Annotated in this window: 154 protein-coding genes, 6 tRNA genes and 1 rRNA gene; 76 read left to right on the top strand and 85 right to left on the bottom strand. The window is 49.5% G+C overall.

Features of this window, described 5'->3' with window-relative positions; translation table 11 throughout:
* Positions 1-65 (bottom strand): 16S ribosomal RNA (locus ACFQNF_RS00805); the annotation flags it as partial.
* A 524-nt stretch (positions 66-589) separates the two neighbouring features.
* Here ACFQNF_RS00805 and ACFQNF_RS00800 point away from each other — a divergent pair.
* The 10 genes from ACFQNF_RS00800 to ACFQNF_RS00755 all read left to right on the top strand — a co-directional run bounded on the left by ACFQNF_RS00800 (position 590) and on the right by ACFQNF_RS00755 (position 11795).
* On the top strand, positions 590-1417 hold the full coding sequence (locus ACFQNF_RS00800; RefSeq protein WP_380185392.1) for a SphA family protein: 828 nt from the start codon (positions 590-592) through the stop codon (positions 1415-1417).
* 76 nt (positions 1418-1493) lie between these two features.
* Complete coding sequence (locus ACFQNF_RS00795) at positions 1494-3005, top strand: aldehyde dehydrogenase family protein (RefSeq protein ID WP_380185390.1); 1512 nt, start codon at positions 1494-1496, stop codon at positions 3003-3005.
* Positions 3006-3090: 85 nt separating this feature from the next.
* On the top strand, positions 3091-4338 hold the full coding sequence (locus ACFQNF_RS00790; protein WP_380185389.1) for an ABC transporter substrate-binding protein: 1248 nt from the start codon (positions 3091-3093) through the stop codon (positions 4336-4338).
* A 2-nt stretch (positions 4339-4340) separates the two neighbouring features.
* Positions 4341-5219 carry a branched-chain amino acid ABC transporter permease gene (locus tag ACFQNF_RS00785; RefSeq protein WP_380185388.1) on the top strand — a complete coding sequence of 293 codons (879 nt, stop codon included), beginning with the start codon at positions 4341-4343 and terminating at the stop codon, positions 5217-5219.
* Positions 5216-6265: a branched-chain amino acid ABC transporter permease gene (locus tag ACFQNF_RS00780; RefSeq protein ID WP_380185386.1), complete on the top strand. Its 1050-nt coding sequence runs from the start codon at positions 5216-5218 to the stop codon at positions 6263-6265. The genes ACFQNF_RS00785 and ACFQNF_RS00780 overlap by 4 nt, the downstream gene beginning before the upstream one ends.
* Positions 6262-6972, top strand: a complete 711-nt coding sequence (locus ACFQNF_RS00775; protein ID WP_380185385.1) for an ABC transporter ATP-binding protein — start codon at positions 6262-6264, stop codon at positions 6970-6972. The genes ACFQNF_RS00780 and ACFQNF_RS00775 overlap by 4 nt, the downstream gene beginning before the upstream one ends.
* A gap of 31 nt (positions 6973-7003) precedes the next feature.
* Positions 7004-7717, top strand: a complete 714-nt coding sequence (locus ACFQNF_RS00770; RefSeq protein WP_380185383.1) for an ABC transporter ATP-binding protein — start codon at positions 7004-7006, stop codon at positions 7715-7717.
* A 7-nt stretch (positions 7718-7724) separates the two neighbouring features.
* Positions 7725-8834, top strand: a complete 1110-nt coding sequence (locus ACFQNF_RS00765) for a class II histone deacetylase (RefSeq protein ID WP_380185381.1) — start codon at positions 7725-7727, stop codon at positions 8832-8834.
* 22 nt (positions 8835-8856) lie between these two features.
* Positions 8857-10191, top strand: coding sequence for an aspartate aminotransferase family protein (locus ACFQNF_RS00760; protein WP_380185379.1), 1335 nt, complete (start codon positions 8857-8859; stop codon positions 10189-10191).
* 140 nt (positions 10192-10331) lie between these two features.
* Positions 10332-11795 (top strand): APC family permease, encoded by a 1464-nt coding sequence (locus ACFQNF_RS00755; RefSeq protein WP_380185377.1) that lies wholly within the window; start codon positions 10332-10334, stop codon positions 11793-11795.
* A 46-nt stretch (positions 11796-11841) separates the two neighbouring features.
* Here ACFQNF_RS00755 and hpaR read toward each other — a convergent pair whose 3' ends face one another.
* Positions 11842-12279 carry a homoprotocatechuate degradation operon regulator HpaR gene (gene hpaR, locus ACFQNF_RS00750; protein ID WP_380185375.1) on the bottom strand — a complete coding sequence of 146 codons (438 nt, stop codon included), beginning with the start codon at positions 12277-12279 and terminating at the stop codon, positions 11842-11844.
* Positions 12280-12397: 118 nt separating this feature from the next.
* On the opposite strand from hpaR, the gene ACFQNF_RS00745 reads away from it, so the two are divergent.
* The 10 genes from ACFQNF_RS00745 (at position 12398) to ACFQNF_RS00700 (ending at position 22202) form a co-directional block, all read left to right on the top strand.
* Entirely contained in the window at positions 12398-13054 is a 657-nt protein-coding gene (locus tag ACFQNF_RS00745; RefSeq protein ID WP_380185373.1) for a fumarylacetoacetate hydrolase family protein, read from the top strand.
* Positions 13051-13806: a fumarylacetoacetate hydrolase family protein gene (locus ACFQNF_RS00740; protein ID WP_380185371.1), complete on the top strand. Its 756-nt coding sequence runs from the start codon at positions 13051-13053 to the stop codon at positions 13804-13806. Before ACFQNF_RS00745 ends, ACFQNF_RS00740 begins: the two co-directional genes overlap by 4 nt.
* Positions 13799-15247, top strand: a complete 1449-nt coding sequence (gene hpaE, locus ACFQNF_RS00735; RefSeq protein WP_380185369.1) for a 5-carboxymethyl-2-hydroxymuconate semialdehyde dehydrogenase — start codon at positions 13799-13801, stop codon at positions 15245-15247. The genes ACFQNF_RS00740 and hpaE overlap by 8 nt, the downstream gene beginning before the upstream one ends.
* A gap of 34 nt (positions 15248-15281) precedes the next feature.
* Positions 15282-16154, top strand: coding sequence for a 3,4-dihydroxyphenylacetate 2,3-dioxygenase (gene hpaD, locus ACFQNF_RS00730; RefSeq protein ID WP_380185367.1), 873 nt, complete (start codon positions 15282-15284; stop codon positions 16152-16154).
* On the top strand, positions 16154-16555 hold the full coding sequence (locus ACFQNF_RS00725; protein WP_380185365.1) for a 5-carboxymethyl-2-hydroxymuconate Delta-isomerase: 402 nt from the start codon (positions 16154-16156) through the stop codon (positions 16553-16555). Before hpaD ends, ACFQNF_RS00725 begins: the two co-directional genes overlap by 1 nt.
* A gap of 21 nt (positions 16556-16576) precedes the next feature.
* Positions 16577-17380, top strand: a complete 804-nt coding sequence (gene hpaH / locus ACFQNF_RS00720) for a 2-oxo-hept-4-ene-1,7-dioate hydratase (RefSeq protein WP_380185363.1) — start codon at positions 16577-16579, stop codon at positions 17378-17380.
* 24 nt (positions 17381-17404) lie between these two features.
* Complete coding sequence (locus tag ACFQNF_RS00715) at positions 17405-18175, top strand: HpcH/HpaI aldolase family protein (RefSeq protein ID WP_380185361.1); 771 nt, start codon at positions 17405-17407, stop codon at positions 18173-18175.
* 105 nt (positions 18176-18280) lie between these two features.
* A complete protein-coding gene (locus tag ACFQNF_RS00710) occupies positions 18281-19606 on the top strand; it encodes an MFS transporter (RefSeq protein ID WP_380185360.1) in 1326 nt (441 codons plus the stop codon).
* Positions 19607-19614: 8 nt separating this feature from the next.
* Positions 19615-20571: an AraC-like ligand-binding domain-containing protein gene (locus ACFQNF_RS00705; protein ID WP_380185358.1), complete on the top strand. Its 957-nt coding sequence runs from the start codon at positions 19615-19617 to the stop codon at positions 20569-20571.
* A gap of 35 nt (positions 20572-20606) precedes the next feature.
* Positions 20607-22202 (top strand): GMC family oxidoreductase, encoded by a 1596-nt coding sequence (locus tag ACFQNF_RS00700; RefSeq protein ID WP_380185357.1) that lies wholly within the window; start codon positions 20607-20609, stop codon positions 22200-22202.
* Between the two features lie 91 nt (positions 22203-22293).
* On the opposite strand, the gene ACFQNF_RS00695 is transcribed toward ACFQNF_RS00700, so the two are convergent.
* The 8 genes from ACFQNF_RS00695 to rplU all read right to left on the bottom strand — a co-directional run bounded on the left by ACFQNF_RS00695 (position 22294) and on the right by rplU (position 31302).
* The gene (locus tag ACFQNF_RS00695; RefSeq protein ID WP_380185356.1) at positions 22294-23466 is read right to left on the bottom strand and encodes a THUMP domain-containing class I SAM-dependent RNA methyltransferase; all 1173 of its coding nucleotides are present in this window, start codon (positions 23464-23466) and stop codon (positions 22294-22296) included.
* Complete coding sequence (locus ACFQNF_RS00690; protein WP_380185354.1) at positions 23463-26285, bottom strand: ATP-binding protein; 2823 nt, start codon at positions 26283-26285, stop codon at positions 23463-23465. The genes ACFQNF_RS00695 and ACFQNF_RS00690 overlap by 4 nt, the downstream gene beginning before the upstream one ends.
* Positions 26285-26932 (bottom strand): hypothetical protein, encoded by a 648-nt coding sequence (locus ACFQNF_RS00685; protein WP_380185353.1) that lies wholly within the window; start codon positions 26930-26932, stop codon positions 26285-26287. Before ACFQNF_RS00685 ends, ACFQNF_RS00690 begins: the two co-directional genes overlap by 1 nt.
* Positions 26933-27017: 85 nt before the next feature.
* Positions 27018-27668 carry a hypothetical protein gene (locus tag ACFQNF_RS00680; RefSeq protein WP_380185352.1) on the bottom strand — a complete coding sequence of 217 codons (651 nt, stop codon included), beginning with the start codon at positions 27666-27668 and terminating at the stop codon, positions 27018-27020.
* An 81-nt stretch (positions 27669-27749) separates the two neighbouring features.
* The gene (locus ACFQNF_RS00675) at positions 27750-29021 is read right to left on the bottom strand and encodes a hypothetical protein (protein WP_380185351.1); all 1272 of its coding nucleotides are present in this window, start codon (positions 29019-29021) and stop codon (positions 27750-27752) included.
* 230 nt (positions 29022-29251) lie between these two features.
* Complete coding sequence (gene obgE, locus ACFQNF_RS00670) at positions 29252-30478, bottom strand: GTPase ObgE (protein ID WP_380185350.1); 1227 nt, start codon at positions 30476-30478, stop codon at positions 29252-29254.
* 197 nt (positions 30479-30675) lie between these two features.
* Positions 30676-30954 (bottom strand): 50S ribosomal protein L27, encoded by a 279-nt coding sequence (gene rpmA / locus ACFQNF_RS00665; RefSeq protein WP_125975387.1) that lies wholly within the window; start codon positions 30952-30954, stop codon positions 30676-30678.
* Between the two features lie 36 nt (positions 30955-30990).
* On the bottom strand, positions 30991-31302 hold the full coding sequence (gene rplU, locus ACFQNF_RS00660; RefSeq protein ID WP_046351465.1) for a 50S ribosomal protein L21: 312 nt from the start codon (positions 31300-31302) through the stop codon (positions 30991-30993).
* Between the two features lie 273 nt (positions 31303-31575).
* Here rplU and ACFQNF_RS00655 point away from each other — a divergent pair, with 273 nt between their 5' ends.
* The 3 genes from ACFQNF_RS00655 (at position 31576) to ACFQNF_RS00645 (ending at position 34521) form a co-directional block, all read left to right on the top strand.
* The gene (locus ACFQNF_RS00655; protein ID WP_380185348.1) at positions 31576-32538 is read left to right on the top strand and encodes a polyprenyl synthetase family protein; all 963 of its coding nucleotides are present in this window, start codon (positions 31576-31578) and stop codon (positions 32536-32538) included.
* A gap of 57 nt (positions 32539-32595) precedes the next feature.
* A tRNA-Pro gene (locus tag ACFQNF_RS00650) sits at positions 32596-32672 on the top strand.
* A gap of 277 nt (positions 32673-32949) precedes the next feature.
* Positions 32950-34521 (top strand): methyl-accepting chemotaxis protein, encoded by a 1572-nt coding sequence (locus tag ACFQNF_RS00645; RefSeq protein ID WP_380185346.1) that lies wholly within the window; start codon positions 32950-32952, stop codon positions 34519-34521.
* Positions 34522-34585: 64 nt separating this feature from the next.
* Here ACFQNF_RS00645 and ACFQNF_RS00640 read toward each other — a convergent pair whose 3' ends face one another.
* From ACFQNF_RS00640 to ccoG, 7 genes are all read right to left on the bottom strand, one after another.
* Positions 34586-35812, bottom strand: coding sequence for a maltoporin (locus ACFQNF_RS00640; protein WP_380185344.1), 1227 nt, complete (start codon positions 35810-35812; stop codon positions 34586-34588).
* Positions 35813-36240: 428 nt separating this feature from the next.
* The gene (gene treC, locus ACFQNF_RS00635; RefSeq protein ID WP_380185342.1) at positions 36241-37887 is read right to left on the bottom strand and encodes an alpha,alpha-phosphotrehalase; all 1647 of its coding nucleotides are present in this window, start codon (positions 37885-37887) and stop codon (positions 36241-36243) included.
* 292 nt (positions 37888-38179) lie between these two features.
* Positions 38180-39637 carry a PTS system trehalose-specific EIIBC component gene (gene treP / locus ACFQNF_RS00630; RefSeq protein WP_380185340.1) on the bottom strand — a complete coding sequence of 486 codons (1458 nt, stop codon included), beginning with the start codon at positions 39635-39637 and terminating at the stop codon, positions 38180-38182.
* Between the two features lie 296 nt (positions 39638-39933).
* A complete protein-coding gene (treR, locus tag ACFQNF_RS00625; protein ID WP_380185339.1) occupies positions 39934-40638 on the bottom strand; it encodes a trehalose operon repressor in 705 nt (234 codons plus the stop codon).
* Between the two features lie 709 nt (positions 40639-41347).
* Positions 41348-42241, bottom strand: a complete 894-nt coding sequence (locus ACFQNF_RS00620) for a BRCT domain-containing protein (protein WP_380185338.1) — start codon at positions 42239-42241, stop codon at positions 41348-41350.
* A gap of 137 nt (positions 42242-42378) precedes the next feature.
* On the bottom strand, positions 42379-43791 hold the full coding sequence (locus tag ACFQNF_RS00615; RefSeq protein ID WP_380185336.1) for an aminotransferase-like domain-containing protein: 1413 nt from the start codon (positions 43789-43791) through the stop codon (positions 42379-42381).
* Between the two features lie 14 nt (positions 43792-43805).
* Positions 43806-45167, bottom strand: a complete 1362-nt coding sequence (gene ccoG / locus ACFQNF_RS00610) for a cytochrome c oxidase accessory protein CcoG (RefSeq protein ID WP_380185334.1) — start codon at positions 45165-45167, stop codon at positions 43806-43808.
* Between the two features lie 680 nt (positions 45168-45847).
* Between ccoG and dgt the strand changes: the two genes are divergently transcribed.
* The 7 genes from dgt (at position 45848) to ACFQNF_RS00575 (ending at position 57489) form a co-directional block, all read left to right on the top strand.
* Positions 45848-47086 (top strand): dGTP triphosphohydrolase, encoded by a 1239-nt coding sequence (gene dgt / locus ACFQNF_RS00605; protein WP_380185332.1) that lies wholly within the window; start codon positions 45848-45850, stop codon positions 47084-47086.
* A 163-nt stretch (positions 47087-47249) separates the two neighbouring features.
* A complete protein-coding gene (locus tag ACFQNF_RS00600; protein WP_380185330.1) occupies positions 47250-47945 on the top strand; it encodes a CTP synthase C-terminal region-related (seleno)protein in 696 nt (231 codons plus the stop codon).
* Positions 47946-48044: 99 nt separating this feature from the next.
* Complete coding sequence (locus tag ACFQNF_RS00595) at positions 48045-49727, top strand: ShlB/FhaC/HecB family hemolysin secretion/activation protein (RefSeq protein WP_380185328.1); 1683 nt, start codon at positions 48045-48047, stop codon at positions 49725-49727.
* 474 nt (positions 49728-50201) lie between these two features.
* Positions 50202-55088: a hemagglutinin repeat-containing protein gene (locus ACFQNF_RS00590; protein ID WP_380185327.1), complete on the top strand. Its 4887-nt coding sequence runs from the start codon at positions 50202-50204 to the stop codon at positions 55086-55088.
* A gap of 282 nt (positions 55089-55370) precedes the next feature.
* Positions 55371-55961, top strand: coding sequence for a hypothetical protein (locus ACFQNF_RS00585; protein ID WP_380185325.1), 591 nt, complete (start codon positions 55371-55373; stop codon positions 55959-55961).
* Between the two features lie 35 nt (positions 55962-55996).
* Positions 55997-56749 carry a hypothetical protein gene (locus tag ACFQNF_RS00580; RefSeq protein WP_380185324.1) on the top strand — a complete coding sequence of 251 codons (753 nt, stop codon included), beginning with the start codon at positions 55997-55999 and terminating at the stop codon, positions 56747-56749.
* A 188-nt stretch (positions 56750-56937) separates the two neighbouring features.
* Positions 56938-57489: an NADPH-dependent FMN reductase gene (locus ACFQNF_RS00575; protein WP_380185322.1), complete on the top strand. Its 552-nt coding sequence runs from the start codon at positions 56938-56940 to the stop codon at positions 57487-57489.
* Between the two features lie 215 nt (positions 57490-57704).
* Here ACFQNF_RS00575 and ACFQNF_RS00570 read toward each other — a convergent pair whose 3' ends face one another.
* Complete coding sequence (locus ACFQNF_RS00570; RefSeq protein WP_380185320.1) at positions 57705-58487, bottom strand: DODA-type extradiol aromatic ring-opening family dioxygenase; 783 nt, start codon at positions 58485-58487, stop codon at positions 57705-57707.
* 165 nt (positions 58488-58652) lie between these two features.
* Complete coding sequence (locus ACFQNF_RS00565) at positions 58653-59060, bottom strand: DoxX family protein (protein WP_046351447.1); 408 nt, start codon at positions 59058-59060, stop codon at positions 58653-58655.
* A 594-nt stretch (positions 59061-59654) separates the two neighbouring features.
* On the opposite strand from ACFQNF_RS00565, the gene ACFQNF_RS00560 reads away from it, so the two are divergent.
* The 3 genes from ACFQNF_RS00560 (at position 59655) to eco (ACFQNF_RS00550) (ending at position 62417) form a co-directional block, all read left to right on the top strand.
* Positions 59655-60587 (top strand): LysR family transcriptional regulator, encoded by a 933-nt coding sequence (locus ACFQNF_RS00560; RefSeq protein WP_380185318.1) that lies wholly within the window; start codon positions 59655-59657, stop codon positions 60585-60587.
* A 200-nt stretch (positions 60588-60787) separates the two neighbouring features.
* Complete coding sequence (locus ACFQNF_RS00555) at positions 60788-61306, top strand: hypothetical protein (RefSeq protein WP_380185316.1); 519 nt, start codon at positions 60788-60790, stop codon at positions 61304-61306.
* A 634-nt stretch (positions 61307-61940) separates the two neighbouring features.
* Entirely contained in the window at positions 61941-62417 is a 477-nt protein-coding gene (gene eco, locus ACFQNF_RS00550) for a serine protease inhibitor ecotin (RefSeq protein WP_380185315.1), read from the top strand.
* Positions 62418-62712: 295 nt separating this feature from the next.
* Here eco (ACFQNF_RS00550) and ACFQNF_RS00545 read toward each other — a convergent pair whose 3' ends face one another.
* The 5 genes from ACFQNF_RS00545 to ACFQNF_RS00525 all read right to left on the bottom strand — a co-directional run bounded on the left by ACFQNF_RS00545 (position 62713) and on the right by ACFQNF_RS00525 (position 66350).
* A complete protein-coding gene (locus ACFQNF_RS00545; protein ID WP_380185313.1) occupies positions 62713-63144 on the bottom strand; it encodes an SRPBCC family protein in 432 nt (143 codons plus the stop codon).
* 552 nt (positions 63145-63696) lie between these two features.
* The gene (locus ACFQNF_RS00540; RefSeq protein ID WP_380185311.1) at positions 63697-64473 is read right to left on the bottom strand and encodes a VOC family protein; all 777 of its coding nucleotides are present in this window, start codon (positions 64471-64473) and stop codon (positions 63697-63699) included.
* Positions 64474-64718: 245 nt separating this feature from the next.
* A complete protein-coding gene (locus ACFQNF_RS00535; RefSeq protein WP_380185310.1) occupies positions 64719-64988 on the bottom strand; it encodes a hypothetical protein in 270 nt (89 codons plus the stop codon).
* A 120-nt stretch (positions 64989-65108) separates the two neighbouring features.
* Positions 65109-65552: a hypothetical protein gene (locus ACFQNF_RS00530; protein ID WP_380185309.1), complete on the bottom strand. Its 444-nt coding sequence runs from the start codon at positions 65550-65552 to the stop codon at positions 65109-65111.
* A 306-nt stretch (positions 65553-65858) separates the two neighbouring features.
* Positions 65859-66350 (bottom strand): uroporphyrinogen-III C-methyltransferase, encoded by a 492-nt coding sequence (locus ACFQNF_RS00525; protein WP_380185307.1) that lies wholly within the window; start codon positions 66348-66350, stop codon positions 65859-65861.
* A 120-nt stretch (positions 66351-66470) separates the two neighbouring features.
* On the opposite strand from ACFQNF_RS00525, the gene eco (ACFQNF_RS00520) reads away from it, so the two are divergent.
* Positions 66471-66938, top strand: a complete 468-nt coding sequence (gene eco, locus ACFQNF_RS00520; RefSeq protein ID WP_380185305.1) for a serine protease inhibitor ecotin — start codon at positions 66471-66473, stop codon at positions 66936-66938.
* Between the two features lie 276 nt (positions 66939-67214).
* Here eco (ACFQNF_RS00520) and ACFQNF_RS00515 read toward each other — a convergent pair whose 3' ends face one another.
* The 8 genes from ACFQNF_RS00515 to ACFQNF_RS00480 form a co-directional block, all read right to left on the bottom strand.
* Positions 67215-68063 carry an exonuclease domain-containing protein gene (locus tag ACFQNF_RS00515; RefSeq protein ID WP_380185303.1) on the bottom strand — a complete coding sequence of 283 codons (849 nt, stop codon included), beginning with the start codon at positions 68061-68063 and terminating at the stop codon, positions 67215-67217.
* 27 nt (positions 68064-68090) lie between these two features.
* Complete coding sequence (locus ACFQNF_RS00510) at positions 68091-68603, bottom strand: hypothetical protein (protein ID WP_380185301.1); 513 nt, start codon at positions 68601-68603, stop codon at positions 68091-68093.
* A 269-nt stretch (positions 68604-68872) separates the two neighbouring features.
* Positions 68873-69616 (bottom strand): uroporphyrinogen-III C-methyltransferase, encoded by a 744-nt coding sequence (cobA, locus tag ACFQNF_RS00505; RefSeq protein WP_380185299.1) that lies wholly within the window; start codon positions 69614-69616, stop codon positions 68873-68875.
* A gap of 606 nt (positions 69617-70222) precedes the next feature.
* Positions 70223-72907: a nitrate reductase gene (locus ACFQNF_RS00500; RefSeq protein ID WP_380185297.1), complete on the bottom strand. Its 2685-nt coding sequence runs from the start codon at positions 72905-72907 to the stop codon at positions 70223-70225.
* Positions 72908-73166: 259 nt separating this feature from the next.
* Positions 73167-73490 carry a nitrite reductase small subunit NirD gene (gene nirD, locus ACFQNF_RS00495; RefSeq protein WP_082752796.1) on the bottom strand — a complete coding sequence of 108 codons (324 nt, stop codon included), beginning with the start codon at positions 73488-73490 and terminating at the stop codon, positions 73167-73169.
* Positions 73491-73936: 446 nt separating this feature from the next.
* Positions 73937-76369, bottom strand: a complete 2433-nt coding sequence (gene nirB / locus ACFQNF_RS00490; RefSeq protein WP_380185296.1) for a nitrite reductase large subunit NirB — start codon at positions 76367-76369, stop codon at positions 73937-73939.
* Between the two features lie 258 nt (positions 76370-76627).
* Positions 76628-77836: a nitrate/nitrite transporter gene (locus ACFQNF_RS00485; protein ID WP_380185295.1), complete on the bottom strand. Its 1209-nt coding sequence runs from the start codon at positions 77834-77836 to the stop codon at positions 76628-76630.
* A gap of 852 nt (positions 77837-78688) precedes the next feature.
* Positions 78689-79255, bottom strand: a complete 567-nt coding sequence (locus tag ACFQNF_RS00480; protein WP_380185294.1) for an ANTAR domain-containing response regulator — start codon at positions 79253-79255, stop codon at positions 78689-78691.
* 381 nt (positions 79256-79636) lie between these two features.
* Here ACFQNF_RS00480 and ACFQNF_RS00475 point away from each other — a divergent pair, with 381 nt between their 5' ends.
* Both ACFQNF_RS00475 and dsbD read left to right on the top strand, forming a co-directional pair.
* Positions 79637-79861: a hypothetical protein gene (locus ACFQNF_RS00475; protein WP_380185293.1), complete on the top strand. Its 225-nt coding sequence runs from the start codon at positions 79637-79639 to the stop codon at positions 79859-79861.
* Positions 79862-80037: 176 nt separating this feature from the next.
* A complete protein-coding gene (gene dsbD, locus ACFQNF_RS00470) occupies positions 80038-81999 on the top strand; it encodes a protein-disulfide reductase DsbD (RefSeq protein WP_380185292.1) in 1962 nt (653 codons plus the stop codon).
* 48 nt (positions 82000-82047) lie between these two features.
* Here dsbD and ACFQNF_RS00465 read toward each other — a convergent pair whose 3' ends face one another.
* The gene (locus ACFQNF_RS00465; RefSeq protein ID WP_380185290.1) at positions 82048-82899 is read right to left on the bottom strand and encodes a FecR domain-containing protein; all 852 of its coding nucleotides are present in this window, start codon (positions 82897-82899) and stop codon (positions 82048-82050) included.
* Positions 82900-82980: 81 nt separating this feature from the next.
* On the opposite strand from ACFQNF_RS00465, the gene leuS reads away from it, so the two are divergent.
* The 11 genes from leuS to ACFQNF_RS00410 all read left to right on the top strand — a co-directional run bounded on the left by leuS (position 82981) and on the right by ACFQNF_RS00410 (position 98840).
* On the top strand, positions 82981-85590 hold the full coding sequence (gene leuS, locus ACFQNF_RS00460) for a leucine--tRNA ligase (RefSeq protein ID WP_380185288.1): 2610 nt from the start codon (positions 82981-82983) through the stop codon (positions 85588-85590).
* Between the two features lie 425 nt (positions 85591-86015).
* Positions 86016-86504, top strand: coding sequence for an LPS-assembly lipoprotein LptE (locus ACFQNF_RS00455; protein ID WP_380185286.1), 489 nt, complete (start codon positions 86016-86018; stop codon positions 86502-86504).
* 27 nt (positions 86505-86531) lie between these two features.
* Positions 86532-87533, top strand: coding sequence for a DNA polymerase III subunit delta (holA, locus tag ACFQNF_RS00450; protein ID WP_380185284.1), 1002 nt, complete (start codon positions 86532-86534; stop codon positions 87531-87533).
* A 469-nt stretch (positions 87534-88002) separates the two neighbouring features.
* Entirely contained in the window at positions 88003-89457 is a 1455-nt protein-coding gene (gene rng, locus ACFQNF_RS00445) for a ribonuclease G (protein WP_380185282.1), read from the top strand.
* A 719-nt stretch (positions 89458-90176) separates the two neighbouring features.
* Positions 90177-90785, top strand: a complete 609-nt coding sequence (locus ACFQNF_RS00440; RefSeq protein WP_380185280.1) for a hypothetical protein — start codon at positions 90177-90179, stop codon at positions 90783-90785.
* Positions 90786-90809: 24 nt separating this feature from the next.
* Positions 90810-92528, top strand: a complete 1719-nt coding sequence (locus ACFQNF_RS00435) for a type I secretion system permease/ATPase (protein WP_380185278.1) — start codon at positions 90810-90812, stop codon at positions 92526-92528.
* Positions 92529-92705: 177 nt separating this feature from the next.
* Positions 92706-94049: an HlyD family type I secretion periplasmic adaptor subunit gene (locus tag ACFQNF_RS00430; protein ID WP_380185276.1), complete on the top strand. Its 1344-nt coding sequence runs from the start codon at positions 92706-92708 to the stop codon at positions 94047-94049.
* 10 nt (positions 94050-94059) lie between these two features.
* On the top strand, positions 94060-95388 hold the full coding sequence (locus ACFQNF_RS00425; protein WP_380185274.1) for a TolC family outer membrane protein: 1329 nt from the start codon (positions 94060-94062) through the stop codon (positions 95386-95388).
* A gap of 190 nt (positions 95389-95578) precedes the next feature.
* Positions 95579-96127: an REP-associated tyrosine transposase gene (locus tag ACFQNF_RS00420; RefSeq protein WP_380185272.1), complete on the top strand. Its 549-nt coding sequence runs from the start codon at positions 95579-95581 to the stop codon at positions 96125-96127.
* Positions 96120-97253, top strand: a complete 1134-nt coding sequence (locus ACFQNF_RS00415) for an acyltransferase family protein (protein WP_380185270.1) — start codon at positions 96120-96122, stop codon at positions 97251-97253. The genes ACFQNF_RS00420 and ACFQNF_RS00415 overlap by 8 nt, the downstream gene beginning before the upstream one ends.
* Positions 97254-97310: 57 nt before the next feature.
* Positions 97311-98840: a class I SAM-dependent methyltransferase gene (locus tag ACFQNF_RS00410; protein ID WP_380185268.1), complete on the top strand. Its 1530-nt coding sequence runs from the start codon at positions 97311-97313 to the stop codon at positions 98838-98840.
* Positions 98841-99296: 456 nt separating this feature from the next.
* Here ACFQNF_RS00410 and ACFQNF_RS00405 read toward each other — a convergent pair whose 3' ends face one another.
* Entirely contained in the window at positions 99297-100634 is a 1338-nt protein-coding gene (locus ACFQNF_RS00405) for a Fic family protein (protein ID WP_380185266.1), read from the bottom strand.
* A gap of 311 nt (positions 100635-100945) precedes the next feature.
* Here ACFQNF_RS00405 and ACFQNF_RS00400 point away from each other — a divergent pair, with 311 nt between their 5' ends.
* Positions 100946-101659 carry a glycoside hydrolase family protein gene (locus tag ACFQNF_RS00400; RefSeq protein WP_380185264.1) on the top strand — a complete coding sequence of 238 codons (714 nt, stop codon included), beginning with the start codon at positions 100946-100948 and terminating at the stop codon, positions 101657-101659.
* 160 nt (positions 101660-101819) lie between these two features.
* Here the strand turns inward: ACFQNF_RS00400 and ACFQNF_RS00395 are convergent, their stop codons facing one another.
* Positions 101820-104774 (bottom strand): DUF4214 domain-containing protein, encoded by a 2955-nt coding sequence (locus tag ACFQNF_RS00395; RefSeq protein WP_380185262.1) that lies wholly within the window; start codon positions 104772-104774, stop codon positions 101820-101822.
* Positions 104775-105391: 617 nt separating this feature from the next.
* Here ACFQNF_RS00395 and ACFQNF_RS00390 point away from each other — a divergent pair.
* A complete protein-coding gene (locus ACFQNF_RS00390) occupies positions 105392-106522 on the top strand; it encodes a hypothetical protein (RefSeq protein ID WP_380185260.1) in 1131 nt (376 codons plus the stop codon).
* Positions 106523-106846: 324 nt separating this feature from the next.
* On the opposite strand, the gene ACFQNF_RS00385 is transcribed toward ACFQNF_RS00390, so the two are convergent.
* Entirely contained in the window at positions 106847-107404 is a 558-nt protein-coding gene (locus tag ACFQNF_RS00385) for a DUF5610 domain-containing protein (RefSeq protein WP_380185259.1), read from the bottom strand.
* Between the two features lie 208 nt (positions 107405-107612).
* Between ACFQNF_RS00385 and ACFQNF_RS00380 the strand changes: the two genes are divergently transcribed.
* Complete coding sequence (locus tag ACFQNF_RS00380; RefSeq protein ID WP_380185258.1) at positions 107613-108218, top strand: YitT family protein; 606 nt, start codon at positions 107613-107615, stop codon at positions 108216-108218.
* A 52-nt stretch (positions 108219-108270) separates the two neighbouring features.
* Here ACFQNF_RS00380 and ACFQNF_RS00375 read toward each other — a convergent pair whose 3' ends face one another.
* The 4 genes from ACFQNF_RS00375 to mltF all read right to left on the bottom strand — a co-directional run bounded on the left by ACFQNF_RS00375 (position 108271) and on the right by mltF (position 114239).
* A complete protein-coding gene (locus ACFQNF_RS00375; protein ID WP_380185256.1) occupies positions 108271-108894 on the bottom strand; it encodes a PEP-CTERM sorting domain-containing protein in 624 nt (207 codons plus the stop codon).
* A 524-nt stretch (positions 108895-109418) separates the two neighbouring features.
* Positions 109419-110963 (bottom strand): beta-N-acetylhexosaminidase, encoded by a 1545-nt coding sequence (gene nagZ, locus ACFQNF_RS00370; protein WP_380185254.1) that lies wholly within the window; start codon positions 110961-110963, stop codon positions 109419-109421.
* A 229-nt stretch (positions 110964-111192) separates the two neighbouring features.
* Positions 111193-112578, bottom strand: coding sequence for a glutamate--tRNA ligase (gene gltX, locus ACFQNF_RS00365; protein WP_380185252.1), 1386 nt, complete (start codon positions 112576-112578; stop codon positions 111193-111195).
* Between the two features lie 203 nt (positions 112579-112781).
* Positions 112782-114239, bottom strand: coding sequence for a membrane-bound lytic murein transglycosylase MltF (gene mltF, locus ACFQNF_RS00360; protein ID WP_380185251.1), 1458 nt, complete (start codon positions 114237-114239; stop codon positions 112782-112784).
* A gap of 107 nt (positions 114240-114346) precedes the next feature.
* Here mltF and ACFQNF_RS00355 point away from each other — a divergent pair.
* Positions 114347-114436: transfer RNA gene (locus ACFQNF_RS00355), tRNA-Ser, on the top strand.
* A 91-nt stretch (positions 114437-114527) separates the two neighbouring features.
* Here the strand turns inward: ACFQNF_RS00355 and pabC are convergent.
* On the bottom strand, positions 114528-115379 hold the full coding sequence (pabC, locus tag ACFQNF_RS00350; protein ID WP_380185249.1) for an aminodeoxychorismate lyase: 852 nt from the start codon (positions 115377-115379) through the stop codon (positions 114528-114530).
* 99 nt (positions 115380-115478) lie between these two features.
* Positions 115479-116792: an aminodeoxychorismate synthase component I gene (locus ACFQNF_RS00345; RefSeq protein ID WP_380185247.1), complete on the bottom strand. Its 1314-nt coding sequence runs from the start codon at positions 116790-116792 to the stop codon at positions 115479-115481.
* Between the two features lie 261 nt (positions 116793-117053).
* Here ACFQNF_RS00345 and ACFQNF_RS00340 point away from each other — a divergent pair, with 261 nt between their 5' ends.
* Complete coding sequence (locus ACFQNF_RS00340; RefSeq protein WP_380185245.1) at positions 117054-117563, top strand: lipocalin family protein; 510 nt, start codon at positions 117054-117056, stop codon at positions 117561-117563.
* Positions 117564-117627: 64 nt separating this feature from the next.
* Here ACFQNF_RS00340 and fabF read toward each other — a convergent pair whose 3' ends face one another.
* The 8 genes from fabF to ACFQNF_RS00300 form a co-directional block, all read right to left on the bottom strand.
* On the bottom strand, positions 117628-118869 hold the full coding sequence (fabF, locus tag ACFQNF_RS00335) for a beta-ketoacyl-ACP synthase II (protein ID WP_380185243.1): 1242 nt from the start codon (positions 118867-118869) through the stop codon (positions 117628-117630).
* Positions 118870-118977: 108 nt separating this feature from the next.
* Positions 118978-119217: an acyl carrier protein gene (gene acpP, locus ACFQNF_RS00330; protein ID WP_380185241.1), complete on the bottom strand. Its 240-nt coding sequence runs from the start codon at positions 119215-119217 to the stop codon at positions 118978-118980.
* Between the two features lie 162 nt (positions 119218-119379).
* On the bottom strand, positions 119380-120123 hold the full coding sequence (gene fabG, locus ACFQNF_RS00325; RefSeq protein WP_380185240.1) for a 3-oxoacyl-ACP reductase FabG: 744 nt from the start codon (positions 120121-120123) through the stop codon (positions 119380-119382).
* A gap of 100 nt (positions 120124-120223) precedes the next feature.
* On the bottom strand, positions 120224-121150 hold the full coding sequence (gene fabD / locus ACFQNF_RS00320) for an ACP S-malonyltransferase (protein WP_380185238.1): 927 nt from the start codon (positions 121148-121150) through the stop codon (positions 120224-120226).
* A gap of 103 nt (positions 121151-121253) precedes the next feature.
* Entirely contained in the window at positions 121254-122210 is a 957-nt protein-coding gene (locus ACFQNF_RS00315) for a beta-ketoacyl-ACP synthase III (protein ID WP_380185236.1), read from the bottom strand.
* Between the two features lie 163 nt (positions 122211-122373).
* Positions 122374-123402 (bottom strand): phosphate acyltransferase PlsX, encoded by a 1029-nt coding sequence (gene plsX / locus ACFQNF_RS00310; protein ID WP_380185234.1) that lies wholly within the window; start codon positions 123400-123402, stop codon positions 122374-122376.
* Positions 123403-123579: 177 nt separating this feature from the next.
* Positions 123580-123759 carry a 50S ribosomal protein L32 gene (rpmF, locus tag ACFQNF_RS00305; protein WP_046351409.1) on the bottom strand — a complete coding sequence of 60 codons (180 nt, stop codon included), beginning with the start codon at positions 123757-123759 and terminating at the stop codon, positions 123580-123582.
* Between the two features lie 36 nt (positions 123760-123795).
* Positions 123796-124317: a YceD family protein gene (locus tag ACFQNF_RS00300; protein ID WP_380185233.1), complete on the bottom strand. Its 522-nt coding sequence runs from the start codon at positions 124315-124317 to the stop codon at positions 123796-123798.
* Positions 124318-124374: 57 nt separating this feature from the next.
* Between ACFQNF_RS00300 and ACFQNF_RS00295 the strand changes: the two genes are divergently transcribed.
* Positions 124375-124959: a Maf family protein gene (locus ACFQNF_RS00295; protein ID WP_380185231.1), complete on the top strand. Its 585-nt coding sequence runs from the start codon at positions 124375-124377 to the stop codon at positions 124957-124959.
* On the top strand, positions 124956-125666 hold the full coding sequence (locus tag ACFQNF_RS00290; RefSeq protein WP_380185229.1) for an SAM-dependent methyltransferase: 711 nt from the start codon (positions 124956-124958) through the stop codon (positions 125664-125666). The genes ACFQNF_RS00295 and ACFQNF_RS00290 overlap by 4 nt, the downstream gene beginning before the upstream one ends.
* Positions 125667-125784: 118 nt before the next feature.
* On the opposite strand, the gene ACFQNF_RS00285 is transcribed toward ACFQNF_RS00290, so the two are convergent.
* The 6 genes from ACFQNF_RS00285 to ACFQNF_RS00260 all read right to left on the bottom strand — a co-directional run bounded on the left by ACFQNF_RS00285 (position 125785) and on the right by ACFQNF_RS00260 (position 133937).
* Complete coding sequence (locus tag ACFQNF_RS00285) at positions 125785-127197, bottom strand: exonuclease domain-containing protein (protein WP_380185227.1); 1413 nt, start codon at positions 127195-127197, stop codon at positions 125785-125787.
* 177 nt (positions 127198-127374) lie between these two features.
* On the bottom strand, positions 127375-128316 hold the full coding sequence (locus tag ACFQNF_RS00280; protein WP_380185225.1) for a class I SAM-dependent methyltransferase: 942 nt from the start codon (positions 128314-128316) through the stop codon (positions 127375-127377).
* A gap of 97 nt (positions 128317-128413) precedes the next feature.
* Positions 128414-128950 carry a pantetheine-phosphate adenylyltransferase gene (coaD, locus tag ACFQNF_RS00275; RefSeq protein WP_046351404.1) on the bottom strand — a complete coding sequence of 179 codons (537 nt, stop codon included), beginning with the start codon at positions 128948-128950 and terminating at the stop codon, positions 128414-128416.
* A gap of 167 nt (positions 128951-129117) precedes the next feature.
* Entirely contained in the window at positions 129118-130548 is a 1431-nt protein-coding gene (pyk, locus tag ACFQNF_RS00270; RefSeq protein WP_380185223.1) for a pyruvate kinase, read from the bottom strand.
* A gap of 833 nt (positions 130549-131381) precedes the next feature.
* On the bottom strand, positions 131382-133379 hold the full coding sequence (locus ACFQNF_RS00265) for a UvrD-helicase domain-containing protein (protein ID WP_380185222.1): 1998 nt from the start codon (positions 133377-133379) through the stop codon (positions 131382-131384).
* A 75-nt stretch (positions 133380-133454) separates the two neighbouring features.
* Positions 133455-133937, bottom strand: a complete 483-nt coding sequence (locus tag ACFQNF_RS00260) for a GAF domain-containing protein (RefSeq protein WP_380185220.1) — start codon at positions 133935-133937, stop codon at positions 133455-133457.
* A gap of 536 nt (positions 133938-134473) precedes the next feature.
* Between ACFQNF_RS00260 and ACFQNF_RS00255 the strand changes: the two genes are divergently transcribed.
* Both ACFQNF_RS00255 and ACFQNF_RS00250 read left to right on the top strand, forming a co-directional pair.
* The gene (locus ACFQNF_RS00255; protein WP_380185219.1) at positions 134474-135382 is read left to right on the top strand and encodes an ABC transporter ATP-binding protein; all 909 of its coding nucleotides are present in this window, start codon (positions 134474-134476) and stop codon (positions 135380-135382) included.
* A complete protein-coding gene (locus ACFQNF_RS00250) occupies positions 135379-136638 on the top strand; it encodes a hypothetical protein (protein ID WP_380185217.1) in 1260 nt (419 codons plus the stop codon). The genes ACFQNF_RS00255 and ACFQNF_RS00250 overlap by 4 nt, the downstream gene beginning before the upstream one ends.
* A 78-nt stretch (positions 136639-136716) precedes the next feature.
* Here ACFQNF_RS00250 and ACFQNF_RS00245 read toward each other — a convergent pair whose 3' ends face one another.
* From ACFQNF_RS00245 to folD, 13 genes are all read right to left on the bottom strand, one after another.
* Positions 136717-137157, bottom strand: coding sequence for a DNA-binding protein (locus tag ACFQNF_RS00245; protein ID WP_380185216.1), 441 nt, complete (start codon positions 137155-137157; stop codon positions 136717-136719).
* Positions 137126-137719, bottom strand: a complete 594-nt coding sequence (locus ACFQNF_RS00240; protein ID WP_380185215.1) for a nucleotidyltransferase domain-containing protein — start codon at positions 137717-137719, stop codon at positions 137126-137128. The genes ACFQNF_RS00245 and ACFQNF_RS00240 overlap by 32 nt, the downstream gene beginning before the upstream one ends.
* Positions 137720-137783: 64 nt before the next feature.
* Entirely contained in the window at positions 137784-138434 is a 651-nt protein-coding gene (nth, locus tag ACFQNF_RS00235; protein WP_380185214.1) for an endonuclease III, read from the bottom strand.
* Positions 138431-138682 carry a DUF2164 domain-containing protein gene (locus ACFQNF_RS00230; RefSeq protein WP_115229050.1) on the bottom strand — a complete coding sequence of 84 codons (252 nt, stop codon included), beginning with the start codon at positions 138680-138682 and terminating at the stop codon, positions 138431-138433. The genes nth and ACFQNF_RS00230 overlap by 4 nt, the downstream gene beginning before the upstream one ends.
* Positions 138683-138792: 110 nt before the next feature.
* The gene (locus ACFQNF_RS00225; RefSeq protein WP_380185212.1) at positions 138793-138993 is read right to left on the bottom strand and encodes a hypothetical protein; all 201 of its coding nucleotides are present in this window, start codon (positions 138991-138993) and stop codon (positions 138793-138795) included.
* The gene (locus ACFQNF_RS00220) at positions 138974-139654 is read right to left on the bottom strand and encodes an electron transport complex subunit E (RefSeq protein WP_380185211.1); all 681 of its coding nucleotides are present in this window, start codon (positions 139652-139654) and stop codon (positions 138974-138976) included. Before ACFQNF_RS00220 ends, ACFQNF_RS00225 begins: the two co-directional genes overlap by 20 nt.
* Positions 139655-140045: 391 nt before the next feature.
* On the bottom strand, positions 140046-140675 hold the full coding sequence (rsxG, locus tag ACFQNF_RS00215) for an electron transport complex subunit RsxG (protein ID WP_380185209.1): 630 nt from the start codon (positions 140673-140675) through the stop codon (positions 140046-140048).
* A gap of 275 nt (positions 140676-140950) precedes the next feature.
* Positions 140951-141967: an RnfABCDGE type electron transport complex subunit D gene (locus ACFQNF_RS00210; protein WP_380185207.1), complete on the bottom strand. Its 1017-nt coding sequence runs from the start codon at positions 141965-141967 to the stop codon at positions 140951-140953.
* Between the two features lie 248 nt (positions 141968-142215).
* Positions 142216-144117 (bottom strand): electron transport complex subunit RsxC, encoded by a 1902-nt coding sequence (gene rsxC, locus ACFQNF_RS00205; protein WP_380185205.1) that lies wholly within the window; start codon positions 144115-144117, stop codon positions 142216-142218.
* Positions 144118-144269: 152 nt separating this feature from the next.
* Positions 144270-144836 (bottom strand): electron transport complex subunit RsxB, encoded by a 567-nt coding sequence (gene rsxB, locus ACFQNF_RS00200; protein ID WP_380185203.1) that lies wholly within the window; start codon positions 144834-144836, stop codon positions 144270-144272.
* Positions 144837-145002: 166 nt separating this feature from the next.
* The gene (gene rsxA, locus ACFQNF_RS00195) at positions 145003-145584 is read right to left on the bottom strand and encodes an electron transport complex subunit RsxA (protein ID WP_380185202.1); all 582 of its coding nucleotides are present in this window, start codon (positions 145582-145584) and stop codon (positions 145003-145005) included.
* Between the two features lie 91 nt (positions 145585-145675).
* Entirely contained in the window at positions 145676-146695 is a 1020-nt protein-coding gene (locus tag ACFQNF_RS00190) for a quinone-dependent dihydroorotate dehydrogenase (RefSeq protein WP_380185200.1), read from the bottom strand.
* 118 nt (positions 146696-146813) lie between these two features.
* On the bottom strand, positions 146814-147668 hold the full coding sequence (gene folD / locus ACFQNF_RS00185) for a bifunctional methylenetetrahydrofolate dehydrogenase/methenyltetrahydrofolate cyclohydrolase FolD (protein ID WP_046351386.1): 855 nt from the start codon (positions 147666-147668) through the stop codon (positions 146814-146816).
* Between the two features lie 292 nt (positions 147669-147960).
* Here folD and ACFQNF_RS00180 point away from each other — a divergent pair.
* The 3 genes from ACFQNF_RS00180 (at position 147961) to ACFQNF_RS00170 (ending at position 148354) form a co-directional block, all read left to right on the top strand.
* A tRNA-Pro gene (locus ACFQNF_RS00180) sits at positions 147961-148037 on the top strand.
* Positions 148038-148119: 82 nt separating this feature from the next.
* Positions 148120-148196, top strand: a tRNA-Arg gene (locus ACFQNF_RS00175).
* Between the two features lie 82 nt (positions 148197-148278).
* Positions 148279-148354, top strand: a tRNA-His gene (locus ACFQNF_RS00170).
* A 69-nt stretch (positions 148355-148423) separates the two neighbouring features.
* Here ACFQNF_RS00170 and ACFQNF_RS00165 read toward each other — a convergent pair.
* Positions 148424-149005 carry a DVUA0089 family protein gene (locus tag ACFQNF_RS00165; RefSeq protein WP_380185198.1) on the bottom strand — a complete coding sequence of 194 codons (582 nt, stop codon included), beginning with the start codon at positions 149003-149005 and terminating at the stop codon, positions 148424-148426.
* Between the two features lie 397 nt (positions 149006-149402).
* Here ACFQNF_RS00165 and ACFQNF_RS00160 point away from each other — a divergent pair, with 397 nt between their 5' ends.
* Both ACFQNF_RS00160 and sbcB read left to right on the top strand, forming a co-directional pair.
* Positions 149403-150437 carry a TIGR03790 family protein gene (locus tag ACFQNF_RS00160; protein WP_380185196.1) on the top strand — a complete coding sequence of 345 codons (1035 nt, stop codon included), beginning with the start codon at positions 149403-149405 and terminating at the stop codon, positions 150435-150437.
* A 72-nt stretch (positions 150438-150509) separates the two neighbouring features.
* Complete coding sequence (gene sbcB / locus ACFQNF_RS00155) at positions 150510-151946, top strand: exodeoxyribonuclease I (protein WP_380185194.1); 1437 nt, start codon at positions 150510-150512, stop codon at positions 151944-151946.
* Positions 151947-152156: 210 nt separating this feature from the next.
* Here sbcB and ACFQNF_RS00150 read toward each other — a convergent pair whose 3' ends face one another.
* Positions 152157-153782 (bottom strand): methyl-accepting chemotaxis protein, encoded by a 1626-nt coding sequence (locus ACFQNF_RS00150; RefSeq protein WP_380185193.1) that lies wholly within the window; start codon positions 153780-153782, stop codon positions 152157-152159.
* Positions 153783-154212: 430 nt separating this feature from the next.
* Between ACFQNF_RS00150 and ACFQNF_RS00145 the strand changes: the two genes are divergently transcribed.
* The 3 genes from ACFQNF_RS00145 to ACFQNF_RS00135 all read left to right on the top strand — a co-directional run bounded on the left by ACFQNF_RS00145 (position 154213) and on the right by ACFQNF_RS00135 (position 158817).
* Positions 154213-155844, top strand: coding sequence for an NAD+ synthase (locus tag ACFQNF_RS00145; protein ID WP_380185192.1), 1632 nt, complete (start codon positions 154213-154215; stop codon positions 155842-155844).
* An 84-nt stretch (positions 155845-155928) separates the two neighbouring features.
* Entirely contained in the window at positions 155929-156945 is a 1017-nt protein-coding gene (locus ACFQNF_RS00140; RefSeq protein ID WP_380185191.1) for an AI-2E family transporter, read from the top strand.
* 99 nt (positions 156946-157044) lie between these two features.
* Positions 157045-158817, top strand: a complete 1773-nt coding sequence (locus tag ACFQNF_RS00135; RefSeq protein WP_380185189.1) for a GGDEF domain-containing protein — start codon at positions 157045-157047, stop codon at positions 158815-158817.
* A gap of 15 nt (positions 158818-158832) precedes the next feature.
* Here ACFQNF_RS00135 and ACFQNF_RS00130 read toward each other — a convergent pair whose 3' ends face one another.
* Positions 158833-159990, bottom strand: a complete 1158-nt coding sequence (locus tag ACFQNF_RS00130) for a diguanylate cyclase domain-containing protein (protein ID WP_380185187.1) — start codon at positions 159988-159990, stop codon at positions 158833-158835.
* A gap of 261 nt (positions 159991-160251) precedes the next feature.
* Here ACFQNF_RS00130 and ACFQNF_RS00125 point away from each other — a divergent pair, with 261 nt between their 5' ends.
* The gene (locus ACFQNF_RS00125; RefSeq protein ID WP_380185186.1) at positions 160252-160605 is read left to right on the top strand and encodes a hypothetical protein; all 354 of its coding nucleotides are present in this window, start codon (positions 160252-160254) and stop codon (positions 160603-160605) included.
* Between the two features lie 252 nt (positions 160606-160857).
* Here the strand turns inward: ACFQNF_RS00125 and rpsT are convergent, their stop codons facing one another.
* On the bottom strand, positions 160858-161121 hold the full coding sequence (gene rpsT / locus ACFQNF_RS00120) for a 30S ribosomal protein S20 (protein WP_046351480.1): 264 nt from the start codon (positions 161119-161121) through the stop codon (positions 160858-160860).
* Positions 161122-161341: 220 nt separating this feature from the next.
* Here rpsT and murJ point away from each other — a divergent pair, with 220 nt between their 5' ends.
* The gene (murJ, locus tag ACFQNF_RS00115) at positions 161342-162889 is read left to right on the top strand and encodes a murein biosynthesis integral membrane protein MurJ (protein ID WP_380185184.1); all 1548 of its coding nucleotides are present in this window, start codon (positions 161342-161344) and stop codon (positions 162887-162889) included.
* A gap of 179 nt (positions 162890-163068) precedes the next feature.
* Here murJ and ACFQNF_RS00110 read toward each other — a convergent pair whose 3' ends face one another.
* From ACFQNF_RS00110 to ACFQNF_RS00090, 5 genes are all read right to left on the bottom strand, one after another.
* Positions 163069-164271 carry an amino acid aminotransferase gene (locus ACFQNF_RS00110; RefSeq protein ID WP_380185183.1) on the bottom strand — a complete coding sequence of 401 codons (1203 nt, stop codon included), beginning with the start codon at positions 164269-164271 and terminating at the stop codon, positions 163069-163071.
* Positions 164272-164557: 286 nt separating this feature from the next.
* Entirely contained in the window at positions 164558-165139 is a 582-nt protein-coding gene (locus tag ACFQNF_RS00105) for a BON domain-containing protein (RefSeq protein ID WP_380185181.1), read from the bottom strand.
* The gene (locus ACFQNF_RS00100; protein ID WP_380185179.1) at positions 165136-165726 is read right to left on the bottom strand and encodes a phosphoheptose isomerase; all 591 of its coding nucleotides are present in this window, start codon (positions 165724-165726) and stop codon (positions 165136-165138) included. Before ACFQNF_RS00100 ends, ACFQNF_RS00105 begins: the two co-directional genes overlap by 4 nt.
* A 2-nt stretch (positions 165727-165728) precedes the next feature.
* Entirely contained in the window at positions 165729-166073 is a 345-nt protein-coding gene (locus ACFQNF_RS00095; RefSeq protein WP_380185177.1) for a YraN family protein, read from the bottom strand.
* Positions 166070-167272 (bottom strand): penicillin-binding protein activator, encoded by a 1203-nt coding sequence (locus tag ACFQNF_RS00090; RefSeq protein WP_380185175.1) that lies wholly within the window; start codon positions 167270-167272, stop codon positions 166070-166072. Before ACFQNF_RS00090 ends, ACFQNF_RS00095 begins: the two co-directional genes overlap by 4 nt.
* On the opposite strand from ACFQNF_RS00090, the gene rsmI reads away from it, so the two are divergent.
* Both rsmI and ACFQNF_RS00080 read left to right on the top strand, forming a co-directional pair.
* Complete coding sequence (rsmI, locus tag ACFQNF_RS00085; RefSeq protein ID WP_380185173.1) at positions 167267-168130, top strand: 16S rRNA (cytidine(1402)-2'-O)-methyltransferase; 864 nt, start codon at positions 167267-167269, stop codon at positions 168128-168130. The two genes, ACFQNF_RS00090 and rsmI, sit on opposite strands and share 6 nt — an antisense overlap.
* A gap of 222 nt (positions 168131-168352) precedes the next feature.
* Positions 168353-168437: transfer RNA gene (locus ACFQNF_RS00080), tRNA-Leu, on the top strand.
* A gap of 108 nt (positions 168438-168545) precedes the next feature.
* Here the strand turns inward: ACFQNF_RS00080 and ACFQNF_RS00075 are convergent.
* The gene (locus tag ACFQNF_RS00075; RefSeq protein WP_380185172.1) at positions 168546-169412 is read right to left on the bottom strand and encodes a LysR family transcriptional regulator; all 867 of its coding nucleotides are present in this window, start codon (positions 169410-169412) and stop codon (positions 168546-168548) included.
* 98 nt (positions 169413-169510) lie between these two features.
* On the opposite strand from ACFQNF_RS00075, the gene ACFQNF_RS00070 reads away from it, so the two are divergent.
* The 4 genes from ACFQNF_RS00070 to ACFQNF_RS00055 all read left to right on the top strand — a co-directional run bounded on the left by ACFQNF_RS00070 (position 169511) and on the right by ACFQNF_RS00055 (position 172484).
* Positions 169511-169918: a CidA/LrgA family protein gene (locus ACFQNF_RS00070; RefSeq protein WP_380185170.1), complete on the top strand. Its 408-nt coding sequence runs from the start codon at positions 169511-169513 to the stop codon at positions 169916-169918.
* Positions 169915-170604 (top strand): LrgB family protein, encoded by a 690-nt coding sequence (locus ACFQNF_RS00065; RefSeq protein WP_380185169.1) that lies wholly within the window; start codon positions 169915-169917, stop codon positions 170602-170604. The genes ACFQNF_RS00070 and ACFQNF_RS00065 overlap by 4 nt, the downstream gene beginning before the upstream one ends.
* A 132-nt stretch (positions 170605-170736) precedes the next feature.
* Positions 170737-171456: an EAL domain-containing protein gene (locus ACFQNF_RS00060; RefSeq protein WP_380185167.1), complete on the top strand. Its 720-nt coding sequence runs from the start codon at positions 170737-170739 to the stop codon at positions 171454-171456.
* Between the two features lie 233 nt (positions 171457-171689).
* Positions 171690-172484, top strand: coding sequence for an endonuclease (locus ACFQNF_RS00055; RefSeq protein WP_380185166.1), 795 nt, complete (start codon positions 171690-171692; stop codon positions 172482-172484).
* Positions 172485-172718: 234 nt separating this feature from the next.
* Here the strand turns inward: ACFQNF_RS00055 and ACFQNF_RS00050 are convergent, their stop codons facing one another.
* Positions 172719-173012 carry a hypothetical protein gene (locus tag ACFQNF_RS00050; RefSeq protein WP_380185165.1) on the bottom strand — a complete coding sequence of 98 codons (294 nt, stop codon included), beginning with the start codon at positions 173010-173012 and terminating at the stop codon, positions 172719-172721.
* 269 nt (positions 173013-173281) lie between these two features.
* Between ACFQNF_RS00050 and metF the strand changes: the two genes are divergently transcribed.
* Entirely contained in the window at positions 173282-174112 is an 831-nt protein-coding gene (gene metF, locus ACFQNF_RS00045; RefSeq protein WP_380185164.1) for a methylenetetrahydrofolate reductase [NAD(P)H], read from the top strand.
* Here metF and ACFQNF_RS00040 read toward each other — a convergent pair.
* The 4 genes from ACFQNF_RS00040 to ACFQNF_RS00025 form a co-directional block, all read right to left on the bottom strand.
* Positions 174101-175936 (bottom strand): GGDEF domain-containing protein, encoded by a 1836-nt coding sequence (locus tag ACFQNF_RS00040; protein ID WP_380185163.1) that lies wholly within the window; start codon positions 175934-175936, stop codon positions 174101-174103. The two genes, metF and ACFQNF_RS00040, sit on opposite strands and share 12 nt — an antisense overlap.
* Positions 175933-177021, bottom strand: coding sequence for an ABC transporter substrate-binding protein (locus ACFQNF_RS00035; RefSeq protein WP_380185162.1), 1089 nt, complete (start codon positions 177019-177021; stop codon positions 175933-175935). The genes ACFQNF_RS00040 and ACFQNF_RS00035 overlap by 4 nt, the downstream gene beginning before the upstream one ends.
* Before the next feature lie 131 nt (positions 177022-177152).
* Positions 177153-177743 carry a 2OG-Fe(II) oxygenase gene (locus tag ACFQNF_RS00030; protein ID WP_380185161.1) on the bottom strand — a complete coding sequence of 197 codons (591 nt, stop codon included), beginning with the start codon at positions 177741-177743 and terminating at the stop codon, positions 177153-177155.
* Positions 177727-179733, bottom strand: a complete 2007-nt coding sequence (locus ACFQNF_RS00025) for a site-specific recombinase (RefSeq protein WP_380185159.1) — start codon at positions 179731-179733, stop codon at positions 177727-177729. Before ACFQNF_RS00025 ends, ACFQNF_RS00030 begins: the two co-directional genes overlap by 17 nt.
* 416 nt (positions 179734-180149) lie before the next feature.
* On the opposite strand from ACFQNF_RS00025, the gene ACFQNF_RS00020 reads away from it, so the two are divergent.
* On the top strand, positions 180150-182120 hold the full coding sequence (locus tag ACFQNF_RS00020) for a DUF2298 domain-containing protein (RefSeq protein WP_380185157.1): 1971 nt from the start codon (positions 180150-180152) through the stop codon (positions 182118-182120).
* A 54-nt stretch (positions 182121-182174) separates the two neighbouring features.
* Here ACFQNF_RS00020 and ACFQNF_RS00015 read toward each other — a convergent pair whose 3' ends face one another.
* Complete coding sequence (locus ACFQNF_RS00015; RefSeq protein ID WP_231743276.1) at positions 182175-182375, bottom strand: DUF1289 domain-containing protein; 201 nt, start codon at positions 182373-182375, stop codon at positions 182175-182177.
* Positions 182376-182495: 120 nt separating this feature from the next.
* Between ACFQNF_RS00015 and ACFQNF_RS00010 the strand changes: the two genes are divergently transcribed.
* Together ACFQNF_RS00010 and ACFQNF_RS00005 are read left to right on the top strand one after the other, a co-directional pair.
* On the top strand, positions 182496-183314 hold the full coding sequence (locus ACFQNF_RS00010; protein WP_046351363.1) for a UDP-2,3-diacylglucosamine diphosphatase: 819 nt from the start codon (positions 182496-182498) through the stop codon (positions 183312-183314).
* The gene (locus ACFQNF_RS00005) at positions 183311-184357 is read left to right on the top strand and encodes a glycosyltransferase family 4 protein (protein WP_380185155.1); all 1047 of its coding nucleotides are present in this window, start codon (positions 183311-183313) and stop codon (positions 184355-184357) included. The genes ACFQNF_RS00010 and ACFQNF_RS00005 overlap by 4 nt, the downstream gene beginning before the upstream one ends.
* The last annotated feature ends 223 nt before the right edge of the window (positions 184358-184580 follow it).

Below are 184580 nucleotides of genomic sequence, written 5' to 3'. Positions count from 1 at the left end.
TCGACTTGCATGTGTAAAGCATGCCGCCAGCGTTCAATCTGAGCCAGGATCAAACTCTTTAGTTTAATCGCTAAGCTAGTACTTACTGGCTTACTTTATTTAGCGCAACCATCGCTGGTTACGCTTCACTCATGTAAGCACTTGTTTCGCTTCCGAATCAAGCACTCACACTCATCGACTGTATTTTTTTAAAGATCAGCTCGTCTGCGACATCACCGTGTTGCTGTGTGTGCTGCAGCGAGAGGCCGAACTATACCGGCGAGGCCCTACTCGGTCAACACCCTAAAGGAAATAAAGTAAAAAGAAGCGAATAAGCGGCTGATTCTATTGAAACTATTCAAAAGGAATAAATGGGCGCTATGCACCGCAATGCTAGTTTCTGTGCACTTTAGGTCTAAATCGTGTTTTCAGAGCGGGCTAAGATCAAGGAAATCAAGTCGCGAATCGGGTTGATGTTTGGGATACGGGCTTTCGTGATTATGAATCACCATTGAATTAAGAGACCGCCATGAAAATAGCTATTAAAAGTATGCTCGCTATTACGCAATTTGCATTTGTATCTACATGCCTTATCTGTACGGAGCAAGCGATGGCCACAGAAGGCGGCGGAGGGATGTATCCCAATGGCAATGAAAACTACTTGGTGGCCGCCATGCCGCCACCCGGTTTTTATGTTCTGGAATATCTCATTGGCTATAAGGCCGATAAGTTAATAGATAACAGTGGCGATCAAATTCCGTTGGATTTCAAAGTTAATGTGGCCGCAGCTGCCACCCGCTTGATTTGGGTCACCGATCAGCAATTAATGGGTGGGCAGCTAGCCCTGCATGTGATTGCCCCTATTCTTAATGTCGATGTGACCGTGGCAGAAAGAAACCAAACTCAAACAGGTTTAGGTGACATGGTATTGGGTGCTGGCTTGGGTTATCACGCTTCCGATAAGTTGCACTATGTCTTTGCTATCGATATCAACACGCCCACTGGCTCCTATGACAAAAACAGGCTCGCCAATTTAGGCCGTAATTATTGGAATATTGAGCCACTTGCCGCCGTGAGCTACATCCAAAAAGAAGGGGTCAATGCCGATCTTAAAGTGATGTACGACTTTAACGGGCGCAATAAAGAGACAAATTACACCTCGGGACAAGAGCTGCATGCCGATTATGCGCTGGGCTGGGGCTTTGGCAACGGCTGGGTTGTGGGGATTGGTGGCTTTGCGTATCGACAAATCACTGACGACACGGTGAATGGGTCGACAGTCTCAAATAATTTAGGGCAGGCCCTATCAATAGGGCCGACTCTTAAATACGACAACGGCAAAGGTTTTTTTCTAACTGCAAAAATCGAGAAAGAGTTTGCCGTCAGGAATCGTGCTGAAGGCTCGAGTATTAAAGTTAAATTTAATATTCCATTTTAGATATCCATCTTAGCTCAGCCCCTTATGAAGCGTGTTTTTCACAGATCGTGGCTTTTTGCAGACATAGGAGAAAGCAATGGCTCAGCACTTGGAAACGTTAGCTTGTCATCAGGTCGATAAAATTGGCTTTTTGGCACAAGCGCAATTAGGTCTCTTTATTGATGGGCAGACGTCAGCCCCCGCAACCGCCTCTTACTTTGCGGTGATTGATCCGGCAACAGGATTAGAAATAGCACAGGTCGCCGATGCCCAAGCGAGTGATGTGGAGCGAGCCATTGCTTCTGCACGGCAAGCCTTTGAATCTGATGCCTGGTCAGGAATGCGCCCTGCCTCAAGGGAGCGTCTACTCATTAATCTGGCGCAATTAATTGAAAAATATGCGGATGAGCTGGCCGCAATATCCACACTAGAAAGCGGTAAGTTGCTCACAGTTTCCAAAGCTATTGATGTGGATTCTGCCGCCGAGTATGTGCGCTATATGGCGGGCTGGGCCACCAAGATTGAGGGGAGTACGCTCGATTTATCGATTGGATTTCCTCCCGGTGTAGCCTATTCCGGCTTTACCCGCCGTGAAGCAGTCGGTGTGGTTGCCGTCATCGTACCGTGGAACTTCTCACTCGCCATTACGCTATGGAAACTCGCCCCTGCCCTAGCTTGTGGCTGCACCGTCGTATTAAAACCCGCAGAGGAAACACCGCTCACTGCACTGCGGCTAGCCGAGTTAGTGATAGAAGCCGGATTTCCAGCAGGGGTATTTAATGTACTCACCAGCCGTGGCTCTGCGGTCGGCGAAGCCTTAACCAGCCACCCTGGCATCGACAAAATTAGTTTCACTGGCTCCACGCAAGTGGGCAAGCTCATCGCCCGCTCTGCGGCAGAAAACTTAAGCCGCCTCACCTTAGAGCTAGGCGGCAAATCCCCCATGATTGTATTAGAGGATATGGAGCCGGAGCGTGCGGCCCAAGGCGCAGCCATGTCCATTTTCTTTAATCAGGGACAGGTCTGCACCGCCGCTTCACGCCTATTTGTGCAACGTAAAAATATAGACCAAGTGGTACAGCAGCTTAGCAAGATTGCCAATGGCATGAAGCTAGGATCTGGCTTTGATCCTAAATCACAAATGGGCCCTCTTATCTCCAAGCCTCATATGCAACGGGTCATGGCACATATTAATGAAGCCAAAAGAGCCGGGGCAGAAATGACCGCAGGCGGCGAATCAGAATTAAGCACGGGGTATTTTGTGCGCCCAACGGTCTTTATCAATACCACTCCGGATATGCGCATTAATCGCGAAGAGGTCTTTGGCCCCGTGGTAACCGTCACGCCGTTTGATGATGTGGACGAAGCGATCCACCTCGCCAACGACTCAGAGTTTGGCTTAGCCGCCAGTATCTGGACGCATGATCTGCATCAGGCCCATCGCTTTATTCCAAGAATCAAAGCGGGGATGGTGTGGGTGAATACCCACAATATGCTGGACAACAATTTACCTTTGGGAGGGGTTAAACAATCAGGCTTTGGGCGTGATTTAGGTCGTTCGGCAATTGAGCAATTTACTGAATTGAAATCAGTTTGCATCGCGTATTAAGTCTTTACGCAAAGATCCCTGCGTTGCCGCCTGCCGTGCGTCCACGCTGAATCACACTGGCCCTAAAAAGCATTGGAGCATCACCATGTATAAGCAGTTTTTAATTGCCAGCGTACTGGTCATAGCCAGCCATCAAGCCATGGCCGCAGAGAAAGCCAATTGTGGATTAAATAATGGCAAAAAGGCGACGGGCCTGCCGATTCCCCTAGGGGCCGTCATGGGCAAAACCGGGCCGGATGACTTTAGTAGCTCGGCCGCTACAGCGGAAGCCTATTTTAAATGCGTCAATAACAACGGAGGGATTCAAGGCCGCCCCATTGAATACACCATCGTCGATGATCAATGGAATCCTGAAGTAGCCGCCCAGTTAGCCTCCAAACTGGTTCAAGACCGCAAAGTAGTCGCTATGGTTGGGAGTGCTAGCTTTGTAGAGTGCGGCGCCAATGCCAAGCTCTACGAGCAGGCAGGCATCATGGTGATTGCGGGCGTTGGCGTACCACGGGAATGTTTTCAATCTAAAAACTATGTGCCCATGAATGCGGGACCACGCCTCGCCGCAACCACGGTGGCGATGTATGCCAAGCAACGCTATAAATCCAAAAAATTTGTATGTATTGCGCCCAATATCCCCGGCTTAGGCGAGTGGGCCTGTGGTGGCGTGACGGCTTGGGGCGCTAAAAATGGCGTCGTTTCCGAAACCATTTTAATTGATCCTGGCTCGGCAGATGCCAGCTCGGTGATTTTGCAAGCCAGCTCCAAAAACCCTGACGTCATTATTTTGAATTTACCTAAGGGCTTATTAACGCCAATGCTGGGCGCAGCAGAGCAACAAAACTTAGGCAAAAAAATCAAATTTTTAGCCCCAGCATCAGGCTATAGCGTAGAGCTACCCAAGGCCATTGGCCCGTACTGGAAAGATAATTTTGACGTGGCCTTAGAGTTTCAGCCCATCGATGCCAACACGGCTGAAAATAAAAACTGGCTCGCCATTCTGAATCAGTACGGCAATAAAAAAGATCCGCGCGATACGTTTTCCCAAGCGGGTTATCTGGCCGCAAAGCTGACAACAGAAACATTATTAAAGCTTGATCCCGCCAAAATAAATCGCGCTACGGTAACCGAGGCATTACGGCAAATCAGCGATTTTAAAAGCGAATTACTCTGCCGTCCTTTTTATATTGGAACGGGTAAACGTCACAACGCCAACAACTTTAGTCGTGTCGCCACCTCCACCGGTAGCTCTTGGGCCGTTCGCTCAGAGTGCAGCGCCGTACTTGATCCTGAATTAGCCGATATTTATCAGAATGAATTGCAACTGGGATTAAAGAGGTAATCATGTCTGAGCTCATCACCTTTCTCACTCCCTATCTTATTTCAGGCCTTGGCGTAGGAGCGGTCTATGCCTTGTCTGGCGTGGGCTTGGTGGTGTTGTATCGCGCTTCGGGTGTGCTGAATTTTGCTTTTGGCGCACTCGGAGCGATCAGCGCCTACTGTGCGTGGTCCTTGCTGGAGCTAGATTATCCACAAATCGTGGTGTGGCTTGCCGCCATTGTTGTGTCTACGCTGCTGTCTCTGCTTTATGGCGCGCTACTGGCCCCAAGGCTAGCCCATCGAGATCGCACCACGCGCAGTATTGCTACTCTGGGTTTTGCCTTGGTGATTTTGGGGTTTACCGAATGGTTCTGGGGAGAAACGGTCAGGCGTTTAAGCCTGCCCACCGATGCAGAGGCCCTCGATTTTGGTGATATTCGTCTGACTTACACGCGAATATTAAGCCTGATACTGGCCTTGATCATGATGTCGGCCATTAGCTTACTGCTCAATAAAACGCGTCTTGGTTTGCAGATGCGGGCACTGGCAAACAATCGCTCCTTAAGCGCGCTACTGGGCATTGCAGTGACGCGGATAGATACGGCGGCATGGCTAATTTCAGGCGCTTTTGCAGGAGTTTGCGGCTTATTACTCGCGAATATGGTGCGATTGCAAGCCACTACTTTAACTTTTATGGTGATCCCTGCATTTGCAGCCGCCATTATTGGCCGCCTATCTTCGCTACCGATCACGGTTGCTGCGGGCATTGTGATCGGCATGCTAGAAGCACTCTCGATCACCATTCCCGGCTTTGCCATCTACCGCTCAGTCACGCCTTTTTTACTCGCCCTTATTGCCATGATGATTTTTGCCGTGGCCTACCCAGCGTCGATTGAATCATGAAAAGACTGCACACAACCGATCCCTCGGATAACTCGGCCATGACTCGTCCCTTTACCGTCAATCCAGAGCAAGATCACCTGCTTTTAAGAATCGTAGTGGTATTAGCCCTACTGCTTATTGGCTTGCCTCTTATTGCCAACGCCTATTGGGTCAAAATATTAACCTCCGCCTTTATTTGCGCCATTGCCGCCTCCGGCGTGGGTCTGTTGTACCGGCAATTAGGCTTGGTGTGTTTATCTCAATATGCCCTGATGGGCGTAGGTGGCTGGATTACCTTACGCATTTATCACGCATGGGCTTGGCCATTTGAGGCCTGTATTTTAGCGGCTGCAATGGGCGGCAGTGTGGTTGGTATGCTGGCAGGCCTACCCGCCCTGCGTTTGCGTGGTATCTATCTGGCCTTAGCCACATTAATGATGGCGGGAGCTTTTCAGATTTTTATTGCCGCCATTAATTTTCCCGATGGCGGGCCCGGCTTAAGCGGCCGAGCCATCGATGGCGTCCGCCTCATCATGTCCCGCCCTGCTTGGGCGGAATCAGATGTCGCCTTCCTACGCTATGTGATCGCGTGTCTGGCCTTGGCCTTATGTTTAATTGAAGTACATCGCCGATCCAAAGTAGGCAGAACTTGGGCGCTGATCCGTAAAGGGGACACCACCGCACTCAGTGCGGGCGTCAACATCATGTTTTATCAGACGTGGGCATTTGGGCTTTCCGGTTTATTAGCCGGATCAGCGGGAGGCTTATTAGCCAGTGCAATTGGCCGTTTAGACGGGCGGGCATTTACCGCCAGCGAATCAATTTTAATGTTTGCCTTAACGATTGTTGCAGGCGTCTACAACTGGTTTGGTGCGCTGATCGCAGGCTTACTACTGCGTGCTTTTCCGGCATTGCTCTCTGATCTTGGCGTAAGTGCTTATGTGGCCATGATGTTTTTTGGTGTGGCTTTACTGCATGCCCTCATCACCGCACCAAGGGGCATAGCAGGACAAATAGCCAGCACCACAGCAGCTATTCGTCATTATTTTCGGCAGCGAAAAATATGATCACCATCAGCCAACTTACCGTGCAATTTGGCGGCGTCAAAGCCATTAACAATCTGGATGTCAGACTCAAGGCATCAGTTTGCGGCTTGATCGGCCCTAATGGTGCAGGCAAAACAACCTTGCTCAACACCCTAAGCGGCTTTATTCGCTCGCATAGCGGCACGATCGCGCTCAATGGGCAATGGCTTCATCCCTTAACGCCTGCTGAACGTGTACGACGCGGTATTCGACGCAGCTTTCAAACCGAACAGGTTGTGGAAGATTTGTCAGTCAACGACAACATACTCGCCATCCTCGATCATTTACCCGTCAGTGCTAAAGAGGCAAAAGCCGAAGTGGCTCGCGCCGTGGCTTACGTTGGCTTAACAGCTGTGGCACATCAATTGGGCAGCAGCCTTAATTTATACCAGCGGCGCATGGTGGAATTAGCCAAGGCACTAGTGGGGCAACCGCGTTTGTTATTACTCGACGAGCCGGGTGCGGGAATGAACGAAGCGGAAGCGCTGCAATTGCGGCAATTAATTCTGGGTATTCCGCAGTTTTGTCAGGCGCAAGTTTTACTGATTGATCACGATGTGGCGCTGATCTCAGCCACCTGCGAAGAAACCCTAGTCCTTGATTTTGGCCGTTGCATTGCACTGGGCCTCACACGCGAGGTACTCAATAAGCCCTGCGTGCGAAAAGCCTATTTAGGCGAAGACGCCTAACCTCCTTCCACTTTTTTTTGAAGCGTATCCCATGGACACAAATACATTATATGTGGCGGATCTGGTCCTTAAGCGTGGGGGAAAGCCGGTTTTGCACGGCGTTTCTTTAAATATACAGGCGGGGGCTGTCACCGCATTATTGGGTGCCAACGGAGCAGGAAAATCCAGCTTAGTGCTCGCCATTGCCGGAGCGATTGAGCTTAGCTCTGGCGATATCAAACACAAAAATCAACCCCTCAGCGGCCTGCGCCCAGAACAAATCAGAAAACGCGGCGTAGCCATCGTGCCAGAAGGGCATCAGGTCTTAAGTGAATTAAGTGTGCTGGATAATCTGCGAGCGGCCGGATCAGCCTGCTCTACTCGAAAACTCCAGTCAGAAATTGCACGCGTCTTAGATATTTTCCCTGAACTAAACGCCAAATTAAACACACGTGGCGGGGATTTATCCGGCGGCCAAAAGCAAATGGTTTCGATTTCTCAGGCCCTAATTGCCGCGCCCCAGTTTTTGCTAATTGATGAATTATCACTGGGCTTAGCCCCCGCAGTTGTCAAACGCCTCGCAGAAGTTGTGCGCCAAATTGCAGAGTCTGGCGTAGGCGTATTGCTGATCGAGCAATTTACCAACATCGCACTAGGGCTGGCTCAGCACGCCTATGTGATGGAACACGGACGTATTGTTTTCTCTGGCTCCTCACAGCAGCTACGTGATGATCCCTCTATTTTGCATAGCGCCTATCTGGCATGAGGCCGTAATGAATAAAACAGCACTCTACTGCGATGAAAAAACCTTCTGGCATCACTGCGGGCAACACGTTTTGTTCCTGCCGGTAGGAGGATGGGTACAGCCCTCATCCAGCACAGGCAATGCCGATTCACCGGATTCCAAGCGACGTATTTTATCCTTGGTACACTTTTCCGGGCTGGCAGAAAAACTGCTCATAAAACAAGCGCCCGCCGCCACGGAAGAAGATTTATTACGTGTGCATTCACCGCATTATTTAGATGAATTCAAACGCCAAAGCGATGCCCAAGGAGGCGATTTAGGAGGCCTCGCGCCTTTTAGCCAAGGTGGCTACGAAATAGCAGCGATTTCCGCTGGGCTAGCCAAAGCGGCAATAGATGATGTGCTGTCTGGCGAGGTGAGCAACTCTTTTTCCTTATCACGCCCCGCAGGTCATCATTGCCTGCCCGATCAATCCATGGGGTTTTGCCTGCTGGCCAATATTTCAATAGCCATTGAAGCCGCCCAAAAAAAGCACGGCGTGCGCCGCATTGCGGTGGTGGATTGGGACGTACATCACGGCAATGGTACTCAAACTATTTTTTACAACCGCCCTGATGTGCTGACCATTTCTCTGCATCAAGACAAATGTTTTCCGCCGGGCTATAGCGGAGACGAGGATCGCGGCAGTGAGGCTGGGCTGGGTTACAACTTAAATATCCCCTTGCTACCCGGTGGCGGGCACGATGCTTATATGTATGCCATAGAGCGCATCGTGGCCCCCGCAATCAATGCCTTCAAGCCCGAGCTGATTATTGTAGCCAGCGGCTTGGATGCTAATGCGCTGGACCCACTAGCCAGAATGCTATTGCACAGCGAGAGCTATCGCAGCATGACCCGCCTGATGATGCAATTGGCCGCACAACACTGCGAAGGCCGACTAGCCGTTATCCATGAAGGCGGTTACTCAGAAGCCTATGTGCCTTTCTGTGCCCTCGCCATACTCGAAGAATTGAGCGGACAGCGTACCGAAGTACAAGATCCCTTATTAGAGCTGGTTATAAAACAGCAACCTAATCTCCGTTTTGCCGAATTTCAACGCAGCTTGATTGATGAGTTGGCCAGCTCGTTTGGCCTGTAGTTCACTACGAAAGGAGTTTGTCATGTCATACCAAGACTCTAAATATTGGCACCCCATGCTGCACCCCACCGCCATGCAGCAGCGTAATCCGATTCGGATTGTGCAGGGTGAGGGCTGCTATGTGTTTGATGATCAGGGCAATAAATTGCTGGATGCCGTGGCGGGTTTATGGAATGTGAATGTTGGCCATAATCGGCGCGAGGTAAAAGAAGCCATCACAAAGCAATTGGATGAGCTGGCCTATTTTCAAACCTTTGATGGCATTAGCCACCCGCGAGTAGAAGAGCTATCGGCCTTAATCATAGAGATGCTTAAGCCAGAAGGAATGCGGGGAGTATTGTTTAGCTCGGGCGGCTCGGATTCGGTAGAAACGGCACTAAAGCTGGCTCGGCAATACTGGAAAATCTTAGGGCAGGCCGATAGAACTAAGTTTATTTCATTACGCCAAGGCTATCACGGCACCCATTTTGGCGGCGCATCTGTCAATGGCAATACCGTATTCCGGCGTAATTATGAGCCCTTGCTAGGCGGATGTTTTCATGTGGACACGCCTTGGCTCTACCGTAACCCTTATAGCCAAGACCCGGAGCAATTAGCACAGCAATGCGCTGACCTGCTTGAGCGCGAAATTCAGTTTCAAAGCCCGGATACCGTTGCCGCCTTTATTGCTGAGCCCATTCAAGGCGCGGGCGGTGTAATTGTGCCCCCAGCCAGCTATTGGCCCTTGATCAGGGAAGTATGTGATCGTTACGACGTACTGCTCATTGCCGATGAAGTAGTCACCGGGTTTGGACGCTCCGGCAGCATGTTTGGCTCCCGTTTATGGGATGTAAAGCCCGACATCATGTGCCTAGCCAAGGGCATTACCTCCGGCTATATCCCGCTTGGGGCAACCACATTCAATGAGAAAATTGAAACGGCTTTCCTTCAGAACAACAATTTCACCGGCGCATTAATGCACGGCTACACCTATTCGGGCCACCCGCTCGCCTGCGCCGCCGCCTTAGCTTCCTTAAAAATTGTGCAAGATGAGCAGCTACCAGACAATGCGCGGGAAGTCGGTGATTACTTGCTCAAACAACTCAAGCCATTTGAGCAACGCTTTGCCCATATCGGGGAAGTGCGCGGGAAAGGATTAATGCTCGCATTTGATCTAGTCAAAGATCAGGCCAGCCGTGAATCGATTGATCCTATGAGTGGTTATGCCAATCAAGTCGCCGAGCGTAGCCGTGAAGCAGGTGTGTTTGTGCGCCCCGTCGGCACAAAAATCATCCTCTCCCCTCCCTTGGTACTGAATAAAGCGCAGGCCGATGTGATTGTGGCGGCTCTGGATTATGGCTTTAGCCACACGGGCTAGCTAAGAAAATGGCCTCGCCATTTTCCTGCACTTAATTAGATTCTCATTAACAGGCCCTCCTCAAGGGGGGGCGCCTTTCGGCCTGCCTGCTTCATTTTCAATATCTATCCACAGTCGCTCCCAATAAATAAGGAAATGCCATGACTTTGCAGCAGCGTATAGATAAACAATTGGAAGGAGGCGTTTTAGGCTTCCCCACCGCCTTGGCAACTGCCGTTGGTTTGGTCATGGCAAGCCCGGTCATACTCACCGCAACCACCGGTTTTTCTATTGGCGGCGGCAGTTTTGTATTAGCAATGCTGATTGCCTTAACGCTGATGTATCTGCAGGCAACAACATTTGCAGAAGCAGCCACCATGATTCCCACCGCCGGCTCGGTCTACGATTACATTGCCTGTGGTTTAGGGCGCGTCGCCGCCATTACCGGCACCCTCTCTGCCTATGTACTGGTACATGTATTTGCAGGAACAGCAGAGACGATTCTCAGCGGAGTGATGGCAACCGTTAATTTTGATTCGCTGCAAGCCATCCTAGTCGCCCACAATGCCACGTGGCTGGTTGGGGTGATGATGGTTATCCTGTTTGCCGTACTCAATGTTTTTGGGATTGCCGTATTTGCCAAGGTAGAAGTATTTCTGACCGCTTGCATGTGGATCACACTCATGATTTTTGGTATCTGCGGTGTTCTACAAACACCCAAAGTACCCTTAGTCGGTTTTTTTGGTGCCTCCAGTGTGGGCACGGATCCTTATGCCGTCATGTCCTTGGTGGGTATGGCGATGTTTATGTTTTTAGGCATTGAATTTGTTACGCCCTTAGCCCCCGAATTGCGTAATGCACACAGAACCATTCCACGAGCCATGATGCTTGGTTTGGTCTTAGTATGGTTATGCATGGTGCTGTGGGGAGCCGCAATGGTAAGACAGGTGCCAAATATCGCTTTAAATGCGCAAGGCAGCGTGCATTTATTAGAAACACCCGATGCTATCCCCCACTTTGCACTCGCCATCATGGGGCCATTGGGGAAATTCTGGCTGGGAATTGCCTTCTTGCTGGCAGGAGCCGCCACGATTAATACCTTGATGGCCGCACTACCACGCATTTTGTGCGGCATGGCTCAGGATGGTAGCTTGCCAAAAATATTCGCCTACCTACACCCACGCTACAAAACACCTGTATTTGGCATTTTGGTAGCCGCTGCTATTCCCATTACACATGTGATCTTAATCCGTGGCGATATTGATCGCATCATGCCTCTGGTGCTGGCTGCCGTGTGCGCTTGGGGAGTAGCGTATTTATTAATCAATTTATCAATCGTATCCCTTCGTATCCGCAGGCCCGATTTACCCCGCCGTTACCGCTCGCCCTGGTTTCCTTTACCCCAATTAGTTTCATCCATAGGTATTTTTATTGCGATCGCCTATATCACCCCACCAACAATGAAAGCCTCGGATATTTTTGTTCCCTTTGGGCTTATGTTTGCTTTGGCTGCGCTTTATGCCTTGGTTTGGCTGCTGATCATCAAACGACAAGCTGGATTTACACCCGTATCGGTTGAAGCCGTTTTAGAACACGCTTTAACGCACCCTAAGCACGATCACTAGAAGCGATCTCATGATCGCTTCAGCACAAAGGCATATCACCTAAGCGCTATTTATCCAATTGCTGATTAGATAAAAATCGATCAAGCACGGCGTAGAGCTCCGCCATATTAGCGCCTGCCGGCCCTTCCTCCAGCGCTTGGTATTCCTGCTCGATGAGGGGGGCTATTTGCTTAAATAGCTGCTTGCTTTGCTCGGTCAGATTAACGTTCACACGGCGTTGATCTGTTTCAACTCGTGTGCGCAGTACCAAACCCATTTCTTCCATTCTGGATAAAACGCCCGCCAAGCTGGGGCTGAGTATTTGGCACTTCTCGCATATTTCGCGCGGCTCCATCATGCCCTGCTCGCTAAGCGCACGAATAATCCGCCATTGCTGCTCTGTAATATTGTGCTGATTGAGCAACGGCCGAAACCGCGCCATCACCGCCTCCCGTGCTTGCAGTAGTAATAACGCCAAATTCCGGTATTTCAACAACTCACTCATGCTGGATTGTCCCCTCGCTCACATCACTCTATAAATTGAACAACTTATATTACACACTAACATATTAGTATGTAATATTACTAACATGTTAGTAAACCTCTGCAAAGGTACTTTAACTATGTCAGCTCAAGCTACCGTATTTGGTGTCATCCTCAATGATCATCGCTCCATGCAGCGACTACAAGCGCAATTCACCGCCGCCCCCTATTTAACCCCGCCCCGCGCCCCCGTACTCCATATCAAACCCAGCAATACCTTAGCCCGTGAAGGGGCGGTGGTGGTTTTACCATCAGGAGCGGAGCAGCTAGAAATTGGTGCAAGCCTAGGCCTAGTGATAGGACGCCTATCCTCTCATCTCAGCTTAGAAAACGCCTTAGCCGCAGTATCTGCCTATGTAATCATGGCGGATCTGAGCTTGCCACACGCTCAGTATTATCGCCCAGCCATTCGTGAACGCTGCTTTGATGGCGCCTGCCCCATCTCCCCCAAAATCGCACTTAGCCCCGAACTCCCTCAGCCAGAGCAACTCAGCATCCGCAGCTATGTAAATGATAAGTTAGTTGAAACAAGAAACTTAGCGGATTTGGTGCGCAGCGCCTCTGAACTACTGCGCGATGTGACTGAATTTATGCGCTTGGATAGCAACGACATCCTGCATCTTGGCGTTTTATTTCAAGGCGCACAGGCCCGCGTTGGCGATGCGGTACGCATTGTGATTGATCATTTAGGTGAATTAAATTTCACCCTTGTGGCTAGCAGCGAGGAAAAAACATGAAGCGCGGACGGATCAACTGGAATGGCGTGATTCATGAAGTGACCCCTGCCGCAGAGGCGAATCAAGTCATGCTAAGTAATGGCCAGTGCCTGCATGAAAGTGAGTTTGAATGGCTACCGCCCTTGGTGACCGGCACCATTTTTGCGCTGGGCTTGAACTATGCCGATCATGCCTCGGAGCTTGCCTTTAAAGCCCCGGATCAGCCTTTGGTATTTTTAAAAAGCGCAGGCAGCCTGATGGGGCATCGGGGGCAAACTCAGCGCCCCGCCGATGCTCACTATATGCACTATGAATGTGAGCTGGCCGTCGTGATCGGCAGCCCTGCCCGCCATATCAAGCGGGACGACGCTTACCGCTATATTGCGGCTTACACCATCGCCAATGATTATGCGATTCGTGATTATCTAGAAAACTACTATCGCCCTAATCTAAAAGTAAAAAACCGCGATGGCTGCACCCCGCTTGGCCCATGGCTGGTAGACCAAGCCGATATAGGCGACCCGATGCAGTTAGAGCTCACCACGCATATCAACGGCAAGTTGGTTCAACGAGGCAACACCAAAGATATGGTGTTCAGCATTCCTGTGCTGATTGAGTATTTATCCGGCATTCTAACTTTATCTCCGGGCGACATCATCCTAACCGGCACTCCCGCTGGGCTGGCCAATGTGCAAGTAGGAGATGAAGTCGTCACCGCCATCGAAGGCCTGGGCCAACTCAGCAACACCATCATTGGAGCGACGCATGATTAAGCATCTTATTAATGGCAAATCGGTAGAAAGTCGTCAGGTATTTGAGAATTTCAACCCCGCCAATAATCAAGTCATTGCCGAAGTGGCCAGCGGCGGCGAGGCAGAAATCTCTGCAGCAGTGCAAGCAGCCAAAGATGCCTTTCCTGCCTGGGCCGCCAAGCCTGCTGCCGAGCGGGCCAAAATCATGCGCCGCTTAGGCGATTTAATCACACAACATGTTCCAGAATTAGCCACAACAGAAAGCACAGACACCGGCCAAGTCATTGGGCAAACCCAAAAAGCACTGATTCCGCGCGCGGCCGATAACTTCCATTTTTTTGCTGAAATCGCCGCCCATATGGATGGCGAAAGTTATCAATCCGATACGGGCCATCTGAATTACACCCTGTGGCAGCCCGTTGGCGTTTGTGCTCTGATCTCGCCGTGGAACGTGCCCTTTATGACTGCCACATGGAAAATCGCGCCCTGCCTTGCTTTAGGCAATACCGCCGTGATGAAAATGTCTGAATTTTCACCGATGAGTATCGATCGATTAGGGCAATTGGCCTTAGAAGCTGGCGTGCCCGCCGGTGTATTAAATATCGTCCATGGCTTTGGCAAAGATGCAGGCGAGCCGCTGATCCGCCACCCTGATGTTCGTGCAATTTCATTTACGGGCAGCACCGCAACGGGCAATCGTATTGTGCAGCAAGCGGGTTTAAAAAAATTCTCTATGGAATTAGGCGGTAAATCGCCCTTTATTATTTTTGCCGATGCCGAATATGAGCGCGCCTTAGATGCCGCCATTTTTATGATTTTTTCTAATAATGGCGAGCGTTGTACGGCAGGTTCACGCATCTTGATTCAAAAAGCCATTTACCCCCAGTTTGTCGCCGACTTTGCCCAGCGAGCCGCCCAATTAAAGGTTGGCGATCCGCTCAACCCTCACAACATCATCGGCCCAATGATTAGCCCTGCTCATTTACAAAAGGTGCAGCGCTATATCGAAATTGGCCAAAGGGAAGGCGCACGTTTGGTTCTGGGCGGCGGCACCCCTGATATACCCGCAGAATTTGCAAGCGGTAACTGGGTGCAGCCTACGGTCTTTGCGGATGTCGATAACCGCATGCTAATTGCACAGGACGAGATTTTTGGCCCAGTGGCTTGCCTGATTCCTTTTAGCGACGAGGCCGAAGCACTGCAGATTGCCAATGACACGCCCTACGGTTTGTCTTCCTATGTCTGGACAGAAAGCACCGGTCGCGCCATCCGCATGGCACGTGATCTGGCTGCAGGCATGGTGTTTGTAAACAGCCAGAATGTACGCGATTTGCGCCAGCCCTTTGGCGGCATCAAAGGATCTGGCGTGGGGCGTGAGGGTGGGCACTTTAGCTTTGAAGTTTTTGCCGAAGCTAAAAATGTATGTATTTCTTACGGCCAGCACCCTATTCCGCATTGGTAAGCAAGCTCCCTCTCATAAACTACCGGAGAATCAGATGGGCAAACTTGCACTCGCCGCTAAGATCACCCACGTGCCATCCATGTATTTATCGGAGCTGGATGGCCCGCATAAAGGCTGCCGTCAGGCTGCCATTGATGGTCATATTGAAATCAGTAAACGTTGTCGTTTATTAGAAGTGGATACGCTGATTGTCTTTGATGTGCACTGGCTGGTGAATTCGGAATACCACCTTAATTGCGCTGCAAATTTTAAAGGTATTTACACCAGCAATGAATTGCCCCATTTCATCAAAAACCTGCCTTATGAATATCCCGGCAACGCACCCTTAGGCCACCTGATCAGCGAAGTAGCTAATCAAATGGGCATTAAAACCCGCGCGCATAGCGACACCACTTTGGGGCTGGAATACGGCACTCTAGTACCAATGCGTTATATGAATGCCGATCAGCATTTTAAAGTAGTCAGTGTCTCTGGCTGGTGCGTGTGGCATGACTTAGCCGAGAGCATGCGTTTTGGTCTGGCGCTACGCCACGCCATTGAAAAACATTACGATGGCACAGTGGCGGTGCTTGCCAGCGGCTCGCTCTCGCATCACTTTGCCAATAACGGCAGCGCCCCCGAGTTCATGCATAAGGTCTGGAACCCCTATCTGGAAACCATGGATCGCAGTGTGGTCGCCCTCTGGGAAAAAGGCGATTGGCCCACCTTTATCGACCTGCTACCGATGTACAACGAGAACTGTTTTGGCGAAGGCGGCATGCACGATACCGCCATGCTGCTCGGCACTTTAGGCGGGCGAAATTACGATCAGGGCGTGGAAGTGATTACCCCCTACTTTGCAAGCTCGGGCACGGGGCAAATCAATGCCATTTTTCCTGTTTCCCCGTTTAATGAGGAGAGATTCTAATGCCCCATTTAATACTTGATTACTCCAGCAATATTCGTGAAGAAGCAGATATGCCAGCGCTTTGCACCAAGCTAGCTGATTGCTTAATTCATCAACAAAGTAATGGCAGCCCAGTCTACCCAATTGGCGGCGTGCGAGTCCGTGCCATTGCCGTTTCTGAATATTGCATTGCAAATGGCCTTGCCAATGCCGCTTTTGTGCATGCGCAATTAAAAATTGGCCATGGGCGTAGTGAGGAAATTAAAAAAATAACAGGGGACTCACTCTTTGCCGTAATGAAAACGCATTTTGCCGATTTAGAGCAAAAAATGGGCTTGGCGCTGTCATTAGAAATTAATGAATTTAGCGAATTAGCCACGTGGAAGCAGAATAATTTGCATGCGCTCTACCCTAAAAATTAATTTTTTAAAGAAGAGTATCCAATGCTACCCAATGACACGATTCAAAACTTAGCGCAGCAATTGCACCAGGCGGAAAAAAACCGTACGCAATTGCGCCATTTTTCAGCCCAATACCCAGAGATGAGCATTGAAGATGGCTACGCCATTCAACGTGCCTGGCTGGCCATTAAATTAAGCGAGGGCTGCACCGTTAAAGGCAGGAAAATTGGACTCACCTCACGCGCCATGCAGATTTCATCTCAAATCACCGAGCCAGATTACGCCCCATTACTCGACAATATGTTTTTTGAGCAAGGCAGCGATATCCCAATCACCCGCTTTATTGCTCCGCGAGTTGAAGTGGAATTAGCTTTTATTTTAGGCAAGCCCTTAAAAGGGCCCAATATCACGCTATTTGATGTATTGGCGGCCACGGATTACATCACTCCCGCCATTGAAATTATTGATGCCAGAATTGAGCAATTTGATCGCAGCAGTAAAGCACCACGAAAAGTCACCGACACCATTTCTGATTTTGCCGCCAATGCCGGCATTGTTTTAGGCGGCTCGCCTATTCAAGCCCATGCACTGGATTTGCGTTGGGTAGGCGCGATGCTGTTTAAAAATGGCGTACTCGAAGAAACCGGCTTAGCGGCTGCGGTATTAAATCATCCCGCCATCGGGGTGGCTTGGCTGGCAAATAAGATTGCACCATTTGGCGAGCAATTAAATGCAGGGGATGTGGTACTGAGTGGCTCCTTTACCCGCCCGGTAGCGGCAAGCCGAGGGGACACCTTTCAGGCGGATTATGGTCGCCTAGGGCAAATCGCTTTTCGTTTTAATTAATTTAATTAAATAAAGAGAAACGCAATGGATATGCCCAAAAACAGATTCAAACAGCGCATGGCCAAAAACCAGCTGCAATTAGGCTTGTTTTTAGGGCTGGCTAACTCAATCAGCACAGAGATTTTAGCGGGCTGCGGCTTTGATTTTTTATTAATTGATGCCGAACATAGCCCGAATGATTTGCGCTCTATTCAGGCCCAATTGCAAACCATTGCAGCCTACCCTGTTTCTGCTATGGTGCGCCCGCCTAATCACGACACCTCCTTGATTAAGCAGCTACTCGCTATTGGCACACAAACTTTATTAATCCCCATGGTAGAAACACCGCAACAAGCGCGCGATTTGGTGGCTGCAGTGCGCTATCCGCCGCTAGGTGTACGTGGTGTAGGTATTGCTTTGGAGCGCTCTGCGCGCTGGACGAATATCCCCGATTATTTTGCTCAGGTTGCCGAGCAGACCTGTTTAATTATTCAAATTGAATCCCTACTCGGCATTCAAAATCTGGATGAGATCCTTGCAATAGAAGGGCTGGATGCGGTGTTTCTGGGGCCAACTGATTTAGCCGCATCGATGGGGTACCTTAATCAAAGCAATCACCCAGAAGTACAAGCCGCCATTAAGCAAGCATTGCAGCAAATTCATGCCGCTAAAAAAGCAGCTGGGATTTTTTCGAGCGATCCAGCACTTGCTAAGCAATATCAGGCCGAAGGGGTAAGTTTTTTGGCCATAGGCGCAGATACGATCATTCTGCGCAATGCCTGCGTGAATTTATTAAAAGAACGCCAAAAGTATTAATTAATTTTTTCATTAATGTTGTGTGTTTTTTGAAGAGGTAGTTTTTGCGCAAGCCTTGAACGATACAAAAATATCGCCCACCGTTTATACAAAAGTGAGACAAAAATGCTAAATACGTCTACACCTGCACAATCGATTGATCCAGCATCTCTTGATAATGCACTGTATCGCAAGGTTTCAATGCGCATCATTCCCTTTTTATTTATCTGTTACGTCATTTCTTTTTTAGACCGAATTAATATCGGCTTCGCCCAATTGCAGATGAAACAAAATCTGGGCTTTAGCGATGCTATGTATGGTTTGGGCATAGCGATCTTTTACATTGCTTATGTGCTTTTCGAAGTGCCAAGTAATTTACTGCTAGAGAGATTCGGAGCCAGAAAAACCTTCACCCGCATTATGCTACTTTGGGGGATGGTGTCAGTTGGAATGGCATGGGTTTCAACACCGTCCCATTTCTACGCCATGCGATTCTTACTGGGCATTTTTGAAGCCGGTTTTTTCCCAGGAATTGTACTGTATCTAACCTATTGGTATCCGGCGAAGCGTCGTGCTGCGGTAATGTCAATTTTTTTTGCCGGTGTAGCCGTTGCAGGTATTTTGGGCGGCTTGATTTCTGGCTGGATCATGCGCGACATGGCCGGTGTACTTGGTATGTATGGCTGGCAGTGGATGTTTATCATTGAAGGCTCCCCCGCGCTTATATTGGCGTTTGTCGCCTACTTTTATATAGATGACCGGCCTGCGCAAGCGACTTGGCTAGACGCCAGAGAGCAGCAACAACTCACCAACAATCTGGTGAACGACCCGCACCGGGCGCAGTCTGGTTTAACCCATTCGTTTTCATCGGCCCTGTCGAATCCACTGGTTTATCAGCTGGCTTTTGTCTATTTTTCTTTGTCCTGCGCATCGCTCACGCTGAATTTTTGGATGCCGATTATGATTCGAGATTTTGGCATTAGCAATGTCCTATCTATCAGCCTGTATTCGGCTATTCCCAACGCCTTTGCTGCTGTTGGCGTGATTCTGATTGCACGGCACTCCGATAAGCACGCTGAACGACGCAAACATTTTTCAGTGTGCGTCATTGGCGGCGCACTGTTTTTATCTCTGCTTACCTTGCATCCGACGAGCTTGGTATTAACGTTGGCACTACTATCAGCCGCTGCCGTACTGATTTTTTCCGGTTTGCCCATTTTCTGGGCCGTGCCGGCCACCTATCTATCGGGAACCGCTGCCGCAGGCGGAATCGCTCTGATCAGCAGTATTGGCATGTTGAGTGGAATCGTCAGTCCTTGGCTGGTCGGTCAGATAAAAACTCGAACGGGGAGCATGGATAACGCGCTGTATTTACTGAGCGTGTTGTTGGTAATGAGCGCCATTACTATGCTTTTTTTTGTAAAAAATAATAAATACAAAAAACTTAATTGAGAGACATCATGCCAATTTCCTTATTCTCTACTCACTTGGTATCGCCAGCGCAGCGAAGCGCTTATTGGGGCGAGCTGATGTCTGGCTATTTTGGTGAACATCGTGCGCATTGCCTGCATCAGGGGCCATTTGATGCTCAGCTCAGCACGCACGATATTGGCTCCTTGCAACTGTTCTTAATTAATTGCCCACCGCACTGGATTGAGCGGGTTGAAGTCAAGCCCGATTGTGCCGTGAACGAGTATATGAAGCTAATCATGCCCTTAAATGGCAAGGGAGCCATCACCCAAAGCGGGGAAATGATGCCCCTCGCCTGTGGCGACTGGGGCTTATACGACGCACGCATGCCCTATCGAATCGATGTAGATGCAACTGAATTACTGGTTATGCTGATCCCGCGCGCACATTTAAATGGTTTCAAATTAAATGGTCTGCATTGCTCACCGTCACAACATCCTGAAACTCGCGGGCTCAACTCGGTGCTATCCGCTGTCCTTCGCTCACTGGCCCAGCATGCGAATGATCTACCCGCCACGACCCATACACCGCTCGCTGAAACCGTACTCGGCTTACTCGCCTCAACCTTAACAGCCAGCCATGAGTCCAAACGGGGGCAAGCCCATTTGCCTGCGGTGCTGCGCTTGCGGGTCAAACATTTTATTGCGGCGCATATTGCAGATCCAGAATTAACCATTGATCGCATTGCCCATGAAATGCGCTGCTCCAAGCGCTATTTACACCGCATTTTTGAAGCGGAAGGCATGACGATAGACCGCTATATCTGGTCTTGCCGCCTAGAGCGCTGCCACGATGCCTTGCAAGCGAGTGCGGGCAATAAGCGCTCCATTTCAGACGTAGCATTCTCTTGGGGCTTTAATAGCAGCGCCCATTTTGGACGGTTATTTAAAGAAAAATATGGCGTGGTGCCCCGTGATTATCAGCGTGAAATCGTTGCCTCACATTAAGCCCCCTGCTGCAGTCGTAACAATGGAGATCGTGTATGCCGCAATTTGATTATGTTGTAGTAGGAGCAGGCTCTGCTGGATGTGTCTTGACCAATCGGCTGGTATTAGCTGGGCATCGTGTATTGCTGATTGAAGCTGGCCCCAAAGACAACACCCCATTTATTCATACACCCAGCACTTTTATTCGTGTGCTAGGTAGCAAGCGCACTTGGCTCTATCAGAGCGAGCCACAGGCTTCAGCAGCAAACCGGCGAATGATTATTCCCCAAGGGCGCACCTTAGGTGGCAGTAGCTCGGTTAATGCCATGATTTATATTCGCGGCAATCCGCAGGATTATGATGATTGGCTGGCGCAAGGCTGCACCGGCTGGGGCTGGGATCAGGTGTTGCCGGTTTTTAAGCGCGCAGAATCTAATCAAAGGCTGGCAGGTCATTATCATGGGGTAGATGGCCCCTTAAATGTAAGCGATGCCCGCCATCGACACCCCTTTAGCTTGGCATTTGTCAAAGCCGCCCAAGAAGCGGGGCTGAGCTATAACGATGATTTCAATGGCGAGCAGCAGGTCGGCGTGGGGTTTTATCAGACCACCACGCATGAAGGACGACGGCGCAGCACTGCAGCAAGCTATCTGGCCGCCGTGCTTAATAATCCCCTATTAACCGTGGCGAGCAATTGCCATGTCAGCAAAATTATTTGTCAGGATGGAGCTGCACGCGGAGTGATTTACCACAGGGCCAATGGCGAAGAAGTAATGGCTTATGCACAAAAAGAAGTGATTCTGGCAGCAGGGGCCTTGGCAACACCTAAAATTTTAATGCTGTCGGGCATTGGCCCTGCTGCTCATTTAGCCGCCTTAACCATCCCTCTAGTTAAAGACTTGCCCGCAGTCGGGCAAAATTTTCAGGATCATCTGGAAGTTCCCATCTATGCGCGCAGCAAGCAGGCCATCAGTTTATTAGGGCAGGATAAGGGCTGGAACGCGATAAAAAACGGTTTGCAATATCTGCTCTTTAAAACAGGCTTGCTGACTTCCAATGTGGTGGAAAGCGGTGGCTTTGCCGATACCTCAGGCAGTGGGCGCGCCGATGTGCAATTTCATGTTTTGCCGGTTTTAGTGGGGGATGCCGATCGCGAGCCAATTGCGGGCCATGGACTGTCGCTAAATGTCTGCTTTTTACGCCCCAAATCACGTGGCACACTGACTTTGCGCTCAAACAATCCGCTCGACCCGATCTGGCTAGATGGCGGATATTTATCACATATTGAAGATGTACAAACCTTAATCAGAGGCGTTAAATTGGCACGCCGCATTTTGCGCTCACCCTCGCTGACTAAAGTGATTAAACGAGAATTACTACCAGGAGCGGAGGCCAATATATCGGATGCAAGCCTAGAAGAACACGTTCGCCGCTATGCCAAAACGGTCTACCACCCTGCTTCAACCTGCAGTATGGGCGTCTCTGAGCGAACATCGGTCGTTGATCCCCAGCTGCGCGTGCATGGTATTTCGCAGCTACGCATTTGCGATGCGTCCATCATGCCTACGCTTATCAGCGGCAATACCAATGCCCCCGTGATTATGATTGCAGAGCGCTGCGCTGATTTTATCTTGCAGCAAGATGGTGATTAGAAAGAGTTTATAAAGCAGATGAAAAATCTTGAACTACGGGGCAGAGGAAACACAGCACGCACTGTGTTTCCTCTGAAAAGGCAGGCAGGGATTATTCGTCTGAACCAGTAGGTTTGCGACGCATACCGCCTGAAATCATGATGTATTCAAACAAACGACACTCTAAGCCACCGTTATATAAAGGTGTGCGCTTAGACGCCTTAAGACCCATATGCTTGGTGATATCCATATCGGCAGTCAGGAAATAAGCTCTCCAGCCTGAGAAGCGCTTTTTCAAGGCATCTCCCCACTGAGGGTAAAGAGCAGCCAGCTTTTCTTTCTCATCCAAACGCACACCATAAGGCGGATTAGATATCCACACGCCTGGCATATCAAACGGCGGCTTAGCATCCATCGCGTTCAATTGTTTTAGATGAATGGTGTCGTCAAAGCGGGCGTAATCCAAATTGGCTTGGGCGTGGGCAATTGCAGCCGTTGATACATCGCTACCATATATAGGGAAGATTTCTTTAGTTTCAGCCGCTTTTGCCGCAGCAACTTGCTCTTGCCACATTTCTTCGCTGTGCAAACGCATCTTTTGGAATGCAAATTCGCGGCGCGCGCCCGGTGCAATTTTGCGTGCAATCATGGCGGCTTCAATGAGGAAAGTCGCCGAGCCACACATTGGATCGTATAGCGCTTCGGCAGGTGTCCAGCCGATCAAGGCCAAAATACCGGCAGCAAGGTTTTCGCGCATCGGTGCTTCGCCGGTTTCAATACGATAGCCACGCTTAAACAGCGCGTCACCTGATGTATCTAAATAAAGAGTGGCATTGCGATCGGTCAGATAAAGCTGGATACGCATATCTGGCTCGGCGGTATCCACACTCGGGCGCTTGCCGCCTTTCAAACGGAAACGATCACAGATACCGTCTTTAATCCGCAGAGCCACAAATTCTGGGCTGCGAATCTGCGGCACACGATAAGCAGTAACGCCCACCTTGATGGTGCAATCCACAGAAAACATTTCGGCCCAATCTAAATCACGCGCCATGGCGTAAAGATCGTCTTCTGTTTTCCAGCTTTTTTCTGCCACGCGCCAAAGAATACGGCTGGCAATACGGGACTGCAAATTGGCTTCGTACATCAAAACCCAAGAGCCAGCAAAACCCACGCCACCATCGGTGGCTTTGATCTGATCAGCGCCAAGTGCTTCTAATTCAGCAACGAGTGGCCCTTCCAGACCTCGTGGGCAGGGGGCGAAAAAATGGAATACTTGTTTCATACGATCAGCTCTTGTTGTGCAGTTTCAACCCGGCGACGAGTTTGAAGAATAAGTGGCGCCCAAGTATCCCCCGGGCGCTTTTTACGTGTGGTCAGCGTCAAATCAGATGGCGCGTAAACATTGGTGTTATGCGTCAGCGGCGTGGTAATTAAATACTGCGCCTGCGTGGCTTTCAGGAAAGCACCAACGCGATCAATATTAAAGATATCTAAGTGAGCAAACGGCTCGTCAATAAACACAAAGCCCGATGGATTGGCATCATCCATCATCAAGCCAATCAGCAGAATCAAGGACTTCATCACCTGCTGGCCGCCCGACGCTTCACCGTCGTTCATACCCATCATGCCTTTCTGGTCAAAATTGAAACGCGCTGCCAAGCCCGCTTGCGCCAGTACCGCATCGTCATTATCCAGATGCGGCATTTCCGCTTCTACATCAATCCCTGCCAGCTCACCCAAGCGAGCAATATTGCGGCAGTAAGCACGTACTGTGGCACGCAGCTTATTAATATAGGCGGCACGCGCTTCATGCGTCAGATCCCCAGTACGTTGTACTTCTTTGTAATGGACTTCGGCATCGTTTTGCACATTGTCATAATCTTTTTGCAGCTTTTCGCGGCGGGCCAGAATCGTTTCGTCGGTTTCCCACTGGCCATTAGCCAACTGCTGACGTTGGCGTTCTAGCAAATGCTGCACTTCACGCACGCTGCCAAATTGTTCACGCACGGCATTCAGTGCGGATACATCGCTTAGATGATCCTGCATACTCGTTTTTAGCTCGCGCAGCTGGCGCAATTGCTTGTGGATTTCCAGCTGCTGACGCTGTGCTTGATCTTGCTGATAATTAACTTGCCCAGCCAAACGCTCGCGCTGATCTTTGCTACGCTCAAAACCCACGCGCAACTCTTCACGCGCATCTCGCGCGGCTTCCCAAGCGGCTTGTGCTGCAGCCAGCTCAGCCCCCAAGTTTTGTACCGACGCTTGCTCGCCTGGAAAACGTGCTGCTGCTGCGGCAAATTCTTCCTGACGCGCGGCCAGTTGCACCACCGCCTGCATTCCCATCAATTGCTCGGTATGGGCGCTGATATCACGGCTTAAATCTACATCACGCGATTCTGCATCTAAGATTTGATGATTTAATACTTTCAAACGGCTCAGTGCATCGCCTAAGCGTGATTGCCGAGCGGCCTCACCAAAAGCAAAATCACTCGGGCGCACGCTAATATCGCGGCCACCACGGCGCTCTTTGTGATAACCCTCTTTGGTGATCCAATCACCATCGACCTTGCCACCTGCTTCAACAGTGACAACGCGCTGAGTACGATTAAGCAATTGCACTACCCAGCTTGGCGCATCGCCATTGAAATCGACCACTTCCAGCACCGAGCCTTTATTGGCACGCGGCACAGGCTCGCTATCAGGCACGATAAAGTGACGGTAGCGTAAGCGCTGGGCAATTTCCCATGCACGATTTCTATCGCCAGCACGCTTGAGCAATACGATATGACGATAAGGAGCCAGCAAGGCTTCTACTGCCTGCTGCCAGCTTGCATCGGTGACTTCAACGATTTCAGTGAGCACTTGATGCGGAATCGCCGCCTCATCCAAGGCTGAACGCATATTGCGGGTAAAATCTGGCGAAGGCGCTCTACCCGCTTGCAGGGTATTTTGCATATCGGCCAACTGCTGGCGCTCTTCTTTAGCGGTACGCAGCCACTGCCTTAAGCTGGCAAGCTGCTCTTTTAAAGCCAGTAATCGATCATTAATGCTGACCGCATCACGGCCATGTTCTGACTCGGCCAGCTCACGCAGGCGAGTTTCTTCTTTCAGCAGTTTTTCTGTATCACGGGCCGCATCACGCACCTGTTGAAACAGTGCAAAGTGATTATCGTAAGCCTGCTTGGCTTCACGCTCGCCCACCAAAGCGGCTTCACGGCGCTGATCGAACTCCGAATACGCCAGATTTAACTCATCCAGCTCTTGCTTCTTCGCCCGCAGATTAGTGCGCGCAAGGCGGAACTGCTGCAATCCCGCCAGCAAGCCATCCCACTGCTCTAAATATTTAAGACCCGGTACAACATCTTTTTCTAGGCGAACCACATCACGTTGCAATGCCTGCCATTCCAAAAAGCTATTGGAGCGCAGCTTCATCCGCTCTACATCTAGCCCAATCTGGGCCATCTGTTGCTCGACTTTACCCAGCTCGCCTTCGGTTTCTTTTAGGCGCAGCTTGGCTTCCTGATAATTATCCAGCACCTGCTTATCGCCAAACACCTGGAAAACCAAATCCAGCAAAGCCTTAGGGCTGTACTCACACAGCTTATCGGTGTCGCCCTGCTCTAGCGCCAATACTTCGGCAATCGCCGCAGTCAGGCCCGCCGATTCAAGACGGCGCTTGTATTCATTCACCCCTAGCCATTGCAGGCCGCCTTCAGTTTCTGGCGTTAGCTCAACCACGCCTTCAGCGATGGCGTAATGGCGCACCCAGTCACCCCCCTGTTTTTTTACACGGCAAAACAACGTGACTTCAGGGCTGGTAATTGGGAAAAACAAATAGGGAAATAGGCCACCTTCGCCACGACGTGGGTTGGAAACCACACCACGCAGCCAAGCAAAGTTTTCTTTATTATTGCGAACATAGCGCTTGTAATCACGGCGGCCCGAGCAGCGCAAAGCCAGCAGGGTACGCAGCGCATCCAACATAGTCGTTTTGCCTGAGCCATTTGGCCCGACAATAGTCACAATCTGGGCATCTAGCGGCACACGAATCGCACGCCAGAAATCCCAGTGAACCATTTCAATCTCACGAATTTGAAACATTAGTCCTCAACCTGCTCTGCCACATGGACAACATCAATCTTCAACAAATCAGCCAAAGCACCATTAATAATCCGTGGAGCTAAGCGTGCGTAATCGATCATCAGATCAAGCAGCGGCCCTTCAAAGATCATTTTATTGCGGCGATTAATAAAGCCGAGTTTGGCAAGCTGGCTTAAATTCATAGAAAAGCGCGCCTTACCGCCGAGTTTTTTACCAAAATCAGCGTAAATCGCTTCTTCAGGAATACCCGGAGCCACCTCATCACCAAACTCAATCGGCGATGCTTCGCCAAACATATCGTCAGGGTCAGACGCCGACAGGGCAATCTGGCGCTGGCGTTTTGGCAAAACAATCAAGGCCCAGACCACGATCAGCAAGGCAATCGCGTCCCTTGGCATGCCCATATTATTGGACAACCAGTTTTCGCCCTCGCCGAACACCCAGTCTTCCATCTCGGTAGCAAGGCCAACGGCGATATATTCTGCGTAGGGATTTTCTAAGAGGCGCAGGCCACAACCGGCCAGCCGGTGATCCAGCGATTCACGGAACGCTTCGTCAATCAAAGCGCGCCGTGCTAAAGGATCTTTGCGCGGTAAAAAACGATGCGCCAAGAGGCGCGCGACCAAAATATTAAGAGCTTGATCCATGTACACCCATACAGATTTAGAACGCCAAAATTAAACAAATAACAGAACGGCGGGGCTTACTCAATACAGCAACACTCATACTCGACTAGCCAAGCAGCTCAGCCAAATGATGCGGCTTACCCAGCATGGCTTTTGCCAGCTCTTCACAGAGCACGGGCGTACATTGTGCAGGGCTTAACAGATGCTGATCTTCGCCCAGATTAGCCAGATTGCGGAGATTTAAACGAATCTTGCCGGTTTCATACACCGCATCAAAACGAAAACGTGTTGGCACCAAAGGCTCAATCGTGATCGCCGAGCGGATAAACTTACCATCCGGTGCAGCTTGGATTTTTTCTTCCAGCTTGCAGCCGTACTGCCACATCTGCTCTTTTAAGTGTTTGGCCGCACTTTGTGATGAGCAAACGGTGCGTAAAGGCTCCCTACCCTGCCACTCAACAATGAACTCGACATAATCAGAATGATCGCCGCCTTCAAGCGATTTATTGCGCGAATTGGCCGCAGCCAGCGTCATATTCATTTGAGTAAACTCGCCCACTCCCCATACCCGATAGGTATGCGGGCTAGCCGGTTTAACCACCTTAAGCTGATTGGCCAGCTCGTAAAAATAAGCCAAGACCGCACGCATCGCGCCATCAATCAGGCCCAGATTGGCAAGATAAACACGTCTTTGCTCTGCGCTATCTGTTTCTACTGACGCGGCTTGCTGCTTCAGATCATCCAAAAGACCCATCATGCACTCCACAACGATTTAATCAGGCTGAAAGCCTACCTTATTAATACTGTCAAATACAGAAAGCAATACGCACAATTTAACCTAAGGTACGTTAACAGGGCGTAAACGACCTCGGCTAATTGCGGCCACTTCTATATGCTCAAGCAACTCCACCCCTTCCTCTGCTTCTAGGAACAAAGGCAGGCGAACTAAATCTGCCACCACACTTTGTTCTAGCGCAGCATCGGCGTCGCCAAGCAAAGAAAGCAAAGATAAGCGATAAGCTGTTACGTTGTAAGTATCCGCCACCACTTGTTCAAATAGCTCGGCCGTGCCGCCACGGGCAGCCAGTGCGCCCAGCTCTTCAAACAGCGCTTCTGCATCCAGAAGGCGCTCTACTTCCATCGCTTCAACGTCTTCTGCTATTTCGCTCGATGGCAGGGCGCTCTCGATATATTCAAGCCGCTCACGGCTCACCAGCTCGTATTCAGAAATATCTAATAGCTCATCCGCCGTCACAAACACGGGCTCAGGATGGAAGATCAATAGATCACGCCCCAGATCAGCCAGTTCGTCCTGATCAAGGCGGCGTAGCCAATCGGCCACATTGGTAGAGGTCAGCCCGGATTCACCCAAATGCACGCGCTGAGCGGCCAGCTCGCTTAAACGGCGCTGAAATACGCTGGTTAAACGCAGCATACGGCTTTGTGCGGTGGCAATGGCTTGCGCCTGATTCAGCGTCAGCAGATCCAGCGTGTCATCATCCAAAATGGCATGCATGACTTCAGTGCCTTTCTCTACCCACTTCCAGACACTTTCCAGCTTAGATTGCGCCTTGCGAATTTGGAACTCAGATTGCGATTCAAGTGCTTCTTCAAAATCGCGATAAAGCTCGTTCAGCCTAGCCAAGAGGTGCTGCAACGCTTCATGCGCCACACGCCCAACCGACTGCCCCGCCGCCACTTGCGCAGTTAAATACCCTAACTCGGCATCGCCATCCGAAAACTGCACCAAAGTGCCGATAGAGGCTAAGGCAATACGGCCTGGCTCGGATAAAGAATAAAGCTGCTCATCCGAATCCCATACCAAAAGACCGTTATCGCGAATCCGCTTTAGAACGGTCTCAAGCTTTACAGGATTGATATAAGCAAAGTGCGCTTGCAAATCTTGCGGCGTCCAGCGCGGCGCTTGTGCACGCGCACCAATTTCACGCAACACCAAGAGGCGCACCATGACTTCTTCCTCACCCCCACGAAAGAGCGTGATAAAAGCGTCTAAATAGGGGCGAGCGCGGATCAGCCCTGCCAATGGCGGCAGATCGAGTGGCACAAAGCCAGGCTGAAAAAATTCTAAGAGAGCGGAGTCGTTCTGCATGTGACCGGCAGATGAGTACAAAGGGAAGGGAGCTTAACGCGTACACCCCGCAAGTGCCAGCCCGAACATTTCACGTTCAAGCCAGCACTGAGGACTTGGTTCGAAATAACTTCCAAAGTAGAACAGTTTGCACTGGTAGGCCGGGTACAACCCGCGGGTTTCACCCGCCCTACAATTTACAATAAGGGAAGTTAATACGAACCGGATCCTTAACGGAGTATTAAATCTAATTACGCGCTAGCGCTATCGTCAGAAGCCAGTAAATCTTCCTGTGTAGCGGCAACTTTTGCAGCTTCTTTGGCGGCTTCTTTTACCGCATCAGCCGCCGCTTTTGCAACAGCCGCAGCTTCACGAGCGATTTCTAATTGTTCAGCACGAATTTTGTCTTGATTACGCGTGTAAATACGCGCGGCTTCTAGGTAATCCATGATCGCGTAAGTGAGATCGCGACAACCTTCGCCTGTTAAACCAGAAATAGTAAACAAGCGCGGCTGCATTGGATCAAACGCTTCATAGGCATCATGACTCCCAGCTTCCCAGCCATAGGCTTTTAAGAAGTTAGCCACACGTTCGCTCCGCTCTTCTTCCGGAATCATATCCAGCTTATTGAGCACCAGCCAGCGTGGTTTTTTATGCAGCTCTTCGTCGTATTTACGCAGCTCTTCAACAATTGCGCAGGCTTCAGCCACTGGATCGGTCGATTCATCAAACGGAGCCAAATCAACGATGTGTAGCAAAATACCGGTACGTTGCAAGTGCTTCAAGAAACGATGGCCCAGACCAGCCCCCTCAGCCGCGCCTTCGATCAAGCCCGGAATATCGGCCACAACAAAGCTGCGGTTATCATCGATACGCACTACGCCCAGGTTTGGGAATAAAGTGGTAAACGGATAATCAGCCACCTTAGGTTTAGCTGCAGAAACAGCACGAATAAAGGTAGATTTACCGGCATTTGGCATACCCAGCAAACCAATATCAGCCAGTACTTTAAGCTCTAAACGCAGCTCACGACGCTCGCCTTCTTCGCTTGGCGCAGTTTGGCGCGGTGCGCGGTTTACAGAGGATTTAAAGTGCAAATTACCCAAACCGCCCTTGCCGCCTTTGGCGATCACAACGCGCTGGCCGCTTTCGGTTAAGTCTGCAATGAGCTCGCCTGATTCAGCGTCTACAATCGATGTGCCCACTGGCATGCGCAATTCAACATCATCGCCGCCCTTGCCGTAACAATCTGCACCGCGACCGTTTTCACCATCACGTGCTTTATATTTTTTTACAAAACGGTAATCAACCAATGTATTGATGTCTTCATCCGCAACCGCCCAAACGCTACCACCGCGGCCACCATCGCCGCCGTCCGGCCCACCACGAGGAATAAATTTCTCACGGCGCATACTTGCGGAACCACTACCACCCTTGCCGGCAATGGCTTCAATTTTTGCTTCATCAATAAATTTCATGCGTAGAGCTCCAACAAAATACTTTAGAAGACTGCCCGCTTGTTTTGGGCAAGGCACTGTTGCTTGTTATTTTTTTAGTCACGTTTAGCCCAATGTAGGCAAAAAAACAACAAGCAACAGAACCAAAACTTCCGATAGAAAAAAAGCCCCATCCATGATGGACAGGGCTTTAAAATATACCAGTATTGCTTAATAAATTAAGCAGCTACTTCTTCACCAACGTAAGGCAAGATGGTTACAGTGCGACGCTTCAGAGCGCCTTTCACTGCATATTTTACATAGCCATCTTTCAGCGCAAACAAGGTGTGATCCTTGCCGATACCAACGTTATCGCCTGGGTGGAATTCTGTACCGCGCTGACGCACGATAATAGAACCAGCAGGAATTAATTCGCCGCCGTAAACCTTAATACCAAGTCGTTTTGAATGTGAGTCGCGGCCGTTACGTGAACTACCGCCAGCTTTCTTGTGTGCCATGTTGCAACACTCCTACTGAATTACGAAAAGGCGGAATTACTTAACAATCGCGTCGATACGCAATTCAGTGTAATTCTGACGATGGCCTTGATGGCGCTGATAATGCTTACGACGACGCATTTTAAAAATGGTCACCTTATCGCCACGACCGTGTGTTACCACGGTTGCGGAAATAGATGCACCAGCTACCAGTGGGGCACCAATCACCACTGCTTCACCGTCTGCCACCATCAATACTTCATTCAGTACGATCTGGCTGTCGATGTCTGCAGTAATCTGTTCTACTTTAAGTTTTTGGCCGACGACAACTTTATACTGCTTGCCCCCGGTTTTTACGACTGCATACATAACAAGCTCCATTGGAGAGTTTGGGTCTTGCGCTTTACTACCTGTCACGCCCTCTATTATAAATAGCGCGAGCAGCAAAACGTCTTCCCGAATCGGGAAACGCGCGATGCTACGCTGAACAACTAATTAAGTCAAGTACTTACCCACAGCGACGACGAGCGCCACAGAGGTATGGCGGCAATCTCCTATAGCTAGGGCAGAGCGAAGAGTCGAAGTTTCTGCTAACATGCGCGATTAATTCATGCACGAGCAGTACGGGGCACAAGCGTGGCAATGGCGTTCGTAAAATCAGTTATCGGCGAAGAAATGCAGGCAGTGGATCAAGTGGTTCGCGATCGCCTCTATTCTGACGTCATTCTAGTGCGGCAAGTCGCCGAATATATTGTGAACTCTGGCGGCAAACGCCTGCGTCCGATGATGGTACTGCTATCCGCGAAAGCCTTAGGCTATGAAGGCACCCATCACCGCGAGCTGGCTGGCGTCATCGAGTTTATTCATACCTCGACGCTACTGCACGACGATGTGGTCGATGAATCCGATCTGCGCCGTGGCCGCGATACCGCCAATGTGCTGTTTGGCAACGCCGCATCTGTTTTAGTTGGCGACTTCTTATACTCGCGCGCGTTTCAGATGATGGTGAGCTGCGGTTCCTTGCGAATTATGCAAGTGCTGGCCGATACCACCAACATCATTGCCGAAGGCGAAGTGCTACAGCTAATGAATATCGGCAATGTTGATATTGATGAAACCGCTTATTTAAAAGTCATTCGCTACAAAACAGCTAAATTATTTGAAGCAGCCGCCCGCCTTGGTGCCATCCTTGCCGAAAGTGATCCTGATACCGAAGATCGCATGGCACGCTTTGGTATGCATTTAGGCACCGCCTTCCAGATTATTGACGATGTATTAGATTACTCTGGCAAAACCAGCGAAATTGGCAAAACCCTCGGCGATGATTTAGCAGAAGGTAAAGCCACCCTGCCACTGATTCATGTAATGAGCCACGGCACGGCAGAGGCAGCAACGATTGTTCGCACCGCCTTGCAACACGCCAACCGTAATGAATTACCAGCCGTGCTCGCAGCAGTACAAGCCAGCGGCTCTTTAGAATACGCACGTGCTGTTGCTGCCCAAGAAGCGCAACTGGCTAAAGATTGCTTGGCAGGATTGACGATGAATCCCTACCTACAATCGCTACTGATATTGGCCGATACCTCGATTAATCGAAACAGTTGACAAGCGGTACTAGCTCAGTAATAATGCGCACCTCTTCGCAGCAATGCGATAGAGATTCGGGGCGTAGCGCAGCCCGGTAGCGCATCTGCTTTGGGAGCAGAGGGTCGTGAGTTCGAATCCCACCGCCCCGACCAAATATTAAAACCTCAAGACTTCGGTCTTGGGGTTTTTTATTGCCTGTTATTTCTAGCCACTCCATCACACATCCACCATTACCCCTATAAGGCTTAGGGCTTATATCCATTGTCAGCCTATGCCATTTAGAAGTAATCTCTAATATTCTACCCTTGCATCATATCTAATCATTGCATATGGCTTAGCCGCTTTAAGTGCGCGCAACGATTGTGATCTGATTCAAGCCGGTAAGACCCGTCATGATTATCCTCAGCCAGCCCTCTATTGGATGCCGTAATGCGCAGCAATTTACCAATTACCGAACACGAAGTCGCCGTAGACCCACGCCGCCCCATTGTGAGCAAAACAGACTTAAAAGGCCGGATTAGCTACGCCAACTCTTCTTTTAAAGATATTGCAGGCTTTAACGACGCAGAGCTACTGGGCGAGCCACATAATCTGGTGCGCCATCCATTTATGCCAAGCAGTGCTTATGCAGATATGTGGCAAACATTAAAAAAAGATTTACCTTGGCGTGGCATTGTTAAAAACCGCTGTAAAAATGGCGATCATTATTGGGTAGAAGCCTTTGTAACGCCCATCCGTGAAAACGGTCAGAAAATTGGCTATATGTCGGTGCGCAACACACCGAGCAGGGCGCAAATCTCTGCGGCCGAAGCGCTATATAGTAAAGTGAACGCTGGCCAAGCCACACTGCCCGCCACCGAGTGGCCACAGCAAAGCTCAATGCAGCTCAGAATTTGGCTAGTGCTAGCGGCAGTTGCCCTTCCTGCTCTGGCATCTCCTTTTGCCCTGCCACTACTTGGTGTATCTGCAGTAGCGGCTGTCGTTGGCGGCTGGTATTTAAGCCAATCGATGACCCGCCCTATTGAGCAAATCGAATACGCCTTTTCGCAGCTAAGCGAAGGCAATTTTCGCTTTGATGTAGACGCCAAAGCGCCTAAGGAATTCAGCCACCTGCTTGTGGCGCTAGAATCGATGCGGATTAATTTGCGTGCCATTATTGCCGATGTAGTGCTTGCCGGTAATCGAGTGGACGAGCGTGCGCAGGGCGTAGCAACGAGTGCAGAAGAATTACTCAAACGCAGCAGAGAGCAATCAGATGGCGTAAGCACCGTTGCCGCCGCCTTGGAAGAAATGGCAGCCAGCGTGGGTGAAATCAGCCTTGCTACACGCTTGAGCGCAGACCATGCTGCCAAAGCCAATGAGCTTGCAACACGTGGCGCAGAGGAAATGGGCGCAGCACAGCAAGCCACACAAGAAGTGGTCAACGTGGTTGATCAGGCACGCGTTACGCTGGGCCAGCTTTCTGATGCGGTGCGTGAAATCAGCGTAGTGACCAAAACCATTCGTGAAATTGCCGACCAAACCAATCTGCTCGCACTTAACGCCGCAATCGAAGCCGCCAGAGCAGGCGAAACCGGCCGTGGCTTTGCCGTAGTGGCCGATGAAGTTCGCAAGCTGGCCGAGCGCACCAGCGCCAGCACAGTAAGCATTGCCAGCACCATCAGCAGTGTTGAAGCCCGCACCAGCGAAGCCCTCGCCACCATGCGTGAAGCCGTGGCATCGGTCAATCATGGCACGGCGCAAATTGATGCCTGCACCATGACGCTGGGTGCCATTGCTGCGGCCAGCAACGGCGTAGACCAATCGGCCCGCCATGTGGCCGAGATGCTGGATCAGCAATCATCGGCCTCCGAAGAAGTGGCGCAAAGCATGGAAAAGATAAACGCGCTCACCGAAAAAAATGTCAGCCGAATTGTAGGTGTAGGCCAGACCGCATCGCAGCTCACGCAAATTGCTGGCGAGCTACATCAGCTGGTACAGCAGTTTGAAAAATCGCTGTAAATAGCAACTCAAACAGGGGCGCATTCAGCGCCCCTGTTTTTGGTCCTCAGTTTATAAAACCGCTTTACCACCAATATTCAAGCTGCACGCCGTAAGTAGAGCCATTTAAATCTGCACCAAACGTACCTGTCTTAGACATCGCAGATCCGCTATTTGCCGCATTCTGTGCGGCTTCATTCCAGCGAGCGTAGGTATAAAATAAACGCAGCTCTGGTCGGCTCCAAAATGCTTTATCTAAGGTAAACGTTGGCGCGATGGTCAGCTTGCTTAAATTGCGCGTTTGCCCATCGAAAGCCTCAACGCGATCATGGCCCACCTCGCCCACTAATTTGAAATTCTGGCTAAATGCGTAAACCGGCCTTGCACCGGCCGACCACCACGTTTGCTTGCCTGCATCGCTTTGATCCCGCTGATAAACAGCCGTCAGTTGGCCTCCGAATTCTGGCGTAGCCTGCCAATCAAAAGACTCGACCATGCGAAAACGCTTATTGCTTTGGTTTGCCAGCAGGGAGCCGGTGTAGCCCAAACCTGTACCGGGGCCAACGCCATACTGAATAGCGAATTTATTTGTACCACCCAGCCAGCCCTTTTGCTCGTGCTGCGCGGTGAGCGACCAGCCGCTATTAGCCCCGCTTACCTGCCCTGCATCTTGGATATAACTCAGACCCAGCGCCACTTCGCCGCCTTTATTCGTTGCAATGCCGCCGAGTTGAAAATCATGCTTATTGGCGTAATCGGCCTGATAAATATTGTCCTCACGCGAAAACGCGTAGCTAAGCTTTAAATCGCCGACTTTATAATCCTCAATCCCCAGCCCCGTGCCGCTTGGATTCCAGTAATAAAAGTCAGTGATATGCACATCATGGCGCTTGTAATAGCGGCGACCCGCCCACAGCGTTGCGCCATTTAGCTCGGGGATATTGCTGTATTTGGCGTAAATCTGTGGCGCTCGAGCGCTGCCATCATCAGGCTGAAAAGTGGGCGATCTATCGTTACGGTTATAAAGGCTGCCCATTCCCACCACGGTAAAGGTGCTGCCCTGCTCACTTTTATAAAAATCGTGGCTCATTTCAAGCTCGCCGTATAACTCGCACTCATTACCAAGGCGATATTTGGTCTCCGCACCCGCCAGCTGAAAACAGCTTTGCGCACCGCCAGAGCCTGTTGAAGCCCCCGAGCCAATCCGGCCATAGCCATGAAACTCGAATGCCATTGCGGGCATGGCCGTCGCCATAAGAACACCACTTAACAGCGCGGTTTTAATTGCTGTTTTAATTGCTGAATGAGACATCGCTCTACTCCTTATTTATTTTTAACAACAAACTAACAAGCAAAACGTCCCTAGCCCTGCACATTGGGAGGGGACAAAACTGCCTAAAGGCAGGAATGAGGGTGGTGTTAAAACTGGGCGGCGGAGGCTGCCCAGTGCGTGTTACCGTAAAGCTAGAAAGATCTTTTTAGTACCTTCGGCACAGTGTTTAGCTGCGGCAATCCCCCGCGCATAAGTTTGATCTGCTTGTTCCCCCTTTGAAAAAGGGGGGCAGGGGGATTTGGTACGGCATCCCTTTACAAAAATACGCAAGCCAATTCAAAGGCAAATCCCCATCGACCCCCCTTTTACAAAGGGGGAAGCAGGAGCGCCAGAGGTATTTGGCATTCTCTACAGTTCGCTGACAAAATCAAACGAACTACCCACCTCTAAAACACCCCTAAAAAATACTAAGAAGGACTAAACCTCACCATCAGGGATTCAAATGGCCGTAAATTAAACTGGCTAAAATCTGTACCAATATCGGCGTAATTCGCCAATACCCGCTCCGCCGACCAGCCAGCGGGGATGCCTGCGTATGAAAACACTGCCCTGCTAGCAGTAAAATTACTCACCACCAGCAAGATTTCATCTGGCAAGCTGCGGGTATAGGCCCAAACCGCCGGATCCTGAGCACTCAGGCAGCGGTATTCGCCGTACTTAAGCGCTGCCGATGTTTTGCGCAGGGCGATCAGCTTGCGGTAATGATGCAATACTGAATCTGCATCTGCCCTTGCGGCAGCAACATTCACCTGCTCTGGCTGGCTGGCGATGCCGATCCACGGCTCAGCGCTAGAGAAACCTGCATTCAGGCTGTCATTCCACTGCATTGGCGTGCGGGAATTATCGCGGGATTTTTGCTTAATCGCGGCCATGATTTCGGCCTCGGGCACGCCCGCTGCGCTTAGGTTTTGGTAGGCATTTAGCGTTTCCACATCGCGGTAATCGCTGATCTGGGTGAAGGCCGGATTGGCCATGCCAATTTCCTCGCCCTGATAAATATAGGGCGTGCCCTGCAGGCCGTGCAGCGTGGTGGCCAGCATCTTGGCTGATTCAATCCGATACTCGCCATCGTCGCCAAAACGCGAAACCACACGCGGTTGATCGTGGTTGCACCAGAAAATAGCGTTCCAACCGCCACCCTCATTCATACCGTTTTGCCAATCCGACAAGATGCGTTTTAGCTCGATAAAATCGTAAGGCGCAGCCACCCATTTCTCGCCATTCGGATAATCCACTTTCAAATGGTGAAAATTAAACGTCATGGATAATTCATGCCGATCTGGCCGCGAGTATTGAATACAGTGAGGCAAAGTGGTCGATGACATTTCGCCTACGGTCAGCAAATCTCGCCCAGCAAATACCTTGCGATGCATTTCTTGCAGATATTCATGCACGCGTGGGCCATCAGTATAAAAGCGGCGACCATCGCTATCGTCGTCGCTAAAATCTTGCTGCTTGGAGATCAAATTAATCACATCGAGACGAAAGCCTGCCACGCCTTTATCGGCCCAAAACTGCATCATCTCAAATACGGCTTGGCGCAGCTTTGGGTTTTCCCAATTTAAATCGGCTTGGCTTTCATCAAATAAATGCAGGTAATACTGGCCGCTGGCCGGATCAAGCGCCCACGCTGAGCCGCCAAATTTGGATTGCCAATTATTGGGCTGATCGCGCCAGATATAGAAATCACGGAAAGGGTTATCACGTCCCTTTAAAGCCTCTTGAAACCAAGCATGCTGCACTGACGTATGGTTCACCACGATATCCAGCATGATGCGTAAGCCCCGCACCTTGGCCTCGCTCAGCAACAAATCAAAATCGGCCATACTGCCGTAAGCCGGATCAATCGCGTAGTAATCGCTAACATCGTAGCCATTGTCTTTTTGCGGTGAGGCGTAAATCGGCGTCAGCCACAAATAATCTACGCCCAGCCACTGCAAATAATCCAGCCTATCCACAATCCCTAAAATATCGCCCGTCGCCCTGCCATGATGGCTGCTAAAGCTTTTAGGATAAATTTGATAAACCACCGATGATTGCCAGTCTTGCTGCATCTAAAAACTCCCTGCTTATACTGCGAATGCTTGTTTGGTGGATGGGGTTGGTGAAGTTGGGTACGTTGATGAGTTGGCGTACTGCGCTTCGCTTCGAGTACGCCCCACCTGTCGCTTCGAGCACGCCCTACATATATCGCTTTGAGCACGCCCTGCCTGTCTTCGAGTACACGTCTTCAAAACCACCGTAGGGCGCACTCGAAGCTTTGCGGGTGGCGGTAGTAGGCCACCCGCAAAGCGCAGTGCGCCATTTATTCACCCCACAAACCTCCCCCCAAAATCCACCCACTATTTAAACCGACTGCCCCGCCAACGCCGCTTGGCCTTTCCACGATGCGCGCTTGGCAAACAGCCATGTCAGCGTAAAGGGCACAATGACGGCGACTAAGGTGCCGAGCAGGAATACCGGAATATGCACCGGCACAATCGAGATAAACGCCGGTAAGCCGCCCACACCAATGGCGGAAGCTAATACGTGGTTTAGGGTAATCAACACCGAAGCGCAGGCTGAGCCAATCAACGCAGCGTAGAAAGGATATTTAAAGCGTAGATTCACCCCAAACATGGCAGGCTCGGTAATGCCGGAGAACGCAGAGATTGCCGAAGTAGACGCCATGCTTTTTTCGGTGGCGCTTTTTGCAATGCAAAACATCGCCAGCGCCGCGCTGCCTTGCGCAATATTAGATAGCGCAATAATCGGCCAGATAAAAGTACCGCCGTGGCTGGTAATCAGCTGCAAATCCACCGCAATAAACATATGGTGCATGCCAGTAATCACCAGTGGCGCATACAGCGCACCAAAAATAGCAGCACCCAGCACTGGGGCCACTTCAAAAACCTGCACCAAGCCTTGGGTAATCAACACACCGAGGCCACGCGCCACCGGCCCGATTATCGCCAAAGCCAGCACGCCGCTGATCACAATCGTAGTAATCGGCACCACCAGCAGTTGAATCGCATTTGGCACACGCGCTTTCAGCCAGATTTCTACCTGACTCATCACCCAAGTCGCCGCCAGGATAGGCAAGATCTGCCCTTGGTAGCCCACGCGCTCAACCTTAAATAGGCCCAAAATATCGAAATAAGGAATCGCTTGGCCATCTAGCCCCGCTGCAGCCTTGCCGTAATTCCATGCATTGAGTAAATCGGGGTGAACCAGCAAAAGACCCAGCACAATACCCAGCACCTCGCTGCCGCCAAAACGCTTGGCCGCCGACCAGCCCACCAAGGCAGGCAGGAATACAAAAGAGGTATTGGCCATCATATTAATCAGCTGCCACAGGCCACTCAGGCCCGGATACGCATCCAGCAAACTTTTGCCGGGGATAAACATATCCTTAGCGCCGAGCAGATTGTTTATCCCCATCAACAGGCCAGCGACAATAATCGCGGGCAGAATCGGCATAAACACATCAGAGAAAATCTTTACCAAGCGCTGCAAAGGGTTGAGCTTATTGTCGCCGCTGCCTTTTACATCGGCCACGGTAGCCGCGCTTCTACCGGCCAGATCAATCAGCTGCGCATAAACCCGATCCACATCGCCCGAGCCAATCACAATCTGAAACACGCCGCCATTGCTGAACTGGCCTTTCACCAGCTCAACCGCCTTTAGCGCCTCATGATTGATTTTGCCCTCGTCTTTTAAAGCAATCCGCAGCCGCGTAATACAGTGCGCCGCTTGCTCGATATTCTCTGCCCCACCTATTGAATCAAGGATCTGCTGTGCAATCTGCCGGTAGTCGTAGCTCATCTATCTGCCTCTTTGTGTAATATTCACAGTGACGCAAATTAACTCGTACAGACGAGTTGTGTCAATACTCGTATGTACGAGTAGTTTAATTCCAAGGATAAGTACTTAGCCTAATGCAAACCCAATACAAAAGAAGAAAATAGGCCACAAGCAGGTAAAAAAATGGCCCTGTACTCACTCAGCAAACTGAGGAAAACAGGGCCATTCAGGGCATAAAATAAAAAATAGAGGCTCGCCGAGTAAGCCGCCTACAAACACCCAATAAGGACTAAAGTAAAACCGACAGACGGTAGAAATTAACGCCGTGCAATATCAGAGAAAAAGAATTTATCTAGCCTGTGCCGGGATTCGGTGTATTCAAACTGACGGCCATCGTATAAATGAGTATGGTTTTTCACCACAATCACATGATCCATGCCGTTTAAATCCAGATAGCGGCGATCGTCATCTATACAGGGCTGGGCTTCAAATACACGCTGGGCATAGCAGATATTGAGCTTAAGCACCTTCTCTATATATTCATAAATCGAATTCTGCGCAATTTGCGGCGTAAGGCCAGGGATTAGCTCGGCCACAAAATAATTAATATCCAGAATCACATTTTCGCCATCGATATTGCGCACCCGCTTAATACGCACCAGCTCGGTTTTTTCCGGCACTTGCAAGAGCTTAGCCAGAGATCGATCGGCAGCAATCGATTGCAAATCAGCAATCTGCGTCGTCACCGCCCGCCCCAAGCGCTCGTAAGATTCTTTAAAGCTGACAATACCGCTGAGTTGAAACTCGATATTGCCCGGCTTTAAAACAAACACCCCCTTGCCGTGAATTTTTTGCACATAGCCACGCTCCTGCAACTGATCCACCGCCTTACGCACCGTACCTCTGCTTGCCGCATAGCTTTGCATCAGCTCAGATTCAGAAGGAATCTTCTCGCCCTTTTGCAAACGCTGATTATCAATATCCGCAACGATATCGGCAAAAATCTGGCTGTATTTGTTCACGCAGGGATCACTTCGGGGGAATCAAGAATATAAGAGGCAGTCTGCCTGAAACTGACTTTTGATGCCAGTTTGGGGAGGAGGTGGAGCTTGCGTTTAAGGCCTGCCTCGACCTGCAGCTGGGCAACTTCTTTATTTAGTGCCTTCGGCAGATTGATTTTGCTGCGGTATCCCCGCGGGGCATAAGTATCTACACAACTTTAGGCGTCACTTCAGAGCTACAGCTTCCCCCTTTGTAAAGGGGGATTGAGGGGGATTTGCCTTGGCTTGGTGCTTTTTTGTAAAGAGATGCAATGCAAAATCCCCCCCTAGCCCCCCTTTTTCAAAGGGGGGAACACATCAAACTTATGTAGATACTTATGTACCGTGTGGCTTTTACTTTCTACTATGGCAAAAATAACAAAGCCAAGCCACAACACCAATAGCATGAAAGCCCAGAGCAATTATTTCGGTTAATAATTCATTTAATAAAACGCATAAAAAACAAATATCACATGCCTTTCGTAGGGTGGGTTAGACAAAAGCGCTTTACCTTTGGCGTAACCCACCGCTTTTTCGTACAAAACGGTGCAATGCACTTCGTTTATTGGCGCTCTACAATATTATTTTTTTAAATAAAAATAATATTGAAAAGCCATTAGGTTACGCAATAAACCTTCTAACCCAAGCTACATGGCTAGATATAGCAATATTAAAATATTCAATAGGTGCATTAACCCTCATCAGCTACAGCATCATGAAAATCATTTTCGTGAACAAGCAAGATTCGCACACCTTGCTTGCGTAATTCAACCGCCTTCTCTACTTTTCGACCATAACAGGCATATGCCCAGAATGGGTTGCCATTAGCACCAATTATTAAATACTGCACTTCCTTTGTTAATGACGATGCAACCTTTCCTCCAAGCCTTTCTACAATTGCAATAAGAGAAGCGCGTTTATATTGAGAAGATGCTCCAGTAAAGCAAAAATTTGCTCCATCAAATTTAATCTCAGGGCAAACTGCACATAAACCTACAACACTTTGATTCTCTATAACAATAGGAAACTTTATTGCCCTATCATCCATTATTGCAATAAACTCTGAGAAAAAGCACCTAAGCAAAACTTGCTCTTCCTCATCAATTTTTTTATCTCGCATCACTTCAATAATTAGACTATCAATTTCATCATATGGCCAACAGGTTCGAAGATGTTCATGCTCTTGAAGCCATGCTGATAAACCATAAAGTTCAGCCTCCGATATGATTTCATCAGCAACAACACCAGCTAAGATTGCGTGTAAACGCTGAAGATCAGCCGTTGTCTTATTAAAAAACTCAGTTGAGCACAATTTTTCACAAAGCCAAACAATATCGTCATGTTCATCTTTCGCTAGAACTCCATCCACAATTGCAGCTTGGATAACAGGAATCAATTCCGTATATGGATGACGCCCTCTTAGATCAGAGTGTTCACTCAACCAGAGATCTAAAAAAGACAACTCTGAGGCATTAATTGAACTATCAATCGCAATGCCTTCTACGATTCCAAGAAGTGAGTTAATAGATTTCTCTAACCGTGATCGCGTCATATATTTGGCATACGGAATGTGATCTGGGTGCATAAATCCTCCAAAAATAAGGGTTAACCTATTTTAGACTTTATGTAGCAACAGCTAAGTAAAGCACAAATGCTTACAATAACAAAACAAATACATACAATTTTTTTACAAAAAACATACAAAATATAAAAATAAATTCTTCAACCCACTACCCCCTCCCCCAACCACCCCAGCTCCTGCCTTTGCCCCAAATAAAAACTAGCATTCAAGCGCATTTGCTTACACAGCGGCCCGCCTTGGGGGTAGCAGAGCCAGCCGGGGGCGAAGTGGATTCCTTGGGTTAGGGCTTTTTTTAATAGGGCGCTTAGGTCGATGGCTTGCGGCAGGGTGATCCATAGCAGGTAGCCGCCGGCGGGGATTTCTACATGGGTGCCAGCGGGAAAACAGGCGAGGATGTCGGTGCGCATGGCGTCAGTGCGTTTTTGTAATTCGGCGCGTAGTTTGGCGATGCTGCGGGTGTGTAAATCGCCCGCGAGTAAGGCGGCCAGCGCCAGTTGGCTGGGGAGTGGCGAGCTGAGTGAGCTGCAAAACTTAAGGGCGCGGATGCGATCGCTCCAGCGGCCTGGCTCTATCCAGCCGACCCGATAACCGGGGGCGATGGTTTTGCTGAATGAGCAGCAATGCAGCACAAGGCCCAGCCTGTCGTAGGCTTTAAGCGGCAGGGGGGCTTGCCCGCTAAAGTGCAGGGCGCGGTAAGTATCGTCTTCGATAATGGCTAGCTGGTGCTGATAGGCTAAATCGAGCAGCGCTTGTTTATCTGCCTCGGGCATGCAGCGCCCGCTGGGGTGCTGAAAATTGGGCATCACCAGCAAGGCGGTAATGGCTTGCTCTTGTAATAGCGCCCCAAGGGCGGGCAAATCTAAATTAGGCTCGGAGGCGACTTCGACCACGCTGATTCCTAGCTGACGAATCAGGCTAAGCACGCCGGGGAATGCAGGCGTGACTACGGCAAGGCAGGGCTTACTAATGCCTTGCACTACGGCTTGAATCGCTAGCGATAAGGCTTCCATGCCACCACAGGTAACGATCAGATTTTCCCAATGCAGATGCACGCCTTCGCTGTGATACATGCGGGCGATCTGGCGGCGCAGCTGGTCAAAACCCAACATGGGCTGATGATTAAGCGCTTGCGGATAAGACGCCATGGCCCGCATTAATTCACGATTCAGGGCACGGGTATCGAGTAGCTCGGCATTGATAAAGGGCGAGCCCCATGGCGCGGCAACGTTCTCTAAAAGGCAGAGTGGATCAAACTCGCCAGCGGCCAGCGCATCGACCTTTCTACCCTGTCCCGCCACAATCACTCTGAATGCCGCACGCGGCTCGGCCTCAACATAGGCCAGACGCTCTAGCTCGTAGAAGGCTTTTTTGGCGGTGGTCATACTGACTTGGTGCGTTTGGCAAACCGAGCGCAAGGAGGGCAGCTTGTCCCCAAGCTGGTAATCCCCCCTGTCGATGGCAAGAGTAAAGAAGTCGATTAATTGCTGAAATTTGCTCATACACTCAGGGCTGGATTGCGGCCTGACAGGCCGCTCAGCCATAGTGTAAAGCATAGGTAATTCCGGCTTCACTTTACCGCCAGAAAACTGCTTTGTGCGCTGACTTTCCACGCGGGGTGGTTGCGGCTTTTGGCGGTGAAGACAATCGGCACGCTGCCAGTGGATTGGGCGACTTCTAGCCTTACGGTAATCTGCCGGTTACTGCCTGCGGGCAGGGCAATCACTGGCTCGTCGCTATAGATCTCTACGCCGGGCAGGCCCTCTACCGTTAGCTCTAAATGCTGCTCGCTGGCCGAGCTATTGCCCAGTTGCAGGGTGTAGCTGTTTTCCAGCCAGCCACGGTTGGTTTCACGCGCAAGGATGTTTCTGTCCCTTGCGATATCCAGCTTGAGCGGCTGGCGCTGCATCAGCGAGACACTGGCAATCGCCAATACAAGTACCACGGCTAGGCCATAAAGTGCCGCTCTTGGCCGCAGCAGATGTTGCCAGCTTAAGCCCACCGCGCCGGGCTTTTGCATATTTTGCTCATTGGTAAAACGAATCAGACCGCGTGGTTTTTCGATTTTATCCATCACTACATCACAGGCATCAATACAGGCGGCACAGCCTATGCACTCGTATTGCAGGCCTTGGCGGATATCAATACCCACCGGGCAAACCTGCACACAGATATTGCAATTCACACAATCACCCTGCGGTGCGGTGGCTTTATGCTGAGCACCACGCGGCTCTCCCCGTACTGCATCGTAAGCCACCACCAAGGTTTGCTGATCAAACATCGCACTTTGGAAACGTGCATAGGGGCACATATGCTTACACACCTGCTCACGCAGCAAACCCGCCAGCACATAGGTAAAGCTGCCATAGCTAAAAATCCATAGCCATTCGATAGGCCCAAAAGACAGCGTAGGCAAAGCGCCTGCCATATCGCGGATCGGGCTAAAATAGCCCACAAAACTAAAGCCAGTCCAAAAACAAAACAGCAACATCAGCGCGTGCTTGCTGGATTTGCGCAGCACTTTTTTCACCGACCACGGCGCGGCATCCAGCTTAGCCCGCTGTGTATGCGAGCCTTCAGTCAGGCGATCTATCCACAGCATAATGGTGGAATATACGGTTTGCGGACAGGCATAGCCACACCAAATCCGCCCAGAAAGCGTGCTCCAAAAAAATAGCGCAAACGCCCCCGCCATCATCAGCGCCATTAAATAGATAAAATCCTGCGGCCAAAAATTTATCCCAAACACAAAAAACTGCTGCCGCGCCAGATCAAACCAAACCGCCTGCTGCCCCTGCCAATGCACCCACGGCAAGCCAAAGAAAATCAACTGGGTAATAATAATCATCAATACCCGCCAATTATTAAACCGCCCCTTAGTCAGGCGCGGATAAAATTGTATAGGCAAGGCTTTAACAGGCTTGGCGGACATGGCGCAAATCCAATCAGCAAAAGCCACTTTATACTTGCACCCGCAATCGAATCAAAGACACAGGCAGGCAGAGATAAAGGTACACAGGCGGTTGAATGAATCAGCTAAGCTGAGTGTGCTTTAAGGCAGGGGAAGGATTGTGTAATCTGAGAATATTAGATGTCCGCAGATGAGGGGCCTTCGTACTGGTCGGGGCAGCCTTCTTTGCTTACTAGTATTTCTGGCCGTTTAAGAAAGGTAGTCCCCACGGGGATAATTAGGCGGTGCTTCAGCTGTAGCTTCCCCCTTTGTTAAAGGGGGATTGAGGGGGATTTGCTTTTGAATTAGCTGCTATCTTTTAGTAATGATATGCCGTACTAAATCCCCCCTAGCCCCCCTTTTTCAAAGGGGGGAACACATCAAACTTGTGCAGATACTTATGCTCCGCGAGGGTGCCGCACCTAAATCAACGTGCCGAAGGCACTAAAAAGATCTTTTTGACTTTGGTTAGCGCGTATGGGGTGCAACCCGCGAGCGATGCTAAAAAATACGCGGGTTGCACCCGCCCTACGATGATTTAATGCTTGTCATTGCTTGGCCGTACCATGATGGGATTGGTTTTTAGCTAAACAAACACAGCCCTACAAATTCAAACATCCCAGCTGACATTCAGCCTGAGATTGCAGCACTTAAGGATCACCATGTACTCAGCCCAAACCATAGAATTTGCGCAGCATAAAGAAAATGAAGCCGAAAAATTAGCCTACCGCTTCCACGCCGAAAAAAGCATAGGCGGCAGAGACCGTGATAACTATATGCGCGATTACGCCCGCGTTTTATACAGCTCCTCCTTCCGCCGTCTGCAAGGCAAAATGCAGCTGCTTAGCGTAAACAACACCAAATTTAGCCGCAACCGCCTAACGCATAGCTTAGAAGTAGCCCAAATTGCCCGCAGCATTGCCATGGATTTAGGCCTAAAGTACCCAGCCGTTACCGAAACCTGCGCGCTGATTCATGATATTGGCAACCCGCCATTTGGCCATCATGGCGAGCGAATTTTGCATTCGCTCTCTAAAGAAGTAGGCGGCTACGAGGGCAATGCGCAGGCATTTAGAATAGTGCACAACTTAGAAACCAAAAGTATTCATTACTCCGGCCTAAATTTAACCCTGCGCACCATATGGGGCACGATTAAGTACTTTCATACTTCGGCAGAAAACCCGAATAAATTTCTCTACGACGATAATTATCATTTCTTAAAAGAGCAGTTAGATAAACACGATATTAAAGATATCAAAAGCATCGACGCGCAAATCATGGATATTGCCGATGAAATCGCCTATGCCGCCCATGATTTGGAAGACGCCATTAATGCCGATATGGTAGATATGGGCGAGCTGCTGTACTCGTTTAAAATTAACGAAAAATACAATAGTGCTTACGATACGTTTAAAGACATTATTGAAGCCTGCCAAAAAGAAGCCGGGGATGCTTATTTAATGCGCACCTCGGAAGAATACTCTTATATCTTTATTAAAGAGCTTACTTCAACGATTATCCATACCCTTTGCCAGGATATTGCAGTGGTGAATAATAATGGAGTTGAAGAAATAGGCTACCGCCAACACGCTAAGCTAGCGGCGGGCTTAAAGAATGTTTTATCTAAAATGATTCTTAAAAAGAAAAGCATTCTGCAATACGAGAAACGCGGCGAGAATATTATTCGTGGTTTATTTCAGGTTTATTCGGATGAGCAATATAATCCAGACCTGCAACTATTCCCTGCCGAGCTGCGCTACCGCGTAGGCAAGGAAAATAGAACCCGCCTGATTACCGATTATATATCCGGCACCATGGATGCCTTTGCTACGCAAGAATATATTAAGTATTTTGGTGAATCCGAATACAATAAATTATATAAAAACCATATTGCGCCGTAAATTTTTGCTTATTGACGGGGTTGTGGGGCGAGAGAAAAGCACCTCGTAATGACAAGCATCGAATCATCGTAGGGCGGGTGCAACCCGCCGTTTTTCGTGTTTCAACACTGCTCGCGGGTTTCACCCGCCCTACAAAAACATCCCCCTCCACCACAGGCCCTCCATGAAAATATCCATTGCTTTAATTGGCGATTTTAATGCCGAAGTCATTGCCCATCAGGCGATTCCCCTTGCGCTGGAGCTTGCGGCGCAGGCTTTAGATATTGAGATCCAGGCAATATGGTTGCCTACTGAGCAAATTAGCAGCACTGAAATTCTCAGCACATTTGATGGCCTGTGGTGCGTGCCTGCCAGCCCTTATAAGAATACCGATGGTGCCTTGCTGGCGATTCGCTACGCCCGCGAGCAAAACATTCCGTTTTTAGGCACTTGCGGCGGCTTTCAACATGCGGTGATTGAATACGCCAGAAATGTACTGGGCTGGGCCGATGCAGATCATGCAGAAACGGCCCCTGATGCACAGCGGGCGGTGATTTCGCCGCTGGAATGCGGCTTGGTCGAGGCAACAGCGAGTGTGCGATTTATTGCCGGATCAAAACTTGCGAAGGCTTATCAAGACTTGCCATCGCTAGAGGGCTATCGCTGCCGCTATGGGCTAAACCCCAAGTTTCAGGCGGCGCTTACCGCAGGCCCGCTACGGGCCACAGCCATTGATGAGGCTGGGGATATTCGTGGTATTGAGCTGGATAATCATCCATTTTTCGTCGCCACGCTGTTTCAGCCAGAGCGTAAAGCATTAAGCGGCCAATGCCCGCCCATTGTGAAAGCCTTTGTTAGTGCTCAGCGCAATTGTGAATGAATCGTCAACAGACCCTAAGCACTATGAAGTACAGACATTCATTTACAACTTGCCTAATTTAAAAAAGGAAAACGAATCAATTAGCGAAGATAAACTCCCTTGACTAAAACTCAGCGCACTACTCTCTCCGCCCTCCTTGCCAGCCTTAGCTTTGCGAGCACAGCAGCAGATACGAAGCCGGATCTGCCCGTCATGCAGCAATCGATGGAAGATCATTCCCGCCGCATGATGCAAGAAAACGCGGATAGATTTCGCAGCATTGTGAACGATCAGCGCATGCGTCAGCTTAAAAATGACGACAGCGCTTTGCCAAGCAATCCCGCCTCCACCATGCAAGAATTTGATTGCCTAGCGATCAAAGGGCTAAAGCTGGCGGGAATAGAGCTGCTAAGCCATGCAGAGGTCAATGCGCTGGGTTTACCCAATGCCGAATGCCTGAGCAATCAGGATATCAATCGCTTTATTCAGGCACTCACCACGCTTTATGTGCAAAAAGGCTACATTGCCGCGCGCATTTTAGCATCGGGGCCGGATGCGGACGGGGTGTTAACACTTAGGGCGGTTGAAGGCCATGTTGAAGCCATCCAAAGCGCCGATCGCCGCTTGAACACAGCCACTTTATTTCCGGATGTAATCGGCCAGCCGCTTAATATTAAAGATATCGATCAGGGGCTGGATCAGGCGAATCGCTTGCAATCCAACCATGCCACGGTCGATATTTTGCCAGGTGCGGCTCAGGGCGGCTCCATCCTCATGCTGCGCAATCCTGAATCCCAGCCTTGGCATGGCGGCGTGTCGCTCAATGATGGCGGGCAAGAATCAACCGGCGAGTGGATTGCTGGCATCAATGCATCTTGGGATAGCCCATTTGCGGCGTCTGATTTTATTAGCGTATCCAGCCAAAGTAGCACCGATAATCCCAATACCCGCTACAGCCGCAGCAGCTCTTTGTTTTACTCCCTGCCCTATGGCTACTGGACGCTGAGCGCCTTTGCCAGTGAATCCCGCTATTTAAACACCCAGCAATTAAATATCTATGCCGTGCAGCTTTCTGGGGAGTCCAGCCAAAGCGGCGTGCGGCTTGATCGAGTGCTCGCCCGCAGCCAGCGCGCCACCAGTACCGCCAGCGTGCAGCTAAGCCATAAGCGCTCGGATAATTATTTTGAAGATGCCTGGCTGGATATCAGCAGCCCCAAACTCACTGTGATGGAGCTGGGCTTTAACCAAATGTTGATCAGCGATAGTGGCATCTGGGTGCTAGATGCATCGCTAGAAAAAGGCCTCACCTGGTTTGGTGCAGATCAGGAGCGGCCCGTAGCCGACTGGCCCACGCCAGAATTCACCAAGGCCAAGCTGGGGATCAAGCTATATCGAAATTTTTTTATCGCAGAGCAAGCCATTAGCCTGCAAAGCAGCTGGAGCTGGCAAGGCAGCCGTGATCGCCTACCCGCCATTGAGCAATTAGAGCTAGCCAGCCAATCGACAGTGCATGGCTTTAAGCGCAATTCTTTATCCGGGGATACAGGCTGGTATTGGCGCAATGCACTCTCTACCCGCCTGCCCCTAGCAGGCGCTTATTTAAGCCCAAGAATTGGCCTTGATGCCGGGCGCGTTTTACAAACCAATCTGGGCTATCAAAGCCTGGCCGGAATCACGTTGGGCCTAAGCTTTAATATGCAGGATATTAATATTGATCTGGAATACAACCGCGCGCTCTATATGCCGAATGGATTTAAAAATGAAGAAGGCCAGATTATTTCCAGATTAAGCTGGCAGTTTTAAAGCGGCTTTTCTTATTCATCACCCGGCATAATTTCTTAACGCCCCAATCGTTAAAAATATTCCCGAAAAGCAATTTTTCTAAAAAATGGTGGGTGGGCAAGTTTTTATGCCCACGCGTCCACACCATGTGGCTGCGTGGGCACGATAGAACAGTGCCCACCCTGCACAGCAGCTTCTTCAACATTGCCCGCGGGTTTCACCCGCCCTACCCCTCCCAAAACTCAATCTACAATATTCACAAAATAAATTTGTAAGAAGCATAAGTTTGCTGCGACTCAGTATTTACAAAGAAGAATGAGTCCTAATCTCCCGCTATTTTGTCTATTTTCAGAAAAAAATGCCCCTTAGTGTGAATACCTTATTAGGCAAGGCCTATAAGGCTGTATTAGCCTTTGCTAATAATAACTTAAAAGTATTTCTGCGATAAACCATGCGGTGATTGGCACTCTGTTCAACAAACTAAAGGTACGAATAATGAACTTTAATCTTTCTATCAGCGGCAAAATTTCTGCGGCACTCATTATGGCTTTTGTGCTTACAGAGAATGTATCTGCCAACGGCATTGTGGCGGGGGGCGATGCAGCCAAACAGGCGCAAATTAGCACCGCGAATAATGGCGCAGCCGTGGTGAATATTGTTGCGCCTAGCGCAGCGGGTTTATCGCATAACCAATTTAAAGACTTTAATGTAGGCACCGCCGGTGCTGTCTTAAACAACTCCACTATTGCGGGCCAATCACAACTAGCAGGGCAGCTGAACGCCAATAGCCAATTGGGCAATCAAGCCGCTAAAGTGATTTTAAATGAAGTAGTCAGCCGCAATCCTTCGCTGCTATTAGGTAAGCAAGAAATCTTTGGTATGGCTGCCGATTATGTATTAGCCAATCCCAATGGCATTACTTGCGATGGCTGCGGCTTTATCAATACCCCTCGCGCCTCTTTACTGGTGGGGAATGCCAATGTGCAAGATGGCCAGATCCAGTCATTAGAAGCTGCAAAAAATAATAATCTATTGCAGGTACAAACAGGCGGCGCGCGCGGCGAGAAGGTATTAGATTTAATTGCCCCGCGTATTGATGTGCGCGGCAATGTGCAGGCAGAAAAAGCCATTAATGCAGTCGCTGGCTTTAATAGCGTAGCCTTCGATCATTCGGTGGATAGCATCAGCGGCAAAATGCTCACCAGCACAGCAGCCCCAACAGTCAGCGGCTCTTTAGATAGCTATTACCTTGGTGCAATTCAGGCGGGGCGGGTTAATTTGATTAGCACCGCAGCGGGCGCTGGGGTCAATATCACCGGCCAAGTTCAAGGGCAGGAAGCGCTTAATATTGAAAGCGCTGGCAAGCTTAGCCTGAGCGCCGCCCAGCTTAAGGGCCAAGCCATCAGCCTAGCCGCCCAAGATATCGAAAGCCGTGGCAAGATCAGTACTAAAAACACGCAAGACCAAAGCCATAATGAAAGCTGGTTTATCTGGAAAACCGGCGAAACCGATACAAAATCCGCCAGCAGCAAAAGCAGCATTGAGCGCAGCAGCCTTCAGGGCGATGACATCAATATCAAGGCTAGCAATGCCGCATCGCTCGCCGCCACAGATATCGATAGCAATAATCTAAACCTTAGCGCAGCCAAAGTTGATTTAGACGGCCAATTACTCAGCAATAGTGAAAGCAGCAGCAATAACGCCTGGAAAAACTCCTGGGCGTATAACAAGGCCGAATCAAGCAGCACAGAGCAGCAAATTGGCACGCGGATCAAAGCCAGAAACGATATTCAAATCAGCGCCACCGCTGGCGACCTCAATCTAAAAGGCAGCAGCATTCAGGCGGCAAATCAGCTAGAGCTGGCAGCCAGCGGCAATATCGCACTGGCAGGCTTAACAGAGCGTGATAGCAAATCAGATAAGGGCAATCGTAAAAACGACGGCGCCAGCCTGCAAACCGGCTCCTGGGACAATAGCAGCAGCAGCGAGCGCTTAGTGAGCACGGCACTGCAAAGTGGTAAGTCGCTGATTATTAATGCCGCAGGCAATATCGATGCCACGGGCGCGCAAATTAATGCAGGGGCAGATAGCCAGATTGCAGCCAAAGGCACGCTTAATATCGCCACACAGAGCATTGCCAATAGCAGCCAAACTCAAAACCAGCAAAAGTATTGGGGCGGGATTGGCGGCGGTGGCGAAAAAAACAATGGCACCGAGCAAAGCATTAATGTGCGCTCCAATATTAATAGCGATGGCAAATTAAGCCTGATTGGCGAAAAAGGTATTCGCGTTAATGGCAGCACCGTTAAAGCCAAACAAGGCGCTTATGCCCAAGCCACAGCAGGCGGCGTTATCATTGATAGCGCGCGTGATTTAAGCAAAACCAGCATCGATCAGCGTAATGGCACGGTGTTTAATATCACCAGTAGCTCTAATCAAACCAAAAGTAGCGTTGAAACCAATCAGGCATCTACTTTGCAATCAGATGCAGATTTAAACATCGTTTCTGCTCAGGATATCGCAGTGATTGGCAGCAATATCAAGGCCAAGGATCAGCTTAGCCTTGCTGCCAAAGGCAATGTTGATATCAGCAGCGCCGCTAATACCGAGACCAGCAAAGGCACGGAAACCAAGCTAGAAGTCAAAGGCTACGCTAAAGAGCAAAGCGATAAACAATACCGCGCTGGCGTGCGCATTGAGCACACCGAAACCAAAACCGATATCGAAAAAACCAGCAACACCGGCTCGGTAGTCAGTGGCGGCAGCGTCAGTGTGAACGCTGGCAACGATGTGGCCATTAAAGGCTCTACCGTTGAAACCACCAAAGGCAATGCAGACATCAGCGGCAAGAATGTAGCCATTACCGCCTCGCAAGATACTGAAAAATCCAGCACCAGCAACACCGTAACCGGCGGTGGCTTCTACTACACCGGCGGCATTGATAAAGCAGGCAGCGGCTATGAAGTAGGCCAAAGCAGCCAGCAAACCGATAGCAACAAATCCACCGCCAACACCTCATCGGTGAAAACAGCGGGCGATTTAAATATCAATGCAGGCAAGATCAGTAATGAAGGTACACAGCTGGCAGCGGGCGGCAATGTTGCACTTAAAGCCGACAGCATTGATAACAAAGCCGCCAGCAATACCAGCCATACCGACACCAAGAGTAGTAACTGGAGTGTGGATATTGGTGCCAACGTGGATTACAGCAAAATCACCCGCCCGGTTGAAAAAGCGGTCACTGGGCTGATCACCGGCAAAGTAAGCGACACCCTTGCCATCGCCTCTACAGCAGGAAAAGTGGGAGCACCTAATGTAGGGATCGATGTGCAAGTTAAAGCGGGCAATAGCCAAGGCAGCAGTGACAGCAGCAAGGCGATTGTCAGCCAGATCAGCGGCAAAGATATCAGCATCAATACCAAGGGCGCACTGAACGATCAAGCCACGCAATACAAGGCGGATGGCTCCGTCAATATCCAAGCGGGCAGCCATGATTTAAGCGCCGCAGCCAATACGCAATCGTCCACACAAAACACCGTGCAGGGCCAAGCTGATGCGCGGGTTTATACCGAAACCGGTAAAGACGTAAATGTAAATGCCAGCGGCAAGGGCGGCAATCAAACCACCGCCTCCAGCCAATCAGATGCCATCACCGGCAGCATTAATGCCAAGCAAGGCATCAATATTAATGTGCAAGATCAGGCCAGCTATCAAGGCAGCCAAATCAATGCAGGCGAAGGCAAAACCGTGATCAATGCAGGTGGCGATGTGCGCTTTGATCAGGCTAACAATAGCCAAAGCGCCAGCAGCAACAGCGTTGATGGCAACGCCAAACTGAATGTAAATGTGAGCAAGTCGGCCAGCGGTGGTGCAGGTGTGGGCGGGCAAATTAATAGCAGCGAAAGTAAGGCCAGCACAGCCGTTGTTGCTAGCCTAGATGGCAAGGGCGGCGTAGAAGTTAAATCTGGCAAAGACCTTACCCTGCAAGGCACGCAAATTGGTAAGCAAAACGCCGCAGGCGATGTCACGCTGCAAGCTGCCAATAAGGTTGATTTTCAAGCCGGTAGCAATAGCAGCAGCAAAACCGGATCTTCTGTAGGCGGCAATATCAGCGCAGGCGGCGGCTCTAGTGAAAGCAGCGAAAAATCTTCTGGCAATGTGAACTTTGCTGCCGATTTTAATATCGGCAAGGTCAATGAATCGGCCCATAGCCAAACTGCAGGCAGCATTAATAGTACGGGCAATGTAGTGATCAGCGCCGGAGCCGCTGCTAAAGACGCGGTAAGCCTAACTGGCACGCAAGTTAAAGCAGAAAACGTGGCACTGGATGCAGCCAATGGTGGCATCAACATTCAATCTGCCCAATCTAGCAAAGAGAGTAATAACTGGAATGTGGCCATTGGCGGCGGTGCAAAAGCGAGCCAGTCTTTTAATAAAGACAGCAAGGGTAAGCTGGATGAGGGCAAAGACACTTACGGCTTTAACGCTAAAGTTGCGGTAGGCGTGGATAAGCAAGATATCTTGCAACACCAAAATGCCAATATCGAAGCGGGCAAGGTCAGCATCAATAGCGGCAAAGATGTGAGTATTCAGGGCGGCAATATCAAGGCCGATGCAGTGAGCGGCAAAGTGGGCGGTGATTTAATCGTTAGTAGCCAGCAAGATCGTGATCACAGCACAAAGGTAGATATAAGCCTTGGCCTGAATGCTGAAAAACATCAGGGCAAAAATGGCCTGGTTGCCGATAAATTAGGTGGACTTGGCGATACCGTAAAAGACAAAGCCACCGGCGCAGTCAATAAGGCAGCGGATAAAGTAGCAGACAAATATGAAAGCTTGGCCTTTAACAAAGGCTTAAAAACCGACACCACCCAAGCGGTGAGCTTTTCTGCCAAAGACGGCGGCAGCGTAACCCTGCCAGAGCAACTCACTAGCGGCCCATCTGAGGGTGGCAAAGTAGATGGGCTGGCGCGTAAAGCAGGTAATGGGATTAAAGATGCTTTACTTGGTAATGATAAAGAAGGCTCATCGATTACCCCATCGCTTGATTTAGCCGTTAAGCATAGCGCCAGTGATTTTGTAAAAACCGAATCAGGCATCAGCGGCAAGCAAGGTGTAACGCTGGATGTGGCCGGTAAATCGGTTTTGACAGGCGCTAAAGTTGAATCCGCCGCGGGCAAAGTGGATATCGGCCAGGTTGAAACACATCAACTTAGCGGCCAGGAGTATTCGGTATCTGTAGGGATTAACGCATCGACCTCGGCTGGCGCAGTGATCTCTAATGGCATAGAAAAAATCAGCTCGGGCACTACACCGGTGCTTCAAGTGGGTGTAACAAACAAGGCGCAGACTATCGATGGCGGGGTGATTTCGGCTCAATAAATCTTATTAGATTGCCTGCGTGTATCTTACGCAACAGGTAAATTAAATAGCTTATATGCAATATGGGTAAACATAACGATGATCGCTTTATGGGCAAGCTGCTTTAGCGCTTAGCCCTGCCGATCAAGGAATAAACAAGGCAAAGGTGGTACCAGTTTGTGCTTAAGACCCAAATTGGTGCTGCCTTGTTTATCCGAAAAAGCACGAAAAGCCCCTGCCAAAGGCGCTAAAACCGTTGCTTCGATTGACTCTTAAAACTGAGCACTTACCGAGTATATCGCCATGAAATGGCCTTATCTGATTGCTGCAGTGACCCTTATTGCGCTTGGCGCTTATTCCCAATGGCCCACAGAGGCACAATCTGCCCCCGCAGCAGTAGCGGCTGGCAGCTCCCCTTCTAGCTTTCCCTCCCGGCCATCGGCCAGCACTCCCTGGTTAGCCACCGCCTCAGCCGTAGGCACCGCCAATACAAAGAGCGATAGCGATCAGAATCATGATGGCGTACCCGACGATGTAAACGCCTATATCGATCACACCTACGCCGCATCCAAAACGAATCAGCTGGCCTTTACCCAGCTCGCCCAAGGCTGGGGCGAAGCCATCAATGATATTTCTACCCCTGCCCAAGCCAAGCAAGCTGGCGAAAAAATTGCCCGCGGCATTGCCTGCCTGATGAGCGATGACGTCACGCAAAAAACCGGTAAAACAGCTCAGACCATGTACGACGAGCTGCTGAAAACCCGCGCCGAAATGCTAGGCACCCCCAAACGCACCGAAGCCTATTTACGCTTTCAGACACTGGCATCCGGTCAATATTTTGCAGACCCCGGTAATCAACCCTGCAATTTTAAACCTACCGAATTAAGCAGCTAACACCACGATTTACCCACCCTTAACAGGAATTAATCATGCTGAAACGCCTTGCCCTGCTCGCCTCTCTGATGGCTGGCCCAGCCTTTGCTGCGCCTGCTGCCGTGGTTTTTGTAAATGGCATTCAAAATACCTTTGATGATTCTGTCGCCAGCATGCTGGTGCTTAAAGGCAATATGAAGGCCAAAAAACTAGATAAAGACTTTGTCTATGGCAATGCCTATAACGCCAGCAATGGCTTTTTTAGTGATATATGGCAGGTGTTTCAACAAAAAAACAATGAAACGCAAGATGCCAAGGATTTCTGGCGCATGCTGGACGGCGGTACGGCGCAGGCTGGCTGGATGAGCCAGGCCATTTACGATAAATATTTAAATGCCTTTAGCAGCAGCTCAATGCCCGAGCTACCCGAGCATTTAAAAATGTACCGCCAATATCTAGCCGAAGGCCGCAAGCTGGTGTTGGTGGCGCATTCACAAGGCAATCTTTACGCCAATGCCGAGCAAAATATGCTGATCTCTGGCCCTAATAATGCACAGGGCAAAGTGAGCAGCGTGGGAACCGCCAGCCCAGCGCAATACCTGATGCCAGGCTCTAGCTATATCACCTCATCATGGGATCAGGTTATTAACGGGCTGCGCCTGATTAAAAAAACTTTGCCATCCAATATCAGCATCGGTTTTCACCCCACGAAAGACACCATGGGCCATTCTTTTGTAAAAATTTATATGAACACCGAATACCCTGCTGCGGGGCAAGTGCTTAGCAAAGTAAGCCTGCAAGCGGCTTAATTAGGGTGGCGGGCTGGGGATCATTTCACCAGCTCTGTAAAGATTCATCTGCATTGTGAAAAATCGTACGCTAATTGAAGACTAAGTAAGCTTGCGCAATTGATCTCTGCGGCGTATCACTAGATGTGCAATTTGCGCCGTTTATAAAAGGCGCATTGCATCATCCACTTTTACCAAGGGGCATTAAGATGACAATCAAAGCAATCGGTTTTTCTGGCAGCTTACGTAAAGCATCGACTAATAGCGGGCTGCTGCGCTGCGCCAAAGCCAATTTACCCGCCGGTATGGAATTAGAAATCGTCGATATCTCGGCCATTCCTTTTTATAACGGTGATATCGCAGCAAGCGATCGCCCTGCGGTGCTGATTGAGCTACTGGCTAAAATCGCCGCCGCCGATGCACTGGTATTAGCCTGCCCCGAATACAATTACTCCCTAGCCCCAGCGCTTAAAAACGTGATCGACTGGGCATCGCGCGAAGCCGATAACAAAGTGCTGAACGGTAAGCCCGTGGCTATTTTAGGCGCAGCTGGCGGCATGGGATCTTCTCGCTCGCAATACCATTTGCGCCAGGTATGCGTCTTTGTAAACCTGCTACCACTGGCAAAACCCGAAGTCTTCGCCAACGCCTTTGCGGGGGGCTTTGACGCCAATGGCAATGTGATTGATGAAACCATCAGCAAAAATGTTGCAGCGCAAATGGTGGCGCTGCAAGCATGGACTAAGCAATTGCAGAAGTAATGTTGGGTGGGCAGCAAGTTAAGACAAAGAGCTGATTTTTATAGGGTGTGCAAGTCGTTCTTCTTGCGCACCGGCCCTTGGTACATGCCTATGGCGCACTGCGCACCCAAGCGACAAAAATCGTCACTTGGGTGCTTCAAGTGCGCCCTACATTAGGCAAAAATCGCCGCTTGAGTGCTGCAAGTACGCCCTACATTTGATCAAGTGCAGCGGCATTAATCCTGCCAACGATACACATCCATCGCCAACACGCCGCCGGTAATACCGCTATGGCTACGCTCTACTTTCCCGCCTTGGGCTACGCCCATCACCACAAAAATCGGTAACAGATGCTCGTCTGTTGGATGGGCGCGGCTGGCTTCCGGAGCCTGACGGCGGTAATCGAGCAAGGCGTTGATATCATTTGCCAACAGCTTTTCATTCATCCAAGCCTGAAATGCGGGCACGTAGGCGGGCACACGTGGATCGCCCTCGGTGATGTCCCCCATTACTTCATACAGATTATGAGTCAGGCTGCCCGAGCCGATAATCATCACGCCTTCCTGCTGCAAACCCGCCAAAGCCTGCCCTAAGCGGTAATGATGCTCTGGGCCCTGCCTTGGCTGAATCGACAGCTGCACTACCGGCACATCGGCATCCGGATACATCACCCGCAACGGCACCCACGCGCCATGATCCAGCCCTCGGCTAGGGTGAATCGCCACCGGTAAACCTGCAGCCTCTAATACAGCGGCCACTTTTTCTGCCAACCACGGCGCGCCGGGCGCTGGGTATTGCAACTCAAACAGCGCCGCAGGAAAGCCGCCAAAATCGTGAATTGTCTCAGGCTGGCTAGCCGCACCCACCGCAGGCCGCAAAGAGCCCCAATGCGCCGACACCATCAAAATCGCCTTAGGCTTAGGCAAATCCGCCACCAAAGCCTGCCAAGCAAGACCCGCTTTCCCAGCATCCAAAGCCAGCATGGGAGAGCCGTGAGAAATATAGAAGCTGGGAAACATGGTGAATTCCTTGGTATTAGATATTTTAAGAACCTGAAGTCTGTAAACACAGAGAGCACAGAGATTCAAAACAGCACACAGAGAATCGCTTTTCTCCGTGAAGCTCTGTGTCCTCTGTGCTCTCTGTGGTTCAAGATTTGGGTTTCAAGATGTTGCTTTGAAATCTTAATCCGCAAAACGAGGTGAGCGTTTCAGAGCAAATGCGCCATCGCCCATCAATACTTGTACCAAGGCTGCAGCAATCAGAAACACGGGGTATTCCCAACCGCCATTTGCATTGCCAAACGACCAGCCATTAGCAAAGTGAACCGTGCTTGCACCGATCAATACTGGCAACAATGCCGCTGCCACTAAACGTGGATAAAGACCAAGCAGCAAGAACAAGCCACCAAACACCTCAGCCCCCGCTACCGGATAAGCCATCCAGCCCGGAAAACCTACCGAGGCAAAAAACTGTGCCGTACCCGGCAGAGTAAACACAAACACCTTCGTTAAACCGTGCGCCAGAAACATAATGGCAAGAGCAAGGCGAAGAACAAGAGCTGCGTAGGGGGCGGTTTTGTTATCAATCATTTTGAATCTCCAGTGGTTTGCGCCATGTGTTTGGCATCGATGGAGTGCAGTATGACGATTGCCACCTGAGGGATAAATACAGATATTCTCAAATAATTATCCCTGAATATGGGATAATTGGATGGGGGGTGGTGTAGCTCAAAGCAAAGTCAAAAGGATCTTTTTAGTGCCTTCGGCACGTTGATTTTGGAGCGGTTAGCCACCGCGGGGCCTTCCTTTCTTGCTTCGCCAAGAAACGAAGCCAAAGAAGGCGACCCCGACCAGCACGAAGGCCCCTCACTGCGGATAATTGGCTCGGCGAAAAAGGCTGCTCGCTCGCTGCCTCGCTACCCCTTTTCCGAAACCCCGAGCCGCTTATTCCTCGCTTCGGCGTGCTTCAAGGGGAGATTTAAGCCCTATGCCGCCAGCCATGACAAGCTACTCGTTACCAAGTTTGAAAAATCTCAAAATTCAAATAAATCAACTTAACTCTAAATCTGTTTTCTCCGTGAAACTCCGTGTCCTCTGTGTCCTCCGTGGTTCAAGACTTGGGTTTTGATCGCTCTCTACCAAACAATCTGCGGGTTTCACCCGCCCCAACTTGAGCCCACCATCATGGACAAACTCACCGCCATGCAAGTCTTCACCCGGGTTGTTGACGCGGGTAGTTTTGTAAAGGCTGCCAATCAGCTAGATATCTCCACCAGCGCGGTATCGCGTTTGGTGGCCGAGCTGGAAGCGCATTTAAATACCCGCCTCTTGCAGCGCAGCACCCGCAAGCTCAGCCTCACCGAAGCGGGCCGCCTTTACCATGCTCGCTGTTTACAGATTTTGGGCGATGTGGTCGAGGCCGAATCGGAGCTGGGGCAGGAAGGCCAGCGGCCGTTTGGCTTGCTGCGGATTAATGTGCCAGTGTCTTTTGGCCAGCTGCATCTCTCACCGCTCATTGCCGCCTACCAAAAAGCCCATCCCGATGTGATTGTAGAAATCGAGCTATCCGATCGCAGTGTCGATCTAGTTGAAGAAGGCTTTGATCTGGCGCTACGCATCTCCGGCCAGATCACCGACACGCTGGTGGCGCGGCGTTTGGCGACGATTCGTATCGTCACAGCAGCAGCGCCAAGCTATCTGGCACAACACGGCAGGCCGCTCACTCCCGCCGATTTAGCCAATCATAACTGCCTGATTTACACCAATGGCAGCCGCCGTGGCGAGTGGGATTTTAGCGGGGCGGATGGCAATATCACGATTAAAGTAGCTGGACATTTTCGCGCCAATAATGGCGATCTGCTGCGCCGCGCAGCCCTTGCAGGGGAAGGCATCATTTGCGAGCCAAGCTTTTTAATTGGTGAAGACTTAGCCAGCGGCGCGCTAGAAATCCTGCTGCCCGATTGCACCACACCCCAGCTCGCCCTCTACGCCGTCTACCCCAGCCGCCGCCACCTCTCCGCTAAAATCCGCAGCTTTATCGACTTTCTGCCCGCGCAAATGAGCGAGCCACCGGCTTGGGATGGCTGGATGAAAAACAGTACGCAACCCAAATCTTGAACCACAGAGAACACGGAGGACCCAGAGTTACACGGAGAAAATCAACAGATTAGAAGCTGATGCGCCTCCGGCTTTGTTCGTATTTTCCGTGGATACCTATTTTTTCCCAAACCTGAGTAGTAAAAAAATAAACCATTACATATACCAAGAGATAGCCGCTGTATATTGCCCACATTAGTGCCTAACTCGGACAGTGCCCCATGAAATCCATCTTCCTAATAAGTATTCTTTGTTCCACCTTAGTGGCCTGTGGCGGTGGCGATGTCACAGTTAATAGCGACGGCATCAACGTTGTGGCCGTCGATACCGTGCCCACAATCAATGCCCTGCGAGTGCTTGCCGGGGAAAAAGACACCAGCGGCATCACCCCAATTAACGACGGCTTCTTTACCGTAGAATGGGATGCAAAAGCGACGGATGTAGCCACTTTCAATCTGCACCTGAGTAAAGATTTGCTGGTTAGCAGTGATGATACCGATTTGTTTTTTACGCTAAACCCAGAGAAAAACTCACGGGCCACACTGAAATGGGAAAAAGAAAAAGACAATATCTCGCTCTCTGGCGTACCCACTTCGGTAAACTCCTTCTTAAGCAATAACTCAGAAGGCAAAGGCTATCTCATTGCCAAAGCCTGCGGATTTAAAGTGGATACAGCGGGCGGATCACGCAAGGAATGCGTGCAAAAAGAAGTGGCAATTCAGCTCATTAAGAAAATTTAATATTTATTTTATTTATTTGAAATTAATTACATCAAATTCCCGATTATTCCTGCTACTCACTACGCTCTATTTTTGAACTTGTAGGGCGGGTGCAACACGCGTATTTTATTGCCCGCGGGGCATAATGCTTTTGTAGGTTGGGTTAGCTGGTTTATTCGTCTATCAAGGCGGATAAACCAGCGTAACCCAACCTACGAACTACGAACGCCCCTTAAGTTGATAGGGTTGAATCTCACTCGCACTATTATATTTAAAATTAACTTTAGCTTAAACAATCCTGACTATGCCTCTTGCTCAATCATCTCTGTGTAAATTGATTTCTTAAGAGTGGTGCTCGATTTTTGAATTTGTAGGGCGGGTGAAACCCACCGTTTTTCATATTTCATTACAAAGCTCGGCGGGTTTCACCCGCCCTACGATATTTACAATGAGTTTGAACAAGAGGCATAATCAGGTAAATAATAATGCCAAATAAAATTAATAATTAATTTTATTACAATAAAAAATGTGACAAACATCATTAACTTTCTGTAAATAATTGCTATTCTTTAAAGCAGACCACCAATATTATGCCTTATTAATTAGGCAATACCTTTCAATAAAAACTATCCAATAAACGTTTAAGGAAGATTAAATGAAAATCAAACTTGCCATCCTTACCACCCTTACCACCCTTACCTGCGCCAGCACTTTTGCCGCAAGCCCAGATCCAATGAAACCCTTTCCTGCGCCAGAAGCGGGCTTTGTTCGCAAAGTGATTCAGCTACCTAAAGTTAAAAATCCAGAACTTTATCGGGTGCAGTTATTGCCAGGCAAGATGATGGAAGTGGATTGCAATACCAGAAGTTTGGGCGGCCAGTTAAAAAAAGAAACTGCTCAAGGCTGGGGGTATGATTATTGGGTATTGCCACAAATTCAGCCGGGCATCAGCACCATGATGGCATGCGATCCTAATGCGCCTAAAAAACAAGCTTTTGTTAGCGTTTATTCAGAAGAGCTGCACCGCTATAACTATAAATTGCCCATGGTTGTTTATTTACCTGAAGGCATTGAATTACGCTACCGTATTTGGTCTGCTAAAGATAAAACCAAAACTGCAGTAAATGGTTAATTAAAATATTAAAAAAGGCGATGCAGCTCAATGCAAGCATCGCCTTTTTTAATCCCCAGCATTTATATCATTGCTAATACCAAAAAAATAAACAGCACTATTGCCAAGCTTATCAACTTAAGCGAAATGATTTCGTAGGGCGGGTGAAACCCGCGAGCGATGCCGCATAAATACGTGAGTTGTACCCGCCCTACGATATTTATAATGTTGTTGAGCAAGCGGCATAATCAGGTCATGGCTTATTGCTTGCTAATACAACATCAAATTGACCCACCCTACAAATATTGAATACTTATTAAATATTCGCAGCCTGAGCGCCTTCTGCCTGTGCTTTAAGTCTTTGCAGGGTAATAGGCAGGCCCTTATCCACCAGCGGGGCAAGCATTCTGATTAAGAGTGGTTTCAGCAGCCCGGCAAACGTCACACGGTGCACCACTCTGGTACCGCCCTCCACAGCCTCCAGCTCATGATCAAAATCCATGCGAAACAAGAAGGTCTTGCTGGTTACCGTAAAATTACGGTTTAGCTGAATAGCCGTCACTTCCATAGGCACAGTATTGCCCTTGGTGGGCGTCAAACTGCCTTTAGAGCCAAGCGTTAAGCCCTTTTTTAATGAAGAGGCCTTCGTATCCGGATCCCAGCCCTTCCAATTATCAACATCTTGGTAAATACGAAAAATCGTTTCAGGTGCAGCGGCAATCACAACTTGCTTCTCTACGATATTCATAGCTTTTTCCAAGTTAACAGCAGACATACACGCCCACAGATTGCAAAGGGCAACCCAATTTATGACAACATACTACACCCAAGCATTGAGGTAAATGCCAGAAATTTGTCAGTTTAATGTATTAATTTATTGGGTATTCTATTGCGAAAAAGTTAAGCCAGTTGATTTCTTGGCTCATCGCATGAGGCTTAAAAATCCCCTTGAAGCCGCGACACGAGGAACAAGCGGGCGGGATTTCGGCGAGGACTATTTGAGCGAAGCGAGTTCCGCAGCCACCGCTGTCCGCAGAGAGGGGGTTCGTGCTGGTCGGGGCGCCCTTCTTTGCGTACTAGGATTTCTGGCCGTTCAAGAAAATGAGTCCCACGCGGGGGACTCCCGCACCTAAACCAACGTGCCGAAGGCACTAAAAAGCCCTGCAGAGCGGGCTAGCCGCAGACCTAACCCGCGATTCAGACATGCAGGCTGAGTAGTAATCGAGCAGGTGGTTTGTGATTGACAGCATGGCTCATGCTGGGTTGATAAACGCACGCCCTACAGGGCTAAAGGGCTTTGTTAGGTGTCTGTAACACCTCTGATGCGCTTGAGAACATTAGCCTCTTCATTCTTTAGTTCTTCTCGAATTGTATTTGCAAGATTTTTTGCCCAATTTGCGAAGGAGGGAAGATGTTCTTTTGTGATTACCTTAATGCAGCAACCGATGTGATCTGGAATATGTGCGGAAAACAGGAATTCGCTGTTTGTTACCTCAGTAAGCTCTAACTCACCACACTCCTTTCTGGAGCACTCGAATAGAGGGGAATCTATAACGACAACTGGAAATGCAAATGCAAAACGGGGAATTGTGGACGAAGAACGATCCTGCGCTACGCCATGACAGGCCTTTAAGGCGCCAATGGCGGCGGTATAGGCTGGATCAGACTCATTTCCCAAGGCTTGGCGGAAACCGTAGCCACCTCGCTGCGGCCTCTTTATATAAGGGCCAAGCAAGGGAAGATCAATAAATCTATTGGCAAGGACTTCTCGAGCCGCACTGGATGTGACACCAAAAGCGGATAGTCTATTGTAATTAGACAGAGCATCATCAGATGTAAATACAACCCAAGGCTTGGAAGACGACTTACACTCAATGACAAAAGAAACTTCTATGACACCTATAAAATCTGGATCTTCCGCTATTACATCAATTTCACGTCCTTTATCGGACTGTGAATCGCGGAATGTAGCTGATTGACGAACATCAAATCCTGCGTTACGAAAAGCAGATGCTGCTTCCATTTCAAGTGGAAAGCCTGTTTTATTAAGCCATTCAATTATTTTTTCGGGCAACACAAAATTTCCTCTAGTACCTAACGCCGAATTAAACGGCAGTTTTTAAGTTGTGATTTTATGAACTACTTTAGCGCAGCAAAACCACAAAACTGCGACTTGAAGCGGCTGTCCAATCCCTGGGCAGGTTAGCCGCAGGCGTAACCCGCGATTCAGGGATGGAAAGCTGAGCGGAAATTAAGTTGGTATTCATAGTTGGCAATATCACTCAGCGCGGGTTGATACAACTAACCCGCCCTACAAAGCTATTACTTGCGAAAGCCATCAAGCCTAGCGCTGGATATCATTGCTAACTGGCCCTCGCCGTAACAGTGCTTGCAGAAGACCAACATTGCTTGATTTAGATGGCCAGCGCTATGCGTGTCGATTCGCGATGCTATATCGTTGGCGTCAAACTCACTCTTCCCTTCGCTTCGCGCTGCGAGATAAACGTAAGCCTGAACAGCCTTTGTTCCTCGCTTCATCAGGAAGAAAAATGCAATAAAGATTACAATAGTCGCGAAAATTACTAATTCCATCGTCGTGCCTTGTCTTTGTTTGGTGGGTTTCTGATTGCCGCTGGAGGCTTAAAACCTACCGCTTTTTTAGGCTGGTGCGCGGGGGTAGTGGACCCACCTGCTAAGTAGTCCATTTGGCTTTCAATCAAGCTCCGTGAAGTACTTAATCAGACCCAAAGGCTGTCTTTCTTCAGCTCCGAAGCACTCAAACAGTTCATCAACACCCTTCTGATGAGCGGCTTTGTAAGTCGGATCATCTTGTAGGTTGACAGAGTCTTTCACGTATTGAATGGCATCAATGTTTTGATCGTGAAAAACAAATGAGTGGCCTGCAATGATCCTAAGAATTGCATCTTGCTCGGATCTATAGGGAAGGCCAAGTCTTTGTAGGGCTGCGTCAAAGAAACCGAATAGGTAGCCTCGCACAAATTTGCTTTGAAGCTCAGCCGGCCGAGTTCGACAATGGAGTAGTTGAGTAACCAGAACATTCGCAACGCTTCCTAGTGACTTGACACTCTGTTTATCCAAGGCATCGAACACAGCGTCGAGAGGGGACCTCTTCTTTTTTCCAAAAAAACCAAACATGACTATCTCTTTCTTGCGCGAGTGGTGTAAATAAAGCTTCAAAAGGCCTAACAAGATATAAATACCCTAAAATGGCGGAAAATACCCTCGCTGGAGTATAAAAAGCCACTCCCAGCAGAGATGCTGGGGTGGCCTGATGTATTTTATGCCGTCATACTACACCCGAAATAGTGAGGTTTTGCGTTACTACCCATAAATTTTGTCAGCTAGATTGGATTTATTTACAGTTTATTTTTACAAAAAACCAAAAAAAACTTACAAATCATACGGAATTTACTCGTTCATCACCGTCAGCTACTTCTCACATCACGCCGCAACAGCCTCATCCAATACACCAACCCTAGCCTCTCCAATCGCCTCGCCCACTAAAATAATCGCCGGGCTGCCCATTTGAGCAGCCTGTGCATCCAATGCCAAATGCTTCAAGGTGCTAATTAAGCGGTGCTCGGCGTGGGTGCTGGCCCATTGGACTACGGCGGCGGGGGTGTTGGGGCCTAGGGTTTTGAGTAGACCGGCGGTGACTTGGGCGATGCGGCTCATTCCCATATAGATCACTAACGTAGTGCCGGTTTGGGCGAGTGCTTGCCAGTTTGGCTCGCTGTGGTCTTGGGCGTGGGCGGTGACAAAGGTGACGCCTTGGCAGTGTTCGCGGTGGGTAAGCGAGATGCCAAGCGATGCCGCGGCGGCAAGGCCGGAGCTGATGCCGTTGATGATTTCAACGCGGACCCCAGCGGCTTGTAGAAAGCTGATCTCTTCCCCTGCGCGTGAAGTAATGGGGTCAGGTCTTAGATTTTGCATCAGATAAAATTTATAGTGGTTTGCAAAGCAAGTTAAATTTATTGCTCATGTCAAATGTAAGACCTGACCCTATAGGTTTTTTCATAAAAATTGCATCAATAAACTATTAAGGAAGATTAAATGAAAATTAAACTAGCCATCCTTACCGCCATTACTTGCGCCAGCACCTTTGCTGCAAGCCCAGACCCAATGAAAGCCTTTCCTGCCCCAGAAGCAGGCTTTGTGCGTAAAGTAATCCAGCTGCCTAAAGTAAAAAATCCAGAACTTTATCGGGTGCAGCTATTGCCTGGCAAAATGATGGAAGTAGATTGCAATACCAGAAATTTGGGCGGACAGCTAAAAAAAGAAACGGCTCAGGGCTGGGGATATGATTATTGGGTATTGCCACAAATTGAGCCGGGCATGAGCACCATGATGGGATGCCCACCGAATGCGCCGAAAAAACAAGCTTTTGTGAGCGTCTATTCTGAAGAGCTATACCGCTATAACGATAAATTGCCTATGGTGGTTTATTTACCCGAAGGCGTTGAATTACGCTACCGTATTTGGTCTGCTAAAGAAAAAACCCAAACTGCAAAAAATGGTTAATTAATCGATTTAAAAAGGCGATGCTGGCTCAATTAAATATTAAGTTAGCACCGCCTTTTTTAATTACCATCACTTATCACATTCCTATTGCACAACTAAACATTCGCAACCTGAGTGCCTTCTGCCTGCGCTTTAAGTCTTTGCAGAGTAATAGGCAAGCCCTAGAAAGTAATGGGGTCAGGCATTACTTTTGCGTCAAATAAAACTTATAGTGGTTTGCAAAACAAGTTAAATTGATTGCTCATGTCAAATGTAAGACCTGACCCTATGGGTTTTTTAGCCGCTTATTAAGCGCTCAAAATCACTTTCTCCAATTATTCGAATTGCCTGACCTTTCCCCATAAGCTCTTCTGCTTTTCTATGCTTAGAGCTTTTTTCTGCACCAGCCAATGCCCGAATATCTTGATCTCCAACAACAAGTAAAGATGTGTGCTTAGTGACTCCCGCGCCAACTTCACAACCAGAAAAAGCAGCAAGCCTTGCGGCTTCTTGACGTGGTATTGAAAGTGCCCCTGTAAATACGACAACATTCCCAAACAGTGGCCCCTCTGGATTTGCCTCTACAGCAGTATAAGACTTTGCCACAGCAGAAGACTTCAATGCCCGCGTACACCACTCAGAAGCGCTTGTTTCACTTTCTTTAATTGCTAATATAAGTATTTCACCTGCAAGACGCGCATCTTCTTCGGCATCATGATGCTTGAATGCAATACCAAAATGCTTAGAAAGATTTGAAAGGCCATAACCAGATTTTGAGAACTCAGGCCAAGTGCGCCGAACAACTCTTGCAGTATCTAGCCACCGACATTCAAATGGCTCTGCTCCATTTTTTTCACAGGCTCTACGAATTGCAGTTCTGTCGAATGGCGTATGGCTAGCAACGATAATGTTTGTATAGTTGAGTTTTAGGCGTGCATGAATTTCTGGCCAAGTAGGTGCGGATGAAACCATTGCCTCAGTTATTCCATGCACTGAAACATTGAAGTCATCGAAGTAATCCTCTGGATTCACCAGCGATGACCATGACTCTAAAAATTTACTTCCAGAAAAAATTGCAACGCCAATTTGGCAGATACTTCCCAAATCTGGATTGGCGGTTTCTACATCGATTACTACGAAATCCATATTTACTCCTTTCGCATAACGTCTTAATTAACCGGATTTCGAGGCTTTTTGCGTAGGACCGGTTGAATGAGTTGTTAGGTTATTGATCAATTGTTTCAAGTGCTCCCACCCCAATTCATCCACTTTGAGGTCTTTTTTACCCTCTTGGGTTTCGAATTTTTCTCCAAGGTTCAAAGTACGTTCTTTGCCGCCATTTTTTCCCCTATTGGTGCTTTCGTCTGTCGACACGGCAGAAAGATAGGGTTCAATTTCATCGAGCGAAGCAATGACATACTTTGCTTGGGGCATATTTCGTTGCAGAAGAACAGCGATCAAAATATCGAATCCATGGTCGAGCTTGCCGTTTATGGCATTTTTTTCTGGCCAATCGATAGTCTTGACCTGGATTCTTATGTTTGCTCCATGTTCATTAAGAACCACGATGTCCCACCCGTTTTGAGTAGGGCCGTTTGCTAAATAGCATTCGTATCCTCGCCTGAGCATCTCTCCAAGAACGAGATACTCACCGCTTGCACATGAGCTCGATTTATTGATCGACATTGAAAACCTAACAAGATATAGATACCCTAAATGGCAGAAAAACCAGCCTCTAAGGTGTATAAAAACGCCCCCTCAGTAGTGATGCTGAGTGCGGTCTCATGTATTTTATGCTGTCATACTACACTCGAAGTAGCGATTTTTTACGCCAATACCCATATATTTTGTCAGCTCACCTTAATTTATTTACAATTTATTTTTACAAAAAACAAAATAAATCTTACAAGCAACACAAAATAGATTCATTTACACCCGTCGGATAGCTCAAACCATCACGCCGCAACAGCCTCTTCCAATACCCTCTCCCTAGCCTCCCCAACCGCATCCCCCACCAAAATAATCGCCGGACTGCCCATTTGAGCCGCCTGTGCATCCACCGCCAAATACTCCAAGCTGCTAATTAAGCGGCGCTCGGCGGGAGTGCTGGCCCATTGGACTACGGCGGCGGGGGTGTTGGGGCTTAGGGTTTTGAGTAGGCCGGCGGTGACTTGGGCGATGCGGCTCATTCCCATATAGATCACTAGCGTAGTGCCGGTTTGGGCGAGTGCTTGCCAGTTTGGCTCGCTATGGTCTTGGGCGTGGGCGGTGACAAAGGTGACGCCTTGGCAGTGTTCGCGGTGGGTAAGCGAAATGCCGAGCGATGCGGCGGCGGCAAGGCCGGAGCTGATGCCGTTGATGATTTCAACGGTGACCCCAGCGGCTTGCAGAAAGCTGATCTCTTCCCCAGCGCGGCCAAACAGCAGCACTTCTCCGCCTTTTACCCTGACTACGACCTTGCCTTGTAAGGCGTAGCGGCGCATCAGCCTTTGGATAAAATCTTGTGGCGTTGACTTACAGCCGCCTCGTTTCCCTACCCGAATCAGCTGTGCTTGCGGGGCAAGGCTGGCGATTTCTGGGTTGGCTAAATCATCGAGCAGCACCACATCGGCCAGCATCAGCGCTTTCATCGCTTTGATGGTAAGCAAGTCCAAATCCCCCGGCCCCGCCCCTAATAAAATCACTTTGCCTTGTTTCATGGTTGGTTTTCCAGTGGGTTTGATTCGTTTTAGTGCCTTCGGCACGGTGATTTTGGTGCGGTAGCCACCGCGGAGCCTTCCTTTCTTGCTTCGCCAAGAAACGAAGCCAAAGAAGGCGACCCCACGAAACACGAAGGCCCCTCATCTGCGGACAATCGAGCGGCGGCTGCGGAACTCGCTCGCAAGCTCGCTCAGACAGTCCTCGCCGAAACCCCGCCCGCTTGTTCCTCGCTTCGGCGTGTTTCAAGGGGAGATTTAAGCCCCGTGCTATGAGCAGCGATAGAACCGTTGATATTGGTTGACCTTGAAAAGGCTTTCTTTCAAAACACGACCTAACTAAAAAGCTGTTTTTCTCTGTGTTCTCGGTGTTCTCTGTGGTTCAAGATTTAACTCTCTCCCAACAAGCTCATAGGGTGTGCAAGTCGTTTTTCTTGCGCACCGCCTTTCGGTGCGCAACGACTTCGTCGTTGTACACCCTACCGTGCGTCCTATGACTTCGTAGGGCGGGTGAAACCCGCGTATTTATTCAGCATTGCTCGCGGGTTTCACCCGCCCTACTCTGTGTCCTCGGTTGGATCAAGGGTTCAATATTTAGCTCCGCCAACCTCACGCCTTAATCGCCTGATTACACATCCTACTTAGCTCCGGCACGCAAGAACCGCATACGCTGCCGCAGCCTAGTTTGGCTTTTAGGCCTGCTACATCCGCCCCCAGCGCTACTTCCGCGCGGATGGCGGATTCGCGGATGTTGATGCAGTTGCAGATCACCGGGTCACGCGGGGTGTTGCCGAGTTTTTTTGGTGAGAAGGCGTTGAGGCGTGGGCCTTGCCATGGGTTGCCTGCTATTAACTGCTCCAAGAGTGCTTCGCCGCCTTGGGTGTCGCCTGCCAGTACAAAGCCGGTAAGTTGATCTTCTTGCCAGCCGACGCGTTTAAGCAGGCCACGGCGGGCGTCGTGGTATTCGAGTACGTCGTGATTGGGGTAAAGATCGAGTGCGGCAAAGAGTTTTTCTAACAGGCCTTCGGGCAGCATTTTGGCGGCGGCGCGTAGCACTAAGACTGGCTCGTCACGGCCTTGCAGGCTGATGCTGGCGTAGCTACAGGATTTTAAAAGTGGCTGTACGGCGGCGTGCAGCGCCAATACATCGCCTTTGCGAGCGGCTAATAAGACCCACGGCAGCTCGACTTTTTCGATGCGCACGGCGGCGTGTTTTAGCTCGGGCTGAAACGATTTATCGTCGGTGGCGCTGCTGGCAATTTCATTGCTGCCGCTGCTATTTAAAAACTGCCCGCTCCAGTGCATGGCAGTAAAAACGCAGCCAGATACCAGATCGGCAGAGAGCGCCAATGGCAAAATCAGGCTGCCACGCTTGCTGCTGATGCGGAGTAAATCGCCCACTTTTAAGTTGCGCCGCTCGGCATCCACCGGGTTCATTTCTAAACTTGGCTCGGGGCTATGCGCAAAGAGCTGTGGCAGGCGGCCAGTGCGGCTCATGCCATGCCATTGATCGCGTAAACGGCCAGTCAGCAGATGAAAAGGGAAGCGTGAATTGGTCGGCTCGGCCACCGGCAAATAATCCACCGCCGTAAATTTGGCTCGACCAGAGTCGGTAGCAAACACGCCGTTTGAATAGCGCCGCGCCTGCCCAGTGCTTGCGCCCTGAGGGTAAGGCCATTGCTGTGGGGATGCTTCTAGCAGTGCGTAGCTTAGGCCGCCAATATCCAGATCGCGACCTACCGTTAGCGCGCGGTGCTCGTTAAAAATAGCTTCAGGGCTGTCAAAAAAGAACAGGCCGGGGTGCTCTGGCTTTAAGCGCGCGCCCATTCTTTGCGCCACTTGCAGGGCAATCCAGCTATCTGATTTTGCCTCGCCTAGCGGCTGCACCGCCGCCCGAACACGGGAGATACGCCGCTCAGAATTAGTCACCGTGCCTTCTTTTTCGCCCCAGCTGCTGGCGGGCAGCAGCACATCGGCAAAGGCGGTGGTGTCGGTGTGGGCAAAGGCATCTTGCACCACCACAAACTCGGCCATTTCTAGTGCCTGACGCACATTGGGCAAATCTGGCAGGGAATGCGCGGGGTTGGTGCAAACAATCCACACCGCCTTGATCTGCCCCGCTTTAATTGCGTCAAACATCGCCACCGCAGGCAGGCCCGGCTTGCCTGATACGGCATCCACACCCCAAAATTGCGCCACTTCGGCACGGTGCTGCGGATTGGCAATATCGCGATGCGCGGCCAGCATGGTGGCCATGCCGCCCACTTCGCGCCCGCCCATGGCATTGTGCTGGCCGGTCAGCGAAAACGGCCCGCTGCCGGGCTTGCCAATTTGCCCCGTCGCCAGATGCAGATTAATCAGCGCTAGGTTTTTATCTGTGCCGTGGCTGGATTGATTCAGCCCCATGCAATACAAAGACAGCGCCGCAGGCGAGCGGCCAAACCATTCTGCTGCTTGCAGTAAATCGGCCTCCAGCACGCCGCATAGCTCGGCAACCATTTTGGGCGTGTACTGCCGCACCCGCGCTTTTAGCTCGGCAAAGCCGCTGGTATGCACCTCAATAAAGGCGGTATCCGCCAAACCTTCCCACAAAATATGGTGCAGCATGCCGTGAAACAGCGCCACATCGGTGCCTGGCTGAATCTGCAAATGCAAATCGGCCATCGCGGCGGTATCGGTGCGGCGCGGATCGATCACGATCCATTTAATATCAGGATTAGCCGCCTTGGCCGCCTCCAAACGGCGAAACAACACCGGATGGGCATAAGCCATATTGCTGCCAGCAAACAGCAGCGTTTGCGCTAATTCCAAGTCTTCATAACAAGTTGGCGGGCCATCCGCACCTAGGGCCATTTTGTAAGCCGTGACCGCGCTCGACATACAAAGCCGCGAATTGGTATCGATATTGTTGGTGCCGATCAGGCCCTTAGCCAGCTTATTAAACACATAGTAATCTTCGGTCAGCAGCTGGCCAGAGACATAAAACGCCACCGAATCCGGCCCGTGCTCTTCAATAATCCCCGCAAACCGATCCGCCACCGCATCCAGCGCGCTATCCCAATCTACCCGCTGCCGGGCTTCTGATCGACTAGTGCGCAGTTCCGGATACATCGCCCGCCCGATGGGGCTTTGCACGCTTTTAGCCAGAGACAAACCCTTAGTACAAAGGCGGCCCCAATTGGCCGGATGAGCCGGATCACCGCTCACCCCAACAATCTGCTCGCCCTCACTCTCGATCAACACCCCGCAGCCCACACCGCAGTAGCAACAGGTAGAACGGGTTATGGTGGTCATGGTTTTTCTCTTTCAAAGTGGCAAATTTCACGCTATTAAAATAAAACCCAAATCCTGAACCACGGAGGACACAGAGGGCACGGAGTTTCACGGAGAAAACCAAGAGAAATGGCCGGTTTTTCCGTGCCTTTGGTGTTTTTTGTGGGCAGCAACCTTGTTTTTAACTCGCCTGAGTAGTTACCCAGATTCTTAGGTTTTCTCCGTGCACCTCCGTGTTCTTTGTGCCCTCCGTGGTTTAAGAAGTGGGTTTACATAAAATCTACAAACTCAAAAACACTTCACCTTCGACGACTTTTACTGGGAAGCGCCTAGCGCAGCCTTCGTCGGGGGCGCGGGCCTCACCGGTGGCTAGGTCGATATTCCAGCTGTGCAAAGGACAGGTCACCGATTCGCCGTGCACAATCCCCTGCGACAAAGGCCCGCCCTTGTGCGGGCAATGATCCAGCAGCGCAAATACCACATCGGCTGCAGAGCGAAACACCGCCACATTGCCCGCAGGGCGCTGCACTACACGGCTACCTAGCTTGGGGATATCTGTCACTTGGCAAATACTCACCCAAGGTTGATTAGCTTTCATATTCATTGGTTTGTCCTTAAGAAGCGGATACCGCAAACGATATTTAGTAGCTTCGGCACGTTGATTTTGGAGCGGTAGCCACCGCAGGCATAAGTATCTACACAAGTCAGCACACTTGTTCCCCCCTTTGAAAAAGGGGGGTTAGGGGGGATTTAGCACTGTTTGAGTGACAAAATATGCCAAATAAAGTAGCTAAAAAGGCAAATCCCCCTCAATCCCCCTTTTACAAAGGGGGAAGCTGCAATGCCGGTGCAGGGCGACTACGTCGTTGTACACCCTACGAAATGCCGATTCACTACTCATTTAATGCACATGCATGCTTTTGTGCCCACGCAGTATGTCGAGCGCGTGGGCAAGATAAAACGCCTTGCCCACCCTACATAACCCTCCCAGATTTTCTCCGTGAAACTCTGTGTCCTCCGTGTTCTCTGTGGTTCAAGATTTGGGTTTACCTAAGCCAGCACCTTGATCGGAATAAACTCCTGCCGTGCTTTGCCGTTGATCCGCTCTGCCCATGGGTCGCGCAGGCCTTCCAGGGAGTACAGCAGGCGCTCGAAGAGGGCTTTTCTGTTGGCTTCGTCGTCGATGATTTTTTGCTTGATGTAATCCAAGCCCACGCGGGCAATGTAGTGCACGGTGCGGTCTAGGTAGTAGGCTTCTTCGCGGTAAAGCTGTAAAAATGCGCCGCTGTATTCTTTCACTTCATCGGCGGTTTTTACCTTGGTGAAAAATTGCGCCACTTCGGTTTTGATGCCGCCGTTGCCGCCCACATACAGCTCCCAGCCGCTGTCTACCGCGATAATGCCCACGTCTTTAATGCCGCTTTCGGCGCAGTTTCTTGGGCAGCCGGATACGGCCAACTTCACCTTATGTGGGCTCCACATATTGGCCAGCATGGTTTCCAGATCGATGCCCATTTGCGTGCTGTTTTGCGTGCCAAAACGACAGAACTCGCTGCCCACGCAGGTTTTAACCGTGCGGATTGATTTGCCGTAGGCGTGGCCCGATTGCATGCCCAAGTCGGCCCAGACATTTACCAAATCTTCTTTTTTGATCCCAAGTAAATCGATGCGCTGGCCGCCGGTGACTTTTACCAGTGGCACGGCGTATTTGTCGGCCACATCGGCAATGCGGCGCAGCTCGGCCGCGTTGGTCACGCCGCCTTTCATTTGTGGAATCACCGAAAACGTACCGTCTTTTTGAATATTGGCGTGCACTCGCTCGTTAACAAAACGGCTTTGCGGATCGTCCACGGCTTCTTTAGGCCAGGTAGATAACATGTAGTAATTCACGGCGGGGCGGCAGGTGGCGCAGCCGCTTGGGGTGCGCCACTCCATAAATTCGTACACTTCGGCGTGGCTGACTAATTTGTGCTGGCGAATCGCTTGCCGCACTTGCGCATGGGTGTGATCGGTGCAGCCGCAAATGGCCTTAGTCTTAGGTGATTCCTGGAAATTAGTGCCCAAGGTATTCATCAAAATCTGCTCAACAAGGCCGGTGCACGAGCCACAGGAGCTGGCCGCCTTGGTATGCTTTTTGACGTCATCCACCGTAAACAGGCCTTTTTCTTTGATGGCGCTGACGATGGTGCCTTTGCATACGCCATTACAGCCGCACACTTCGTCCTTATCCTGCATCGCGCCCGCACGGCTTTGCCCTTGCACGCCCGAGTCCCCGACGCTGGATTCGCCAAACATCAGGCTATCGCGCAGATCGCTGATGCTGCGGCCCTCACGCAGCAGCTTGAAATACCACGCGCCGTCGGTGGTATCGCCATAGAGGCAGGCGCCAACCAGCTTGTCGTCTTTAATCACCAGCTTTTTATAAATGCCACCGGCAGGATCAGACAGCACGATCTCATCGCACTCATCGCCGCCCATAAAATCCCCAGCCGAGAATAAATCGATACCGGTCACTTTTAGCTTGGTCGAAAGCACCGAGCCCTTATATTGCCCATAGCCCATCAGCGCCAGATGATTAGCGGCCACCTTGGCCATTTCAAACAGGGGAGCAACCAGACCATAGGCCACGCCACGGTGGTTTACGCATTCGCCCACGGCGTAAATTCGCGGGTCATAACTTTGCAGGGCATCGCTCACCACAATGCCGTTCTTGCAAAACAGCCCCGCCGCTTCGGCCAGCTTGGTATTTGGGCGTATCCCTACGGCCATCACCACTAAATCTGTCGCCAGCTCGCTGCCATCTTTAAAGCGCACACCGACCACTTCTCCAGCTTCGTTGCCCAGAATCGCGGCAGTAGATTGGCCCATCAGAAACTTTAAGCCCCGGTCGATTAACGAATCCTGCAATAACTTGCCTGCGGTGATATCCAGCTGCTTATCCAGCAACCAATCGCCCAAGTGCACCACAGAGACTTCCATACCGCGCAGCATCAGGCCATTGGCGGCCTCCAGCCCGAGCAAACCACCACCAATCACCACGGCGTGCTTTTTGACTTTGGCAGCGGCAATCATCGCCTCGGTATCATAAATATCGCGGTAGCTAATCACGCCATTTAAATCTTTGCCAGGGATAGGCAGGATAAAGGGCGTGGAGCCGGTAGCGAGCAACAGCCTGTCGTAGCTCTCCTCAAGGCCATCGTCGCTAATGACCACCCGCCGCACTCGATCAATTTTGGCAATGTTTTTGCCTAGATGCAGAGTGATATGGTTGTCGCTATACCAGCTCAAAGGGTTCAGCACGATCTGATCAAAAGTCTGCTCACCCGCCAGCACTGGGCTGAGCAAAATACGGTTGTAATTAGGATGCGGCTCTGCGCCAAACACGGTGATGTCGTAGCGATCAGGCGCAAGCGCCAGCAGCTCCTCCACCGTACGAATACCGGCCATGCCGTTTCCGACAACGACAAGCTTGGGTTTAGTCATGGCTGGATTCCTTTATGATGAATTGATCTATAAACCTAAAATTATTTGTAAACCCAAACCTTGAACCACGGAGGACACAGAGAACACGGAGAACACGGAGAACACGGAGAACACGGAGTTTCACGGAGAAAACCTCTCCTTCATTTTTCCCCATAAACCGTCATTTCTAATGTATTCAAAATTCACTATTTAATAAGGTTTTCTCCGTGGCCCTCCGTGTTCTCCTTAACTCCGTGTTTTAAGATTTGGGTTTCATCCCTAAATCCTTGCCTGTGCCAGATCGCCGCCCAGCGCGCTGCGCCAGCGCACCTTTACACCGGAGAGGCCGTACCATGCGATGAGGGATAGAAAAGAGAATAGCCACAGGCCCAAGCTGTAGTTGCCGGTAGCTTGTTTCACCATGCCAAGGCCCGCAGCCAGAGCAAAGCCGCCTACGCCACCGGCCATGCCGATCAGGCCGGTCATCACGCCTAGCTCTTTTCCAAAGCGTTGTGGCACCAGTTGAAACAGCGCACCGTTGCCCGCCCCAAGACAGAGCATTGCACCAATAAATAGGCAAACCGCCACGCTAGATCCGCCTAAGCCAAGGCCGGTGAGGCCGATCAAGACTGCCGAGCAAACATAAACAATTAGTAGAGTGCGAGTACCGCCAATTCGGTCCGCAATCACACCGCCAAGTGGGCGCATCGCCGAGCCTGCTAATACGCAGGCCGCGGTGTACCAGCCGGCCATTTTTGGAGCAAAGCCAAATTGATCATGAAAGTAGCCGGGTAAGGCGCTGGCAAAGCCTGCGAAGCCGCCAAAGGTGATGGCGTAAAAGCCCATAAATAACCAAGCATCTTTATTATTTAATACCTTGGCGTAGTCGGATAAGCTTTTAGGATTGACCGATCCCGGTGCGTCTTTGGCAAACACGGTGTAGAGCACAAGAGCAAACAAGAGTGGAATCACCGCTAGGCCAAACACGTTTTGCCAGCCAAACATCATCGCCAATACCGGCGCAAATAGCGCAGCAAACACGGTGCCAGAATTACCCGCCCCGGCGATTCCCAGCGCCGTGCCTTGATGCTGTGGTGGATACCAGCGGGAAGCTAGCGGCAAAGCCACCGCAAATGCAGCGCCTGCAAAGCCTAGAAATACGCCAAGCAGCAGCGCTTCAGCCATGCTGTGTACACCCAGCTGCCAAGCACTTAAGAGCGCAAAAATCACAATCAGCTGGGCAAAAAGACCGGTGCGCTTAGCACCAATGCTATCCACAAACACGCCTAAAACCAAACGCAGCAAAGCGCCTGCCAAAATCGGCGTCGCCACCATCAGGCCGCGCTCGCTGGTCGATAGGCTAAGCGCGGTGGCAATCTGTATCTGCAAGGGGCCAAGCAGATACCAGACCATAAAGCTCAGATCAAAATAGAGAAAAGCAGTAAGAAGTGTGGGGGTATGGCCTGAACGCCAAAAGGATTTGTCCATGATGTCTACCTCTAGAAAGACTGCAAAAAAAAGCGTCCCGCCACGATTACAAAATCATGAAGGGACGCCGTTGTCCTTGAGGGAGATGGGCCACCATTGACCTTCCCCACACCCAGCGCAGCATTGCACTCGGTTTTGAATCTTTTCGGGCTTGGTTTATTTAATCTAAACGGCCCTAGTTATCTACTCAGCAAACGCTGTGCCAGCATTAGCAAACCAATAAAAACAATAAAAATCAAACAGATAGAATCATACCGCACAAAAAAAAAGGGAGGGGCCGCACCATAATGACGCAGCGCAACATAAGCTTGCACAGGATTTGCACAGAGGCGTTATAAAGGTGCATTTTTTGTAGGGCGGGCGAAACCACATAAGTGCTAAGCAAATTGTTTTTTCATTAGCAAACAGCGAAAAGCATAACAACCAGGCTCTTTGCATAGGGCTTTTTAAAGTCCCCTTGAAACACGCCGTAGTGAGGAACAAGCGGGGCGGGATTTCGGCAAGGGAGCGAGGCAGCGAGCCAATCCCGCCCGCCGCCGACTCGATTGTCCGCAGCGCAGGGGCTTTCGTGTTTCGTGGGGCGGCCTTCTTTGCTTACTTTCTTGGCCGTTCAAGAAAGTGAGGCCCCCGCGGTGGCAACCGCTCCAAAATCAACGTGCCGAAGGCACTAAAAAGATCTTTTTGACTTTGCTTAGCGCGTATTGGATGAAGCCCACCAAGCTTTTGCATGAAATGCTACGGAAAACGGCGGGTTTCACCCGCCCTACGGTGATTCAATGTTTGCAACCGTGCGAACGGCTTATGGCAATCAGCTATCTTGATGCGCATCGTGGGCACAAGAACGTGCCCACCTCACCCTAGCAAATCCGCCATCGCTAAGACCTGCCTTGCCACATCCCCCAGCTTCATGCCCTGTTTCATGGCTTGGCGGCGTAGGGTTTCGTAGGCTTCGCCTTCGCTTAGGCGGCGCTTGTCCATTAATAGCCCTTTGGCTTGGTCGATCACTTTTCGATCGGCTAATTGCTGCTCCAAAAGGCTAATTCGCTGCTGCAAGGCTTTGCTGTGCTCAAATTGAGCAAAAGCCATCATCACCGCCCCTGCTAATTTTTCTACTGCAAAACCATCGATCAAATGGCTAACTCCTGCTTGCAAAGCAGCCTGAATCTGCACTTGATTCAGCCCTTCTGCAAGCATCAATACCGGCACGGTGCCGCGCATCGCTTGCAGCTGTTCAAGCAAGGTTTGAGAGGGGATGCGGGTGTTGATCAGAATCAGATCGGGCAGGGATCTTTTGGCTTCCTGCCATAGGCAGCTAGCGCTATTGAGCTCTGGCAGCAGCGTATAAGCGTCATCTTGCAGGGCTTGCCCCAGAGCTTTCGATGATTTTGGGCTTTCGTTGACTAAAAGTATGCGCAGCATAATAAAGCCAATAGCAGAGGGATAGGACTGATCCAGCAATAAACGTGCCCTGCTCTATTTTAGAAAAACAAGCGCCTCCAGCGGCTCATCAGCGCATTCTTTGGCAAGAAAACCGCTTTAAGTGCAGAAATGATACAGCGATCTACCTAGCGCCAAAATGATGCACTGCAAGATAAAGCGCGCGTTTAAGGTGCAGTAATAATTTTCACAAAGCTTACAACGCCTCTATTTCCCTTACCAATCAGCTAGGCTGATTTGCTCAAAAGTGGTGGGTAAAAATTGAATCATGGGTAAAACCGGATGCAAATGGTGCGCCACCTAAGCTGAATCTGCAGCTCAATACCAATGGCAGCGCCACTTTAACGGGAGCAGCAGCCAGCAATGTTGCCGCCCCAGCGGGCATGGAAACCATTACAAATCGGCCAGCCTAATCGCGCACTCACCGGCCACTTTAGCGCCACCGATTTTTCGCTGAATCCTAGCACCCCGGCTGCGCCTAATTTCCGCCAACTTGCCCTGCTTTTACAAGACGGTGCTTTAATCTGCGGCCAATACTACGGCGCAGGCTACCGTCAGCGAGCGCTACCACAACAAACGCGCTCTTGAAATCGGTATTCCGGCGTTAAATTACGTGGTTGATAAGCTTTATACTGTGGCAGGATATCGCTAAGAGATTAAACAATTGATATTGCGTAGGGTGTGCAAGTGTTTTTCTTGCGCACCGGCCCTTGGTGCGCAACGACTATGTCGTTTCACACCCTACGAAAACCCATAGCTTGAGAATGAAAACGTATTTAGATTTAATTCGCGTCGCAGCTTGTCCCCACCCAACACGTTTCACCAGAGAAATCATGTTTAAAACCATCAAAAACACGCTATGCGCCGCGCTTCTGGCGCTGAGCTTTAGTCAGGGCTGGGCCGAGGATCCGGTTTTTTTAGAGCCTGAACAAGCGCTCAAAATGAGCGCCAAAGCCAAAGATCATCAAACGGTAGAAGTGCGTTTTGCCATTGCAGAGGGCTACTATCTCTATAAAAACAAACTCAAATTCTCGGCCGATTCTGGTGTAGAGCTGGCAGCGCCCAAGTTCCCCCCCTCGCTGAGCCACGACGATCCTAACTTTGGCAAAGTAGAAACATATCGCCAGCAAGTGCTACTGCCGATTCAAGTCAAAAACGCAGCCGCTACTTCATTTAAGCTGACGGTGATTTCGCAAGGCTGCGCCGATGCAGGGCTTTGCTATCCGCCCATTACCCAAGTTGCTGATATCAAACTACCAGCCGCCACTACCAAGCTAGTAACAGAGATTAAGTTGCCAGCCGCTCCAGCCCAACTCGTAGAAGCGACACCTGCGCCAGTGCATGCAATCACGCCAGATACTGTGGCCGTTGCTGAAACAAATATTCAAGCTCCCCTTGTTCAAGCGGCAGCCACCACGGCCCCCCTTGAAGAAGCCCCCCAAGGCGATACCGGCTCGGTAACCAGCCTGTTAGGCAGCGGCAATTTACCGCTGATTCTGCTTAGCTTCTTTGGCTTTGGTCTTCTGCTGGCACTTACACCCTGCGTATTTCCAATGATGCCGATTTTGTCTGGGATTATCGTGGGCTCAGGAAACAACATCAGCAAAAAACGCGCACTCGTTTTATCTCTCGCCTATGTCTTAGGCATGGCAATCAGCTATGCACTGGCAGGCGTTGCAGCGGGTTTATCCGGCTCGCTACTCTCTGCCGCCTTGCAAAATGTGTGGGTGTTAGGCAGTTTTGCGATGGTGTTTGTACTGCTGTCTTTGTCGATGTTTGGCTTTTACGAGCTGCAATTGCCTGCCAGCTTGCAAAGCAAATTATCCAATAGCGCCAATCAGCAAAAAGGCGGCTCCCTGCTCGGCGTGCTGATTATGGGTGCCTTATCGGCGCTGATTGTTGGCCCCTGCGTAGCAGCACCACTGGCTGGCGCTCTGCTTTATATTGCGCAAACACATAATGCCTTGCTCGGTGGTGTGGCCTTATTTGTGATGGCGCTCGGTATGGGTGTGCCGTTGATTATTGTCGGCTGCGCCGCATCTGCCCTACCCCGCGCTGGTGGCTGGATGGAAAACATCAAAAAAGTATTTGGCGTATTGCTGCTAGGTGTGGCCATCTGGTTGGTATCCCCAGTATTACCAGCCCTCTTTTCCATGTTGGCTTGGGGCACACTGCTGATTATCTCGGCCGTTTTCTTGCATGCACTCGATCCACTCCCCCCGCAAACCGCAGGCTGTCCACGTTTTTGCAAAGGCTTGGGCGTCATTGCCTTATTAGCAGGCTCCGCCATGCTGATCGGGGCTTTAAGCGGTAACCGTGATCCATTACAGCCGCTACAAGGCTTTCAGGGGATGGCTGCACAAACTGCAGCCCCGCACAGCCAGTTTGAGCGCGTCACATCGGTTGCTGATTTGGAAAGCAAGCTAGCCAACAGCAAGCAGCCCGTCATGCTCGATTTTTATGCCGACTGGTGCGTGTCTTGCAAAGAGATGGAAAAGTTTACTTTTAGCGACCCTGAAGTGGCTGCCAGAATGGGCCAAATGCGCCTCTTGCAAGCCGATGTCACTGCGAACACCGATGCGGATAAAGCCCTGCTCAAACGCTTTAAACTCTTCGGCCCACCGGGCATTATCTTTTTTGATCCGCAAGGAAAAGAGCAGTTTTCTACTGTGGGATTTCAAGATGCAGTCGCATTTAAAGCCACTTTGGATAAGGCTTTAAAATAAACAGAAATTGAGGATGGGCCCCGCGTGCCCACCCTCTATTTCAATAAACTAACGCCCGATTTCTGCCTGCGGAGTTGCAACTTGCTGATGCACTTTTGCAACAACGGCCTGTGCATCGGCCTTGGAAGCCAAGCCCACCAGCACCACACGATGACGCTTAGACTGGCTGCGGATTTTTACCGGATAGCCCGCCACCTGCAAGCTATCGTAAAGAGCCAACGCCTGATCAATTTTGGCGTAGCTACCCCACACAATACGCCATGCTCCCTGTTGGCTGATTGCACCTGCATGGCCTTCTATTTCGGTTTCAGCGGCCCACTTTTTAAGCTTCTCCGGCTCTACCTTGCCAACCGGCAGAGGCTCTTTATCATGCGGTGCAATATAGAAACTCAAAGGCTCGGTTAGCTCCACCTGCGGGTGCCCCTCTGCCCCAACCGCAATTTTTCCCTCCAGCAGACACACTACGTTTTTATCTACATCGGCCTTGCCCCATAAATCCGTGCCGCGTATCCCCGCTGTCACGGTAGATACGGTGACACTCACATCTCTTTGCGCAGATTTATTCAAGGTATTGGTGGTAAAACGAAAAGCCCCGGTTACCATTTTCAGTGCAGCTTTAAATACATTGCCGTCTTTACCATTGGCCTCATTGAGCTGATCAAGTTGCAAATTAGCATTTTCACCCAGCTTCACCCTACTGCCTTCAGGTAGCTGCACATACACCCTTGCCCCTGCACCGGTGATAATCCGGTCGCTAGGTAAGAGTTGCATTTGCGGTGCCAATGGTTTTTTCACCCCTCCCCGCTCCAGCCATGCTGGCAATTGCACCGATTCCACCCGTGCCGGGTCGGCATAGGCAAAAGAAGTAAGTAATAAACCTATTAAAAGCACTAAACGCATATCAACTTCCTTATGAAACCCGAAGCGCAAACATTCGGGATATAATCATCGGCTTTGTGAAAGTACAACTGGATTTCCGGCATGATCGAGCTCTATACACCGTCTACCATCGAAGCTGCAGCCCAGCAGCATTGGGAAAAAAATCAGGTTTTTGCGGCCATCGAAAAGGCCGGTCAGCCTAAATACTATTGTCTATCGATGTTCCCTTACCCAAGTGGCAAGCTGCACATGGGTCATGTGCGTAACTACACCATAGGCGATGTACTCTCACGCTTCCATGCTTTGAATGGTTTTAATGTCATGCAGCCTATGGGCTGGGATGCCTTTGGCCTGCCTGCTGAAAACGCCGCCATGAAAAACAAGGTGGCTCCAGCAATTTGGACTTACTCCAATATTGAATATATGAAGACCCAGCTCAAGTCTTTGGGCTTGGCTGTGGATTGGAATCGTGAAATCGCCACTTGTAAGCCAGATTACTATCGCTGGGAACAATGGCTATTTACCCGCCTGTTTGAAAAAGGCGTGATTTATAAAAAAAATGGCTCGGTAAACTGGGATCCGGTTGATCAAACCGTATTGGCGAATGAGCAAGTGGTGGATGGGCGCGGCTGGCGCTCTGGCGCAGTGGTTGAAAAGCGCGAAATCCCGATGTATTACTTCAAGATCACCGATTACGCCGAGCAATTGCTGCAAGATTTGGATCAGCTAGATGGCTGGCCCGAGCAAGTTAAAACCATGCAACGCAATTGGATTGGTAAGTCACGCGGCATGGATGTGACCTTTCCTGCCGCTAACCATATCGATGGCAACGATTCGCTCACCGTTTACACCACTCGCCCCGATACCCTGATGGGTGCGACTTATGTGGCCGTTGCCGCCGAGCACCCACTGGCAACTTCAGCAGCCGTGGGCAATGCTGACTTGCAAGCCTTTATTGCCGAATGCAAAAGCGGCTCCGTGGCTGAAGCCGATATGGCAACCATGGAAAAGAAAGGCATGGATTCCGGCCACAAAGTACGCCACCCACTGACAGGCGATTTACTGCCGGTGTGGGTTGCCAACTATGTGCTGATGAATTACGGCACTGGCGCAGTCATGGCCGTGCCTGCGCACGACGAGCGCGATTTTGCCTTTGCCCATAAATACAATCTGCCAATTAAGGCAGTAATTGAAACATCGGCAGGCAGAGACATTGCCGAGCCTTGGCAAGATGCTTATGGCGAGCACGGCGTGTTATTTAATTCTGGCGAGTTTGATGGCCTGAATTTCGAGCAAGCTTACGATGCAATGGCCACTAAATTAGCAGCTCAAAATGCAGGCGCGCCAAAAACTCAGTACCGCTTACGCGACTGGGGTATTAGCCGCCAACGCTACTGGGGCTGCCCAATCCCTATTATTCATTGCGATGCCTGCGGTGATGTCCCCGTACCAGAGCAAGATTTGCCCGTTGTACTGCCGGAAGATGTGATTCCAGATGGCGCTGGCTCGCCTTTGGCACGTATGCCAGAGTTTTACGAGACAACATGTCCGAAGTGCGGCGCAGCTGCCAAGCGCGAAACCGACACTATGGATACATTTGTCGAATCCTCATGGTATTACGCTCGTTATGCCTCGCCAAAATGCGAAACCGGCCTAGTAGACAAAGCCGCGTCCGATCATTGGCTGCCGGTTGATCAGTATATCGGCGGGATTGAACACGCCATTCTGCACCTCTTGTATGCGCGTTTCTTCCACAAGCTAATGCGTGATGAAGGCTTAGTTTCTGGCGACGAGCCATTTAAAAAGCTGCTCACGCAAGGCATGGTGGTGTGCGAGACCTTCTACCGTGATATGGATAACGGCGGCAAAGACTGGATTAATTTTGCCGATGTAGAAATCGAGCGCGATGCCAAGGGCAAAATGATTTCGGCGGTTAGCAAGGCCGATGGCTTGCCAGTGATGGTCGCCGGCGTCGAAAAAATGTCCAAATCCAAAAACAACGGCGTTGATCCACAAGAGCTGATTGATCTATACGGTGCTGATACCGCCCGCCTGTTTATGATGTTTGCCTCGCCACCTGAGCAATCTTTGGAATGGTCTGATGCGGGTGCAGAAGGCGCACATCGCTTCCTGAAACGCTTCTGGAAGCTATCGTTTGATCATGTCAGCACTGGCGTGGTGGCGAAATACGCCGCAGGCGAAATCAGTAAGGAACAAAAAGCGCTGCGCTTTGCCCTACACACCGCCATTGGCAAAGTCAGCGATGACTACAGCCGCCGTCAGCAATTTAATACCGTGATTGCAGCTGTCATGGAGTTGTTAAATACTTACTCCAGCATGCTAAATAAAGGCCAGTTGTCCGATGATGCAGGCAAGGCAATCGCTCAGGAAGTGCTGGAAGCCGCCGCGCTGATGCTGTCGCCGATCGTGCCGCATATTTGCGAATCGATCTGGGCATCACTAGTACCGGGCTCCAACTTACTGAATCAAAGCTGGCCAGTTGTTGACACCACAGCACTGGTGCAAGACGAAATTGAAATGATGATTCAGGTCAACGGTAAACTTCGTGGCAGCATTCGCGTTGCCAAAGACACGCCAAAAGAGCAAATTGAGGCGCTGGCGCTGGGTCATGAACATGTGCTGAAATTCATCACCAGCACACCGAAGAAAATCATCGTTGTTCCTGGCCGTTTAGTCAGTATTGTGGTTTAAGCGACCACAACGCGACGACCCAACTTAAGCGAAATGTTTTTCCTAGGGCGGGTGCAACCCGCGAGCAATCCTAAAAAATACGCGGGTTTCACCCGCCCTACGATAATTCGCTATTTGTTAAGGATGTTACAAAAGCTTAAGTGTGTAGGGTGGGCACTTGTGCCCACGCGTTATACGCATCAACTTAAGCCAATGGCATGGGTTGACTTTTTTGTAGTGCGGGTGAAACCCGCCGTTTTCTAGCATTTCATGCCAAAGTCTGGCGGGTTTCACCCGCCCTACGAATAAGTCAATGCTTGCAAATGAGCGGCAACCAGTAAACAAACGCCTAACCGATGCGCATATGGCACCTGTGCCCACGCGTAACAAGCAACTATTCATCACGCGTGGGCACAAAAACGTGCCCACCCTAACAAGGCAACCCCATGCTTAAAGCCTTTATCTCTCTGCTTCTGTTTAGCCTGCTTACAGGCTGCGGCTTTCATTTGCGTGGCACTGGGCCGGGTACGTTCCCATACACCACAGCCCATGTGATCGGCGATAGCGCAGTTGCCCAGCAGCTGAAGCAAAGCTTATCCACACTGCCAAGCGTTACGCTCAATGCGGTTAAGCCCGCTGTTGTGATTAATATCATGAGTGATAGCACTGAGCAAAAAGTGCTCACGGTCAATAATGCAGGTCGTGTCAGCGAATATCGTTTGCTATATAGAGTAAGTTACAGCGTTCAGGCGGGCGAGCGCCAGTTGATTGAAAATGGCAAATTGCAGCTCAACCGTGATTACAGCTACGACGAACACAATAGCTTGGGTAAAGATGCCGAAGCCACGCTATTGATAACCGATATGCAGCAAGACGCTGCCCAGCAAATTCTGCGCCGCATCAGCGCCTTAGCTAAGTTGAAAGATGCGCCGTAAATTGCATACTCAGCGCAAGGATTAAGCATGCGCCCTGATGATCTTCCCCGACACCTTGGCAAAGGCCTTGCCGAGCTTTACACCCTGCATGGTGACGAAACCCTCCTCGTGCTCGAAGCCGCGCAGCAAATCAGAGATGCTGCGAGGGCGGCAGGCTATACGGAGCGTGAAGTGCTTACCGTAGAGCCCGGCTTTGCTTGGTCTAGCCTAGAAATGCAGGGTAATTCCTTTTCGCTGTTTTCAGATAAAAAACTGATCGAGCTACGCATCACCACCGGCAAGCCGGGCGTTGATGGCGGCAAGGCCATTGAAGCCTATTGCCAGCGTCTGCCGCCCGATACGATTACCTTAGTTACCTGCCCACGGCTCGATAAAACGGGCCAAAACAGCAAGTGGTTTCAAGCGCTATCAGCCAAGGGCGAAGTGCTCGAAGCCAAAAACATCGAACACCGCCAACTGCCCGAATGGATAGCGGCGCGACTCGCCCGCCAGCAGCAAAAACTCGCCCCCGAAGCACTGCAATTTTTAGCCGACAGGGTTGAGGGCAATTTACTGGCCGCCTTTCAGGAAATCCAAAAACTAGCCCTGCTGCACCCTGCGGGTGAAATCAGCGTAAGTGATCTACAAGCCAGCGTTGCCAATGTAGCGCGCTACGATGTATTTCAACTTGGCGCAGCCTTACTCACGGGGGATGCCACCCGCTTTGCCCGCATGCTGGCAGGCCTGCGTGCCGAAGGCGAAGCGCCGCATTTAGTGCTATGGTCGCTGGCGGAAGAAATCCGCACCCTCTATCGCCTAGGCCTTGGCAAGCAACGTGGCACGCCAAGCGCTCAATTATTTAAAGAATTACGTATCTGGGGCGAAAAACAAAAACTAGTCGAGCCTGCGCTTGCCCGAGTAAAAGCCGCCCAACTCAAAACCGCCCTCGCCCACGCGGCCCTGATCGATCAAATGAATAAGGGCATAGGCAAAGGCGAAGTGTGGGACGAACTGATGGTGATGTGCTTGCCGCTGCTAAGGAAAAAATAATCTGGTAGGGTGGGTGGATGAAAACACTAAGCAATTTGCTTCTACATCAATAAGCAACGAAAAAACACAATAGCCACGCTCTCCGCATAGGGCTTTAAAGTCCCCTTAAAGCACGCCGAAGCGAGGAATAAGCGGCTCGGGGTTTCGACAAAGGGGTAGCTAGGCAGCGAGCGAGCAGCCTTTGTCGCCGAGCCGATTATCCGCAGTGAGGGGATTTCGTGCTGGCCGGGGCGGCCTTCTTTGCTTCCTTTCTTGGCCGTTCAAGAAAGGGAGTCCCCGCGGGGATGCCGCGCCTAAATCAAGGTGCTGAAGGCACTAAAAAGAGTTTTTAGACTTTAGTTAGTGCTTCTGAGGTGAAACCCTCTGGCGTGAAATACTACAAACCGGCGGGTTTCACCCGCCCTACATTGAACAGAACCAACCGCCACTACGATCGACCCAACCAAATATAAAAAAACAGGGCCCCCCAATGAAAGAACAAATCCTCGTCAACATCACCCCACAAGAAACCCGCGTGGCCACCGTTGAAGATGGTGTGGTTCAAGATATTCATATCGAGCGATCTGCCCACCGTGGCTTGGTTGGCAATATTTATTTGGGCGTGGTGAAACGCGTCTTACCCGGCATGCAAAGCGCCTTTATTGAAATTGGCTTGGAACGCGCCGCTTTTTTGCATATCGCCGATGTCATTGAGCAGCGCCAGCACCCTAATGAAGTGCAAAGAATCGAGCGCATTGTGCACGAAGGCCAACCGGTGCTGGTGCAAGTGGCCAAAGACCCGATCGGCAGCAAGGGCGCTCGGCTCTCTACCCAGATCAGCATTGCAGGGCGCTTTTTAGTTTTTTTGCCACAAGAAAAACATATCGGGATCAGCCAGCGCATCGACAACGATGGCGAACGCAATCAGCTGCGTAAGCGCCTTGAATTATTACTCGCCGAATCAAAGCATCAAGGCTATATCATCCGCACCTCGGCCGAACACGCCACGGATGAAGAGCTGACAGCAGATATCAATTATCTAGATAAAATCTGGGCTGATATCCAGCAAAAGTCCGTCACCCTGCCCGCTCGTTCACTATTATTCCAAGATTTATCACTACAATTACGCGTCTTGCGCGATATGGTGAATACCGAAACCGAAGAAGTACTGGTCGATTCCCGCGAAAATTTCGCCAAAATGAGCGAATTTGCTGGCTCCTTTGTCTCCGATGTATTGCCCCGCATCAAGCACTACGTTGGCGAGCGGCCGCTCTTTGAATTATTTGCCGTAGAAGCAGAAATCGAGCATGCCATGGTGCGCCGGGTTGATCTCAAATTTGGCGGCTATTTGATCATCGATCAAACCGAAGCCATGACCACGGTGGATGTAAACACCGGCGGCTTTGTCGGCACCCGCTCCTTTGACGACACCATTTTTAAAACCAATCTTGAAGCCACCCAAGTCATTGCCCGCCAGCTGCGCCTGCGTAATTTAGGCGGCATTATCATTGTCGATTTTATTGATATGGATAATGAAGAGCACAAAACCGCGGTGATGGACGAGCTAAAAAAAGCCATCAGCCGCGATCGAACCAAGGTGACCATCAGCCACTTTACCAGCCTTGGCTTGGTTGAAATCACAAGGAAACGCACCCGCGAATCCCTCGCCCATGTGCTGTGCCAAACCTGCCCCACCTGCCAGGGGCGCGGCGAAATCAAAACGGCGCAAACCATTTGCTACGAAATCCTGCGCGAAATCCTGCGTGAAGCCCGTCAATTCAACGCCAAAGAATACCGAATCCTCGCCTCGCAAAGCGTGATCGATATGTTCCTCGACGAAGAATCAGCCAACCTCGCTCAGCTCGCCGACTTTATCCAAAAACCCATCTACCTGCAGGTAGAAAGCGCCTACACCCAGGAAATATTTGATGTGGTGCTGGTGTAAAAACCGATACCCCGCCCTAGGGTCTGTTGACGTTTGATTCACAGCTGCGTTTGGCCCAGTTTTGGGGCTGAACAAGGCAAAAATTGCGACATTGTACGAGTACCATTAGCTATTTTTAACGCCGTGCAGCCCCAAAAATGAGCCAAACCCTCCGCGTGTGAGGGGTTTTCCTCGCTCAGCGATGGGGCTGGGCCGGAAAATGGCAATTCACTGCGTTATGCTCCTCGGAAATAACTAGTTATTGCCTTCGTCGCATGTCTTGTGACGGGTCATTTTCCGGCCCAGCGCAGGCGCGAATCAAACGTCAACAGACCCTAGGCATTAGCCATGTAGGGCGGGTGAAACCCGTGTCTTTTTCCGTACTGCTCACCGCTTGCCCCATGAAGATTCAATAGCCAGATGACCAGCAAGAAAGATACATAAGCAAAATTTAAGCTAACGATAGATTGAAGAAAGAATAAGATTACAAGAACATTGCCAAGCCACTGTAGATCAATACAGACATAGTGCTTACGCAACACCACAAAACATGCAAGCCCCCTAGTAACACCAAGCACAATAGCTGTACGACACAGCCCTATAATTAAATTCCTGCTACAAACCTCACAAGCTAAACCAAGCCTGCATATCGCTCTGCCACTCATCCCAGCCGACAAACGTAGGCAAAAAACTTCATATAGGCATTTCATATAGGAGAAATCTTTCCTAGAGTGGTGATTATGCCTATCACATACTCCATCCCTCTTTTAACGACGGACCCGCAGCAGCAAAGGCTACAGGCGCTGCAGGCAGAGTTTTGTAATGGTTGTAATTTAGTTGCTCCCATTGCGCAGCAACACCGCTGCTGGCACCGCGTAACCTTACATCATTTAGCTTACCGTGTACTGCGTGAGCAGCTGCCAGATTTAGGCGCGCAAATGGCTTGTAATGCCATTTATGCCGTTTGCCGAGCTTATCGCACCCTTTATGAGCACCCCCTGAGCAAATGGAAGAATCTGCCTGCCGAATCTCCTTTGCCTAAATTACATTTTTTACCCTCCGCACCCGTTTATTTCGACCGCCATACTTTAAGCATTAAAGACAATATTTTGTCGATGTTTACTTTAGAGGGACGATTGCGCTTTCAATTACAACTCCCCCCTGAAGTAATTGGCAGCTTTAGCTCTCAGCGTTTAAGAGAAATTGTTCTTACCAATAGCCATCCCCATTATTTGCTTAGTTTTATTTTTTTAAATTTAGATGAAGTAGCACAATCCACCCATCAAGATGAATGGCCAGAGTATTTATTAACTTTAGATTCGCCCCAAACGAATGAAGAAAGCGTGTAATCACTTTTCAATAAAGGATATTTTATGAAGCAGCATTTACAGCCTCGCTCTGAATTGGCCAGTGTATTACACGGTTTACGCCAGCATTTTTGGGTAGCGGGCATATTTAGTTTCTTTATTAATTTACTCATGCTGGTGCCTTCCATTTATATGCTGCAAGTTTACGACCGAGTCCTAGCCAGCAGAAATGAAACCACTTTAGTCATGATTACGGTGATTACGCTGGGGCTGTACGGCTTAATGTCTTTACTAGAAATGGTGCGCTCAAGGCTATTGGTGCGAATCAGTAGTAAATTAGATTCACAGCTTAATGCGCGGGTATTTACAGCCGCTTTTGAGCGCAATTTAAGAGCGGGCAATAGTGATGCAGGCCTTGCCTTGGCCGATTTAAATAATATTCGCCAGTTTTTAACCGGCCAAGGTTTATTTGCCTTTTTTGATGCGCCTTGGGCCCCTATTTATCTGGCCGTATTATTTATGCTTGGATCCTTATTGGGCTGGCTAGCCGTGGTGGGCGCGGTACTCTTGACTGGGCTTGCCTATATCACCGAATTAGTCAGTAAAAAACCCATAGCCGAAGCAGGCACCCATTCCAATTTAGCCACTCGATTTGCCAATAATAATTTACGTAATGCCGAAGTCATCGAGGCAATGGGCATGCTCGATGGGCTAATGCAGCGCTGGTATAAGCATCACGGTAAATTCCTGGCCTTGCAAGGCGAAGCCAGCGATAAAGCTGGTGGTATTTCGGCCATTACCAAATTCACCCGTATTAGTTTGCAATCTTTGATTTTAGGCGCAGGAGCCCTACTGGTGATTGAAGGCTCCACCACGCCGGGCGCGATGATTGCCGGTTCTATTTTAATGGGCCGGGCCTTAGCCCCCATTGAGCTAGCCATTGGCACATGGAAGCAATTTATTAGCGTGCGCTCGGCTTATTCCCGCCTGCAAGAACTCATGGCCACCTTCCCTGCTCGCCCTGTAGGCATGAGCCTGCCCCGCCCTAGCGGCCAGCTTTTGGTCGATAACGTATCCGCCGTGATTCCCGGTACGCAGAATATGGTGATTAAGGGCATCAATTTTGGCATGGCAGCAGGGCAAATTTTAGGCATTGTCGGCCCGAGTGCCAGCGGTAAATCATCGCTAGCGCGACTTCTAGTCGGTATTTGGCCCACCGTCATGGGCAAAGTACGGCTAGATGGCGTGGATGTTTACACTTGGAATAAAGCCGAGCTGGGCCCGCATCTAGGCTACCTGCCGCAAGACGTTGAATTGTTTTCTGGCACCATCGCTGAAAACATCGCCCGCTTTGGCGAAATAGACAGCGAAAAAGTCGTCGCAGCAGCGCAAATGGCCGATGTCCACGAAATGATCTTGCGCCTACCCAAGGGCTACGACACCGCCATTGGCGAGGGTGGATCAGGATTATCCGGCGGCCAGCGCCAGCGCATCGGCCTAGCCCGCGCCCTGTACGGCAATCCCAGCTTAATTGTACTGGACGAGCCCAACGCCAATCTGGATGAGCTGGGCGAGCGCGCCTTGGTGCAAGGCATCTTAAGGGCCAAAGAAGGCGGTGCCACCATCGTGCTCATCACCCATCGCACACACGTACTGGCCGTAGTCGATTTATTACTGGTGATCGCCGACGGCACCTTGCGTTATTACGGCCCACGCGATCAAGTTTTGGCTGCGCTCAACCCGCCACCAGCCGTCGCACCGGCCATGGCAGAGCAGCAATCTTAAAGCGTCTACTCATTGTATTGAAGCACGGCGGCTTGCACTTCGAATCATCGTAGAGCGGGTGAAACCCGCGTATTTTTTAGCATTGCTCGCGGGTTTCACCCGCCCTACAAAAACGATTAATCAACAGTCTGTACGCGGGTACACCCCGCCAAAACCCCAATAACTGAGGGCTGCATCATGTTAAAGCTTGCCAAACAAATCTCCCCCGAACCGGTATTAGATGTTGATAACTCGCTCACCGACACCCGCTCTGTCACCCGGCTAGGCTTGTTTATTCTTTTGTTTGGTCTGGGGGGCTTTCTGCTTTGGGCCGCTTTTGCCCCGCTGGATGAAGGTGTACCCACCAATGGCGTGGTGAGTGTAGAGAGCAAACGCAAGGCGATCCAGCATTTACAAGGCGGCATGGTGGCTAAAATTCTGGTCAAAGAAGGCGCAGAGGTGGCCGCAAACCAGCCCTTGATCTTGCTCGATCAAACACAAATTAATGCCATTTTATCCACCGTGCAAAATAACTTCTGGCAAACCCAAGCCTTGGCCGATCGGCTGAGTGCCGAGCTTAAGCACGCACCGCAAATCACCTTCAATGAAAAAATGCGGCAAGAGAGCAATCCCCAAGCCAAAGATATTATGAAAACGCAATCTCAGCTTTTTGTAACCCGCCGCACGGCACTGATCAACGAAGGCAATATTCTGCAACAAACCATTGCCGGGATTAATGAGCAAATTAACGGCCTGCGCGCCCTAGAAGCGGGGCGAAAACAACAAATTAAATTGCTAGAAAAAGACATCGCTGGTCTGCGCGATTTAGTAGCCGATGGCTTTGCCCCGCGCACCCGCCTTTTTGAAATGGAGCGCTTATTTGCTCAGGTGTCTGGTGAATACGGCGAAGGCCTCAGCCGCATAGAACAAGCCAGCCGGCAAAAAGGCGAGCTTAGCCTCAGAATTTTGCAACGCACTCAGGAATTCAACAAAGAAGTAGAAACCCAGTACAGCCAGATTCAAGGTGATTTAAACCGCTGGAATAATGAGCTTAAAACCCGGGAAGAAGACTTGGCCCGCACCGTTTTACGCTCTCCCACAGCAGGCCGCGTAGTGGGGCTGAATATTCATACCATCGGCGGCATTATCCGCCCCGGCGACACCCTGATGGAAATCGTGCCAGAAAACGACGAACTAGTCGTTGAAATCCAGCTGCCACCGCATTTAATCGACAAAGTACACCCCGGCCTGCTGGCTGATATTCGCTTCGCCTCCTTAGGCAACAAAGGCACAGCGCCAATTCTGGAAGGAGAGCTCACAAGTATTTCTGCCGACCGAATTGTAGACCCGCACGGCAATCCTTATTTCAGTGCCAAAGTAGTGGTCACCAAAAAAGGCCTTGCCGAGCTAAGCCGTGAAAAGCTCGCCATCCAGCCGGGCATGTCTACCGAAGTCGTCATCAAAACCGGCGAGCGCAGCCTTCTGGATTACCTGACCCGTCCGTTATTTAATCGCCTTGCCTTTGCCTTTACCGAGAAATAAGGAGATCCCTATGCACAGCAAGATCTGCTTAATCCCCCTGTTATTTTGCGCTGCCAGCCATGCCGCAGATTTAGCCCAGCTTTACCCCAAGGCCATGCAAAACGACAGCCGCTTTGCCCTTGCCAAAGCACAAAACTTAGCCGCGCAAGAAATTGTCCCCATTGCCAGAGCCGCCTTACTACCTAATTTATCACTCTCTGCCCAAGGCAGCCGGGAGTGGGTTAAAACCGAATTTGATATAGGCGAAGGCGCAAAAGAGCAAACCATTGCTAAAGACTATTTATTTAATGGCCAAGTTTACGCCGCCACCCTTGTGCAACCCTTATTCAAAATGGCCGCATGGGATAATCTATCGCAAGCCGAGTTTCAGCAAAAAGAAGCCAATCACGCGCTTGATCGCAGCCAGCAAGAGCTTATTTTAAGGCTGGCCCAGCAATACCTTGATGTGCAGCTGGCTTTTGACAAGCTTCAGCTCTTAAGCGAGCAAAAAAAGGCCTATCAGGAGCAAAAAACCCAAGCCACCAAATGGTATGCAGCAGGCCACGGCACCGTGACGGATGTAAACGAAGCGCAAAACCGCCTAGATTTTGTTGATGCCGATATTCTTTCTGCCGAAGCTGCACACAGCAGCAAGCTGCATGAACTCAGCGTTACCGTTGGGGAGCCGATGAGCAGACTGGCCCACCGTAAACCCACCGATATGCAGGCCGATTTGCACCTGCGCTACCCATTGGCCGAATGGCTTAATCAGGCCAAGCAAAACAATCCCATCCTCTTTGAGCGCCAGGCTTCGGTGAACGCCGCTCAATTAGAAATCAGCAAAAATATCGATCAACACCTACCCACCGTTGATCTGCGGCTGCGCAGCAGCTATGAGCACAGCCCCAGCTATACCACGGTAGATAATCTGATCAAATCTAATAGCATCATGGTCTACGCCAGCATTCCGGTTTTCTCCGGAGGTGAAATCAACGCCCGCAGCAAACGCGCCGTCGCCATGCACACCGCAGCCACCGAAGATCAGCGCAGCATGCAGCAACAAGTTGAGCTGGGCTTACGCCAGCAATATCTGGACTTAAGCTCCAGCTCTGCACAAATCAGAGCCCTACAAGAAGCCGTGCGCTCTGGTGATGTGCTCATCCAATCCACCCGCAAAGGTATCCAATCCGGGGTTCGCAGCAATGTGGATTTGCTCAATGCTCAAAGCCGCTTCTTTGAAGCCCAACAAAAACACACAGCCGCCCAATACACCTACCTAAGCGGCTATATCCGCCTAAAATTTTATGCCGGTACATTGCAAGAAACAGATTTGCAAGCGGTAGATCAGGTATTGCGTTGAGGAAGCAAAATGTTTTTCGTAGGGCGGGTGAAACCCGCCAAGCTTTGCGATGAAACACGAAAAACGGCGGGTTTCACCCGCCCTACGGTTTATTTGTAAATTGATATAAATTTGCAATTTCAAATTCATATTTTTTCCTAGAGCCGGTGCTTACCCGCCGTGTTTTATTTTAAATAATAAAGACGAAACAATGCCCAATTACATTCGATCAAATATTGGAGGCGCATGTTACTTCTTTACCGTGGTCACCGAACACCGGCAAAAGATACTTACCAATCCTGATATACGAACTGCACTACGCTCGGCTATTCAACAAACTAGGATCACCCATCCTTTTCAAATCGATGCATGGGTATTGCTACCCGATCACCTGCACTGCATATGGACACTACCAGAAGGTGATGCTGACTTTTCTAATCGTTGGCGATTAATTAAAAGAGATGTCAGCGTGATCTGTGGCCCCAATTATTTAAATCCTGATCTTTTAAGCCAAAGACGGATCAACAGACAAAATTCAACCATTTGGCAGGCACGCTTTTGGGAGCACTTAATTAGAGATGATCCAGATTATGAAAATCACATGAATTATCTACATTTCAACCCTGTAAAGCATGGATTGGTCAAAAAGATCGCAGATTGGCCTTGGTCATCATTTCACCGATATATTGCACGCAAAACCTATCCAGCGAATTGGGGTGGAGTAGGTGATAAAAATATTGTTATGCCATACGATGATTGAACAACAACGGCGGGTTTCACCCGCCAAACACAATAAAAACACTCACCATAAAACGAGGGAATCGATGTCGCCACACTCCAGCAATATCGCATTTAACCCCAAGCTAGAGCATATTCGCGCTTTGGCGGCGCTATTGGTTTTTTTCTATCACGCATTTCATCATTTTTATGGCAGCTGGCAATCGTTTCCTTCCTGGCCCTTACTCGCCATTTTTACTGAAGGCCATATTGGCGTTGGTTTATTTTTTACTCTTTCCGGCTATTTATTTATGAAAATAGCCATCAGCGGAAATATTGATTATCGCCGCTTTATTTTCAACCGTTTCTTGCGTATTTTTCCATTATTTTTACTGGTTTTTTTCTTAGCCATTTCGCTAGGCCGTGATAAATTTCAGCCTCAGGATTTACTCTATTTATTCATCAGTAATATTGGTAAGCCCGCCACTTCTGATTATTTTGTAACCGGTGCAGCATGGACTATTTCAATTGAATTCACTTTTTATCTTATTTTTCCATTTCTAGCACTCTTTGTCCGCCAGCAAGGCTTGGTCTATATTGGCAGAATGCTGCTTATTTTTTTAGTTTTAAAATTATGTGTACTTAGTCTTGCCGCACACCCTGCCCATGTATTGCAATCCACACTCATTGGCCGGCTTGATCAGTTTTTAATTGGCATGGGCTTTGCCACATTAGCGCTCGGCTCTTTTTTTAAAAGGCCCTATGCATTAATAATAACCACGCTAATCATTATCTCGATCAGCGTATTCCGCTCCCAATACGCTATTTTATTTAATGAAAGCAGCCGCAGTTTTATTTTAGTAATCTGGTATACCTTAGAAGCATTGCTATGGGGGCTGTTTATTTATGCCTATGCAAATACTCAATGGCGTCTACCTGATCTAATAGAAAAATTTCTATCTTTTATCGGGCAGCGCTCTTATTCATTTTATCTATTGCATGCCATGGTTCTTTATTTATTAAGTCATTATCTGGTTAGCGATTTATCTATCCCTATTTTACTAGGAAAAATCACTCTGGCACTACTGCTAAGTTGCCTGCTAGCCGATTTAAGCTGGCGTAGTATTGAATTGCCATTTTTAAACTTGCGTCAGCATTATGTTCATTAAATAATTCGTTGATCAAATCACCCTTTATCTATTTATTAACAAGCAAGGAAAATCAGCATGAGCGATTGGACAGCAGGCTATATAGCAGATATCGGATATACATTTGGCTATTACAGTGAGCTTAATCCGCTACGGGTAAAGCTGGCTTTTCTGAGCGCTGGCTTAGCCTATCCAGAAATGGGTAATGCATGTGAATTAGGCTTTGGCCAGGGAATGAGTGCTAATTTGCATGCAGCCGCCAGTGTAACGCAATGGCATGGCACCGATTTCAATCCGTCTCAGGCGGGCTTTGCCCAAGAGTTGGCCGGTATTTCTGGTGGAGGGGCTAAATTATTTGATGAAGCCTTTGCTGATTTTGCTGCCCGCAGTGATTTACCCGAATTCGATTATATCGGCCTGCATGGTATTTGGAGCTGGATATCAGATGAAAACCGTGGCGTAATTGTTGAATTTATTCGCCGAAAACTAAAAGTAGGCGGTGTTTTATATATTAGCTATAACACCCAGCCCGGCTGGGCCAGCTTTGCTCCAATACGGCATTTAATGACCGAACACGCCGAGATTATTGGTGCAGAAGGCAATGGCATTGTGAGCCGGATTAATGGCGCACTCGATTTCACTGAAAAACTACTTGCCACCCAGCCTATGTATGCACGGGCAAACCCGCAAATCGCGGAGCGAATACAAAAAATAAAAGAACAAAATCGCCACTATCTGGCACATGAATATTTTAATCGGGATTGGCTGCCTATGCACTTTGCCACCATGGCAGAGTGGCTAGAGCCCGCCAAGCTCAGCTTTGCCTGCTCTGCGCATTATATGGATCATATTGATGCGATTAATTTAACAGCGGAGCAGCAGCAATTTCTTGCGGAAATTCCAGACGCTATGTTCAAAGAAACCACGCGTGATTTTATGGTGAATCAGCAATTTCGCCGCGATTACTGGGTGCGTGGGCCACGCAAACTCAGTAAATTAGCGCAGGCAGAGCAAGCTCGGCAATTGCGCGTGCTGCTGGTTCAACACCGTGCCGATGTATCGCTCAAAGTAACAGGCAATCTGGGCGAAGCCACTATGCAAGACCATGTTTATGCGCCCATTTTAAACACCATGGCCGATCATCAGATCATCAGCCTTGGGCAAATCGAACAAGCCACTGGCCTGGCTTTATCACAAATTTTACAAGCCGCCCTCGTGTTAATTGGCGGAGGCAGCGTGGTGGCCGTGCAAGACGATGCCCATATTGCCAAAGCCAAAAAAGCCTGCGAAAAACTCAACCATTATTTATGCAATCAGGCGCGTGGCAGCCACGATATCAGCCATCTGGCTAGCCCTGTTTCAGGCGGGGGCATTAGCATCGGGCGCTTTCAGCAGTTGTTTTTACTGGCCCGCAGCCAAGGCAAAAAGCACCCGGCAGAATGGGCACAATTTGCTTGGCAAATCTTAGCCATGCAAAACCAAACCTTGGTAAAAGAAGGGCAAACTTTAGAAACGGAAGAAGACAATCTCGCCGAATTAAATCGCCAGGCGCAAACGTTTTCAGAAAAGCAGCTGAGCATCTTTAAAGCGCTGGGAATCGCCGGGTAAGGCTTAGTAAATCAGCTAGCGGGTTTTGCTCCAATTCTGTCAGCTTAAGCGAAACTAGCGGGGCATAATGCTTTTGTAGTTTGGGTTAGCTGATTTATTCGCCTATTTAAGGGCGGATAAATCAGCGTAACCCAACATTTAGGCGCAAAAGAATGTTGGGTTACGCGATAAAGCCTGCTAACCCAACCTACAAACTGGAAATAGCCGGATGAGGTTTAATTATTCAGCTAGCGGGTTTTACCCCAATCCTATCAACTTAAGTTTTTGTCTTAGGATAAAGCGGCATTTCGTAGGGTGTACAACGACGAAGTCGTTGCGCACCGAGAGCGGTGCGCAAGAAAAACGACTTGCACACCCTACGCAAAACTAAATCTTGCCCTGTTTTTTGCCTTAAGTTGATAGGATTGGGTTTTACCCGCCCTACAATGATTTAATCCTTGTAATTGTACAAAACATTTAAACCAGTCTTTGCAATAAATCTAATGGCGCAATATATAAAGTAGTTCTGCCATCTTTGCTAGGCAGTAGCAAACGGTACTCCGCCAGCTTGTTTAAATAGCTTCTGGCGGAATTATCCGCAATGCCATAATCGCTGACTATTTCTTTTACTGAAAAATACCTGCCCGGTGATTTGCTGGCTTTTTTAATAATATCTTTTTGCACAAAATTAAGTGCCTGACCAAATTTTGATTTCTCCAGCAGCGCTACAACCTGATTAAACTCTTGCGTTTTTTCTTCAAGGTATTTTTTTAGCTCATCAAAGGCTTGAATAATAATATCCAGCTGATAATCAATAAAATAGGTTAAATCGTTCTGATCTGTTTCTGTATATAAATAAGACAGGCCATAATCCTTGGGGCTGTTTTTAAGTAATTTACTAATAGAAATATACTTAAACAGATCGTACTCATTCTTAAGCATAAACCAATAAAACAGAGCTCTGGCTGTGCGGCCATTGCCATCCCTGAATGGGTGCTCAAAACCCAGCATAAAATGCAGAATAATGGCCTTCACTACCGGCGCAATAAACTCGCAACCATCTAGGCCGGAATGATTGGCATTGGCAAAATCACACAGCGCTTGCAAGCGCTCCTGAATTAAGTGGTGTTTAGGCGGCTGATGCGCAATGCCCCCGTTGCCGTCTTCCACAAAAATATCGTCGGCATCCCTAAAATGCCCGGGCAAAACGCTATTGCCCGTTGTGCCTTCTGTGGCTACCCGATGAAAATCTAAAATCAAATCAACCGTTAATGCTTGCTTACACTCTTTTTCTGCTTGTTTAAGCAGAAAAAAATTATTAAGAATCATCCGCTCGTCTTCATTAAGCGGCGCTCTTTCATCCTCCAGCATTTTTTTTGCCACTTCACGCGTGGTAGCCGCGCCCTCCAGCTGCGCACTGCTGATGGCTTCTTCCATAATTAAGGAGGAGACAAGAAATTTGGCCTGAATTTGCATCGTAGCGGCCATTCCAGCCACCACCGCCACGCTGCCACCTGCCGTCTTAATCACCTGATGCAGCTTGGCTTCCATCGAATTTGGGATGCAATAGCTAAAGGATTCGCCTTGCTCGTCGAATAAATCGATCTCCTTCATCTGGATAAAGCGCTGAAACTTGATCGCAAACCAAATATTTTGCGCTTCATCTCTGGGAACCCGCCATTTCAGCTTATCCCAATGCAGATAGCGGCCCTTGCTATCGGTTAAATCATATAAAGGCAGATACTTTTGGAGCGTTGGAAAATCAACCTGCACCAGATCAAATTTTGGCGCTCTCTCTACCCTTGGCTTAGCCATAATCTCAAATCCATCATTTTGCGTTAACAGCCCTCAGCATGACATGCCTGTGGCTAAAGTCAATCTTGCATACATTTTCAGCACCAAAATACAGCGGTAGCAGATCGTATTTAAACTCTGTATCTGCCACACAATCACCTCCGTCACACTTCCAAACAAAAACCACTGCACATTTACTTTGCCTCCGCCAGCCTGCACAAACGAAGTAATGGCCATAGCGAACAACACTGTGTCGGCTCGTATTCCAAACAGAACTTACCTGGCAGAAAACCCGAGGCTATTCTCTTTGATAAGCAATCAGGAGCAAAACCATGTCACACCAGATCAATCCGGCAGGTCTTAAGCTGGTTAAACAGTTTGAAGGCCTTTATCTGCAACCCTACACCTGCCCGGCGGGAGTATGGACAATAGGCTACGGCCACACAGATGGCATCAACGCCAGTACGGCGAATATCAGTGAAGCGGAAGCCGATGCTTTACTTGCCAAAGATCTGGCAAAAGTGGCTGCCGCCATTGAGAAGCTGGTTAAAGTAAAGCTGCACAGCAATCAGTTTTCAGCGCTTTGCAGTTTTACTTTCAATGTAGGTGTGAGCAGCTTGCAGCACAGCACCCTGCTTAAAAAACTAAACGCAGGCCATGATGCTGCCGTACCCGCTGAAATGGCCAGATGGAATAAAGCGCGTGAGCCCGCCAGTGGCCAGCTAAAAGTACTCAAAGGCCTGGTCGCCCGACGGGCCGCAGAAGCCAGCTTATGGCTGGAGAGCCACGATAGCTTTATTAACGCCAGCACCATGGCGCAAAGCGTTTCTGCCGATGAGCACGGCTATCAGGTGATTGCGCGCAAGGGTTTAAATCTGCGCTCGGGGGCCGGTTTAGAATTTTCTATCCTTGAGCTGCTGCCTGCGCAAAAGAAGGTATTTGTATTAAGAGAAAAAGAAGGCTGGGCCGCCATTGATCTGGACGGGGACGGGCTACTGGATGGCTGGGCCTTAGCTGATTTTTTGCGGGAGTATTCTGGGGTTTAATCACACAGCAGATAAAGCAAATAATGATGGCTCTTACTCATCAGGCATCATTCTATTTATGTGTTTAGATAATTTATAGAAAAACCCCCGCATCCATAACAGATGCGGGGGTTGGGTAAACGCAGCAGGTGTTTAAAATCTCAGCCTGCTGCATTGAGCTTTACGCAGCGATAATGGCCAAGTTAGCGTTAGTAAAGAGTACATAATCGGCCGCAGTCATATCAATGGAGCCAACCAGAGTAACAACATCGCCTGTTTCCAAAATGGTATTGGTACCGCCATTGGCATCAGCAGTCAGGATCAACATACGACTATTGGTAGTGTCATACAGCGATACAAAAATCTCAGCAGAAGCAGTGAGACCCGTAATGGTTGAAGTACCAATCGCAGCATCAAATGCTGCTTGCAAGGTACCGGTTGTAGTGCCACCGGTAGTTAGCTTGATTAAATCTGCACCCGTAGTAATCGCTGCAGCAGAAGCATTAACAGCAACAGATTGAACAACTGTTGCTGATACTGCAGCCGTTGCGACTGTTCCGTTTAAGGCGCCTCCTGAGTAATTAGCATTTGTTGCAGACAGATTCAATACGTCTGAAGTTGCTGCAGAAGTCCCGATTACAAAGTCCATCACGCGGGACGCAGTACCAATGATCGTGGATACCGCACCTGACGCCGTATCACCACGCAAGACAAAGTTATCAGCGCCTGTGCCACCTGTTAATGAATCGGCAGCCGTTGTAGCAGCACCTGATACCCGGTTGGCTAAGGTGTCATTACCTGCACCACCCACCAAGGTATCTGCCACAGTAGAACCAACCAAGACATCGTTGCCCGAGCCGCCCGTTGCAGTAATTGAAGCAGTCACCACACCTGTCGCAAGCATCGTTAAGGCGCCCGTTAATGCAGAAGCATTAATTGTGGAAGCGCCGGTAATGGCTCCAGCAAAGGTAATATCATTGCTGCCGGTAAGGTTGATCGTGCCTAAAGTACCGCCGGACAGACCCGCCATCGTCAAGCCGCCTGTTAATGTAGCAACATCAAATGCTAGGCCCAGTACAGTAGTCGAGCCAGCCACAGCAGCAGTCGCTGTACCACTGCTCAGGTTTAATGTACCTACGCCAGTTGTAGTAATCAGGCCAGTTACATCCCAGCCATTTGTGTTCAGCGTTAATGTATTGGTATTGACTGTTGGAGTAGCAGTAACGCCTATCGTACCAGCAGAATTAGCGCCCAGACCAATGGTTGTACCCGTGTTAACGGTCGCAACAGCGCCTGTTGTTACTGCAGCATGCACATTGATCGTGTTAATACCCACCAGCTTGGTTGCATCAATCGAAGCGCCCAAGCCATCATTCAGACGTAGCGTTTCAAAATTGGTGTAGTTAGCGGCATTGGCTGCAGTCGTTACGGTTACAGCAACAGCTGTTGCAGAAGCAATCGACAAGATATCCGTGCCGTCGCCACCGTTTACACTACCACCAGTCCCCATAATGCCTGCTGTTACCGTGTCGTTACCTGCACCCGTGGTATGAGCAACGGTGGATGCTGCCACGGTAATAGTATCAGCGCCGGTAGATGAAGTGCCTACAAACTGCTGACCTGCGGCCAAAGCTGTTGTAAGAATTACGCCACCTGTGCTGGTGCTGGTGATCACGCCTGCAGCAGTCAGTGTTTGTGCATCCGCTGTAAATTTACCTGCGCCAGAAACATTAAGCGTAGTTGCAACAGCACTGCCTAATGCGTCCACTTGCAAATCTACATCTGCTTTTACCGCTAGCGACACCGCTTTTGCAGTAGTGGCGGTTACGTCGAATGAGCGGCTGCCTGTTGCATTAATGGTTAAGGATGTAGCTTCTGCATCGGTAACAACCGTTGTACCCGCATCAGTACCCGCAGCACCTTCATCCACACCGTTTAAATTAAGCACTAAAGCCCGTGTTGCAGCTGTTGCCGTGAGTGTCACATTGTTAACTGTTGTTGCAGCATTTAAATTGGTCAGATTAAGTGTAGTTACGCCATCGCCAGTAATCGTAGATGCGCCTGTTGCACCACTTACGGTTACTGTTTTCAGCGTGCTACCCGTTGCAGCCGCCGTGCCGCTACGATCAGTAACAGCTACCGCAGCACCATTGGTTACACTTACCGAAGCAAGTTTATTAGCTACGGCAGTACCACCAATTGTCACATTACCTGTACCTGCAACCACTGCTAAATCACCGCCTGTTCCGATCACGGCCACATTACCCGCGCCTGAAGTAGCAACACTGACATTCGCGGTATCTGCCGCGGTAACTGTCATTGCGCCTACACCATTGATCGTGGCCTTTGTAAGCCCAGTCCAAGTTGTCATATCTGCAGTTACACCTGCACTAGACGACAAGGTGACAGTTTCAATATTTTTAACCACTTGGCTAGTCGAAGTAGCAATCGCTGTCGTATCAGAAACGGTTAAAACATCCGTACCCGCACCACCATCCAGACTATCCAGAGCGCCAAAACCGCCTACCGCTGTAGAGCTGAAGCTATCGCTGCCTGCTGTACCCGTAAAGCTATCGATACCGGTAGTCAGGGTGAAGGCTGAGCCTTGAGTAACAATCGAATTCAAATTGGTCGTCACTGCTGCTGTTTGCGCCGCTTGATTCGCCGTCGTTACCGCGGAAAGGAAAGTACGTGCGGTATCTGCTGCTGTAGTGCCTACGTATTTTAAAATACCAGTCGCATCAGATGCGGCTGTGGTGTAAGCCGCAGCAACAGCCAGTTTAGAATTTAAGGTGGTTAAATCCGTACCCTGTGCACCATTCAATACCGCGACCGCCATAGTGCCAACAGTCATACGGCCTTGGCTAATTTCGTTTAGATAAAATTGCAAGCCAGCAGTTTCTGCCGCGCGGCCAAATGAGGCTTGGTAAACAGCGTTGATTTGTGCGGCCAAAGCTTGCGAGCCATACAATGTTACAGATTCTGTGGAGGTAGCGAATGCGCTGGCAATTGCCGATGCACCGCCTTCTTTATCAAATTTTTCCGCCCAAAATTGCTGCCCAGCATAGTCGGCTGGACGTTGATAATAAGCGACATAGAGTTTTTGCACGAATGCTAATGCTGCTGCAGTTGCCATTTTTACGAACTCCTAAAAGTTTATGTAAGCTATCGTCCAGCTTCACGCCAGGGCTTTTCCATAATGGATTGCGCCTCGGACAAATGCATTGTTCTCTCACCCTATTTTTAAAAATGTGATTGCAATCACAAAAGCGCATTTACCCTTGCATAAGAAGGTGAACGGTGGTCTTTTATTTTTAATATTTTATAAGTCATTGTTTTTATTAAAAAACATAAATAAGCCAACAATAAGTACTTTGTTTTTATCTTGTTTTTTTCTAAAGCACTGCATTCGCCTGTTCCTTTCAAGCCACCTGTTCACTACAACAGCACTTGACTAGAGAATAGGAATATGAAAGTTAAACCCTCGTCGTCAAGCTAAACCCCAGCTGTTTTTGGCACTTAAGCTTGGTATTCAATGAGCAAAAACACGGAAAAAGAGGCAATCTCCCCCTGTATTTAAGATTTAATTAAGCCAATAGCAAACATAGAGACAGCAACTTGCTACTGGTATTACACTCGCTACAGCTCAGTACGCTCATCCCCCATCATGCAGCTCATTTTTTCTTCTTTTTGCCTCTTATATAGTTTATTATTCATTCAACTATAAACTTATAGTAGATAAAATAATTCACTATGAAACACTATCCCCGCACCGATCTGGCTAAGCGTTATTGCGATACGCTCAGTGGGCTGAGCTTAATCAGCAGCACAAAAAACCTATTCCTTGCTGCCCCGCGCCGGGTGGGGAAAACGCAATTTATTAATAATGATTTAATCCCTGAGGCACAAAGCCGTGGCTGGCTAGTTATTTATGTGGATTTATGGAGTGATCAGAATAAATCGCCCAGCGCATTGATTTGCGAAGCTTTGCATCAAAAAAGTAAAGAAATGGAAGGCCGATTACTAAGCACAGCCAGATCGGCAGGAATTGCGGGCGGGCAAATTGGCGCAGGGGAGTTCAAGCTTGATTTCACCATTCCCGCTGAAGACATCCCCACATCAGTTAGCGAGGCTTATCAGCAGCTGAAAGAGCGGGCAAAAAACCATACGGTGATGCTGGTAGTCGATGAGGCGCAGCAGGCTTTAAGCAGTGATGATGGTAAAAAATCGACCTTTGCGCTGAAATCAATCCGTGATACCTCTAATCAGCAAATTGACCAGGCAGGGCATGATTTTGTACTGGTTTTTACCGGCTCGCAGCGGGATAAGCTGTCCAATCTTTGCAGCCCGAAAACGAGCGCATTTTATGGCAGCTCGGTAGAGGAGTTTCCGCTGCTAGACAGCAATTTTATTGAGTTTTTTATTTATGCAGTCAACGATGCCATCGGCAGCAACGCAGCTAAAAAACTAAAGCGCGAAAGCACTTTGGGGGCTTTTCAAATCTTAGGCTGCAAGCCTGATTTGCTGATTGATGCGCTAGGTAAATATATGCTGGAGCCAATCGAGCACTCCATCCAAGATGTGGCACTGAATATGGTGAGATCAGCCGCTTTTGAGATTGAAACCACGGTGAATGCTTTAACCCCCATTCAACGTGCGATCTTTAAAACGATCACACTCAACTCGCAAAATAACTTTGCGCCTTTTTCCAGTAATGCAATAAGCCAATATGCCGCAGAGCTGCCTGAAAATACCAACCTCACGGTTTCAACTGTGCAAGCGGCCATCAGCGCATTGCGAGATCAGAGCTTGCTCTGGCAGCCCTCTTCTGGCAAATATCTACCCGAAGATAGCTCGTATCTGGCCTATTTTAGAAGCCGCTGAGCCAGTCCAAAATCATTGAGCAGTTATCTTATCAAGAGAGGTAATACCGCTCGTCGTGCGGCTGCAGGCCGTATTTCGCACCAGTTCAAAAAACCTTAAAAATTATCACCATTTGGCTTTATAAAAAAAGGCGGCTTACGCCGCCTTTCAAATGGACTGCCTTCGCAACGCGTCAGGCTTAAGACTACCCTATTGTGAAAACAGCAGATTGGGTGATATTTCGATGGTTTTTTGTTAAATAGCCAGCGATTCGCGTCAATAATCATCAGAAACGATTGCAAGCCAGAGATTTACTCTAAGGGTTGCTGAAGCACTAACAAACAGCTATGCCTTAACTTTTTTGCTAGCCAAAAAGTCATCCAGCCCTTTTTGCACCAGCTCATAGGTTTTCTCCACATTGCTGGCAATCGTGCCATCCAATACTTGCAAGCTTTTCAGAATCTCTTTTGCCTCTTTAAAGCCTTGCTCTACCCCGCCGCGAATCACCTTGGTAAATTCTTCGGCGGTTTTTTCCGGGTCTTGCCCCGGTCTTTGCTTGGCAAATGCTTCATAAAATCCAGTGGACAGTGCCACAATTCGTCCGGCAGTGCCCTCTGGTGAATTATCTTGCCCCATCGCGTTTTTAATCGCGTCGTCGCCAAATTCAGGCTGCAATACTTCATTGATTTTATCGATGGCACTTCTAAATAAAAGCTGCATCGGCTTATCGCCACTACTGATCGAGACTTGCAAAGAAGCTTGCAAGATTTGCTGATTAGCTTGCGCACGAATGCTTGCTGCGTTGATTTCAGGCTTTTTATCTGTTTCCTTGCTCTCTTTGATGTCTTTACTTGCTGAAGCAGCGCTGCTCACGGGGTTCGATTGAGAAACAGAGTTAATCACGATAAAGCTCCCTATCAATAATGTCTTGCATAAAGGTATACGCCAGTTTATCGGCCTCAAAGTGACTTAACTTCAGTCACATCTTACCCGCCCTGATCGGCGGCTTGATTTTGCGCAATAAATGTAAACTTTGCGACTTCCTTCCGTTTACCCGTATAGCATTCGTAGCTATGCTCCGCCCCTGCTTTTTATTTTAAATCGGTATTGTATGTCCCAGCCTCAACACGCCCACACTCTGTTAGAAGACTTGCAAGGATTACTCACGGGTGTCTTATTAATGGCGCTGGCGATTCAGTTTTTTAAACAAGCGGGGCTGCTTACTGGTGGCGCAACCGGTTTAGCTTTTCTGCTGCACTATATTGCGCACTGGTCGTATGGCACGGTGCTGTTTCTGATCAATCTGCCTATTTATATTTTTTCTTACCGCATGCTGGGTAAAGAATTCACGCTCAAAACTTTTGCCTGTGTAGGCACGCTGGCCTTGCTATGCGGTTGGCTACCCGATTTAATTAATCTAGGCGATATTAATCCCATTTTTGCCGGGCTGATGGGCGGATTATTGGCAGGTGTTGGAATTTTGATGCTAATCCGGCATAAAGCCAGCTTAGGTGGTGTCACCGTACTGGCTCTGTATTTGCAAAAACGCTTTGGCTGGCGCACAGGTTATGTGCAATTGGTGGTCGATCTATTTATTTTATGCGTGGGTTTTGGCGTGGTTGACCACAAGCAATTATTAATTTCTGTTTTAGGCGCATTTGCTTTAAATCTGGCGATTGCAATTAACCATCGTCCCGACCGATATATTGGCATGTAATCAGTACGCTATAAAAATGAACGCCCCAAACTGGGGCGTTTTTTTATAGGGATTAAACTCTTTTACGGCGGCGGGCCATCAAGGCAACTAAGCCCAAGCCCATCAATGCATAAGTTTCTGGCTCTGGCACAGGGGCTGCCACCATACCCGTTCCCCTAATACCCATTAAATCAAAGCCAGGCGAACCGCCCGCGCTGCCTTGGCTGCGAACCATGACTTGATTTACCGCGCTTAACCCTGTGCCTACTAAGCTAAGTGATGCGAGCTGTGTACCCAAACCAACACCGCCACCTTCAGTTACTTTACCAATAAATGTCCAGCTGGCCGTACTACCTAAGCGCCCAAAAATACTGGCAACCTCATGCGCCCCATTTGCCACACTGTAAATCCCAAGGGACCCTGTAGCTTGCTGATTTGAAAACCCATACACCGCTTCATAAGCTTGCGGCAAAGACGCCCATTCACCCGCAACCGGTGCACCGGTAACGAGGGCAGGATTCACTGCGCCTACTGTATAAAAAGCAGATGAACCGCTCACATTACCCAAGGCGGTTGCGTTATTGCCCGATCCATCTTTAAAGCTAATAAACTGATCTACATAAGCATTAACGGCATATGCTTGGCTAAACAAACTGGCTAATACCACAACAGCAGCTGTATTTTTTAAGATATTCATCGCAATTCCTTTATCTATTAAAAAAATAACAATTTCAGCTGCAATTGCAGCACAGAAAAAGTACTTATTTAGGATGGGCTAACTACTTAATTTGCTTTTTCTGGGCGTATTTGTACCCACAACAGCCCATCATTTCAATCTGCAATTTTCCTAAAAAAACTTATCTGGTATTAGCGATATATATAAAAAATCACACGAGCACTAAGTGGTTTTTAGTTTCATAAAATACAGACGAAGAAATGCGTCTTCCCATAGATTTTAAATACATAAAATCCGTTTTCTTTCATAAAAAAGGCAACCAACCATGGTTGTATGACAAAATGAAAGCAAGCAATAAAAATATGAAAGAATGATTGGTATTAGAACAAAATATAATGGCGAGAACTACATCACAGCAAATAGATTTAGCATGCAACTAATTGCCTGCATATCGCCTCGCAAACCAGATCAACAAATGCCTTGCAAGAAAACACCCCGGGCGACAGTCACCACGGGGATTAGCTTTTAACTCAGTAATCGTGCACTCAGCCAGTGCACAGCTTTTGCGCCAATGCATGTAATGCAGCGGGCCGGTTAGCGCAGCAGCTTAAACGCCCAAGCGCTTTTGGCGCTAAATCTAAATCATAAGGTAAGCGCCCCGCGATCAGCCACAGCCGGTCTTGCGGTAAAGCGGCAATCAGAGCCTGCTGCTCAGCAAATAAGGTTGCATTGTAAGATACAAAAATAATTTGCTCAGCATGAGCCGCTTGGCTAAGCACCGCATCAAGCTCAGCAGCATCAGGCTGCAAGGCAATCCACTGCTCATTCACTCTGTAGCCTAGCTCGCTTAATGGCTGAGCCAGCGAGTTACGCGCCTCTGGCGTTTTGCCAAGCGCCACTTCATCGATTTCAGTATGACTACGCACTTCGGCACTCATTAAAAAGACCGGCTTATTTTTATCTAATCGCAAGGCTTGGCCAGTAATCGCAGCTTGATGTACACGCGCTGATAATTGCAATGCTTCAGGGGCCAGTAAAGACGGCGCAAGGTTTGCCCAATCCGACATTTGATAGCGCTGCTTTAATGCGAGGATACGCAGTACAGATTCATCAATACGCGCAACCGAAATATCGCCTGCTTTAACCGCCTGCAACACGGCAGCCAAAGCCGCCGCTTGTTTAGCAGGAGTATGCGAAATCAACACAATATCGGCCCCGGCTTGAATCGATAATACCGCGCCTGCCACGGTGCCCACCCCCTTGCCAATCGCATCCATTTCTAGGCAATCGGTAATCACCACGCCCTGATAGGCCAACTCATTTCTTAATAAGCCAGTGAGAGTGGCATGTGAAATAGTTGCAGGCTTACTCTCATCTGGCTCAATGGCGGGGAAAACGATATGAGCTGTCATTAAGGCATCCAGCCCAGCGCCAAAAGCTGCTCTAAACGGGGCAAGCTCAACGGCATCTAATCGTGCTCTATCATGAGTCACCACCGGCATCCCATGATGAGAATCAACCGCCGTATCGCCATGCCCCGGAAAATGCTTACCCGTTGCTGCCATGCCAGCAGATTGCATGCCCCGCAAAGCGGCCAAACCAAACTGGTTGACCTCGCTCACGGTTTCACCATAAGCACGCACGCCAATCACCGGGTTTTGCGGATTATTATTAATATCCAGCACTGGCGCGAAGTTGATATTAATCCCCAGCGATTTCAACTCGGCATTACCCACCTTGGTGAGTGCTTCGCAATCTGCCTCACTGCCAGCGCTTTTAAATGCCATCGCTGACGGCAAAGGCGTAACGCCATGCTCGATCCGCATCACCATGCCGCCTTCCTGATCTGTACCAATCAGGAGCGGCACATTGCTTTGCTCTGCGTTGATTTCTTGTAAGCGTAAATTCAGGGCAGCAAGCTGGGAAGGCGTTTCAACATTACGACGAAATAAAATAATACCGCCAATCTGATGCGCTCTAAGCATCTCTTCAATATGCGAATTGGGCACAAGACCATCAAATCCCACCATAAACAACTGGGCTACTTTCTGGCTAAGGGTAAGCGATTGTAAGCGTTCAGTGGCGTGCATGAGAGATACTCCAAGAAGGGATAGGATAGAACTTCGCCATTATAATGCGGCGGGTTTCACCCGCCCTACGCGCTTTGTAATGTTGACAAGATGAGCAAAGTAATTTGCCATGGCAACCTAAATGTCGGATTACGCTTCGCTCACCACGACCTACAAAGGCAAAATATCTGCCCTCCGCCCATAAAAAAGCCGAACGATTAATCGTTCGGCTTTTTGAAACCACCCGCGCTTAAGCCAGTCGTTTCAATACTTCTGCCTTGCCCAGCAAAGCCAACACCGCATCCACCGAAGGCGTATGCGTGGTGCCGCAAACTTTAGCGCGTAGTGGCATGCCGACTTGCCCCATTTTCACGCCTTGCGATTTGCAAAACTCTTTGATAAAGGCGGCGATACTTGTGGTATCCCATACTTCTAATGCAGCAGCTTCACTCGCAAAGACAGTCAGGCGGGCCAGATCGTCACTTGTCAGATGCTTAGCCACCACTTCATCCGATGGAGTGAGTGGCTGATAGAAGTATGTCGCCTCAGTCGCCAGCTCTACGATGGTCTGTACACGATCTTTTAACAACGTAACCACATCGACCAGTGCAGGCCCTTGGCTCAGGTCTACGCCCTTTTCATCCAAGAACCGTTTAGCAAGATCAGCAAGGCGTGCAGCATCGGCGGTCTTGATGTGCTGCGCATTCAGCCACAGCAGTTTTTCTTTATCAAAGCGGCTTGGGCTGGCTGATACGTCTTTTAGGTCAAACCATTCTACAAACTGCGCCATAGAGAAGCATTCATCGTCACCATGGCCCCAGCCTAAACGGGCTAGATAGTTGAGCAGTGCTTCCGGCAAATAACCGGCGCTATCGTAATCGACCACACTCACGGCATCGCGGCGCTTGGATAGTTTCTGGCCCTGATCATTATGAATCATCGGCAAATGGGCAAATTGCGGTACCGCAGCCCCTAGCGCGTTAAAGATATGAATCTGGCGTGGTGTGTTATTAACATGATCATCACCGCGAATCACTTGGGTAATGCCCATATCCCAGTCATCGACCACCACGCAGAAGTTATAGGTTGGTGTGCCATCAGGGCGGGCAATGATGAGATCATCCAACTCGACATTGCCAATTTCAATACGGCCTTTGACCAGATCATCCCAGGCAACCACACCATCAAGCGGTGTTCTGAAGCGCAATACCGGCTGCACACCAAGAGGAGGCTCGGGCAGAACCTTGCCTTCCTCGGGTCTCCAACGGCGATCGTACTTGGCTTTCAGGCCCAAAGCTTCTTGCGTCGCACGCATGACATCAAGCTCTTCTTTGGACATATAGCAAGGATAAGCGTGGCCACTGGCTAATAGCTGTTTTACCACTTCACGGTAACGATCCATGCGCTGCATCTGGTAAAACGGGCCTTCATCGTAATCAATACCTACCCAATGCATGCCATCCATAATCGCTTTAACCGATTCTGGCGTTGAGCGTTCTAAATCGGTGTCTTCAATACGCAGTACAAATGCACCGCCATTTTTGCGTGCATGCGCCCAAGAAAACAGCGCGGTGCGCACACCACCAATATGTAACAGGCCCGTAGGACTAGGGGCAAAACGAGTACGTACAGTCATAGAAAAGCTACCGAGAATAGAGCGTGGAAGGCGATATTGTAGCGGATTAGAAGCATCGGCGGGTTGCACCCGCCCTACAGGCTTCACTCTCAAAAAAAGCGACACTTCGTAGGGCAGGTGAAACCCGCGTGTTTTTGCGTAAACCTGCAAAAAAATACATCAAGAATCAAAACGCAGCTTGCACCCGCCCTACAAAAGCAGGCCTAAAGCGCTGCAGTACGCACTTGCTTTGCTGCCAGCACACGGTTATTGATGTTCAGCGGCAAGTTATTTGGGTTTTGCACCACAATATTCTCGCTTAACACCGGCATCGTGTTTTGCACAGGGCTCTCAAAGCGCACTAAAATATCGTAGTAAGTACGTAGGCGCTCAACAAAAATCACTGGTTCGCCACCACGGGCGTAGCCGTATTTAGCCGATTTAAAATATTGCGGATTACGCAAAAGTGGCAAGGTTGTTTTTACGTCGACCCAGCTATCTGGGTTTTTGCCCAGCTTCACCGCCAATGCGCGGGCATCCAGTAGATGACCCAAACCGACGTTATAGGCGGCTAAAGCTAACCAAGTACGATCTGGCTCGGTGATATTCTCAGCCAAGCTGTCTTTCATGGTCTGGATATAACGAGCGCCCCCCTGAATGCTTTGATAGGGGTCGAGGCGATTCACGCCCAGGCGCTCTGCCGTATCGTTGGTGAGCATCATCATGCCACGCACACCCGACATCGAAACCGCTTCCGGGTCCCACATCGATTCCTGATAAGACAGTGCGGCAACCAAGCGCCAATCTAGGCCCGTTTTGGCCTCAGCCTCTTTAAACCACTTTTTATAGCGTGGCAAAGTGGCTTTTCGCTTATCCAGAAACGCCATGGCATCCATTTGACCAAGACGATTCACGTGGCCGTAATATCGGTCGAGTAAGCTGCGCATCTCACCGCTTTGGGCCATTTTGCTAAAAAAGCCTTGAAACAGTGTAAACAGCTCGCTATCTGCCTCAGGGGCTGCCCATGCAAGCTGCTGCGCCGAGCCCATTTCGCGAGAAATAGCGACTTTAGGGAAATAATTTTGAGCAACATCCGCAGCGTGCGAATCAACCATGGCATAGCTAAGCTGGCCATTGGCAACGCGCTCGATCAAGTCTTCGCTATCGCCATCTTCGACCACTTGCCAACTCAAATTCGGTTTATTGACCTTGAGCTTATTCAGCGCCATCGCATATTGCGGCAAGGTGCTGATGCTGGCCTGACCTGCACTTAGCTCGGCTAAGACGCTGGAAGCGGTTTTGTTGCTAGGGTAAATCAGCACCGGCTCAATGCTTTGGTAGGCAGGGCCGAATGCGAGTCCTTCGCTTTCAAAGCCTTTTTGCACTCCCACCGCAAAGTGAGCTTCATTTCCCTTCAACCTCGAGAGTAACTCGGCATAGCTGCTGGTGACGATAAAACGCACTTTCAGCCCATTTGCTACTGCAAAGCGAGTAACGAGGTCGTACTCCAAGCCTGCGTAATTGCCTTCAGCATCGACATAGAGTGTGGTCGGACCGTTTTGTACCAGTACGACGAGTTCTTGTGATTCTGCCCAAGGAAGAACCCGGTTGGAAGATTGTTCCGGCATATCGCCGCAACCCGTTAGAACAACTGTTGCTAGAGCCATGAGCCAATGTTTCATGCGCATCCCATTTGTTGATACCGGGCGCATTCTGCACTAATTCCTCCTAAAATGACAAACACTGCTTTGCCTTAGGTAAAAATTGCGCTAGAATTCGTCTCCTCTTTGGAGAGGTGGCAGAGTGGTTGAATGTACCTGACTCGAAATCAGGCGTACTCGCGAGAGTATCGGGGGTTCGAATCCCCCTCTCTCCTCCAGATCATCAAAAACGGCAGGCCCTCGGGCTTGCCGTTTTTGTTTTGGAAGCGCGCCAGAGTACGGCTAACTACCTATTCCACCCAGTGAAAATTACCCTTCCGTCATATCCGGCACAGCAACAATCGCAAATTTTTCCTTTTGGCGCAACTGATTCACCGCCGCCGACAGCAGTGGCTGCGCGGCATTCGGGGAAAAATACTGATCGCATAACTCAGCCACTGGCAATAATCCCATCAGACTATTTGTCAGCCAGACGGCATCGGCTTTTTTGATTTCATCCAGCGTCCAAGCTCGTTTTTCTACCCTCCAACCATGCTGCATTGCAGCATCAAAAACCACCTCACACATTACCCCACTCACTCCACTTTGCTCGAGTTTTGGCGTACTTAAAACGCTGTCGCATAAAACCAACACATTACTCATCACGCCTTCGATCACCAAGCCGTCTCTGTCCAGCATCAGCCCTTCAAAAATGCTTGGATCGCTCCATTCCCGCCGTGCTAAAACATTTTCTAAACGATTCAAATGCTTAACCCCAGCCAAGGCAGGTTGCCAGCTCGCCTGCGTGCTACAAACACGCACTTTTACTCCCTCTTGATGCAATTTTTCTGGGTAGGCAGGTAAGGCAGCCAACTGCACAATTCGATTAGGAGCTAGCTGATCAGGCGCGACATAACCACGAGCGGTTTCACCCCGGGTAATGATTATCTTAAGTGCTGCGTCAATGGGTGTAAGGCAGCGCAAGTCTTCTAGCAAGATCGCCTCGCTGGGGCAAACGATTCCCAAAGCTGCGCAGTCTTGCTGTAAGCGTGTGTAATGTCTGGCCCAAAATTCAATCGCTCCGCCTGTGCAACGCATGGTGCGAAACACCCCGTCACCAAATTGAAACGCCCGATCAGCCATACTGATGTGGTCTTGGGGCAGGCCATTAAGCAATCTCATCTAAAACTCCATAAAAAAAGGGTGAACAAAACGATTTGCTTTGCCACCCTAACTGATCCATTCACGCATGGGCACAAAGGCGGGCCCCTACAAAACAGTCTAACCTTGCACGCCCAAGGCGCGCAGTAAGCCGCGTGCTTTATGACGAGTTTCTTGCAGCTCACGCTCTGGATCTGAATCAATCACAATGCCAGCACCCGCTCTAAAATAAAGCTGATCTTGCCTTTGTAAGAAAGTACGAATCAGGATATTAAGATCCATGGATCCATCCAGATTGATATAACCCAAGCTACCGGTGTAAGCATAACGAGGCCTATCTTCCAATTCTCTGATAATTTGCATGCAGCGAACCTTAGGGCAACCTGTAATGGTTCCACCGGGGAAAAGCGCCCTAAGAATATCAGCCGGTGTTTGCCCCGCACTTAACTGTCCACGCACATTGGATTCAATATGATGAACAAAAGCATAGGTTGCCACAGCCATCAGCTCGTCCACTTGCACCGTGCCAGGCCGGCAAATACGGCCCAGATCATTGCGCTCTAAATCAACCAGCATAATATGCTCGGCACGCTCTTTGGGTGTCGCTAAGAGCCGCGCTTTAAGCCCCGCATCTTCGATAGGATCAAGCGATCTGGGATGCGTACCGGCAATCGGCCGTGTTTCAACCAGATCACCCTTCACTTTAACTAAGCGCTCTGGGGATGAGCTCACCACGGCACCATATTTGCCTAAATCAAGCAGGGTAGAAAACGGTGCGGGATTACGCACACGCAGGCTAGCAAATAGCTCGGCAGGGCTTAAAGCTTGTGCGAGTTGCACATCCCAGCCTCGGGATAAATTCACCTGAAAGACATCGCCTTCTCTTATATATATAAGAGCTCGCTCTGCCTCTTGTAAAAAGGCAGCTGGATCGTCCTCTGTGATTGATGCAACTTGCGGTAATGCAGGATTAAACTCAAGCGTGTTAGCCACTCGCTCGGCTAGCATTTCTAGCTCTTCGAGCGTTTCTGCCACCAGCCAGGCCAGGCCAGATGGGTGCTCAAGTAACACCGCCGCAGGAATACGTAGCAGTGCTGCAACGGGAAAGTCTGCCTCGGGACGATGTACAACATGCGGCTCAAAGGTAGAAAGCAGCTCATAGCCTGCGTAAGTAAACCAGCCACCTGCAAAAGGCGCATCAATAGGCAACTCTTCTGGGCGGGGCAACTTGGCATCCAGTGGCAAGCTGCGCAAATCGCTCACAAAGGCATCGCCCTCAGCAGCAGCATAGATACGTACTTCACGAGGCAAGGCAAATAAAATATCCCAACCCGCATGCCCTCCTCCGGTCTCGGCAAGGGCAGGAAATCGGACAGGATCGCTGGCATGCAGCGCTAATAAATCAGGAGTTTTGGCTAGAGATAAACAGAACATGATCGGTATTTTAACAAGGCAAGTGCAGCCTTATACCTTATCACTTAAACAAGTGATAGCGTTGTATAAAATACAGGGGCCGATGCCCCATCTGCTGGCTAACAAATTCCCCTGCACCAACGTGGCTCATTAAAAATGATAGCGTGGCACTTCAAATATTCTGTGATGGGGCCTACTGATCTAGCCCCCTACTTCAAGGTCATCGTATCGACTTGGCAAGCTGCTAGAATATGAAAAACATCGCAAAAAAAGGAGGCAATCATGCGCTTATCTGTCTTACTCCTCGGCCTTATCATCAGCAGCGTCACCCATGCAGAACCTATTACCGTGCCCGCACTCGATATAGACCGCTATCTGGGCCGCTGGTACGAGATTGCTAGCTTTCCGATGTATTTTCAGCGCATGTGCGTGGCAGACACCACAGCGGAATATAGCAAGCAAAGCGAAGATAAAATCACCGTGGTTAATCGCTGCCGCAAGCAAGACGGTAGCTTTGCCGAGGCTGACGGCCACGCCAGTGTTGTGCCGCATAGTGGCAATGCTAAATTGAAGGTTAGCTTCTTCTGGCCATTCTCTGCGGATTACTGGGTATTTGGCTTGGGCGAGGAATACCAATGGGCCTTAGTTGGCAATCCCAACCATAAATATCTGTGGCTATTATCACGTAGCCAGACCATCAGCAGCCAAGATCTAAATACCGCGCTAGACATTGCCAAAGAGCAGGGTTTTGATATCAGCAAGCTCAATTACACTTTACAGCGAGTGGATTAACGCTCTGCAACCCGCAATGAAAAAGGCTACCGAAGTAGCCTTTTTTTATGCTTGATATTCTTAATTAAATTTTACGGAATACCAGCGTGCCATTCGTGCCGCCAAAACCGAAAGAGTTAGAGATCGCAACGCCAATCTTCATGTCTCTTGCGGTATTCGCCACATAATCCAGATCACAACCACCAGCAATATCTTGCTCGAAGATATTAATTGTTGGAGGGGAAACTTGATTGTGCAGAGCAAGAATAGAGTAAATCGCTTCCACCCCACCCGCGCCGCCCAATAAATGGCCAGTCATGGATTTAGTCGAGTTCACCGCCAGCTTCTTAGCATGATCACCAAAGGCAATTTTAAGCGCATTGGTTTCATTAGAGTCACCCAGTGGAGTAGACGTGCCGTGTGCGTTAACGTAATCCACTTCATCCGAATTAACGCCCGCATCTTTCAAGGCATTGGTCACGCCGCGCGCTGGGCCTTCTGCCGTTGGCGAAGTAATATGGTAAGCGTCTGAGCTCATACCAAACCCAATCAACTCCGCGTAGATGGTTGCGCCGCGCTTTTTAGCGTGTTCGTACTCTTCCAGTACCAACACACCCGCGCCCTCACCCATTACAAAGCCATCACGGCCGGTATCCCAAGGACGGGATGCCGTAGCAGGATCGTCATTGCGAGTTGATAGCGCTTTCATGGCCGCAAAGCCACCCATGCCAAGGCGGGAAATCGCGCCTTCAGCACCGCCAGCAACCATCACATCGGCATCGCCGTACTGGATGATACGAGCCGCATCGCCAATGCTATGTGCACCTGTGGTGCATGCAGATACGATGCCGTAACTTGGGCCTTGATAGCCTTTCAAAATAGTTACATGGCCCGCAACCAGATTAATTAAACAACCTGGAATAAAAAACGGGCCAATTTTGCGCGGGCCGCCTTCAAGCAAGGCAGCGCTGGTCTGCTCGATAGACCAAAGGCCACCGATACCAGAACCAATATTCACGCCAACGCGGGTTTTATCCAAATCGGCAACATCATCGAGGCCTGCATCTTTAATGGCTTGCAAGGCAGCGGCGATACCATAATGGATAAACACATCCATACGGCGTGCATCTTTGGCCGAGATGTACTCGGTAATATCGAAACCTTTAACTTCGCCAGCAATAGTGCAAGCTAAGTCACTAGCATCGAAACGGGAAATTTGAGCGATGCCAGACTGACCAGCGAGCAAATTTGCCCAGCCAGTAGCGACATCATTGCCTACCGGCGAGACATGTCCCAAGCCAGTGACAACTACTCTGCGTTTAGACACGGGGCAGTCTCCGTAAGATGGTTCAAGCAGGTTTGCCGAAACCAGATGGAACAAGACCCCCACAATAAACGCTTACGCGCCCATCGCGGGGGCCTCGAGAAAAACTAATTACTTTTCCAGATGGGCATTGACGAAGTCAATAGCTTGCTGAACGGTAGTAATTTTTTCGGCTTCTTCGTCAGGAATTTCGCACTCGAATTCTTCTTCCAGTGCCATGACGAGTTCAACGGTATCGAGAGAATCGGCACCGAGGTCGTTTACAAACGATGAGTCAATCTTAACGTCTGTTTCCGGCACGCCAAGTTGCTCGGCAACGATCTTCTTAACACGCTGTTCGATGTTTTCCATGAATTTATGTCCCAAGCCTTGTCTTAATTACTAAAAAAAACGTCGGCATTCTACCAAAAAAACAGTCACCGCATACGTTTGTCGAGTAACTTCGGTGAAATGCACAACCAAAAAACCACGCTGAGCTGCAAAAAAACTTCTGCGTACAGCATGGATACCACGCTAATTCATATACATTCCGCCATTTACATGCAGGGTATTGCCTGTAATGTAAGCAGCTTTATCTGACGCCAAAAAACTCACCGCATCTGCAATATCTTGCGGATTACCTAAGCATCCTAAGGCAATTTGTTCGACCAGTTTAGCCTTTTGTTCATCTGCAAGCGACTTTGTCATATCGGTATCGATAAAACCAGGGGCGACTGCATTCACTGTCACACCACGGGAACCGATCTCGCGCGCCAGCGATTTAGTAAAGCCAAACAGGGCGGCCTTAGCCGCAGAGTAGTTAGTTTGCCCAGGACTACCTGTAGCACCCACTACCGAAGCAATATTAATAATTCGCCCCCAGCGCGCCTTCATCATGCCACGCATCACGGCTTTTGATAGCTTATACACCGGACGCAGATTGGTGGCCATCACGACATCCCATTCTTCGTCCTTCATGCGCATCAGGAGGTTATCACGGGTAATCCCCGCATTATTGACGAGAATGGTCACAGGGCCAAATTGTTGGGTAATAGAGTCAACAATCTCTTCGCAAGCGTTCTCTTCAGTTACTTGCAAACGTAAGCCGCAACCTGCATTGCCCACTTCTTTTAAATAAGCTGTAATTGCCTCTGCACCCGCATCAGTGGTGGCCGTGCCAATCACCAGCGCACCCGCACGAGCCAGCTCAAGCGCGATCGCTTGGCCGATTCCTCGTGATGCACCGGTTACCAGTGCCACTTTACCTTCAAAACTCATGCAAAATCTCCATCAATCGCTAAAGCAACAAATCATAGGGCGGGAGCAACCCGCCATTTTACCAAGACACCTCGGCGGGTTGCACCCGCCCTACAAATACTTACAGCATCGCTTGTAATGTTTGCAGTGCCGCAACGTCGACCAAGGCCACTTGCTGTGCTTCTGTTGCGATTCGCTTGTTTAAGCCTGCTAATACTTTACCCGGCCCGCACTCAGCGATCACGGTAATGCCATCGTTTGCCATTTTGGCAATAGTTTCCACCCAACGTACTGGCTCGTAAAGCTGACGAACCAGCGCGTCTTTAATTTGTGCTGCATCGCTATATGCGACCACATCGGCATTATGCAAGACCGGAATCACAGGCGTATTGATAACGATTGTATCCAGCTTTTGTTTCAACTTATCACTAGCAGGGCGCATTAAAGCGCAATGTGACGGCACAGACACTGGTAATAACATCGCCCGCTTAGCACCACGCGCCTTGCAAGCCTCGCAAGCGCGCTCTACAGCCGTCTTGCTACCCGCAATCACCACCTGCCCCGGCGAGTTAAAATTAACTGCGGCGACCACATCACCCTGAGCCGCTTCCTCACAAGCAGCAATGATTTCGGCATCTGCCAAGCCTAAAATTGCCGCCATTGCACCCGTGCCCACTGGCACAGCTTCTTGCATCGCGATCGCACGTAAACGAACCAATTGCAGTGCATCACCGAAAGACAAAGCCTCAGCCGCCACTAGCGCGCTATATTCACCCAAGCTATGCCCAGCCAATACGTCCGGCTGTACGCCGCCCTGAGCCTGCCAGGCACGCCATACAGCCACACCGGCAGTCAGCATCAGAGGCTGAGTATTCACAGTGGCGTTTAATAGCTCGCTAGGGCCATCGGCAACCATTTGCCATAAATCTTGCCCTAAGATCGCTGAAGCTTCGTCAAACGTTGCTTTCACTACGGCCAAATCTGCCCAGCCATTCATCATACCGATCGATTGTGAGCCTTGGCCCGGAAACACAAATGCTAATGCCATTGTTATTCTCCTACACGCCGCTAAAGTGCATCACTTTAGCCAAATTCAAACAGTTATTTTAATGCCGGATAGTCAAACGGCGCTCTTGCAGCGCCGTTAAGAATTAAAACTGGACTAACACCGAACCCCAAGCAAAACCACCGCCAATCCCTTCCATTAACACTTTATGGCCTGCTTTAATCCGGCCATCCCGCACCGCGGTATCTAATGCTAAGGGAATCGATGCGGCAGAAGTATTGCCATGCTCGGCCACCGTCACCACTACTTTATCCATACTTAAACCAAGATGCTTTGCGGTAGATTCAATAATACGGATATTAGCTTGATGCGGCACCAGCCAATCAATTTCAGCTTGCTCAATCCCTGCGGCTTCAAGCGTCTCTACTGCAATATCGGCCAAGGCGCGGACTGCAAATTTAAAGACCGCATTGCCTTCCATATACAGCCAAGGGCTGCCCGTTAAAGCACCATATTTAACTTTAGCGTCTGCTTTTAAAATATGACGATAACGGCCATCAGCACGTAAATGCGTGGCTAAAATACCGGTTTCTGTGGATGGCTTCAACACAACTGCGCCCGCACCATCACCAAACAAGATACATGTACCGCGATCATCCCAATTCACAATATGCGACAGCGTTTCTGCGCCCACCACCACCGCACACTGGGCAGCACCGGTTTTTACAAATTTTTCTGCTGTGCTCAGTGCATAAATAAAGCCTGCACACACCGCCTGCACATCAAATGCCGGAAAGCCATGCACGCCTAATTTATCTTGCAAGATGCAGGCTGTCGAAGGAAAAATTTGATCGCCAGTCGTTGTTGCTACAATTAATAAATCAATTTCTTCTTTGCTAACACCAGCAGCAGCAATCGCAGCCTCAATGGCTTTCAGCGCCATATCAGACGTCATCTCACCTTCGGCGGCAATATGGCGCTCACGAATACCAGTGCGCGAAAAAATCCACTCATCGCTTGTTTCAACGCGCTCGGCAATTTCCTGATTAGAAACTACACGAGATGGTAAATAAGAACCTGTGCCAACAATGCGAGCGTACATACATAACCCCTTATTCGATGACAGTCTCTTGGAGTATTGCAAACCTACTGCGAGGCCTGATTACTGCGTTAAAAAATGGCTAAAAATCCTCATTTACTACTTGTAAACTGCGGTTTTTCACCATTTTTTGCCTTGTCCTCAGGCCTCTCGCTACGTTTTGCAATTACTCCTCTTGAGCTGCCAATTCTGCAAGCTGATCTTGAACTTGTTCAGTGATGCGCTGAATCACGCCCGAGCGTGCCTCATCCATCGCCTGCCTCAGTGCCCAATAAAAAGCCACTTTGTCTGCACCACCATGGCTCTTCACCACGATGCCTTTTAAACCCAGCAAGGATGCACCGTTGTAGCGCCGCGGATCAACTCTGGCTTTAAAACGCGCCAACACCGGCCACGCCAAGAGCGCAATAATGCGCGTCCACCAGCTGCGGGTAAATTCTTGTTTTAAAAATTCGGCCAACATCTTCGCCAAGCCTTCAGAAGCTTTCAGCGCCACATTGCCAGTAAAGCCATCGCAGGTCACCACATCAACCGAGCCACGATAGATATCATTACCTTCAACATTGCCATAAAAATTAAGGCGAGAAGCTTTTAGTAACTCGGAAGCTTCTTTGACGACTTCATTGCCTTTTTGATCTTCAGAACCAATATTGAGCAAGCCAACAGTTGGGTTTTCAATATGGCGGGTTGCTGCCACAAGCGACGAGCCCATAATGGCAAACTGCAAAAGATTATGCGGAGTACATACCGCATTAGCGCCCAAATCCAGTACGCAAGTCTCGTTGCGGCTAGATGGCATCATCTTGGCAATCGCAGGTCGATCAATACCCGGAATGGTTTTAAGCACAAAACGGGCGGTAGCCATCAGCGCGCCGGTATTGCCGGCTGAAACGCAAGCATTGGCTTCGCCTGATTTCACCAAATTAATCGCCACGCGCATCGAAGAATCTTTTTTATTCTTCATCGCGGACTGGGGCGATTCATCCATGGTGACCACTTCACTAGCGGCATGAACACGCAAGCGAGGGCCTACCGTGGCATGGCAAGCTTTTAATTCAACTTCAAGAACGTCAGGCAAACCAACCAGCACGACGTTTACATTGGGAAATTCTTTTAGGAAGCGAAGCACGGCAGGCACAGTAACGTGCGTGCCATGATCGCCACCCATTGCATCAACGGCAACGGTGATATCCATCGGGAGCTAAAAGTCCTATAAGGAGCAGGAGAGTCATTTTTCGTAGCTAAAAACTAGTAAGGAAAAACGCTTCAATCACGACTCCAATGAGGCACAGACTGGGGAATCCAGAACGGCGAACGGCGCAAGGGTTGCCCGCTTGCGCCGCATATTACAACCCTGAGGTTGTAAAAGGGATTACTCGCCCTTGGCTTTAATAACGCGACGACCGCGGTAAAAACCATTTGGGGAGATATGGTGACGCAAATGTGCTTCACCAGTTGTAGCTTCAACTGCCAGCGCCGGAGCGGTCAGGAAGTCGTGTGCACGACGCATGCCACGCTTGGACGGGGACTTTTTATTCTGTTGAACAGCCATGATTGTAGCTCCTTGAAAACCAGTTTAATTGACAGTTTATTCCGCTTCCCTGGTTTTCAACTGAGCCAGGACAGCAAACGGATTCGGTTTTGAATCTTTTAAAATAATGCGATCTGCACCACAGTCTTCGTGTCGGGACGCGAAGGGCAAGGCAAGCAGAATTTCATCTTCTATCAACGCAATAACGTCAAGCTCGGGATCGATAACGATACCTTCGAGATCTTCGTCAGCGTTTTCCGCATCATTAAGATGGGCCTCGTCTGGAAACTGTACGAGAGTGCTACCCACATTAACAAAAAAGGGCATGGGCTTTAAGCAACGTTGGCAAACGAGTTGAACTTCGCCTTCCACATCAACAAATAACCACGGCCGCTCTAACTTATCAATGCCGCTAGACAACTTCCAGACCATGCTGCCCTCAGTACTAGCAAGCAAATCATGTAAGCGGCCTAACTCAGACAGCGGGATCGTACCTTCAATCTTTTCGCCTTCAAGCGCGAATTGACCGCTGTGAATAACAGTCATAAGGAACCAGAACGAATACAAGAAACCGCGCATGATACAATCTCTTAACTAGCCCTGTCAAAGTCATTTACGTAAGAGTCTAACAAATCCATGCACTTACCTCGTTTAATCCTCGCTTCTACCTCGCCCTATCGCAAAGAATTGCTGGAGCGGCTCGGTATCTCTTTTGAGACTGCTGCGCCAGATTTAGATGAAAGCGCCCTAGCCGGCGAAACCGCTGGCGACACCAGCTTGCGTCTCGCGATTGCTAAAGCCCGCGTACTGGCTGATCAATACCCAGACAGCCTGATTATTGGTTCTGATCAAGTCGCCCTTTTAAATGGCGAGCAGCTAGGAAAACCCGGCAACCATGAGCGTGCCGTTCATCAGTTAAGTAAAATGCGCGGCCATACACTGGCATTTCATACCGCACTTTGCCTTTACAACACGGCGACAGGCCATGAGCAGCATTATGTAGATATTACCCGTGTCACGATGCGTGATTACTCCGATGCCGAGATCGAATCCTACTTGCAGCGCGAAAAACCCTACAACTGCGCAGGCAGCGCTAAAACCGAAGGCCTTGGCATTGTGATGATTGCCGCCATCGAGGGCAAAGATCCTGCTGCTATTATTGGCCTGCCGCTGATTGAATTAATTACCATGTTAAAAAATGAAGGATTTCCACTGCTATGAGCGGCACCCTGTATTTGATTCCTGTCCCACTGGGTACAGACACACTAGCCAGCGTGATTCCGGCGGACGTACTCGCCACGGCACAACGTTTAACGCACTTTATTGTTGAGGCACCTAAAACTGCACGGGCCTTCTTAAAAGAATTTGGCACACCACACGAGCTGCGCAGCCTGTGGATGGAAGAGCTGAACGAGCACACCAAGGAAGACGCACTCAGCGCCCTGTTAAAACCGCTGCTGGATGGCCACGATGTGGGCCTAATGAGCGAAGCGGGCTGCCCCGGTGTGGCCGACCCAGGTGCAAACTTGATTCGTTTAGCGCATCGTAAAGGCATTAAAGTCGCGCCACTAGTCGGCCCATCGTCGATCTTGCTCGCCTTGATGGGAGCAGGCGCGAATGGCCAGAAGTTTCGCTTTAACGGCTATATTCCCTCGCAAGACCCTGCTCGCCTCGAAGCAATTCGCCAGCTAGAAAACGACTCATACCGCAATAAACAAGCCGAGCTGATGATTGAAACGCCTTACCGCAACGGCGCTTTATTTGATGCGCTTTTGCTCGGCTTAAAAGGCAGCACCCAGCTCACTGTGGCTTGCGATTTAACGACGTCTAATGAGTTGATGTTGAGCAAGACCGTGGCAGACTGGAAAAGCGGCACTAAGCCCGACCTACACAAACGCCCAACCGTGTTTGTGATTTACGCGGCTTAAAAAAACCTAAGCTCTGTAGACACAGAGACAAATGAGAACACAAAGAACACAGAGAAAATCAAAGTTAAATCTTTAGTTTTTCTCTGTGTTCTGCTTTTAATCTCCCCGTTCTCTGTGTCTACAGATCTTTTTGACTTTCTGCCCCGCCATCACACCCCAGCTTCTGCAATTTATGCCCCTGCTTTTTGAATTCTTTCTGAATCAGCTTAAACACATCGAGTTCAAATTTACGGGGCTTGGCCATTAGGGCGGGTAGCTCGTCGAGGTGGTTAATCGCACCCAGATAGCACCATTGGTCGAACACCTGTAACACTGGCGCCCATTCTGGGCCTTCTGCCAGTGCAACTGCGCCCTTATACGGCCATAGCGGAAAGCGATAGCGCTCTATTGCGGCAGAAAAGCGGGCATTGTGGGTGATATCGCGGCCCACACAGGCGCCTCGGCAACGGGTTTCTAAGAATGCCGAGCAAGGCGCAAGCGACTTGGGCTTGGGCTCCAGCCCCAAAATCTGCCTGCATAAGCCATGACCATCAATCATTTTATTTAATACATTGGCGGCTTCGCGGCGCGAGCGGAATGGGCCAAATACCGGCTCGCTACCTACCTCGGCCCACGGAGTCCAATAGGGCTGTAGTACGTCGTCTTTCGAAACCAAGCGCCACCCACCTAGCTCTTTAATCCGTCGCTGAGGCGGGTTGTAGCTTGGCTCTAATTGGGAAACAAGGCTGGTTTCCAGTAGCACCGCACCTAATTCACCCGCTGTTTCATGCCAGGCCAGCCTTTGGGTGCGCTTAGCCAGCTGCACTTCCTTAGGATTGGCATCACTAAAATGAGCCAGTACGCGCTTTCTGATATTGTGATTTTTGCCTATATAAAGCGCCACATCGTCCGAGCCATAAAAAATATAAACGCCGGAAGACTCAGGCAACTCATCAATCTGGGCAGGATCAAGCGCGGGAGGCAAGGCAGGCTGGCGCAATAATTCGGCAATCGATTGATGCAGCACCTCAAAGCCATGATCTTTCAGCGCCACATCCAAAAACTGCTGCAAAAGCTCGGCATCGGTTAAAGCACGGTGACGACCGCCAACAAAGGTCAACCCGTAACGTGCAATCAAAGCATCCAAGCTGTGCTTATGCTCAGCGGGGTAAAGTTTGCGAGACAGCTTAACGGTGCACAGCACCTGCGCCTGCAAACGCATATCGAGGCGTTTAAATTCTTGCTTTAAAAACCCGTAATCAAAACGCGCGTTATGCGCAACAAACACCCGCCCCTGTAATAGCTCGAGCACTTGCTCCGCCACCTCGGCAAAGGGTGGCGCATCGGCCACCATTTCATTACTGATGCCGGTCAACTCCTGAATAAACTCAGGAATCTCTTTGCCAGGATTCACCAGTTGCGACCAGCTACGGCTACCCTGCTCGTCGATCTGCACAATGCCCACTTCGGTAATACGATCCGAATTCGGGTTCGCTCCGGTGGTTTCTAAATCAACCAGAACGAGAGGATAGGAAAAATAGGGATTGTTCATTAACGAGATAATCCAAACAAGCGGGGACGTACAGAAGATAAAATGCTCAAGTCTGTAAACACAGAGAACAGGGAGAACACAGAGCAGATTGAGAAAAAATCAGCGGCCTACAGCTTTCCTCGCAGATTTTCTTCCCGTCCTCTGTGTGCTCCGTGCCCACAGAACTTTTAAACTTAATCAGGCTTTTACAAACCTAAAACACTGATGAATTTTGCGGTTGCGGAAGTCTTCTGGTACGGATTGCCCAGAGATATCGGTGCACATTGGCTTAAGCCAGTCATCCAGCGTAAAGGTGCGTAGATTATTAGAGAAATACAGCACACCGCCCGGTTTCAGTAGGGCCAGCACGCTTTCTAGTAGCCAGGAATGATCACGCTGGATATCCAGAATACCGTTCATTTTTTTGGAATTAGAAAACGATGGCGGGTCCATCACGATCAGATCGTAACGGGTACTTTCGCTTAAAGCTTCAGATAAAAACTCAAACACATCAGCACGCACGCGCTGATGGCGCGATGGATCCATGCCATTTAAAGCGAAATTACGCTCAGCCCATTCCAGATAAGTATTCGACATATCCACGGTGGTGGTATGTGTGGCGCCACCGGCTGCAGCGTAAACGCTGAACGAGCCGGTATAGCTAAATAGATTTAAGAAGCGCTTGCCTTTGGCTTCTTCCATCACACGCTGGCGGGTATTGCGGTGATCCAGAAACAAACCGGTATCTAAATAGGCACCTAAATTCACCCAGAATTTATTCCCACCTTCTTGTACCACAAAGTCTTCAGACAACTCGCCTTCCAGCTTTTCATACTGCTGCAAGCCTTTTTGCCGCTGGCGTAATTTCAGCACCACGGCAGATTCGTCAATCTCTAGCACTTCGGCACAAGCATTGCGAATCGCTTCTAGCCAATCGGCGTGATCTTCATCGCTTTCCATCCAGCCGGTTGCCACTTCTTGCAAGTGCACGCGGCCTTCGTAAAAATCAACGATCACAGGGAATTCGGGTACATCTCTATCGTATACGCGGTAGCAAGTAATGCCCTGCCGACGGGCCCATTTGCCCCAATGCTTAACGTTTTTGGCAAAGCGGTTACGAAAGCTAGCGATATCAGCCATTTTTATAAAATCTTGAGTACATAAAAACAGAAGTGTAACAGGCGAGGGAATATGGCGCACAGCGCTCTCGCAAGCGGAGCTTCAAGTACGCCCTAAGCTAAGCACCCTTTGTTTCAGAGATATCCAGGCTCAAGGTTGAGGTACGGCCAGCCCTCAGCGCAAGAAAGCGATTAAATACCGGCTCGGGCACATATTGCCGCACTACGCCTTGCCAGCCAGCGGGGCCAACTAAGCCTTTCACCATTGTCGAGCTGACTTCGGCAATTTCTCGCGGTGGCATTAAAAAGACAGTGTCGATATGCGGAGCCAGATCAGCGTTTACATAGCGCATTTTGCGCTCGAACTCATAATCGGCCGCTTCGCGAATACCACGCAAAATAAAATTAGCGCCTTGCTCGCGGGCGTAATTCACTAAAAATGAATTTTCAAAGGATTCCACACGCAAGGAAGGAAGATGTGCGGTGGTTTCTCTTAGCATAGCCAAACGCTCGGCCAGACTAAAAGTGTAAGACTTATCTGGATTATCACCAATCGCAACGATCATTTCATCGAACATGCCTACACCATGCTCAATCATCCACAGATGACCATTGGTCACGGGATCAAAACTGCCTGCATATACCCCTTTACGCATGGGTATCACTTCCTGTTTAAAAGGTTGTGCCACTATACCACCGGCAAAACTAACTCACCCAAGGGGATATCCCCACATAAAAAACGGCGTTTGCTCCTGCTTGCTTAGCTACCGGAGCATCACGCCGTTTGACTTACATCTGCATCATCAACGTTTTAATAGAATTATTAAGCGATTGATGTGTCAATTTTAATAATTTGCAGCGTATTCGCGCCTAAGCCCGCTTGCGAGCCCCAAGTCATGGCAACACAATCGCCCGGTACAACACGCTCATCGCGCACCAACGCCATTTTCACGTGTGCAATTTGCGCGTCGCGCTCGTTACCTACCGATTCTGGCATCAGAGTCGGCTGAACATGGCGGTACAAGGCCAGCTTGCGGTAAGTGGCTATATTCTGAGTCACCGCCATAATAGGCACCGCGCTGATATAACGAGACAGCCAAAGCACCGAAGTGCCTGAATCTGTCAGCGCCACAATCGCCTTCATAGGCAAATGGCTGGCCGCATAAACCGCCGCCATCGAAATCGCCTGATCGATACGCTCAACAACAGCATCGCTAATAAAATCATTATCACTTTGCATATCGGCGTGTTTTTCTACTTCCTGACAAACACGCAGCATCGCTTCAACTGATTCTACAGGGTACTTACCCGCCGCCGATTCTGCCGACAACATCACCGCATCAGTGCCATCGAGTACCGCATTGGCCACATCAGAAACTTCAGCACGCGTTGGCACTGGGCTAGTGATCATCGATTCCATCATTTGCGTAGCTGTAATCGACAATTTACGCATCTGACGTGCCATTTTGATCATGCGCTTTTGCAAAGCAGGAACAGCGGCATCGCCCACTTCAACGGCCAAATCACCACGCGCCACCATAATGCCGTCGGACGCTTCGAGGATGTCGACCAGATTAGTAATGGCTTCAGTACGTTCAATCTTAGCGATCAAGCCCGCATGGCTGCCTTCTGCCAACAGTAAAGTGCGCGCCAACAGCATATCTTCGCCGCTTTTAGGAAAAGACACCGCCACATAATCAGCATGCAATGCAGCCGCTGTTTTAATGTCGGCCATGTCTTTTTCGGTCAGCGCAGGCGCAGTTAAGCCGCCGCCTTGACGATTGATACCCTTATTATTAGAAAGGGTGCCGCCCACCAAAACTTTGGTTAACACTTTAACGCCCGTTACCGAAATGACTTCCAGCTTAATTTTTCCGTCATCCAGCAATAAAATATCGCCCGGCACCACATCATTTGGCAATTCTTTGTAATCCAAACCAACATAGTCCTGATTACCCAGCTCACAAGCGGCATCCAGAATAAACGCTGCGCCTTTTTCTAACTCAATTTTGCCGTGCTCAAACTTACCCACACGAATCTTCGGGCCTTGCAAATCAGCCAGAACCGCAACAGATTGCCCAAGGCGATCAGCAATAGATCGAACCAGATTGGCTCTGTCAGTATGGTCTTGTGCGGTGCCGTGGGAGAAGTTCAGCCTGACCATATTTACCCCAGCGACGATCAGCTGTTCCAAAACCTTAGGGTCGTTGGAAGCGGGGCCGAGGGTTGCAACAATCTTTGTGCCTCTGATCATTAGGTCTTACTCCTGAATAAGGGGGAATCTTCAAATCAAAAATATATCTTCGATAGTTCTTTCTGATTTCTTTATTTTGCTCGCGATCATACCTACAAAATGCTTACTTTGTGCAAGCATACATTTTCGTCTTAGCCTATTGCGATTATCCCATCCGCATGTGCAAGGACTGAACCCGCAGGCATCGAGGAATGTAGAGCGAGTAAAACTCGCCAGCAACCGGTATAAAAACACAAGAAATAGCGGGCTAGCCCGCCAAGCGAAAAATACCTAGCGCCTGTGTCACACAGAATACGCCGTCCAAAAAAAAGTTCTTAGATGTAAATCAGTAAGTATGTAGTCAAGCGATGTAAAGCCTTGAAATAGCGGAGCACGATGCTAATTCGAGTGCAGACGCCACACCAAGTTCCGCAAAAGCCTAAAACAGGATGATTGCAATTAATAAGGGAAAAAGAAGGAATGAAGGGCTAATACACACAGAGTCGGTTTTTATAGGGTGTGCAAGTCGTTTTTCTTGCGCACCGTGTTCGGTGCGTAACGACTTCGTCGTTGTGCACCCTATAAAATACAAATTCGTCCTAAGACAAAAACCTAATGATGCCTAGGAGGCTAGCAGCCTGTCGGACTTAAGACTGATCTACTGCGGAAAAGCCGGATTTGGCCAGATTTCACGCATTTTCTCGTTAAATAGCCAGCTATTCGCCTCAAAAATCCGTGAAATCTGTCTCAAACCGGTCTTTCCCTCGCTACGATCGCTTAAGTCCGACAGGCTGCTAGTTCCCCAAACCTCTACATAACATCACTTTGATATATATATAAAAACTCAAGCCGCTTTACTTACCAATCCTTGCCATCAGTTCAGCGTTTTTGGCTTTTCGCTCTTCCTTACTCATGGCGGGTTTGGGCTTGTCCCCTGCCAATCGACCACTGATGATCACATCTTCGGGCGGCAATTCTTTTAAAAAGCGGCTCGGCTCGGTAATTTGCCATTCACCCGCACGGCGGCGCTTGCCGCAATAGCTGATGGTTAGAGTACGCTGGGCGCGGGTAATCCCCACATACATCAGCCGCCGCTCTTCTTCCACCATATTGCTTTCAATCGAATTCTGATGCGGCAGGATGTTTTCTTCGCAGCCGATCAAAAACACATGCGGATATTCCAGCCCCTTAGAAGCGTGCAGCGTCGATAACTTCACCGCATCGACGTCTTCTTCATCACGCCCTTCCAGCATGGTGATCAGCGCAATGGTTTGCACGATATCAATCAGGCTTTTATCGTCTTCCTCGCCTTTTTTGGTAATCCAAGCCACTAAATCTTGTACGTTTTTCCACTTAGCCTCGGCGGGACGTGGCTCGTCGTTTTCATACAGCCATGTTTCAAAATCAATCGCCAGCAGCAGCTCATTTAATAAAGGCCCAGCTGGCTCTTTGGCTGCACGGTCTTGCATGCGATTAATAAAATCACAAAAGAGGCGCAAAGGCTCGTATTGAGCGGCTTGCACCTGATGAATAAAGCCTTCTTCATACACGGCAGCAAAAAAAGATACATTGCGTGTGGCGGCATAACTTCCGAGTTTTTCCAGCGTCACATTGCCCACGCCACGCTTAGGCGTAGTGACAGAGCGAATAAACGCCGGATCGTCATCCTCATTGGCGATCAGCCGTAAATAAGCCAGCACGTCTTTAATCTCGGCCTTGTCGTAAAACGATTGCCCACCCGAAATCACGTAGGGAATGCGGCGTCCCCACATCTGCTTTTCGATAATCCGCGCCTGATGATTGCCGCGATACAAAATGGCATAGTTAGAATACTTGCCATTGCTTAAAAAACGGCTCGACTCCAGATGATCCAACACCATGGCCGCTTCTTCTTCTTCGGTTTTGCTTTCGATCACCATAATCGGATCGCCAACGCCTAGATCAGACCAAAGCTTTTTCTCGAATAATTTAGGATTATTGCCAATCACCGCATTGGCGCAGCGCAAAATACGCGCCATCGAGCGATAATTTTGCTCGAGCTTAATCACTTGCAGCTTGGGAAAATCCTCTTGCAAGAGGCGCAAATTATCCACATTCGCACCACGCCAAGCATAGATAGACTGGTCATCATCCCCCACGGCAGTAAACAAACCCGTCACACCAGCCAGCAACTTAACCAATTGATACTGGGTGGTATTGGTGTCTTGGTATTCATCGACCAGCAAATAACGCAGACGGTTTTGCCATTTTTCCAGCACTTCGGGATGCGCTTCAAATAAATCGACCGGCAGGCGAATCAGATCGTCAAAATCCAAGGCCTGATAGGCAAACAAGGTGTCTTGGTAAGAGCGGTACAGCTTAGCCAGTTGCAACTCGCCCTCTGATTGCGCCATCGCCAAGGCCTTGTCTGGCGAAATACGGTCGTTTTTGAGCATAGAAATCTGGCTCATGCTGCTGCGAATCAGCTGCTTATCGGTGGTGACCAGTTGCTCGCTAATAATCTTGGCGGCGTCTGCCGAATCTAAAATAGAAAACTGCGGCTTATAGCCCAGATGCCGCGCTTCCTCGCGCAACATTTTTAGCCCCAAGGAGTGAAAAGTAGAAACCGTTAGCCCCTTGAGCATTTCTTTTGGCAGCAGCGCCCCCACCCGCTCCTGCATCTCGCGCGCGGCCTTATTAGTAAAGGTAATCGCAGCGATATTCTTGGCATTCATGCCCGCCTTCTCAATTAAATACGCAATCTTCTGCGTAATCACCCGCGTCTTGCCCGAGCCAGCACCCGCCAGGACGAGGCAAGGCCCGCCTAGATAAACGACGGCCTCGCGTTGCGGAGTATTTAAGAGATGCAGCATGAAAAACCTTGAGAGTGAAAGCGGGCGAAGTTTAACATGGGCAGGCCTGCCGCTGATCGGGGGCAGGCCACCCGCTTAAAACAGACGCACCAAAGCCTCACAAACCTGAACCAAATACTTGGCATCGACTTCATCAAACATCGCCAGCTCGGCGGAATCAACATCCAGTACCGCCAGCACCACGCCATCACTATTGATCAGCGGCAAAACGATTTCCGAGCGGGCCAAGGACGAGCAAGCGATATGCCCGGCAAAAGCGTCTACATCCGGCACCACCAGCGTTTGTGCCTGAGCCCAAGCGCTACCGCAAACGCCACGGCCTTTTTGAATGCGGGTGCAAGCAATCGGCCCTTGGAATGGCCCCAGCACCAGCTCATCCTGCTTCACAATATAAAAACCCGTCCACAGCCAGCCAAAGGTGTGATGCATGGCAGCGCAGACATTGGCCATCGCGGCAATCAAATCGCTCTCGCCTTCAATTAAAGCCAAAGCTTGCGGAATCAGATTTTGATATAGCTCTTCTTTGCTACTACCTTGAATCAGTAAATTTTCTGCCATTTTTTATTCCAATCAATATTGATGATTTGTAGGACAGGTGCAACCCGCTATTTTTCACGGATTTATACCTTAATTTGGCGGGTTTCACCCCATATGCACTAAACAAATAGGTTTTCATTAGCAAACAGAGAAAAAACATAGTGACCACACTCTCTGCACAGGGCTTTTTGAGTCCCCTTGAAACACGCCGAAGCGAGGAACAAGCGGGCGGGGTTTCGGCGAGGACTGTCTGAGCGAAGCGAGTTCCACAGCCGCCGCTCGATTGTCCGCAGATGAGGAGCCTTCGTGTTTCGTGGGGCGGCCTTCTTTGGCTTCGTTTCTTGGCCGTTCAAGAAAGGAAGGCCCCCGCGGTGGCTAACCGCTCCAAAATCAACGTGCCGAAGGCACTAAAAAGGTCTTTTTGATTTTGCTTAGCGCGTATGGGGTTTCACCCACCCTGTGATATTGCAAACATCCTAACAATAATTCCCTGTCTAATTCCCTGTCTGTATCCAGTATGATGCTGTCAAATCTAGTCAGATCAACCCGAGACTTCCATGATCCAAATTTCTGGCCTTACCTTTGATTACCCCGGCCACCGGGCGTTAAATCAATTGAATCTGAATGTAGAGCGTGGCAGCGTTACGGCGCTGGTGGGAGCCAATGGCGCGGGTAAAACCACCTTGATGCGCTGCATTGCAGGCCTTGAAACGCCGCTGTCCGGATCGATTGCTGTGGCGGGCTTAGATGTTCAGGAAGAGCCTCGCGCGGTGCACAAGCAAATGGGCTATTTATCGGATTTCTTTGGCCTCTACCAGGATTTAACCGTGGCGCAGTGTTTGGAATACGCGGCGGCGTCCCAAGGCTTAGCGAAAGACGCGATTGCGGCCGCAATCAATAACACGGCGCAGCGCTTGTCTTTGCAAGATCGCTTGGGGCAAAAAGCCAGCAGCTTGTCACGAGGCTTGCGCCAACGCGTAGCCATCGGGCAGGCAATTATCCATGCTCCGCAGGTATTGCTGCTGGACGAGCCCGCATCGGGCCTAGACCCGGAAGCGCGTAATGAGCTGGCGATATTATTCAGGCAACTGCAAGCTAGCGGCATGACGCTGCTCGTGTCGTCGCATATCTTGGCCGAGCTGGAAGCCTACTCCAGCCATATGCTGGTGCTAAAAGACGGAAAAATCCTTGAGCACCGCGCGCTATCAAATGGCTCACACAGCAGCAGAGCCTTGCAGCTCAGTCTAGCCAGCCCCAATCCGCGCCTTGCTGAAATACTGGCGGCCCATTCCATCGTTGCGCTCAGTAAAAATCAGGACAATCACGCCGAATTTGATTTCAGCGGCACAAGCGATGAGCAGGCTCAATTACTGGCAGAACTGATCCAAGCAGGCCTTGCCATCAGCAGCTTTGGCGAGCAAAACTTGCAACAAGCTTATCTGCGCACCATCAAGGAGACAAAATGAATCCTGAATTTAAACGAAATCTCTGGTTAAGCTTTTCTACACCACGCTTAATCGGCATGCCTGCCATCCTTGCGCTGATTTGTTTAGCCGTGGGAATGAACACCGAATTAAGCAAACTGGGCAGCACTGCAGTAGCGCTCTTTATGGGGATTGTCTGGCTATGGGGCACAAAAAATGCTGCCGCCGCCATGGGTGACGAGCAGCGCGATCACACGTGGGATCAGCAAAGAATGAGTGCGCTTAGCCCGTGGGAAATGACCTGGGGCAAGCTATTTGGCGCTACGCTGTTTAATTGGTACGGCGGAGCGCTCTGCCTGCTGATGCTGCTTGTAGCTGAGCTACCCACCAACCCAATTAGTGCTATTAGCAAGACGCTCGCGATGATTGCCATCGGCCTTTTGTTGCACGGCACGGCGCTGGTGATCAATCTGCAACTGGGCCAATCCGATCTGGCACAAAACCGCAGAGGCAGCTTTAATCTGCTGCTGGCCATCCCCGCATTCTTTATGATGCCAGGCTTGTTTGAGATGGGCGATACACCAATTACCTGGTGGAATACCCCCTTTATGCCGCTGCAATTTCAGCTACTGGCAGGCAGTTTCTTTGCAATTTGTAGTGTTTTTGCTGCATGGAGACTCATGCAAAACGCCCTGCAAGTACGCACCCTGCCTTGGGCATGGCCACTGTTTGCCTGCCTGCTCACGGCTTTTTTTGCAGGTTTCAAACATGATCAGTTAGCCATACTCGGGCTAATTATTTGCAGCGTAATGACTTATGCCATGCTATTTGCAGAGCCGAATGGCTTCACGGTTTGGCAACGTGTGATTACCCGCATCCAAAACAAAAACGAGCATGGTGCGCTGATTAATCTGCCGCTCTGGCCAACAACCTTACTGCTGTCTTTTATTTTTGCGCTAATGGCTACAGGCTCGGGTGTAGACGAATTTCCCATGCTCAGCAGCACCCCACTCGCCATCGCCCTGATCTTGCTGCGGGACAGCGCCATCTGCTTATTTATCGCATTGAATAGCAATAGCAAACGGGTACTCGCCAGTAGCCTGCTATATCTGGCCATCATCAACGGCCTGCTGCCCTTCTTAGCCCACAGCAGCGGGCTGGAAAGCTTGGCATCCATCCTAATGCCCATCGGCCATATGTCCGTGATTGCCAGCATTTTAATCAGCACAATTCACGCAGCCATCGCGGTTGGCTTAGTGGTTTGGAGATGGCAGGTGGTGGTGAAGCAGAAGAATTGATCTGAAGCTGAGTTTTGCCACTTGATTACGTTTGGCCTGATTAGCAAGATAACTTGCTAATCAGGTCTATTCCCATACTCATGCCAATTCTGGCTTATTTTTATCCAACCATTCACGCACATATTTCAATAGGGATTCAGCCTGCATGAGGCATTCAGCCACTGCACTCGGTGCAATAGGGTCGCCTTCATAATCGGATAGATTGCGCTGTTTGCGTAGCGCGTCCAGCACGATAACCGTCGCCATATCGAGGCCGATGGTTTTGGGTAGCACTTGAATCGCCGTTTGATGATGACCAGGCTGGCTGGTCGCGGTGCGATAACCATTCGCCCACAGCGACGCCATAGCGCACTGCATAATGGCTTTATACGCCGCATCAAAGCGGTTTTCGTCGCTAATCGCCGTTACCCGTGCATCAGCCAGATTGCGCTTCGCCGCATCCAGCAGTCGTTGCAGCGCATCACGATCTGGCTGATGAGCGATGAGTTTATGAATCGCCAGCAAGTTTTCCAAGGTCATGCTCGTTTCCTATTAGATACATTTTTTGCTGCTTCATCACATCCAGCGCCCACGCTTGCCGCTGAGTTAGCTTGGCTTTGAATTCATCTATGGAATACACCACCGGATTAATCTCACGGCCTAGCTCGGCTTGCAATGGGTAAAACGCCGTCACCACTTCAACAAAGCTCACGTCGCCCAGCACCAATACGTCGATATCACTAGCCGCTCGCTCTTCTCCGCGCGCTACCGAGCCATACACCAGCGCGACGTCAATCCGCTCGGCCAATGCAGCCAATGCGCCCGCCAATACATCCGCCACACCTGCGGTTTTGCGCAGCAAGCCCGCCAGCTCAGCAAAGACAGGGCAATCCACATTCGCCCGATAATGTTTTTGATTACCCACCTTGCTGGCCAGCAATACGCCCGCTGCGGCCAATTTGCTCAGCTCACGGTTGAGCGTTCCCGCCTGCGTTTGCGTCAGCCGTGCAATTTCACGCACATGCCACGCGCTTTCAGGGTGCAGCAGTAGCAGCGCTAACACCCGCCTGCGATACTGCCCTAGTAATAAATCCGCCAGCATATCATCGCCTTTTTAGCTACGATCGTAGCTTTAAAAGCTACATTATAGCAAAGAGATATTCTATTTACCGCCCCGGTGGCGGGGTGATTTGTTTGGATTTGTAATCGCACACATCATTCACCATACAGCTCCAGCACTCGGGCTTACGCGCTTTGCATACGTAGCGGCCGTGCAGGATAAGCCAGTGATGGGCGTTGAGTTTGAATTCGTTGGGAGTCACTTTTAGCAGCTTTTCTTCGACGACTTTCACATCTTTACCCGGCGCTAAACCGGTGCGATTGGATACGCGGAAAATATGGGTATCGACGGCAATAGTCGGTACACCAAACGCGGTATTCATCACCACATTGGCGGTTTTTCGGCCGACCCCAGGCAGGGCTTCAAGCGATGCTCTGTCTTGCGGTACTTTGCTGCCGTGCAAATCGATCAGCATCTGACAGGTTTGCAGCAGGTGCTTGGCCTTGCTGTGGTAGAGGCCGATGGTGGCGATATAGGATTCAAGCCCCTCCACCCCCAGTGCCAGAATACTTTCGGGGGTGTTGGCAACGGGGAACAAACGCTTGGTGGCCTTGTTAACGCCCACATCGGTGGCCTGAGCCGATAGCAAGACGGCCGTGAGCAGCTCAAATGGCGTGCTGTAGTTCAGCTCGGTAGTGGGATTGGGGTCTAAATCGGCAAGGCGCTGATAAAAAATGCGCCGGGTTTCTTTATTCATTTTTTATTCCAGAAATTCATTTCTGGCTCAAAACAAGTGCCCGGCATATCCAGCGCTTTGTCTTGCATATAGGCCTGCGCATCAGCGATGGCCTGGTTGTAAACACTAGGGCCGATTTCCTGCATAAAGAAATCTAATAATTGCGCCGCCTGCAAACCACCAATCGGCTCATCCATATTTGCATCAAAATAACGGCGAATCGATTTCACCAATAATGCTTCTGCTTCTTTAGATATTTTTAATGCCATGGGATACCTGTTTATGTTAATTAAAAAAACCATCGTAGGGCGGGCACGATTTTGTGCCCACAGATTAGCGGAGATTTATTAAGACGCGTGGGCACAAAATCGTGCCCACCCTACATATCATTATCCGGCGTCTCATCCCACTCATCCCAAGGTGCACTCATCACTTGGTAGTAGTAATACATCGCCACTACAAAGACGACGACGCCCAAAACCAGCACCGCCAGCTTGCCCCAAAATCCCATGCTCATCAGCCACCAAACCAAGCAGGCCAACAGCAGATAGGCCAGCCACTCAGTGATTCGGCACAGCATTGGGTAGCCGTTCAAGTTGCGCCTTGGCGGCAGCTCTTTTATCCATCGCGGTTTTGCCTGCAATCAATAGCCCAAGGCCGATAAATGCGCCGGGGGGAAGGATGGCGAGTAGAAACTGATAATGCATATCGGCGGGAATAATATAAATCGTCCATGCTTTGGCGGCGGGGCCAAACACCAGATCGATGCCAGAGAGCAGCGTGCCCTTGCCCACCAGCTCGCGCATCCCGCCCAATACTGCCAGCACCATCGTCAGACCAATCCCCATAAAGAAACCATCGAGGGCCGAATCCCAAACACTATTGCGGGAGGCAAAGGCTTCGGCACGGGCCAGCACGATGCAATTGGTGGTAATCAGCGGAATAAAAATCCCCAGCACCACATAAAGACCATGGGCGTAGGCGTTGAACAGCAAATCAACCACGGTAACCAGCGCGGCGATAATCAGAATAAAAATCGGGCTGCGTAATTCATTGGGCACAAATTGCCGGATCGCAGCAATAGCTGCGCCAGAAAGCAGCATCACCAAACTCGTCGCCAAGCCCAGCGACACGCCATTCACAATATTGCTGGAAACCACCAACACGGGGCACATGCCTAAAACCTGCACCAACCCCGCATTCTGCTTCCAGATGCTATTACTGATAATTTCTTTGCTCACTTGCTGCTCCAAACATGACGCAATTAAAACTGCAAATCTAAAGGGAAAATCTAATACAGATCTGTAGACACAGAGAACGGGAAGGACACAGAGCACACTGAGAAAACCTAAAGAAAGTGTAGATCTTCACTGCGAAACGCGATGTCCCTGTCAGCCTGCACGGACATCAAGTTAAGACAAAAACAGAACAAAAAAGCTGATTTTTATAGGGTGTGCAAGTCGTTTTTCTTGCGCACCGTTTTTCGGTGCGCAACGACTACGTCGTTGTACACCCTATAATTGCCGATTTGCTCTATAACAAAGACTTTAGTGATACCTATAGCGGCCATAAAAACGACCCACCCTTAATGACTTTTCTCAGTGAGCTCTGTGTTCTCATTTAGCTCTGTGTCTACAGACTTTTTTTCCAAACGTCAGGCTTGCTGGCCACGTATTCCAGTACTCGTTTTACCGCTGCGGTCACGGCTCGCGGGCTGATGGTGGCGCCTGCCATATAGTCAAAGCCACCACCGTCTTTTTTAACTTTCCATGCTGCTGCATTCTGGGCGTTCAGCTCTTTGCCTTTAAATTGCTCTATCCAGGACGATTTGGCTGCGTCGATATAATCCCCCAGCCCCGGCGTTTCCTTATGCGCCACGACGCGCACGCCCAGCACTTGGCCGTCGATATCCACGCCAACCAGTAATTTAATTTTGCCCGCATAGCCATCTGGTGCTGTGGCTTCAAATACCGCAGCAACGGTTTTACCAGCTTTTTTTGCTAGGTAAAAAGAGCTGTCGCCATCATTACCTAAGGCTTTGCCATCCGCTGCCGACAAGGCATGAGCGTCTTGCAGCAGATTGTTATCAAAGCTTTTGGCGGGCAATACTTGGGCAATCAGCGCCACCTTGGCTTTTTCTTCATTAAACAAGACTTTCTTGCGAGTCAGCTGATAAGTGCCCGCCATTAAGGCCGTAAACACCACCGCAAACAAAAACAGCGTCGCCGCACCACGCACCCCATTGGCAAACATGGTTTTCATTTATTTCTCCAAAATAGATGCAAACAACCCACACCTTGAACCACGGAGGACACAGAGGACACAGAGAACACAGAGAACACGGAGTTGCACGGAGAAAAAAATCCTATTTATAACGGTCAGGTTCATTATAAAAACTCGCTGTTTAAACGCATGAGACATATAAGTGGTATGAAATAAAACGCCTCAGAGGCTCTCTTATGTTTACTCCGTAAATCGGTTTTCTCCGTGTAACTCTGTGTCCTCCGTGCTCTCCGTGGTTCAAGGTTTGGGTTTGTTTATTTCGCTTTACGTCCAAAGACCGGGGGTTGGGTGTATTGGTCGATAAAGGGCGTGGCGATATTCATGATTAATACTGCAAATGCCACACCATCCGGATAAGCCCCAAACACGCGGATCATATAGGTCAGCACTCCAGCCAAAGCGGCAAAGATAAGCCTGCCGCGTGGTGTGGTTGGCGCGGTAACAGGATCGCTCACAATAAAAAACGCCCCTAAGATGGCCGCGCCACTAAATAGATGAAACCACGGCGGGCTGTAATGGCTAGGGTCCAGACCATAAAACAGCGTGGCTGTAAGCATAAAGGCAGCAAGAAAACCCACAGGGATTTGCCAAGGGATCAGCTTAGACCAAAGCAAATAAAGCCCCCCCAGCAAAAAACCCGCCACGGCCCATTCGCTGCCGACCCCGGCTACAGCGCCAAAAATGGGCTGCTGAAAAATATCGCTTAAAGCATGTTGCTGAAGGAGTGCTGTTTTAACCGTATCCAGTGGCGTGGCTGAAGCCATGGCGTCAAAAGCTTGCGGCAGTTGGCCACTAAAAATAGTGATGATCTGAGCTAGACTATCCAGATGCGGCATATCCAGCGGCAAAGGGGCAGCCCAGCGCGACATTTGCGCGGGGAAAGACACAATCATCACCGCAAAACCCACCATGGCCGGGTTAAACGGATTCTGCCCCAAGCCGCCATAGAGATGCTTGGCCAGGCAAATAGCAATTAAAGCAGCCAGCACCACCATCCACCACGGTGCAAGCGGCGGCATAGAGAGTGCCAGCAAAACCGCCGTCACCGCTGCCGATCCATCGCAGATAAAAGGTTTAATCGGATAATTGCGTAGCTTTAAACAAGCAGCCTCAGCCAGCAGGGCCGTGCCCAGAGCCAGCGCAATTTGCACCAGCACGCCCACGCCAAAAGCCCAAGTCAGCGCAATAATCCCCGGCAACAAAGCCGCCGCCACTTTGAGCATGACCACTTGCAAAGGCGTCGGTTTAATAAAAAAGGGCGATGTGTTCATTTGATTCCAAAAAAGTTAAAACTGAGCAAAAACCTAAAATCTGTAGACACAGAGAACACGGAGTAATCGTAGGGTGGGTTAGGCCGTTCTTATGTAGTCATCAAGGAGTTGATCTATTCCGGCCGTAACCCACCATGGCACTGCGCAATGGTGGGTTACGGCCAAGATACGGTAGCGGCGTGTGTTCGGTGCATTTTCTGGCCTAACCCACCCTACAAACTCCCCGCTCTCTGTGTCTACAGGTCTTTTTAACTCACAGCCCCCGGCTCCCCACTCCCCTTCCTTAACGCCGCAGCCGCTTTCGCTGCTTCAATTTCTATTTTTTTTGCCGCCTCCCACTCGCTACGCTCTTCCGGACTCATCGCGGCAATTCTGGCTCTTTCTTCACGGCGCTTATCAAGAATTTCCTTGGTGCGGTCGGTTTTATCCATGCTGCTGGCAGGCAGGGTTTGCGATGGGGCCATAGGCGGCTCTGGACGAGCTACCGGTACAGCGGCCTCTGCCTCGGCTTTTTTCGCGGCGGCTCTGGCCATTGCTGCGGCAATTTTGGCTTTTTTCTCGGCGGCTAATTGCGCGGCTTGATCCGCGTCGGTTACAGCAACGCCCGCGTCACTGACTGGCGATTCGTTTGCTACCGCCGATTTAGCGATCGCGGCTTTAATCTTGGCTGCACGGATGGCGTCTTCAGGATCATCAGATGCAACAGCTTGTGCTAGTTTTTGCGAGGCTTTGGCGGCAAGGCGCTCGGCTTTTTCTTGTTTCTCACGCTCGGCCCTGAATTCTCTGAACTCAAAACGCTCACGCGCTAAATCGGCGGCGTGTTTGGTTTTTTCAGCGGCCCAGATTTCAGATTTAGCAAAGCGGTAGTAATCCACCAAGCGGATATTGCTGGGGCAAACATAAGCGCAAGCGCCGCATTCGATGCAATCAAACAGATTACGCTCCTGCGCTTTGCCAAAGTTTTTGCTTTTTGCAAACCAGAATAAATCCATCGGTTGCAATTCGGCAGGACAAGCTTCGGCACATTTACTGCAGCGAATACAGGGCATTTCACGCGGCTGCTCAGGGAAATCAGCAGGCGTTTTGGCAATCACACAATTGCCCGCCTTGCTCAGCCCTACTTCCAAAGAAGGCAGCTCAAAGCCCATCATCGGGCCGCCATAGATATAGCCGCTGCTGCCTTTGCCCCCCGCTTCTTTTAAGAGGGCTGCCAGCGGCGTGCCAATCAGCGCCTCGTAATTACCGGGGCGCGCTACATTGCCAGTGATCGTCACTACACGGCGAATCACTGGCTCGGCATGGGCTAAGGCGCAATAAATACTGTGGATGGTGGCGACGTTAAAGCATTGCACGCCCAAATCTGTAGAACGCACGCCGCTTGGTACTTCGATATTGCATAGCAGTTTAATCAGCTGCTTGGCACCGCCCGATGGATACAGCGTGGACACTTGCACCACTTCAATGGCCGCAACCGCCTGGCTGCGGCTGGCTTTAATCGCATCCCGCAAAGCGGCGGCGGCTTCGGGCTTATTGTCTTCAATGCCAATCAACACTTGCTTGGCATTCAGCAAAGACTGCACCATCAAAATGCCAGCGATAATCTCGGTGGCGCGCTCCCGCATCAGCCTGTCGTCGCAGGTGATATAAGGCTCGCACTCTGCACCATTAATAATCAGCGTATCGAGCTGAGTTTTACTGCTTAACTTAAGATGCGATGGAAACACCGCCCCGCCCAAACCCACCACGCCCATATCGCGCAAATAAGTGCGCACCGCATTGGGCTCTGCATTGCGCCAATCAAATAGTGGGCGTTCCAGCCACTGATCTTTGCCATCTGGGATGAGCACAATGCAGTTGTCGCTTAAGCCCGAAGGATGGGCGATCGAATATAAATCAATAGCTTCAATCCGCCCCGAAGTTGGCGCATGCAAAGCGGCCGAGATCATGCCGTCTGCCGCAGCAATCAACTGGCCTTTTGCCACCTCGTCCCCCACTTTAACCAAGGGTTTGGCTGCGCTGCCTATGCTTTGTTGCAGAGATAAAATCAGCCGCGCCGGTAGTGCTGCTGTTCTGATCGGATAATGGCTGGATTCGGCTTTATGCTCGGGCGGATGAACACCGCCATGAAAGGTGATGATTTGCCGATTCATGAGCCACTCGGATGTTTCATAAATTCGCACGATGATCGCGCAGAAATTTGTTCGTAATGCGGATTTTGTGAAGGAGCGGCGTAGTGATTCATACGCCCGACTGAGTAAAACGCCCCAGTACAAACAAAGGGCAAGTGAGGATGGGTGATCATTTATGAAACATCCGAGTGTAACTTGATCGGGATAACAGGATAGCGCCAACGCCAGTTATTCACCGTTGAGCCAAGCGGAACAATATCAATGCAATCCACCGGACAGGGCGCCACACATAGCTCACAGCCCGTGCATTCAGCCGCAATCACGGTATGCAGCTGCTTGGCCGCACCCACGATGGCATCCACCGGACAGGCCTGAATACAGAGCGTACAGCCGATGCAAACGGCTTCGTCAATCAGCGCTACAGATTTAGGTTTTTCTACGCCATTCTCTGCATTTAGCGGCTTAAATTCTTTGCCCAGCAAATCGGCCAGTTTGCGAATGCCATCTTCACCACCCGGCGGGCAACAATTGATATCGGCTTTTTCATTGGCAATCGCCGTGGCATAGGGCTTACAGCCAGGAAAACCACACTGGCCACACTGGGTTTGCGGCAAGATCGCATCAATTTTATCGACTAATGGATCTTCATCAACCTTGAACTTAATCGCAGCAAAACCCAGCACCGCACCCAGCGCCAAAGCAAGAATAGCCATTAACAAAATGGCCAGTAAAAAAGACATAGCTTTCCTAATTTAAAAACGCAGACCTTGAAAAAGATCTGTAGACACAGAGAACGGAAAATTAAACATCAGCACACAGAGAAAACCAAAGGAATGCTTTTCTCTGTGTGCTCTGTGTTCTCCCTGTTCTCTGTGTCTACAGAACTAATTATTAAGGTTCTTAAAATTACCGCACCAAACCAGCGAACCCCATAAACGCTAAGCTCATCAGCCCTGCGGTGATAAATGCCACCGGCGTGCCTTTAAAGAATTCGGGGATATCTGCGCCCTCTAGTCTTTCGCGCATGGCGGCAAATAGGATCAGTACCAAGCTAAAACCCACTGCCGAGCCAAAGCCAAATAATAGCGACTCAACAAAGTTATATTTTTGCGCCGAGCTAATCAAAGGCACGCCCAATACCGCGCAATTGGTGGTGATCAAGGGCAGATAAATCCCCAGCGCTTGGTAAAGAACAGGGCTGGCTTTATGAATAAACATCTCGGTAAATTGCACAATCGCGGCAATCACCACAATAAAAGCAAGGGTGCGCAAATATTCCAGCTGCCAGAAGATCAATATCTGATCGATCATCCACGATGTGCCTGATGCCAGCGTCAGCACAAAGGCAGTGGCAAGGCCCATGCCGATCGATGCTTCCAGCTTTTTAGACACGCCCATAAACGGGCACAGCCCCAAAATACGCACCAGCACCACATTATTAACCAGCACCGCGCCCAGAAGCAGCAGTAAATAGTGTTGAAAATCCATGATTTAAAATCTCTCCGTAGGACGGGGCAAGCCGTCATTAAACTCAATTGCTAAAGTGGCGGCTTGTGCCGCCCTACGGTTTTTTATCTGCTTACAAAGCGGCAATCGCCTCAACGCAATCACTCACCATTTGCGGGCCTTCGTAAATCAGCCCGCTATACACTTGCACTAGGCTTGCACCTGCGCGGATTTTGTCGCAGGCGTGTTCGCCCTTGAAAATCCCACCCACACCAATAATAGGCAAAGCACCATCTAGGGCCTCGGCTAGATCACGAATCACCTTGGTTGATTTGGCCCGCACCGGCGCGCCGGACAAACCACCCGCTTCTTGGCCGTGTTTTAGATGCTCTACGCCAACGCGGGATAAGGTGGTGTTACTGGCAATCACAGCATCGATGCCGCTGGCCACTAGGCGCTCGGCGATATCCTGAACTTGATTGCTATCTAAATCGGGCGCTATTTTGAGGGCAAGGGGCACATAGCGGCCATGACGATCCGCAAGTTCTGCTTGCTTTTGCTTTAAAGCCGTCAGCAAACGACCTAACTCATCCGCGCCTTGTAGCTGGCGCAAGTTCTTGGTATTAGGGCTGGAAATATTGACCGTGACATAGCTGGCGTGTTCGTACACTTTATCTAAGCAGATTAGATAATCATCAGCGGCGTTCTCGATTGGTGTGTCCGCATTTTTGCCGATATTGATCCCCAAAATGCCCTGATAATTGCTGTTTTTAACATTCTCGATCAGCTTATCCACGCCATCATTATTAAAACCCATACGGTTAATAATGCCCTCGGCTTCCGGCAGGCGAAACAAACGCGGCTTAGGATTGCCCGGCTGTGGGCGCGGCGTGATGGTGCCTATTTCTAAAAAACCAAAACCCAGCTCGGCCATGGCATCAATATGATCGCCATTTTTATCTAAGCCCGCAGCAAGGCCAACTGGATTAGGAAAATCCAAGCCCATCACAGAAACAGGGCATGCAGGCACAGTAGGCGTAAACGAGCGCAAAAACCCCAGGCTATGCAAGGCATGCAAGCCGGTAAACGCAGCTGCGTGGGCTTTTTCGGCGTCGAGTAAAAAGAGGAAAGGTTTAGCAAGCTGATAAGACATGGGGCAGGAGATCCGGCAATTGATGGGCAAAACTGCGCCTAAGACGCGGCTTGTCACCCCTTTCTGCCATGCACACCGCACAGCAGAAAAGAGTTAGATTAGATCAAAAAAAAGCGCTTTAACCCTTGCGATTTACACAAGCATCAAAGGTGTTTTGCATCAGAGTCGCCACGGTCATCAAGCCCACACCACCCGGCACCGGGGTAATCCACGCGGCTTTTTCTTTAGCCACGTCAAATTCAACGTCACCACAAAGCTTGCCGTTTTCTAAACGATTGATACCCACGTCGATCACAATCGCGCCCGCCTTAATCCAGTCACCCTTTACAAAATTAGGGATGCCTACGCCAGCCACCACAATATCTGCGCCACGTACTTTGCTTTCTAAGTCTTGCGTTTTGCTATGGCAGATGGTGACAGTAGCGCGTGCCAGTAAAAGCTCTAAAGCCTGCGGGCGACCCACGATATTAGATGCGCCCACGATGACAGCGTCTTTACCAACGATATCAATTCCGGTGCGCTCTAATAAAGTCATCACACCGCGTGGGGTACACGGGCGCAGCAAAGGCATTTTTAAAGCAAGACGGCCAATATTATAAGGATGGAAACCATCCACATCTTTTACTGGGTCGATCAGCTCGATCACTTTCTCTGCATTAATATGTTTTGGTAAAGGCAGTTGTACCAAGATGCCATCGATCTCGTCGTCTTGATTAAACTTAGCCACCAAGGCCAATAAATCAGCTTCAGACGTATCCGCTGGTAAATCGATATCAATAGAGCGAATCCCCGCATTAGCGCACTGACGCTTCTTATTACCTACATAGACTTGGGAAGCAGGGTCTGCCCCAACCAAAATTACGGCAAGTGCAGGAGCACGTAAGCCACTTGCCACACGGGCATCTACTTTGGCGCGAACATCACTAACAATTTCGGCCGAAATGATTTTTCCGTCGAGAATTTGGGCTGTCATGGGTAAAACTCCTGCTGTTTCTATCGCAAAAAACGCATTTTCTCATGCAAAAGCATCTAGCCCAAACATTTCCTACATATTTTTCTAAGTGGGCGCTGTTTAACTAACTAGGAAATATCAAAATATTTAGCCTATAGTTTAAATATTTTTCAAAACAAAAATCATCTTAAAAAACAATAGTTAGCGTAAGAATCAAGCCATTTTATAGACAACTTATGCCACACTCCCCAGAAAAAAGATCACGAAGGTGCTTGACGCCAAAAAGCTTGCACAGTATATTGCGTCCTCTGTTCGGGGCGTAGCGCAGCCCGGTAGCGCATCTGCTTTGGGAGCAGAGGGTCGTGAGTTCGAATCCCACCGCCCCGACCAGAACTTATCCTTATACGATAAGTTGTTTTAAAGTAAGAACTTATTCACCCAGATAAGTAGATTTATAGTACGGTTGTACAGTGTGCCCGTAGCTCAACTGGATAGAGCAACGGCCTTCTAAGCCGTAGGTTACAGGTTCGATTCCTGTCGGGTGCGCCAAGTGTGTGATCGACTATTAAAACGAACCAAGATTTTAGTTTTAGACTTGTAGTATATTAAGTCTTGAACGCACCGCTCAGCGGTGGCTGTAGCTCAGTTGGTAGAGTCCAGGATTGTGATTCCTGTTGTCGTGGGTTCGAGCCCCATCAGCCACCCCAGTAAGAAAGCAAAAAGCCCATCCGCAAGGTTGGGCTTTTTGCTTTGCTGCGTTTCAATCAAATACAGGCTTAAGCTGCAGTTTTACGGCGGCGGGCTACTCCTAATAATCCGAGCAAGCCCATGCCCATTAGGGCATATGTTTCTGGCTCAGGTACCGGAGTTACGGAATCCACTCCGCTTAAATGTACGCTCCAGTTTTTGCCCATATTGCGGTTATTTGCTGGCTGAACCCAATCTTCCAGACGAATTGGAGCCTGATTGTCGTATGCAAAGCCACTGCTCAGTGCTGAGCCACGAGCACTATTATTATATGTGGCGATCGTAAACAGATATTCACCAGCGCCCAGAGTTGTAAATTTCAAACCAGAATCAAAGCGGGTTTGGCCCGGAGCAATGGTTGCATCATCATCATTCTGCCCCAGTAAACTCCATACTGAGCCTTCCTTTTTCCATACGGCAGTAACCGGATCAAAATTTGTACCGTCGCGGAATGAATCTGTCCAGACTTTTACGTTTGTATTTGCTTGATTCAAGGTAAAGCCAAGCTTCACAACGTCTTTGTGGTAATTGATACTTCCACTGAAATCAAAAACTGCAGCGTGTGAAACGGATGAAATAAATAGTGTTGCTAGTGCTAGTTTTTTCAGCATGCCAGATCCCCTAAAAAAATTTAGAAAAATAATTTTACAGAACAAGAAAGCTAACACAAAACTTCAAGTAATTCACAAAAATGAATATAAGAATTATTGTATATAATAAAAATCAAACACTTAATTTCAAGAAAACAAAAACACCTAGCAAACCTCGTTCATTTATTTTTATAGAAAAACAAACTGTAAAATTGCCTTTTAACATTTAAAAATATCAATTAAAAAAAATTAAATCATTAAACAAAAAAACAAATAATTTTTAAAAAAAAAGTAAATTATTAATGTTTTTGTTGTATAAAAACACACAACGCCTGTGTCGGACTCAGTTGTAAAACAAACTGGTATTCGTACTTTGCATGGCTTAACATCCTGTCATCCAAAGATCAGGACCCTGCTTGTGAAGCTTCTCTTCGGCCTTATCTCTCTCTTTCTTTCTGCCTCACTCTGGGCTGCCGCGCCTAAGCCGCCTTTTTATCAGCTCAGCGCCAGGCAGCTAGCCGTAGTCGTGAATCGTAATGATCCCTTATCGGCCGAAATTGCGCGTTACTACGCAGAAAAACATGGTTTAAAGCCTGAGCAGATTTTTCAAATTAGCCTACCCACAGACCGTAGCTGGATTAGCGAAGGTGAGCTGGCGCAAGCCAAAGCGGAGCTGGATAAAGCACTACCCGCTCATATTCAGGCGCTGGCACTAGCATGGACCAAGCCTTATCGGGTGAATTGCCTGAGTATCACTTATGCCTTTACGCTGGGTTATAAAGAAGGCATTTGTCAGAGCACGGGCAAGCCAACTCCTGCCTCGCCATACTTTAACCACGCCAGCACCCAGCCCTTCAGCGATTTAGGCTTGCGCCCCAGCATGATGCTGGCAGCCAATAATCTGGCAGAAGCTAAAAAATTAATTGATCGCGGCAGCGAGGCTTGGGGGAGCTTTCCGCGGGGCACGGCTTATTATTTAACCACGAGTGATAAAACCCGCAGCGCCAGAGCACCTTTATTCCCGCCCACACAGGCGGTAGAGCGCCCAGCCATTAAGATTGAGAATCTGCACGGCGATGTAATCAGCCATAAAAAAGACGTGCTGATTTATCAAACAGGGCTCACCAAGGTAGATAAGCTGGAGACCTTGCAATTTTTACCTGGCGCACTGGCTGATCACCTGACTTCTTTTGGCGGCATGCTAACCGACAGCAGCCAGATGAGCAGTTTAAAATGGCTGGAAGCGGGCGCTACTGCCAGCTATGGCACGGTGAGCGAGCCTTATTCTTACCCACAAAAATTCCCCCATCCACAGGTTTTGCTTTATCACTATCTGGCGGGTGCCACGGCAGTAGAAGCCTATTGGAAAAGTGTGGAATGGCCTGCGCAAGGGGTATTTATTGGCGACCCGCTAGCCGCGCCGTTTCGTAGCCTTAGCCCGCGCAAGCAATAAATCCCTATTCCTTTAAAGCGCCATGCAAATTCAAAAGCCTTATAATCGAGTTGAGATTCTTTGAGGCTTTATATGCATACCTTTTACTGGCACGATTACGAAACATTTGGCATCAACCCACGTCGTGATCGCCCTTCGCAATTTGCTGGCATTCGCACCGATGCAGAGTTAAATGAAATCGGCGTGCCACTCAATATTTTCTGCAAACCCGCACCTGACTATCTGCCCGATCCTGAATCCTGTCTGCTTACGGGCATTACGCCGCAGCAGTGCCTAGAAAATGGCGTGGATGAATTCGAGTTTGCGGCCCGTATCGAGACCGAGCTAGCTATGCCTAGCACCGTGGCGCTAGGCTATAACTCGATTCGTTTTGACGATGAAGTCACGCGCTTTATGTTTTGGCGCAATCTGATCGAGCCCTATTCACGTGAATGGCAAAATGATTGCAGCCGCTGGGATTTACTCGATGTGGTTCGCACCACCTATGCGCTGCGCCCAGAAGGAATCATCTGGCCCACGCACGACGATGGCCGCCCTTCCTTCAAATTAGAGCATCTCACCCAAGCCAACGGCATCAGCCACGAAGCGGCGCACGATGCGCTATCTGATGTGCGTGCCACCATTGCACTGGCACGGCTGATCCGTGAGAAACAACCCAAGCTATTTGATTTTTGCTTTTCACTGCGTAAAAAAGACAAGGTGCTGGAGCAAATTGGCCTCCGGAGCCATTTAGAGAAGGCCAAACCTTTCCTACATATCAGCGGCATGTTTTCCGCAGAACGCGGCTGCATCGCGCTGGTTTGGCCGCTCGCCATGCACCCCAGCAATAAAAACGAAATCATCGTTTGGGATTTAGCATTTGACCCAAGCGAGATTTTTAGCCTAGATGCAGAAACTATCCGTCTACGTATGTTCAGCAAAACGGCTGATTTACCCGAAGGCGTCACTCGCCTGCCGATTAAAAGCATCCATATTAATAAGTCGCCCATTGTAATTGGCAATCTCAAAACCTTGAGTAGCGAGCGCGCCGCACACTGGAATATCGATGTAGAGCAGGCATTAGCGCACGCCAAAATAGCCGAAACCGCCCCCGATCTAAGCGCCATCTGGCAACAGGTGTTCACCACCGAGCACGCCCAAAATGATGTAGATGAAGATTTATACGGTGGATTTATTGGCAATAACGATAAGCGTCTTTTAGCCAAGCTACGCCACTTTAGCCCCGAAGAGCTGGCTAAGGAGCGAGTGAGCTTTGAAGATAGCCGCCTTGAAGAAGTGTTTTTCCGCTATCGCGCTAGAAACTTCCCACAAAGCCTGAGCCCTGCCGAACTGCGCCGCTGGGAGCAACATCGTGCGGCTAAATTATTCGATGGTGCAGGCGGTGCGCGCACCTTAGAGGCCTTTGGTGACGCGATTGATACACTCTCGGAAAACGTCAACGAGCAGCAGGCTGATATTCTTTCTGCACTCTTTGATTACGCCGAAAGCATTATGCCCGATGAGGAGTAAGGATGAGGAGTAAGGATGAGGAGTATCAAGTTAAGATAAAAGCATCGCAAAAAAGCTGATTTTCATAGCGTGTGCAAGTCGTTTTTCTTGCGCACCGCGCGGTCGTGAGCAACGACTACGTCGTTGTACACCCTATGAAACACCGATTCACTCCATGACAATAGCTTTAGTGATGCCGGTAAGGAGTTAGACGCTAGGAGTTACTAACACCTAATCCCTAGCTCCACCTTGGAAAAAGCCAATATTTTTCTCAAGCACGCTGGCATGTTCCGCTAGCTCTTGAGCGGCGCTACTAAGCGAATCGGCATCGCTGGCGTTGGCTTGGGTACCTTGAGTCAGCTGCTCTACCGAGCTACTAATGCTGTCAATCCCCTGAGCCTGCTCTTGCGAGGCAAAGGAGATTTCCTGAATCAACAAGGAAGTCTTACGAATCGATGGCACGATATCTTCGAGTAACTTACCCGCAGCCTCGGCCTGATTCACGCTATTGGCGGCCAAATCACTAATTTCCTGCGCCGCCAGCTGGCTGCGTTCTGCCAGTTTCCTGACTTCAGAGGCCACCACCGCAAAGCCTTTGCCATTTTCCCCCGCCCTAGCGGCCTCGATGGCAGCGTTCAGTGCCAGTAAATTAGTCTGATACGCAATATCATCAATAATGCCGATTTTCTTGGCAATTTGCCGCATGGCATTGACGGTTTGCTTGACTGCCTCGCCGCCATTTACCGCCGCGCTGGCCGCTTTTCCGGCCATGCCCTCAGTCATTTTGGCATTTTCACTATTTTGGCTGATGGTAAAGTTAATTTCTTTCAATGCACTACTGGTGCTTTCAATACTAACCATTTGCTCTGAAGAGTTTTCCGATAACCGCTGTGCAGAAGCATTCACTTGTGCCGAGGTTAGCGCCAACACACTCGATGTATTCTTAATATCGCCAATCACCAATTTAAAGCGCTGAGTCATTTTATCCAACGCCCCTAGCAAGCTTTGTGTGTGGCTGGCATTAAAATGCACATTCAAATTACCCCCGGCTATTTCCTGCACAATCTGCAGTGCATCTCTAGGCTCGCAGCCTAGCAGACGAATCAAACGATGGTACATCCAGATCAGCACAAGCAATAAACCCACCCCCAGCAAGACAATCATCCCTAGCATGCTATACAAATAAAATTGCTTATCTTGCTCGGCACTCACCACCTGAGCGGCCGTTCTTTTATCCAGCAACACAAAAAACTCGTCTACCGGACGCATGATTTGCGCCTTGTACTGGTGATAAACGGTGTTATGCATTAGATCAGCAGCTAGTTTTAAATCAGGCTCACCCTGCTTGGTAAAACCTCCCGCATCGTCGGCAAAACGGCCCTTCACCGCATTCATCGCAATGGTTTCACTCTTCACCAAGCCATCTGAATTAGCTTGAGCTTCTTTTAGCTTTGCAAATTCGGCATCAGTAAAACCGGACTGCTTCATTAATGTTTGTAACGCAATTAGGTGACTATTAGGCCGAGGCAAGCTATCGCTTACCGCCATAAAATCCCAATAAATACGGTGATATTCCAGAGGGCGAGCTTTTTTGCCGTTACGTATATCGAGCACATCCCAATATTGTTTTTCATATTTAGCATCGCCGCTGATGACATAGCTGCGGGCAAGGCGGGTGAGATCGTCTGAGCTTTGCCTTAGCTCATCTGCTAGTAAATAAGAATTGTAGCGCTGCAATTCCGCCTGACTATGCACATCAGCACTTTGTTTAAGCAGCATAACGATGCTCATTAACACGATAAGCGTCAGCACCACTAATAAGCCAAGCGCCATAAACATACTTTTTACACTGCGCATACAGAAGGGCCCCATTGAGCGATGTGTTCTATTTAAGAATAGAACAGGTTTGCGCTAGAAAAACGCCTAAATACTTTATCCAAGCTGAGTAAGTCCGTATACCAGCATGAAAAAGCCGTTCTCGGCTCAGTAACCACGGTATGGCACGATATAACGATGCCTATAGGTATCAAGTTAGGCTTTTGTCATGCGCCAATAGGCAAGCGACTCATTATCATGTCATTTATAGGGCGCTAATCAAGCCAAGCGTTTTTTGCTTGGCTTGATTAGCGCCGCATGGGGATTGCAAATACACGGCACAATACGTCTAAATAAAGCCTCAGACTTATTGCGCTCTACGGTTTTCGACATAACATCGGCTTAAGTTAATGCGTGCAAGGGCACGATTAAACGGTGTCCACTCTACATCCCCGCTTCTTTCTAGCTTAAAATGGCTTTTTTGCTTCTAGCCGAAACTAACCCGATGAAAATCGCCATTGCCCAGCTCAACTCCCTCGTCGGCGATCTTGCCGGCAATACCGACAAAATCTTTGCAGCGGCTTTGCAGGCCAAGGCCGATGGCGCGGATATTTTGCTCACGCCTGAGCTGGCATTAAGTGGCTACCCGCCTGAAGACCTGTTGCTGCGCCCAGCCTTTTTGGCCGAATGTGCCCAGTGTGTTGGCCGCTTTATTGACGAGCTGGACGGCATCACACTGGTGCTGGGCTATCCGCGCGCCAGTAGTGACGAACGCTTTAACAGCGCGATTGTGATTCGGGATGGCAATGTACTGGGCCGCTACGACAAGCTCTTGCTGCCTAATGATCAGGTGTTTGATGAAGTGCGCTATTTTTCACCCGGCTATTCGCCCTTTGTATTCGAGCAGGATGGCGTACAGATTGGCTTAGCCATTTGTGAAGACATCTGGGATATCGAGCCTGCATCGGCCGCCGATGACGAAGGCGCTGAATTGCTGTTAATTCTGAATGCATCACCCTACAACCAGGCCAAGCAATCCACCCGCCGCGAAGTCGTTGGTCAGCGTGTAGAAGAAACCGGCATGGCGATGGTGTATTGCAATATGATCGGCGGGCAAGACGAGCTGATTTTTGACGGTCAGTCTTTTGCGCTGAATAAATCAGGCGAACTCGTGGCCCAGCTGCCGGCATTTAGCGAGCAAGTCGCCATCGTTGAATACCAAAAAGGCGATTTACAAGCGGCCACCATTACCCCAGATTTAAGCGATGAAGCCAGCGCTTACCAAGCCCTTGTTTTGGGTGTGCAAGACTATATCGGTAAAAATCGCTTCTCCGGTGTGCTCTTGGGTTTATCTGGCGGCATTGATTCGGCGTTGACGCTGGCGATTGCCGTGGATGCGCTAGGTGCAGATAAGGTGCATGCGGTGATGATGCCATCCCGTTACACCGCCGACATCAGCGTCGATGATTCGCGTGAAATGATCAAAATCCTTGGCTGCAAATATTCAGAAATCGAAATCTGGCCAATCTACGAAGCCTTTATGAATGGCCTAGCCGGTGAGTTTGAAGGCACGGCGGCGGATACCACCGAAGAAAATCTACAGGCACGTGCTCGCGGTACGCTCCTGATGGCGCTATCGAATAAATCGGGCAAGCTGGTACTCACCACCGGCAATAAATCCGAAATGACCACAGGTTACGCTACGCTATACGGCGATATGGCGGGTGGCTTTGCGGTACTCAAGGATGTAGCAAAGACACTGGTTTATCGACTTTCCAGCTGGCGCAATACGCAAGGTGTGGTGATTCCAGAGCGCATTATTACTCGCCCCCCCTCGGCGGAACTTCGGCCTGATCAAACCGACCAAGACTCATTACCTGCCTATGAAATTTTAGATGTCATTTTGCAAGCCTATGTAGAAGAAAACCTCAGCCGTGCCGAGATTATCGCCAAGGGCTTTGCCAAGGCCGATGTGGATCGCGTGGTGCATTTGCTGACCATCAATGAATACAAGCGCCGTCAGGCACCGGTAGGCCCACGTATTACCCCCCGCGCTTTTGGCAAAGATTGGCGTATGCCGATTACCAATCGTTTTTCGATGTAGATTTTTGAGGAGTGGGGAGTTGGGAGCAGACCCACTCCCAGCTCCCAATAACTGACACCGCTTTCCCGACCCCCGGATTAAATCATGCTCAAGCTCGACCGCTATGCAGGTATTGCCAGCTATTGCTTAATTGGACTGTTTTTACTCTTAGTGATGCTCAATCACTTACTCCCTGCTTTACTGATAGGTCTGCTGGTTTACGAGCTGGTGGCTCAGGCCGCTCAAGGCCCCTTTATCTCACGCCTGCCTCCCAAACACGCCAAGCCCGTTGCGCTAATTATTTTTTCTGCGGGCATTATCCTGCTGCTGGTGTTAATGGGATTTAGCTTAGCTTCGGTATTTCATGGTGAATCGGCGTCGATGCCCAGCATCATGCGTAAATCAGCAGAAATCGCCGAAGCACTGCATCTGGAGCTTGCCAACTGGCTGCCCGCCTGGATACTGGAAAGCCTTCCACAAGATGTCAGTGCCTGGAAAACAGCGTTCTATCAATGGTCAGATAAACATATTGCCCAATTACAGCAAATGGGCGCGCGCACCGGCCATACGCTGGCACAGATGCTGATTGCAATGGTGATTGGGGCCATGCTGTCTTTGCACCACAATAATAGTGATAAAGCCCCTTTACTCAATGCGCTACAAACACGCTGCTCTCGCTTAGCCGATTCTTTCCGTCAGATTGTATTTGCGCAAGTTCGTATTTCCGCCCTGAATACTTTTTTTACGCTGATTTATCTGGCCATGGTTTTGCCCGCACTCGGTATTTCGCTCCCCCTCACCAAAACCTTAATTGTGATTACGTTTCTGGCAGGTTTATTACCGGTCATTGGTAATCTAATTTCCAATACCGCCATTGTGGCCGTCAGCATGAGTGTCTCTGCTTCTGTGGCAGCAGGCTCACTGGCATTTTTAGTCATTATTCATAAGCTGGAATACTTTTTAAATGCACGGATTGTAGGTGGACGCATACATGCTTTTGCGTGGGAGCTGCTGCTTGCTATGCTGCTAATGGAAGCCATTTTTGGCTTGCCCGGTTTAGTAGCTGCACCTATTTTTTATGCCTATTTAAAACAGGAACTCAAGGCAGCCAACTTGATTTAGCTCATCTAAATTACCGGATGATTCAGGCCAGTCATCTGTAACGCGAACGTAACTCTCCGCTGTTATGCTTACAATTCACGTTGCATATTTGGCTTTATAATGAATGAATCACCTAGCCTAGAATCACTCAGGCACGAACTTGAAAATATTATTAGCCAAAATCAATTAACGGCACTTTTTCAACCTATCGCATCCACCCGGGATGGCGAAATTTTTGGCTATGAAGGGCTCATTCGTGGCCCTTCTTCCAGCTTTTTACACTCCCCCATTAATCTTTTTCGCACAGCAGAAGAGCTAGGCTGCCTGCATGCTTTAGATTTTGCATGTCGCAGAGCGGTAATCAATGCCTTTGTGCGGGAAGAATTAGACGGGCGTTTATTTCTAAATGTGATTCCTTCTTGCTTAGCAGAGCAAGACTTTAAGCCGGGCGCAACGCTGGCCTTACTGAATGATGCAGGGTTAGCCCCGCAGCGCGTGGTCATCGAGCTTACCGAAACCCAGCCTACACACGATTACAATCTGCTCAAAGAAGCATTGCTGCATTATCGGGATATGGGCTTTAAAATTGCACTCGATGATTTAGGGGAAGGCTTTTCCTCGCTCAGGCTCTGGTCAGAGCTCAAACCTGAATTTGTCAAAATTGATAAATACTTTATCCAAGGCTTGGCTTGTGACGCGCAAAAACGTCAGTTTGTCAGATCAATTCAGCATATCGCACTCAATACCGGCACCCGTGTCATTGCAGAAGGCATTGAATCTCAGGCTGATTTGCAAGTCGTACAAAACATCGGCATTGGCTATGTACAAGGCTATTTTATTGCCCTGCCCAATGCGCATCCGCCAAGACAGCTCAATCTTAATCTGCAAGAAAAAGATTACCGCCCAAGCCTGCTTAAAGCGCAAACAGCAGGCCAATTATTAGTTGAAGTGCCCACTGTTTTACCCAAGCAAAGCGGCACAGAAATCTGCCGTATTTTTAGCAAATACCCGCAAATTCATGCGCTACCCGTGATTGATGAGCAGCGCCCTGTTGGCTTATTACGGCGCCATGAAGTGATCGAATTCTTTGGCCGCCCCTTTGCCCACGAGCTCTATGGCAACAAACCCTGCAAGGGACTGATGGATTGCACACCCCTGATTGTAGAGCACTCCACCAGCTTACAAGAGCTCTCCCAACTGGTTACCGCGGCAGATCATCGCCATCTGGCCGATGGCTTTATCATTATTGAACAAGGGCATTATCTGGGCATGGGCACAGGCCATGACTTAATGCGCGCCATTACCGAATTGCAAATTCGCGCAGCACGGCACGCCAATCCGCTGACCCTGCTACCGGGCAATGTGCCTATAGAAGAACAAATAGAGATTTTACTGACCGAACAGCGCTACTTCACCGCAGCCTATATCGATTTAGACCACTTCAAGCCCTACAACGATGTCTATGGTTATGCCTGCGGCGATAAAATGATTCGCATGCTGGGAGAGCTGTTGCTCAGCATTGCCGACCCGCAAATCGACTTTGTTGGCCATATTGGCGGCGATGATTTTATGATTTTATTTCGCTCAACAGACTGGAAACAACGCTGCAAAAGCCTGCTTAAAGAATTTGAGCTGCGGGTGCAAAGCTTGTTTAAGCCGGAGCATATCTTACAAAATGGTTACAGCAGCACCGATCGCCGCGGCGAATTGCAACACTTTCCGCTAAGCAGCTTATCAATTGGTGTGATTGAGGCGCATCAAGATATTTATCTTACCCATCATGAAGTCGCCGCCGCCGCGACTCATGCCAAGCATCTTGCTAAAAGTAAATTGGGCAACAGCTTGTTTGTAGAACAACGCCAAACAGATTACACCGAAGTGCAGATGGCTTAACGCTGCTCCTGCTTCTTATGAATGATTAACTTCATCTGGCTTACGCAAAAAATCCAAAGACCACCCCAGCCCGTACTCTTCATTTGCCAGATTAATTAATGGCGTTAAGCTTGCCAATAAGGAGGGAAGATGCGGGCGCACCTCATCCTGATGCCCTTTATGTAACATCAGCAACGCATCTGCCAGTGGCAATAGAGGCAGGCGATTGATATTCTCATCCGGCATTAAAATCCGGCCATCTCCAACCGAAGCATAAAGACGCGTTATTGCTTTGCTAAATAAAGCCGGGGCCGAATGCGTGTCATCATGCCAGGAGTTTGCGATTGCCACGCTGGCGCTTACTTCCAAACGCTCATCGCGGAAATTAATTCTGGCTGCCGCAACGCCCTGCCGCAAACGCTCGGCCATCACCCGCACTTCACTCAAGGAGGTCCCTGGAGCCACAATTGCAAACTGCGGCCCGTCCACATGAGCCAAAGTATCTTCACGCCGTAATTTAGCCGCCAATAATTTGGCTAATAAATTCAGCATTTGATCAGCCAGCCTATCGCCTAGTTTTTGCTTCAGGGGCTGGTAATTATCAATTTCTAAAAGCAGCAGAGTCACTTCAGAATTGTGGCGCAAAGCATAGGCCATGGATTGCTCCATTTGCAGCATCAGCAAATGCGAGCTAGCTACCCCAGTACTCTTGTCCCTCGTCACCGTCTGCGCCTGCTCTGCACGCGCTAATGCCAATTCACACTGAATCGCCGCCAATTGAATATTAGCTGCCACACGCGCCAGCATTTCACTGCGATCCGTGGATTTGGTAATAAAATCAGTTGCGCCGCATTCAACGCATTTTTGTTTGGTGATATCGTCTTCTTCGCCCGAGATAATAATCACCGGTAATAAATAAAGACGACCATCGCCCGCACTGCGTACCCGGGCCAAAAGGCCCAAGCCATCGAGTACAGGCATGAATAAATCGGAGATCAGCAGCTGAATTGTTTCATCGGCCAACAGGCGCTGCCAGCCCTCCTCGCCATTGGCGGCCTCAACGACATCATAAGCCGCAGCAAGGTGCTTCTTAATTGTTGCGCGGACAATCCGAGAATCATCCACAACAAGAATGCGTGGTAAAGGAAGTTGTTCTGAATCCACTTGCGACATCAATTCATGCTCGTCTTTCATCGTTGATAAAATTTAGCATAAACGCGTCCGCCCTGCCGATATACGGTCAAGAAAGCAGCTATAAATCCTATAAGATTCAAGCCACCCACAGGGCTTAAGACTGATCTAGCTAAGGGAAAAACAGATTAGGCCACACTTCAGATTCTTTTTATTTTTAAACCAACTACTCGCCTCAATTAACGCATAAAATTTGTATCAAACCAGAACCTGCAAACACCATCAAAACCAACAAACTGCCAGCCAAAACAAGGAGCGAGCATTATGTCCGTTAATTTGCAGCTTCAACTGAGCATTGCACCACTTTCCTGTTTTGAGGCTAAACGCTGCCTTTATGCTCTGACGCGAGAAGGCATTGTAACGCTATGGCATGAACAGCGCCTCTTAAGTAGTGATACTTGTCTACTAAATCTGAATGCAGAATGCAGCAGCTCTGAAAGCCCGGAGTGGATCAGTGAGCGTTTAGCTGCCGCTATCTGGAAAGAAACAGGCCGTTTTGTACGGCTCACTTGCCTTGTTGATCACGATGAAACAGAGCATTTATCTACCTTTGAAGAAACAGACTATCAGCGCCTGATGCCCGCCTTCCGGCTGAGAATGCCGCCTTTACGCCGTTAATAGTAGCCTGTCGGGCTTAAGTGATGTCCGCGAGGGAAAGTCCGTTTTGAGACAGATTTGACAGATTTTCGAGGCGGGGTGGTGGTGATTAAACCCAAGCCTAGCTATTCAACGAAAAAATGCGTCAAATATGGCCAAATCCGGCTTTTCCGCAGTAGATCAGTCTTAAGTCCGGCAGGCTGCTAGTTAAATAGCAGACAAACAAAAACCCCAGCCGAGGCTGGGGTTTTCTTCACTCGAACATCTACAGAATTAGGCCATAGCCTTGATTGCTGCAGACAAACGGCTCTTATGACGAGCTGCCTTGTTCTTGTGGAAGATTTCTTTGTCTGCGATACGGTCAATGATGCTGACTGATAGCTGGAAGACGGTCTGAGCCGCAGCTTTATCACCTGCTTCCACAGCCTTCAGCACCTTTTTGATCGCGGTGCGGAAAGCGGAACGCTGGCTAGTATTGTGCTGGCGGGCTTTCTCAGCCTGACGTGCACGCTTGCGAGCTTGGGCACTGTTAGCCATGTTTTGAAACTCCTGACGGGCTTGCCCAAAAATCGGGCTAATTCGGAAACCGGCGATGATAGCCTCACTTTTACATTCTGGCAAGCACATATCAACTCGATCTTTATAGCCTAGGCAAAAAAACCTCATTTTTCCCATAAATTCAGTGGGTCAGTGTTTGCTTGCTACAGGAATAAGATACGGCCTTATAATTGGCCCCTCACTACTCAGACCCTCCGGCATGAACCTCCTTAAAACACTGGCCGCAGTCAGCTCAATGACACTGGTCTCCCGTATTCTGGGCTTTGTTCGCGATACCATTATTGCCCATATATTTGGCGCTGGCGCTGCCACTGACGTCTTTTTTACCGCATTTAAACTGCCCAATATGCTGCGGCGCATTTTTGCGGAAGGTGCGTTTTCACAAGCCTTTGTCCCCACGCTGGCGGAATATAAAACACGGAAAGGCGAAGAAGCGACCAAAGAATTTATCGCCAAAATTGCGGGGATGCTGACCTTAGTTTTGATTTTAGTCACCCTAATCGGTGTTTTAGCGGCCCCAGCAATTATTTATTTTTCTGCGGCAGGTTTTGCTAAAAGTCCGGATAAATTTAATCTGGCGGTAGAGCTGCTCCGCTATATGTTTCCCTATATTTTATTGATTTCTCTATCATCTTTAGTCGGGAGCATTCTTAATACTTATAACCGATTTTCGGTTCCTGCCTTTGTCCCCACACTTTTAAATATTTCATTTATTGCCTGCGCATTATGGCTAGCTCCGCTGATGGATCGCCCTATTTTTGCGCTTGCCATTGCCGTACTCATTGGAGGCGTGGCCCAGCTTTGCTATCAACTCCCCCACCTAGCCAAACTGGGTATGCTCATGTGGCCCAAGCTGGACTTGAAAGACGAAGGGGTATGGCGCGTCATCAAGCAAATGGGCCCTGCTATTTTTGGCGTATCGGTGGCACAGATCAGCTTGATTATTAATTCCAACCTCGCTTCTTTCCTAGCTTCAGGCAGTGTGTCGTGGATTTACTATGCCGACCGCCTGATGGAATTCCCGACCGGCGTGCTTGGCGTTGCGCTGGGGACGATTCTATTGCCTAGCCTAGCCCGTAGCCATGCCAGTGGCGATCAGGTCAGCTACGATCGTTTGCTGGATTGGGGGCTGCGTCTGTGCATCATGCTTTGCCTACCCGCCACCGTGGCTTTAGCCATCCTTGCCGAGCCCTTAGTGCTCACCCTATTCCAAGGCGGCAAGTTCTCTATGCACGATGCCTTAATGACCCAGCAGGCGCTAGTGGGCTATAGCGTGGGCTTGATTGGGCTCATCCTAATTAAAATCCTCGCTCCCGCGTTTTATGCAAGGCAGGAAATTAAAACTGTGGTGCGTATCGGCATCATCACGCTCTTCGTAACGCTGGCAATCAACCTAATCTTCTTGTATACCCTGCCTTTCAAGCACGCAGGGCTGACGCTGGGGATGAGCTTAGGCGCATGTCTGAATGCAGGCTTGCTATACCGCACGCTGCGTTTACGGGGCTATTACACCCCACAAGCAGCATGGAAGGGCTTTATGCTGCGCATCGCATTCGGCGTAGTCGCCATGAGCGCCTTGCTACTCGTGCTATTGCACTTTATGCCCGCCTTTGCCGAAATGAATAAGCTGGTACGAGTAGGCTGGCTCAGTGTATTGGTGATCGCTGGAGCAGGGACATACTTTGCATCGCTATTTGCCTTGGGCTTTAGACCTAAAGACTTCTCGCGCAAGGCAATTACAGATTGATAGATTTATGCCGTGAAAACCCAAATCTTGAACCACGGAGGTCACTGAGAACACGGAGTTTCACAGAGAAAAGCAAGTTTTGAATCGATCAAGTGCAAGCGCACAGGATTGCGCCCCTACACTGAAAAATAAAAAACCCACGAAGCGATTCGTGGGTTTTTTATTAGGCGCGAGCTAAATTACAGCACTTTAGCAATCGCATCCGCGACGTAATCAATATTTTTAGTATTGAGTGCGGCCAAGCAAATACGGCCAGTTGAAACAGCGTAAATACCGTACTCGTCTTTCAACACTTCAACTTGCGCCGCTGTCAGGCCGGTATAGGAGAACATACCGCGCTGAGCCGCTACAAAGCTAAAGTCTTGCGCTACGCCGCGCTCAGCCAGTTTGGCAACCAAGCTGGTACGCATGGCACGGATACGATCACGCATACCGGCTAATTCGTCTTCCCACTGCTGACGCAATTCTGGGTTCGCCAATACCGCAGCCACCACAGCACCACCATGAATCGGTGGGTTGGAGTAGTTGGTACGAATCACGCGTTTTAGCTGGCTTAATACACGACCCGCTTCTTCTTTATTTGCGGTCACGATAGACAAAGCACCTACGCGCTCGCCATACATCGAGAAGCTCTTAGAGAAGGAGCTGGAAACAAAGAATTGCAGGCCAGAAGCAGAGAATAAACGCACGGCAACTGCATCTTCTTCAATGCCATCAGCAAACCCTTGGTAAGCCATATCAAGGAATGGAACCAGCTTACGCTCACGGCAGGCCTCAACCACTTCCGCCCACTGCGCATCGCTCATATCTGCACCCGTTGGGTTGTGGCAACAAGCGTGCAAGATGATGATCGAACCCGCTGGCAGGCCAAGCAAAGCCGCCTTCATCGCTGTGAAATTAACGCCGCGAGTCGCTACATCGTAGTAAGGGTAGTTTTCTACCTTAAAGCCAGCCGATTCAAATAGTGCGCGGTGATTTTCCCAGCTTGGATCACTGATATAAACACTGGCATTGGCATCAAGACGCTTTAAGAAATCAGCACCAATTTTCAAAGCGCCAGTGCCACCCAAAGCTTCTGCTGTCACCACGCGGCCAGATGAAACCAGCTCGCTGTCTGCACCAAATACCAGATTTTGTACGGCTTGATTGTATGCGCCAAGGCCTTCGATGGCTTGATAGCCACGTGGCGGCTGCGCATCCATACGGGTTTTTTCTGCCGCTTTTACTGCAGCCAGCAATGGAATCTTGCCATTGTCATCGTAATACACACCCACACCCAGATTCACCTTGCCAGTGCGTGTATCGGCATTAAAGGCTTCATTAAGACCCAGAATCGGATCGCGAGGTGCCATTTCTACTGCGGTAAAAATCGAGGATGTCATCCTGTACTCCAGCAAAAGTAATTGGGGAAGGCGTGAAAGCAATCTCTGGCTATCTATAAGGCCGCATGCGGCTTAGCAGTAGAAAAGCAAGACAGCTAGCAATGCGCTAAAAGCACACTTTACAGTCGGCAATTTTAGCATGGACAGGCCCCAATACGGCCTTTTCCTTGTAAGCAAAAGCACTGCTCGCGCAAATCTTTACCCATCTTGCCGACCATCGGTCATGATTTTTATGCAGTGCAACAGCGAGCCAGCTCGCTCGCTGTTCTATTTAAACCATTCGCAGCTAATTAGCCGCTAAAGGCTCAACCAGCTTCACCACCTGCCGCACACCCGATACACGGCTAGCCGCACGGGCGGCAGATTCGGCGATGTCGGGCCTGCTTACCCCCATCAAATAAACTACGCTACGCTCGGTAATCACCTGCAAATGGAGCGCATCAGCATCATTTGCATCCGTCAATAGTGCCGTTTTAACCCTTGCAGTTAGCTGCGTATCGAATAAGCGATTCGCGGCCGTAGAGGGCACTGAAACAACGGTTTCATTGTAGATCTTGCGCGTCCTTGATTGCCGCTGCGCAATCTCATACGCCTTGGCTTTAGCCGCCTCATCTGGCACTTCACCTGTCAGCAGCACGATGCCATTAAAGGCTGTCACATTCACATGGGCTTTCTCTTTCCATGTATCGATCAAATCGCTGCTAATTTTGGCACCTAAATCAAAATCCGTTTTAATCACTTCTGATTTACGTGGATCCGACCCCACCATCGCGCCAACGGCTACGCCGCCTACTAACAGAATCGGCACGCAAGCAGATAAAGATGCTGCCAGCCCCAAGGCGAGTAATGCGCTTTTTAGCTGCATCATTCGCCACCCAGCAGCATATAATCAACCGCGTCGCATAAGGCATGAATCATGGTGATATGTACTTCCTGAATCCGCGCCGTGCGCTGCACCGGCACACACAAATGCACATCGTCACCCGAAAGACTCTCACCAATCTGGCCGCCGTCCCGCCCAGTAAAGGCAATGACGTTCATTTGCCGATCATGCGCGGCGTGAATCGCTGAAATCACATTGGCCGAATTGCCCGATGTAGAGATCGCAATCAGCAAATCGCCTGGGCGCCCCAAGGCATGTACTTGCTTAGAGAAAACCAGATCGTAGTCATAGTCATTAGCAATTGCGGTGATGGTCGAGGTATCAGTCGATAAAGCGATGGCCGCCAAACCTGGGCGTTCACGCTCGAAGCGGCCCACCATTTCTGCGGCAAAGTGCTGTGCATCAGCAGCGGAGCCACCATTGCCACACGTTAAGATTTTGCCGTCCGAGATAAAGGTTTGCACCATTTTCTCGGCACCAATGCGAATCCCTGGAGAGAGCAGCTCCATCGCCATTTGTTTGGCGTCGATGCTATCTAGAAAATGCTGTCGAATACGTTGTGCTAAATCCATTTTTATCCCTCAGTGGCGTCTATACAGTTTTTGAGCCAGTTGATCGTTTCCCCTTCAAAGCAAATTGCATCGAAGCGGCAAGGTGGCATAGGGGAAACTTTTAATAGGTAATATTGTGCTGTCGCCCGCAGTTTAGCGCGTTTCGCCGGGCTTATGCTGGCCGCGGCCCCGCCAAAGCGCGCATTACGGCGCTGTCGCACCTCTACAAATACTAAGGTATTACCATCCTTAGCGAGTATGTCAATTTCACCACGGCGGCATTGCCAGTTGCGCGCAATGATTTTTAGGCCCTGCTGCTGCAAAAAAATCACGGCTGCGTTTTCAGCGGCAAGGCCTAAATTATTCATGGCGCAGGAATAACCGGCGCGCTTTCTTCTGCGCTACTAAAAGTATTCAGCGTTAGCTCGCGCACAATCAGACCACCACTGCCCAAACTAATACCACCGCTTAAACCATCAAAATTAATCTCTTCTTTTTTACTTAATAGCGTGGCTAATTTCCAAGCATCAACGCCCAAAGCAAATAAACGCTCAACATCATTTGATTTAGAACGCGTGCGGTTTAATAAGGTGTAATCGCTATTTAACGGATTCAAAATCCACGGTGCTTCTAAATAACGAATGCCATTCATGTCCACACGGGCCGTTCTGCTCAAATGGCCAGGATTAATTTGGCTGGTGGCATAAACGGGCCGCTCATTACCCACAAAAGGGCGAGATAAGCGCGTTTGCCTCGAATTAGCCGCAAAAAAAACCGAATCATGCTCGCCTTCTTTCAGCTGATCGCGCAAAAGCTGCGCCTGGCTGCGTGCATCTTTTAAAGTAAAAATTTTAGGTAATGAGCCATTTGCCTCCTGCCAGGCATCAGCAAAACCCTGCACCATCCTTGCTGACAAAGGGCTATCACCCTGCAAAACCAGAGGCATACGCAAGCCTTCATCAAACATATGCTTGGCCATTTGCTGGGCTTCTTGCTCTATTGATAAAGAAAAGCTATAGAGCTGGGCACGGCGCAATGTTTTTTCATCAAAGGAGTTCAAAGCAATCACAGGAATATCAAACTCACCTGTATCCGCCAGATAATTAATCGATGGCTTAGTTAAAGGCCCGATCACCGCCACCGCACCTTGCTGGCTCAGCTGTTTAAATTGCTGCAGCACCTCTTCAGGCAAATCGTCCGTATCAAAAATTTTTACCGCTGGCAGCTCAGCATTACCATTCGATTTTTCTGCCGCCAGCACCCCGGCTTTAATCGCATCCACGGCTGGGCGCATTGCTTTGCTCTTGCCCGGTAGCAATACCGCAATAAAACCATCACGGCGCACAGGTTTAGGATCTGTAGTTGGTACGAGGGGTAAAACGTGCACCGCACTTGCCTCAGCGGCGGGGGCCTGTGCTGCAATCGTAAACGTTGGCTTTGCCGCCACAGCAGGAATAACTGGCCCAGCAGCACAGCCTGCTATGGCAGTAAGCAGTACAGCACCGTATAGTACGGACCCTAGCGCACTGCGCAATTCCGAAGCAAAAAGGAGAGCCTTAGCGTGCATACAGAATCCAATCCTATTATTAAGTCCGCATTATATGTGGTGGCCACCCCAATCGGTAACCTTAACGACATGACGCCTCGCGCCATTGCCGCGTTAAAAGGCGCCGATGTGATCGCGGCCGAAGATACCCGTGTCACTGGGCAGCTACTTAAACATTTTAATATTTCAACACCGATGGTGTCTTTGCGTGAGCACAACGAACACAGCATGGCTGAAAAACTCGTTGCCCGCATGCTGGCTGGCGAAACCATCGCCCAAGTATCCGATGCGGGAACACCTGCCGTATCTGACCCGGGAGCCCTGCTTGCTGCAGCAGCACATGCAGCCGGCTGCAAGATTATCCCTGTTCCTGGTGCTTCTGCACTGACAACCGCCTTATCAGCCAGTGGTTTCAACTGCCCGCATGCCTTGTTTTATGGCTTTTTACCGCCAAAAACCAAGCAACGCTGCGATGCACTCTCCGAGCTAAAAGATCAAAGCTTTATTAGCGTATTTTATGAAGCGCCACACCGTATTGTGGATTGTTTAAACGATATGGCCAGCGTATTTGGCCCGGATCGTGAAGCGGTGCTCTGCCGTGAAATCACCAAAACCTTTGAAACCATCCGCCGCCTGCCACTTGGTGAGCTAGCCGCTTGGGTCGCCAGCGATAGCAATCAGGAGCGGGGCGAATCAGTGGTGGTGGTGAATGCAGCACCACGAGCGACCAAAGCCGATGGTGCCGATTACGATAGCGTTTTATTGCCACTGATTGCCGAGCTACCACTCAAACAAGCCGTGGCTCTGGCCGTATCCATCACCGGCGCACCTAAAAATGCACTGTATGAACGCGCTTTAACGCTTAAAAAAGAAGCATAACTATCTTTTTGGCTGGAGAAAGACAGAAAGTTTGCTGACAAATCCATCCAAGCACCCTATTTTTTGTTCAGCTAGCGGTATGAATCGGCAAACTTTCAATAAGAAAACTGCCTTAGATAACAACAATCTATATTATTTTTTAGTAAAAATACGTGATTAACGGCAGATAATACTTGCCAAGCAAAGCGGGTTTCTACATAATCCGACTCCTGCACTGAACGAGCCCGGGTGGCGAAATTGGTAGACGCAAGGGACTCAAAATCCCTCGCCGCAAGGTGTGTCGGTTCGAGTCCGACCCCGGGCACCACTCGTTAGGTACAGATAAATTAAGGATTTCAAGGCTCAGCCTGAAATCCTTTTTTTTCGCCTGCGTTTCTGAAACAGCAAGCGTGCGCTCTCCTTTTGCAAATCACCCTCACCGCAACGCCTCAATCCATGCCCTTGCTGCGTGCGATAGATAGACATCTTTGCGCCAGCCCAGCGCGATTCGCCATGGAATTTCGGGCTCACTTAGGGCTGCGATCACGCAGCGGCCGGGGGTAATGCGGCGGGCGACGGATTCGGGGAGGAGCGCCACGCCTAGGCCACTTTCGACCAAGGCCACCATAAACTCCCATTGCCCGCTACGCCCTGCAATTTGTGGGCTAAAGCCTTGCGTCTGGCAGGCCGCCAGTACTCTGTCGTTGAGCGAATATGAAGCGCTGTAGAGTACAAAATGCTCCGTGCTCAGCTCGATCAGACGTACGGCAGATCGGCCCTGCCATTTGGATATTGTTGATGCAACTAAAACCAGACGGTCATCCGATAGCGGCAGCGTTTCAAAGCGATTTTCATCGACGGGCAGCAGCAATCCGCCCACCTCTAGCTCCCCCGCGTCCAAGGCGGCTTCAATAGCCTTGCCACCTTCTTCACGTAAGGTCAGCTCGATCTGCGGATAAAGACGTTTGAAATGAGCAATCAGCGGGATAAATAACATACCAGCCAAAGGTGGCACGCCTAACGCCAACTCGCCCACCGCCATGGTATTTAGATCAGCCAGCTCGGCTTGCAGGCGTGCTTCTGCTGCCAGCACTTCCTGACCACGTTTCAGCACCACGCGGCCCGCATCGGTTAAATGAAAGCGACGATACTCACGTAGCAGTAGCGGCACACCCAGCTCTTCCTCCAGATTTTTGACCATTTTGCTAATGGTAGGCTGAGTCACATTCAGTGCTGCAGCCGCTGCAGTAAAGCTTTGCAAGTTCACCACTTCGATAAAATAACGCAATGCTTTGATATCCACGACTCATGCCAAATTGGAATAGATATTATGATAATAAGTCATTTCAGCTATTTATCTAGAGGGCGTAAGATCAAGCCCTATGACAAGGAGTTGAAGTCGTGCCTAACAAGCTGTTTTCCTTTTTCCGTGTGCTTGCCCAAATTGGCCTCTTGATTGCCATCTGGCTGGCATCTGACTGGTTTGTACGCCGCACTGGCTTGCCGGTGCCGGGCGGCGTATTGGGGCTGGGCATTGTCTTTGTACTACTGCTTTTGGGAGCGCCACTCAGTTGGGTAAAAGATGGCGCTCAATGGCTGCTAGCCGAGATGCTATTGTTTTTTGTACCTGCAGTTGTCGCAATGGTTAAGTACAAAGCACTTTTTATCAGCGAAGGCTGGCAGCTCTTGGTGGTGATTTTCTTGGGTACGGCACTGGTGATGTGCGTGACTGCGCTAGTGGTTGATCGCTTTTTTAAAATTGAACATAAGCTACGTTTGGCCAAGGCTAAAAAGCGAGCAGCATCATGACAACCTCCACCCTCGCCCTGATCTGCCTCGTGCTGACGATTAGTGCTTATGCTCTGGCCAAGTTTTTATACGCACGCCATCAGCGCTGGTGGCTAGCACCGCTGGTGTTAACACCCGTGCTGCTGGTGGCTTTTATGCTGCTGACGCATACCCCTTATGAAACTTATTATTCCGATACTCGCTGGTTGCTATGGTTGCTTGGCCCTGCGACTGTTGCTTTTGCTGTGCCTCTATATGAATACCGCGCCCTAATGGTGAAGCACTGGCTGGCTTTATCTGCCGGAGTCATTGCGGGCTGTATCACCGCACTACTGAGCTGCGTTTTACTCGCCAAGCTATTTCATTTATCGCCTGAGCTCACCCGCAGCCTTTTGCCCAGATCAATCTCTACGCCTTTTGCACTAGCGGTATCCGATACTTGGGGTGGATCGCACGAGCTAACTGCTTTATTTGTAGTCATTACCGGCTTGATGGGCATGCTGTTTGGCGAGCTGATGCTGGTGCTATTGCCGCTTCGCTCCAGACTGGCACGCGGCGCTTTATTTGGCGCTGCGGCCCATGCGGTTGGCACGGCAAAGGCGAGAGAAATTGGCAATGAAGAAGGCGTAGTGGCCTGCATTACAATGATGGTTTCTGGCGTGGTGATGGTGTTAATTGCCCCTCTGCTTACGCCGTTGTTCGCTTAACATCTGGCGGGTTACTGCAAAAACCACCGCCACTTCCCGCCTAAAACAACTACATGACATGTAAGTATTTTTCTTACACCACCGCATCTAAGTCATTATAAAATACGAGAACTATTCTCATTAAAAAAATCAATGCCTAAATTATCCCCAATCCTCTTGCTTGATGTCATTCAACAGCAACGGTTTGGCGTTGAATACCAGCCTTTAATTCATACGCACAGTCTAGAAACAATCGCCCATGAAGCGCTCGCCCGTTTTTATCAGGGCGATGAGCAGCTGCTGCGTGCCGATCATTTTTTTAATGCACTACACGAAAGCCCGCTCACTTTGTTTCAAGTGGAATACCGCATGAAGCAACTGCAATTAGAAAATGCCCCCAGCGGCGAATTGTTTTTAAATCTTGATCCCGATGCCTATGCTGTGGCCGATGTTGCAGGTTCAATCAATCCCTTACTTGAGCTTATTCATTGCCGCACACATGTGGTGCTCGAGATCATAGAAAATAGTGATATCTCTGATGCGCGCCAAAGCGCCAATATGGCCAAAGCATTTCATGAAAAGAATATCCAATTAGCATTAGACGATATTGGCTCTCCTCATTCCATGCTATCGCTCCCCATCTTGATTACAGTCGATTGCTTAAAATTTGATCGCAGCTGGTTTGATAGTCTGCATCAAACCAATCATCGCATGGCTTTAGAAAGCTTGATTCGCTATGCAAAAGATTCAGGGAAACGCACTGTACTAGAAGGGATAGAAACTATAGAGCAGCTCGCCATTGCCCGTGAGCTGGATGTAGATATGGTGCAGGGCTTTTTATTTAAAGAGCGCTTTGTTCGTGTGAGTGCTTAAAAAAGACAATTAATTCAAGTCACTAAGAAATAATCACCTATTAAGCCTCTTTTACTTCCTGTAAAAGCAATATGCCATGCACTGCGTCTTATAAAATGCAGCTCTATTTGCCAATCACACAATAATCCGTACAGGAATAAACCGAAGCAATGCCGTTTAATAAAAAGCATAGCAATTATGCAATTGCCATAACACTTCTGATTTGCAGTTTAAGCGCTTGTGACGATAGCAGCATGGCTCAAATCGCAAAAATAGCCCATAGCCAAGAAGCCAAAACCCTCGCCAAGCTGGGTGAAATGGCCTTAGATAAAGCACTCAATCAAAAAAATGAAGTAGAACCAAACAACGCCCCTGACGAGCCGGTGGAATTAGTAAGCGGCCGTACCGCCACAGGCCCGCGGGATTTCAACCGTGCCAAGCAAGTTTTACCCGATGTATTTCGCGGCATGGAAAGCGATTTTTACTGCGGTTGCGCCTATCAGGGCAAGGAAATGGATTTGGCCAGCTGTGGCTATATCCCCAGAAAAAACGAAGCCCGCGCCCAGCGCTTAGAATGGGAGCATGTTGTACCAGCTTGGGTATTAGGCCATCAGCGGCAATGCTGGCAAAACGGCGGCCGCAAAAACTGCAGTAATAATGATCCACAATTTAAAAGTGCCGAAGGCAATCTGGTGAACTTAGTGCCATCGGTGGGCGAAGTAAATGGCGATCGCAGCAATTTCTCTTATAGCGCATGGACCAGTAAACCCGAACCCATGTATGGCCAATGCAAAACGATTGTCGACTTTAAAAATAAAAAAGCCCAGCCAAGAGAAGAAGTCCGCGGCCGCATTGCCCGCATCCATTTTTATATGTATGAGCGCTATCAACTCAAACTATCCAGACAAGACCAGCAGTTAATGTGCGCTTGGGCCAAAACTTATCCGGTAGATGATTGGGAAATCAAGCGAGATCAGCGTATTGTAAAACTACAGGGTGATGGCAATCATTTTGTGAGCGAGAAAACGACAGCGACTTTTTGCACCTAAAGGCAGCACAATACGTAGGCTCTTCAACTTCCCGAAATGCCATCATTCCCGCGTGTAGGCGGGAATCCAGTAGCACGACTGGATCCCCGATAAAAACACTCGGGGATGATGGGGTTGAGAATTTTTCGGGAAGCGACGTAGGTCGGGTTAGCAGCTTTACCGCGTAACCCAACACTCCCCATCACAACCTTGGCGCTAAGGCAGTGCTTTTAAAGCAGCGGCCTTAGAAAAATTCTACCCATCGTACTTATCCCAATTGATCGACCATGTCATCACGCCACGATAATCCGGATACGCTTTGGCTGGCTTGATACTGCCGCAGCTTTGTAGCTTGGTCAGGCAGCTGAGTGAATCGGCCACCACTTTGGCGGTCACCAAAGCTTGATAGATTTTACCTGCATACATCACTTGAGTGCCGCTGCTATAGATCTTTCCCTCCTGCCAGTTATCCAAAGCGAATGCTGAAATACTCAGCATCAACGAGGCAATTAACACGGCAATACGGGTGCCGCTAGTCTTTTTAGTCATAACTCCATCCTTATTAAGTATATTGAAAGTGCCCACTACTTTCTATGAAGTAGTCATAAGCACTGCGTCAGCATACAACAAGATAACAAGAAGCTAAGCCTTTGAATTTAAAAAGATACCTCTTGAAGTATCGCTACGCGTAGTCTAATAAATGCGGCAATTTCCCCCATAATTCGCTCATTTCTTTCATATTTGCAATGAATAGCCTGCATGCAATAAATAGAGAGGCAATGTTAAGATGATTTGATTAGTACAGAGGATAAAAAATCATGACGCCTTCCCCTATCAGCTTTGAATTTTTCCCCCCGAGAACGCCAGAAGGCGCAGAAAAGCTACGCACAACGCGTCGGCAATTGGCGCAATTTAAGCCTGAATTCTTTTCTGTGACCTTTGGTGCGGGTGGTACAACGCAGGAAGGCACGCTGAACGCCGTATTGGATATCCAATCCGAGGGTCATTCTGCTGCGCCACACCTATCCTGTGTAGGCTCATCCAAAGAAAGTATTCGCAGCATTGTGCAAAACTATAAAGACCACGGCATTCGCCATATTGTGGCTTTGCGTGGTGATATTCCTTCGGGGATGGGGGATTTTGGCGAGTTTCGTTATGCCAATGAATTGGTGAGTTTTTTACGCAATGAATTTGGCGATTGGTTTCATATTGAAGTGGCTGCCTATCCCGAATTTCACCCGCAGGCACAAAGCGCCGAAGCCGATATTCGTAATTTTGTAAATAAAGTACGGGCAGGTGCGGATTCGGCCATTACCCAATACTTTTTTAATGCCGATGCTTATTTCCGTTTTGTAGACGAAGTGAATGCGCGCGGCGTAACCATTCCTATTGTGCCGGGCATTATGCCTATTCAGAATTTTAGCCAATTGGCGCGTTTCTCTGATATGTGCGGGGCAGAAATTCCACGCTGGCTAAGGCTGCGTTTACAAGCCTTTGGCGACGATACAGCATCGATCCGTGCCTTTGGTCTGGACTTTGTAACCGAGCTATCAGATCGCGTTTTAGCGGGTGGTGCACCCGGCCTGCATTTCTATACGCTCAATGCCGCGGGTGCTGTATCTACCGTTTGCCAGCGCTTAGGTCGCTAAATCAACGAACTGTGCCTGATTGCGTCCACCCCGCTTCGCGCGGTAAAGCGCTTTATCTGCCATACGCAAGAAGTCAGCCGCGCTGACTTCTTCTGGCCCGGCATAGGTGGCAAGGCCTTGGCTAATCGTCAGCGCTGAGCCATCTTCATGTAAAAGCCCAAGTTTAATAACCGCTAAACGAAGCCGCTCGGCCAGTAATTTGCCCACATGCAAATCGGTATTAGGCAATAACAGAACAAACTCTTTCTCGCCAATCCGTGCCGCACAATCACCTGAACGCTCTGCAAACTTTCCTAATACTGCGGCGATTTTCTGCAAAGCGATATCGCCCTCATCCCGGCCATAATAATCGCTATATTGCTTAAATAAATCCACATCCAGCACGATCAATAAAAGCGGCTTGCTGTGGCGCTTTGCTCTGCGCATATCTTGCAAAAGCGCCTCATCAAAAGTACGCCGATTGGCAATTCCAGTTAAAGCATCATGCCCCGCTAAACGCTCTAATTGCTTATTTGCAGCCAGCAAAGCATTCTTTGTTTCTTGCAGAGATAATTGCTGGCGGCGATGCGCTAATACATTGGAACATAAGCCCGCCACCAGAGGGAGTAAACGCATTTCTAATTCAGAATACTGGCGATGCTGATCAGATAAACCTGCAAATAAAACCCCTAGGCGCTCACCATTAAAATCTAAAGGCAAAGCGACCAGCTTAGCCAAATGCAAATCACGGCATAATGCCGCCTCACCACTTTCTTCAGCCAATTCATTTGGCACACTCATCATGAAAGCAGCTTGTGAATTCAGTTTCTTTTCACTTAATGGAAACAAATTACGTTTTGCTAAAGTAAAATCAGGCCGAATTTTCTTATTGCCCTTATGCCATAAATAAACGCTGCCTTGTTGAACCTCACCCGCAAAATGAACCGCCACTAAAGTATCAAGTCCCATCAGTTGGCCCGTTTCTTTTAAGGTTTGCTCTAAACCAAACTCAGCCCCATCCAGCGGCATACTTAAATATCGGGCCGCATCTTTGGATAGCAATTGTAAAAATTCGGACAAATAAAACGATTCATCGGTACGCTGTGCAACTTCAACCTCTAATTGATCACGACTCTCAGCTAAGGCATGAATTAATTGCCCCCGCTCCTTTTGCTGATGCAATAAATTACTCTGCAAATTAGCAAAGCCTTGCAATAAATTATCCAATTCATCCCGCACAGGGCTTTCAAATAAAGGCGGTGGAGGAGCGGTATCTAAATGATCGGGGCGCAAAAGATGGGTATGAATCGTCAATGCATCCAAACGCCTTAATACTACTTTGCGTAAAAAAAGCTGCAAGGCAAATAAGAGCCCCATCACAAATAATAATTGGGCAAGTGCAAAAGGCAATACCCGATAAGCAACCTGTTTCCAGATCTCATAACGATCACTGATCAAGGTTAAGCTGCCAACCGGGATAATGCTGCTCTTATGCATTAATTCCACGGTATAGCTTAATTCTTTCGAAACCTCGTCACTCACCCCTCGCATATAACGAGCACCACTGGGTGTAATCAGCGCAATGCCTGCCACGCTGCTTACTGCCGAGAGGCTATCGAGCTCTTCGGTAATCGCAATCGGATCAATATCCCATAGTGCAGCACTTAAGCGAGGCCGGTGCTCTTGAGCAAGACTCACTAGCTGCGCATGTAAATTCTCAGCAACATCAAAATAACTCAGTACCGAATAAACCATGACAATCACGAGCATCAGCAAAAAACCAATGCGATATAAAATTTTACTTAGCCGCTGTGCGATCGGCTGAAAATGCTTACGTGCGCTCATTGTAATAAGGACTCTAAAGAAAAATCATACTGCTTTACTTTGGGATTAAGTGTTTTGCTATAGCTAGCAAAATGAATTTTCTTAACACCATGCGGGCTAAACCGGTCTAGGAATAAATGGGCGTTCGACGGGCTGACTAAACCAAATGAAGGCAATTGTATTTGTGTTCCCTGCCCAATAAAGTCCCGACCATGAGCATAATCATACAGCAGCACCATGCTCCATGCTCCCACCATAAAATGCCCGGCAGATAGAGTACTCAAGCGGCCATTTTTTACCATCATGACTGCGTCATTGGAATAATTAATGGCAGAGACCAGAACTTCTTTATGTGGCCCTTTACGCTGCTCTAAGCTAGAAATCACCCCAAACGCCATCAGATCACTGGCGCACCAAACCGCAGCCGCCTGAGGGTAGCGATCGCTCAGTACATTCATCTGCTCTGCAGCCAGCCCTCTACCCCAATTGCCATAAACAATCTGCTTAAGTTGTACCTTGGGAAACTCTTGCAAAGCCTTTTGCAAACCCTGCACGCGTGCCTGTGATGCTGGCGTCGATTTATCCCCTGCAATTGCCACTAATTGATAGAAGCCATTGGCAGCCGGTTTTTTCGTTTGCACTAATCGTGTTAATAAAGCCTTGCCCGTCAGATAACCAGCCTGCTGATTATCTGGATATAAACTGCCTATCCAATATTTAAAGTGGGAGCGAGGCGGCCCGAACTGCTTCATCTGCTCAGGCGTTAAATCATTTAATGCAAGCAGAGTAGGAATCTGTGCCTGCTCTGCAATCGCTAATAAAGGGGGGGCCATTTGCCTTTCATTGACCACAATTAAATAATCAGGCTTGGGCCCTTCAGCCAGCGTTTTTTGTAACAAAGAAGGCATACGCAAATGATCTCGATCTGCATAAACAACCCTGAACTCCATGCCCAAATTTTGCGCAGCTGCAGCCATAGCCTGGCTGACGCTCAGCCAAAATGTTTCACTTTGTTTGCCCGGATTAATAAATAAAACCGAAATAGCCCACGAAGGCGAGCTACTTAATAGCAAGATCAAAATACAAAAACGACGAAGTAAGCTCATCTGTCACCCCTATATAGCAAAGAGGTGAAACTCTTATTCTGCATTGATACCGCTTCCCTAAAGGCCTTACTGATATGGTTGAACGAATAGCAGGAGTAAAGTTTACACTTTACGCCTGCTATTGTGCTGAATCACATCGATCTGCGACGAAACCAACCTGTTAATGATAAACGCTCACGCTTACTAATTGAGACCTCATGCTCAAACCGATTAGATAAAAACACCACCAGCTTGCCCCCTTCCGGAAGGATATCTAAATAGCTCGCGTCATCTAAATATAAGCGCAGCTCTCCCCCATCATCTTTTTCCCACTCCGGGTTTAAATATAAAACCATCGTTATCACCCGAGCATCTTCGCCCCGGTGCTGATCTAAATGACGCGAATAAAAACTACCAATCGGATAGGCCGCAAAATGGCACTCCAGCTCACTCAAACCCAAATACAAAGCCGCATTCAGCTCGTTTTTCAAATCATCTAACTGGCTTAATACCTTAGCTGCGATGGTATCAGTAGGCTCAACCCAGCAAATATCATCTCCACGAACTTTCTCAATCACCGTATGACCGGCTTGTCTGCCTACACCAGCCCGATGAAATAAATCACGCCGCTCTTGCATCACGGAGGCAAGGATATTGACCTCGGTGCTCTCTAAAAACGCGGGTATAACGGCAAAGCCATGCTCTGCCAAGCCATCAATGATGGACTCAATGCCTGTTGCCATTTGCTTCACTCGATACTTCTTCTTTAGTTGGAATAAAAAAGTCTACAGGCCGTTTTAAAAACCGGCGTATCAACTGGCCCAGTAAAGGCCTTGTCTGGCGAAACGATAGTTTACGCGAACGTAATGCAACCCAAAGCGCCAAAGTAAAACTAATCACTAAATTGGTCATCCCAATCAAAGCAACCCCGAGGAGGGAAATCACAAGTACATGCCAATCCATTTGGAAATTTTGTGCAACAAGTGCAAAAGAAAAATTGGCAGATGAAAATGTAATATGCCGGATATCAATCGGCAACCCCAACAGAGCACCTATTGTACCAATAGATCCAAGCATAATCCCAAAATAGAAGTTCCCCGCCAGAGCACCTAAATTATGCTCAATATAATTAGCCATCCTTTGCGTTCTGGCCATACCAAACAAGCGATTCAGCCAAGGCAGGGCAGCAATTCGTTCAGGAATCTCATTATAAATTGCTTTGTTATCGTAATAACCTGAAATCAAACCCGACATAAATAAACATACCCCGGCAATCGCCGCATGAAAAATAGCTAGGCTGGCAATCGGGCTTAAATCTTGCAATAAATGATTAGCTTTGTCTGTGTTAACAAAGGCCTCACCCAGCTGCCATTGCCAAGCCATACCAATCAGCAATGCCACCGGCATGGCCAGTAAAACATTGCCGGCAATCGCCACAAATTGCGTTCTAAATACTTTAACAATCAGCTCAACCAAATCACTCAAGCCATCTTTTTGCTTAGAAGATAAATGAATCGATGCGGCAATTTTAGCTGCCGTCATTGCAGGCTGCTTTGTTGCTACCGTAAAGTGCATAATATGGATAAACATAAAGCCAAATGCATAATTCAAGCTAAAAGCAATCGCTTCGAGCAGCAAAGGCAGGTGCGCTTTGGTAATCAGAATTTTTAACATGGCCATAAAGCCAACAATCACCCCGGCACCGGCTGCCGATTTAAACATCCCCGCCCAATCGCGGCGCGTTTCGGCAATATAGTGCTCGCCTGTATGGCTGGCGTGTTCGGTGACCTGTAAGGCCAACAGTTCGGTATTTTCTGCAAATAAATCTTTCAAACTGTACTTACGATTTTCTGCCGTTACAAAAGCATGCAGGGTATACAGCAAAGTGGCTGATTTTTCCGGGGATGGATCTGGATTCGCTAAAGTTAGTAATGTTTTTAAGCGATCAATATGCTGACGCAATCGAATCAATAAATAAGTTAGGCTAACTGACACGCCTTGCTTGGCGGCGTTTTTACGCACTTTGGCAATGACTTCTTCGCATTGCGCCAGCAATACACGAATCTGTAAATCATCTTCGCTGGGCTTACCATCATGAATTAAATCCTGACGATAGCGTTCTATCCAGGCCAGCGTTTCGACATTCTGCCGCACAAAGGGCGATTCAAACCGCTCAATATCCGGATGATTTTTTACAATTTCCGGCTCAAGCCCAATGGCAGAAACGCGACAAGACAAAACCTGAATCGCTTCCAGCATTTGCACCAAAGTGCGGTTAATACTTTCTCTGTCTGTTTCATCATGAAAATGCAGAGCCAAGCCTAAATCCTGCCACACTTCATGCGGCACATTACCAAACCACACATGATCATCGGAATAATTAAAAGCAGCGCCAAATAAATCTTTTAATGACGATAAATTAAGCTTAGGCGGCAGCAGCCTATGGCCAATACGCCGCACCAGTGCGTCATAAAGGCTTTCATTCGAAAGAATGCCGGTATCGGTATAAAGATGTACTTGTTTTGTGGTCGACAACAGATGTAATAAATGGCGGCGTAAAGCGGCACGCAGCTCGATATTTTGTTCAAGTAAATAGCATAACGCTTGAATATTGTTCACAGCTTGCGTGGTGTTTTCAGCTTTAGCCGGGCGCAATTCGGCAATCAGTTGGCAAAGCAGCCCAAAGGCATGATCTACCGTGGCTACTTGCATTGATTTCAGTATTTTTTCCATTCAGTACTCTTTGTTAAATCCATATAAAACGCTTAAAGCGCCACACGTTTTTATTACCGCTTAAGGTGTCATTACCTGCCGCCCTTCATATCCTCATTTTGCAGACCCAAGCAGAGCCGAACTCTTTTGTGAGCGGCGATCAGCAGACAAATCATAAAAAGCTAAGTAAGCCCATACAGAGTGCAAGTAGACGCGCGAGCTGCCCGACGTGGATTGAACGGGAATCACGCACGCTTGGCAAGCCGCCTTTTTCCCCTTTTCATATTTATAGCGCCAAGAGCTTGGCTTAGCTGAATAGTAAACACCCACAAAACAAGGCTGACTGTCAGCAAAAACAGACCATTACCACTCATTAAATCATTTTAAGCTTGCACTTATGTACAATCTGTCAGCAAAGCCTTATATCGGAGCAAGCAATGCATGTGATTTACTTGGTGCTAACAGCAGCCATTCTACTTGTAAATTTAGCCGCACTAGGCCGCCTATTTAGTCGCTACTTCGCCGATGCACAACTTGCAAGAGCGGCCGGAACACTTGCTTTGCTGACTGGCCTCTTCTTTATTGAACATTTTATCGGCCTAGGCCGTTTAAGCTGGGTTTGGCCGCTCAGTACACTCATCAGCTTGCCCTTATTATTTAGCCACTGGAAATCAGGGGCTTGGCGATCTGAGCTGCCATTCTGGCTACCCTTTGCTTATGTGTTTGCCTGGCGCTTTGTTTTTCCCGATATTGATGGCCAATCAGAGCACCTAACTGATCTGGCCTTTGTATCCAACTACCTCAGTGGCATGCAGCTGCCCCCTACCGATGTCTGGCTCCCTGCTTACCGTTTCGATATTTATTACGGCTTTTTACATTACGCCACAGCCTTGATGGGCCGCATATTGGCTCTTGATGCCGGGCGAGCGATGAACTTTGGCTTTTGCCTGACCATCGCTTTTTCCATCAGCTTAGCCTGGAGTGTAGCCAGCCATTTTTTTACTTCCCGCTGGAAAAAAGGCGTGCTTATCGCCGCACTCTTAGCCGGTGGTACAGGTGTTGCCCCACTTTTGCCTGTGCTCTATGGAGCAGCCAACAGCGATCAAGCGGCAATTAGCCAGCTCTGGGCTAATACGCGCTTTGCAGGGCTTTACGATCAGCAGATCAATACCTCAGCAGGACAAGCACTTTTCCCTAAAGTAGCCCCAACCTCAGATGATGCAGCACCTCGCGAGCTGCCACTGGAAACGCTGTCTTATTACATTTACCTTGGCGATTTACATCCGCCGTTAGCAGGCTTTGCCCTGCTCTTTTTTGCGCTGGCGCTGATCATCCGCTTAGAAAACGATCAGCAAGCTAAACCACTGGCTTTTGCTTTAGGTGCAAGTGTGCCGCTGCTGCTTGCGGTGAATGCCTGGAATCTGCCCTTGCAAGGCTTACTGGTATTAGGATGGTGTATCTATCGCCGGGCAGATCGGCAAGCTTGCTATTTAAAATACTTGCTTGCTGGTGCTGGCTGCGCCTTAGTTCTGCTCTACCCCTTTATCAATAGCTACGCGCCAAATGCATTGTCTGCGGGCTTTGCCTTTGTGGCCGCAGATGACCATACGCCACTGCGCCAAGGCTTAGCCATCTGGTGGCCAGTATTACTGTTGGCCGCTTTGGCTCTGGGCCAAGGGCCTAAAAATCGGCTGGCATTCTGGAGTGGGGCAGGGGTTTTACTGCTGCTTGGCTTGATGGAATTCGTGTATATCAACGATCCGCTTTCGGGCACTTATAACCGCTTTAACTCCACCTTAAAGTGGTGGTCCTGGCTTTATCCAGCTGCGCTCTTATTGCTTGGCTCTATTGTGCTTAGCAGCCCTATGCGCTGGCAGCGGTATCTGGCCGCCGTGCCACTGATCGCCATCTGCGCCTACGCTTTGCCACAGGCACAATATTGGCGCTATCACCCTAAAACCAGCCTTGGACAACTTGCTGGCGATGGTTGGTTAAAAAATGATTATGTTCAACGGGCGATTTTGAATCATCTGCGTGTGGCAGAGAAAGGGATCGTTTTAGAAGGATTAGACGGTGGCTCCTACACGCCTGCCAGCGCCTTTGCCCTGCACAGCGGCCAAGCTTCGGCTTTAGGCTGGCCAGATCATGAAAGCCTGTGGCGTAATCAAGCGCCTTTTATTCAGGCAGAAGCGGGCAAAATCCGCGCCTTTTATCACGCGTCCCTGCCCAACGCTGATGCTTGGCTCAAAAGTCAAAATATTCGCTACATTGTTTGGAGCCGCTTCGATCAGGCTCGCGGGCCAGAAGCCTTTGCAACGCTACGTGCGCAATTAGAGCCGCACTATGCATGGCGAGTGCTGGTAATCGAAAACGGTATTGAATATGGGGTTTGGGAGCTACGTAGCTAAACCTAGCCTGATAAGAGCGGCCATTGCCGCTCTTATCTACGGACCCTGCGCTAGCTATCTAAGCCAAGGCGCAACTTTGCCGCCTTGCCGCCATTGCTCTTCTAGGCGCGCCCAGATTTTATCTTTCTGCTCATCACTCATCATCACCCAAGTTGAAACCTCGACCACATCGCGGCCGCACCCCCGGCATATATCATCGCCTAAGGCGGTCGAACAAACGGCAATACACGGTGAATCAGGGCGTTCTTTTTTCAAAATCTTTATTCCTGCAAGGCTGTGGTGGAAAGTATTCACTAATTCTATCCAAACATCGATATCACTGATCTGTCACAAACAAGCGGCATTATTCATGCATCACCTCCTAGAGTCACCCGTATGTCGGAGATCACTCTCAAGTTTCGTAGCATTTGGATCTCTGACCTGCATCTTGGTACATCAGGCTGCCAGACCGCCTATTTACTCGATTTTCTCAAGCATTGCGATGCCGATCATCTTTATTTAGTCGGCGATATTATCGATGGCTGGGCCTTAAAACGCTCTTGGTTTTGGCAACAAAGCCACAATGATGTCATCCAAAAAATCCTCAGAAAAGCCCGCAAAGGCACCAAGGTAACCTATATCCCTGGCAACCATGACGAAGGTGCACGGCAGTTTTTAGGGCTGATGTTCGGCGAAATTATTATTGAAGATGAAGTCATTCATACCATGGCCAATGGTAAACGCTTCTTAGTACTACATGGCGATCGCTTCGATGGCGTTGTGCAGTGCGCAAAATGGCTGGCAATTGTCGGAGACCGCCTCTATACCATTACATTGAAACTCAACCATTGGTTTAACCGAGCCCGCGCACGGATGGGTTTAGGTTATTGGTCTTTGTCGCAGTTTCTGAAACACAAAGTAAAGTCGGCAGTCAGTTTTGTATCTAATTTTGAAACGGCAGTTGCCGCCGAAGCCAAAGCACTCGGCTTGGATGGCGTGATCTGCGGCCACATTCATAAAGCAGAAATGCGTGAAATCGATGGCGTGCTCTACTGTAACGATGGCGATTGGGTGGAAAGCCTCACCGCTCTTGTTGAATTACAAAATGGCGAACTCCGTATCCTAACTTGGCAAAAGTTTTTTATCGACCAACAAGCCGAACTAATCGACCTGTACGCCCCTAACTCTCCCCTTTTCGAAGGAATGACAGCATGAATATTCTGATTGTGACTGATGCATGGGAACCTCAAGTCAACGGCGTGGTTCGCACTCTCAAGCAAACCCGTCAAGAACTGGAACATCTTGGTCACATCGTTGACGTGCTCTCCCCCCTCGAATTCAAAACCATTCCTTGCCCTACCTACCCAGAAATCCAACTATCTCTATTTCCTGGTAGAAAAATTGCGCAGCGCATCAAAGCATTTAACCCAGACGCCATCCATATCGCCACCGAAGGTCCCTTAGGTCTATCGGCCCGCCGTTATTGCATTCGCAACAAACTCCCCTTCACCACCGCCTACCATTCGCGTTTCCCAGAATATGTACAGCTACGCATCGGCATTCCTCTTTCTTGGACTTACGCTTGGTTGGCCCGCTTTCACAATGCAGCAGAAGCCGTCATGGCCCCTACACATGTGGTAGTAAAAGACTTAGAAGCGCGTGGTTTTAAAAAAGTAGTGATGTGGTCACGCGGAGTCGATCTAAAAATATTCAGCCCTGGTAGCAGAGACCGCCTGCAAACACGCCACCCTATTTTTGTATACGTAGGCCGCGTGGCTGTAGAAAAAAACATCGAAGCATTTTTAGAGCTAGATTTACCCGGCTCAAAATGGGTTTGTGGTGATGGCCCTGCCGCCGCTCAGCTACGCAGCAAATATCCTAATATCAACTGGCTAGGTGTACTCAGCCAAGAGGAACTTGCCAAAGTCTACAATGCCGCCGACTCTTTTGTTTTCCCTTCTAAAACAGACACTTTTGGCTTAGTTCTGCTCGAAGCAATGGCCTGCGGCTGCCCCGTTGCAGCTTATCCAGTCACAGGTCCGATTGATGTGATCGGTACAGATGGCCCCGGTGCACTCAATGCAGACCTACAAAAAGCCTGCTTAGACTCTTTAAAACTAAGCCGTGAAGACGTACGTAAGCACGCAGAAAAATTCTCGTGGGCCGCAGCAAGCCAACAATTCCTAGCCCATCTCCACCCATTCACCCCTACAGCCCAAAACGAGCTAGCGCTAAGCCTTGCAAACACAGGCGAATAATCCACAAAATGTTGAGTGGATGCCAGTTTGTAGGTCTTGTAGGTCGGGTTAGCGGCTGTATGCGTAACCCGACACGCAAACCACAGAAGGTTATCGTGACGCGAAGGCGGCATTCCTTCCGCGCAAAGCAAAACCCCCGCCTCTTTCGAGTACGGGGGTTCTGTTTACTGCATCTTTACTACTTTAACGTGCGAATCTTTGATTCGCTCAGTAAGGGGGTGTC

The organism is Iodobacter arcticus (assembly GCF_042664895.1).
GTDB classification, from domain to species: Bacteria; Pseudomonadota; Gammaproteobacteria; order Burkholderiales; family Chitinibacteraceae; genus Iodobacter; species Iodobacter arcticus.
Note: the sequence above shows the minus strand (reverse complement) of the source record. Positions and strands in the feature narration are given on the sequence as shown.

Bases quoted from the DNA above. Each gene is read 5' to 3' on its own strand.
- ACFQNF_RS00800 (WP_380185392.1), top strand. From the start codon at position 590: ATGGCCACAGAAGGCGGCGGAGGGATGTATCCCAATGGCAATGAAAAC.
- ACFQNF_RS00795 (WP_380185390.1), top strand. From the start codon at position 1,494: ATGGCTCAGCACTTGGAAACGTTAGCTTGTCATCAGGTCGATAAAATT.
- ACFQNF_RS00790 (WP_380185389.1), top strand. From the start codon at position 3,091: ATGTATAAGCAGTTTTTAATTGCCAGCGTACTGGTCATAGCCAGCCAT.
- ACFQNF_RS00785 (WP_380185388.1), top strand. From the start codon at position 4,341: ATGTCTGAGCTCATCACCTTTCTCACTCCCTATCTTATTTCAGGCCTT.
- ACFQNF_RS00780 (WP_380185386.1), top strand. From the start codon at position 5,216: ATGAAAAGACTGCACACAACCGATCCCTCGGATAACTCGGCCATGACT.
- ACFQNF_RS00775 (WP_380185385.1), top strand. From the start codon at position 6,262: ATGATCACCATCAGCCAACTTACCGTGCAATTTGGCGGCGTCAAAGCC.
- ACFQNF_RS00770 (WP_380185383.1), top strand. From the start codon at position 7,004: ATGGACACAAATACATTATATGTGGCGGATCTGGTCCTTAAGCGTGGG.
- ACFQNF_RS00765 (WP_380185381.1), top strand. From the start codon at position 7,725: ATGAATAAAACAGCACTCTACTGCGATGAAAAAACCTTCTGGCATCAC.
- ACFQNF_RS00760 (WP_380185379.1), top strand. From the start codon at position 8,857: ATGTCATACCAAGACTCTAAATATTGGCACCCCATGCTGCACCCCACC.
- ACFQNF_RS00755 (WP_380185377.1), top strand. From the start codon at position 10,332: ATGACTTTGCAGCAGCGTATAGATAAACAATTGGAAGGAGGCGTTTTA.
- hpaR (WP_380185375.1), bottom strand. From the start codon at position 12,279: ATGAGTGAGTTGTTGAAATACCGGAATTTGGCGTTATTACTACTGCAA.
- ACFQNF_RS00745 (WP_380185373.1), top strand. From the start codon at position 12,398: ATGTCAGCTCAAGCTACCGTATTTGGTGTCATCCTCAATGATCATCGC.
- ACFQNF_RS00740 (WP_380185371.1), top strand. From the start codon at position 13,051: ATGAAGCGCGGACGGATCAACTGGAATGGCGTGATTCATGAAGTGACC.
- hpaE (WP_380185369.1), top strand. From the start codon at position 13,799: ATGATTAAGCATCTTATTAATGGCAAATCGGTAGAAAGTCGTCAGGTA.
- hpaD (WP_380185367.1), top strand. From the start codon at position 15,282: ATGGGCAAACTTGCACTCGCCGCTAAGATCACCCACGTGCCATCCATG.
- ACFQNF_RS00725 (WP_380185365.1), top strand. From the start codon at position 16,154: ATGCCCCATTTAATACTTGATTACTCCAGCAATATTCGTGAAGAAGCA.
- hpaH (WP_380185363.1), top strand. From the start codon at position 16,577: ATGCTACCCAATGACACGATTCAAAACTTAGCGCAGCAATTGCACCAG.
- ACFQNF_RS00715 (WP_380185361.1), top strand. From the start codon at position 17,405: ATGGATATGCCCAAAAACAGATTCAAACAGCGCATGGCCAAAAACCAG.
- ACFQNF_RS00710 (WP_380185360.1), top strand. From the start codon at position 18,281: ATGCTAAATACGTCTACACCTGCACAATCGATTGATCCAGCATCTCTT.
- ACFQNF_RS00705 (WP_380185358.1), top strand. From the start codon at position 19,615: ATGCCAATTTCCTTATTCTCTACTCACTTGGTATCGCCAGCGCAGCGA.
- ACFQNF_RS00700 (WP_380185357.1), top strand. From the start codon at position 20,607: ATGCCGCAATTTGATTATGTTGTAGTAGGAGCAGGCTCTGCTGGATGT.
- ACFQNF_RS00695 (WP_380185356.1), bottom strand. From the start codon at position 23,466: ATGAAACAAGTATTCCATTTTTTCGCCCCCTGCCCACGAGGTCTGGAA.
- ACFQNF_RS00690 (WP_380185354.1), bottom strand. From the start codon at position 26,285: ATGTTTCAAATTCGTGAGATTGAAATGGTTCACTGGGATTTCTGGCGT.
- ACFQNF_RS00685 (WP_380185353.1), bottom strand. From the start codon at position 26,932: ATGGATCAAGCTCTTAATATTTTGGTCGCGCGCCTCTTGGCGCATCGT.
- ACFQNF_RS00680 (WP_380185352.1), bottom strand. From the start codon at position 27,668: ATGATGGGTCTTTTGGATGATCTGAAGCAGCAAGCCGCGTCAGTAGAA.
- ACFQNF_RS00675 (WP_380185351.1), bottom strand. From the start codon at position 29,021: ATGCAGAACGACTCCGCTCTCTTAGAATTTTTTCAGCCTGGCTTTGTG.
- obgE (WP_380185350.1), bottom strand. From the start codon at position 30,478: ATGAAATTTATTGATGAAGCAAAAATTGAAGCCATTGCCGGCAAGGGT.
- rpmA (WP_125975387.1), bottom strand. From the start codon at position 30,954: ATGGCACACAAGAAAGCTGGCGGTAGTTCACGTAACGGCCGCGACTCA.
- rplU (WP_046351465.1), bottom strand. From the start codon at position 31,302: ATGTATGCAGTCGTAAAAACCGGGGGCAAGCAGTATAAAGTTGTCGTC.
- ACFQNF_RS00655 (WP_380185348.1), top strand. From the start codon at position 31,576: ATGGCGTTCGTAAAATCAGTTATCGGCGAAGAAATGCAGGCAGTGGAT.
- ACFQNF_RS00645 (WP_380185346.1), top strand. From the start codon at position 32,950: ATGCGCAGCAATTTACCAATTACCGAACACGAAGTCGCCGTAGACCCA.
- ACFQNF_RS00640 (WP_380185344.1), bottom strand. From the start codon at position 35,812: ATGTCTCATTCAGCAATTAAAACAGCAATTAAAACCGCGCTGTTAAGT.
- treC (WP_380185342.1), bottom strand. From the start codon at position 37,887: ATGCAGCAAGACTGGCAATCATCGGTGGTTTATCAAATTTATCCTAAA.
- treP (WP_380185340.1), bottom strand. From the start codon at position 39,637: ATGAGCTACGACTACCGGCAGATTGCACAGCAGATCCTTGATTCAATA.
- ACFQNF_RS00620 (WP_380185338.1), bottom strand. From the start codon at position 42,241: ATGCACCCAGATCACATTCCGTATGCCAAATATATGACGCGATCACGG.
- ACFQNF_RS00615 (WP_380185336.1), bottom strand. From the start codon at position 43,791: ATGCTTTACACTATGGCTGAGCGGCCTGTCAGGCCGCAATCCAGCCCT.
- ccoG (WP_380185334.1), bottom strand. From the start codon at position 45,167: ATGTCCGCCAAGCCTGTTAAAGCCTTGCCTATACAATTTTATCCGCGC.
- dgt (WP_380185332.1), top strand. From the start codon at position 45,848: ATGTACTCAGCCCAAACCATAGAATTTGCGCAGCATAAAGAAAATGAA.
- ACFQNF_RS00600 (WP_380185330.1), top strand. From the start codon at position 47,250: ATGAAAATATCCATTGCTTTAATTGGCGATTTTAATGCCGAAGTCATT.
- ACFQNF_RS00590 (WP_380185327.1), top strand. From the start codon at position 50,202: ATGAACTTTAATCTTTCTATCAGCGGCAAAATTTCTGCGGCACTCATT.
- ACFQNF_RS00585 (WP_380185325.1), top strand. From the start codon at position 55,371: ATGAAATGGCCTTATCTGATTGCTGCAGTGACCCTTATTGCGCTTGGC.
- ACFQNF_RS00580 (WP_380185324.1), top strand. From the start codon at position 55,997: ATGCTGAAACGCCTTGCCCTGCTCGCCTCTCTGATGGCTGGCCCAGCC.
- ACFQNF_RS00575 (WP_380185322.1), top strand. From the start codon at position 56,938: ATGACAATCAAAGCAATCGGTTTTTCTGGCAGCTTACGTAAAGCATCG.
- ACFQNF_RS00570 (WP_380185320.1), bottom strand. From the start codon at position 58,487: ATGTTTCCCAGCTTCTATATTTCTCACGGCTCTCCCATGCTGGCTTTG.
- ACFQNF_RS00565 (WP_046351447.1), bottom strand. From the start codon at position 59,060: ATGATTGATAACAAAACCGCCCCCTACGCAGCTCTTGTTCTTCGCCTT.
- ACFQNF_RS00560 (WP_380185318.1), top strand. From the start codon at position 59,655: ATGGACAAACTCACCGCCATGCAAGTCTTCACCCGGGTTGTTGACGCG.
- ACFQNF_RS00555 (WP_380185316.1), top strand. From the start codon at position 60,788: ATGAAATCCATCTTCCTAATAAGTATTCTTTGTTCCACCTTAGTGGCC.
- eco (WP_380185315.1), top strand. From the start codon at position 61,941: ATGAAAATCAAACTTGCCATCCTTACCACCCTTACCACCCTTACCTGC.
- ACFQNF_RS00545 (WP_380185313.1), bottom strand. From the start codon at position 63,144: ATGAATATCGTAGAGAAGCAAGTTGTGATTGCCGCTGCACCTGAAACG.
- ACFQNF_RS00535 (WP_380185310.1), bottom strand. From the start codon at position 64,988: ATGGAATTAGTAATTTTCGCGACTATTGTAATCTTTATTGCATTTTTC.
- ACFQNF_RS00530 (WP_380185309.1), bottom strand. From the start codon at position 65,552: ATGTTTGGTTTTTTTGGAAAAAAGAAGAGGTCCCCTCTCGACGCTGTG.
- ACFQNF_RS00525 (WP_380185307.1), bottom strand. From the start codon at position 66,350: ATGCAAAATCTAAGACCTGACCCCATTACTTCACGCGCAGGGGAAGAG.
- eco (WP_380185305.1), top strand. From the start codon at position 66,471: ATGAAAATTAAACTAGCCATCCTTACCGCCATTACTTGCGCCAGCACC.
- ACFQNF_RS00515 (WP_380185303.1), bottom strand. From the start codon at position 68,063: ATGGATTTCGTAGTAATCGATGTAGAAACCGCCAATCCAGATTTGGGA.
- ACFQNF_RS00510 (WP_380185301.1), bottom strand. From the start codon at position 68,603: ATGTCGATCAATAAATCGAGCTCATGTGCAAGCGGTGAGTATCTCGTT.
- cobA (WP_380185299.1), bottom strand. From the start codon at position 69,616: ATGAAACAAGGCAAAGTGATTTTATTAGGGGCGGGGCCGGGGGATTTG.
- ACFQNF_RS00500 (WP_380185297.1), bottom strand. From the start codon at position 72,907: ATGACCACCATAACCCGTTCTACCTGTTGCTACTGCGGTGTGGGCTGC.
- nirD (WP_082752796.1), bottom strand. From the start codon at position 73,490: ATGAATATGAAAGCTAATCAACCTTGGGTGAGTATTTGCCAAGTGACA.
- nirB (WP_380185296.1), bottom strand. From the start codon at position 76,369: ATGACTAAACCCAAGCTTGTCGTTGTCGGAAACGGCATGGCCGGTATT.
- ACFQNF_RS00485 (WP_380185295.1), bottom strand. From the start codon at position 77,836: ATGGACAAATCCTTTTGGCGTTCAGGCCATACCCCCACACTTCTTACT.
- ACFQNF_RS00480 (WP_380185294.1), bottom strand. From the start codon at position 79,255: ATGCTGCGCATACTTTTAGTCAACGAAAGCCCAAAATCATCGAAAGCT.
- ACFQNF_RS00475 (WP_380185293.1), top strand. From the start codon at position 79,637: ATGTTGCCGCCCCAGCGGGCATGGAAACCATTACAAATCGGCCAGCCT.
- dsbD (WP_380185292.1), top strand. From the start codon at position 80,038: ATGAAAACGTATTTAGATTTAATTCGCGTCGCAGCTTGTCCCCACCCA.
- ACFQNF_RS00465 (WP_380185290.1), bottom strand. From the start codon at position 82,899: ATGCGTTTAGTGCTTTTAATAGGTTTATTACTTACTTCTTTTGCCTAT.
- leuS (WP_380185288.1), top strand. From the start codon at position 82,981: ATGATCGAGCTCTATACACCGTCTACCATCGAAGCTGCAGCCCAGCAG.
- ACFQNF_RS00455 (WP_380185286.1), top strand. From the start codon at position 86,016: ATGCTTAAAGCCTTTATCTCTCTGCTTCTGTTTAGCCTGCTTACAGGC.
- holA (WP_380185284.1), top strand. From the start codon at position 86,532: ATGCGCCCTGATGATCTTCCCCGACACCTTGGCAAAGGCCTTGCCGAG.
- rng (WP_380185282.1), top strand. From the start codon at position 88,003: ATGAAAGAACAAATCCTCGTCAACATCACCCCACAAGAAACCCGCGTG.
- ACFQNF_RS00440 (WP_380185280.1), top strand. From the start codon at position 90,177: ATGCCTATCACATACTCCATCCCTCTTTTAACGACGGACCCGCAGCAG.
- ACFQNF_RS00435 (WP_380185278.1), top strand. From the start codon at position 90,810: ATGAAGCAGCATTTACAGCCTCGCTCTGAATTGGCCAGTGTATTACAC.
- ACFQNF_RS00430 (WP_380185276.1), top strand. From the start codon at position 92,706: ATGTTAAAGCTTGCCAAACAAATCTCCCCCGAACCGGTATTAGATGTT.
- ACFQNF_RS00425 (WP_380185274.1), top strand. From the start codon at position 94,060: ATGCACAGCAAGATCTGCTTAATCCCCCTGTTATTTTGCGCTGCCAGC.
- ACFQNF_RS00420 (WP_380185272.1), top strand. From the start codon at position 95,579: ATGCCCAATTACATTCGATCAAATATTGGAGGCGCATGTTACTTCTTT.
- ACFQNF_RS00415 (WP_380185270.1), top strand. From the start codon at position 96,120: ATGATTGAACAACAACGGCGGGTTTCACCCGCCAAACACAATAAAAAC.
- ACFQNF_RS00410 (WP_380185268.1), top strand. From the start codon at position 97,311: ATGAGCGATTGGACAGCAGGCTATATAGCAGATATCGGATATACATTT.
- ACFQNF_RS00405 (WP_380185266.1), bottom strand. From the start codon at position 100,634: ATGGCTAAGCCAAGGGTAGAGAGAGCGCCAAAATTTGATCTGGTGCAG.
- ACFQNF_RS00400 (WP_380185264.1), top strand. From the start codon at position 100,946: ATGTCACACCAGATCAATCCGGCAGGTCTTAAGCTGGTTAAACAGTTT.
- ACFQNF_RS00395 (WP_380185262.1), bottom strand. From the start codon at position 104,774: ATGGCAACTGCAGCAGCATTAGCATTCGTGCAAAAACTCTATGTCGCT.
- ACFQNF_RS00390 (WP_380185260.1), top strand. From the start codon at position 105,392: ATGAAACACTATCCCCGCACCGATCTGGCTAAGCGTTATTGCGATACG.
- ACFQNF_RS00380 (WP_380185258.1), top strand. From the start codon at position 107,613: ATGTCCCAGCCTCAACACGCCCACACTCTGTTAGAAGACTTGCAAGGA.
- ACFQNF_RS00375 (WP_380185256.1), bottom strand. From the start codon at position 108,894: ATGAATATCTTAAAAAATACAGCTGCTGTTGTGGTATTAGCCAGTTTG.
- nagZ (WP_380185254.1), bottom strand. From the start codon at position 110,963: ATGCACGCCACTGAACGCTTACAATCGCTTACCCTTAGCCAGAAAGTA.
- gltX (WP_380185252.1), bottom strand. From the start codon at position 112,578: ATGACTGTACGTACTCGTTTTGCCCCTAGTCCTACGGGCCTGTTACAT.
- mltF (WP_380185251.1), bottom strand. From the start codon at position 114,239: ATGAAACATTGGCTCATGGCTCTAGCAACAGTTGTTCTAACGGGTTGC.
- pabC (WP_380185249.1), bottom strand. From the start codon at position 115,379: ATGAGATTGCTTAATGGCCTGCCCCAAGACCACATCAGTATGGCTGAT.
- ACFQNF_RS00345 (WP_380185247.1), bottom strand. From the start codon at position 116,792: ATGTTCTGTTTATCTCTAGCCAAAACTCCTGATTTATTAGCGCTGCAT.
- ACFQNF_RS00340 (WP_380185245.1), top strand. From the start codon at position 117,054: ATGCGCTTATCTGTCTTACTCCTCGGCCTTATCATCAGCAGCGTCACC.
- acpP (WP_380185241.1), bottom strand. From the start codon at position 119,217: ATGGAAAACATCGAACAGCGTGTTAAGAAGATCGTTGCCGAGCAACTT.
- fabG (WP_380185240.1), bottom strand. From the start codon at position 120,123: ATGAGTTTTGAAGGTAAAGTGGCACTGGTAACCGGTGCATCACGAGGA.
- fabD (WP_380185238.1), bottom strand. From the start codon at position 121,150: ATGGCATTAGCATTTGTGTTTCCGGGCCAAGGCTCACAATCGATCGGT.
- ACFQNF_RS00315 (WP_380185236.1), bottom strand. From the start codon at position 122,210: ATGTACGCTCGCATTGTTGGCACAGGTTCTTATTTACCATCTCGTGTA.
- plsX (WP_380185234.1), bottom strand. From the start codon at position 123,402: ATGGATATCACCGTTGCCGTTGATGCAATGGGTGGCGATCATGGCACG.
- rpmF (WP_046351409.1), bottom strand. From the start codon at position 123,759: ATGGCTGTTCAACAGAATAAAAAGTCCCCGTCCAAGCGTGGCATGCGT.
- ACFQNF_RS00300 (WP_380185233.1), bottom strand. From the start codon at position 124,317: ATGCGCGGTTTCTTGTATTCGTTCTGGTTCCTTATGACTGTTATTCAC.
- ACFQNF_RS00295 (WP_380185231.1), top strand. From the start codon at position 124,375: ATGCACTTACCTCGTTTAATCCTCGCTTCTACCTCGCCCTATCGCAAA.
- ACFQNF_RS00290 (WP_380185229.1), top strand. From the start codon at position 124,956: ATGAGCGGCACCCTGTATTTGATTCCTGTCCCACTGGGTACAGACACA.
- ACFQNF_RS00285 (WP_380185227.1), bottom strand. From the start codon at position 127,197: ATGAACAATCCCTATTTTTCCTATCCTCTCGTTCTGGTTGATTTAGAA.
- ACFQNF_RS00280 (WP_380185225.1), bottom strand. From the start codon at position 128,316: ATGGCTGATATCGCTAGCTTTCGTAACCGCTTTGCCAAAAACGTTAAG.
- coaD (WP_046351404.1), bottom strand. From the start codon at position 128,950: ATGCGTAAAGGGGTATATGCAGGCAGTTTTGATCCCGTGACCAATGGT.
- pyk (WP_380185223.1), bottom strand. From the start codon at position 130,548: ATGATCAGAGGCACAAAGATTGTTGCAACCCTCGGCCCCGCTTCCAAC.
- ACFQNF_RS00265 (WP_380185222.1), bottom strand. From the start codon at position 133,379: ATGCTGCATCTCTTAAATACTCCGCAACGCGAGGCCGTCGTTTATCTA.
- ACFQNF_RS00260 (WP_380185220.1), bottom strand. From the start codon at position 133,937: ATGGCAGAAAATTTACTGATTCAAGGTAGTAGCAAAGAAGAGCTATAT.
- ACFQNF_RS00255 (WP_380185219.1), top strand. From the start codon at position 134,474: ATGATCCAAATTTCTGGCCTTACCTTTGATTACCCCGGCCACCGGGCG.
- ACFQNF_RS00250 (WP_380185217.1), top strand. From the start codon at position 135,379: ATGAATCCTGAATTTAAACGAAATCTCTGGTTAAGCTTTTCTACACCA.
- ACFQNF_RS00245 (WP_380185216.1), bottom strand. From the start codon at position 137,157: ATGACCTTGGAAAACTTGCTGGCGATTCATAAACTCATCGCTCATCAG.
- ACFQNF_RS00240 (WP_380185215.1), bottom strand. From the start codon at position 137,719: ATGCTGGCGGATTTATTACTAGGGCAGTATCGCAGGCGGGTGTTAGCG.
- nth (WP_380185214.1), bottom strand. From the start codon at position 138,434: ATGAATAAAGAAACCCGGCGCATTTTTTATCAGCGCCTTGCCGATTTA.
- ACFQNF_RS00230 (WP_115229050.1), bottom strand. From the start codon at position 138,682: ATGGCATTAAAAATATCTAAAGAAGCAGAAGCATTATTGGTGAAATCG.
- ACFQNF_RS00225 (WP_380185212.1), bottom strand. From the start codon at position 138,993: ATGCTGTGCCGAATCACTGAGTGGCTGGCCTATCTGCTGTTGGCCTGC.
- rsxG (WP_380185209.1), bottom strand. From the start codon at position 140,675: ATGAAAACCATGTTTGCCAATGGGGTGCGTGGTGCGGCGACGCTGTTT.
- ACFQNF_RS00210 (WP_380185207.1), bottom strand. From the start codon at position 141,967: ATGAACACATCGCCCTTTTTTATTAAACCGACGCCTTTGCAAGTGGTC.
- rsxC (WP_380185205.1), bottom strand. From the start codon at position 144,117: ATGAATCGGCAAATCATCACCTTTCATGGCGGTGTTCATCCGCCCGAG.
- rsxB (WP_380185203.1), bottom strand. From the start codon at position 144,836: ATGTCTTTTTTACTGGCCATTTTGTTAATGGCTATTCTTGCTTTGGCG.
- rsxA (WP_380185202.1), bottom strand. From the start codon at position 145,584: ATGGATTTTCAACACTATTTACTGCTGCTTCTGGGCGCGGTGCTGGTT.
- ACFQNF_RS00190 (WP_380185200.1), bottom strand. From the start codon at position 146,695: ATGTCTTATCAGCTTGCTAAACCTTTCCTCTTTTTACTCGACGCCGAA.
- folD (WP_046351386.1), bottom strand. From the start codon at position 147,668: ATGACAGCCCAAATTCTCGACGGAAAAATCATTTCGGCCGAAATTGTT.
- ACFQNF_RS00165 (WP_380185198.1), bottom strand. From the start codon at position 149,005: ATGCTGAAAAAACTAGCACTAGCAACACTATTTATTTCATCCGTTTCA.
- sbcB (WP_380185194.1), top strand. From the start codon at position 150,510: ATGCATACCTTTTACTGGCACGATTACGAAACATTTGGCATCAACCCA.
- ACFQNF_RS00150 (WP_380185193.1), bottom strand. From the start codon at position 153,782: ATGCGCAGTGTAAAAAGTATGTTTATGGCGCTTGGCTTATTAGTGGTG.
- ACFQNF_RS00145 (WP_380185192.1), top strand. From the start codon at position 154,213: ATGGCTTTTTTGCTTCTAGCCGAAACTAACCCGATGAAAATCGCCATT.
- ACFQNF_RS00140 (WP_380185191.1), top strand. From the start codon at position 155,929: ATGCTCAAGCTCGACCGCTATGCAGGTATTGCCAGCTATTGCTTAATT.
- ACFQNF_RS00135 (WP_380185189.1), top strand. From the start codon at position 157,045: ATGAATGAATCACCTAGCCTAGAATCACTCAGGCACGAACTTGAAAAT.
- ACFQNF_RS00130 (WP_380185187.1), bottom strand. From the start codon at position 159,990: ATGAAAGACGAGCATGAATTGATGTCGCAAGTGGATTCAGAACAACTT.
- ACFQNF_RS00125 (WP_380185186.1), top strand. From the start codon at position 160,252: ATGTCCGTTAATTTGCAGCTTCAACTGAGCATTGCACCACTTTCCTGT.
- rpsT (WP_046351480.1), bottom strand. From the start codon at position 161,121: ATGGCTAACAGTGCCCAAGCTCGCAAGCGTGCACGTCAGGCTGAGAAA.
- murJ (WP_380185184.1), top strand. From the start codon at position 161,342: ATGAACCTCCTTAAAACACTGGCCGCAGTCAGCTCAATGACACTGGTC.
- ACFQNF_RS00110 (WP_380185183.1), bottom strand. From the start codon at position 164,271: ATGACATCCTCGATTTTTACCGCAGTAGAAATGGCACCTCGCGATCCG.
- ACFQNF_RS00105 (WP_380185181.1), bottom strand. From the start codon at position 165,139: ATGATGCAGCTAAAAAGCGCATTACTCGCCTTGGGGCTGGCAGCATCT.
- ACFQNF_RS00100 (WP_380185179.1), bottom strand. From the start codon at position 165,726: ATGGATTTAGCACAACGTATTCGACAGCATTTTCTAGATAGCATCGAC.
- ACFQNF_RS00095 (WP_380185177.1), bottom strand. From the start codon at position 166,073: ATGAATAATTTAGGCCTTGCCGCTGAAAACGCAGCCGTGATTTTTTTG.
- ACFQNF_RS00090 (WP_380185175.1), bottom strand. From the start codon at position 167,272: ATGCACGCTAAGGCTCTCCTTTTTGCTTCGGAATTGCGCAGTGCGCTA.
- ACFQNF_RS00065 (WP_380185169.1), top strand. From the start codon at position 169,915: ATGACAACCTCCACCCTCGCCCTGATCTGCCTCGTGCTGACGATTAGT.
- ACFQNF_RS00060 (WP_380185167.1), top strand. From the start codon at position 170,737: ATGCCTAAATTATCCCCAATCCTCTTGCTTGATGTCATTCAACAGCAA.
- ACFQNF_RS00055 (WP_380185166.1), top strand. From the start codon at position 171,690: ATGGCTCAAATCGCAAAAATAGCCCATAGCCAAGAAGCCAAAACCCTC.
- ACFQNF_RS00050 (WP_380185165.1), bottom strand. From the start codon at position 173,012: ATGACTAAAAAGACTAGCGGCACCCGTATTGCCGTGTTAATTGCCTCG.
- metF (WP_380185164.1), top strand. From the start codon at position 173,282: ATGACGCCTTCCCCTATCAGCTTTGAATTTTTCCCCCCGAGAACGCCA.
- ACFQNF_RS00040 (WP_380185163.1), bottom strand. From the start codon at position 175,936: ATGAGCGCACGTAAGCATTTTCAGCCGATCGCACAGCGGCTAAGTAAA.
- ACFQNF_RS00035 (WP_380185162.1), bottom strand. From the start codon at position 177,021: ATGAGCTTACTTCGTCGTTTTTGTATTTTGATCTTGCTATTAAGTAGC.
- ACFQNF_RS00030 (WP_380185161.1), bottom strand. From the start codon at position 177,743: ATGGCAACAGGCATTGAGTCCATCATTGATGGCTTGGCAGAGCATGGC.
- ACFQNF_RS00025 (WP_380185159.1), bottom strand. From the start codon at position 179,733: ATGGAAAAAATACTGAAATCAATGCAAGTAGCCACGGTAGATCATGCC.
- ACFQNF_RS00020 (WP_380185157.1), top strand. From the start codon at position 180,150: ATGCATGTGATTTACTTGGTGCTAACAGCAGCCATTCTACTTGTAAAT.
- ACFQNF_RS00010 (WP_046351363.1), top strand. From the start codon at position 182,496: ATGTCGGAGATCACTCTCAAGTTTCGTAGCATTTGGATCTCTGACCTG.
- ACFQNF_RS00005 (WP_380185155.1), top strand. From the start codon at position 183,311: ATGAATATTCTGATTGTGACTGATGCATGGGAACCTCAAGTCAACGGC.